General features: G+C 69.0%; 196 protein-coding genes, 4 tRNA genes, 1 pseudogene and 2 riboswitches (2 of these 203 running past the window's edge). Of the genes and pseudogenes, 68 read left to right on the forward strand and 133 right to left on the reverse strand.

Annotation, left to right across the window (positions count from 1 at the left end):
- On the reverse strand, positions 1-235 hold the 5' portion of the coding sequence (locus ACZ5Z0_RS03920) for an HNH endonuclease signature motif containing protein (RefSeq protein ID WP_464109971.1). It extends 1,355 nt beyond the left edge of the window; the window shows 235 of its 1,590 coding nt (coding positions 1-235); its start codon is at positions 233-235; its stop codon lies off the left edge, out of view.
- A 229-nt stretch (positions 236-464) separates the two neighbouring features.
- Between ACZ5Z0_RS03920 and ACZ5Z0_RS03925 the strand changes: the two genes are divergently transcribed.
- Positions 465-1,043: an NUDIX domain-containing protein gene (locus ACZ5Z0_RS03925; protein ID WP_464109972.1), complete on the forward strand. Its 579-nt coding sequence runs from the start codon at positions 465-467 to the stop codon at positions 1,041-1,043.
- Between the two features lie 40 nt (positions 1,044-1,083).
- Here the strand turns inward: ACZ5Z0_RS03925 and ACZ5Z0_RS03930 are convergent, their stop codons facing one another.
- The 4 genes from ACZ5Z0_RS03930 to truB form a co-directional block, all read right to left on the reverse strand.
- The gene (locus tag ACZ5Z0_RS03930; RefSeq protein WP_464109973.1) at positions 1,084-1,563 is read right to left on the reverse strand and encodes a MarR family winged helix-turn-helix transcriptional regulator; all 480 of its coding nucleotides are present in this window, start codon (positions 1,561-1,563) and stop codon (positions 1,084-1,086) included.
- 207 nt (positions 1,564-1,770) lie between these two features.
- Positions 1,771-2,274: a hypothetical protein gene (locus ACZ5Z0_RS03935; protein WP_464109974.1), complete on the reverse strand. Its 504-nt coding sequence runs from the start codon at positions 2,272-2,274 to the stop codon at positions 1,771-1,773.
- Between the two features lies 1 nt (position 2,275).
- Positions 2,276-2,629, reverse strand: a complete 354-nt coding sequence (locus tag ACZ5Z0_RS03940; protein ID WP_464109975.1) for a hypothetical protein — start codon at positions 2,627-2,629, stop codon at positions 2,276-2,278.
- Between the two features lie 2 nt (positions 2,630-2,631).
- Complete coding sequence (gene truB / locus ACZ5Z0_RS03945) at positions 2,632-3,552, reverse strand: tRNA pseudouridine(55) synthase TruB (protein ID WP_464109976.1); 921 nt, start codon at positions 3,550-3,552, stop codon at positions 2,632-2,634.
- A 79-nt stretch (positions 3,553-3,631) separates the two neighbouring features.
- Between truB and ACZ5Z0_RS03950 the strand changes: the two genes are divergently transcribed.
- Together ACZ5Z0_RS03950 and ACZ5Z0_RS03955 are read left to right on the forward strand one after the other, a co-directional pair.
- The gene (locus tag ACZ5Z0_RS03950; protein ID WP_464109977.1) at positions 3,632-4,825 is read left to right on the forward strand and encodes a pyridoxal phosphate-dependent aminotransferase; all 1,194 of its coding nucleotides are present in this window, start codon (positions 3,632-3,634) and stop codon (positions 4,823-4,825) included.
- Positions 4,826-4,890: 65 nt separating this feature from the next.
- Positions 4,891-5,088, forward strand: coding sequence for a hypothetical protein (locus ACZ5Z0_RS03955; RefSeq protein ID WP_464109978.1), 198 nt, complete (start codon positions 4,891-4,893; stop codon positions 5,086-5,088).
- A gap of 51 nt (positions 5,089-5,139) precedes the next feature.
- Here ACZ5Z0_RS03955 and ACZ5Z0_RS03960 read toward each other — a convergent pair whose 3' ends face one another.
- From ACZ5Z0_RS03960 to ACZ5Z0_RS03990, 7 genes are all read right to left on the reverse strand, one after another.
- The gene (locus ACZ5Z0_RS03960; RefSeq protein WP_464109979.1) at positions 5,140-5,487 is read right to left on the reverse strand and encodes a CU044_2847 family protein; all 348 of its coding nucleotides are present in this window, start codon (positions 5,485-5,487) and stop codon (positions 5,140-5,142) included.
- Positions 5,484-5,933, reverse strand: a complete 450-nt coding sequence (gene trxA, locus ACZ5Z0_RS03965) for a thioredoxin (protein ID WP_464109980.1) — start codon at positions 5,931-5,933, stop codon at positions 5,484-5,486. Before trxA ends, ACZ5Z0_RS03960 begins: the two co-directional genes overlap by 4 nt.
- Positions 5,934-6,094: 161 nt before the next feature.
- On the reverse strand, positions 6,095-6,604 hold the full coding sequence (gene rbfA / locus ACZ5Z0_RS03970) for a 30S ribosome-binding factor RbfA (protein WP_464109981.1): 510 nt from the start codon (positions 6,602-6,604) through the stop codon (positions 6,095-6,097).
- Positions 6,605-6,896: 292 nt separating this feature from the next.
- Complete coding sequence (infB, locus tag ACZ5Z0_RS03975; protein WP_464109982.1) at positions 6,897-9,764, reverse strand: translation initiation factor IF-2; 2,868 nt, start codon at positions 9,762-9,764, stop codon at positions 6,897-6,899.
- A 152-nt stretch (positions 9,765-9,916) separates the two neighbouring features.
- On the reverse strand, positions 9,917-10,312 hold the full coding sequence (locus ACZ5Z0_RS03980; RefSeq protein WP_464109983.1) for a YlxR family protein: 396 nt from the start codon (positions 10,310-10,312) through the stop codon (positions 9,917-9,919).
- A gap of 98 nt (positions 10,313-10,410) precedes the next feature.
- Entirely contained in the window at positions 10,411-11,391 is a 981-nt protein-coding gene (gene nusA / locus ACZ5Z0_RS03985) for a transcription termination factor NusA (RefSeq protein WP_138769791.1), read from the reverse strand.
- The gene (locus ACZ5Z0_RS03990) at positions 11,391-12,005 is read right to left on the reverse strand and encodes a ribosome maturation factor RimP (protein WP_464109984.1); all 615 of its coding nucleotides are present in this window, start codon (positions 12,003-12,005) and stop codon (positions 11,391-11,393) included. The genes nusA and ACZ5Z0_RS03990 overlap by 1 nt, the downstream gene beginning before the upstream one ends.
- Positions 12,006-12,119: 114 nt before the next feature.
- Here ACZ5Z0_RS03990 and ACZ5Z0_RS03995 point away from each other — a divergent pair, with 114 nt between their 5' ends.
- From ACZ5Z0_RS03995 to ACZ5Z0_RS04005, 3 genes are all read left to right on the forward strand, one after another.
- Positions 12,120-13,283, forward strand: coding sequence for a DUF4439 domain-containing protein (locus ACZ5Z0_RS03995; RefSeq protein ID WP_464109985.1), 1,164 nt, complete (start codon positions 12,120-12,122; stop codon positions 13,281-13,283).
- Positions 13,284-13,366: 83 nt separating this feature from the next.
- Positions 13,367-14,098: a VIT1/CCC1 transporter family protein gene (locus ACZ5Z0_RS04000; protein ID WP_464109986.1), complete on the forward strand. Its 732-nt coding sequence runs from the start codon at positions 13,367-13,369 to the stop codon at positions 14,096-14,098.
- Positions 14,099-14,122: 24 nt separating this feature from the next.
- Positions 14,123-15,166, forward strand: a complete 1,044-nt coding sequence (locus ACZ5Z0_RS04005; RefSeq protein WP_464109987.1) for an aminoglycoside phosphotransferase family protein — start codon at positions 14,123-14,125, stop codon at positions 15,164-15,166.
- Here the strand turns inward: ACZ5Z0_RS04005 and ACZ5Z0_RS04010 are convergent.
- The 18 genes and pseudogenes from ACZ5Z0_RS04010 to ACZ5Z0_RS04095 form a co-directional block, all read right to left on the reverse strand.
- A complete protein-coding gene (locus tag ACZ5Z0_RS04010) occupies positions 15,163-16,584 on the reverse strand; it encodes a pyridoxal phosphate-dependent decarboxylase family protein (protein ID WP_464109988.1) in 1,422 nt (473 codons plus the stop codon). The genes ACZ5Z0_RS04005 and ACZ5Z0_RS04010 overlap by 4 nt on opposite strands.
- A 77-nt stretch (positions 16,585-16,661) precedes the next feature.
- The gene (locus ACZ5Z0_RS04015; protein ID WP_464109989.1) at positions 16,662-17,456 is read right to left on the reverse strand and encodes a sulfite exporter TauE/SafE family protein; all 795 of its coding nucleotides are present in this window, start codon (positions 17,454-17,456) and stop codon (positions 16,662-16,664) included.
- A gap of 22 nt (positions 17,457-17,478) precedes the next feature.
- Positions 17,479-19,290, reverse strand: a complete 1,812-nt coding sequence (locus ACZ5Z0_RS04020) for a proline--tRNA ligase (protein WP_464109990.1) — start codon at positions 19,288-19,290, stop codon at positions 17,479-17,481.
- A gap of 377 nt (positions 19,291-19,667) precedes the next feature.
- Positions 19,668-20,561, reverse strand: coding sequence for a GNAT family N-acetyltransferase (locus tag ACZ5Z0_RS04025; protein ID WP_464110706.1), 894 nt, complete (start codon positions 20,559-20,561; stop codon positions 19,668-19,670).
- Positions 20,524-21,690 carry a flavodoxin-dependent (E)-4-hydroxy-3-methylbut-2-enyl-diphosphate synthase gene (gene ispG / locus ACZ5Z0_RS04030; protein WP_138769799.1) on the reverse strand — a complete coding sequence of 389 codons (1,167 nt, stop codon included), beginning with the start codon at positions 21,688-21,690 and terminating at the stop codon, positions 20,524-20,526. The genes ACZ5Z0_RS04025 and ispG overlap by 38 nt, the downstream gene beginning before the upstream one ends.
- 60 nt (positions 21,691-21,750) lie before the next feature.
- Positions 21,751-22,044, reverse strand: coding sequence for a YciI family protein (locus ACZ5Z0_RS04035; protein WP_464109991.1), 294 nt, complete (start codon positions 22,042-22,044; stop codon positions 21,751-21,753).
- Positions 22,045-22,072: 28 nt separating this feature from the next.
- Entirely contained in the window at positions 22,073-22,558 is a 486-nt protein-coding gene (locus ACZ5Z0_RS04040) for a hypothetical protein (RefSeq protein ID WP_464109992.1), read from the reverse strand.
- Complete coding sequence (locus tag ACZ5Z0_RS04045) at positions 22,555-23,280, reverse strand: MarR family transcriptional regulator (protein WP_464109993.1); 726 nt, start codon at positions 23,278-23,280, stop codon at positions 22,555-22,557. The genes ACZ5Z0_RS04040 and ACZ5Z0_RS04045 overlap by 4 nt, the downstream gene beginning before the upstream one ends.
- A gap of 120 nt (positions 23,281-23,400) precedes the next feature.
- Positions 23,401-24,732, reverse strand: a complete 1,332-nt coding sequence (locus ACZ5Z0_RS04050) for a M50 family metallopeptidase (protein WP_464109994.1) — start codon at positions 24,730-24,732, stop codon at positions 23,401-23,403.
- A gap of 40 nt (positions 24,733-24,772) precedes the next feature.
- Positions 24,773-25,957: a 1-deoxy-D-xylulose-5-phosphate reductoisomerase gene (gene dxr, locus ACZ5Z0_RS04055; RefSeq protein WP_464110707.1), complete on the reverse strand. Its 1,185-nt coding sequence runs from the start codon at positions 25,955-25,957 to the stop codon at positions 24,773-24,775.
- 234 nt (positions 25,958-26,191) lie between these two features.
- Positions 26,192-26,482 (reverse strand): annotated as a pseudogene (locus ACZ5Z0_RS04060) (tripartite tricarboxylate transporter permease); the annotation flags it as partial.
- Between the two features lie 348 nt (positions 26,483-26,830).
- Complete coding sequence (locus tag ACZ5Z0_RS04065; protein WP_464109995.1) at positions 26,831-27,664, reverse strand: HpcH/HpaI aldolase/citrate lyase family protein; 834 nt, start codon at positions 27,662-27,664, stop codon at positions 26,831-26,833.
- The gene (locus ACZ5Z0_RS04070) at positions 27,661-28,209 is read right to left on the reverse strand and encodes a MaoC family dehydratase (RefSeq protein WP_464109996.1); all 549 of its coding nucleotides are present in this window, start codon (positions 28,207-28,209) and stop codon (positions 27,661-27,663) included. The genes ACZ5Z0_RS04065 and ACZ5Z0_RS04070 overlap by 4 nt, the downstream gene beginning before the upstream one ends.
- Entirely contained in the window at positions 28,206-28,967 is a 762-nt protein-coding gene (locus ACZ5Z0_RS04075) for a CoA transferase subunit B (protein WP_464109997.1), read from the reverse strand. Before ACZ5Z0_RS04075 ends, ACZ5Z0_RS04070 begins: the two co-directional genes overlap by 4 nt.
- 2 nt (positions 28,968-28,969) lie before the next feature.
- Positions 28,970-29,797 carry a CoA transferase subunit A gene (locus tag ACZ5Z0_RS04080; RefSeq protein WP_464109998.1) on the reverse strand — a complete coding sequence of 276 codons (828 nt, stop codon included), beginning with the start codon at positions 29,795-29,797 and terminating at the stop codon, positions 28,970-28,972.
- A gap of 20 nt (positions 29,798-29,817) precedes the next feature.
- Positions 29,818-30,981 carry an acyl-CoA dehydrogenase family protein gene (locus ACZ5Z0_RS04085; protein WP_464109999.1) on the reverse strand — a complete coding sequence of 388 codons (1,164 nt, stop codon included), beginning with the start codon at positions 30,979-30,981 and terminating at the stop codon, positions 29,818-29,820.
- Positions 30,982-31,050: 69 nt separating this feature from the next.
- A complete protein-coding gene (locus ACZ5Z0_RS04090) occupies positions 31,051-33,255 on the reverse strand; it encodes an acetyl/propionyl/methylcrotonyl-CoA carboxylase subunit alpha (RefSeq protein WP_464110000.1) in 2,205 nt (734 codons plus the stop codon).
- 8 nt (positions 33,256-33,263) lie between these two features.
- Entirely contained in the window at positions 33,264-34,871 is a 1,608-nt protein-coding gene (locus ACZ5Z0_RS04095) for a carboxyl transferase domain-containing protein (RefSeq protein ID WP_464110001.1), read from the reverse strand.
- Positions 34,872-35,028: 157 nt separating this feature from the next.
- Between ACZ5Z0_RS04095 and ACZ5Z0_RS04100 the strand changes: the two genes are divergently transcribed.
- Complete coding sequence (locus ACZ5Z0_RS04100) at positions 35,029-35,655, forward strand: SACE_7040 family transcriptional regulator (RefSeq protein WP_464110002.1); 627 nt, start codon at positions 35,029-35,031, stop codon at positions 35,653-35,655.
- A 194-nt stretch (positions 35,656-35,849) separates the two neighbouring features.
- Here ACZ5Z0_RS04100 and ACZ5Z0_RS04105 read toward each other — a convergent pair whose 3' ends face one another.
- The 3 genes from ACZ5Z0_RS04105 to pdhA are packed head-to-tail and all read right to left on the reverse strand — an operon-like array spanning position 35,850 to position 39,414.
- A complete protein-coding gene (locus ACZ5Z0_RS04105) occupies positions 35,850-37,229 on the reverse strand; it encodes a dihydrolipoamide acetyltransferase family protein (protein ID WP_464110003.1) in 1,380 nt (459 codons plus the stop codon).
- A complete protein-coding gene (locus ACZ5Z0_RS04110; protein ID WP_138769820.1) occupies positions 37,226-38,236 on the reverse strand; it encodes an alpha-ketoacid dehydrogenase subunit beta in 1,011 nt (336 codons plus the stop codon). Before ACZ5Z0_RS04110 ends, ACZ5Z0_RS04105 begins: the two co-directional genes overlap by 4 nt.
- Positions 38,236-39,414 (reverse strand): pyruvate dehydrogenase (acetyl-transferring) E1 component subunit alpha, encoded by a 1,179-nt coding sequence (gene pdhA, locus ACZ5Z0_RS04115; protein ID WP_464110004.1) that lies wholly within the window; start codon positions 39,412-39,414, stop codon positions 38,236-38,238. Before pdhA ends, ACZ5Z0_RS04110 begins: the two co-directional genes overlap by 1 nt.
- 196 nt (positions 39,415-39,610) lie before the next feature.
- Between pdhA and ACZ5Z0_RS04120 the strand changes: the two genes are divergently transcribed.
- Positions 39,611-40,084 (forward strand): Lrp/AsnC family transcriptional regulator, encoded by a 474-nt coding sequence (locus ACZ5Z0_RS04120; RefSeq protein ID WP_464110005.1) that lies wholly within the window; start codon positions 39,611-39,613, stop codon positions 40,082-40,084.
- Positions 40,085-40,190: 106 nt separating this feature from the next.
- Here the strand turns inward: ACZ5Z0_RS04120 and ACZ5Z0_RS04125 are convergent, their stop codons facing one another.
- Both ACZ5Z0_RS04125 and ACZ5Z0_RS04130 read right to left on the reverse strand, forming a co-directional pair.
- Positions 40,191-41,807, reverse strand: coding sequence for a solute symporter family protein (locus tag ACZ5Z0_RS04125; protein ID WP_464110006.1), 1,617 nt, complete (start codon positions 41,805-41,807; stop codon positions 40,191-40,193).
- A complete protein-coding gene (locus ACZ5Z0_RS04130) occupies positions 41,804-42,184 on the reverse strand; it encodes a DUF485 domain-containing protein (RefSeq protein ID WP_464110007.1) in 381 nt (126 codons plus the stop codon). Before ACZ5Z0_RS04130 ends, ACZ5Z0_RS04125 begins: the two co-directional genes overlap by 4 nt.
- A gap of 182 nt (positions 42,185-42,366) precedes the next feature.
- Here ACZ5Z0_RS04130 and ACZ5Z0_RS04135 point away from each other — a divergent pair, with 182 nt between their 5' ends.
- The 4 genes from ACZ5Z0_RS04135 (at position 42,367) to ACZ5Z0_RS04150 (ending at position 46,224) form a co-directional block, all read left to right on the forward strand.
- Positions 42,367-43,584, forward strand: coding sequence for a sensor histidine kinase (locus ACZ5Z0_RS04135; RefSeq protein ID WP_464110008.1), 1,218 nt, complete (start codon positions 42,367-42,369; stop codon positions 43,582-43,584).
- 63 nt (positions 43,585-43,647) lie between these two features.
- A complete protein-coding gene (locus tag ACZ5Z0_RS04140) occupies positions 43,648-44,367 on the forward strand; it encodes a LytR/AlgR family response regulator transcription factor (RefSeq protein ID WP_138769826.1) in 720 nt (239 codons plus the stop codon).
- Positions 44,364-44,750: a DUF485 domain-containing protein gene (locus ACZ5Z0_RS04145; protein ID WP_464110009.1), complete on the forward strand. Its 387-nt coding sequence runs from the start codon at positions 44,364-44,366 to the stop codon at positions 44,748-44,750. The genes ACZ5Z0_RS04140 and ACZ5Z0_RS04145 overlap by 4 nt, the downstream gene beginning before the upstream one ends.
- A gap of 7 nt (positions 44,751-44,757) precedes the next feature.
- Positions 44,758-46,224 carry a sodium/solute symporter gene (locus ACZ5Z0_RS04150; RefSeq protein WP_464110010.1) on the forward strand — a complete coding sequence of 489 codons (1,467 nt, stop codon included), beginning with the start codon at positions 44,758-44,760 and terminating at the stop codon, positions 46,222-46,224.
- A 19-nt stretch (positions 46,225-46,243) separates the two neighbouring features.
- Here the strand turns inward: ACZ5Z0_RS04150 and ACZ5Z0_RS04155 are convergent, their stop codons facing one another.
- From ACZ5Z0_RS04155 to rpsB, 6 genes are all read right to left on the reverse strand, one after another.
- The gene (locus ACZ5Z0_RS04155) at positions 46,244-46,822 is read right to left on the reverse strand and encodes a DivIVA domain-containing protein (protein WP_464110011.1); all 579 of its coding nucleotides are present in this window, start codon (positions 46,820-46,822) and stop codon (positions 46,244-46,246) included.
- A gap of 100 nt (positions 46,823-46,922) precedes the next feature.
- Positions 46,923-47,840, reverse strand: coding sequence for a phosphatidate cytidylyltransferase (locus tag ACZ5Z0_RS04160; RefSeq protein WP_464110012.1), 918 nt, complete (start codon positions 47,838-47,840; stop codon positions 46,923-46,925).
- Positions 47,840-48,397 (reverse strand): ribosome recycling factor, encoded by a 558-nt coding sequence (gene frr, locus ACZ5Z0_RS04165; RefSeq protein ID WP_138769830.1) that lies wholly within the window; start codon positions 48,395-48,397, stop codon positions 47,840-47,842. Before frr ends, ACZ5Z0_RS04160 begins: the two co-directional genes overlap by 1 nt.
- 74 nt (positions 48,398-48,471) lie before the next feature.
- Positions 48,472-49,209: a UMP kinase gene (gene pyrH, locus ACZ5Z0_RS04170; protein WP_349414386.1), complete on the reverse strand. Its 738-nt coding sequence runs from the start codon at positions 49,207-49,209 to the stop codon at positions 48,472-48,474.
- A gap of 140 nt (positions 49,210-49,349) precedes the next feature.
- Positions 49,350-50,186 carry a translation elongation factor Ts gene (gene tsf, locus ACZ5Z0_RS04175; protein ID WP_138769832.1) on the reverse strand — a complete coding sequence of 279 codons (837 nt, stop codon included), beginning with the start codon at positions 50,184-50,186 and terminating at the stop codon, positions 49,350-49,352.
- 135 nt (positions 50,187-50,321) lie between these two features.
- Positions 50,322-51,218 (reverse strand): 30S ribosomal protein S2, encoded by an 897-nt coding sequence (rpsB, locus tag ACZ5Z0_RS04180; protein WP_138769833.1) that lies wholly within the window; start codon positions 51,216-51,218, stop codon positions 50,322-50,324.
- A 430-nt stretch (positions 51,219-51,648) separates the two neighbouring features.
- Between rpsB and ACZ5Z0_RS04185 the strand changes: the two genes are divergently transcribed.
- Positions 51,649-52,167, forward strand: coding sequence for a murein hydrolase activator EnvC family protein (locus ACZ5Z0_RS04185; RefSeq protein WP_464110013.1), 519 nt, complete (start codon positions 51,649-51,651; stop codon positions 52,165-52,167).
- 72 nt (positions 52,168-52,239) lie between these two features.
- On the opposite strand, the gene ACZ5Z0_RS04190 is transcribed toward ACZ5Z0_RS04185, so the two are convergent.
- Positions 52,240-53,430: an acyl-CoA dehydrogenase family protein gene (locus ACZ5Z0_RS04190; RefSeq protein WP_464110014.1), complete on the reverse strand. Its 1,191-nt coding sequence runs from the start codon at positions 53,428-53,430 to the stop codon at positions 52,240-52,242.
- A gap of 1,077 nt (positions 53,431-54,507) precedes the next feature.
- Here ACZ5Z0_RS04190 and ACZ5Z0_RS04195 point away from each other — a divergent pair.
- Together ACZ5Z0_RS04195 and ACZ5Z0_RS04200 are read left to right on the forward strand one after the other, a co-directional pair.
- Complete coding sequence (locus ACZ5Z0_RS04195) at positions 54,508-54,927, forward strand: hypothetical protein (RefSeq protein ID WP_464110015.1); 420 nt, start codon at positions 54,508-54,510, stop codon at positions 54,925-54,927.
- 119 nt (positions 54,928-55,046) lie between these two features.
- Positions 55,047-55,406 (forward strand): hypothetical protein, encoded by a 360-nt coding sequence (locus ACZ5Z0_RS04200; protein ID WP_464110016.1) that lies wholly within the window; start codon positions 55,047-55,049, stop codon positions 55,404-55,406.
- Between the two features lie 503 nt (positions 55,407-55,909).
- On the opposite strand, the gene ACZ5Z0_RS04205 is transcribed toward ACZ5Z0_RS04200, so the two are convergent.
- The 5 genes from ACZ5Z0_RS04205 to ACZ5Z0_RS04225 all read right to left on the reverse strand — a co-directional run bounded on the left by ACZ5Z0_RS04205 (position 55,910) and on the right by ACZ5Z0_RS04225 (position 59,958).
- Positions 55,910-55,983, reverse strand: a tRNA-Ile gene (locus ACZ5Z0_RS04205).
- A gap of 134 nt (positions 55,984-56,117) precedes the next feature.
- The gene (locus ACZ5Z0_RS04210; RefSeq protein ID WP_464110708.1) at positions 56,118-57,317 is read right to left on the reverse strand and encodes a glycosyltransferase; all 1,200 of its coding nucleotides are present in this window, start codon (positions 57,315-57,317) and stop codon (positions 56,118-56,120) included.
- Between the two features lie 109 nt (positions 57,318-57,426).
- A complete protein-coding gene (locus ACZ5Z0_RS04215) occupies positions 57,427-58,332 on the reverse strand; it encodes a DMT family transporter (RefSeq protein WP_138769838.1) in 906 nt (301 codons plus the stop codon).
- A complete protein-coding gene (locus ACZ5Z0_RS04220) occupies positions 58,332-59,006 on the reverse strand; it encodes a CDP-alcohol phosphatidyltransferase family protein (protein WP_464110017.1) in 675 nt (224 codons plus the stop codon). Before ACZ5Z0_RS04220 ends, ACZ5Z0_RS04215 begins: the two co-directional genes overlap by 1 nt.
- A 55-nt stretch (positions 59,007-59,061) precedes the next feature.
- Positions 59,062-59,958, reverse strand: a complete 897-nt coding sequence (locus ACZ5Z0_RS04225; protein WP_464110018.1) for a phage holin family protein — start codon at positions 59,956-59,958, stop codon at positions 59,062-59,064.
- Positions 59,959-60,222: 264 nt separating this feature from the next.
- On the opposite strand from ACZ5Z0_RS04225, the gene ACZ5Z0_RS04230 reads away from it, so the two are divergent.
- Positions 60,223-61,383 (forward strand): multidrug effflux MFS transporter, encoded by a 1,161-nt coding sequence (locus tag ACZ5Z0_RS04230; RefSeq protein WP_464110709.1) that lies wholly within the window; start codon positions 60,223-60,225, stop codon positions 61,381-61,383.
- 44 nt (positions 61,384-61,427) lie between these two features.
- Here ACZ5Z0_RS04230 and ACZ5Z0_RS04235 read toward each other — a convergent pair whose 3' ends face one another.
- The 10 genes from ACZ5Z0_RS04235 to ACZ5Z0_RS04280 form a co-directional block, all read right to left on the reverse strand.
- Positions 61,428-62,948 (reverse strand): aldehyde dehydrogenase family protein, encoded by a 1,521-nt coding sequence (locus ACZ5Z0_RS04235; RefSeq protein WP_464110019.1) that lies wholly within the window; start codon positions 62,946-62,948, stop codon positions 61,428-61,430.
- Positions 62,945-63,718 (reverse strand): HD domain-containing protein, encoded by a 774-nt coding sequence (locus tag ACZ5Z0_RS04240; RefSeq protein WP_464110020.1) that lies wholly within the window; start codon positions 63,716-63,718, stop codon positions 62,945-62,947. Before ACZ5Z0_RS04240 ends, ACZ5Z0_RS04235 begins: the two co-directional genes overlap by 4 nt.
- A gap of 41 nt (positions 63,719-63,759) precedes the next feature.
- Positions 63,760-65,091, reverse strand: coding sequence for an NAD(P)/FAD-dependent oxidoreductase (locus ACZ5Z0_RS04245; RefSeq protein WP_464110021.1), 1,332 nt, complete (start codon positions 65,089-65,091; stop codon positions 63,760-63,762).
- Between the two features lie 2 nt (positions 65,092-65,093).
- A complete protein-coding gene (locus tag ACZ5Z0_RS04250; RefSeq protein ID WP_464110022.1) occupies positions 65,094-65,414 on the reverse strand; it encodes a 2Fe-2S iron-sulfur cluster-binding protein in 321 nt (106 codons plus the stop codon).
- A gap of 47 nt (positions 65,415-65,461) precedes the next feature.
- Complete coding sequence (locus ACZ5Z0_RS04255; protein ID WP_464110023.1) at positions 65,462-66,241, reverse strand: SDR family NAD(P)-dependent oxidoreductase; 780 nt, start codon at positions 66,239-66,241, stop codon at positions 65,462-65,464.
- A complete protein-coding gene (locus ACZ5Z0_RS04260; RefSeq protein ID WP_464110024.1) occupies positions 66,234-68,114 on the reverse strand; it encodes a PEP-utilizing enzyme in 1,881 nt (626 codons plus the stop codon). The genes ACZ5Z0_RS04255 and ACZ5Z0_RS04260 overlap by 8 nt, the downstream gene beginning before the upstream one ends.
- 66 nt (positions 68,115-68,180) lie before the next feature.
- Positions 68,181-69,236 carry a PEP/pyruvate-binding domain-containing protein gene (locus ACZ5Z0_RS04265; RefSeq protein ID WP_464110025.1) on the reverse strand — a complete coding sequence of 352 codons (1,056 nt, stop codon included), beginning with the start codon at positions 69,234-69,236 and terminating at the stop codon, positions 68,181-68,183.
- Between the two features lie 5 nt (positions 69,237-69,241).
- Positions 69,242-70,519, reverse strand: a complete 1,278-nt coding sequence (locus ACZ5Z0_RS04270) for a cytochrome P450 (protein WP_464110026.1) — start codon at positions 70,517-70,519, stop codon at positions 69,242-69,244.
- A 92-nt stretch (positions 70,520-70,611) separates the two neighbouring features.
- On the reverse strand, positions 70,612-71,463 hold the full coding sequence (locus ACZ5Z0_RS04275) for an IclR family transcriptional regulator (RefSeq protein ID WP_464110027.1): 852 nt from the start codon (positions 71,461-71,463) through the stop codon (positions 70,612-70,614).
- Positions 71,464-71,530: 67 nt separating this feature from the next.
- Positions 71,531-72,244, reverse strand: coding sequence for an HD domain-containing protein (locus ACZ5Z0_RS04280; protein WP_464110028.1), 714 nt, complete (start codon positions 72,242-72,244; stop codon positions 71,531-71,533).
- Positions 72,245-72,470: 226 nt separating this feature from the next.
- Here ACZ5Z0_RS04280 and ACZ5Z0_RS04285 point away from each other — a divergent pair, with 226 nt between their 5' ends.
- Entirely contained in the window at positions 72,471-72,878 is a 408-nt protein-coding gene (locus tag ACZ5Z0_RS04285; protein WP_464110029.1) for a hypothetical protein, read from the forward strand.
- 91 nt (positions 72,879-72,969) lie between these two features.
- Here the strand turns inward: ACZ5Z0_RS04285 and ACZ5Z0_RS04290 are convergent.
- The 6 genes from ACZ5Z0_RS04290 to ACZ5Z0_RS04315 form a co-directional block, all read right to left on the reverse strand.
- Positions 72,970-73,042 (reverse strand) — tRNA-Asn (locus ACZ5Z0_RS04290).
- Positions 73,043-73,190: 148 nt separating this feature from the next.
- Positions 73,191-73,263: transfer RNA gene (locus ACZ5Z0_RS04295), tRNA-Asn, on the reverse strand.
- Between the two features lie 76 nt (positions 73,264-73,339).
- Positions 73,340-75,271 (reverse strand): DNA primase, encoded by a 1,932-nt coding sequence (dnaG, locus tag ACZ5Z0_RS04300; RefSeq protein WP_464110030.1) that lies wholly within the window; start codon positions 75,269-75,271, stop codon positions 73,340-73,342.
- A gap of 64 nt (positions 75,272-75,335) precedes the next feature.
- Positions 75,336-76,625 carry a deoxyguanosinetriphosphate triphosphohydrolase gene (locus tag ACZ5Z0_RS04305; RefSeq protein ID WP_464110031.1) on the reverse strand — a complete coding sequence of 430 codons (1,290 nt, stop codon included), beginning with the start codon at positions 76,623-76,625 and terminating at the stop codon, positions 75,336-75,338.
- Positions 76,618-77,799, reverse strand: a complete 1,182-nt coding sequence (gene dusB / locus ACZ5Z0_RS04310) for a tRNA dihydrouridine synthase DusB (protein ID WP_464110032.1) — start codon at positions 77,797-77,799, stop codon at positions 76,618-76,620. The genes ACZ5Z0_RS04305 and dusB overlap by 8 nt, the downstream gene beginning before the upstream one ends.
- Positions 77,800-77,888: 89 nt before the next feature.
- Positions 77,889-79,316, reverse strand: coding sequence for a YibE/F family protein (locus tag ACZ5Z0_RS04315; RefSeq protein WP_464110033.1), 1,428 nt, complete (start codon positions 79,314-79,316; stop codon positions 77,889-77,891).
- A gap of 257 nt (positions 79,317-79,573) precedes the next feature.
- Here ACZ5Z0_RS04315 and ACZ5Z0_RS04320 point away from each other — a divergent pair, with 257 nt between their 5' ends.
- The 4 genes from ACZ5Z0_RS04320 to ACZ5Z0_RS04335 all read left to right on the forward strand — a co-directional run bounded on the left by ACZ5Z0_RS04320 (position 79,574) and on the right by ACZ5Z0_RS04335 (position 83,512).
- Positions 79,574-80,326: an alpha/beta hydrolase gene (locus tag ACZ5Z0_RS04320; RefSeq protein WP_464110034.1), complete on the forward strand. Its 753-nt coding sequence runs from the start codon at positions 79,574-79,576 to the stop codon at positions 80,324-80,326.
- Positions 80,326-81,135 carry a DUF1295 domain-containing protein gene (locus ACZ5Z0_RS04325; protein ID WP_464110035.1) on the forward strand — a complete coding sequence of 270 codons (810 nt, stop codon included), beginning with the start codon at positions 80,326-80,328 and terminating at the stop codon, positions 81,133-81,135. Before ACZ5Z0_RS04320 ends, ACZ5Z0_RS04325 begins: the two co-directional genes overlap by 1 nt.
- Positions 81,136-81,150: 15 nt before the next feature.
- Positions 81,151-81,990, forward strand: coding sequence for a lysophospholipid acyltransferase family protein (locus tag ACZ5Z0_RS04330; protein ID WP_464110036.1), 840 nt, complete (start codon positions 81,151-81,153; stop codon positions 81,988-81,990).
- Between the two features lie 73 nt (positions 81,991-82,063).
- On the forward strand, positions 82,064-83,512 hold the full coding sequence (locus ACZ5Z0_RS04335) for a short-chain fatty acid transporter (protein ID WP_464110037.1): 1,449 nt from the start codon (positions 82,064-82,066) through the stop codon (positions 83,510-83,512).
- An 82-nt stretch (positions 83,513-83,594) separates the two neighbouring features.
- Here the strand turns inward: ACZ5Z0_RS04335 and ACZ5Z0_RS04340 are convergent, their stop codons facing one another.
- The 3 genes from ACZ5Z0_RS04340 to ACZ5Z0_RS04350 form a co-directional block, all read right to left on the reverse strand.
- Positions 83,595-84,602, reverse strand: a complete 1,008-nt coding sequence (locus ACZ5Z0_RS04340; protein WP_464110038.1) for a GNAT family N-acetyltransferase — start codon at positions 84,600-84,602, stop codon at positions 83,595-83,597.
- Positions 84,603-84,604: 2 nt separating this feature from the next.
- Positions 84,605-85,990, reverse strand: a complete 1,386-nt coding sequence (locus ACZ5Z0_RS04345; protein ID WP_138769850.1) for a glycine--tRNA ligase — start codon at positions 85,988-85,990, stop codon at positions 84,605-84,607.
- 119 nt (positions 85,991-86,109) lie between these two features.
- Positions 86,110-87,108 carry a DMT family transporter gene (locus ACZ5Z0_RS04350; RefSeq protein WP_464110039.1) on the reverse strand — a complete coding sequence of 333 codons (999 nt, stop codon included), beginning with the start codon at positions 87,106-87,108 and terminating at the stop codon, positions 86,110-86,112.
- Between the two features lie 33 nt (positions 87,109-87,141).
- Here ACZ5Z0_RS04350 and ACZ5Z0_RS04355 point away from each other — a divergent pair, with 33 nt between their 5' ends.
- Positions 87,142-87,384 carry an RNA-binding S4 domain-containing protein gene (locus tag ACZ5Z0_RS04355; RefSeq protein ID WP_464110040.1) on the forward strand — a complete coding sequence of 81 codons (243 nt, stop codon included), beginning with the start codon at positions 87,142-87,144 and terminating at the stop codon, positions 87,382-87,384.
- A gap of 28 nt (positions 87,385-87,412) precedes the next feature.
- Here the strand turns inward: ACZ5Z0_RS04355 and ACZ5Z0_RS04360 are convergent, their stop codons facing one another.
- Entirely contained in the window at positions 87,413-88,075 is a 663-nt protein-coding gene (locus tag ACZ5Z0_RS04360; protein ID WP_464110041.1) for an alpha/beta hydrolase, read from the reverse strand.
- 70 nt (positions 88,076-88,145) lie between these two features.
- Between ACZ5Z0_RS04360 and ACZ5Z0_RS04365 the strand changes: the two genes are divergently transcribed.
- Together ACZ5Z0_RS04365 and ACZ5Z0_RS04370 are read left to right on the forward strand one after the other, a co-directional pair.
- Positions 88,146-89,042 carry an SGNH/GDSL hydrolase family protein gene (locus tag ACZ5Z0_RS04365; protein WP_464110042.1) on the forward strand — a complete coding sequence of 299 codons (897 nt, stop codon included), beginning with the start codon at positions 88,146-88,148 and terminating at the stop codon, positions 89,040-89,042.
- A gap of 78 nt (positions 89,043-89,120) precedes the next feature.
- Positions 89,121-89,612, forward strand: a complete 492-nt coding sequence (locus ACZ5Z0_RS04370; protein WP_464110043.1) for a hypothetical protein — start codon at positions 89,121-89,123, stop codon at positions 89,610-89,612.
- Between the two features lie 11 nt (positions 89,613-89,623).
- Here ACZ5Z0_RS04370 and ACZ5Z0_RS04375 read toward each other — a convergent pair whose 3' ends face one another.
- On the reverse strand, positions 89,624-91,108 hold the full coding sequence (locus ACZ5Z0_RS04375) for a CoA-acylating methylmalonate-semialdehyde dehydrogenase (RefSeq protein ID WP_464110044.1): 1,485 nt from the start codon (positions 91,106-91,108) through the stop codon (positions 89,624-89,626).
- Positions 91,109-91,139: 31 nt separating this feature from the next.
- The gene (mmsB, locus tag ACZ5Z0_RS04380) at positions 91,140-92,042 is read right to left on the reverse strand and encodes a 3-hydroxyisobutyrate dehydrogenase (RefSeq protein ID WP_464110045.1); all 903 of its coding nucleotides are present in this window, start codon (positions 92,040-92,042) and stop codon (positions 91,140-91,142) included.
- 116 nt (positions 92,043-92,158) lie between these two features.
- On the opposite strand from mmsB, the gene ACZ5Z0_RS04385 reads away from it, so the two are divergent.
- Entirely contained in the window at positions 92,159-93,094 is a 936-nt protein-coding gene (locus ACZ5Z0_RS04385; protein WP_464110046.1) for a LysR family transcriptional regulator, read from the forward strand.
- A gap of 46 nt (positions 93,095-93,140) precedes the next feature.
- Here ACZ5Z0_RS04385 and ACZ5Z0_RS04390 read toward each other — a convergent pair whose 3' ends face one another.
- From ACZ5Z0_RS04390 to ACZ5Z0_RS04415, 6 genes are all read right to left on the reverse strand, one after another.
- The gene (locus ACZ5Z0_RS04390) at positions 93,141-94,223 is read right to left on the reverse strand and encodes a DUF1648 domain-containing protein (RefSeq protein WP_464110047.1); all 1,083 of its coding nucleotides are present in this window, start codon (positions 94,221-94,223) and stop codon (positions 93,141-93,143) included.
- Positions 94,220-94,609, reverse strand: coding sequence for a GntR family transcriptional regulator (locus ACZ5Z0_RS04395; protein WP_464110048.1), 390 nt, complete (start codon positions 94,607-94,609; stop codon positions 94,220-94,222). Before ACZ5Z0_RS04395 ends, ACZ5Z0_RS04390 begins: the two co-directional genes overlap by 4 nt.
- A 155-nt stretch (positions 94,610-94,764) precedes the next feature.
- Complete coding sequence (locus tag ACZ5Z0_RS04400) at positions 94,765-95,466, reverse strand: hypothetical protein (RefSeq protein ID WP_464110049.1); 702 nt, start codon at positions 95,464-95,466, stop codon at positions 94,765-94,767.
- A gap of 244 nt (positions 95,467-95,710) precedes the next feature.
- Entirely contained in the window at positions 95,711-97,093 is a 1,383-nt protein-coding gene (locus tag ACZ5Z0_RS04405; RefSeq protein ID WP_464110050.1) for an MFS transporter, read from the reverse strand.
- 172 nt (positions 97,094-97,265) lie between these two features.
- Positions 97,266-98,402 carry a homoserine O-acetyltransferase MetX gene (metX, locus tag ACZ5Z0_RS04410; RefSeq protein WP_464110051.1) on the reverse strand — a complete coding sequence of 379 codons (1,137 nt, stop codon included), beginning with the start codon at positions 98,400-98,402 and terminating at the stop codon, positions 97,266-97,268.
- A gap of 11 nt (positions 98,403-98,413) precedes the next feature.
- Positions 98,414-98,529, reverse strand: a riboswitch (SAM riboswitch).
- A gap of 94 nt (positions 98,530-98,623) precedes the next feature.
- A complete protein-coding gene (locus ACZ5Z0_RS04415) occupies positions 98,624-99,940 on the reverse strand; it encodes a bifunctional o-acetylhomoserine/o-acetylserine sulfhydrylase (RefSeq protein WP_464110052.1) in 1,317 nt (438 codons plus the stop codon).
- Between the two features lie 62 nt (positions 99,941-100,002).
- Positions 100,003-100,118: riboswitch (SAM riboswitch) on the reverse strand.
- 223 nt (positions 100,119-100,341) lie between these two features.
- On the opposite strand from ACZ5Z0_RS04415, the gene ACZ5Z0_RS04420 reads away from it, so the two are divergent.
- On the forward strand, positions 100,342-100,980 hold the full coding sequence (locus tag ACZ5Z0_RS04420) for a VOC family protein (RefSeq protein WP_464110053.1): 639 nt from the start codon (positions 100,342-100,344) through the stop codon (positions 100,978-100,980).
- 130 nt (positions 100,981-101,110) lie between these two features.
- On the opposite strand, the gene ACZ5Z0_RS04425 is transcribed toward ACZ5Z0_RS04420, so the two are convergent.
- A complete protein-coding gene (locus tag ACZ5Z0_RS04425; protein ID WP_464110054.1) occupies positions 101,111-102,124 on the reverse strand; it encodes an isopenicillin N synthase family dioxygenase in 1,014 nt (337 codons plus the stop codon).
- A 151-nt stretch (positions 102,125-102,275) separates the two neighbouring features.
- Entirely contained in the window at positions 102,276-103,067 is a 792-nt protein-coding gene (locus ACZ5Z0_RS04430) for a CPBP family intramembrane glutamic endopeptidase (RefSeq protein ID WP_464110055.1), read from the reverse strand.
- Positions 103,068-103,147: 80 nt separating this feature from the next.
- On the opposite strand from ACZ5Z0_RS04430, the gene ACZ5Z0_RS04435 reads away from it, so the two are divergent.
- On the forward strand, positions 103,148-103,804 hold the full coding sequence (locus ACZ5Z0_RS04435; RefSeq protein WP_464110710.1) for a histidine phosphatase family protein: 657 nt from the start codon (positions 103,148-103,150) through the stop codon (positions 103,802-103,804).
- 12 nt (positions 103,805-103,816) lie between these two features.
- On the opposite strand, the gene ACZ5Z0_RS04440 is transcribed toward ACZ5Z0_RS04435, so the two are convergent.
- The 5 genes from ACZ5Z0_RS04440 to tdh are packed head-to-tail and all read right to left on the reverse strand — an operon-like array spanning position 103,817 to position 109,955.
- Positions 103,817-105,205 (reverse strand): phenylacetate--CoA ligase family protein, encoded by a 1,389-nt coding sequence (locus ACZ5Z0_RS04440; RefSeq protein WP_464110056.1) that lies wholly within the window; start codon positions 105,203-105,205, stop codon positions 103,817-103,819.
- 44 nt (positions 105,206-105,249) lie between these two features.
- A complete protein-coding gene (hutI, locus tag ACZ5Z0_RS04445; protein ID WP_464110057.1) occupies positions 105,250-106,461 on the reverse strand; it encodes an imidazolonepropionase in 1,212 nt (403 codons plus the stop codon).
- A gap of 11 nt (positions 106,462-106,472) precedes the next feature.
- Entirely contained in the window at positions 106,473-107,585 is a 1,113-nt protein-coding gene (locus tag ACZ5Z0_RS04450) for an NAD(P)/FAD-dependent oxidoreductase (protein WP_464110058.1), read from the reverse strand.
- A gap of 49 nt (positions 107,586-107,634) precedes the next feature.
- A complete protein-coding gene (locus ACZ5Z0_RS04455) occupies positions 107,635-108,849 on the reverse strand; it encodes a glycine C-acetyltransferase (protein WP_464110059.1) in 1,215 nt (404 codons plus the stop codon).
- 59 nt (positions 108,850-108,908) lie between these two features.
- On the reverse strand, positions 108,909-109,955 hold the full coding sequence (gene tdh / locus ACZ5Z0_RS04460) for an L-threonine 3-dehydrogenase (RefSeq protein ID WP_464110060.1): 1,047 nt from the start codon (positions 109,953-109,955) through the stop codon (positions 108,909-108,911).
- A 159-nt stretch (positions 109,956-110,114) separates the two neighbouring features.
- Here tdh and ACZ5Z0_RS04465 point away from each other — a divergent pair, with 159 nt between their 5' ends.
- Positions 110,115-111,128 carry a LysR family transcriptional regulator gene (locus ACZ5Z0_RS04465; RefSeq protein WP_464110061.1) on the forward strand — a complete coding sequence of 338 codons (1,014 nt, stop codon included), beginning with the start codon at positions 110,115-110,117 and terminating at the stop codon, positions 111,126-111,128.
- Here ACZ5Z0_RS04465 and gatB read toward each other — a convergent pair.
- The 12 genes from gatB to ACZ5Z0_RS04525 all read right to left on the reverse strand — a co-directional run bounded on the left by gatB (position 111,088) and on the right by ACZ5Z0_RS04525 (position 124,290).
- Positions 111,088-112,593 (reverse strand): Asp-tRNA(Asn)/Glu-tRNA(Gln) amidotransferase subunit GatB, encoded by a 1,506-nt coding sequence (gene gatB, locus ACZ5Z0_RS04470; protein WP_464110062.1) that lies wholly within the window; start codon positions 112,591-112,593, stop codon positions 111,088-111,090. The two genes, ACZ5Z0_RS04465 and gatB, sit on opposite strands and share 41 nt — an antisense overlap.
- A complete protein-coding gene (gene gatA / locus ACZ5Z0_RS04475) occupies positions 112,593-114,179 on the reverse strand; it encodes an Asp-tRNA(Asn)/Glu-tRNA(Gln) amidotransferase subunit GatA (RefSeq protein WP_464110063.1) in 1,587 nt (528 codons plus the stop codon). The genes gatB and gatA overlap by 1 nt, the downstream gene beginning before the upstream one ends.
- Positions 114,180-114,184: 5 nt before the next feature.
- Positions 114,185-114,481 (reverse strand): Asp-tRNA(Asn)/Glu-tRNA(Gln) amidotransferase subunit GatC, encoded by a 297-nt coding sequence (gatC, locus tag ACZ5Z0_RS04480; protein ID WP_138769869.1) that lies wholly within the window; start codon positions 114,479-114,481, stop codon positions 114,185-114,187.
- A 104-nt stretch (positions 114,482-114,585) separates the two neighbouring features.
- Positions 114,586-115,089: a GNAT family N-acetyltransferase gene (locus tag ACZ5Z0_RS04485; RefSeq protein ID WP_464110064.1), complete on the reverse strand. Its 504-nt coding sequence runs from the start codon at positions 115,087-115,089 to the stop codon at positions 114,586-114,588.
- Positions 115,090-115,152: 63 nt separating this feature from the next.
- The gene (locus tag ACZ5Z0_RS04490; RefSeq protein ID WP_464110065.1) at positions 115,153-115,983 is read right to left on the reverse strand and encodes an inositol monophosphatase family protein; all 831 of its coding nucleotides are present in this window, start codon (positions 115,981-115,983) and stop codon (positions 115,153-115,155) included.
- The gene (ligA, locus tag ACZ5Z0_RS04495; RefSeq protein WP_464110066.1) at positions 115,980-118,247 is read right to left on the reverse strand and encodes an NAD-dependent DNA ligase LigA; all 2,268 of its coding nucleotides are present in this window, start codon (positions 118,245-118,247) and stop codon (positions 115,980-115,982) included. The genes ACZ5Z0_RS04490 and ligA overlap by 4 nt, the downstream gene beginning before the upstream one ends.
- Positions 118,248-118,294: 47 nt before the next feature.
- Positions 118,295-119,248 carry a zinc-binding dehydrogenase gene (locus ACZ5Z0_RS04500; protein WP_464110067.1) on the reverse strand — a complete coding sequence of 318 codons (954 nt, stop codon included), beginning with the start codon at positions 119,246-119,248 and terminating at the stop codon, positions 118,295-118,297.
- A 155-nt stretch (positions 119,249-119,403) separates the two neighbouring features.
- Complete coding sequence (locus tag ACZ5Z0_RS04505; RefSeq protein ID WP_464110068.1) at positions 119,404-120,240, reverse strand: PP2C family protein-serine/threonine phosphatase; 837 nt, start codon at positions 120,238-120,240, stop codon at positions 119,404-119,406.
- A 185-nt stretch (positions 120,241-120,425) separates the two neighbouring features.
- Positions 120,426-121,562 carry an adenylate/guanylate cyclase domain-containing protein gene (locus tag ACZ5Z0_RS04510; RefSeq protein ID WP_464110711.1) on the reverse strand — a complete coding sequence of 379 codons (1,137 nt, stop codon included), beginning with the start codon at positions 121,560-121,562 and terminating at the stop codon, positions 120,426-120,428.
- A gap of 136 nt (positions 121,563-121,698) precedes the next feature.
- The gene (locus tag ACZ5Z0_RS04515) at positions 121,699-122,295 is read right to left on the reverse strand and encodes a PH domain-containing protein (protein ID WP_464110069.1); all 597 of its coding nucleotides are present in this window, start codon (positions 122,293-122,295) and stop codon (positions 121,699-121,701) included.
- Positions 122,288-123,205 carry a biotin--[acetyl-CoA-carboxylase] ligase gene (locus ACZ5Z0_RS04520; RefSeq protein ID WP_464110070.1) on the reverse strand — a complete coding sequence of 306 codons (918 nt, stop codon included), beginning with the start codon at positions 123,203-123,205 and terminating at the stop codon, positions 122,288-122,290. The genes ACZ5Z0_RS04515 and ACZ5Z0_RS04520 overlap by 8 nt, the downstream gene beginning before the upstream one ends.
- A gap of 185 nt (positions 123,206-123,390) precedes the next feature.
- The gene (locus ACZ5Z0_RS04525; RefSeq protein ID WP_464110071.1) at positions 123,391-124,290 is read right to left on the reverse strand and encodes an SDR family oxidoreductase; all 900 of its coding nucleotides are present in this window, start codon (positions 124,288-124,290) and stop codon (positions 123,391-123,393) included.
- 365 nt (positions 124,291-124,655) lie between these two features.
- On the opposite strand from ACZ5Z0_RS04525, the gene ACZ5Z0_RS04530 reads away from it, so the two are divergent.
- The 4 genes from ACZ5Z0_RS04530 to ACZ5Z0_RS04545 all read left to right on the forward strand — a co-directional run bounded on the left by ACZ5Z0_RS04530 (position 124,656) and on the right by ACZ5Z0_RS04545 (position 130,002).
- Positions 124,656-126,239 (forward strand): acyl-CoA carboxylase subunit beta, encoded by a 1,584-nt coding sequence (locus ACZ5Z0_RS04530; RefSeq protein ID WP_464110072.1) that lies wholly within the window; start codon positions 124,656-124,658, stop codon positions 126,237-126,239.
- A complete protein-coding gene (locus ACZ5Z0_RS04535; protein ID WP_464110073.1) occupies positions 126,236-126,481 on the forward strand; it encodes an acyl-CoA carboxylase subunit epsilon in 246 nt (81 codons plus the stop codon). Before ACZ5Z0_RS04530 ends, ACZ5Z0_RS04535 begins: the two co-directional genes overlap by 4 nt.
- Positions 126,482-126,534: 53 nt before the next feature.
- A complete protein-coding gene (locus ACZ5Z0_RS04540; RefSeq protein ID WP_464110074.1) occupies positions 126,535-128,244 on the forward strand; it encodes a DUF885 domain-containing protein in 1,710 nt (569 codons plus the stop codon).
- A gap of 315 nt (positions 128,245-128,559) precedes the next feature.
- Entirely contained in the window at positions 128,560-130,002 is a 1,443-nt protein-coding gene (locus ACZ5Z0_RS04545; RefSeq protein WP_464110075.1) for a dicarboxylate/amino acid:cation symporter, read from the forward strand.
- Between the two features lie 93 nt (positions 130,003-130,095).
- On the opposite strand, the gene ACZ5Z0_RS04550 is transcribed toward ACZ5Z0_RS04545, so the two are convergent.
- Positions 130,096-130,671, reverse strand: a complete 576-nt coding sequence (locus ACZ5Z0_RS04550; RefSeq protein ID WP_464110076.1) for a hypothetical protein — start codon at positions 130,669-130,671, stop codon at positions 130,096-130,098.
- Positions 130,672-130,861: 190 nt separating this feature from the next.
- Between ACZ5Z0_RS04550 and ACZ5Z0_RS04555 the strand changes: the two genes are divergently transcribed.
- Genes ACZ5Z0_RS04555 through ACZ5Z0_RS04565 form a run of 3 tightly spaced genes read left to right on the forward strand, consistent with a single transcriptional unit; the run spans position 130,862 to position 134,578 of the window.
- On the forward strand, positions 130,862-131,260 hold the full coding sequence (locus tag ACZ5Z0_RS04555; RefSeq protein ID WP_464110077.1) for a YbjQ family protein: 399 nt from the start codon (positions 130,862-130,864) through the stop codon (positions 131,258-131,260).
- Positions 131,261-131,298: 38 nt separating this feature from the next.
- Positions 131,299-132,021, forward strand: a complete 723-nt coding sequence (locus ACZ5Z0_RS04560) for a TetR/AcrR family transcriptional regulator (protein ID WP_464110078.1) — start codon at positions 131,299-131,301, stop codon at positions 132,019-132,021.
- 1 nt (position 132,022) lies between these two features.
- The gene (locus tag ACZ5Z0_RS04565; protein WP_464110079.1) at positions 132,023-134,578 is read left to right on the forward strand and encodes an MMPL family transporter; all 2,556 of its coding nucleotides are present in this window, start codon (positions 132,023-132,025) and stop codon (positions 134,576-134,578) included.
- A 194-nt stretch (positions 134,579-134,772) separates the two neighbouring features.
- On the opposite strand, the gene ACZ5Z0_RS04570 is transcribed toward ACZ5Z0_RS04565, so the two are convergent.
- Positions 134,773-136,185, reverse strand: a complete 1,413-nt coding sequence (locus ACZ5Z0_RS04570; protein ID WP_464110080.1) for an HNH endonuclease — start codon at positions 136,183-136,185, stop codon at positions 134,773-134,775.
- A 192-nt stretch (positions 136,186-136,377) separates the two neighbouring features.
- Between ACZ5Z0_RS04570 and ACZ5Z0_RS04575 the strand changes: the two genes are divergently transcribed.
- The 3 genes from ACZ5Z0_RS04575 (at position 136,378) to ACZ5Z0_RS04585 (ending at position 139,780) form a co-directional block, all read left to right on the forward strand.
- The gene (locus ACZ5Z0_RS04575; RefSeq protein WP_464110081.1) at positions 136,378-137,052 is read left to right on the forward strand and encodes a Maf family protein; all 675 of its coding nucleotides are present in this window, start codon (positions 136,378-136,380) and stop codon (positions 137,050-137,052) included.
- Between the two features lie 124 nt (positions 137,053-137,176).
- On the forward strand, positions 137,177-139,015 hold the full coding sequence (locus ACZ5Z0_RS04580; RefSeq protein WP_464110082.1) for an acetyl/propionyl/methylcrotonyl-CoA carboxylase subunit alpha: 1,839 nt from the start codon (positions 137,177-137,179) through the stop codon (positions 139,013-139,015).
- A gap of 33 nt (positions 139,016-139,048) precedes the next feature.
- Positions 139,049-139,780: a glutamine amidotransferase gene (locus ACZ5Z0_RS04585; RefSeq protein ID WP_464110083.1), complete on the forward strand. Its 732-nt coding sequence runs from the start codon at positions 139,049-139,051 to the stop codon at positions 139,778-139,780.
- A gap of 150 nt (positions 139,781-139,930) precedes the next feature.
- Here the strand turns inward: ACZ5Z0_RS04585 and ACZ5Z0_RS04590 are convergent, their stop codons facing one another.
- Positions 139,931-141,340 (reverse strand): MFS transporter, encoded by a 1,410-nt coding sequence (locus ACZ5Z0_RS04590; RefSeq protein WP_464110084.1) that lies wholly within the window; start codon positions 141,338-141,340, stop codon positions 139,931-139,933.
- A 230-nt stretch (positions 141,341-141,570) separates the two neighbouring features.
- On the opposite strand from ACZ5Z0_RS04590, the gene ACZ5Z0_RS04595 reads away from it, so the two are divergent.
- From ACZ5Z0_RS04595 to ACZ5Z0_RS04620, 6 genes are all read left to right on the forward strand, one after another.
- On the forward strand, positions 141,571-141,909 hold the full coding sequence (locus ACZ5Z0_RS04595) for a YnfA family protein (protein ID WP_464110085.1): 339 nt from the start codon (positions 141,571-141,573) through the stop codon (positions 141,907-141,909).
- A gap of 84 nt (positions 141,910-141,993) precedes the next feature.
- The gene (locus ACZ5Z0_RS04600; RefSeq protein WP_464110086.1) at positions 141,994-142,326 is read left to right on the forward strand and encodes a thioredoxin family protein; all 333 of its coding nucleotides are present in this window, start codon (positions 141,994-141,996) and stop codon (positions 142,324-142,326) included.
- A 206-nt stretch (positions 142,327-142,532) separates the two neighbouring features.
- Positions 142,533-143,876 carry an MFS transporter gene (locus ACZ5Z0_RS04605; RefSeq protein WP_464110712.1) on the forward strand — a complete coding sequence of 448 codons (1,344 nt, stop codon included), beginning with the start codon at positions 142,533-142,535 and terminating at the stop codon, positions 143,874-143,876.
- Positions 143,877-146,030, forward strand: a complete 2,154-nt coding sequence (locus ACZ5Z0_RS04610; protein WP_464110087.1) for a molybdopterin oxidoreductase family protein — start codon at positions 143,877-143,879, stop codon at positions 146,028-146,030.
- Entirely contained in the window at positions 146,027-147,580 is a 1,554-nt protein-coding gene (locus ACZ5Z0_RS04615; RefSeq protein WP_464110088.1) for an FAD-dependent oxidoreductase, read from the forward strand. Before ACZ5Z0_RS04610 ends, ACZ5Z0_RS04615 begins: the two co-directional genes overlap by 4 nt.
- Positions 147,581-147,737: 157 nt before the next feature.
- Entirely contained in the window at positions 147,738-148,376 is a 639-nt protein-coding gene (locus tag ACZ5Z0_RS04620) for a hypothetical protein (RefSeq protein ID WP_464110089.1), read from the forward strand.
- Here the strand turns inward: ACZ5Z0_RS04620 and ACZ5Z0_RS04625 are convergent.
- A complete protein-coding gene (locus ACZ5Z0_RS04625; RefSeq protein ID WP_464110090.1) occupies positions 148,373-148,912 on the reverse strand; it encodes a flavodoxin domain-containing protein in 540 nt (179 codons plus the stop codon). The two genes, ACZ5Z0_RS04620 and ACZ5Z0_RS04625, sit on opposite strands and share 4 nt — an antisense overlap.
- Positions 148,913-149,098: 186 nt before the next feature.
- On the opposite strand from ACZ5Z0_RS04625, the gene ACZ5Z0_RS04630 reads away from it, so the two are divergent.
- The gene (locus ACZ5Z0_RS04630; RefSeq protein WP_464110713.1) at positions 149,099-150,556 is read left to right on the forward strand and encodes a benzaldehyde dehydrogenase; all 1,458 of its coding nucleotides are present in this window, start codon (positions 149,099-149,101) and stop codon (positions 150,554-150,556) included.
- Here the strand turns inward: ACZ5Z0_RS04630 and ACZ5Z0_RS04635 are convergent.
- The 4 genes from ACZ5Z0_RS04635 to ACZ5Z0_RS04650 all read right to left on the reverse strand — a co-directional run bounded on the left by ACZ5Z0_RS04635 (position 150,553) and on the right by ACZ5Z0_RS04650 (position 153,993).
- Positions 150,553-151,038 carry an SRPBCC family protein gene (locus ACZ5Z0_RS04635; protein ID WP_464110091.1) on the reverse strand — a complete coding sequence of 162 codons (486 nt, stop codon included), beginning with the start codon at positions 151,036-151,038 and terminating at the stop codon, positions 150,553-150,555. The genes ACZ5Z0_RS04630 and ACZ5Z0_RS04635 overlap by 4 nt on opposite strands.
- Positions 151,035-151,871, reverse strand: a complete 837-nt coding sequence (locus ACZ5Z0_RS04640; RefSeq protein WP_464110092.1) for an SDR family NAD(P)-dependent oxidoreductase — start codon at positions 151,869-151,871, stop codon at positions 151,035-151,037. Before ACZ5Z0_RS04640 ends, ACZ5Z0_RS04635 begins: the two co-directional genes overlap by 4 nt.
- Complete coding sequence (locus tag ACZ5Z0_RS04645) at positions 151,868-152,440, reverse strand: TetR/AcrR family transcriptional regulator (protein WP_464110093.1); 573 nt, start codon at positions 152,438-152,440, stop codon at positions 151,868-151,870. The genes ACZ5Z0_RS04640 and ACZ5Z0_RS04645 overlap by 4 nt, the downstream gene beginning before the upstream one ends.
- 137 nt (positions 152,441-152,577) lie before the next feature.
- Positions 152,578-153,993 carry an NAD(P)H-quinone dehydrogenase gene (locus ACZ5Z0_RS04650; RefSeq protein ID WP_464110094.1) on the reverse strand — a complete coding sequence of 472 codons (1,416 nt, stop codon included), beginning with the start codon at positions 153,991-153,993 and terminating at the stop codon, positions 152,578-152,580.
- Between the two features lie 82 nt (positions 153,994-154,075).
- On the opposite strand from ACZ5Z0_RS04650, the gene ACZ5Z0_RS04655 reads away from it, so the two are divergent.
- Positions 154,076-154,894, forward strand: coding sequence for a purine-nucleoside phosphorylase (locus ACZ5Z0_RS04655; RefSeq protein WP_138769909.1), 819 nt, complete (start codon positions 154,076-154,078; stop codon positions 154,892-154,894).
- A gap of 36 nt (positions 154,895-154,930) precedes the next feature.
- Here the strand turns inward: ACZ5Z0_RS04655 and ACZ5Z0_RS04660 are convergent, their stop codons facing one another.
- Complete coding sequence (locus ACZ5Z0_RS04660; RefSeq protein ID WP_464110095.1) at positions 154,931-155,416, reverse strand: RrF2 family transcriptional regulator; 486 nt, start codon at positions 155,414-155,416, stop codon at positions 154,931-154,933.
- Between the two features lie 176 nt (positions 155,417-155,592).
- Between ACZ5Z0_RS04660 and ACZ5Z0_RS04665 the strand changes: the two genes are divergently transcribed.
- Complete coding sequence (locus ACZ5Z0_RS04665) at positions 155,593-157,341, forward strand: phospho-sugar mutase (protein WP_464110096.1); 1,749 nt, start codon at positions 155,593-155,595, stop codon at positions 157,339-157,341.
- Here the strand turns inward: ACZ5Z0_RS04665 and nirD are convergent.
- A complete protein-coding gene (nirD, locus tag ACZ5Z0_RS04670; RefSeq protein WP_464110097.1) occupies positions 157,338-157,718 on the reverse strand; it encodes a nitrite reductase small subunit NirD in 381 nt (126 codons plus the stop codon). The two genes, ACZ5Z0_RS04665 and nirD, sit on opposite strands and share 4 nt — an antisense overlap.
- Positions 157,719-158,160: 442 nt before the next feature.
- On the opposite strand from nirD, the gene nirB reads away from it, so the two are divergent.
- From nirB to ACZ5Z0_RS04700, 6 genes are all read left to right on the forward strand, one after another.
- Positions 158,161-160,731: a nitrite reductase large subunit NirB gene (gene nirB / locus ACZ5Z0_RS04675; RefSeq protein WP_464110714.1), complete on the forward strand. Its 2,571-nt coding sequence runs from the start codon at positions 158,161-158,163 to the stop codon at positions 160,729-160,731.
- Positions 160,732-160,733: 2 nt separating this feature from the next.
- Positions 160,734-161,768: a uroporphyrinogen-III C-methyltransferase gene (cobA, locus tag ACZ5Z0_RS04680; protein WP_464110098.1), complete on the forward strand. Its 1,035-nt coding sequence runs from the start codon at positions 160,734-160,736 to the stop codon at positions 161,766-161,768.
- A gap of 74 nt (positions 161,769-161,842) precedes the next feature.
- Positions 161,843-162,937 carry a uroporphyrinogen-III synthase gene (locus tag ACZ5Z0_RS04685; RefSeq protein ID WP_464110715.1) on the forward strand — a complete coding sequence of 365 codons (1,095 nt, stop codon included), beginning with the start codon at positions 161,843-161,845 and terminating at the stop codon, positions 162,935-162,937.
- Between the two features lie 148 nt (positions 162,938-163,085).
- Positions 163,086-163,961: an FAD-dependent oxidoreductase gene (locus ACZ5Z0_RS04690; RefSeq protein ID WP_464110099.1), complete on the forward strand. Its 876-nt coding sequence runs from the start codon at positions 163,086-163,088 to the stop codon at positions 163,959-163,961.
- A gap of 114 nt (positions 163,962-164,075) precedes the next feature.
- The gene (gene deoC, locus ACZ5Z0_RS04695) at positions 164,076-164,801 is read left to right on the forward strand and encodes a deoxyribose-phosphate aldolase (RefSeq protein ID WP_464110100.1); all 726 of its coding nucleotides are present in this window, start codon (positions 164,076-164,078) and stop codon (positions 164,799-164,801) included.
- Between the two features lie 65 nt (positions 164,802-164,866).
- Positions 164,867-165,091 (forward strand): hypothetical protein, encoded by a 225-nt coding sequence (locus ACZ5Z0_RS04700; protein WP_138769917.1) that lies wholly within the window; start codon positions 164,867-164,869, stop codon positions 165,089-165,091.
- A 162-nt stretch (positions 165,092-165,253) separates the two neighbouring features.
- Here the strand turns inward: ACZ5Z0_RS04700 and ACZ5Z0_RS04705 are convergent, their stop codons facing one another.
- Together ACZ5Z0_RS04705 and mfd are read right to left on the reverse strand one after the other, a co-directional pair.
- The gene (locus ACZ5Z0_RS04705; RefSeq protein ID WP_464110716.1) at positions 165,254-166,081 is read right to left on the reverse strand and encodes a metal-dependent hydrolase; all 828 of its coding nucleotides are present in this window, start codon (positions 166,079-166,081) and stop codon (positions 165,254-165,256) included.
- A 7-nt stretch (positions 166,082-166,088) separates the two neighbouring features.
- On the reverse strand, positions 166,089-169,751 hold the full coding sequence (gene mfd, locus ACZ5Z0_RS04710; protein WP_464110101.1) for a transcription-repair coupling factor: 3,663 nt from the start codon (positions 169,749-169,751) through the stop codon (positions 166,089-166,091).
- Between the two features lie 273 nt (positions 169,752-170,024).
- Between mfd and ACZ5Z0_RS04715 the strand changes: the two genes are divergently transcribed.
- Genes ACZ5Z0_RS04715 through ACZ5Z0_RS04735 form a run of 5 tightly spaced genes read left to right on the forward strand, consistent with a single transcriptional unit; the run spans position 170,025 to position 174,173 of the window.
- Positions 170,025-171,560 carry an SDR family oxidoreductase gene (locus ACZ5Z0_RS04715; protein WP_464110102.1) on the forward strand — a complete coding sequence of 512 codons (1,536 nt, stop codon included), beginning with the start codon at positions 170,025-170,027 and terminating at the stop codon, positions 171,558-171,560.
- Between the two features lie 48 nt (positions 171,561-171,608).
- Positions 171,609-172,106, forward strand: coding sequence for a DUF2505 domain-containing protein (locus tag ACZ5Z0_RS04720; protein ID WP_464110103.1), 498 nt, complete (start codon positions 171,609-171,611; stop codon positions 172,104-172,106).
- Positions 172,107-172,109: 3 nt separating this feature from the next.
- Positions 172,110-172,331 (forward strand): SCO4848 family membrane protein, encoded by a 222-nt coding sequence (locus ACZ5Z0_RS04725; RefSeq protein WP_464110104.1) that lies wholly within the window; start codon positions 172,110-172,112, stop codon positions 172,329-172,331.
- Positions 172,332-172,388: 57 nt separating this feature from the next.
- Entirely contained in the window at positions 172,389-172,832 is a 444-nt protein-coding gene (locus tag ACZ5Z0_RS04730) for a VanZ family protein (protein ID WP_464110105.1), read from the forward strand.
- 27 nt (positions 172,833-172,859) lie between these two features.
- A complete protein-coding gene (locus ACZ5Z0_RS04735; RefSeq protein WP_464110106.1) occupies positions 172,860-174,173 on the forward strand; it encodes a UDP-glucose dehydrogenase family protein in 1,314 nt (437 codons plus the stop codon).
- Positions 174,174-174,192: 19 nt separating this feature from the next.
- Here ACZ5Z0_RS04735 and sufU read toward each other — a convergent pair whose 3' ends face one another.
- The 11 genes from sufU to ACZ5Z0_RS04790 all read right to left on the reverse strand — a co-directional run bounded on the left by sufU (position 174,193) and on the right by ACZ5Z0_RS04790 (position 192,460).
- Complete coding sequence (gene sufU / locus ACZ5Z0_RS04740) at positions 174,193-174,663, reverse strand: Fe-S cluster assembly sulfur transfer protein SufU (protein WP_464110107.1); 471 nt, start codon at positions 174,661-174,663, stop codon at positions 174,193-174,195.
- A 12-nt stretch (positions 174,664-174,675) separates the two neighbouring features.
- The gene (locus ACZ5Z0_RS04745) at positions 174,676-175,989 is read right to left on the reverse strand and encodes a SufS family cysteine desulfurase (protein WP_464110717.1); all 1,314 of its coding nucleotides are present in this window, start codon (positions 175,987-175,989) and stop codon (positions 174,676-174,678) included.
- A gap of 860 nt (positions 175,990-176,849) precedes the next feature.
- The gene (locus ACZ5Z0_RS04750) at positions 176,850-179,492 is read right to left on the reverse strand and encodes a LuxR C-terminal-related transcriptional regulator (RefSeq protein WP_464110108.1); all 2,643 of its coding nucleotides are present in this window, start codon (positions 179,490-179,492) and stop codon (positions 176,850-176,852) included.
- Between the two features lie 57 nt (positions 179,493-179,549).
- Positions 179,550-182,279 carry a helix-turn-helix transcriptional regulator gene (locus ACZ5Z0_RS04755; protein ID WP_464110109.1) on the reverse strand — a complete coding sequence of 910 codons (2,730 nt, stop codon included), beginning with the start codon at positions 182,277-182,279 and terminating at the stop codon, positions 179,550-179,552.
- 226 nt (positions 182,280-182,505) lie between these two features.
- Positions 182,506-185,196 (reverse strand): helix-turn-helix transcriptional regulator, encoded by a 2,691-nt coding sequence (locus tag ACZ5Z0_RS04760; RefSeq protein ID WP_464110110.1) that lies wholly within the window; start codon positions 185,194-185,196, stop codon positions 182,506-182,508.
- A gap of 1 nt (position 185,197) precedes the next feature.
- Entirely contained in the window at positions 185,198-188,005 is a 2,808-nt protein-coding gene (locus ACZ5Z0_RS04765) for a helix-turn-helix transcriptional regulator (protein WP_464110111.1), read from the reverse strand.
- Positions 188,006-188,149: 144 nt separating this feature from the next.
- Positions 188,150-188,737, reverse strand: coding sequence for an aminoacyl-tRNA hydrolase (gene pth, locus ACZ5Z0_RS04770; protein WP_464110112.1), 588 nt, complete (start codon positions 188,735-188,737; stop codon positions 188,150-188,152).
- A 113-nt stretch (positions 188,738-188,850) separates the two neighbouring features.
- The gene (locus ACZ5Z0_RS04775; protein ID WP_138769944.1) at positions 188,851-189,474 is read right to left on the reverse strand and encodes a 50S ribosomal protein L25/general stress protein Ctc; all 624 of its coding nucleotides are present in this window, start codon (positions 189,472-189,474) and stop codon (positions 188,851-188,853) included.
- A gap of 224 nt (positions 189,475-189,698) precedes the next feature.
- Positions 189,699-190,679 (reverse strand): ribose-phosphate diphosphokinase, encoded by a 981-nt coding sequence (locus tag ACZ5Z0_RS04780; protein ID WP_138769945.1) that lies wholly within the window; start codon positions 190,677-190,679, stop codon positions 189,699-189,701.
- Between the two features lie 5 nt (positions 190,680-190,684).
- Positions 190,685-192,175, reverse strand: a complete 1,491-nt coding sequence (gene glmU / locus ACZ5Z0_RS04785) for a bifunctional UDP-N-acetylglucosamine diphosphorylase/glucosamine-1-phosphate N-acetyltransferase GlmU (protein ID WP_464110113.1) — start codon at positions 192,173-192,175, stop codon at positions 190,685-190,687.
- Between the two features lie 213 nt (positions 192,176-192,388).
- Positions 192,389-192,460: transfer RNA gene (locus ACZ5Z0_RS04790), tRNA-Gln, on the reverse strand.
- A gap of 197 nt (positions 192,461-192,657) precedes the next feature.
- On the opposite strand from ACZ5Z0_RS04790, the gene ACZ5Z0_RS04795 reads away from it, so the two are divergent.
- Positions 192,658-193,257: a TetR/AcrR family transcriptional regulator gene (locus ACZ5Z0_RS04795; RefSeq protein WP_464110718.1), complete on the forward strand. Its 600-nt coding sequence runs from the start codon at positions 192,658-192,660 to the stop codon at positions 193,255-193,257.
- A gap of 368 nt (positions 193,258-193,625) precedes the next feature.
- On the opposite strand, the gene ACZ5Z0_RS04800 is transcribed toward ACZ5Z0_RS04795, so the two are convergent.
- From ACZ5Z0_RS04800 to ACZ5Z0_RS04820, 5 genes are all read right to left on the reverse strand, one after another.
- A complete protein-coding gene (locus tag ACZ5Z0_RS04800; RefSeq protein WP_138769947.1) occupies positions 193,626-195,455 on the reverse strand; it encodes an ABC-F family ATP-binding cassette domain-containing protein in 1,830 nt (609 codons plus the stop codon).
- 84 nt (positions 195,456-195,539) lie between these two features.
- Positions 195,540-196,502 (reverse strand): 4-(cytidine 5'-diphospho)-2-C-methyl-D-erythritol kinase, encoded by a 963-nt coding sequence (locus ACZ5Z0_RS04805; protein WP_464110114.1) that lies wholly within the window; start codon positions 196,500-196,502, stop codon positions 195,540-195,542.
- 102 nt (positions 196,503-196,604) lie between these two features.
- Positions 196,605-197,516 carry a 16S rRNA (adenine(1518)-N(6)/adenine(1519)-N(6))-dimethyltransferase RsmA gene (gene rsmA / locus ACZ5Z0_RS04810; RefSeq protein ID WP_464110115.1) on the reverse strand — a complete coding sequence of 304 codons (912 nt, stop codon included), beginning with the start codon at positions 197,514-197,516 and terminating at the stop codon, positions 196,605-196,607.
- 142 nt (positions 197,517-197,658) lie between these two features.
- A complete protein-coding gene (locus ACZ5Z0_RS04815; protein ID WP_464110116.1) occupies positions 197,659-198,840 on the reverse strand; it encodes a ubiquitin-like domain-containing protein in 1,182 nt (393 codons plus the stop codon).
- Positions 198,841-199,120: 280 nt separating this feature from the next.
- The gene (locus ACZ5Z0_RS04820) at positions 199,121-200,053 is read right to left on the reverse strand and encodes a TatD family hydrolase (protein ID WP_464110117.1); all 933 of its coding nucleotides are present in this window, start codon (positions 200,051-200,053) and stop codon (positions 199,121-199,123) included.
- A gap of 162 nt (positions 200,054-200,215) precedes the next feature.
- Here ACZ5Z0_RS04820 and ACZ5Z0_RS04825 point away from each other — a divergent pair, with 162 nt between their 5' ends.
- The 3 genes from ACZ5Z0_RS04825 to ACZ5Z0_RS04835 are packed head-to-tail and all read left to right on the forward strand — an operon-like array spanning position 200,216 to position 205,323.
- On the forward strand, positions 200,216-201,409 hold the full coding sequence (locus ACZ5Z0_RS04825) for an AAA family ATPase (protein WP_464110118.1): 1,194 nt from the start codon (positions 200,216-200,218) through the stop codon (positions 201,407-201,409).
- 15 nt (positions 201,410-201,424) lie between these two features.
- Positions 201,425-202,810 carry a DUF58 domain-containing protein gene (locus ACZ5Z0_RS04830; RefSeq protein WP_464110119.1) on the forward strand — a complete coding sequence of 462 codons (1,386 nt, stop codon included), beginning with the start codon at positions 201,425-201,427 and terminating at the stop codon, positions 202,808-202,810.
- On the forward strand, positions 202,807-205,323 hold the full coding sequence (locus ACZ5Z0_RS04835) for a transglutaminase TgpA family protein (protein ID WP_464110120.1): 2,517 nt from the start codon (positions 202,807-202,809) through the stop codon (positions 205,321-205,323). The genes ACZ5Z0_RS04830 and ACZ5Z0_RS04835 overlap by 4 nt, the downstream gene beginning before the upstream one ends.
- On the opposite strand, the gene ACZ5Z0_RS04840 is transcribed toward ACZ5Z0_RS04835, so the two are convergent.
- Both ACZ5Z0_RS04840 and rsmI read right to left on the reverse strand, forming a co-directional pair.
- On the reverse strand, positions 205,320-206,819 hold the full coding sequence (locus ACZ5Z0_RS04840) for an NAD-dependent succinate-semialdehyde dehydrogenase (RefSeq protein WP_464110121.1): 1,500 nt from the start codon (positions 206,817-206,819) through the stop codon (positions 205,320-205,322). The two genes, ACZ5Z0_RS04835 and ACZ5Z0_RS04840, sit on opposite strands and share 4 nt — an antisense overlap.
- A 188-nt stretch (positions 206,820-207,007) precedes the next feature.
- Complete coding sequence (rsmI, locus tag ACZ5Z0_RS04845) at positions 207,008-207,913, reverse strand: 16S rRNA (cytidine(1402)-2'-O)-methyltransferase (protein WP_464110122.1); 906 nt, start codon at positions 207,911-207,913, stop codon at positions 207,008-207,010.
- 60 nt (positions 207,914-207,973) lie between these two features.
- Between rsmI and ACZ5Z0_RS04850 the strand changes: the two genes are divergently transcribed.
- The gene (locus tag ACZ5Z0_RS04850; RefSeq protein WP_464110123.1) at positions 207,974-209,728 is read left to right on the forward strand and encodes a dolichyl-phosphate-mannose--protein mannosyltransferase; all 1,755 of its coding nucleotides are present in this window, start codon (positions 207,974-207,976) and stop codon (positions 209,726-209,728) included.
- Between the two features lie 62 nt (positions 209,729-209,790).
- Entirely contained in the window at positions 209,791-211,620 is a 1,830-nt protein-coding gene (locus ACZ5Z0_RS04855) for an AMP-dependent synthetase/ligase (protein ID WP_464110124.1), read from the forward strand.
- Between the two features lie 75 nt (positions 211,621-211,695).
- Here the strand turns inward: ACZ5Z0_RS04855 and ACZ5Z0_RS04860 are convergent, their stop codons facing one another.
- The 5 genes from ACZ5Z0_RS04860 to ACZ5Z0_RS04880 form a co-directional block, all read right to left on the reverse strand.
- Entirely contained in the window at positions 211,696-213,042 is a 1,347-nt protein-coding gene (locus tag ACZ5Z0_RS04860; protein WP_464110125.1) for a TIGR01906 family membrane protein, read from the reverse strand.
- A gap of 255 nt (positions 213,043-213,297) precedes the next feature.
- A complete protein-coding gene (locus ACZ5Z0_RS04865; RefSeq protein ID WP_464110719.1) occupies positions 213,298-214,521 on the reverse strand; it encodes a L,D-transpeptidase in 1,224 nt (407 codons plus the stop codon).
- Between the two features lie 145 nt (positions 214,522-214,666).
- A complete protein-coding gene (gene ahcY / locus ACZ5Z0_RS04870; RefSeq protein ID WP_464110126.1) occupies positions 214,667-216,154 on the reverse strand; it encodes an adenosylhomocysteinase in 1,488 nt (495 codons plus the stop codon).
- Positions 216,155-216,275: 121 nt separating this feature from the next.
- Complete coding sequence (locus ACZ5Z0_RS04875; RefSeq protein ID WP_464110127.1) at positions 216,276-216,539, reverse strand: Trm112 family protein; 264 nt, start codon at positions 216,537-216,539, stop codon at positions 216,276-216,278.
- 97 nt (positions 216,540-216,636) lie between these two features.
- Positions 216,637-217,029: a DUF3499 domain-containing protein gene (locus ACZ5Z0_RS04880; RefSeq protein WP_464110128.1), complete on the reverse strand. Its 393-nt coding sequence runs from the start codon at positions 217,027-217,029 to the stop codon at positions 216,637-216,639.
- A 188-nt stretch (positions 217,030-217,217) separates the two neighbouring features.
- Here ACZ5Z0_RS04880 and ACZ5Z0_RS04885 point away from each other — a divergent pair, with 188 nt between their 5' ends.
- The gene (locus ACZ5Z0_RS04885; protein WP_464110129.1) at positions 217,218-217,718 is read left to right on the forward strand and encodes a metallopeptidase family protein; all 501 of its coding nucleotides are present in this window, start codon (positions 217,218-217,220) and stop codon (positions 217,716-217,718) included.
- A gap of 31 nt (positions 217,719-217,749) precedes the next feature.
- On the opposite strand, the gene ACZ5Z0_RS04890 is transcribed toward ACZ5Z0_RS04885, so the two are convergent.
- Genes ACZ5Z0_RS04890 through ACZ5Z0_RS04900 form a run of 3 tightly spaced genes read right to left on the reverse strand, consistent with a single transcriptional unit; the run spans position 217,750 to position 223,485 of the window.
- Positions 217,750-219,480 (reverse strand): DUF5719 family protein, encoded by a 1,731-nt coding sequence (locus tag ACZ5Z0_RS04890; protein WP_464110130.1) that lies wholly within the window; start codon positions 219,478-219,480, stop codon positions 217,750-217,752.
- Positions 219,473-222,913 carry a glycosyltransferase family 2 protein gene (locus tag ACZ5Z0_RS04895; RefSeq protein ID WP_464110131.1) on the reverse strand — a complete coding sequence of 1,147 codons (3,441 nt, stop codon included), beginning with the start codon at positions 222,911-222,913 and terminating at the stop codon, positions 219,473-219,475. Before ACZ5Z0_RS04895 ends, ACZ5Z0_RS04890 begins: the two co-directional genes overlap by 8 nt.
- A gap of 29 nt (positions 222,914-222,942) precedes the next feature.
- Positions 222,943-223,485: a WhiB family transcriptional regulator gene (locus tag ACZ5Z0_RS04900; RefSeq protein WP_138769965.1), complete on the reverse strand. Its 543-nt coding sequence runs from the start codon at positions 223,483-223,485 to the stop codon at positions 222,943-222,945.
- A 383-nt stretch (positions 223,486-223,868) separates the two neighbouring features.
- Between ACZ5Z0_RS04900 and ACZ5Z0_RS04905 the strand changes: the two genes are divergently transcribed.
- Complete coding sequence (locus ACZ5Z0_RS04905) at positions 223,869-224,582, forward strand: TIGR03089 family protein (protein ID WP_464110132.1); 714 nt, start codon at positions 223,869-223,871, stop codon at positions 224,580-224,582.
- Positions 224,583-224,591: 9 nt separating this feature from the next.
- Here ACZ5Z0_RS04905 and ACZ5Z0_RS04910 read toward each other — a convergent pair whose 3' ends face one another.
- On the reverse strand, positions 224,592-225,164 hold the full coding sequence (locus tag ACZ5Z0_RS04910) for a GtrA family protein (protein WP_464110133.1): 573 nt from the start codon (positions 225,162-225,164) through the stop codon (positions 224,592-224,594).
- A gap of 243 nt (positions 225,165-225,407) precedes the next feature.
- Here ACZ5Z0_RS04910 and ACZ5Z0_RS04915 point away from each other — a divergent pair, with 243 nt between their 5' ends.
- Both ACZ5Z0_RS04915 and purE read left to right on the forward strand, forming a co-directional pair.
- Positions 225,408-226,556 carry a 5-(carboxyamino)imidazole ribonucleotide synthase gene (locus ACZ5Z0_RS04915; protein ID WP_464110720.1) on the forward strand — a complete coding sequence of 383 codons (1,149 nt, stop codon included), beginning with the start codon at positions 225,408-225,410 and terminating at the stop codon, positions 226,554-226,556.
- Between the two features lie 74 nt (positions 226,557-226,630).
- On the forward strand, positions 226,631-227,019 hold the 5' portion of the coding sequence (purE, locus tag ACZ5Z0_RS04920; protein WP_464110721.1) for a 5-(carboxyamino)imidazole ribonucleotide mutase. The gene runs 136 nt beyond the window's last position; only the first 389 of its 525 coding nucleotides appear in the window; its start codon is at positions 226,631-226,633; the stop codon falls past the right edge of the window.

Below are 227,019 nucleotides of genomic sequence, written 5' to 3' on the forward strand. Positions count from 1 at the left end.
CCACGGCCCCCGCGGCAACCAGTTGCAGGTACTCCACGGCCCGGGAGATTTCCTCGACTTGGCCGGCCAACTCCGCCGCCTCGCCGAATCCGAACAGCGCCGCATCCTGCGCCGCCGTCGCACTCAACCGCTGGAATCGGCCGAGGATGTCACCAAGTTCCGGTGCGTGGCCGCGGCGGACATCATCATCCGGCCGAATGGCCGGAGCTAAGGTGACCGCTGCACTGGTTCCCATGAATCAATCCAACCAGGGACCTACGACATTATTCGCGGCAGCAGAACAGCCTGCGGCAGGCTCATCATGCAGGCGCGGGAGCAGCCGGCCGGTGATACTGGCGGGACGAGTCATGAGAGCTGCACTGATTCCCATGAACCAATTCAACCGCGGGGCTCAGACATTATAAGGTGCGCCAAACGCGGGCGGCCAGGGAGCACACCAACCCCAGAAATGGCAGACTATCGGGATGGACAGCCCAGTCTCCCCGCAGCCAGCCGGAACGCCGGCGCAGGACGAATCACCACGGGAGGAGCCGCAGCGCAATCCGTACCTTGAGCCCCGCCGCCCGCTGGGACCGCGCGATCCCGGCGATGCCTGGGTTGAGGGCGCGCAGGGCCGTTTCTGGGGGCGCTTCGGCTCCGCCGGCCTGCTGGTGCACGACGCCGAAAAGGGCGTCCTGCTTCAGCACCGGGCTACGTGGAGCGACCACGGCGGCACGTGGGGACTTCCCGGAGGTGCCCTGCATCAAGGTGAAGACGCCGTCAACGGCGCGCTCCGGGAGGCCAACGAGGAAGCGGCCGTCCCGTCCGCAGCGGTCCGGGTGCTGTTCACCTCGGTCTTCGACGTCGGCTACTGGTCCTATACGACGGTCGCCGCCCAGGTCATCGAGCCCTTCGAACCGGCCATCAGCGACCCCGAGAGCCTTGAATTGCAGTGGGTCAGCCTTGAGGGCGTGAGTAAGAAGGAGCTTCACCCGGGCTTCGCGGCAGCCTGGCCCGCCCTGCGGCGCAGGCTCCAGGACCTCGCCGGCGAAATCGACAGGTAGCCGGTTTCGGCACCCGCACTCCCGCACGGAACGAGCCCGTTCAGAACCGGCCCGGGACCTCGAAAGCGGTAAGAATCCTGGCCAGGTCGTGCTGCAGGGTGGTCCAGCCCTCCAGATCCTCGGGCAGGGCATTGCACTCGATCTGGTGCGCGCTGGCCAGCGCCTCGCGGCCGGTCGACGTCAGGGACACGGAAAACTGCCGCCGATCCCGCTGATCGCGGGTGCGCGTGACGAGGCCCGATTCTCCCAGCCGTGCCAGCACCTTGCCCAGGGATTGGCTTTGCACCGCGATCCGGCGCGCCAGCTGCTCCTGGTTAAGCGGCCCGGCTGCAAGCCCCTGCAAGGCGATGACGGCGGCATGCGTAAGGCCCAGTGCGGCAAGCGCCTGGTCCTTGCGCCGCTCGACCACCCTGGCTGCCATAGACAGCATCTGGTCGGTCCGCCACTTCTTGGTCTCCGGGCTGTGGCTCATCGGCGGCACCCGTTCCGGCGCCCCGTGCCTGCTGTCTTCGGTTCCCATGTTGCTCGGGGAACGGCGTTCACAATGCTCATGATGCCTCCCTCGCTCCGGTGGACAAACGTGGGTGCGCCGCTATCCGCGGCCGCACCTAAGTACTACAATAAGCATGCTTACTATACATTTGGCAAGTTTGCTTACTATCGAGTGCCGCGGGGCACGCCAAAGAAAGCCCCGGTCCAGGGCTGACGGGTCGTGCGGGAGGGTTCTTCAGGAACGCCGGGGCGCGGGACGGCGGCGGTACAGCCAGATGAGGCCGAGGATCGGCAGCAACAGCGGGATGAAGCCGTAGCCGCGTCCAAACAGGGACCAAACCGTCTCGTGCGGGAAGTTGACCGCATCGAAGAGGCTGAGCGCACCGACCACCAAAACACCGATCAGCTCGACCAGCACGGCGGCCACGGATACCTTGAACCAGGTCCGGCCGGCCTTCGCGAGGGAGACGGTTGCCACGATGTAGACGACGGCGGCGAAGGCGGACAACAGGTAGGCAAGGGGCGCCTCGGAGAACTTGGTGAGGATCTGGTATCCGGCCCGGGCGGTGGCCGAGAGGGCGAAGACCGCATAGACAGCTATCAGCAGCCGGCCGGGGCCGGTATTGCGGGTATCCCGCGGCGCCGGGACGGCAGTGGGAGTGGAGGTGGAATCGGCGGTCGCGGCGGCGTCGCCCGTGCCCTGCTGTGGAGCCGTCATGTCGTTCTTTGCCTCTTCCATGTCAGTACCAGATCTGGTTCATTCGGGCCGCCATCACCAGGGCGGTGACACCGACGGCGGCCAGCACGAAATTGCTCCAGCGCGTGCGTTCCAGGATGGCCCAGTACACCGCCCCGACCGGAAGCATCAGCGCCGTGATGAGGTAGCCCCAGAACTCCCAGGGCTCCCCCGCAATGTGTTCCCCGGACGCTACGCGGACAATCGAGCCGACCAGGTACACCAGCAGGGACAGTTCGACGGCGGCGACCGAAAGGATGGTTGCGTCGTTGGGGGCCTTCTTCAGAATGCCGGCCCCGGCGCACAGGAGGGTGGAGAGCAGCCCTACCACCAGGATGATGTAGAAATACGCGTCCACTGCTAGCCCGCCGGCTTCTCATTGTCCGGCGCGAAGACCAGCACGGGTTTGGCATAGTTGCCGGCGTCGGCCAGCAGCGCCACCAGCGAGCCGTCGGGCGCGAAAGCGGCGGCCGGCTTCTCAGGGGTCGCGGCGTCCGGCGTGCCCGCGGCGGCGCCGGCCGCGATCCGGCGGCCGAAGGACAGTTCGGTGGTCTCCTCCTCGCTCAGCTCGCGGTTGGGCATCAGCGCCCGGGCGGCCTGCGCCATTTCCAGGACGTCCAGCTCTTCGGCCAGCTGTTCCAGAGTGCGGGCCCGGTCAAGGGTGTAGGGGCCCACTTGGGTCCGGCGGAGGGCGGTGAGGTGGCCTCCGACTCCCAAGGCGTCGCCGAGGTCCCGGGCGAGTGCACGGATGTAGGTGCCGGAGGAGCACTCGACGGTCACGTCCAGGTCCAGGGCTTCCCCGTCCTGCGAGCGGCGGAGTTCGTGGATCTCGAAGCGGTGGATCGTCACCGGCCGCGCAGCGAGCTTGACGTCTTCGCCGGAACGGACGCGGGCGTAGGCACGCTCACCGTTGACCTTGATCGCACTGACGCTGCTTGGCACCTGCTGGATCTCCCCGGTCAGGGCGGCTACACCGGCCCGGACGCTGTCCTCGGTGACCGCGGCGGCACTGCGGGTGGCCGTAACTTCGCCCTCGGCGTCGTCCGTGACGGTCGACTCGCCGAGGCGGATGGTGGCGGTGTAGGTCTTGGAGGTTCCCACGATGTAAGTCAGCAGACGGGTCGCCTTGTTGATGCCGAGCACCAGCACACCCGTCGCCATGGGGTCCAGGGTTCCGGCGTGGCCAACCTTTCGGGTACCGGCGATCCGCCGCATCCGCCCAACCACATCGTGGCTGGTCCAGCCTTGCGGCTTGTCCACTATCACCAGTCCAGAAAGCACGCCTCCCAGTATATCCGCGCCCGGACCTGCCCCCGGCGCGGCGGCTGCCGACCGCCGGCCGCGGACTAGGATGGCAGACATGCCAGAGCTAGCCGCCCACGTCCGCGACGTCCCCATCAACCAGATCCGCGAGATCACCGAGGCCGCCTGGCACACCCCCGGCGCGATCGTCCTGAGCATTGGCGAACCCGGCTTCGCCCTGCCCCGCCACATCCTGGAGGCAGGCATGGCGTGCCTCGACCGGGACGAGACCAACTACACCCCCAACGCCGGGATTCCGGCGCTGCGCGAAGCTTTCGCGGCACGGTTCCGGGAGCACAACGCGACGGACGTCGGCGCAGACCGGGTGTACGTCGTCGACGGCGCACAGCAGGGCCTGCACTTCGCGATGAGCCTGCTGCTCTCCCCCAGCGACGAGATCCTGATCCCGAACCCCGGCTACCCGACGTTTGCGATGACCTCCAGCCTGCTGCACGCCGTCCCGGTGAGGTACCCGCTCTACCCGGAGCACGCCTTCCAGCCGCGGATCGAAGACATCGAGGCGCTCATCACGCCTCGCACCAAGGTGCTGATCCTCAACTCGCCGTCCAACCCGCTCGGGGCCGTGCTGGGCGAAGAGCTCACCCGCAGCCTGGTGGAACTCGCCGTCCGGCACGATCTGTGGATCATTTCGGACGAATGCTATGAGGCCTTCACCTACGATGTCCCGCACGTGAGCCCGGCGCGCTTCGACAGCGACGTTCCCGGCGAGGCGCGGGTGTTCACCTCGCTGACCCTCTCCAAGACCTACGGACTCACCGGGCTCCGGATCGGGGCGCTGATCTGCCCGCCCGGTCTCGAGCAGCAGATGAACAACGTGATGGAGGCGATTGTTTCCTGTGTCGCCTCGCCCTCGCAGTACGCGGCCCTGGCCGCCCTGACCGGTCCGCAGGACTACGTCAGCCACGCCCACGCGCACTACCGCGCCAACCGGGACGCAGCCTCCGCCGTACTGGAGTCCAAGGGCATCCCCTTCCTCACCGCGCAGGGGGCGTTCTACCTCTGGGCCGACGTCTCGCACGTCAGCGGCGGCGACGTCCGGGCATGGGTCCGGCGTTTCCTCGCCGAGGCCGGGGTGGCCTTCGCCCCCGGGACCGCTTTCGGCTCCATCGGCGAGGGCTGGATCCGGATCGCATTGTGCGGCGCCCAGGCCGACCTCGTGGAGGGCCTGGGCAGGCTTCCCGCCCGCGACGCGGACTCCGGGTCCCTACCGCCCGAACACGCCAGGCAGTAGCCTGACCACACGCAGGTGCGCGGATTCACGGCGCGGACGCGGGTGGCGGCGCAAGGAGGAACCTCATGTGGTGGCAGGACTTGTTGTGGGGCATCTGGAACGGGCTCACGGCCTGGATCGTGCTGATCGTCCACGTCTTCGGGGCGTGGAGCGAGTTTCCGTTCTACAACACCGCGCGCTCCGGCAACTGGTATGACTTCGGCTTCCTGCTGGGGATGGGTTCCCCGCTGCTCGGGGGTCTGGGCGCCCGACGGCGGCGCTGACTCATCGACCGGCCGGTCCCCGGCAGCGGCGCTACTGAATCCGGCGCCGGCTCAGAGCCGGATTTCGTCTTCCGGCGACGACGGCGGCACCGGCGGCGCGGTGAAGGACATCTTGACGATGAAGTGACCCTCGGCGCAGTTGCGCGCGATGATGGCCCCGGCCTCGCCGGCCAGCTTCACGCCGAACTGCAGCTCCAGGTGCTCGGGGGCCAGCTCCCGCATCACCTCGGCGGCGGCCCTTGCCGCCGGCCGCACCGCGGCCAGGGCATCTTCGAGCCGCCGGCCGGCGTCGAGGATGCCAAGTTCGTTGCGGGCGGGCCGCTCGACGCCGAAGCTGCCCTCGTCGACCTCGACCAGCACCGTTCCCGATCCGACTTCGTAGCGCAGGATTTCGGTCATGGCTTGCTCCCTTCGCGCCGGGCTGCCAGCGCGTCGTCCAGCCAACTGCGCAGGGCGGCAGCCGGCGGCGCTCCGGCCTGACGCGCCACCACTGTGCCGTCGGTGATAACGAGGAGGGTTGGAATGGCCTGTACGTCGAAGCGCCGCGAGAGACCCGGCGACTTGTCCACATCCACCTTGACGAGCTTGACCCGTCCCGCCCGCTCCTGCGCCAGTTTGTCCAATACCGGACTAACCATCCTGCAGGGCCCGCACCAGTCTGCCCAGAAATCGACCAGGGCGGGAACCGGCGATTGCTCCGCGACCCCGGCAAAGTCCGCGTCGCCGGCCTCGACGACCCAGGGAAGATCCCGGCGGCATTTCCCGCACCGCGGGTGCCCGGCCGCCGCCGCGGGGATGCGGTTGGTCGTGCCGCATTGCGGACACTTGGTCAGGGCGGAGGTCACGGCCGCCCGCCGCCGTTCTGTTCGCCCGCAGTCATGACTCCATGGGACGCCCCGGCCAGGGCTGGGCATAGGGCCCAAAGTCCCCACGGGCGCGAACGGCCCCGCAGACGGCACTGGCCGGGCCCGTTTCCGGGCCCGGCCAGTACTGCAGGTGCTTGGTGCTACTTGTTGCTGTCCTCGTCGACGTCGCGGTCGACACTGAGGTCAGTATCCTCTTCGTCGAAGTCGTCTTCGTCGAGTTCGACGTCCTCGGGGACATCGCTCTTGTACGGATCGGCGTCGCCGGCGTGCGTGGCGCTGGCCGCGAGGGCTGCCACCTCGGCGTCGCGCTTCTTGGCTTCGCGCAGCAGTTCCTCAAGGTTCGAGGCCACCACGGGGATCTGGTCGGCCACGAATTCCAGCGTCGGCGTCAGCCGGACGGTGATGTTGCGGCCGACTTCCTGGCGCAGCACACCCTTCGCTTTCTCCAGCCCCTTGGCAGCATCGGCCTGCGCCACCTCATCGCCGAACACCGTGTAGTAGACCGTGGCGTGCTGCAGGTCATTGGTCACACGCGCATCGGTCACGGTCACGCCTTCCAACCGGGGATCTTTCACCCTCCGGCCCAAGGCCTCAGCGACGACAACCTTAATCCGCTGCGCCAACTTGGCAGCCCGTGCGGGATCAGCCATTTCCACTCCTAAAAAATTTGGATGTACGGCGACGCCTGAACGGTCGCCGGACAAGTTCCGGTCATTGATGCCACGCCTTGAAGCGAGTTTACGACGGACGGAAGGTTCGATTCCGCCGTCCCCTGGAGCCGTTGTGGGGGCCCGGGAGTGGCATCGGGCCTGCCGGAGCTGGGCGGCCGACGTCGTCAGACGTTGGCCGCCCAGCGCAGGGGCGGGGCCCCCACAACGGCGGAAGGGGCGGGGCCGCCGGAAAAAATCCAACGGCCCCGCACCTGTGTAACGCTAGCTCAGACTAGACGCGCGGCTTTTCGCGCATCTCGAAGGTCTCGATGATGTCACCTTCGTTGATGTCGTTGTACGAGCCAAGACCGATACCACACTCGAAGTCCGTGCGGACCTCGGTGGCGTCGTCCTTGAAGCGCTTGAGCGTCTCAACGGTGAGGTTGTCGCCGATGATCTTGCCGTCGCGGCTGATGCGGGCCTTGGCGTTGCGCCGGATAACACCGGAGCGGACGATCGAGCCTGCAATGTTGCCGAACTTGGAGGAACGGAACACTTCGCGGACCTCGGCGGTGCCAAGCTGGACCTCTTCGTACTCCGGCTTGAGCATGCCCTTGAGGGCTGCCTCTATGTCATCGATTGCTGCGTAGATGACGGAGTAGAAGCGCATGTCCACGCCTTCGCGGTCTGCCAGTTCGGCAACACGCTCGGCGGGCTTGACGTTGAAGCCGATGATGACGGCGGAGTCGACCGTGGCCAGGTTGACGTCGTTCTGCGTGATGGCACCGACGCCGCGGTGGATGACGCGGAGCTGGACACCCTCGCCGACGTCGATCTTGAGCAGCGCGTCTTCGAGGGCTTCCACGGCACCGGACACGTCACCCTTGAGGATGAGGTTGAGGGTGTCGATCTTGCCATCGGCGACGGCCTGGTCGAAGTCTTCCAGGCTGATGCGCTTGCGGCGCTTGGCCAGGGCGGCGTTGCGGTCCGCAGCTTCACGCTTCTCGGCGATCTGGCGGGCGGTGCGCTCGTCAGCGGTCACGAAGAAGGTGTCGCCGGCGCGCGGGACGTTGGACAGACCCAGGACCTGCACGGGGCGGGACGGGCCTGCCTCGGTCAGGGCGCTGCCGTCGTCGTCGAACATCGCACGGACGCGGCCATGGGCCGTGCCTGCCACGATCGTGTCGCCGACGTGCAGGGTGCCTGACTGAACCAGGACGGTAGCAACCGCGCCGCGGCCCTTGTCCAGGTTGGCTTCAATCGCGATACCGCGGGCGTCCTTGTTCGGGTTGGCGCGCATGTCCAGGGCTGCGTCTGCGGTGAGCAGGACAGCCTCGAGCAGCTCGTCGATGTTCAGGTTCTGGCGGGCAGAGACCTCCACGAACATGGTGTCGCCACCGTACTCTTCCGGGACCAGTCCGTACTCGGTCAGCTGACCGCGGACCTTGTCCGGGTTGGCGCCTTCCTTGTCGATCTTGTTCACGGCCACGACGATCGGCACGTTGGCCGCCTGTGCGTGGTTGAGGGCTTCGATGGTCTGCGGCATAACGCCGTCGTCCGCCGCCACCACGAGGATGGCGATGTCGGTGACCTTCGCACCACGGGCACGCATGGCGGTGAACGCCTCGTGGCCCGGGGTATCGATGAAGGTGATCTTGCGATCCGTTCCTTCGTGGTTGTGCGTGACCTGGTAGGCACCGATGTGCTGGGTGATGCCGCCGTGCTCGCCGGCCATAACGTCCGACTTGCGGATGGCATCGAGCAGGCGGGTCTTACCGTGGTCAACGTGACCCATGACGGTGACGACCGGAGGACGGGCCTCAAGTTCCTCGTCGCCTTCGGCTTCCAGCTCGGCGTCGAAGTCGATGTCGAAGCCGGAGAGCAGCTCGCGCTCCTCGTCTTCCGGGGATACGACCTGGAGCTTGTAGCCAAGCTCCTCGCCCAGCAGGGCAAACGTCTCCTCATCCAGCGACTGCGTGGCGGTAGCCATTTCGCCGAGGTGGAAGAGGACGGTCACCAGTGCTGCGGGGTTCGCCTCGATCTTGTCGGCGAAGTCCGTGATGGACGAGCCGCGGCGGAGCCGGACTACGGTGTTGCCGTCGCCGCGGGGTACGCTCACGCCACCCAGCGACGGGGCACTCATCTGCTCAAGTTCCTGGCGCTTGGCACGCTTGGACTTGCGCTGCTTGCCGCGGCCTGCGCCGCCCTTACCGAAAGCACCCTGGGTGCCACCGCGACCGCGGCCACCCTTGCCGAAGCCACCGCCGGCCGGAGCGCCGCCGCCGGCGCCGGGAGCACCGGTGCCAGGAGCGCCACCCGGGCGGCCCGGGCCACGACCGCCGCCGCCGGGACGGCCTGCACCAGCGGGTGCGGGACGTTCGGTGCGGTTGGGCATCATGCCGGGAGTCGGACGGTTTCCGCCGGCTCCGGGCCGGGCGCCGGGTGCGCCGGCCGGACGCGGGGCGCCCGGACGTGCACCGGCAGCGCCGGCCGGACGCGGAGCGCCGGGACGGGGACCGCCGGCGCCTGCTGCGGGACGCGGGCCGCCCGGGCGTTCGCCCTCGGTGCGGCTTCCGCCCGGACGCGGCATGCCCTGGGAAGGAGCGAACGGGTTGTTGCCCGGACGCGAGGTACGTTCGTTGTCGCCGCCGCGGCCGCGGGGCATGCCCTGGGACGTGGCGAACGGGTTGTTGCCGGGGCGGGGCCCGCCCGGACGAGGCGCGGAGCCGCCCTGGCGTGCCGGAGCAGCCGGGGCCTCAGCCTTCGGTGCCGGGCGGGCGCCGGGCTTGGCGCCGGCGGACGGGGCCGCGGGTGCCTCGGCAGCCGGTGAGGCAGCCGGAGCCGCTGCAGGGGCCTCGGCCGGAGCGGGTGCCGGTGCCGGTGCTTCAGTCTTGGGTTCGGCGGCCTTCGGCGCAGCCGGAGCCGGCGCGGGCGCCGGTCGTGTCGCTGCGGGGCTGGCCTTGGGGGCGGACGCGGGTGCTTCGGACTTCGGAGCAGCTGGCGCGTCGGGGTAGGCGTTGCGGAGTTTCCGCACCACCGGGGCCTCAATGGTGGAAGAGGCGGAGCGAACGAATTCGCCCAGTTCCTGCAGTTTGGTTACTGCATCTTTGGAAGTAATACCGAGCTCTTTAGCAAGCTCATGTACGCGGACCTTGGCCACATTTCTCCTGTCTCGGTCCGCACCGAGCCAGGCACGAACCGTCTACTTCTTACTGCGGGCCTCCGCCGCGAGTGCAGCTGAAAGGCCCATTGCAGAGCGCAACAAAGTTGTCATCGTTGCGCACTCATCGCTGGGAACTCATCGGGTTTCCATCAGTTTTCTGACCCGCTTTCAGGTTGGACGGTTGTTGCTGCGGCCACCGGGGTGCCCACTGCTTGCGTGCCTGCCAGGATCTGGCGTTCGACGTCGGGGGTGACGGAGGCCCCGCTAAGGGCGCGTCCGAACGCTCGACGTTTGACCGCCAGTGCCAGGCACTTTTCGCTGGGGTGCAGCCATGCTCCCCTGCCAGCCATCCGGCGTCGTTCGTCCACCACGACAGCGGATGAACCGCTGGCGCCGGCGACGAGCCGGAGAAGCTCCGACCGCGAACCTTTTTGCCGGCATCCGATGCAGGTACGTTGCGGTTGATTCTCGAGGGGTTGCACTTGTGCCACGTCCGAGTATCTTCCTGCCTGTACCTGACTGCATGCCCGAGGGCACGCGGACACCGGCCCTTAGGCGCGGTCATGTCTATTCTAGCCCCTCCGGCGCCCGGACCCCGAACTTGCAGGGATCCGGGTGCCGCCGGACGGGGCGCTGGTGTGGCCTATTTGTCGCGGTTCTCCGCGGCGTCGGAAATGATATCGATCCGCCAGCCGGTGAGCTTGGCGGCGAGGCGGGCGTTCTGGCCTTCCTTGCCGATGGCGAGGGACAGCTGGTAGTCCGGCACGACAACGCGGGCGGACCGGGCGGCCTCATCCGTGATGGTGACGGAATTCACGCGCGACGGCGAGAGGGCGCTGGCGATGAATGTCGCCGGATCGTCGCTGTAGTCCACGATGTCGATCTTTTCGTCGTTCAGCTCGGTCATCACGGCGCGGACCCGCGAGCCCATTTCGCCGATGCACGCGCCCTTGGCATTGACGCCGGGGGTGTTTGCCTTGACCGCGATCTTGGTGCGGTGGCCGGCTTCGCGGGCCAGGGCCACAATCTCGACCGAACGGTCCGCGATCTCCGGGACCTCCAGTTCGAAGAGCTTACGGACGAGTCCGGGGTGGGACCGGGAGAGCGTAATGGAGGGGCCCTTGGTGCCGCGGTGGACGTCGATGACGAACGCGCGGAGCCGGTTGCCGTGGAGGTACTTTTCGCCGGGGACCTGCTCGGGCGGGGGCAGCAGCGCCTCCACGGTTCCGAGGTTCACCTGGATCATGTGCGGGTTGTTGCCCTGCTGGATGGTGCCGGCAACGAGTTCGCCCTCGCGGCCCTTGAACTGGCCCAGAACGTTGTCGTCCTCGGCGTCGCGCAGGCGCTGCAGGATGATCTGCCGCGCGGTGCTCGCCGCGATCCGCCCGAACCCGGCCGGGGTGTCCTCGAATTCGCCGATGGGGGCGCCGTCGTCGTCGATCTCGGTGGCCCAGATGGTCACGTGGCCGCTCTTGCGGTCCAGCTCGGCGCGGGCCTTCTCAAAGGCCCCCGGCGTCTTGTGGTACGCCACCAGGAGGGCCTGTTCGATGGTCGGAATCAGGAGATCCAGCGGGATTTCGCGCTCACGCTCCAGGAGTCTCAGTGCGCTCATGTCAATATCCATTAGGCCTCCTCGGAAGGTCCATTGTCGTTCTCCAGACCGGCCTCTTCGAGGTGGCTGAACTCTATCTCGACTTTTCCACTGCGGATCCTGTCGAAAGGAAGCTTGACGGGTTCGCCCTGCTTGGGCTTCATCCCCTTTTTGACGGTCAGTTCCGGGACCAGGGTCACGCCGCTGTCGTCCACGGACTGGATGCGGCCCGTGACGTTGTCGCCCTGGATCACGTTGACCGTGACGAGGCGTCCGCGGGCGCGGTGCCAGTGCCGCTCTTCGGTGAGCGGACGGCCGACGCCGGGCGAGGACACCTCAAGGTCGTAGGGCCGCGAGTCGGTGCTCGGGTCCGTGTCCAGGATGTCGGAGAGGGTCTTTGAAATCTCGGCGATGACGTCAAGACTGACGCCGCCGGTCTCTTCCTGCGGCAGGTCCACCACCACGTGGACCACCCTGTTGGCACCGGCAACATGGATGGAAACGTCCTCCAGGTACAGCCGGTTGGCCAGGACTGCAGGCTCAAGGAGCGCGTACAGGCGCTCGGCCTCCAGATTGTGAGCGGGTGCGGCTTCAGCCTTCCCCGTCCCGGTCCGGTCTGTTGAAGTCGTGGCTTCTGCGTTGGTCATGATGCCGCCCGCCTCCCGCTAGATGATGTTGTGTCTACTAGCCTAGCGATATTCCCGGCGACGTGGTGCATGGAGTTCCCGGCCGGCATCCCAACCATGACAAAATGGTCTGTTGTGAAAGATGACAGCAGGGAAAATCGACGGCGGACCCGGCTGGCACGGCACCTCCCCCGCCTCGCACTCCTCGCCTGCCTCGCCCTGGTGGTGGTCAGCCTGGGCATGGTGTTGAAGCCCGGAAAGCCGCCGGAAACACAGGAACCACCGCTGTCCGAGCGCGCCCGCGCCGCCGCCCTGGCCGATGCGCTCCACCTCAAGGCCGCCGGCGAACAGCTCGGCGCCGCCCCGGCCGACTCGGCCGTTCCCGCCACGGCGGCCGCCGCCCTGCCGGCCGTGACGCGCACTGTGAGTTTGCTGACAACCCAGGCCCGGGCCCTGCTTCCGGGCTCCGCCACGGAAACCGCACCCGCAAACGGAGCACAGGCGACCGCCACGCCGTCGGCTTCACAGGCGGCGGCCACCCCGTCGGCCTCTTCGGCGTCGCCCACCCCGGCGCCGCCCACCGTGGACCGGCTGGCTGCGGACCTGGCACGGAGCGGCCGGCAGCGGCTCGCCGATGCGGCAGCCGTCGACGGCGGGATGGCCAGGCTGCTGGCCGCCGTCGGCACCGGGCAGTTGCTGCAGGCCTCCTCGCTCGCTGCCGCGGCAGGCGTCCGGGACCCGGCGGCCGGGCAACAGGATCCCGGACCGGCCGGCGCGAGTACGGGTGCCGCATCGTGCCCTGCCGCGCCCGCGTCGCCGGCGGCGGCCGGCGCGACCGGCACCGGGACGGGTGCTGGGAAGGCCGATCTGCCCGGCGCCCTCGCAGCACTCATCCGCACCGAGCTGGAAACCGTCTACGAATACCAGGTGGCGTTGACCCGCCTGGACGGGGCGGCGGCAAAGTCGGCCGCCGAGGACCTCGCCCGGCATGAAGCCCTCGTCGCTGGCGCGGAATCCCTGAGCCGGGGGCACTGCGCCCCGATCCCGCCGCGGGAAGCCGGCTACGCCCTCGACCCGGCGTTCCTGGCCTCCCCGGGACCCGGACTGGCCGCGCTGGAAACCGCAGCGCTGCCCGCCTACGGCGATCTGGTGGCCTTCAGCGACGGTGACACCCGGCAGTGGGCCATCACCGGGCTCCTGGGGGCGGCGCGCCGGGCTGCCTTCTGGGGTGCCACTACGGACGCAGCCCCCGGCCTGGCGGCCGATCCGGCGTCGTTCCCCACCCTGCCGGCGGGCTGACACCGCCCGCAGGCAAGGTCCGGCTTACCTTGCTTAGCCTTCCAATACTGGCCAGCCATGGCCGCTGGTGATTTGCTGTAGACATGGAAACCACCGGCGCAGCAGCCCTTCATGACAACGAGCCCCACCACAACGACATTGCGCACCGCCTCAACTGGCTCCGCGCGGGCGTTCTGGGCGCCAACGACGGCATCGTCTCGGTCGCCGCGGTCGTCGTCGGCGTCGCCGGTGTGACCACGGATTCGGGGCCGATCCTGATCGCCGGCGCCGCCGCCGTCGTGGGCGGTGCGATCTCGATGGCCTTGGGCGAGTACGTCTCGGTCAGCAGCCAGAAAGACAGCCAGCAGGCGCTGGTCGAGAAGGAACGCCGCGAGCTGGCCGAACAGCCCGAGGAGGAACTGGCAGAGCTGGCCGCCATCTACCAGGGCAAGGGGCTCAGCCCGGAAACCGCCCGCACGGTGGCCACCGAACTGACCGCGCACGATGCCCTGGCCGCGCACCTTTCGGCCGAGCTGCACATTGACGAGACGGACATCGTCAGTCCCTGGCACGCGGCCTTCGCCTCCGCCGTCGCCTTCCTGATCGGCGCCATCCTGCCCATGCTGGCCATCCTGCTGCCGCCGGAAAACATCCGCGTCCCGCTGACCTTCGTTGCCGTACTCGTGGCCCTCGGGGCGACCGGGGCCATCGGCGCCTGGATCGGCGGAGGTTCGAAGATGAAGGCGGCCATCCGGGTGGTTATCGGTGGCGCCGCCGCGCTGGTGGCAACCTTCCTCATCGGCAGCTGGCTCGGCGCGAGCGGCATCGTCGCCTAAGCCTTAGCAACTACGCTGGAGTCGATGATTACGCCTCCAGCCGTTCCGCTTCCGCCCGGGCTGACCCGCCGCTTCGGCGGAAGTGCCGAGGGGCGCGCCTGGCTGGCTTCACTCCCCCAACTGATCGCGCGCTGCCTCGCACAGTGGCAACTGGTCGCTGACGTCGCTCCGGGCAGCTTGCCGTGGCACGGCCATGGCGCCGTTGTGGTCCCGGTCCGCCGTGGCGCGGCGACGGCAGCCCTGAAGCTCGCCTTTCCGCATGAGGAAGCGTTGGTCGAACGGCACGCCCTCGCGTTGTGGGGCGGCCGCGGCGCGGCCCTGGTCCTGGCCGACGACCCCGTCGCCGGCGCCCTGCTGCTCGAGCGGCTCGATGCCGAAAGGCCGCTGCAGGACGTACCCCTGTCCGACGCCGTGGACGTCTGGGGCGGCCTGGTCCGCCAGTTGAGCCTGCTGCCTGACGGGCGGCCGGAGTGGCGCGAACTTGGCCAGGTCGCGGCCCGCGCCGAGCAGTGGAGCGACGAACTGCCGGAGAGCTGGGAACGCCTGGGCAGGCCCTTCCCGCGCTGGCTGCTGGAGGCGGCCCTGGAGGTCTGCCAGACCCGGGGCGCCGTCGGCCGGCGGTCCGGCACGGACGTGCTGGTCCACACCGACCTGCACTTCCTGAACATCCTCGCCCGGCCCGGGACTGACGCGCGTCCCGGATGCTTCACGGCGGCGCAATTCAAGGCGATCGATCCGCAGCCCCTGGTGGGCGAGGCGGAGTTCGCGGTGGCACCGCTGCTATGGAACCGGCTCGCCGAGCTGCCCCGCTCCGGCCCCGGCGAGGCCCTGCTGGAGCGCTGCTTCGACTTCAGCGCTGCCGCGGGTCTCGACGGCGAGACCGCCCGGCAGTGGGCCGTGGCCCGGGAGGTGGACAACGCCCTGTGGTACGCGGCCAGGCGCAACCACGGCGGCGACCTGGCCCGCTCGCTGTGGGTGGCCAGCACCCTCGCCGGCAACACGCTCGACGGCCTCCCGGCGCCGCAGGAGCTGCCCGTACCGGGGGCGTCGGCCAGCCCGCCGGGCTAGCCGTCTCCCTGGCCCCGCACGGCCGCCAGCGCGTCCTGCACGGCGCCGACGGCGGCTGCCACGTCGGCGTCGTCCGTACTCCAGTTGCTCACCGATATCCGGAGGATGTCCCTGCCCTGCCAGCGTGAACCGGACATCCAAACGCGTCCGTCGGCGATGATGCGCTCGGTGACCGCGCGGGTGGTGGCGTCCTCCCCGAAGGCCAGCGAGACCTGGGTGTAGTCGACGTCGTTGAGCACCTCGACGCCGTCCAGCGCCGACAAGCGTTCCGCAAGCTGCCTGGCATGCAGCACGAGCCCGCGCACCTGGTCGGCGACGCCGTCCCGGCCCAGCGATTTCAGCGCAGCCCAGACCGGCACCCCGCGGGCGCGTCGGGACAGCTCCGGGACCGTCTCGAAGGGGTCCGCCGCGCCGTCCGCGGCCTGGATCAGGTAGCTGGTGTGCACGCCCATGGCCGACCGCAGCGCCTGCGCGTCCCGGACCACCGCGATGCCGCAGTCGTACGGCACATTGAGGGTCTTGTGCGCGTCGGTGCCCCAGGAGTCAGCGCCCTGCAGCCCGGCGGTCAGGGCGGCGAGTTCCGGGACCGCGGCGGCCCAGAGCCCGAAGGCACCATCAACGTGCACCCAGGCGCCGTGGGCCTTGGCAACCGCTATAGCCTCCTCGAAGGGGTCAAAGGCGCCCGAGTGCAGGTTGCCCGCCTGCAGGCAGACCAGCAGCGGGACACGGGCCGATCCGGCGCCGGCCGTGGCGCCGGCCAGGGCACGGTCCAGTTCCGCCGGGTCCACGCGGCCCTGACGGTCCGCGGGGACAACCGCGGGCCGGCCCAGCCCCAGGTACCGCAGGCCCAGGTCGATCGTGTCGTGCCGTTCCTGGCCCACGAAGCAGCGGATCCGGGGCGCGCCGGCGAGGCCGTCGGCGTCGAGGTCCCAACCGGCGTCGGCCATCAGGCGCCACCGCGCCGCGGCCAGCCCGGTGAAATTCGCCATGGTGGCACCGGTGGCGAAGCCGACGTCGGACTCCGCGGGGAGCCCCAGCAGTTCGAGCAGCCAGTTGCCGGCGGCCTCCTCGATGGCGGCTGTTGCGGGAGTGGCGAAGCGCAGTCCGGCGTTCTGGTCCCAGGCGCTGACCAGCCAGTCCGCGGCCAGCGCGGCCGGCAGGGTGCCCCCAATGACCCAGCCGAAGAACCTCCCGGAGGGCATGGCCATCAGGCCTGGTTCGGCTTTCGCGGCCAGGTAGTCCACCACCTCTGCGGCCGGCATGCCGTTCCGGGGCAGCGGCCCGCCGAAGTCGGCCGCAAGCTCCGCTGCCGACGCGCGCGGGCCGACCCGCCGCGTTTCCTGGCTCTCGAGCCAGTGGCGTGCATGCCGGGACGCGGCCGCCAGGGCCTCGCTATAGCGTTCTTCGGGAGCTGACATAGCTGCATGCTACGCCGGCCGCTGCGGCACGGGGAGTCCCTTGGCGGCCGCGGACGGGATGCCTGAGCCGGGGCGTGTTACCTGACGACGTCCTGCCAGACGTCGGAGCCCAGTTTGATGATCAGGGCGCCGACCACCACGAGGAACACGATCCGGATGAACTTGCTTCCCCTGCTGACGGCGGTGCGGGCGCCGAGGTAGCCGCCGGCCATGTTCGCGGCGCCCAGGACCAGGCCCAGGCCCCAGAGCAGCGAACCGTGGGGCAGGAAGAACATCAGGGCGCCGGCGTTGGTCGCCATGTTGACGATCTTGGCCTTGGCGCTGGCCTCCAGGAACGCGTACCCCATTGCGGACACCAGGGCGATGATCAGGAAGGAGCCGGTGCCCGGGCCGATCATGCCGTCATAGAAGCCGATCACGGCTCCGATCAGGCAGGCCACGACGTAGTGCCGGTGCCCGTCGTGCCGCAGTTTAGTCAGCGCGCCCACGTTCGGCCGGAACGCCGTGAACAGTGCGACGGCGACCAGCGCCGCCACGATGATGGGTTTGAAGACGCTCGCCGGCAGGGTCGCGGCGAGCACAGCCCCGCCGAAACTGCCGGCCAGCGCGATGACCGCCATCGGCACGGCGGTGCGCAGGTCCGGACGGACCCGCCGGTAGTAGGTGACGGCGCTCGTGGTGGTGCCGAAGATGGAACCCATCTTGTTCGTCGCCAGCGCCTGCACCGGGCTGATTCCGGGGACAAGCAGCATGACCGGGAGCTGGATCAGTCCCCCGCCGCCCACCACCGCATCCACCCAGCCGGCGGCGAAACCGGCCACCACCACCAGGATCAGCGTGGCGAGCTGCATTGATTCGAGACCTGAGACCATCCTCGGTAAGGCCGGCGGTGCGTCAGTTGTTGCGGACGGCGTTGACCACGTAGGCCACCGCCTTGTCCACGGCCACGTTCTCGGCTTCGCCGCTGCGGCGGTCCTTGATCTCCACGACGCCGTCCACCAGACCGCGCCCGACGGCGAGGATGGTGGGCACACCAACGAGTTCGGCGTCGCCGAACTTCACGCCCGGAGAGACCTTGGGGCGGTCGTCGTAGATGACCTCGAGGCCGGCGGCCTCCAATTCCAGGGCCAGCTTCTCCGCGGCGGCGAAGATTTCCTCGCCGCGGCCCACCGCGACGACGTGGACGTCGGCCGGGGCGACGGCGCGGGGCCAGACGAGCCCCTTCTCGTCGTGGTTCGACTCGGCCAGGGCCGCGACCGCGCGGGTGACGCCGACGCCGTAGGAGCCCATGGTGACAACGACCTGCTTGCCGTTCTGGTCCAGGACCTTGAGGTCCAGGGCCTCGGCGTATTTGCGGCCGAGCTGGAAGATGTGGCCCATCTCGATCCCGCGGGCGGTCTCCAGCGGGCCCGAGCCGTCGGGGGCCTCGTCGCCGGCGCGCACCTCGGTGCACTCGATGACGCCGTCCCAGCCGAAATCGCGGCCGGCGACCAGGCCGAAGACATGCTTGCCGGCCTCGTTGGCGCCGGTGACCCAGGCGGACCCGCTGACAACCCGGGGGTCCACGAGGTAGAGCAGCTTCGCGGCGCCCTCGGAGCCCAGCAGGGGCGCATCCAGGGACAGGCCCGGGCCGAGGTAGCCCTTGACGATGAGGGGCTGCTTCTTGAGGTCTTCCTCGTTCGCGGCCTCGAGCGTGATTTCGCCGGCGATGGGCAGGAAGGAGCCGATGTTCGCTTCGACGCGCTTGAGGTCCACGCCGCGGTCGCCCGGCACGCCGATGACGACGAGCTGGCGCTCACCGGTGGGCAGCGTCACGGCGAGGACGACGTTCTTGAGGGTGTCGGCGGCGGTCCAGGCGCCGCCGTCGGCCTCGCTGCGGGGCAGCAGGGCGTTGGCGGCGTCGACGAGCGTGTCGATCGTCGGGGTGTCCGGGGTGTCCCGGACTTCCGCGGCCGGGGCGTCGGAATAGTCGATGTCCGCGGGGACCACCGTGGTGACGGCCTCGACGTTGGCCGCGTAGCCGCCGGCGGAGCGCACGAAGGTGTCTTCACCGATTTCGGTCGGGTGCAGGAATTCCTCGCTCTTGGACCCGCCCATGGCGCCAGCCGTGGCTGTGACCGGGACGACCTCCAGGCCGAGGCGCGAGAAGATCTTCAGGTAGGCGCTGCGGTGCGCGGCGTAGCTGGCGTCCAGGCCGGCGTCGTCGACGTCGAAGGAGTAGGAGTCCTTCATGATGAACTCGCGGCCGCGCAGCAGGCCCGCCCGCGGACGGGCCTCGTCGCGGTACTTGTTCTGGATCTGGTAGATGCTCAGCGGCAGGTCCTTGTACGAGGAGTACAGGTCCTTGACCAGGAGCGTGAACATCTCCTCATGGGTGGGGGCCAGCAGGTAGTCGTTGCCCTTGCGGTCCTGGAGCCGGAAGATGCCCTCGCCGTATTCGGTCCAGCGGTTGGTCGCCTCATAGGGCTCCTTGGGCAGCAGCGCCGGGAAATGGACTTCCTGGGCGCCGATGGCGGTCATTTCCTCGCGGATGATCTGCTCCACCCGGCGCAGGACGCTCAGGCCCAGTGGCAGCCAGGTGTAGATGCCCGGGGCCGCGCGGCGGATGTAGCCGGCCCGGACCAGCAACCGGTGGCTGGCCACTTCGGCGTCGGCGGGGTCTTCACGAAGGGTGCGCAGGAACAGCTTGGAGAGTCGAAGGACCACTGGAGGGGTATCCGTTTCTGAGGAAGTGCGGGGCGTGCTGGGTGTTTACGAAATTGTCCAGCTACTAATCTACCGTCTCGCCGCGCACCGGATTCCCGTCTCAAATGGAAGAGCCACGCCATGACGCGGAAGCCCCTGGCCGTTTCCGGCTGGTCATCCCGTGATGGCGTGGCCCCTGCGTCCCCAGTGCCGCTAAGTCCAAGGCTGCCGGTCTAGCTGATCCTGCCCTTTCGGACGGTACCTGCAGCCAATGGTTCGATCCTCCCTGAGACCGCACGCGCCTGCTCGGCGCGGCTAGCTAGAACCTATGCGATCCGGGCCGTCAAAACAAGAGTTTGCAACCACATTTCTGTCAACATTGTGTGTCAAGAAGGTGTCTAAAAAAGCACGGTTGCGAACGTTCCCACCTGGTGGAAGCCAACGCGCTCATAACTGGCCCGGGCACGCGTATTAAAGTCGTTGACGTAGAGGCTGGTGACCGGCGCCAACGTCTGGGCAAGGACCACCACAGCGGCCATGTAGCCGGAGCTCAGGCCCAGTCCGCGGAACGCCGGGTCCATCCAGACGCCCTGCACCTGCGTCACTTCCGGAGTGACCGCACCGAGTTCGGCCTTGAACACCACTTCGCGGTCCTGGCCCAGATGGACCAGCGAGTGGCCGGCCCGGATCAGGCCTTTGACCCGGCGGCTGTAGTACTCGCGGCCGCCCAGGTACGGGGAGTAGCCCACTTCCTCCTCGAACATGGCCGCGCAGGCTGGCAGGATCCGGTCGAAGTCAGCGAGGTGGCCGAAGCCAAGAGCGGGGTTGGGCTCCAGCAGGGGCGGCCCGGAGATGGCCAGGAGCGGCTGGTTCCCCCGGATTTCCTGGGCGTCGTGGCCCAATTGCTCCATCGCCGCGTAGATGGCCTGGACCGTCTCCGCCGGTCCGAAAATCGAGGCGTAGCGGCGGCCCGAGCGGTGGGCCGCCGCCGCCACGAGGCCGGCGAACTCCGGATCCAGCTGGACCGGCACCAGGTTGGCGCCGGCCCAGCAAGCCCCGAGCAGCACCCCGCCGTCGAACACGCCGAAGATGCTGGCGCCGCCGGCGGTGGGAGACGCCGTGCCGGCGGTCTCAAGGTGGGACAGGATAAAGACGTTGGCGACGGCGTCCTGCCGGGCGAGGTCCAGCAGGGCACCGGTGTCCGCGCCGGTCAGGATCCGGACGTCTTGTCCGGCAGCCGCGCCGGCGCCGTCCCTACGAGACGCTAACCACGGGGCTACCCTGGACAGCATCTTCGCCATCAGACTCCCCCATCTCTTCTGCGAGACGCATGGCCTCTTCGATCAGTGTCTCAACGATCTGGTCCTCGGGGACGGTCTTGATGACCTCGCCCTTGACGAAGATTTGCCCCTTGCCGTTGCCGGACGCCACGCCGAGGTCCGCTTCACGGGCTTCCCCGGGACCGTTGACCACGCAGCCCATGACGGCGACGCGCAGCGGGACCTCCATGCCCTCGAGGCCTGCCGTGACTTGCTCGGCGAGCGTGTAGACGTCCACCTGGGCGCGGCCGCAGGACGGGCAGGAGACAATTTCGAGCTTGCGCGGACGCAGGTTCAGTGACTGCAGGATCTGGTTTCCCACCTTGATTTCCTCCACCGGCGGGGCCGAGAGCGAAACCCGGATGGTGTCGCCGATGCCGCGCGAGAGCAGCGCGCCGAAAGCGGTGGCGGACTTGATGGTGCCCTGGAACGCCGGACCGGCCTCGGTCACGCCGAGGTGCAGGGGCCAGTCGCCCTTCTCCGCGAGCATCTCGTAGGCCGCGACCATGATGACAGGGTCGTTGTGCTTGACCGAGATCTTGAAATCGTGGAAGCCGTGCTCTTCGAACAGCGAGGCCTCCCAGACTGCGGACTCCACGAGGGCTTCCGGGGTGGCCTTGCCGTACTTCTTGAGAATGCCCGGCTCCAGCGAACCGGCGTTTACGCCGATCCGGATCGAGGTGCCGTGGTCCTTGGCGGCGCGGGCGATTTCCTTGACCTGGTCATCGAACTTGCGGATGTTGCCGGGGTTGACGCGGACGGCCGCGCAGCCCGCCTCAATGGCGGCGAAGACGTACTTCGGCTGGAAGTGGATGTCCGCGATCACCGGGATCTGCGACTTCCGGGCGATGATCGGCAGCGCCTCGGCATCGTCGGCGGACGGGCAGGCGACACGGACAATGTCGCAGCCGGACGCTGTCAGTTCGGCGATCTGCTGCAGGGTGGCGTTGATGTCCGTGGTCGGAGTCGTCGTCATCGACTGCACGCTGATCGGCGAGTCGGAGCCGACGCCGACCGAACCCACCTTGATCTGGCGGGTCTTTCGGCGGGGGGCAAGAACGGGGGGCGGTGCCGATGGCATTCCCAGGCTGACCGAGGTCACGTGGACTCCTCTTTGGATCGAATTCTAGGTCGAAGATCGATGGCGGGTGGGCGGAGCGGGCTAGGCCGCGTGCTCGGCCAGCAGGCCGGTCAGCGGGGCCCAAACCATCGTGCGGGTGCCGGAGATGGCGCCTGCACCGGCGAAAGGGTCCTGCTTGAGGATTTCGTTGAGGGCTTGTTCGTCGGCCGCCTTGAAGATCAGCAGCGCGCCGGCGCCGTCCGAGTACGGACCGCTGGCCAGGAGCGTGCCTTCCTCGGCTAGTCCCGCGGTCCATTCGCGGTGGGCGGGCCGGGTGGCGTCGCGGGTTTCGGCGGATTCGGCGTCGTAAACGTACTCAACAGCAAAAACAGTCATACGGATACCCTATCGCCTGTCCGGGGCGTCAGCCGAGGAGGAGCACCTTGGCCAGGGCGGCGACCCCGGCCGCCCAGAGCAGCGAGGTGAGGGTGCCGATGATGAACCGTTCGGCCGCCACCGGTGTTTCCTTGAGCTCGGCGAAGCGCCCCAGGCCCTTGATCGCGACCACATAGGCGATGGCGACAGGCTGGCCCGTCAGGACGGCCACGCAGACCGCCAGGCGCTCGAGGACGCCGATGATTGCGCCGCCGCGGAGTATCCGGGGGCTGCTGACGGAGGCGTCTGCCGCGCCGGCTGTCCCGGCCGTGGTGGTGACAGCGGATCCGGCGGTGACAGCGGGGTCAACGGGGGCATCGGCCGCAGGGTCAGTGGCCGGGTCCGCTGCGCTGGCGGCGTCGGCGGCGTCGGCCCGGTCGTCGATGGTCCGGGCGAGCCTGAAGACGAGGGCGGTCACCGGCCAGCCGGCAAAACCTGCAGTGAGCAGGGCCAGGGTGATCCAAAGAGCGTTCACCGGTCTCCTTCTGTGCTGTCCCGGGGGCGGGGATCCGGCTGCTCCGCGGCGTCGGGGTTGCCGGTGATGAGTCCGTGGGCCAATGACAGCAGCATTTCCACCGCCGGCCTCGCGGCCCATTCTTCCTGCCAACCGGAGCGCAGCAGCGCACGGCTCACCGATTGCTCGGTGATTCCGAGTTTTTGGGCGGCGATTTTCTGCGTGCCGTGCGTGCCGGCATGGCCGTGCTGTACGGAACGCAGCGCATCCACCACCTTCCACTGGGCGGCGGTCCGGTCCTGGACGAGCCGGCCGATCAGGCGCAGCACGGCCTCGGCATTGGCGCAGGCGCGAGCGCCGGCTGACCCGGCGGGCTGCACAGCCTCTCCCCTGCGCAGCCCGCCGGAGACGACGGCGACCGGCACATGCGCGGAGCCGGACTTGGCACTCTCGACGGCCGCCCGCGCCGCCACGAAGGCAGGACCGGAACCCTCCCGGGGGCTGGCCGGCAGGGGCAGGTCCACGGCACCCACCCCGATTCCCACATACCAGCGGCCGCTCCGGAGGGCGTGCAGGGCAATCCCGACGACTTCCTCGGGCCGCTCCACGACCCCCTGGACCTCGTCGCCCACCGAGCGCTCAAAGCGCCCGGCCGTGGAGAGCCCCTTCAACTCGGCGAGCAGGCCCGGGACGCGGTCGATGTCGGCGCTGCTGCCGCGCTGGTCGATGGTCATCACGTACATAGCCCCCACCTTAGGGGGCTGATCCCAGAGAATCAATCGTTTTAAACTGATTATTCAAAATAAGCCTAAAAGGGCTGATACTTCAAACTCACCCTGCCGGGGTTGCCCGGGGCGCCCGGCTTAGCCGAAGAGGTTGACCGGTTTGACGATGTCCGCGTAGATCAGCAGCGCGGACATGCCCATCAGCAGCACGGCCACGACGTAGGTGACCGGCAGCAGCTTTGCGATGTCGAAGGCGCCCGGGTCCGGCCGGCCGAGCAGCTTGGCGATCCGTCGGCGCGCCCCCTCGTAGAGCGCCCCGGCGACGTGGCCGCCGTCGAGCGGCAGCAGCGGGACGAGGTTGAACACGGCCAGGGCGAAGTTCAGCCCGGCGAGCAGCCCCACCAGGGCGGCCAGCCGGCTCTGCAGCGGCACCTGTTCCATGGCAGCGACCTCGCCGGCCACCCGGCCCACGCCGACGACGCTGATGGGACCGTTGGGGTCGCGCGGCTCCTCGCTGAAGGCTGCCTGGGCCACGCCGGCCACGCGGGCCGGGAGGTTCACGACGACACCGGCGATCTGCTTGATATTCTCGCCGGCCAGCGGCAGCACGGCCGTCGCCGGTTGCTGCACGAGGGCCGTCTGGGCCCCGATCCCGAGGAAGCCGACGTCCTGGTAGCGGGGCTTGCCCGCGGCATCCTTGGCCTGCCGGCCGTCCTCGCCAACCACCGGCCGGGCGGACAGGACAGGAGTGACCGTGGTGGTGACGGGGGCGCCGTCGCGCTCCACGATGATAGTGACCTGCTTGCCCGCCGAGGCGCGGATCCAGCCGGTGAGCTCGTCCCAGCTGGTGACGGCCCTGCCGTCAAACGAGGTGATCCGGTCGCCCGGCTTGAGGCCGGCGGCGGCTGCGGGGGTGAGTTTGCAGTCGGCGGAGTTCGGGTCGACGGTCTGGCCGGCCTGGACCTGGCATTTGGAGACGTCGGCGATGGTGGTGGTGGAGCTCGCCACGCCGAAGCCCATCAGCAGCACGGCGGTCAGCACCACTCCGATCAGCAGGTTCATCGCGGGGCCGCCCAGCATGATCATGATCTTCTTCCAGACCGGCAGCCGGTAGAAGACCCGGTTCGCGTCCTCGGGGCCGACTTCCTCATGCGCCAGGGAGCGGGCGTCGGTGGCGAGGGACTGGAACATTCCGGTGCTGGAGGGCCGGACGCTGCCGTCGGTCTTGTTCGGCGGGTACATCCCGATCATGGAGACGAAGCCGCCGAGCGGGATCGCCTTCAGGCCGTATTCGGTTTCGCCCCGGCGCCGGGACCAGACGGTGGGCCCGAAGCCGATCATGTACTTCGTGACGCGCACCTTGAAGAGCTTGGCCGGGACCAGGTGCCCGACCTCGTGCAGGGCAATGGACACGGCGATGCCGATCGCCACGAAGACGACACCGAGGATAAAGAGGACAACGGGGCTCATGCTGGGCTTTGCTTCTTCCTGGGCACGGGTGGGCTACTTCTTAGGCACTTCCAACGGCCAAACGTTCAAGGGTCCGCGCCCGTGCCCATTGTTCAGCATCCAGCACGGATTCGACCGTCAGCCCGGAGGATCCTGAGTGCCCGCTGAGGACGGCTTCGATCGTATCGACAATCTCGGTGAAGCGGATCCGGCCGGCGTGGAAGGCCATCACCGCCTCCTCGTTCGCGGCGTTGAACACGGCGGGGAAGGTGCTTCCCTGCCGGGCGGCCTCCTTAGCCAGACCGACGGCGGGGAACGCCCGGGTATCCAGCGGCTCGAAGGTCCAGCTGGTGGCCTTGGTCCAGTCGCAGGGCTGCGCGGCGCCGGCCACCCGGTCCGGCCAGCCGAGGCCGAGGGCGATCGGCAGGCGCATATCCGGCGGGGAGGCCTGCGCAATGGTGGAGCCGTCCACGAACTGGACCATGGAGTGCACCACCGACTGCGGGTGCACGACGACGTCGATCCGGTCCAGCGGGATGTCGAAGAGCAGGTGGGCTTCGATGAGCTCCAAGCCCTTGTTGACCAGGCTCGCGGAGTTGGTCGTGACCATCAGGCCCATGTCCCAGGTGGGGTGCGCCAGCGCTTCCCGGGGCGTGACGTCGCGCAGTTGCTCCCGCGTCATGCCGCGGAACGGGCCACCGGACGCGGTCAGCACCAGCCGGTCCACCTCGGCGGCCGTGCCGGAGCGCAGGCACTGGGCGATCGCGGAGTGCTCAGAGTCGACCGGGACGATCTGGCCCTCGCGGGCAGCGGCCTTGACCAGGGACCCGCCCACGATCAGGGACTCCTTGTTCGCCAACGCCAGCGTGGCGCCGGATTTCAGCGCTGCGAGGGTGGGGGCGAGTCCGATCGAGCCGGTGATGCCGTTGAGCACAACGTCGGCCGGGACTTCAGCGATCCGGGTGGAGGCGTCCGGGCCGGCGATGATCTCCGGCCGGTAGCCGGCGACGCCGGCCGCGCGGGCGGCGTCTCCGATCAGCTGTTGGAGGGCGGCGGCGTCCCCGTTGGCGATGCCGACGGCGCGGGCCCGGGTGTGCACGGCCTGCCGGGCCAGGAGTTCGAGGTTGCCGCCGCCGGCGCTGAGGGCCACGATCTCGAAGAGGTGCGGGGCGCCGTCGACGACGTCGATGGCCTGGGTGCCGATGGAACCGGTGGATCCGAGGAGGACGATTGTGCGCGGCTGCATGGTTCCAGTATCCCGCACCGGAGCGGCCCCGCGTTTCCGTGCGGTCCATCCAGGCACGGCGGCAGGCCGCGGCAGTGTTTCGTTGAGAACACTGCTGCTGCGGCCTGGCGCTGTGGTGGCTAGACGGACACCTCTTCCTTCTCGGTCACCGTTTCCAGGGCGGCCTGCCGGCGGCGCAGCCAGCCACGGCTTCCAGGACCGTTTCCAGTCCTCGTTGGACAGCCAGGCGTTCTTGCCCTTGCTGACCGGGATGACCTCGACCGGGCCGTGCCGGAGCTTGGAGTCGACGTCCAGCGCCTCGCCGAGGGCGAAGAGGCCCACCGCCACGAGGACCATATCGATGCCGTCCACCAGGTTGGGGTTGTCGAAGGTGAACCGCTGCTGGGCCGTGCTGTCATCGATGCCGATCAGGCCGATGAACAGCCCCAGCGCCAGGGACGCTAGCCCGCGCAGCACCGAGGCCCCCAGCAACACGCCCACGGACAGGGGGCAGCGCGGGGCATGTCCAGCTTCGAGCGGCGGCATGGAACATGCTCATTCTTCGGTTTCGTGCACTCAGGCCGCGAGCCACGACGCACCCATTTGACGGACGTGGCCGCTATCAACCCCGCCATAGCGGCCATTCCTGGCGAATCGACGAAGGTCGAACCTCCGGCCCCCAACCCCCTCCCGCGGAATAGGCCAGGGCGCCCCGGAACTCGGCTTGTGCCCAGCGTGCACCCGCTTGACACAGATGGCCGTCATGGGACCCGCCATAGCGGCCATCTGTGGCGAATCGGCGAGCTCCCGGCAGCCAAAGCCCGCCCAGCACCAAGCCAGCGCCCGGCGGACGCCCGGCCTGGGCCCAGCCCACCCCAAGCGGCCGCCTGAAAGCTACCGCCCGGCGCGGCGGAGCGTGGACTCGGCGTGTTTGAGGATGGGCCCGTCGATCATCTTGCCGTGGTACTGGAACACGCCCGTGCCGGCGGCGGCGGCAGCGTCGAGCAGTTCCGTGGCCGCGGCGACGTCGGACTCGGACGGGGCGTAGGCCGCGCGGACCACGGCCACCTGGTTCGGGTGGATGCAGGCCTTGGAGCCGAAGCCGGAGGCGACCGCGTCCCGGGACTCGAGGGCGAGTCCATCGAGGTCCGGGATGTTGACGTACACCGAGTCAACCGCCTCCTTGCCGAAGGCCCGGGCGGCCAGCAGCACTGTGGAGCGGGCGTGCAGCGCCACGGCCCGGTAGCCGCCGTCGTCGTGGCGGCTGGAGGTGCCGCCGAGCGAGGCGAGCAGGTCCTCGGCGCCCCACATCAGGCCCACCACGTTGGGTTCCGCGGCGATCGCGGCGGCGTTGACGATGCCGGCAGCCGTCTCGCACAGAGCGATGACGCTGTAGCCCTCGAGCTCCTTGAGCTGGGCGGCGCTTTCGGCCTTGGCGAGCATCACGTGCCGGTAGGGCGTGTGCTTGAGGCAGTGCAGGTCCTTTTCGAACTCCTCGGTGCCGGCCGGGTTGATCCGGATGATCGTGCGGCTGGGGTCCAGTTCGGGGACGTCCCCGGCGGAGCCGAGCTGGGCGAGGATGGCGCCGCGGGCGCGCTGCTTGTCCGCCGGCGCGACCGCGTCCTCGAGGTCCACGATCACGGCATCGGAGCGCTCGGCTGCCTTCTGGTAGCGCTCGGGGCGGTCGGCGGGGCAGAACAGCAGGGCTGGGCCCATCAGGAAACTCATGACCCTATTGTCCCCTTTTGCGCCGCTTCCGGTGCGGCGGCGTGCGCCTCGCGCGTCCACATCAGACAGCTGCGCGTCGCGAGGGCCACGACGGTGCCGTCCTGGTTCCGGCCGGTGTGCTGCATGGTCACGATCCCTTGGCCGGGCCGGGAGGAGGACAAACGCTTGCCGGTCACCTCGGTCTCCGTGTAGAGCGTGTCCCCGTGGTACAGCGGGTGCGGGAAGGACACATCGGTCAGTCCGAGCTGGGCGATGATGGTGCCCTGGGTGAGCTGCGGGACGGACTGGCCCACCAGGGTGGCGAGGGTGAACATCGAGTTCATCAGCCGCTGCCCGAAGGGCTGCCCGGCGCTCCACGCGGCGTCCAGGTGCAGGGCCTGGGTGTTCATGGTCATGGTGGTGAACAGCACGTTGTCGGTCTCCGTCACGGTCCGGCCGGGCCGGTGGGCGTAGAGGACGCCCTCTTCGAGTTCGTCGAAGTACAGGCCGCGCTGTTCGATCACCCGGCGGCCGCTTCCGGACCCGGGCGTTGCATTCGTTGTCATACCGTCAGTTCCTGGTCTTCCTCGAAAAGTTCGGCACCGGTGGCCGCTGCCACGTCCTCGGCGGTGACGTCGGGGGCCAGCTCCCGCAGCACCAGCCGGGACTTGTCGCCTTCGGTCACGATGTCGATCACGGCGAGGTCGGTGATGATCCGGTCGACGCAGCCCTTGCCCGTCAGGGGCAGGGTGCACCGTTCCACGATCTTCGGATTGCCGTTGCGGTCCACGTGCTCCATCATCACGATGACCTTCTTGGCGCCGAAGACCAGGTCCATCGCCCCGCCCATGCCCTTGACCATCTTGCCGGGGATCATCCAGTTGGCGAGGTCGCCGTTCTGCGCCACCTCCATGGCGCCGAGGACCGCGACGTCGACGTGGCCGCCGCGGATCATGCCGAAGGAGGCGGCGGAGTCGAAGAACGCGGCGCCCTTGTTGACGGTGACGGTCTCCTTGCCGGCGTTGATCAGGTCGGGATCAACCTGGTCCTCCGCCGGGTACGGCCCGACTCCCAGGATGCCGTTCTCCGAGTGCAGGACCACCTCGACCCCGGCCGGGATGTAGTTGGGAATCAGGGTCGGCATGCCGATGCCGAGGTTGACGTACTGGCCGTTCTGCAGCTCCTTCGCCACCCGGGCGGCCAGTTCGTTGCGCGTCCAGCCTTTGCGCTGCTCACCGCCGGCGTGTTCGACGACAGAGCGCCGGTATTCGTGGCGGACCGCCTCGGGCCGGGGCGGCGCGCCCTGCGCGTTGTTCGTCTCCACGGCTAGGCTCCTGACTGCTCTGATGTGCTGGAGGTGGTGCTGGAAGGGATACCGGCAGCGGGAGCTGTCGACCCGGCGGCGGTCACCGCGACCGTGCGTTTTTCGATGCGCTTCTCGGCGTGCGGCGCGAGGACCACGCGCTGGACAAAGATCCCGGGGACGTGGACGTGCTCCGGATCCAACTCGCCGGGCTCCACGAGTTCTTCGACCTCGGCGATGGTGATCTTCCCGGCCATGGCGCAGAGCGGGTTGAAGTTCATCGCGGTGGCGTGGAAGACCAGGTTTCCGTGCCGGTCGCCCTTCCAGGCGTGCACCAGGCCGAAGTCCGGGGTCAGGGCCTCTTCCAGCACGTAGTCGGCGCCGTGGAAGCTGCGGACCTCCTTGGCCGCGGAGGCGATCGCGACGTTCCCGTCGGCGTCGTACTTCTGCGGCAGGCCGCCGTCGGACACCTGGGTGCCGACGCCCGCGGGGGTGTAGAAGGCCGGGATCCCGGCCCCGCCGGCACGCAGTTTCTCCGCGAGCGTGCCCTGCGGGGTGAGGACCACCTCGAGTTCGCCGGCGAGGTACTGCCGCGCGAATTCCTTGTTCTCCCCCACGTAGGAGCTGATAGTGCGGCGGATCCTGCCGTCCTTGAGCAGGATCCCGAGCCCCCAGTCGTCCACGCCGCAGTTGTTGCTCACGGTTTCCAGGTCCGTCGCGCCGTTCTCGTGCAGGGCATCGATCAGGGCCACCGGGATGCCGCACAGCCCGAAACCGCCGACGGCGAGCGAGGCGCCGTCGCGGATGTCCGCGACGGCCTCGGCGGCGCTGGCAACAACTTTGTTGATCATCCCAGGATCCTTCCTGCCGGCTACAGTCCCAGTTCGCGGGCGATCAGCATCAGCTGGACCTCCGTGGTGCCCTCGCCGACTTCAAGGATCTTGGAGTCGCGGTAGTGGCGCGCCACGGTGAATTCGTTGATGAAGCCATAGCCGCCGAACACCTGGGTGGCGTCCCGCGCGTTGTCCATGGCTGCCTCGCCTGCGACCATCTTAGCGATGGCGGCCTGGGTCTTGAACGGCTTGCCGGCGAGCATCCGGGCGGCCGCGTCGTAGTACGCCAGCCGGGCGGTGTGGGCGCGTGCTTCCATCCGGGCGATCTTGAACGCGATGGCCTGGTATTTGCCGATGTTCTGGCCGAAGGCGCTGCGTTCCTTGGCGTATTTCACGGCTTGGTCCACGCAGCCCTGGGCGGCGCCGACGGCGAGTGCGGCGATCGCGATCCGGCCCTCGTCGAGGATGGAGAGGAAGTTCGCGTAGCCGCGGCCGCGGGTGCCGAGCAGGTTTTCCTCGGGGACGCGGACGTTGTCCAGGGTCAGCGGGTGGGTGTCGGAGGCGTTCCAGCCGACCTTGTTGTACGCCTTCTCCGCCGTGAATCCGGGGGTGCCGGCGGGCACCAGGATAGTGGAGATCTCCTTTTTGATGCTGCCGTCCGCGCGTTCCTCCTGGCCGGTCACCGCGGTGACAGTGACGAGCTTGGTGATATCGGTGCCGGAGTTGGTGATGAACTCCTTGTTCCCGTTGATGACCCACTCCCCGCCTTCGAGGCGTGCGGTGGTCTTGGTGCCGCCCGCATCGGACCCGGCCTCGGGCTCGGTCAGGCCGAAGCCGGCGAGCGCCTTGCCGGAGGCGAGCAGCGGCAGCCATTCCTGCTTCTGGGCGTCGTTGCCGAAGCGGTGGATTGGCATGGCTCCGAGGGAGACGCCGGCCTCAAGAGTGATGGCGACCGACTGGTCCACCCGGCCGAGCTGCTCGAGGGCCAGGGCCAGGGCGAAGTAGTCCCCGCCCATGCCGCCGAATTCCTCCGGGAACGGCAGGCCGAACAGGCCCATGTCCGCCATCTGGGAGACGACGTCGTAGGGGAAGCTGTGCTCTTCGTCGTGCTTGGCGGAGACCGGGGCCACCACCTCGTCGGCGAATTCGCGCACGGTGTTGCTGAGGTCCTGGTAGTCCTCGCTGAGTTCAAAATCTGGCATGGGGGTGACTCCTTGGTCGGTGTGTCTATGAAGCTGTGGCTGAGGTCTGGTGCTGAAAGTTGGGGGGTGCTAGTCCGCGGCGCCCATGGCGATCACGGATTCCTCGACGGTGTCCTCCGCTGCGTTGTCCGGCGTCGCCGGCTGGTGCGGGTGGATGGTGGCGAGGACCTGGTCCGCCTTGACGAGGTCGCCGGAGACGACACTGATGTGCACGGTTCCATCGAGGGGGGCCACCAGCTGGTGCTCCATCTTCATGGCCTCCACGGCAAGCAGGACCTGGCCGGCTTCGACGGCGTCGCCGTTGTTGACCGAGACGGAGACTACGGTGCCCGGCATCGGCGAACGCACCGCCGGGTCCGCGGCGCCTTCCTTGCGTTCGACGGCGGCCAGCACCCGGGCGAGCCGGGTTTCGCGGTTGAGCACCTCGAGCCGGCAGGACCAGCCCTCGTTGCCGAGGTAGACGAATCTCGGCGGGTCCTCCCGAGGGAAGTCCTGCCCGGACTGGGCGTGCGCGAACCGCTGCTCGACGCCGTCGAGGTCGAAAAGGATGTTGTCGCTGGAGAGTCCGATCACGGCCACGTCGTGCTCGGGGCCGTCGTCGACCCGGACCCGGGCGCGGCCGAGGTCGATGTTCTCGACGAACGTCACCGCCACTGTGGCGAGCCCACCGCCCGGGGTGCCGAAGCTCATGGTCCACGCTGCGGGGGCGCCCAGGCGCCAGCCCCGGGTGGTGTCCCAGGGGGACCCCACCGTTTGCGGGCCCTCGGCGAGGACCCAGAAGGGCATGGCCGCGGCGATGAGCTCTTTGTCGCCGATGCGGCGGAAGGTGAAGTCCGGCATCTTGCGCTCGATCAGGCCGGTGTCGAGCCGGCCGGCGCGGACGTCGGCGTCGTTGATCAGCATCCGCAGGTATTCGACGTTGGTGTCCACCCCCAGAGCGGTGTATCGGGAGAGGGCCGTGTCCAGCTTCGCCAGGGCCGCGGCCCGGTCCGCGCCGCGGGCGATAACCTTGGCGATCATGGGGTCGTAGTCGCTGGAGATCTCGAGACCCGTAATCAACGAGGAATCGATCCGGATGTCCGGGTCCGCGGCGGGCGGGGTGAAGGACTCCAGGTCATCCAGCGCGGTAAAGATCGTGCCGCGTTCGTCCAGCAGCAGAACCTCTCCCCCGGACGGCAGGAAGTTCTTCTCCGGCACCTCGGCGTAGACGCGGGCCTCCACCGAGTGGCCGGTCAGCACGACGTCGTCCTGCCCGATGGTGAGTTCCTCGCCGGCGGCGATGCGGACCTGCCACTCGACCAGGTCGATGCCGGTGACCATCTCGGTGACTGGGTGCTCGACCTGCAGCCGGGTGTTCATCTCCATGAAGAAGAACTCGTCCGGGGCGTTGTCGGAGACCAGGAACTCCACGGTGCCGGCGCCGGAGTAGTTGACGCTGCGGGCGGCGTTGCAGGCCGCCTCGCCGAGGCGGGCACGGATCCCGGCGCCGTCGGGCAGAGACTCGAGCAGCGGCGACGGTGCTTCCTCGATGACCTTCTGGTGGCGCCGCTGCAGCGAGCACTCACGTTCCCCCAGATGGATGACGTTGCCGTGGTTGTCCGCGAGGACCTGCACCTCGATGTGCCGCGGGGTGACGACGAGCCGTTCCAGGAACAGCGTGTCGTCGCCGAAGGCGCTGGCTGCGACCCGGCGGGCCGTGGCCAGGGTGGCTTCCAGGTCCTCGGCGCGTTCGACAATGTGCATGCCCTTCCCGCCGCCGCCTGCGGAGGGCTTGATCAGGAGCGGGTAGCCGACGCCGGCTGCGGCCCCGATGAGCTGCGCGTCGCTCATGCCGGGTTCGGCGATGCCCGGGACCACGGGGACGCCGTAGCCGGTGACGTGGTTCTTGGAGCGGATCTTGTCGCCCATGACGTTGAGGGATTCGACGCCGGGGCCGATGAACGTGATGCCGGCCCGCTCCAGGGCACGGGCGAAGTCGACGTTCTCACTCAGGAAGCCGTAGCCGGGGTGCACGGCCTCCGCGCCGGTGTCACGGCAGGCCTGGATGATGGCGTCGATCTTGAGGTAGCTCTCGGTGGCGGCCGCCGGGCCGATCCGGACGGCGACGTCGGCCTCCCGCACGTGGCGGGCGCCGGCGTCGGCGTCGGAATAAACGGCCACCGAACGGATCCCCAGGGCACGCAGGGTGCGGATCACGCGGCAGGCGATCTCGCCGCGGTTGGCGACCAGGACGGTGCCGAAGAGCGGCTTCGTGGGTGAGGAAGTAACAGTCACAGTGTGGCTCACATCCGGAACAGGCCGAAGGAGGTCTCCGGCAGCGGGGTGCGGGAGACGACGTCGAGCGCCAGTCCCAGGACGGTGCGGGTGTCCGCGGGGTCGATTACGCCGTCATCCCACAGGCGCGCGGTGGAATAGTACGGGCTGCCCTGGTCCTCGTACTGGGCCTTGATCGGGGCCTTGAAGGCTTCCTCGTCCGCGGCGGACCATTCCTCGCCGCGGGCCTCGTACTGGTCCCGTTTGACGGTGGCGAGCACGCTGGAGGCCTGGTTGCCGCCCATTACGGAGATCCGGGAGGCGGGCCACATCCAGAGGAATCGCGGCGAGTAGGCCCGGCCGCACATCGAGTAGTTGCCGGCCCCGAAGGACCCGCCGATCACGACGGTGAGCTTGGGCACCCGGGCGGTGGCGACGGCCGTGACCATCTTGGCGCCGTTTTTGGCGATCCCGCCCTGCTCGTAGTCCTTGCCGACCATAAAGCCGGAGAGGTTCTGCAGGAAGATCAGCGGGATGCCGCGCTGGTCGCAGAGTTCGATGAAGTGCGCGCCCTTGAGCGAGGACTCGCTGAACAGCACGCCGTTGTTCGCCACGATGCCCACCGGGTGGCCGTGCAGCTTGGCGAAGCCGGTGACCAGGGTGGTGCCGTAGTTCTTCTTGAACTCGTGGAAGCGGCTGCCGTCCACCAGCCGGGCGATGACTTCGCGCACGTCGTACTGGGCGTTCACATCCGTGGGGACGGTGCCGTAGAGCTCGTCCGGGTCGGCCACGGGTTCGACGGCGGTGTCCACGTCCCAGACGGGCGCCGAGGGCTTCGGCAGGGTGGAGACGATGTCGCGGACGATCTGGAGGGCATGCTCGTCGTTCTCGGCAAGGTGGTCGGTGACCCCGGAGATTTTCGAGTGCACGTCCCCGCCGCCGAGTTCCTCGGCCGTGACGATCTCGCCGATGGCGGCCTTAACCAGCGGCGGGCCGCCGAGGAAGATGGTGCCCTGGTTGCGCACGATCACGGTTTCGTCGCTCATCGCGGGCACGTAGGCGCCGCCGGCGGTGCAGGACCCCATGACCGAGGCGATCTGCGGGATCTTCGCCGCCGACATCTTGGCCTGGTTGAAGAAGATCCGGCCGAAGTGCTCCTTGTCCGGGAAGACTTCGTCCTGCTTTGGCAGGAAGGCGCCGCCGGAGTCCACGAGGTAGATGCAGGGCAGCCGGTTCTCCAGCGCGATTTCCTGCGCGCGAAGGTGCTTCTTCACTGTCATCGGGTAATAGGTGCCGCCCTTGACCGTCGCGTCGTTGGAGATGACCAGTACCTGGCGGCCGTGGACCAGGCCGATCCCGGCAATCACGCCGGCGCCCGGTGAATCGCCGTCGTACATGCCGTCGGCGGCCAGCGGGGCGATTTCCAGGAAGGGGCTGCCGTCATCGAGCAGACGGTCGATGCGTTCGCGCGGCAGGAGCTTGCCGCGGGCCACATGGCGTTGCCGGGACTTTTCCGGTCCGCCCAGCGCGGCGGCGGCGAGCCGCTCTTTCAGCTCCCGGGCCAGGCCGAGCTGCGCCTCGCGGTTCGCGGCATAGCCGGCGCTGCCGGCGTCCACCTGGCTGGCGATTGTCTCCATTGACTGCTTCCGTCCTCGGCCGTCGTGCCGGTGCCCGCACTCGGGGTCCGGCGATTTCGGTTAGTACCGCATAACTGAGATTTAGGTTAGTCTCTATTAACTGTGATGTCCAACACAGCACAGTTAAAACGGGACATTCGAGAAGAGGGAGACGCCGGTGACCGAGTCCAGCCAGACCACCCAGCGAAGCCAGGCCAAGGAGAACCGCCGCAAGGCGCTGCTCACCGCGGCCGCCGCCCTCTTCGCCGCCGACGGCTTCAACCGGGTTTCGCTGGAGGACCTCGGCGCCGCGGCCGGAGTCAGCGGCCCGGCCGTCTACCGCCACTTCGCCGGCAAGCAGGCCGTCCTCGGCGCGCTGCTGCTCAGCGTCAGCCAAGACCTGCTGGAGGGCGGCCGGAGCGTGGTGGAGGGGTCCGCCGGCCCCGCCGCGGCCCTCGCCGGCCTGGTTGAATTCCACGTCGACTTCGCCCTCAGCAACCCGGACGTCATCCGGGTCCAGGACCAGGACTTCAGCAGCCTCGACGAGGACGACGAGGCCGAGGTCCGTACCCTGCAGCGCAACTATGTGGAGCTCTGGGTGGACGTCCTGGCCGGCCTGCATCCGGACACCGACCCGGCCGAGCTGCGGATGCGCGCCCATGCCACCTTCGGGCTGATCAACTCCACGCCGCACTCGGTGCGGAACCACGGACGGCGGATGGCGCTCAAGCGGGCCCGGCCGCTCCTGGAAAGCATGGCGCTGGCCGCCCTGATGGCGCCGGCCACCCCCCGCCCCCTCGGCTGACTGCCCGCTGCTTGCCCTGGCAAGCGCACGCCGCCGCTTGCTCCATCGCGGTGCGGGACGTTCCGTCGCGCTCCGGGGGCACTTTGGCGCGGAAACGCCGACAACCAGCGCCCCGCCATCGAAAATTGCCCTCAAAGTGCCCCCGGACGGCAAAGGCCGGGCACCCATGACGTGGATGCCCGGCCCCTTTGTGGCTAGACCATCGCGAGCGCCATGCCGGGATCGGCGAGGATGGCTCCCAGGTCCTGCAGGAACCGGGAGCCCTGCTCGCCGTCCACCAGCCGGTGGTCGAAGGACAGGCTCAACGTCATGACCTGGCGCAGCGCCACCTCATCCTGGTACTCCCACGGCATCTTCCGCACCGCGCCGAGGGCCAGGATGGCGGCCTCGCCGGGGTTGAGGATGGGCGTGCCGGAGTCGATGCCGAAGACGCCGATGTTCGTGATGGAGATCGTCCCGCCGGAGAGGTCCGCCGGGGCGGTCTTGCCGGCCCGCGCGGTCTCGGTCAGCTCGGTCAGCGCCGTGGAAAGCTCCAGCAGCGACATCCGGTCCGCGTCCTTGATGTTCGGCACGGTCAATCCCCGCGGTGTTGCGGCCGCGATGCCCAGGTTGACGTAGTTGAACTGGACGATCTCCTGGTTGGCTTCGTCCCACCGCGCGTTGAGCGTCGGGTGGTTGCGCAGCGCGATCAGCACGGCCTTGGAGACCAGGGTCAGCGGCGTCAGCTTGTACCCCGCGAAGGCCCGGCTGGCCTTGAGCCGGCCCAGCAGTTCCATGGTGGGCGTGACGTCCAGGGTCAGGAACTCCGTGACGTGCGGAGCGGTGAAGGCGCTGGACACCATGGCCGCAGCGGTGAACTTCCGCACGCCCTTGATCGGGGTCCGGGTTTCCCGCTCGCCCGGGCCACGGGCCGGGGCGGCTGCCTGGCCAGCCAGTTCCTGCGGTGCCACCGGAAGGTCGCCGCCGCCAACGAAGTTCCGCACGTCATCGCGGGTGATGAGGCCGTGCTCCCCCGTGCCGGTGACGGCCGCGAGGTCGACGCCGAGGTCCTTGGCGAGCTTGCGCACCGGCGGCGTGGAGCGTGGACGCTCGGCTCCGGCGCCGTCGGCGGATGCCGGCGCCTGGGGCTCGGCCGCAGGCACTGTTGCCGCAACCGGGGCCGGGGCAGCCTCGGCGGCGGGTGCGGCCACGGGGGCTGCCGCGGCGGCGAAGCTGCGGGCACGGCGCGCCGGCCGGCCGGAGCCTTCCAGCACGGCGCCGTAACCCACCAGGTTCGGCTCCCGCTTGGCGGGGGCTTCCCCGGAGCCGGAGGCACCGTCGTCGCCCTCCACCTCGAACGAAACGATCGGCTTGCCGACCTCCACCACGGTGCCCGGCTGTTCATGCAGCGCCGTCACAACCCCGGCGAACGGCGAGGGCAGCTCGACGACGGCCTTGGCGGTTTCCACCTCGGCGATGATCTGGTTGAGCGTGACGGTGTCCCCCACGCCGACCTTCCACGCGACGATTTCTGATTCCGTCAGGCCTTCGCCGAGGTCCGGAAGCCGGAATTCCTTGATCATGGTGGCGGTCATCCTTCCAGCCCGCTAAGGGAGTTGGGGCGGCCCAGGGCCCGGTCGACGCCGTCGAGGATCCTGTCCAGGCCCGGCAGGTGGTGCATTTCAAGCTTTGAATATGGGTACGGGACGTCGAAGCCGGTCACCCGGACGGGCGCGGCCTCGAGGTGGTAAAAGCAGCGCTCAGTGATGCTGGCGGCCACCTCAGCGCCGAGGCCGCCGGACTGGCTGGCCTCGTGCGTAATGACGAGCCGCCCGGTCTTCCGGACCGAGGCTTCCAGGGTCGCGAAGTCCAGCGGGGCCAGTGAGCGAAGGTCGATCACCTCGATGGAGACGCCCTCATCGGCGGCCGCGAGGGCGGCGTCGCGCGCGGTCTTGACGAGCGGGCCGTAGGCAACCAGGGTCACGTCGGTGCCCTCGGTGACCACGCGCGCTTTCTCCATGGACAGGGCGGCGGAGAGGTCGAGCGACTCGTCCACCTCGCCCTTGTCGTGGTAGCGGCGCTTGGGTTCGAAGTAGAGCACCGGATCGTCGGAGGCGATAGCCTGCTGGATCATGGTGTGGGCGTCCTGCGGGTTGGAGACGCTGATGACGCGCAGGCCGGAGGTGTGCGTGAAGTAGGCCTCGGGCGATTCGGAGTGGTGTTCCGGTGAGCCGATGCCGCCGCCAAACGGGACGCGGATGGTGATGGGCATCTTCACGGCGCCCTGGGTGCGGTAGTGCATCTTGGCGACCTGGCTGACGATCTGGTCGAAGGCCGGGTAGATGAAACCGTCGAACTGGATTTCCACCACCGGGCGGTAGCCGCGGTAGGCGAGGCCGACGGCGGTGCCGAGGATGCCGGATTCGGCCAGCGGGGTGTCCACCACGCGGTGCTTGCCGAAGTCCTTTTGCAGGCCGTCGGTGACGCGGAAGACGCCGCCGAGGGCGCCGATGTCCTCGCCCATGAGGATCACCTTGGGATCGTTTTCGAGGGACTTGCGCAGGCCCGAATTAATGGCTCGGGCAAAGGTCATCTGCGTCATCAGCGTGCACCTTCTTCGGAAGCGGCTTCTGCGGGATCGCCGAAGGAAGCCAGGTAACGGGCGTAGTGGTCCCGCTGGCGGTCCAGCGGGGAGTTGGGCGTGCTGTAGACGTGCTTAAAGATGTCCAGCGGCTGCGGCTCCGGCATGTTGATGGTGCCGGCGCGCAGTTCTTTGGCCACCGCGTCGGCCTTGGCGGCGACGGCGGCAACGAGGTCGTCGGTGAGCAGCCCCTTGCGCTCGAGCAGCTTCTTGAGCCGTTCGATCGGGTCCTTGGCGGCCCAGTCCTCGAGCTCGTTGGCGTCCCGGTAGCGGGTGGGGTCGTCCGCCGTCGTGTGCGGGCCCATCCGGTAGGTGACGGCCTCGATGAAGGTGGGTCCGCCGCCGTGGCGGGCGCGGTCGATGGCGATCCGGGTGGCGGCCATCACGGCCAGCACGTCGTTGCCGTCCACGCGCATGCTCGGAATGCCGAAGCCGGAGGCGCGGTCCGCGATCTGGATGTGGGACTGCAGCATCACCGGCTCGGAGATGGCCCAGTGGTTGTTCTGGCAGATGAACACGACGGGCGCCTGGAAGCTCGCCGCGAATACCATGGCCTCGTTGACGTCGCCTTCGCTGGTGGCGCCGTCACCGAAGTAGGCCACGGCCACCGAATCGGCGCCGTCGTTCTGGATGCCCATTGCGTACCCGGTCGCGTGCAGCGACTGGGCGCCAATGATGATCTGCTGCGTCGCCACGTTCACGGTGTAGGGATCCCACCCTGCCAGGGCGTTGCCGCGCCAGGCCTTGACGATGTCCGCCGGCTGTACCCCGCGGACGTAGGCGACGCCGTTGTCCCGGTAGCTGGGAAAGACGAAGTCGTCGTCCCGGAGGGCCCGGGCCGAGCCGATCTGGGAGGCTTCCTGGCCCAGCAACGGGGGCCAGAGGGCCAGCTCGCCCTGGCGCTGCAGGGCGGTGGCCTCGGCGTCGATGCGGCGGATCGCCACCATGTCCTCGTAGAGCGCGGCGAGCTGTTCGTCGCTGACGTCCTGGACCCAGGAGTCGAACTCCGGATTGCTTACGCGTTCACCCCCCGGGGTGATGAGCTGGACGAGATCGCCGCCCGAGCGCCTGTTTGATTCTGCACTGTTCCCGGGGCCGCCGGCGGCAATGCCGCCCTTGCCCGCGTCGTCGGTAAACACAGTTTGTCCGCAACCTTCTGACGTCGTCTGACCCTGCCCGCGGGACTCGTGATCCCTGCGCGCGACGGCCACCCGGGCGCCGTTGCCCCGGATAATTGTGACCCTACTCACAACAGCCATTGGGTACAACCACCCTCGAAAAAATTGAGCATTCTGCCCTGCCAGCCACGTTTGGACCGTGCTAATCTTGCGCATTATGCAACCCTTGGATGGCACCGACACCCGCCTGCTTTCGGCCATGGCCCGGGACCCCCGGCGGACCGTCGTGGCGCTGGCCCAGAAGCTCGGCTTGTCGCGGAACACGGTGCAGGCCCGGATGGCCCAGCTGGAGAAGAAACACGTTTTCCTCTCCTTCGAGCGGCGCATCAATCCGGCCTCGCTGGGTTACCCCTTGATGGCGTTCATCTCCGTGCACGTCCAGCAACAGAAGCTCGGACAGCTGGCCGTGGATCTGGCCGGCATCCCGGAGATCCTGGAGGGCTACGGCCTCACCGGCTCGGCCGACCTCCTGCTGAGGGTGGTGGCGCTCGACGCCGAAGACCTGTTCCGGATCAACGGCAAGATCCTCTCCTGTGACGGCGTGGACCGCACCGACACGGCCCTGGCCATGAGCGAGCTGATTCCGTTCCGGATCCAGCCGTTGCTGGAACGCGGCCCGGCGGACGCCTGACGAACAGCGCCGGAGCCCGCCGGCAGTCAAGACTTAACGCGAAGGAACCCCCGCGCAACGGCGCGGGGGTTCCTCGTTGCCAGTGCCGGCGGGACCGGCCAGGGCCCTAGTGGCTGGTGGCCTTTTCGGCGCCGACCCCGGTCAGGGAGCGGACTTCCATCTCGGCCTGCTTCGTGGTGTCTTCGAGCTTCTTGTCCAGGACCGTGCCCAGCCAGCCCAGGAGGAACGCGAGCGGGATGGAGACGATGCCGGGGTTGCTCAGCGGGAAGATCGCGAAGTTTGCCCCCGGGATCATCGAGGTCTTGGAGCCGGAAACCACCGGGGAGAGCGCGATCAGGATGATAGCGGAGCCGAGGCCGCCGTACATGCTCCAGATGGCGCCCTGGGTGGTGAACCGCCGCCAGAACAGTGAGTACACGATCGTCGGCAGGTTGGCCGAGGCCGCCACCGCGAAGGCCAAGGCCACGAGGAAGGCGACGTTCTGGCCGTTGGCGAAGATGCCGCCGATGATTGCCAGGATGCCGATCACCACCACGGTCCTGCGGGCCACCTTGACCTCGGTGTCCGCGTCGGCTTTGCCCTTGGCGAGGACGTTGGCGTAGATGTCGTGCGCGAAGGACGCAGCGGCCGTGATGGTGAGGCCGGCGACCACGGCCAGGATGGTCGCGAACGCCACTGCGGAAATGAAGCCGAGCAGCAGCGGACCGCCAAGGTGGAAGGCGAGCAGCGGGGCGGCCGAGTTGACCCCACCCGGGGCGCCCTTGATGGTGTCGGCGCCGACCAGCGCCGCCGCACCGTAGCCCAGGACGAGGGTGAACAGGTAGAAGATCCCGATCAGCCAGATGGACCACACCACGGACTTGCGGGCTTCCTTGGCGGTCGGAACCGTATAGAAGCGCATCAGCACGTGCGGCAGGGCGGCGGTGCCCAGCACCAGAGCCAGGCCCAGGGACATGAAGTCCAGCTTGGACGTGTCCGACTTGCCGTACTGCAGGCCCGGGTTGAGGACGGCCGGGTTCTTGGCCGTTTCCGCGGCGCCGCCGAGCAGGTCGGAGAGATTGAAGCCGTAGATCGCGAGGACCCAGAAGGTCATCACGGCCGCGCCGGCGATCAGCAGCATGGCCTTGATGATCTGGACCCAGGTGGTGCCCTTCATGCCGCCGATCAGGACGTACATGATCATCAGGGCGCCGACGACGATGATCACCAGCGCCTGGCCGCCCCAGTCGCTGATGCCCAGCAGCAGCGAGATCAGGCTGCCTGCGCCGGCCATCTGGGCCAGGAGGTAGAAGAAGCAGACCGCCAGGGTGGAGATGGCAGCGGCGATGCGCACCGGACGCTGCTTGAGCCGGAAGGACAGCACGTCGGCCATGGTGAACTTGCCCGTGTTGCGCAGCAGTTCGGCCACCAGCAGCAGCGCGACGAGCCAGGCGACGAGGAAGCCGATGGAGTACATGAAACCGTCGTAGCCGTTGATGGCGATGGCTCCGGTGATGCCGAGGAAGGACGCGGCTGAAAGGTAGTCGCCGGCGATCGCGGTGCCGTTCTGCGAACCGGTGAACGAGCGGCCGGCGGCGTAGTAGTCGGCCGCCGTCTTGTTGTTGCGGCTGGCGCGGAACACGATCACCATGGTGACCGCGACGAAGAGGGCGAAGATGCCCATGTTCAGCAAGGTGGTGTCTTTGAGGGCGGCGACGTTGACCGCGGGGACCATTAGTGTCATTTTGCCGTTCCGCTCACTGGGTTGCCGTGCTTGTCGAACTCGTGGCCTTCGATCTCATGGCGGATCTCTGAGGCGATCGGGTCCAGTTTCCGGTTCGAGTAGCTGACGTACCAGCCGGTGATGGCGAACGTGGACACGAACTGCAGCAGGCCCAGGATCAGGCCGACGTTGATGTTGCCCCAGACCTTGGTGGACATGAAGCCCACCGCGTAGTCGGCCAGCAGGACGTAGGCGAAGTACCACAGCAGGAATGCGATGGCCATCGGGAAGACAAAGCTGCGGTGACGTTTGCGCAGTTCCTGGAACCGCTCCGTCGACTGGACTTCCTTGAAGTCCACGGGCGCCGCTGCGTCCGCATGTTGGGCGTCGTGACCCATCGTTCCTCCTCATTGAGACTGGCGAGCCACCGCCGGGTACCCCGGGCCCCGGAAAATAGCCCTCCGGCGCTGTGTGACTGCAATCACTGTGCATCGTGACGCGCATTACATTCCAGCACCGCCGGCCTTCCCGTCGCTCAACGGCTGCGATGCTGCGCTCAACGGCGCGCTACGCTGGCAGCATGCCGGACTCCCCCCTGTTTACCGCCGCGGCGATCGCCGTGATCGCCCTGGCGATCGCCGTCGTCGTGGCCGTCGGACTCAAGGTCCTGCGTTCCTTCCGCGAACTGGGCACCGACGTCGAACGCGCCACCTACAAGACTCTGCACGCCGCCTCCCGGGCCGGGCAGTATCTGCGCACCGGCCTCAACCCGGTGGGCGCGGCGAAAGCGAGCCGGCAGCTGCGCAGCCTGCTTGGCTGCGACGCCCTGGCGATCACCGATACCACGGGCGTGCTGGCCTGGGACGGCGCCGACGAGGCGCTCAAGCCCGCCCTGATGGGACTGGCTGCCAAGGTGCTCGAGGGCGGCCACACCGCCGTGATTCCGGCCGGGGAACTGCAACTGCTCGCCGCAGGCGGGGCATCCCGGCCGCTGGCGGAGGGCGTGGAGCGCGCCGTCGTGATCGCCCCGATCAAGGCCGGCACCCGGGTGGTGGGCGTGGTGGCCGCCTTCGCCCCGGCCGCGGGCGCGGGGCTGGTCCGTGCCACCGGCGAAGTGGCCGACTGGGTGGCGACGCAGGTGGAGCTGGCCGAGCTGGACGCCTCCCGGACCCTGCTGATGGAGGCCGAGGTCCGTGCGCTCCGGGCCCAGATCAGCCCGCACTTCATCTACAACTCGCTGAACGCGATTGCCTCCTTCATCAACACCGATCCGGTGCGAGCCCGGGAACTGGTGGTGGAGTTCGCCGACTTCACCCGCTATTCCTTCCGCCGGCATGGCGACTTCACCACCCTCGCGGAGGAACTGCGGTGCATCGACCGCTACCTGTTGCTGGAGCGGGCGCGTTTCGGCGAGCGGGTCCAGGTGAGCCTGCGGATCGCGCCCGAGGTGCTCAGCACCGTCATCCCCTTCCTGAGCCTGCAGCCGCTGGTCGAGAACGCGGTCCGGCATGGCCTGGAGGCCAAGGAGGGCCCGGGACACATCACCATCACGGCGAACGATTCGGGCGCCTTTGCCGAGGTGACCATCGAGGACGACGGCGTCGGCATGGATCCGGAGAAGCTGCGGGCCGTCCTCGCCGGGCATGGAGAGGGCGACCATGTGGGGCTGCGGAACGTCGACGCCCGGCTGCGTCAGGTCTACGGCGAGGACAACGGCCTGGTCATCGAGACGGCGCCGGGCGAAGGCACGCTGATCACCATGCGGGTGCCCAAGTCCCAGCCGCGGCATGACGCCTGAGCCCGGCACAACGCCCGGCCCCGCCGGCGCCGGTGGCGCGCGCTGCGGCGGTACCCTAGGACCATGATTAACGTCCTCGTCGCCGATGACGAGCTGCCTGCCGTCGAGGAGCTGGCCTTCCTGCTGGGCCGGGACGACCGGATCGGCGCCATCCACCGCGCTTCTTCCGGCGCCGAGGCGCTGCGCGCCCTGGAGGCCGAGGACGTCGACGCCGTCTTCCTGGACATCCACATGCCGGCCCTCTCCGGTCTCGACATCGCCCGGGTGATTTCCCGCAGCAGCCGGCCGCCCGCCGTCGTCTTTGTGACCGCGGACGAGGACTGCGCCCTGGAGGCGTTCGAACTGGCCGCCGTGGACTACCTGCTCAAGCCGGTTCGCGCCGAGCGGCTGGCCAGATCGATCGGCCGGATCAGCGAGCTGATCCGCGACGGCGCCCCGCCGCCGGAGATGATCACCGTGGACCTCGGCGGGACCACCAAGATGATCCGGCGCGACGACGTCACCTATGTCCAGGCGCAGGGCGACTACGCCCGGCTGCACACCGCCGACGCGAGCTACCTGATCCGGGTGCCGCTGGCGGACCTCGAACAGCAGTGGGCCGACGCCGGCTTCCTGCGCATCCACCGTTCCTACCTGATCGCCCTGAGCCACCTCAGCCACATGAAGCTCGCCGCGGCGCGTCCGAGCGTGACCGTGGCCGGCGCCGAGCTGCCGATCAGCCGCCGGCACCTGCCGTCCGTCCGGGAGAAGCTCGAGGCGACCCGGATCCGGCCGCAGGCATGACCCGGGTCCGGGTCACCGCGCCTCGCAGCTTTGAGGCAGCCGGCAGCAATGGCGGCAGCATTGCCGCCGGCCGCTCGGCCATCGACGCGCGCGAGGCCGCCGAGGAGTCCGACGCCGGACAGGTGTTCGTCCGCTCGCTGATCCGTTCCCAGCTGCGGCTCGGCATCGTGGTGGCGGCGGGGTTCCTGCTGATCCTGTTGTCCTTTGCCCTGATGCTCGGGCTGGTGCCGGGCCTGGCTGAGCTGCGGATCGCCGGGCTGCCCTTCGACTGGGTCCTCCTGGGCGCCGGCATCTACCCGGTGATCGGGCTCAGCGCCTGGCTCTACGTCCGCACAGCGGCCCGGAACGAATCCCGTTACCGCGATCTCGCCGGGGACAAGTGAGGCGCGGGTGAACCCGGTCGTCGGCATTGCGGCCTTCGCGGCCGTCTCCTTGGCCACTGCCGTGATCGGCTTCTACGGGCTGCGGATCTCACGCACCACCGGGGACTTCTACGTCGCTTCCCGCACGGTGCGGCCCTGGTGGAACGCCTCGGCGATCGGCGGCGAGTACCTCTCCGCGGCCAGTTTCCTCGGCGTCGCGGGCCTGATCCTGCTCTCCGGCACCGACGCGCTGTGGTACCCGGTGGGCTACACCGCCGGGTACCTGATGCTCCTGCTGTTCGTGGCCGCGCCGCTTCGGCGCTCCGGCGCCTACACGATTCCCGACTTCACCGAGGCCCGGCTGGATTCCCGGGCCGTCCGGAGGGTGACGAGCTTCGCGGTTGTGGTCGTCGGCTGGCTCTACATCGTCCCGCAACTGCACGGGGCGGCGCTGGCCATCCGGATCACCACCGGGCTGCCGGCCTGGGTGGGGCAGGTGGCCGTCGTCGCCGTCGTCTGCGTGACCGTGGTGTCCGGCGGGATGCGCTCCATCACTTTCGTCCAGGCGTTCCAGTACTGGCTGAAGCTCACCGCGCTGGCGGTGCCGGTGCTGTTTATCCTGTTCGTGCTCGCCGGCAACGGCTCTCCGGCGGTCGCCGAATCGAACGTGAACCCGACGGCGCTGGCCCCCGCGGGGCCGTACCAGAACATCTCCCTGCTGGTGGCGCTGCTGTTCGGGACCCTCGGCCTGCCGCACGTGCTGGTGCGCTTCTACACCAACCCGGACGGGCAGTCGGCGCGCCGGACCACGCTGATCGTACTGGGCCTGCTCTCGGTCTTCTACCTGTTCCCGACGGCGTACGGGCTGATCGGGCGGATGTTCGCCCCGGGCCTGGCGCAGAGCGGGCAGGCGGATGCCCTGGTCCTGCTGTTGCCGGGACGGCTGGTCGGCGGCGCGGCCGGGGACCTGCTCTCCGCGCTTGTGGTCGCCGGGGCGTTCGCCGCCTTCCTCTCGACCACCTCGGGCCTGGTGGTCTCGCTGGCGGGCGTCATCAGCCAGGACATCCTGGGCGGCAGCGTGCGCGGGTTCCGGCTCGCCGCACTGCTCTCGGCGGTAGTGCCGCTGGGGATTGCGGCCATGACGGATTCCACGGCGCTGGCCGGCAGCGTGGGCCTGGTTTTTGCGTTCACGGCCTCGACCATCTGTCCGGTGCTGTTGCTGGGCATCTGGTGGCGGGGACTGACCGACACCGGCGCGATCGCCGGGATGCTGACCGGGGCCGTGTTGTGCGGCGGGGCCATGCTGGCCGGCGCCGTGCTGGGCCCCGCTGGAACACCACCATGGCTCGCGCAACCCGCCGCCTGGACGGTTCCGGCGGCCTTCGCGGTGATGGTGCTGGTTTCCCGGGCCACCCGTGACCGGGTCCCGCGGACCATCACCCGGCTGATGACCCGGTTGCACACCCCGGAACGGCCGCTGGCGACCGAGCGGTGAGGCGTTGGGAGGTGGCGCGTCAGTCGATGGCGGCCATGAGTTCGACGACGCGGTCCAGGAAGGCGTCGACCTGGCTTTCCTCGTAGCCTTCGCGCCCGACGGCGGGCCGGAAGGTGGCGCGGCGGACGTTGTCCACGCTGAGCGGCTGGTCCTCTTCGAGGTAGCCGATCAGCTCGTGGCAAAGGTCGTCGACGTCGGTGGTGTTGTAGCTGCGCACCTTGCCCTTGGCTGGGCGCCGGAAGCGCTGCCCGTCAGGGCGGTGCAGGCGGCCGCGGAGTAGGCCGGCGAGGCGGCCGATGTCGCGCAGCCAGGCGTCTTCGCCGCGCTCCGCGATGAGTTCATCGCGTTCCCGGCGGGCCAAGGCGTCCTCCAGGCGGTCCAGGGCCGCGTCCACGCCGGCGGCCGCGTAGCCACCCTTGACCGGGTCGAAGGACACCGCACGGACGTCGGCGCTCTTGATCGCCCGTGACGCGGCGTGCGGTGTTTCAAACGATACCCGTGCGCGCTGCAGGAACTGGTCCACCTGCTTGGCGTTGTAGCCGTACTGGTTCCGCTGCACGCGGTCAAAGGAGGCAGGGATCTGCCGGTGAATGTCCACTGTAACTATGTTTCCTTCGAGGCCGTTCGGCTCTGGTAGCGCCAACTTCGGGGTGTTTGCCCGGCACTATTCTAGGTGCCGGGCGGGGGCGGGTGCTCCCCTAGCCGCCGGCGGCGGCGAAGATCATAAACGCCACCGGAGAGGCGAAGACAATCGAGTCGAGTCGGTCCATCACTCCCCCGTGGCCGGGCAGGCTGTTGCCCATGTCCTTGATGCCGAGCTCGCGCTTGACCATGGACTCGGCCAGGTCGCCGGCCGTGGCTGCGGCCACCAGTCCCACGGCCAGGGCCGCACCAAACCACCACGGCTGACCGAGGAAGAAGATGCTGGCCAGGACGCCGACCATCACGGCGCCGGCAACCGACCCGCCGAAGCCCTCCCAGGACTTCTTTGGACTGATCTTCGGCGCCATCGGGTGCTTGCCCAGCGAGGCGCCCACGAGGTAGCCGAAGGTGTCATTGGAAACGACCAGCAGCAGCAGGGTGCCGATCTGCCAGGCGCCGACGGGTACGACCCCGCCGGGCCACGGCCCGATCGGAGCTGCCCCGCCGGTGGCGTGCAGCGGCAGCACGGCGAAGCTGATCAGGAACGGTACCCACGCCAGCGTGAAGACGCCGGCGAAGATGCTGCGCGCGGACCCGGCCGCCCCCTCCAGGGAGCGCCACAGGAGGACCGCGACGCTGCTGAGCAGCAGCGCGAAGAGGAGGCTTTCGGTGCCGCCGAAGTAGGCCGCGAGCGGCATCGCCACGGTGCCCGTCATGGCCGGGATGATCGGCAGGCGCGTGCCGGATGCCTCCAGCGCCCGGAACACCTCCCAGACGCCGAAGATGGCGAAGGTCGTGACGATCAGCACAAAGGCCAGGGGCAGGAACAGCAGGCCGCCGAGCACGGCGAAGAGCATGGCAAGGCCGACCGCCGTCGCGGCAGGAAGGTTCCTGCCGGCTTTGGGCGTCGGGTTCTTCCGCTCTCTCCCCCGCGCACGGACGCGCGGTCCGGACGCCTGCTGTTCGTCCGCCATCAGACCTCGAGCAGCTCGGCTTCCTTGCGCTTGAGCAGCTCGTCGATGCCGTCGACGTGGGCCTTCGTCAGGGCGTCGAGTTCCTTCTCGCCGCGGGTACCCTCGTCCTCGCCTGCTTCGCCGTCCTTGACCAGCTTGTCCAGGGTTTCCTTGGCCTTGCGGCGGATGTTGCGGATGGACACCTTGGCGTCCTCGCCCTTGGACTTGACGATCTTGACGTATTCCTTGCGGCGTTCCTTGGTCAGCTCCGGGATGGTGATCCGGATGACGTTGCCGTCGTTGGAGGGGTTGGCGCCCACCTCGGAGTCGCTCAGCGCACGTTCGATGTCCCGCAGGGCGGTCTTGTCGAACGGCGTGATGAGGATGGTGCGCGCATCCGGGACGGCGAAGGAGGCCAGCTGCTGCAGCGGCGTCGGTGATCCGTAGTAGTCCACTAGGACTTTGTTGTACAGGCCCGGCGTCGCGCGGCCGGTGCGGATCGAGGCGAAGTCTTCCTTGGCTACCTCAACCGCCTTGTCCATCTTGTCCCCGGCTTCGAGCAAGGTTTCTTCGATCACGTTCTCTCCTCAGAAATTGGTGCGCGCCCCAGTGCCCGGGGAGCTGAACTGTCCTAAAAACATCCTAGCCGCAGCTAGGGGGTGACGACGGTGCCCAGGTCCTCGCCCCGGATGGCCCGCGTGACGTTGCCTTCACCCTCCATGCCGAACACCACCATGGTCAGGTTGTTGTCCTTGCACATCGTCATCGCGGTCTGGTCCATGACCCGGATGTCGCGCCGCAGGGCCTCGTCGTAGCTGAGGCGGTGCAGCTTCTCCGCGGTGGGGTCCTTCTTCGGGTCGGCCGTGTAGACGCCGTCGACCCCGCTCTTGGCCATCAGGACGACGTCGGCGTGCACCTCCATGGCGCGCTGCGCCGCGACGGTGTCGGTGGAGAAGTACGGCAGTCCGGCGCCGGCGCCGAAGATCACGACGCGGCCCTTTTCCATGTGGCGGATGGCGCGGCGCGGAATGTAGGCTTCGGCCACCTGGCCCATGGTGATGGCACTCTGCACCCGGGTCTCCACGCCGGCCTGTTCCAGGAAGTCCTGGAGGGCGAGGCAGTTCATCACGGTGCCTAGCATCCCCATGTAGTCGGCGCGGGAGCGGTCCATGCCGCTCTGCGACAGTTCGGCGCCGCGGAAGAAGTTGCCGCCGCCGACGACTATGGCCACCTCGACGTCCGGGACGGCCGCCGCGATCTGCTTTGCTACCCCGCGGACGGTGTCCGGGTCAACGCCCAGTTTGCCGCCCCCGAAGACCTCGCCGGAAAGCTTCAAGAGTACGCGGCGCCTGGTCTTCTTTGGCTGGGCAGAATTGTTGACGGTATCCATGGTGCCTTCCCGTTGGTGAGCTCTGAAAAAGGGTATCGTGCCGGGGACCAAAGGCAGCATTCGGCCTGGGTGGCCCGCGTTTTGCGGGTGCATGCAAAAGGGGCGGCCACCGCAGTGACCACCCCTTCAGCGGAGCTTAGTTAGGAACCAACGCGGAAACGCGTGAATGCGGTTGCCTTGACGCCGGCCTCTTCGAGGACCTGCGCGACGGACTTCTTGGCGTCCTTGGCGAACGCCTGGTCAACGAGGACCTCGCCCTTGTAGAAGCCGGTAACGCGGCCTTCCACAATCTTGGTCATCGCTGCTTCGGGCTTGCCCTCGGCCTTGGCGGTTTCCTCGGCGATGCGGCGCTCGGACTCGACCAGCTCGGACGGAACGTCCTCGCGGGTCAGGTAGTTCGGGGACATCGCGGCGATGTGCACGGCGACGTCGTGGGCGGCGGTTGAAGCAGCTTCACCTTCGCCGTCAACAGCGAACAGCACGCCGACCTGGGCCGGGAGGTCCTTGGAGGTCTTGTGCAGGTACGCGTCGACCGTGGGGGCCTCGATGCGGGCGATGCGGCGGACGACAACCTTCTCGCCCAGCACTGCGCCTTCTTCGATGACAACCTCGGAGAGCGGCTTGCCGTCTACCTCGGTGGCCAGCAGGGTGTCGAGGTCGGCAGCGCCGGACTCGACAGCAACAGCGAGCACCTTGTCGGCGAGCTGGATGAACTTGTCAGCCTTGGCGACGAAGTCGGTCTCGCAGTTGACCTCGATCATCACGCCGACGCCGCCGTCGACCTTGGCAGCAACCAGGCCTTCTGCGGTGGAGCGGCCTTCGCGCTTGGTAGCGCCCTTGAGGCCCTTGATGCGGATGATTTCGATGGCCTTCTCGGCGTCACCGTTGGCTTCGTCAAGAGCCTTCTTGACATCCATCATGCCGGCGCCGGTGCGCTCGCGCAGAGCCTTGATATCAGCGGCAGTGTAGTTCGCCATGTGAACCCCTCTGTCTAGAAATTTGTGTGGTGTACGGACTGACAGGACGGCCGCTCACCGTCGGTGAGCCGCCATCCTGTCAGTACCCCGTCCGCTGCATGCAACGGTTGGGGAGATCCAGATTTATTTGTCTGACTACTTGGCTTCGTCGGCGGCCGGAGCAGCCTCGGCAGCGTCAGCGGCCGGAGCCTCTTCGGCGGCGGGAGCCTTGGCGGCTTCCGGAGCAGCAGCTTCAGCGGCGGCCGGAGCGGCGGCCTCTTCGGCCTTGCTGCCTTCGAGGAGCTCGCGCTCCCACTCGGCCAGCGGCTCTTCCGGAGCTTCCGTAGTGCCGGTGGCGCGCTGGTTGCGGGCGATGAGGCCCTCAGCAACGGCGTCGGCGACAACGCGGGTCAGCAGGTTGACGGAGCGGATGGCGTCGTCGTTGCCCGGGATCGGGAAGTCGACTTCGTCCGGATCGCAGTTGGTGTCCAGGATGGCAACAACCGGGATGTTCAGCTTCTTGGCCTCGTCAACGGCGAGGTGTTCCTTCTTGGTGTCGACAACCCAGAGGAGCGAAGGCGCCTTGGTCAGGTTGCGGATACCGCCGAGGTTGGTCTCCAGCTTGGTCAGCTCACGGCGAAGGAGCAGCAGTTCCTTCTTGGTGTACGCGGAACCGGCGACGTCGTCGAAGTCGATCTCTTCGAGTTCCTTCATGCGCTGGATGCGCTTGGAAACCGTCTGGAAGTTGGTCAGCATACCGCCGAGCCAACGCTGGTTGACGTAGGGCTGGCCGACGCGGGTGGCCTGCTCGGCAATGGCTTCCTGTGCCTGCTTCTTGGTGCCGACGAAGAGGACGGTGCCGCCGTGTGCAACGGTGGCCTTCACGAACTCGTAGGCACGGTCGATGTAGGACAGCGACTGCTGCAGGTCAATGATGTAGATGCCGTTGCGCTCCGTGAAGATGAAACGCTTCATCTTCGGGTTCCAACGACGGGTCTGGTGTCCAAAGTGGACGCCGCTGTCAAGCAGCTGGCGCATAGTTACGACGGGCATGCCGACGCTCCTTCCGGCAGGTCATTCATGAGAGGGCCCAAAGGCTCTCTTACCCTGCCAATAGTTGACGGTTATTTAGCAACACCCGGTCGGGCGTTCCTCCTGGCATCCACCGCACCCCTCATCCGGACCCTGGGGGCCGGACCGTAAGAGGCGCAGTCCTCCGCACCCGGAAGCCGGGCTTCGGACAGGGAGGGCTGGATACGCGTAGTCAGCCACTGCTCCCGCACTCCTGAATGAGACGTGCTGCCCGTCCATATGAATGGAAGTAGGCATGAGGGCACAGCAAACTGCTCCACCAAGTGTACTACAGCGGACCCGCCTGTAAGGACGGTTCTCATGTCTCCAAGGGGGTGGAAATCCACGGCGGAAATCCACATAGGCCAACCGGGATCTACCCCGTCACGACCGGCCGGCCGAAGCTGGCGGCATGAGGGTTTCAATCGTCCCGGCAGCAGTGCTGCTCATCCTGGCCCCTGCGCAGGCGGCTCCACCAGAATCCCCGGCCGGAGGCTGGAGCTGGCCGCTCTCCCCCAGGCCTGCAGTGCTCCGCTCGTTCGCGCCACCGGACCGCCCGTGGCTCACCGGCCACCGCGGCGTGGACCTGCGGGCGGCGTACGACGGCGCCCCGGTCACCGCTCCGGCGCCGGGCCGGGTCAGCTTCGTGGGCGTGGTGGTGGACCGCCCGGTGCTCACCATCGACCACGGCAACGGCCTGCGAAGCAGTTTCGAACCCGTGGAAAGCACCCTCCGGCCCGGCGACGCCGTGGCCGAGGGTGCGGTGCTGGGACGGGCGCTGCCCGGCCACTGCGGCGGGACGCCTTGCATCCACTGGGGCGTCCGGCGCGATGATGCGTACCTCAATCCGCTGGCCTTCGTGATGGACCTGCGGCCCTCCATCCTGCTTCCGCCCGTGGACCCCGGCTCGGGGCTGGGCGGCTCCGGATGAAGGGCCGCAAGGGTGCTGCGCAGAACGGCCTGTGTGGTCCGCCCGGCCGCCGGCAGCTTAGACGAGTACCGCCTACACGATGGCCGAGATACCGGTGATGGCCCGGCCGGTGACGAGGGTGTTGATCTCGTGCGTGCCTTCGTACGAGTAGATCGCTTCGGCGTCGGAGAAGACTTTGGCCATCTCGTAGTCGGTGACGATGCCATTGCCGCCGAGGAGGCTGCGACCGATGGCGACGCTTTCGCGCATCCGCGCCGTGGTGAACGCCTTGGCCAGGGCGGACTGCTCGTCCTTGGCCTCACCGGCGTCCTCGAGCTGGGACAAGCGGACCATCATGCCCATCGAGCTGACGGCGTTGCCGAGCATCTGGACGAGCTGGTGCTGGACCAGCTGGAAGGAGGCGATCGGGCGGCCGAACTGGCTCCGTTCGACGGCGTAGCGGCGGGCGACGTCGAACGCGGCGAGCTGCTGGCCGACGGCCTGCCAGGCGACGGCCAGGCGGGTGACCTTCAGGACCTTGTTGGTGTCGCGGAAGCTGTTGGCATTGGCCAACTTGAAGAAGTCGGGCACCACGACGTTGTCCAGGGTGATGTCGGCGTTCTGGACCGTGCGCAGCGAGATCTTGTTTTCGATCTTGGTGGCACTGTAGCCCTCGGTCTTGGTGTCCACGAGGAAGCCCTTGACCTGGTTGTCGGCAAGGTCGCGGGCGTAGATGACCACCCAGTCGGAGAACGTTGCGTTGCCGATCCAGCGCTTGGCGCCGTTGAGGATCCAGCTGTCGCCCTCGCGCCGGGCCGTGGTGCGGGTGCCGCCGGCGACGTCGGAGCCGCCGAGGGGTTCGGTCAGCCCGAAGGCGCCGATCTTCTTCAGCGAGTAGATGTCCGGCAGCCAGGCCTCCTGCTGCTCCTGCGACGCGAGCGCCTCGATCGAACCGGTGAAGAGCCCGTCGTGCACACCCATGAAGGTGGCGATGGAGGTGTCGGCGCGGGTTGCCTCCGCGTGCAGGATCCCGGCGAAGAGGTTGGAGTAGCCCTGGCGCTTGACCGGGCTGACCAGGTCGATTTCCGCCAGCTTGGGAATCAGTTCCATCGGGAACTCGGCGCGGTTCCAGCAGTCCACGGCGATCGGCTTGACCTCGCGGGCCAGGAACTCGCGGACCTCCGCCAGCCGGTCCTGTTCCTTGCCGCTGAGCAGCTGCTCGAACGCGAAGAAGTCGCCGTCCGCGTAGGGCAGGTTGTTGATGTCGATTGCAGCTTTGGACATGTCGTTCCTTCACTCGTGATCAGCAGCGATCAAAAGGGCGCGGGCAGCGCGCCGCAGTTATGTTACTCATGAGTAACTTACCGCAGTATTCGGCCGGGTGGCAAGTGACGGGGCACACGCCTTGCACAACGCACAACGGGCCACGGCCGGCGCGTTAACGCCTGCGGCGGCCCCGTGGACGCGGACTGTTCGGGAGATTCCACGGACATTCCGCGGATATTCCCCAAGGGGGGGTAGGGCTACTCGGACTTGAACCGAGGACCTTAGGATTATGAGTCCCGCGCGGCATGCAGCAGGCGGATGGCACGCTGTCCAGTACCCGCAAGAACATTAGCGACCTGGCGTTCACCGGCGATGGATGGTACCGCACAGCGCAACCTCACCGACAGAACACTCTGCAGTGACACCGTAGTGACATGGAGAGCTGGTGTCGGGTTGGCTGGACGGGACTGGACTACCGGTGCCGCGTTGATGCCTTCGGAAACGTCTGACTCTGGCTTTCCCGGCGTGCTGTAGCTGGCAGCCCCGCGTTGCTGCTCTCCGGGCTTAGCTGTGCCGTTGCGCAGCTCGCGTCACTCCAGTGCGCGATAGTGCCTTAGAACGGTTGTCAGCAGCATTGTTATGACTGTTCCATGAGGACTAGTATGACCGCATCACCCAGCTTCCTCATTATTGAGGATGAGGGGCACATTTCCCGCTGAAACGCGCTCAAGTCTCTCGTCTGAGAGCAAAAACACCTGCGAGGGGCAGGCATCAGCCTAATCGGCTCATGCACGGAATAATCCGCAAATATTGGGGCTACCTCTCATGACTCGCTCACTGCGCCATGTTATTGATGCTCTCGCAGCATCAGTTTCTGCTCACATTCTTGTGATGGCAGGCAACCTTCAATGGTTGCCACGGCGGCAAATTGTGACCGAAACCGTGCGGCACGCGACAGACATCCTTTCTGAAAGCGGAAGAAGGCAAAGCTTCACTGCTGTCATTGTTCTGTCCGGGAACGGCAAACCATCCTGAACGGGCGTCGTGCCGGAGGTCAATGACCCGCACCGTCGCCAGTGATGAAAGAGGATCACGATGAGACGCAAAATCACTACCGCACTGATCTCCCTGGCAATGCTGGTTCTAGGGACGGTCGCCATCGCTCCACCAGCCAACGCCTCGTCCAAGAACTTTTACTGCCTCGTGAACCAAGACGGAACCCCATATGCAAACCTGCCCGCGACTGTCCAAGTGAGCTGGGACTACACCAATTGGGATGGCGTCTTGTCCATGACAACAGGGGCAAACGGATGTGGTTCGTACACGCTCTCTGGAAGCTACATGAACATGTACTCCCGCGTGATGGCGTACACCGACTTGCCTACCCCGGACGGACAGGGCGGAGCAATGATGTACTGGCTTGGTTACAGCCAGTGGACCGCATATCCGGGAGAAGCTGCTGCTGACTTAGGGACCGGCATCGTCGTCTGCACAAGTTGGGCGACACAATGTTGACGAACCGTAGGTATCCTGCCCGTCTCACCGCGCTGGCCACATCTTGGAGCAGGGGTCTCAAGCGAAGAATTACTACGGCGCTGATTTCCTTAGCGATGGTTGTGCTGGGAACTGTTGTCGTGGCACCACCTGCTGACGCGGCAGCAGGTGGATATTTTTGCTTCAGCTACTACAACGGGTACGCCTATTACAACGAGCCCGTCTATATCGAGGTAAGTGCCGACACGGTGAACTGGACCAGCATCTTGACCATGCAGTCCGATACCAATGGGTGCGGCGGCTTCATCCTTTCGGGCGATGACGTCAACATGTACGTCCGGGCAGAAGCGGCGCAGAGCATGGCGGGTCCGCTCGGAGGAGTATCGGCGGTCTGGACCGGCGTCAGCCCGAACATTGGGAATCCGGGCGTGGGAGTGGCGAACCTCGGATGGGGAGTCGTCGTCTGCACGACCCGGACGGTGTACGCCTGCCAGTCGTAAGGCGAATCTAAAACTCACGGCTTGGGGGTGGTGGCGCCTACCGCCAGGTCGCTGCGACGTCCACCTTCGGTCTACCCAGGCTCCCAGCGCCCGCTCCAAGCTAGAGGGCAAGCATCTTCTCTTTGCAGTCCCCCCGATGTGCGTCCTTGAAATCCAGTCCCCCACAGCAAATCGCCCGGAGGCAAAATGACTCCGGGCGATTTGCCGCCTGACTATCGCCGGAACAGGACGCGTGCAATTCTTCGTATGCCTGAAACTCCCGGATAGAAGCGCAGGAAGTCAACAAAGGCGACAGTCACAGGCACCAGGGTGGAAGAGCGGTTGTTCAAAGTAGCCACCGAAGACGCGGCATGCCACGAGTCATATACCAAGAAAGCACCCGCCCTCATGACTGGGTCAGAACGGGTGCCTTACCTGTGGATAACTTCGCGTAGTGACAAGTTAGTGCCACGAAGTCCCACGGGATGATCCTGAGACAGGCTGAAACCCGCAGGATCTAGGTGTAGGGCTACTCGGACTTGAACCGAGGACCTTAGGATTATGAGTCCCGCGCTCTAACCAGCTGAGCTATAGCCCCGTAGGCCCGGACGGCCGGCCCTTGCGGGCCGGTCCATGCCGGGCAAAAACACTCTAGCAATAGTAGTCGCCCCGCCCCGGCGGACGGGCGCCGTGGGCGACGCGCCGGCCTGTGCCGCGAGTGCCGCGTGCCGCCTAGACGACGAGGTCGTCGTAGCTGGCCCCGCGGTAGATGTCCTCGAAGGTCTGCAGGGTGCGCTCGATGCTGTGGCTTTCCACCATGCTCCGGCTCGCCTTGCCCATGGCAGCACGCTCGGCGGCGGGAAGCGACAGCACACGTTCGATCTTGGCGGCCAGGTCGTCGCTGTCGTTCGGGGTGAACAGGAAGCCGTTCTCGCCGTCGCGCACCAGGTGCGGCAGGGCCATGGCGTCGGCCAGCACCACCGGGGTGGACGCGGACATGGCTTCCAGGGTCACGAGCGACTGGAGCTCGGCGGTGCCGGGCATGCAGAACAGGTCCGCGCTCAGGTAGGCGCGGCGCAGGTCCTCGTCGCTGGCCAGGCCAAGGAATTTCACACGGCCCTGCAGGCCGAGACGCTGGACCTGGGCCTCGAGGGCGGGCCGCACCTCGCCGCCGCCGACGATTTCCAGGTGGACGTCCAGCGCGGGCGGAGTCTTGGCCACGGCATCGATCAGCACGTCGATGTGCTTCTCCTCGGCGAGGCGGCCGACAAACAGCACGGTGGGGCTGGCATGCGGCGCGGCTTCCTCGCCGGGCTGCAGTTCGTAGGCGGCCGCGTCAATGCCGTTGGAGAGCGGCAGCACCTTACGGAGGAAGGCGTGCTCGTGCATGGCCTTCGCGGCGAGCGGCGTGGGGGTCGTGACGACGTCGGCCTGGCCCATGACCTTGCCCATGTCGCGCCAGGACACCCGGCCCACGATGTCTTTAAACCACTGCGGGAACGGCAGGAACGGGTTCAGGTTCTCGGGCATGAAGTGGTTGGTCGCGACAATCCGGATCCCGCGCTTCACCGCCTCGTAGAGGACGTGCTCGCCGATCATGTAGTGGCTCTGGATGTGCACGACGTCGGGCTGGATGCGGTCGAACAACAGGCCGATTTCCTTCTTGATCTCCCACGGGAAGGTGATCCGGAAGTACTCATGGGTCGGGACCGAGTGCGAGCGCAGGCGGTGCACGGTGGCCTCGTCGCGGAACTCGCTAAAGCTCCTGCCCTTGCTGGGCCGGCACGCGAGGACGTGGACGTCATGCCCGCGCCCGGTCATGCCCTTGGCCAGGCGGTAACCGAACTGAGCGGCACCGTTGACGTCCGGTGGGTAGGTGTCCGCGGCAATCAGGATGGTCAGTCGTTTGCCGGGTTTGTCGTTCTGGGGCATGGTCACGGGGATAGCTCCTGGTGGTCACGGTGCGGTCAGCGGGTCCTGTGGTGGCCGGCTGGCCGTGGGCGCAGGCGCCGGGCCTGCGCCTGAAGTCTGTGGCGCCGCCCTAGGACGGCCGTCCCGCGGCCTTCCGCGCATCCTTCTTGCGTTTGGTGACCTCGGGGTGGTGCCGGGAAAGGGCGATGACTCCCACGATAGCAAGGGAAGCGGCCGCGCCCATGGCAATTGCCGTCACGGCGTGGACGTCCGGGCGCAGTTCGCCCAGGATCACGATGCCGATCGCGATGCCGATGATCGGGTCGATCACGGTCAGTCCGGCGATCACGAGGTCGGGCGGGCCCCCCGAGTAGGCGCTCTGCACGAACCACGATCCCAACCCGCCGGCTGCTGCCATCGCCAGGAGCGTGTACCACTGCACATTGAGCAGGAACAGCCCGTTCGGGTCCAGCAGGTGCTTGCCGATGATGCGGGTCAGGACGGCAACGAAACCGAAGAGGACACCCGCCCCGAGGATGTAGACGAAGGCGCTCATCCGGTGTTTGAAGAGCAGCGCCAGCGTTCCGAAAAGGCTCACGGCCAAGGCGAGCAGCAGCACGATGGTCAGTTCGTCAGAGCCGCTGACGTGGTGGTTTTCCTGAGTGACGGTCACGGCGAGGATCACGAAGAGGGCCGAGCCGGTGACGCAGGAGCTGATGGCCACCACGGTGGCCCGGTTCATGCTGAGCCCTTGGTCCTTGGCATTGATGATGGTGGTGATGACCAGGGCGATCGCGCCGATCGGTTGCACCACGGTGAGGGGCGCAGAGACGAGGGCGACGGCGTTCATCGCCGTCCCGACGGCCAGCAGCAGCAGGCCCAGGACCCAGCGGGGGTTCCTGATCAGGCGGAGCAAGCCGTGGGAGCTGAGCGCCAGGCCGCCGGTATCGGCCTTGACCGCACTCCCCTGCCGCTGGGCGCCGAAGGCCAGGAAGAAGGCGCCGGACACCGCCAGCAGAACTGCGAACCAGACCATCAGCTGAGGCCGCCGTCGTCGGTGTTCCGCGCCGTGGAGTCCGCTGCGGCCGGCGCGGCGGCAGTGGCGCCGGCCTTGCGCTCCCGGCCCTTGCGGATGATGGCCCAGAAGTAGTTGTAGGCCGCGATCCAGTGCCCGACCAGGCCCAGTCCCAGGCAGATCCAGGCGGCGACGAAGTAGGCGCCGGTCCCCGCGACCGGGAGCTTGGAGAGCACCAGCAGCGGCGTGCCGAGCAGCAGCAGGCCGGTGCGGATCTTGCCGATCCGGCTGACCGGAAGGTCGGGGTGGCTGTGGAAGTAGAACAGCGAAATGGAGAGCAGCACCAGGTCCGGGACGAGGAGGGCGGTCAGGTACCACCACTCGACGACGCCGGCGATCACCAGCGTGACCGCGACCGCAATCAGGGCCAACCGGTCCGCGATGGGATCCATGATGCGGCCCAGGTTGGACATCTGGTTGAAGCGGCGGGCAATGTAGCCGTCCACCCAGTCGGTGCTGCCCATCACGGCCAGCACGAGCGCGGCGGTGCCATACTCCTGCTTGGCCAGGACGAGCCAGATGAAGAGCGGGACACCCAGGAAACGGACCACGGTCAGCAGGTTGGGAACCGTGAAAACGACGTCGTGATGGGTCTGGGGCTGCCCGGGGCGTGCCCCGGCGCCGATGAACTTCATCAGTTCCCCCTTTCCACAGCCGGCAACGGGTGATCGTTTGAGTTCAGGGTGTTGCCTAGCCCTTGAGCAGTCGGCGCAGCAGGAAAACGAGGGCCGCCGTCGAGGCGGCCAGGGCGGCCAGCGGCTTCCAGCGCTTGCCGAGCTCGGCCGCGGCACCGGATTCGCCCGGCGTGCCGGTCGCGTCGGCGGTCTTCGGCGCGGCGGAAGCGTCTCCGTGGCTGCGGAAGGCGGCGATACGGTCGTCCACGAGGTCCTTGCCGTCCTCCAGCCGGTGGGCGGTGGCGGCGAGCAGGGCCTGGGCCTGCTTCTTGACGTCGAGTTCCTCGCCGAGTTCGTCGCGGACCCCGGTGAGGTGGCGGCGGCGCTGGTCGAGGCGGCGGCGCAGATCGGCCTCGGTCGGGGCGGGGCCGAGGTCGGGCTGCTCGGCGGCCTTTTTGGCTTCCTTCTCGGCTTTGGCCTTGGCGGCGGCCTCTTCCTTGGCCGCCTTGGCGGCTTTGGCCTGCGGGGACTTGGGGTCCAGGACGGCGGCGTCGAACGAGGAGCCTTCCTTCGCGATGCCGAGATCGTACTTGAGGCCCCGGATCGTTTCCTCCGGCATCAGCGGCATAGCTTTCTTGAACCGCCCGTAGCCGATCAGGCCCACGATCAGGGCGATCACCAGGAAAGCGGCGCAGACCAGCAAGGCAGCGAGCCAGGCCGGCATGATGGTGGCCAGACCCATGATGGCGGCCACGATGAGCCCGATCACGAGGAACGCGACAAAGATCAGGGCGACGGCGAAGAAGGCGGCCGCGACGCCGAGCTGGATGCCCTTGCGCTTAAGTTCGGCCTTGGCGAAGGCAATCTCGTCATTGAGCTGCCGGGGTGCGAGCTTGAAGATCAGTTTCAGGGTCTTGGGCAACGCGGAAAGGCGCAGCCCTCCGTTGGTCCTGCCGGTGTGCCGTCCGCTCATCTGTGCCGCCTCACTGGTTCCATCTACGATTGCGCTGGATTGCCGGGCCTGCGCGGCCTCACGCATCCCCAAGGGTCAAAACTATCATTCAGCGTCCCGCCGGTGTCCCGCACTGGCGCCGCGGCGGACGTGGCGTGCCTGCCGGCTGTGCTGAGGTGTGGCTGCGGCGGGGTGGGCCGTGCGGGCCTAGGATTGTCTCCTGTGCATACACGCAGCAATCCCGGGGATTCCCTCAGCCGCCGCCGCAAGCTCCTCTACATTCTGATGCTGGGCGCCCTGACGGCCCTTGGGCCGTTCACGGTGGACCTCTACCTGCCGGCGTTTCCGGCCCTGGAGGCGAGCCTGGGCGTGAGCGAGGCCGCAGTGCAGCTGACTCTGACCGGCACAACGGTCGGTTTCGCGTTGGGCCAGCTGGTGGTGGGGCCGCTGAGTGACAAGTTCGGACGGCGCCTTCCGCTGATCCTTGCCACCGCCGTGCACATCGGGACCTCACTCGGCGCCGCCTTGTCCACGGACATCGGCACGCTGGGCTTGTTCCGGGTGCTCATGGGCATCGGCGCGGCCGGCGGAGGTGTGGTGGCGATGGCGATGGTGCGGGACCTGTTCAGCGGCTATGCCATGGTCAGGATGTTCTCCCGGATGGCGCTCGTCAACGGCATGGCCCCGATCCTGGCGCCGTTGATCGGGTCCCAGCTGCTGCTGCTGATGCCATGGCCGGGGATCTTCTGGTTCCTCGCCGGCTACGGGAGCTGCGTAATCATCGCGGCCGTGTTCGTGGTGCGCGAGACCCTGCCGCGTGAGCTGCGCGGCACCTCCGGACTGACGGTCCGCCAGCGGTACGGTGTCCTCTTCGCCGACCGGATCTTCGTGGGCATGCTGCTGCTGGCAGGGATGAACTTCGGCGGCCTTTTCACCTACCTCTCCGCCTCCCCGTTCCTGTTCCAAAACGTCTACGGCTTCTCGCCGCAGCAGTATGGCCTGCTGTTCGGGATCAACTCGCTGGGGATCGTCACGGGCGTGCAGACCAGTTCCCGGCTCATCAAACGTGTCCCGCCGCAGTGGATCCTGGCCTGCTCGACGACGTGGATGGTCCTGATGGCCTCGCTGATCGTGGCCTTTGACCAACTCGGCTTCGGCCTGTGGGGCGTGATGGTGCCGCTCTGGCTTTACATCCTGGGGGCCGGGTTCACCTTCCCCTGTGTGCAGGTGCTCGCACTGGCCAAGCACGGCGCGCAGGCCGGGACCGCCGCTTCCCTGCTGGGCGCGGCCACGTTCCTGATGGCCGGCATCATCTCCCCCGTCGTCGGCTGGCTGGGCCTCGGCTCCGCAACGCCGATGGGCGCGGTCCAGGCCGGCTGCATTCTGCTCGCCGCCGCGGCGCTGTGGCTGGTGGTCCGGCCCCGGACCGTGCCGTCCATCCACTGACCCGGGCCCGGCAGGTTCCTCGCCGGGCCCGGACCCGCAGCGGCCTAGGGCTTGCGGTGGATGGACTTGTAGCTCAGGTAGGCGGCCAGGCCCTCGACTCCATACTCGGTGCCCAGGCCGGAGTCGTGCCGGCCGCCGAAGGGGGCGGCGTGGTTGGAGGCAAAGAAGTTGATACCCACGGAGCCGGTATCCATCCGATCCGCGACGGCCAGCGCCGCCTCCGGGTCCTGCCCGAACACCAGCCCGCCCAGGCCAAACTCCGTGTTGTTCGCCAGTTGAATGGCTTCCTCAACACTGCCGCCGGCGTCGTCGTATCTCAGGATGCAGATCACCGGGCCGAAGATCTCCTCCCGGGAAATCCGCATTTCCGGGGTGACGTCGGCGAACACGGTGGGTTCGACGAAGTAGCCGCCTTCGAGGCCGCCGCCCAGGGTCGCCGCCCGTCCGCCGGTGGTGGCGCGGGCGCCCTCGGCCAGTCCCGATTCAACGTATTCGAGCACCGTCCGGTACTGGGATTCCGTGGCGCAAGGCCCGAAGACCGTGTCCGGGTCCAGCGGGTCGCCCTGCTTCCCCGCCGCGATGGTCCGGGTGACCATGTCCACCACTTCCTCGTACCGGCTGGCGGGGGCCAGGATGCGGGTGGAGATGTAGCAGGTCTGGCCGGTGTTGCGCATAGAGGAGCGGATCAGGACTTTGGACATGGCGTCCAGGTCCGCGTCGGGCAAGACGATCGCGCTGGATTTCCCGCCAAGTTCCAAGGTGACGGGGCGCAGCAGCTCGCCGCAGGCCGCCGCGATCTTCCGGCCCACGGGGGTTGAGCCGGTGAAGGCGACCTTGTCCACGCCCGGGTGCTTCACCAGCGCATCGCCCAGCCGGCCGGACCCGGTGACGAGGTTGACGACGCCGGCCGGAACGCCGGCGGCGGCCACCGCGTCGATGATCACCCGCAGGGACAGTGGCGTGGGCGACGCCGGTTTGATGACCACGGTGCAGCCGGCCAGCAGCGCGGGGGCGAGCTTGATGACCACCAGGTTGATCGGGAAGTTCCAGGGCGCGATCAACGCGCACACGCCGATCGGTTCTCGCCGGACCACGGATTCGCCGCCACCCTTGGGGAAAGCCCGCACGTCCTCGCGCTCAAGGTAGTCGGCCAAAGTGGCGAAGTAGCGGAAAATGCCGGCGGCGTTGGCGGCGGCGCCGCCGGATTCGGACACCGGCGAGCCGTTCTCGCGGGTGTTGGTCAGCGACAGTTCCCCGGCACGCTTCTCGACTTCCTCGGCGATGCGCAGCAGATAGGCGGCCCGCTCGGACGGGGCCAGCCGCGGCCAGGCGCCGCCGTCGAAGGCCGTGCGGGCGGAGGCGACGGCGGCGTCGACGTCGTCGAGGGTTCCGTCCGGCACCGAACCCCAGACTTCGCCGGTGGCGGGGTCGGTGACCGGGTTGCGGCCGGTTCCGCGCGCCGGGATCCAGGCGCCGTCGACGAAGATGTCGTCCACGTGGGTGTACGGCAGGCTCAGCGCGGCCCGCGCTGCGAGGGCGGCCGCGTCGTGCGTGGCGGCCGTCACCGGATCACCGCCGTCTTCAGCAGGGCGGTGGAACGGTTCAGGTCCGCCGCGGCCATGTCGTGGGCGGCCTGGGTGATGAGCTCGGGAACGATTTCCGTGGCCAGCCGGTCGGTGTACGTCGCCGGGTCCATCCCGAACCAGGAGGAAGCCAACGCGATCCCGGCGTGGTCGAAGCGCCACAGCCGGTCCGCGTCGCGCATCAACGCGTCTTCGAGGGAGTGCGCCTCCGGGCGGGTGTCGTGGCCGTCGATGATGGCGCAGATCCGCTCGACGAAGTCCGCGTCGTAGCCCAGGTCCGGCAGCACCCTGCGGGCGACCTCGCAGCCTTGCTTTTCGTGTTCGTAGCGGATGGCGGCCTTGCGCCAGTCCCCCGCGAAGCCCTCGGAAATGATCCGGGATTCGTCCACGTGGGCCCAGCCGGTGTCGTGCAGCAGGGTGGCGACCCGGACAAGTTCGGCGTCGGCGTCGGGGTAGGCGCGGCACAGCCGCTCGGCGAAGGCGAGCGAGATCGGCAGGTGGATGTCGTTGCCGCGGGTGCGGGTCTCGTGCACCACGGCCCGCCAGAGTCCGTCGAGTTCCGCGAGCGCCGCCGGGGTGGTGGCGATCGGGGCAGTGTCCACCGGTCCCGTCGCCGGGACGGGCCGGACCGGGTACGCGGCGGCGAAGCGCGCAGCCGCGGGATCAACAGTTGCGGAATCAGGGGCCTCGGGATGGTCGGATGCCGGGTTGGCAGGGCCGGCCTCGGCAACCGGGGTCTTGGGGGTGGTCATGGTGCTCCTTCGGGTGGGGCCGACTGACAGTTTGAGTGCAGTTAGCTGTCCGTAGTGATCGTCTTGAGGGGTGTGGCCGGGTCAGCGGCGGCGTCGGCCGGGATGTTCTGGCCCTTGGCCAGCGCGTTCTTGACGGCCATGAAGTCCAGCGGGGCGTTGACGCAGTCCGCGGCGATGATCTGGCCCTTGCGGTAGTAGAGGACGCTGAATTTCCCGCGGTCCTCGTCCCGACGCAGCACCGTCTGGTCATAGCCGTTGCAGAGACCTGCGATCTGAAGTTTGAGGTCGGCCTGGTTGGACCAGAACCACGGGATGCCGGCGTATTCCTCACGCCGGCCGGTGAGCGAGTAGGCGGCCACCTTGGCGTGTTCGATCGCGTTGTTGACGCTCTCGAGCCGGATCCGCTCCCCCGGTTCCGAGCCGGGCACCGGGTTCGGCATGTTGGCGCAGTCGCCGATCGCCACCGTGGTACCGTCCGAGGCCAGCGCGAAACGGTCCACGACGATCCCGTTGTCCACGGCCAGGCCGAGCTGTTCGGCCAGCTGGGTGTTGGGGATCACGCCGATGCCGACCAGCACGATCTGCGCCGGCAGGACCGTGCCGTCCTGGAGCTCGACGCCGGCGACTGCCCGCCGGCCGTCTTCCGGAGCGCCGTCTGCGGTGAAGCGTTTGGCGCTCGTATTGAGCCGGATGTCCAGGCCGCGGCTCCGGTGGGCCTGGAGGAAGTATTCGGCGGTCTCCTCGCCGACAGCGCGGCCTACCAGCCGCGGGCCGAATTCCAGCACCGTGACGTTCTTGCCCATCTTCTGCAGGCTCGATGCGGCTTCGAGTCCGATGAACCCGCCGCCGATCACCACCACGTCCCGTGCGTCCCCCACCCGGGCCTTGAGGGCCAGGGCGTCGTCGGCGTTGCGGAGGTAAAGCACACCCTCGAGGTCCCCGCCGTCGATCTCCAGCTTCCGGGCGCGGGCCCCCACGGTGAGGGCGAGCCGTTTGAAGGGGAACTGCCGACCCGAAGCCGAATGCGCGACGCCGGAGCCGTCCGGGTCCTTGTCGACCCGGACGATGTATTCGCCCTTGACCAGCTCCACGTTGTGCTCGGCCCAGTATTCGTTGGAGCGGAAGATCAGCGATTCGCTCTCCACCGTGCCCTGCAGGAACTCCTTGGACAGGGCCGGGCGCTGGTAGGGCCGGTGGTCCTCGTCGCCGAGCAGGGTGATGTGCTCATCGAAGCCGAGCGCCCGGAGGGACACCGCGAGCTGGACGCCTGACTGGCTGGCGCCAATGATCAGCAGGCCGGTGCGCGTGGGGACCGCCGCGGGCGATCCTGGGCCGGCGGACGTCTGCTCCGCCGCGGCAGCATGGGCGCCCATCGCTACACCTGCGTTTCCGGGGTGGTGACGAACAGTTCAGTCTCGTCCGTCAGGCGGAGCTGGCAGGACAGCCGGGAGTTGTCCTCGCGGTCCACGGCGGTTCCGTAGAGCATCTCATCCTCCATGTCCTCCATCGGCGGGAGCTGCGCGAGGCAGTCCTCGCGGACGAACACGTGGCAGGTGGCGCAGGACAGCGAGCCGCCGCATTCGGCGACGATGCCGGGCACGCCATTGCGGACCGCGGTTTCCATGACGGAGTCGCCGGCGTTGCCCTCGACATCGCGGACAGCGCCCTCGGCGTCGGTGAAATGGACGGTTGGCATAGGAACTCCTTGGGTAAATCGGTACGTAGTGAGGTAGCGGGACGCGCTCAGATGAACTGGCGGCCGCCGTCGACCACCATGGTCTGGCCCGTGTAATAGGAACTGTCGGGCCCGGCCAGGAAGAGCGCCGCACCCACGATGTCCTCCGGCTGGCTGGCCCGCTTGATCGCGCCGCGGTCCACACCGTAGTTCTCGGCGTTCTCCATGAGCCCGTAGCTGGCTTCGGTGAGGGTGAAGCCGGGGGCGATCGCGTTGACCGTGATCCCCCGCCGGCCCAGCTCCTTGGCCATCACCCGGGTCAGGGCCACCACGCCGCCCTTGGAGGCGACGTAGTGCAGCCACTGTTCCGAGCCGCTGAAGATGGTGGCGCTGGAGAGGTTGATGACGCGACCGCCCTCACGCAGATACGGGCTCGCGGCCCGGGTGATCAGCCAGGGGCCCTTGAGGTTCACGTTCATCACGAGGTCCCATTCGGCCGGGTCGATGTCTTCGAACGGGCTGCGGGTCACCCCGGCGTACACGGCGGCGTTGTTGACGACGACGTCGATGCTCCCGTTGCCGAACTCCGCGCAGTTCGTGGCCAGAGCCTCGGTGGAGTCGAGGTTGGTGACGTCCACCTCGAAGGCGGCCGCTTCGGCACCGGCTTCGCGGACGAGCTTCGCTGTTTGTTCGGCGCCTTCGAGGTTGATGTCGGCAACCGCCACGCGGTAGCCGCGGCGGCCGAAGCCGAGCGCGAACGCCCGGCCCAGGCCGCCGGCGGCACCGGTGATCAGAACGACTTTCCCGGCTGGGGACATCATCGGTTCGGGCAGGATGGGATCAGACATGGCTGTGGCTGTGGCTGTGACTATGGGCGCCAGGCCCGGCGACCAGCAGTTCAGGTTCGTCGTCGAGGATCTGGACGGTGCCCTTGGTGCCGTCCACCCGCAGCCGCTGGCCGGTTTTGATCGTGGTGGACCCCGAACCGGTCCCGGTGACGGCCGGCAGCCCGTATTCGCGGCACACGATGGCCGCGTGGCTCATCATGCCGCCGATGTCGGTGACGGTGGCCTTGATCTTGCCGAAGATCGGTCCCCAGGACGGTGCCGTGACGGTGGCGACGAGGATCTCGCCCTGTTGTACCTCGGAGAGCTGATCCGCGTCGGTGACGACGCGGGCCAGGCCCTCGACGACGCCGGGTGAGGCTGCCATACCGCGCAGGCCGCCGCCCTCAACCTCTTCGCCCGCGCCCAGCCACTGCTGGACCTGCTCGGTGGTGATGCCCCAGAGCATCCGGGTGAAGGGTTCGGTGATGATCTCCGGCGGCGTGTTCAGCGCCGGCGCCGGCCGGGCGGTCTTGAGCGCGTCCACGATGCCGCGGCGGCGTTCGATCTCCGCCGGCCAGTAGTCCGGACCGATCGGTTTGGCGCCGACGCCCCACCCCGTCACGAGGTCGAACAGAGCGTCGCGGACCTCGTTGCGGCCCAGGTAGAGCAGGTCGTCCGGTTCGGTCCAGAAACCCTCGGCCTGCATCATGCGGGACAGTTCACGGATCTTGCGCCAGAAGACGCCCATGGTCCAGTGCTCGATGTAGAAGTTGTGGTTTTCCACGTACGGGTAGGCGGTGGCGGCAAGCCCGCGCTTGGCGTCGAAGAGCGCCTGGTTTTCGCCTTCGAGCAGCTCGCGGTATTCCTCGATGATGCGGTCACGCTCAGCGATCAGGGCCTCGACCGGGCGCATGATCTCTTGGCCGTCATCCACGCGGCGGATGTAGTCTGCGATGTAGCCCAGCGGGATTTCCTGGTGTTCGTTCCAGTACTTGTCGTGGCCGTAGAAGCCGTTGCCGACCGTGAAGTTGAACCACGGGTCCTTGGCGGCCTCGTACTGGGCCGTCCAGCGGTCCCCACCCGGGGCGGCGGCGATGGCAGCGAGGGTGGCGTCGACGTCGTCGGTGTTCGCGAAGTGAGGCTGCAGGCCCAGGTCGACGGCGAGCTTGGCGAGCTGCTTGAGCTCGTCGTCCGGGCGGAAGAGTTCCATGTCCACGCCCTGCACCATGGTGGCGATGGACTGGTCGGGGATGTTGGGGAACACCTGCTTGCAGAAGTTGAAGAAGTCCAGGTAGGCGATGTAGCCGAGGTTGAGGAACTCGAAGTGGTACTGCCAGTTCTGGTAGGCCAGCTGGATCAGCCGGTCGTAGCTGTCCAGCAGCTTCTCAGAGCCGTCCTTGCCCTTGCCGGAGAGGATGTCCTCCATCGGGACCATGTCCGGGAGCCTGGGAAAGGAGATGGTTTCCATCTCGTCGATGGTTCCCTTGACCTTGACGTGCCACTGCTTCAGGAGCTGTTCCCAGTTCTGGAAGTAGTGGCCCACGCGCTGTTCGAACAGGGGGACGCGGGCGGCGATCTGGTCCTCCGGGACGGGAATGGGCGACATGTACAGGTAGCCAAGGTGCACACGGAATTCGATCCCGTTGGCGTTGGGGATCATCAGGTGCCGGGCGTTGTACTGGCCCAGGCACTTGACTGCGAACTCGCCGCCGATCGTCTCGAAGGGCTTGAACACGGTGGGCCAGTGCTGGCTGTCGCAGAACCAGAACTTGGCGTCTTCCTGCTCCTTGAGCTTGTCCTGGAAGACCAAGTAGTACGGGTAGATCTTTTCCCAGCCCTCGGCTCCGGCGGGAACCGGAAGCTCGGAGGGCTTGGGGAAGGACTTCAGGGACATGGCGGTCCTTTCAATTCGGGCTCGGCGTTGAGCCTGGGTGATGGAGCGGGTGAAAATCTTGTTGGCTTAGCTGGCGGGGCTGAGTCCGCTGAAGTAGCCGCCGCCGGCGACGGCAGACGGCACAGTGGGCTTGGAGGAGTGCACGGTTTCGGGCCGGGACTGCAGCAGGAGCAGGTTCTCGCCGTCGGGCAGGTCCGCGTCGAGGGCCCATTCGATGTCCTGCGGGCACTTGTAGTGCTTCTCGGCGCGCTTGGCCATCTGGGCGACGGCGGTAAGCTCGGCGTCGCTGAGGCTCCGCCGACCGCGGCGTTCGGCATCAACTTCGCGCTCCACCAGGCGGCCGGCCGCGGCGTCCGGGACGAGCTCGGCGTGTTTGTCGCCGAGGTGGTCGGAGACAACGGCCAGCGTGACCTTGTCCAGCATGATGTTGTCTGGGGTGACCTGGCCGGAGACCACCATCTCGCCGACGCCATAGGAGGAGTCGATCGTGATTTTGGAGCGGTCGCCGTTGGTGGGATCCATGGTGATCGCCACGCCGGAGACGCGGGCGTTGACCATCTTTTGCACCACGATCGCCATCGAGAGGCCTTCGTTGGGGATGCCGTTCTTGAGCCGGTAGATGATGGCCCGGGAGGTAAAGAGCGAGGCCCAGCACTGCCGGATGTGCTCGGTGACGGCCTTGACGCCGTCGAGCCAGAGGTAGGTGTCCTGCTGGCCGGCGAAGGAGGCCTCCGGGAGGTCCTCGGCGGTGGCGCTTGAGCGCACGGCTACCGGAACGGGTGCCTCGAAACGCGACATCAGGGATTCGTAGGCGGTGATGGTGAGCTCGCGCAGTGCCGGCGGAACCGGGCGGGAGCAAATGTCCTCGCGGATGGCGGCGGAGACCTTGTCCACCTGGGCCATGTCGTCGGGATCAAGGCCGGCGAGGAGCTGGTGGATGTGCTTGGTGATCCCGGCTTCCTCCATGAAGGTGTCGAACTGGGCCGTGGTGACCACAAAGCCCGGCGGGACCGGCATGCCGGCGGAGGTCATGGTCACCAGGGACGCGCCCTTGCCGCCGAGGTTTTCGAGCTTGGGTTCGATGCCGCCGTCGAAGAATTGGATGTATTCGTTACTGTGCATAGTTATCAGGCCTTCCAGCTGACGGGGACGGTCTCGGGGACGCGGAAGGAGAGGTTTTCGCGGAAGGCGATGGCTTCCGGGTGCTCCAGCTGCAGTCCCGGGGCGAGCCGTGCCACTTCCTCCAGCGCGATTTTGGCCTGGAGCTTGGCGAGCATATTGCCCAGGCAGTAGTGGATGCCGAACCCGAAGGAGAGGTGCTCGCGGGCGTTGGGGCGGGTGATGTCGAAGTCCTCGCCGGCGTCAAACTTGGTTTCGTCGCGGTTGGCGGAGCCCATCAGGAGCAGCAGCTGGGATCCCTTTTCGATGGCGACGCCGCCGACTTCGGTGTCCTTGAGCGCTTTGCGGCGCCAACCGACGATGGAGCCCGCGTAGCGGAGGACCTCGTCGATGGCGGCGGGGATCTTTTTGGGGTCTTCCACGAGCTGGTTCCACTGCTCGGGGCGGGCCAGGAGTTCGCGGAGGGCGTTGGAGATCAGCGTGGTGGTGGTCTCGTGGCCGGCAAAGAGCAGGCTGTAGAGGACCGACGCGATCTCGTGGTCCGAGATTTCTGCGCCGTCCTGCTGTGCCTTGACCAGGTCCGCGGTGAGGTTGTCGCCGCCTTCCTCGTGCGCCACCCGGACCAGGCGCAGGCATTCCTGCCAGTACTCGACCAGGTTGTGGGCGTGCGGAATCTGTTCCTCGTCGCTGAGGTCGCCCCAGGTCATCGCCGCGCGGGAGTCGCTCCAGCGCTTGAACGTGTCCACCTGGGACACGTCCGCGCCGATCAAGGTGAGGATGGTGATGGTGGGGACATCGTAGGCGAGGTCCTTGACCATGTCGCCGCGGCGGTCCGGCCGGGAAAGCATCGTCTCGAGCAGCCCGACGACGTTGTGCCGGATGAAAGGTTCCAGCGCCTTGTAGCGGCGGGGTGTGAAGGCTTTCTGGACCACGGCGCGGATCCGGGTGTGCTCCGGCGGGCGCCGGGCGGACAGGCCCGAGTAAGCGGTGAAACCGCCGTCCTCCATGATTTTCTTGGCCGCGGCACCGCGTTCCCGGACCGGGGCCTGGGCGTTCTCGCTGGAGAAGGTCTCCCAGTCCTCGAAGACGGCCTTGATGTCGTCGTAGCGGGACACAACGTAGAGGCCCGTCCGCTCATCAAACATGACCGGCTGCTCGGCCCGGAGTTCGGCGTAGGCGCCGAAGGGATCCTTCATCTGGAACGGCTCGTAGCCGTGGTGACCGGCGGGGGCTTCCGCGCCGTGGCCAAACGGACAGCGTCCGGCCGTTTCAGTCGACGATGACATGAGGTCTCCTAGTGAATTGCTCCGACCGGCGCCGTCAGGTGCCGGGGCTTCTTGTCACCAGTGTGGTCCAGATCACCAGCCGTGCACAGGCGTTACTTCCGCTCAGCGGAAGTGATGTGGTGGCCGCGGGGACCGCCGTCGGCGTTCCCGGTGTTCGGGGCCGCCCGGTGGACCCCGATGAGGGTTTCCAGCGGGATCCGGGCGGTGGCGCGCTCGATTTGGCCGGATATCCCTTTCAGGACCGGAAGGTGCCTGGTCATCGAAGCGGCCTGGGACGTGGGCAGCACCAGGCCGATCGCGGCCCCGATCCTGCCCGTGTGGAAGACCGGGACGGCGATGGAACACGAGCCCAGTCGCACTTCCTCCAGGGTGGTGGCGTAGCCGTTCGCGCGGATCTGTTCCAGTTCCGCGGCGAGTTTCCTGGGGTCAATGTGGGTGTGGGCCGTGGGCCGCTCCAACTCCCGGTGCAGGTACGCGTCGCGGACCCAATCCTCCTCGAAGGCCAGGATGACCTTGCCGACGGCGGTGGCGTGCATGGGGAGCCTGCCTCCGACGCGGGATGCCCGGGGGACCCGCTTGGAGCCGTAGACCCTGTCGATGTAGAGCACGTCATGGCCGGCCCGGACCGCTAGGTGCGCGGTCTCGCCGGTCAGCGAGAACAGGTCCTGGACAAACGGCCGGGCGGCGTCGCGCAGCTGCCGTCCGGTGTTCTGGGCGAGTTCCCACAGCCGGATGCCGAGCTGGTACCGTCCGTTGGGCTCGCGCGAGAGGAAGCCCCAGTCCGTGAGTTCGTTGACCAGCCGGTGCGCGGTACTCAACGGGAGGCCGGATTTCTCCGCGATGTCCGTCAGGCTCAGTGCGCCGCGGGACGTCTCAAATGCCTCCAGGATGGCCAGCACCTTTGACGTGACGGTGCGTCCGGGGTCGCGGCTGCCGCCTGCCATGGTGACCTCCTCAGTTCCGTGGCGCCCCCAGGGCGTCCGGAATCGAGTCTAGACCGGCATGGACGCCTCAGCGGCTGCTCCCGGTACCTTCGCGGGCGGGCCCGTCCAGCAGGCGCTGCCGCTGCGGCCAGAGGGTCACCGATTCCAGGGCGGACAGGGCTCGCGCGATGGACCGGGCCTCGGCGGTGAACAGGTGGCCATGGACGCGCTGGCTGCAGAGCCGCAGCGCCTGCCCGCGGTCCAGGCCGAACCAGTCCATGACCGTGTCGATGCCGTGTGGGCTGAGCCGCCAGGTCTTGTCCGCGTCCTTGACTAGGGCGTCCTCGATGGAAAGGGCCTCACGGCGGGAGTCGTGCCCGTCGATGATGTCCAGGATGGCCGGGACCTTTCCGGGATCGTAGCCGCTCGCCGTGAGGATGCCGGCCGCCAGCCGGGCCCCCTCTTTCTCGTGCAGCAGCACCAGGTCCGGCCTCCCGCCGCCCGGGGCGATCGCCTGCAGGACGTCCTCCGGGGGAACCTGGGACCAGCCCACGTCATGGAGCATGATGGCCGGCAGCACGACGGCGGCGTCGGCCTCTGGGTGCGAGTCCAGCAAGGCACGGGCGAGCCCGAACGCGTAGAGCGTGTGGGCGTCGTTGTCCCGAACCCGGAGAAAAGCGGCCGCGCGGTCCCAGATCGCGGACAGTTGGGGGTCCAGCGAGATCACTCCGTCCGGATCGGCCCGGACACTGTCGCCGACGTCCCGCCCGTAGTGGTTGGCGGCGGCCCTCATTTTCGTCATACCTCCAAGAGTGGCTGATAACTGGCCCCGGACACGAACAATCTTCCACTCACCGGAACAGGCTGGGAATTGCGGGACATGCCCAGCCCCCGCAACCCCGGATGGACATCACGGGCATATGTCCATCGGCGGGCTTGAACGAAGGGCATGTCCGGTTGCGGCCGGGCCCGGACCGCGGGGCCGTGCTGCCCTGTTCGCAGCAGACGGCGGGCGATAAAGTTGTTGTGTGCCTGACTGGCAGGACCCTTCTCCCCTACCGGCCACGTGGCAGCGGTGCGACGACGGCATTCTGCCTCTGTGGTGGGAGCGGCTGTGCTCCCAGACGAGCCCGCAGTCGGCGGCGCTCTTCGCGGCCGGGCTGTTCACCGAGGACCGGCGCAGGCCGATCGCCCAGTGGTACAACCCCGCCTACGACTCGGCGCTGCTGGTAGCCCCTGAAACTTCCGCCGAATGGCCGGTACAGCGCTTTGGCATCTTCTACGCTCCCCCGCGCGGCGGCTTCACCCGCGTGCACTCCTCCGCCCACGAGTGGCACCCCCGGGAGCCCCGGCAGTCCCCCACGGAGGATGAGGCGTTCCGGGCGGCTGTGGCGGAAGCAGAGCGCTTCCTGCAGGTCGAGATGTTCTTCGTCTAGGCGGGCAGGCACGCACCCGGAAACGCCGGCACCATCCAGGCAAGAAAAAAGGCCCCGCGGCCGGTAGATTACCGGCCGCGCGGCCTGTGCGCTCCTCCTGCTGGACTTGAACCAGCAACCCTTCGATTAACAGTCGAATGCTCTGCCAATTGAGCTAAGGAGGAATGAAGCAGGTATGACATTAGCAAAGGTTTTACCGCTAAGGAAATCGACGGCCCGGGCGTCCCCGCGCCCGGGCCCTGACCCCTTCGGATACCCCTGGCGGGTATACAAAAAGTCCCCGTTCCGGTGACCCGGAACGGGGACTGTGCGCTCCTCCTGCTGGACTTGAACCAGCAACCCTTCGATTAACAGTCGAATGCTCTGCCAATTGAGCTAAGGAGGAATGAAGCGGCTATAAGCCTAGCAAACACCGCGCCGGGAAGTGAAATTGGCCTCCGGCTGGACCCCGGGCGGGAGGCTCAGGAGTCCATCCGGAGCGAGCGCCGCTGCATCTCCAGTTCCATCAGCTCACGGTTCAGCCGCTGGAATTCCTCCGGGTCCGCCGCGGCGTCCAGGCGCTGCAGCTGGCCCATCTTGTCCGCCTTGACGCGGGTGATCTGCAGCTCGAACAGCCGCGCCAGAATGTCGCGGCAGTACCGCTGGACCGCCTCGGCCGTGCTGGCGGGCAGGGGTACGACGGCGAGTTCGGACACCAGCGGCCGGAGCGGCTCAGGGACTTCCTGCAGCAGCTGCTCCACCCACCGCGCAGGGTCGCCGATGGAACCCTGTCCGGTGGCCCGGATGGCCTCGTGGATGGCGAGGTAGGCCGGGGTGGAGAACCGGGCATCGGCGAAACGCTGCCAGGTGGCCCCTTCGAGGATTGCCGGCTCCTGCAGCACCACCTCGAGGGCCTGGCGTTCCATCGCGGCCACCGGGTCACGCGGGTCCGGCCGGTTGAAGGCCGGAAGCGCGGGCGACGCCGGCAGGGGCGCCACGCCGGGCGCGGACCCCTGGCCCGGTCCGGCGGGGCGGCCCGGGTTCTGGTTGTAGCCTTGTCCGGCGCCTCCGGACGGGGCCTGGGCGAGGCGTTTGGCTGCGGCGCCGACCGCACGGCTGACCTCCTCGACCGGCATCCCCAGCCAGCCGGCGAGCTCCCGGGCATAGGCCGGCCGGATGCCGGCGTCCCGGATTTGCGCGACCACGGGGGCCGATTCGCGCAGTGCCGCGATCCTGCCCTCCACCGTGTCCAGGTTGTGCCGCCGCAGGGTGGCGCGAATGGCGAATTCGAACAGCGGGCGGCGGGTTCCGATCAGGTCCCGGACGGCTGAGTCGCCTTTGGCCTGGCGCAGCTCGCAGGGGTCGGCTCCGCCGGGTTCCACTGCGACGTAGGTTTGCGCCACGAAGCGCTGGTCCTCTTCGAAGGCGCGCAGGGCGGCCTTCTGACCCGCGGCGTCGCCGTCGAAGGTGAAGATCACCTCTCCCCCGCTGCCGTCGTCGGAGAGCAGCCGGCGGGCGATCTTAATATGCTCGGTACCGAACGCCGTGCCGCAGGTGGCCACCGCCGTGGTGACCCCGGCCAGGTGGCAGGCCATCACGTCGGTGTAGCCCTCCACCACCACCAGCTGGCGTTCCTTGGCGATGTTCCGCTTGGCGAGGTCGATTCCGTAGAGGACCTGGGACTTCTTGTAGAGCGCGGTCTCGGGGGTGTTCAGGTATTTGGGGCCCTGGTCGTCCTCATAGAGTTTGCGGGCGCCGAAGCCGATGGTGTCGCCGGCGATGTCGCGGATGGGCCAGATCAGCCGGCCGCGGAAGCGGTCGTAGATCCCCCGGCCGCCTTCCGAAAACATGCCGGTGAGTTTGAGCTCGGGGTCGGTGTAGCCGCGGCCGCGGAGGTGCTTGAGCAGCGAGTCCCAGCCCTGCGGGGCGTAGCCGACGCCGAACTGCTCCGCCGCCGCCCGGTCGAAGCCACGGCCGTAGAGGAAATTCCGGCCCTCGGTGGCGCCCGGGGTCAGGAGCTGGGCACGGAAGAATTCGTCGGCGATCTTGTGTGCGTCGAGCAGGCGCTGGCGGCGGCCGATCTCCTCGCGGTTGGGGCCGGATCCCCCGTCCTCGTAGCGCAGCTCGTAGCCGATCCGGGCCGCGAGCTTTTCCACCGCCTCGTGGAAGGTGGTGTGGTCCAGTTTCTGCACGAAGGAGATGACGTCGCCGTCCTCGCCGCAGCCGAAGCAGTGGTAGCGGCCCACCTGGGGGCGCACGGTGAACGAGGGCGAGCGCTCGTCGTGGAAGGGGCAGAGGCCCTTGAAGGACCCCAGCCCGGCGCCCTTGAGGGTCACATAGCCGTCGACGACTTCCTTGATGTCGGTGCGCTGGCGCACTTCGTCGATATCTTCACGTTTGATCAGGCCGGCCACAGAGCCATCCTAGTACCCGGGTACGACGCCGGACGGCGGCCTATGGCACCCGTCACCACCGCCGTCACCACAGCGACGGCAGGCTGCCGACGAGCCGTTCGTACATGGCCAGCGCGGAGCCGTCCGTCAGCGAGGCGACCTGGTCAATGACAACCCGCAACCGGGCGCCGTCGTCCGCCGCGGCGCGCCAGTCGGCGGCGAACATCGGCTCCAGGTGGCGGTCGCCGCTGGCGTTGAGCGCGGTCACCAGCGCGTGCAGGACCTCGCGCTGGCGTTCATAAATCGGCTGCCGGTGTTCGGTGGTCATCACGAAGGTGGTGGCCAGGCCCTTCATCACGGCGATCTCCATCACGGTCTCGTCCGGGACGATGAGTTCGGCGTTGTACCGGGTGAGGTTCTCCGGACCGTAGACGGCGCGGGTGGTCTCCAGAGCGCTTTGGCAGAACCTGCCGATCAGCTGGCTGGTCATGTCCTTCAGGGCCGCCATGGACCGGCGGCTGCCGTCGGCCTCCCGTACCCACACGCTGGTCGCCTCCAGACGCGCGAGGGCGGCATCGATGGCGGCCGGGTCGTTGTGCGGCAGGTACCACTGCTTGGCGTAGCCCACCACCCGGGCGCGGTGGTCCGGGTTGTCCATCCAGCGCAGCTGGAAGTGCCCAGCGACGATCGCGTCCTCGACGTCGTGCACCGAGTAGGAGATGTCGTCAGCGAGGTCCATGACCTGGGCTTCGAGGCAGGAGCGGCGCTCGGGCGCGCCTTCCCGGATCCAGTCGAAAATGGGCAGATCATCCTGGTAGGCGCCGAACTTGCTGGTGCGCTGGCCATGGATCACCGGGGCGTTCTCCGCCGACCACGGGTATTTCGCGGCGGCGTCGAGGCTGGCGCGGGTCAGGTTGAGGCCGGCGGGCCGTCCGTCCGGGGCGAGGACCTTGGGCTCGAGCCGGGTCAGCAGGCGCAGGGTCTGGGCGTTGCCCTCAAAGCCGCCGATCGCGTGGGCTACCTCGTTCAGGGCCGACTCGCCGTTGTGCCCGAACGGGGGGTGGCCCAGGTCGTGGCTGAGGCAGGCCGTGTCCACAACGTCGGGGTCGCAGCCCAGGGCGCGGCCGAGTTCCCGGCCCACCTGGGCCACTTCGAGGCTGTGGGTCAGCCGGGTGCGGACGAAGTCGTCCGTGTCCGGGGCGACCACCTGGGTCTTGGCGCCGAGCCGGCGGAGCGCCGAGGAATGCAGCACGCGGGCGCGGTCGCGTTCGAAGTCGGAGCGGTAGGTGCTCTTGGGCGGTTCCTCCACCCAGCGGGCGCAGTCCCGGTCCACGTAGCCGTCCAGCACGGGCGCCGTCGTCCTGGTTTCAGCCACCGGAGACGTCCAGTTCCGCGTGGCAGATCTCGCGTGACTGCTCGGCGTCCATGCTGCGGTCCAGCAGCCAGTCCTTAGGCAGGGCGGGTTTCTTGGGCGAGCCCGCGCGGCCGCGGGGGCCCTCGGCGTCGATGCCGGGGTACGGCGAGTCCAGGTCCAGCAGGTCCAGCGTCGCGCGGAGCACTTCGAGGCTGGTCACCATGGCCAGTTTGGTCCGCAGTTCGCTGCCGACCACGTAGCCCTTGAAGTACCAGGCCATGTGCTTGCGGATCTCCCGGAGGGCCTTGCCTTCGTCGTTGCCAAAGGTTTCCACCATCAGCTCGGCATGGCGGTATACGCCTTCGGCTACCTGTCCCAGGCTCGGCTTGTGCCGGACGTCGCTGCCCTCGAAGGCGGCCATGAGGTCGCCGAACAGCCACGGCCGGCCCTGGCAGCCTCGTCCCACCACAACGCCGTCGACGCCGGTTTCGCGGACCATGCGGATGGCGTCCTCGGCGGACCAAATGTCGCCGTTGCCGAGGACCGGGATATCCGGGAGCGCTTCGCGCAGGCGGGCGATGGCGGACCAGTCGGCCTGGCCGGAGTAGAACTGCGCGGCGGTGCGGCCGTGCAGGGCGACGGCGGCGACGCCGGAGTCGCGGGCGATCCGTCCGGCGTCGAGGTAGGTGAGGTGGTCATCGTCGATGCCCTTGCGCATCTTGATGGTCAGCGGGATGTTGCCCTTGGACGCTTCTTTGACCGCGGTCTGGACGATCGAGGTGAACAGGTCGGTCTTCCAGGGCAGCGCCGATCCGCCGCCTCGCCGCGTCACCTTGGGCACCGGGCAGCCGAAGTTGAGGTCGATGTGGTCCGCACGGTCCTCCTCGACCAGCATCCGCACGGCCTGGCCGACGGTCACCGGGTCCACGCCGTAGAGCTGCACCGAACGGACTTTCTCGTCCTCGTCGTGCGAGATGATGCGCAGCGATTCCGGCGTGCGTTCGACCAGGGCCCGGGAGGTAACCATCTCCGCGACGTACAAGCCGCCGCCGTATTCACGGCACAGCCTGCGGAACGCGGAGTTGGTAATACCCGCCATCGGGGCCAGGATCACGGGGGTGTCCACCGTGAGGGGGCCCAGCTTCAGGGGCGGCAGTTCCAGCTTGGGGGCAGGAGGCGTTGCTACAACAGTCACCCGACCATTGTCTCAAAGCCGGGCAAATCGGCGGGACCGCGGCCGGCTATGTGGAAACCGCGGCGGTCCGGATGTGCCGGACCGGCCCGTCAGCCGGGGACGGCGGCCCGGCGCCCGCGGCGGCTCTCCGCCGCCGGGCCGGCACGCCCGTCGGAAGTGTCATTGTCGGAGGTGTCATTGTCGGAAGTGCCGCCGGCGGCCCGGACGACGTCGTCTGCCGTGGCCGCGTCGCCCCTGAGGCCCGTGGCCTTGACCACGAGCACGGCGATCAGCGTGGTGACCGGAATCGCCAGGACGAGCCCGATGGAGCCAACGAGCGTGCGGACGACTTCCTCGGAGAGTTCGGCGCTGGTGAGCGCGTCGCCCAGCGGGCGCTCGTAGAGCATCACGATGATCAGGATGGGCAGCGCCGCCCCGGCGTAGGCGAACGCGATGGTGTACACGGTCGAGGCGATGTGGTCCCGGCCGATCCGCATGGCCGAGGCGAAGAGTTTCCGCGCGGACGTCCCGGGGGCGAGCTCCCAGAGCTCCCACACCGCGGAGGCCTGGGTGATCGTGACGTCGTTGAGCACACCGAGGCCGGAAATGATGAGCCCGCACAGGATGATCCCCGAGATGGAGATGTGGTCCGAGACGTTGGCAAGGGTGGCGGCGTCGTGGTTGCCGACCCCGGCCAGGTTGGCCGCATCGGTGGCCCAGGCCGCGAGCGCGGCGGTGATACCCAGGCCGAACATGGTGCCCAGCAGCGCCGTCGAGGTCCGGGCGGTGAAGCCGTGGGCGAAGTACAGCACGCCGATCATGATCACCGTGGAGCCGACAAGCGCCAGCAGCAGCGGCGGCTTGCCTTCCACGAGGCCGGGAAGCATAAAGGAGACCAGGACGGCGTAGGCGCCGGCCAGGCCGATGAGGGCGCGCAGCCCGCGCCAGCGGGCCACCGCGATCACCAGGACGGCGTACAGGACCGCGAGCAGGATGATCGGCAGGGTCCGGACGAAGTCGACGAACACATAGGCGGGCGTGCCGCCGGCGTTGGCGCCCTGGGCCTTCGAGAGGTTCAGGTAGCGGATGTTGTCGCCGACCTTGACGCCGTGGGACTTGGCGACGTCGGGGTTGATCACCACCTTCACCGGGTTGCCGCCCTTGTCCGGCTCGGTGTAGGCAAAGGTGCACTGTGACCCCTGCCCGGCGCCGGCCTCCGGTTGCGTCCCGGTCTGGGCGCCCGGTTGCGTGCCTGGCTGTGCACCTGGCTGTGCAACGCCCTCCATGCAGTTGCCAACGACGACGCGCTGAATCTTGCCGGTGTCGAAGGTGACGCCCGGGGCGGCCGCATAGGGGCTGGACAGCGTGATGCCTTCCTTGCTGCCCGAGGGCCACAACAGCACCATCGCGGCAATGGTCAGCAGGGTCAGCGGGACCAGGACGGCCGCCAGGATCCAGTTGGCCTTCTTCCGTGCCGCGAGCGCCCTGGGGGTGGGTTCGTGGTGCCCCTGGGTCGTGTGTGAATGTCCGGCGCCCATCAGCAGTTCAACCTCATGCCGAAGACTTTACGGTGTCCGGGCGGGCCGTCGCGCGCGGACGCCTCCGCGCCCGCCCCGCGCCCGCCAGCAGCCCACCCATCCGCCCACCCATCCGCCGGCCGCACGGCAGCGAATGCCGTGTGGGAATGCGCGCAGTCAGCACGGGCAGCAAACCGGCGACAGAAGCTGCCGGGAACGCCGGCGGGCACCTTATTGTTGGTAATTGCAGGGACAAAACGATGTGGAGGACACGAGCCGTGGCCAGACGCAAGACCGACGAACGGGAGCACGGGACAGCCTTAGCCGGGCCCGCGGCCCGGGCCGAATTGAGCATCGCCGACGCCTCCCGGCAGACCCGCGGCGTCGCCCTGGTGCTGCACGGCGGACGCGCGGACAGCTTTGAGGTGGTGCGCGCCCGGCATCTCAGCCCGGCCCGGATGCTGCCCTTCGCCCAGTCGCTCCGCAACCAGGGCGGCCCGCACGGCCTGGCCGTCTGGACCCTCCGCAACCGTTACCGGGGCTGGAACGGGCCGGAGATGTCCCCTGTCCAGGACGCCCGCTGGGCGCTGTCCCAGATCAGCCTCGAGCACCCCGATGTCCCCATCTTCCTGCTGGGCCACTCGATGGGCGGCCTCACGGCACTCTGCGTCGCGGACCACCCGCAGGTGGAGGCCGTCGTCGCGCTGGCCCCGTGGCTGGACAGCTCCACCCCGGTGGACCGCGTCGCCGGGCGCCGGATCCTGATTGTGCACGGCAGCGAGGACCACTGGACCAGCCCGAAGAATTCCCTGGCCTACGCCCGCCGCGCCGAGGGCATCGCGGCATCGGTGGACTACGTCTCGCTCACCGGCGCCGGCCACTTTATGTTCCGCCGGGTGCGGCTCTGGAACTCGCTGGCAAACGGCTTCATCCTGGACGCCTTCGCCGGCAGTGCCGGAACCGAACTGCGCGGCACGGACACGCTCCGGCAGGTCCTGCCGCCCGCGGCCGCCCTCCCGGTGGTGCTGTGATGGCCGCCTTCCCGTTGGACGCCTTCCTCGCCAGCCTGCCCTGGGTCGCCCTGGGACTCGTGGCGCTGCTGGCCGGGACGTTCGCCGTGGCCGTGCGGCAGCACCGCCACTCCGTCATCGACACCGTGTGGGGCCTGGGCTTCGTGGTGGCCGTGGCACTCTCCTGGGCCCTGTCCGCTGGCCACGGCGACGCCGGACGCCGCCTGCTGCTGCTCGCCCTCGTTGCGGTCTGGGGCATCCGGCTGGCCATCCATATCGGCCTCCGTGCCCGCGGTGGCCATGAGGATCCCCGCTACGTGGAGATGCTCTCCTCGGCGCCCGGCTCGCGCAACACCTACGCGCTGCGCCGCGTATACCTGCCGCAAGGCATCGTGATGTTCTTCGTCTCCCTCACCATCCAGGTCGGCATGTTCAGCAGCGGCCCCCTGGGCTGGCTGGCGCTGCTCGGGGTGCTGCTGTGGCTCGTCGGCTTCGTCTTCGAAACCGTCGGCGACTGGCAGCTGGCCCGGTTCAAGGCGGACCCTGCCAAACGCGGCACCGTCCTGAACACCGGGCTCTGGCGCTACACCCGGCACCCGAACTACTTCGGCGATGCCGCCGTGTGGGCCGGGCTCTTCCTGGTCGCGGCCGACTCCTGGCCGGGCGTGCTGACCATCCTCTCCCCCGCCCTGATGATCTGGACGCTGGCGGGCAAAACCGGCAAGCCGCTGACGGAGAAGGCCATGTCCGCTAGGCCCGGGTATAAGGAATACGTCGAATCCACCTCCGGTTTCCTTCCCTGGCCGCCCCGCCGGCCGGCGGGGCGCTGAGATGCGCGGTTGGGCATGATCTGGCGGCCGGCGCCCAGCGACCGCTTCTACCGCGTCATCGTCAGGACCGGCCAGGCGCTCCGCTGGCTGTTCCGGATCCGCGTGATCGTCACCGGACGAGAGCACCTCCCCGCCGCGCTGCCGGAGAATACCCGCAACGACGGCCCGCTCGGCGGCTCGCGGCGAGCCGCCCCGGGTGCCGGCGCCGTCGTGGCGATCACCCACTTCGGCTACCTTGATTTCGCGTTTGCGGAGCTGCTGCTGTGGTGGCACAACCGTGCCCAGATGCGCTTCCTGATCACCCAGGGCGCGGCCGACCACTGGTTCGCCGGTCCCGCCGTCAGCGCCGCCGGCCACGTCGTCGTCGGCTATGACACCGGCGCCCATGCCTATGACGCCGCCGTGCAGAAGCTCCGTGACGGCGATTACATCGCAATCCTGCCCGAGGCCGGGGTGAGCCGCAGCTTCGAGGTCCGGGAATGCAAAACCGGTGCCGTTCGGATGGCCGCAGAGGCGGGTGTCCCCATCATCCCGGTCTCCGTGTGGGGCGCGCACCGGATCATGACCCGGCACCACGGCTTCTCCCCGCTTCGGGCCTGGCGGGCACCGGTGCGCGTGCACGTGGGCGAACCCTTCACCCCGGACCCCGGGCTGGACGTCCCGGCGGCCACCGAGGCCCTGCGGAGGGCACTCCAGGCGGGGATCGACGCCGGCATCGCGGACTTCCCGCTGAAACCTGCGCCGGGCGCCTGGTGGATGCCGGCCGCGCTTGGCGGCGGGGCACCCACCGAGCAGGAGCGGCAACGGCTGGACGAAGCCGAGGGGCCGCGGCGCGCACGCGGCAGGCGCCGATAAGCACGTCCCCCGCCGCCGTCGTGGCTAAACTCCATCGGGTAGAAAAATGCACTCAATGGAGAGGTACCCCTCTGTGGCAAACACAGTCCTGACCAAAAGCGGCATCGGCGAAGAACGCGGCCTCGCCCGGATAGCCCAACGAATGGCGGCGTGGACCGAGAAGTGGTTCCCGGACGCTTACATCTTCGCCCTCGCCGGCGTCATCATCATCGCCCTCGCGGCGCTGGCCATTGGCGCGTCGCCGCAGTCGATCGCCGATTCCTTCGGCAATGGCTTCTGGGACCTGACCGCCTTCACCCTGCAGATGGCCATGGTGGTGCTCACCGGCTACGTCGTGGCGACCTCGCCGCCCGTGGCCCGCCTGATCGGCCGGCTCGCCCTCGTTCCCGCGACCGCCCGCACGGCCGTGAGTTTCGTGGCGCTGATGTCCATGTCGGTGTCCTTCCTCAACTGGGGCCTAAGCCTGATCTTCGGCGGCCTGCTGGCCCGGGCCATCGCCCGCCGCAAGGACCTCACCGTGGACTACCGCGCCCTGGGCGCGGCCGCGTTTATGGGACTGGGCGCCGTCTGGGCACTCGGCCTGTCCTCCTCCGCCGCGCAGCTGCAGGCGACGGCGGCCTCGCTTCCGCCGGCCCTGCTGAAGATCACCGGCATCCTGGACTTCGGCACCACCATCTTCACCTGGCAGTCGTTGCTGACCATGGCCATCCTGATGCTGCTGACCACGGTGATCGCGCACTTCTCGGCACCGCAGGGCGGCTCGATCCGCACGGCCGAGGACCTCGGCGTCGACCTCGACGACGAACCTAGCGAGCCGGCGCCGCGGTCCCGCCCGGGCGAGTGGCTCGAATACAGCAAGATCCTGCCGATCCTCGCCGGCCTCCTGACCCTGGGCTGGCTGGTTTCGCAGTTCCTCACCAAACCGTTCCTGACCGTGGTGAGCAGCCTCAACGGCTACCTGCTGGTGTTCCTCATCCTGGGCCTGGTGCTGCACGGCACTCCGCGGAACTTCCTGCAGGCCGTCACGAAGGCCGTCCCGGCGACTGCCGGCATCCTCGTGCAGTTCCCGCTCTACGCGGCGATGGCCGCGATCCTGACCAAGGCGACCGGGCACGGCGGGATGACCATCTCGGCGCACCTGGCCGAGTTCTTCTCGGGCATCGGCAGCGGCGGTGGCTTCGCCGTCGTTATCGCGCTGTACACGGCCGTGCTGGGCTTGCTGGTTCCCTCCGGCGGCGGCAAGTGGCTGGTCGAGGCGCCGTACGTGATGCAGTCCGCCACCGATGTCCAGATGAACCTCGGCTGGACCGTGCAGATCTACAACATCGCCGAGGCGCTGCCGAACCTGGTCAACCCGTTCTTTATGCTCCCGCTGCTCGCGGTGCTGAAGCTGCGCGCCCGCGATCTGGTCGGCTTCACTTTCCTGCAGTTCGTCTTCCACCTGCCGGTGGTGCTGCTGCTCGTCTGGCTGCTCGGCATGACGTTCGATTTCGTCCCGCCGGTGATGCCCGCGGGCAAGTAGCCCCTTAATCCAACTGACCCGCAGTTGTTGTCGTTATCACGCGTGAAAACGACAACAACTGCGGGTCAGTTGCGTTGGTGGACTAAGCGGCGTCGGAGACGATCAGGGTGTCCGCGCCCACCTGCCGGGCCTTGCCGCTCTCCAGCAGCGGTTCGACGACGGCGCGCAGCGCGGTCATCGAATCGTCCAGTTCCAGCAGGACCGGGTACTGGTACGCGATCAGCGCCAGCAGGTCCCGGACCGCGGCCCGCGCGTCCTCGGCGGACAGTTCGGGGTCGTGGCCGAGGAACACGTCCGACGGTCCGCCGGCCTTGGAGGCAGGGCCATCTTCCGGGCCGCCCATTTCCGGGCCGCCCTGGGCGTAGCTGACCGCAAACGCCTGGAGCCGGCCCTTCTTGCTCGCCGGCACGCCCGCACCGAACGCGCTGGCTTTGGGCGCGCGCAGCACAATGGCCCCGTGGGCGCCGCTGAGGTCGTCCAGGAAGAGCCGCTGCACGGTGGCGATGCTGAGTTCGCCGGGGCTGTCCCAGTCGTGCACGGCGGTGTAGTAGCGGCCCACGACGTCGCTGAGCTCCACCGAGCCCGTGGCCAAGTCCTCCACCTGCTCCGAGGCGGCAGCCTCCGAACCGTCGCCGAAGACCGGCAGCTTCAGGGCGCCGGGTTCCACAACGACGAGGCGGGAACGCTGGATCGGGGCCAGTCCGGCGGCCTCGGCGAAGGCGGCGCCGGGTGTGCCCGGCTCCACCTTGGTCCGGAGCCGGGACACTCCCGACGGCGACTGTTCGGCCTCGTGCCGGAGCATGGCCAGCAGAGTGGAGCCGATGCCGGACCGGCGGTGGTCGCGGGAAACTTCGACGTACACCCAGAGGCGCTCCGGATGCAGCGAGGCCTCATGGACCACACCGGCCGCGACGGGGATGGCGACGCCGTCCACGACGTCCTCGGCCACGATGCAGCGGCGCCACGGGGCGTTGCCCGAGGGGGCCAGGGTGCCGCGGAACTGCCGGGCCTGCTCGGTCTCCGGGCCGCCCCACATTTCCAGCAGCGCGAGGTCGTCGCCGTCGCGCCATTCACGGTATGCGATCGCCATGGTCAGGCGCCGATCAGCCGTGCGGCCAGGTAGCCCTCCACCTTGTCCAGGGCGACGCGTTCCTGGCTCATGGTGTCGCGTTCGCGGATGGTCACGGCCTGGTCCTCGAGCGTGTCGAAGTCCACCGTGATGCAGAACGGCGTGCCGATCTCGTCCTGGCGGCGGTAGCGGCGGCCGATCGCGCCGGCGTCGTCGAACTCGATGTTCCAGTTCTTGCGCAGCTGCGCGGCGAGGTCCTTGGCCTTGGGCGACAGGTCCTCGTTCCGGCTCAGCGGGAGGACGGCAGCCTTGACCGGGGCCAGGCGCGGATCGAGCTTGAGCACGGTGCGGACGTCGACGCCGCCCTTGGCGTTTGGTGCCTCGTCCTCGGTGTAGGCGTCGATCATGAACGCCATGAAGGAGCGGGTGAGGCCGGCGGCGGGTTCGATCACGTAAGGGGTGTAGCGCTCGTTGGTGGCCTGGTTGAAGTAGCTCAGGTCCGCGCCGGAGGCTTTCGAGTGCGTGGACAGGTCAAAGTCGGTGCGGTTGGCGATGCCCTCGAGCTCGCCCCACTCCGAACCGTGGAAGCCGAAGCGGTACTCGATGTCCGTGGTGCCCTTGGAGTAGTGGCTGAGCTTCTCCAGCGGGTGCTCGAAGAAGCGCAGGTTTTCCTCGCGGATGCCCAGGCCGGTGTACCAGGCCATGCGCTCCTTCATCCAGTACTGGTGCCACTGCTCGTCAGTGCCGGGCTCGACGAAGAACTCCATCTCCATCTGCTCGAACTCGCGGGTGCGGAAGATGAAGTTGCCCGGCGTGATCTCGTTGCGGAAGGACTTGCCGATCTGGCCGATGCCGAACGGCGGCTTCTTCCGCGAGGTGGTGAGCACGTTGGAGAAGTTCACGAAGATGCCCTGGGCGGTTTCGGGGCGCAGGTAGTGCAGGCCCTCTTCGCTGGCGACGGGACCCAGGTAGGTCTTGAGCAGGCCGGAGAATTCCTGGGGCTCGGTCCATTCACCGCGGGTGCCGCAGTTGGCGCAGGCGATGTCCTTGAGGCCGTTCTCGGCCGGACGGCCCTTCTTTTCCTCGTACTCCTCCTCGAGGTGGTCCGCGCGGTAGCGCTTGTGGCAGGAGAGGCACTCCACCAGCGGGTCGGAGAAGACCTCGACGTGGCCGGAGGCTTCCCAGACCTGGCGGGGCAGGATCACCGAGGAGTCCAGGCCGACGACGTCCTCGCGGCCGCGGACCACGGACTGCCACCACTGGCGCTTGATGTTTTCCTTCAGCTCGGCACCGAGGGGACCGTAGTCCCAGGCAGAACGGGAGCCACCGTAGATTTCACCGGCCTGGAAGACGAAACCCCGTCGCTTGGCGAGGGAAATGATCTGGTCGAGTACGGATTTTGCTGCCATGGGAACTCCAGTTTCTGCAGGGCCGCTGGGTGCGGTCCGTGCTGTCAGCCCCGGGCCACCGGCTGGTTGCCGGGCGGGGTGTTGCGGACGGTGTGATGCAAACTCCTAGCCTACCCGGGCTACCGCCGCTTGAGGGTGCCGCGGGACCAGGGCAGGCTGGCCAGGACGATGGCGGCCAGGGTCAGCAGCGTGCCCAGCACGGTGGGCAGCGCGACGACGGTTCCCGGTGCGGGCAGCACCAGGTCGAGGGCCAGGGATCCGAGCAGCTGCCCGGCGATCATGCCGAGCCCGGTGACCAGCACGCCCAGGCTGCGGACCAGGAAGGCGGCGACGGCGATGAACACGCAGCCCATGGGGCCACCCAGGTAGTACCACCATTCGGCCGGGAGCGCGTGGCCGGGTCCGGCTAGGGCCAGCTTGATCAGCCAGGCGAGCCAGAGCACGATGCTGCCGGCGACGAAGTTGACCAGGGTGGCCGTAATGGGGGTGCGGTAGTGCACCGTGGCCGTGCCGTTCATCGCCTGCTGGAAACTCATCAGGAATCCGGCGAGCACCGGGAGCAGCACCGGCAGCACCAGCGCCATGGGGTCGGACCCGCCCGAGCCGCCTGCGCCGCCTGCACCGCCGGACGCGAAGCGCGGCGATACGGCCCACGCCACGGCGGCGACGGTCAGCACGCTGCCGAGGACCCGGATGCCGGTGATGGGCCGCTTGCCCGCGGGACCGATGCCCATCCGGTCCACCAGCAGTCCGCTGAGGGTTTGGCCGGTAACCGCGGCGACGGTGAACAGGGCGACGCCGAGCAGCCCGACGGTGAAGGACTGGGCAAAGACAAAGAGCGCGCCGATGCCGCCGGCCAGCACGTAGTAGCGCGGGAAGCGGCGTTCGCGCAGCGCCGGCAGGACCTCGGCCAGCCCGGCGCGCCCCTTGGGCAGGAGCAGCGAGATGGCGATCATCAGCGCCAGGCCGGTGCTGAAGCTCACCACGGCGGCGGCGAGGCCGTCGGCCAGGGTTGTTCCGAGGGCGCCGTTGATCCGGCCCTGGACGGGGACGAGGAGCCCGGCCGAAACGGCCAGGAGCAGTCCGACGGGCAGTGGGAGCCGCGGTGCGTGGGTCATTGGTGCCACCTTTGGTCAGGCATTATTGCTTGTATGAGCAACCCGGAAATCGAAGACATCCCCATCCGCGACGACATGATCCGGCTGGGCCAGCTGCTGAAGCTGGCCAACCTCGTGGAGGACGGGGTGGAGGCTGCGGAACTGATCAAGAACGGGCTCGTGAAGGTCAACGGCGAGATCGATGACCGCCGCGGCCGCCAGCTCCACCACGGCGACACCGTCACCGTGAACGGCCAGACCGTGCGGATCAGCACTCCCGCCGGCGGCGGAGCCTAGCGACGGCGGCCGGCGCCGTCGTCGGCCCCTATTTGGCGAGCACCTCGTGGGTGAGGAATTCGCCGACGTGGCCGATCTCCTGCTGGTTGATGCCGTGCCACATGCCGGTGTAGAGCACCTTGGTGAGCTTCACGTGCTTGCGCACCCAGCCCATGGTGAACTCGATCTTGTCCGGCGTGATCACGGGGTCCTGCTGGTCGCGTCCCCAGAACATCGGCACGGTGCCGTCCAATTCCGCGTCGCGGAAGCTCGGGTCACCGCCGGCGTCGACGGCAAAGCCTGAGAGCCCGACGACGGCGGCGTACCCGTCCGGCCGCTGCCGCAACAGGGTGGTGGCCATGGCCATGCCCATCGAGAAGCCCAGCAGGGTGACCGAGGGGTGGTTGGCCCGGACTGAGTCGATCCAGTCCTGCACATACGCCGCGGCCTGCTTGACGGCCTCAAGTGAATAATCGATGGATGCCGTCAGCGGGAACCAGGTGAACCCCGGTCCGGAGACGAGCGGTGCGCGCACCGACGCCACCACAAATTCCTCCGGCAGCATGTCCGCCAGGCTCAGCAGATCCTGTTCGTTGGCCCCGTAGCCGTGCAGCAGCACCAGCAGGGGTTTGCCGGCACGGGCTTCTTCGGGCCGGGACCAGAGGACGACGGGGTCGGGGAACGCAGCGGGATAGCGGGCGGCTTCAGTCATGGCTCCATTCTTGCAGTTACCAGCCGGTAACAAGCTACGGTGGCGTAGCTTTGCGGGGAGAGTGCAGGATATGAAGGTGAGCGAAACAGAAGCCATGGAGAATTTTCCGGACCGCACCGTCAACCACCCCTGGACCCGCTATGTCGCGATGGGCGACTCCTTCACCGAGGGGATCGGCGACCCGGAACCGGCGAGCCCCGGCGGCCACCGCGGCTGGGCGGACCGGGTGGCCGAGGAATTGAGCCGGGGCCACGACGACTTCGCCTACGCCAACCTCGCGGTCCGGGGCAGGCTCCTGCAGCAGATCGTGGACCAGCAACTGGCGCACTGCCTGTCCCTGAAGCCGGACCTCGTGACCCTGTCAGCCGGCGGGAATGACCTGATCCGGCCCGGCGGCGACCCCGATGTCCTTGCCGAACGGCTGGACTCGGTGGTGCAGATCCTGAGCCTGGGGGGCGCCACCGTGGTGCTCTTCAACGGCCCCGACACCGGCTCCACCGTGCTGGGCCGGATCCGCAGCAAGGTGGCGATCTACAACGAGAACCTGCGCACCGTGGCGGCCCGGCACGACGCCATCATCGCCGACATGTGGTCCCTGCGCCAGCTCAACGACCCGCAGATGTGGGACGTGGACCGGCTGCACTTTTCGCCGCTGGGCCACCACACCATCGCGGCCATGGTGCTGGATTCGCTGAATGTGCAGCACACCCTGGAGCCACTCGCCCCCAAGCCGCTGCCCCAGCGCGGCTGGCGGGAGGCCCGCACCGGGGACCTCATCTGGGCCCGCGAGCACTTCGTCCCGTGGGTGGTCCGCCGACTCCGGCACCGTTCCTCCGGCGACGGCATCACCGCCAAGCGCCCGCTGGCCGGTCCGGTGTTCGGTCCAGGGGTGCCGCTCGGCTCGGGCGAGGGACCTCCCGGCTCGGGCGAGGGCCTGCCCGGCGCCGAGGACGCCCTGCGCTCCTGAGCCGGGCGGTCCGGTCCGGCACCCTTGGGGGTGCGTGCGCGTTAAGCTGGAAGATCACCTTCTGAGAGGCCCGGTACCGTGAGTATTTTCTTCTGGATCATCATCCTGTCCCTGCTGATTCCGGCCGCGATGCGCTACTACCGCCGATCGGTGCAGAACAAGAACCAGGGCCAGGATCCCTATCAGGGCACGCCGGGGGGCTTCCCGGGCATGTTCCCGGGCCAGGGTCCAGGGCAGCAGAGCAACCAGCCGCGGGACGGCTTCACCCAGCGGGACTACTATGGCGGGTTTGGCCAGCTTGGCGCCCCGCAGCCGCCGGTCAACCAGCAGTATCCCGTGCCGTACGAGGACAGCCCGGACTACCTGAAGAACCCGCCGCAGGCCGGGCCGCCGCAGCAGTGGCAGCCGCAGCCACCCGCGGCTCCGGACGTTCCGCCGGTGCCGCCGGTGCCGTCCGGTCCGCAGGGCTACCGTGCCCGCAAGCTCGCCGAGCTGGACCAGAAGTACAGCAACGGCGAGCTCGCGATGGAGGACTACATGGCCCAGCGCGCGGAGATCATGAAGGGCTAACGCCGGGGCACCTAGTCGACCTGCGGGAAACCGAGGTCGATCACCGAGGTGGACGGATCCGGCCAGCGCGTGGTGACCACCTTGCCGCGGGTGTAGAAGCGGATGCTCTCCGGGCCGTACATGTGGGTGTCTCCGAACAGCGAGTTCTTCCAGCCGCCGAAGGAGAAAGTTCCCACCGGTACCGGGATCGGCACGTTGACGCCCACCATGCCGGCCTCGACGTCGAACTCGAACTGCCGGGCGGCGCCGCCGTCGCGGGTGAAGATCGCCACGCCGTTGCCGAATTCGTTGTCGTTGACGAGCTTGACGGCGTCGGTGTAGCTCTCGACCCGGACCACCGAGAGGACGGGGCCGAAGATCTCGTCGTCGTAGACCTTCATGCCGGGCTTCACGTGGTCGATCAGGCTGACGCCGATGAAGAAGCCGTTGGAGTCGAACTCCTGGTCCCGGCCGTCCACCACCACGGAAGCGCCCTCGTCCGCGGCGCCCGCCACGTAGGAGGCGACCCTGTCGCGGTGCTCGGCGGTGATCAGCGGCCCCATCTGGGAGGCCGGGTCGGTGCCGGGGCCGATCTTAAGGGCGGCCATCCGGGTCTTGATCGCGTCCACGAGTTCGTCCGCGATGTTCCCGACGGCGACCAGGACGCTGACAGCCATGCAGCGCTCCCCCGCGGAGCCGTAGGCGGCGGAGACGGCGGCGTCGGCGGCCATGTCCAGGTCAGCATCCGGGAGCACAACCATGTGGTTCTTGGCCCCGCCGAGGGCCTGGACCCGCTTGCCGTGGTCCGCGGCGCGCTTGTAGATGGACTGGGCGATCGGCGTGGAACCCACAAAGCTGACCGCTTTCACGTCGGGGTGCTCCAGCAGCACGTCGACGGCTTCCTTGTCCCCGTGCACCACGTTGAGCACACCCGCGGGCAGGCCGGCCTCGGCGAAGACCTGGGCGATGAAGACCGCGGAGGACGGGTCCTTCTCGCTCGGCTTGAGCAGGACGGTGTTGCCGCACGCCAGGGCGCTGCCGATCATCCACAGCGGCACCATGGCCGGGAAGTTGAACGGGGTGATGCAGGCGACGACGCCGACCGGCTGGCGGACGGAGTGGACGTCGACGCCGCCGGAGACCTGCTCGGACCGTTCGCCCTTGAGCGCGTGGGACAGGCCGGTGGCGAATTCGATGTTTTCCAGGCCGCGGGTGATCTCGCCCTCGGCGTCCGAGAGGACCTTGCCGTGTTCGCTGGTCAGCAGGGCCGCCAGTTCGGGGCGGCGCTGCATCAGCAGCTCGCGGACCTTGAAGAAGATGCTGGTGCGCTTGGCCAGGCTGGTGGCCCGCCAGCCGGGGAGGGCGGCGCGGGCGGCGGCGATGGCCTCCTCGACGCGGGCGGCGGAGGCGAGGGCCACCTCTTTTTCCTGCTCGCCGGTGGCCGGGTTGAAGACGGGGCCGTAGCGCTCGGCGTCGGACACCAGGGCGCCGTCGATGAAGTGCGGGATGCGTTCCATGGAGTGGGTCTCTTTCGAAAAAAGTTGGGGGTTACTTGGCGGACTCGAACGAGCCGTCGACGAGCTTGACGATCGCGGAGCAGTCGCTGCCGGACTGGCCGCCGTCGATAAGCCGCTGGAAGAGCTGCTGGACGTGCTCGCCGATTTCGAGCGGGGTGCCGGTGTCCTTGGCGGCGCTGATGGCCAGGCCGATGTCCTTATTGGCGAGCTCGGCCGTGAAGGTCGGCGCGAAGTCGTTGTTGGAGGCGGCGGTCGGCACGACGCCGGCCACCGGGTACCAGGTGCGCAGCGCCCAGCTGTCGCCGGAGGAGACGGAGGCGATGTCCCAGAAGACCTGCTTGTCCAGGCCCAGGCGGTCGGCGAGCACGGCGCCCTCGGCCGTGGACGCGAGGTTGATGAAGAGCATCAGGTTGTTGCAGATCTTGGCGGCCTGGCCGGTGGTCGCGCCGCCGGTGGGGATGATGTTCGCGGCCATCGGGCGGATGAATTCGGTGGCGTCGGCGACGGCGCGGGCCTCGCCGCCGATCATGAAGGTCAGCGTGGCGGCCTTGGCGCCGCTCATGCCGCCGGAGACGGGCGCGTCGACAAAGCGGAAGCCGGCCGCGGCGGCGGCGTCGTGCAGGGCCTGGGCGGAGGCGATGTCGATCGTGGAGGAGTCCACCAGCAGGGTCCTGGTGTCCGCGTGGGCCAGCACGCCGTCCTCGCCGAGGTAGACGGCGCGGGCGTGCTCGCCCTTGGGGAGCATGGTGAAGACGACGTCGGCGCCCTCAACCGCCTCGGCGATGCTGCCGGTGGGCTTGACTCCCCCGGCCTCGGCGGTCGCCACGGCCTCGGGGTTCAGGTCAAAGCCGCGGACCTCGTTTCCGGCTTTGGCGAGGTTCACCGACATGTACCCGCCCATGTTTCCCAGTCCGATCCAGGCGACAACTGCCATGGCATAAGCTCCTTTGCTTTGCATTGTGTCCGGCGAAAACTGCCGGGTTCCGTGTCCAGCATCACACCCTGCTACAGTGCAATCAAGGTAAAAAAGCACAGACGGTATGTGCATGGATGCACACACCAACAGCCCAAGGAGTCAATGTGGACTTAAAGCGGCTCCCCAGTCCGGATGACCTGCTGATCCTGCTGACCGTGGCCCGGCTGGGCAGGTTCAACGCCGTCGCGGAGACGCTGGGCACCACGCACACCACCATCTCCCGGAGGATCCTCGCCCTGGACAAGCAACTCGGCGGGCGGACGCTGGAGCGGAGCCCGCACGGCTGGGAGCTCACCGAGCTGGGGTCCGAGGCGGTGGCGGCGGCGGAAGCCATCGAGGGGACGCTGGGCGCGTTGTCCGGCCGGATCGCCCGATCGGAGGACGTGCTCTCCGGCCTGGTGCGGATCAGCACGCCGGACGGCTTCGGCGCGGAATTCGTCGCCCCCGCCCTGGTCCGGCTGCAGCAGGAACATCCGCACCTGAACGTGGAGATGCTCAGCGCCACCCGCAAGGTCAGCCAGAACCGCTCAGGGGTGGATTTGGAGGTGGTGGTCGGCAACCTTGACGTCAGTAACGCGCAGACCATTTTCCTGTCCAACTACTTCCTCCGGCTCTACGCGAGCCCACAGTACGCTCGCGAGCACGGCCTGCCGGAAACGCTCGACGACGTCGGGCGGCACGGCTTTGTCTCGTACGTCGAGTCGGCGCTGCAGGTCGCGGAACTCGGCCACCGCTACACCCAGCTGCCGATGCCGCGCTCCAGTTTCCAGGCCACGAGTATCTTCGCCCAGCTTGAGGCCGTCCGCCGCGCCGCCGGGATCGGCCTGCTGCCCAACTTCCTGGTTGTCGGAAAGCCGGGGTTCGTGCCGGTCCTGCCGGACGACTTCCAGCGGCAGCTGCCGATCTGGGCGGCGGCACGGGCGGAGTCGCTGCGCTCGGCCCCGGTGCAGGCCGTGCTTGCTGCCATCCGGACAGAGATCGCCGAACGCCAGGACGTGCTCACCGGCTAAAGCGGGCGCTGCTCAGAGCGGCTAAGCCCGGGCGCGCCCGTGGTGGTCAGCCACCCAGACGCAGGATGATCACCAGGCCAATGAGCGCCACAACGCCGGCCAGAAGCATCGCCGCCCTGGGATTGCCGAGGTTCAGGGTCCATCCGAGACCGAAGCGGCGCGGAACCAAAAGTTTGTGGTCCTCGCGGTTGATGTAGACCAAACCACCGCGCCAATATTTGTCGTCATCCAGGTGTGTCAGGCCCGTGTTTTCTTCGGCCCCATCCCGCTCACGGTTATTCCGGGCCAAGACCACAACGGTTACGACGACGGCGGCCAGGATCGGCGCGGCGACCATCAGCGGCGCCCACGGCGTGACCGTTCCGGTCCACATCAGCAGCGATGATCCCAGCATCGCCAGGTCGATCATGGCGACAAGCCCTAGCAGCGCCCTGGCGCCCAGGGATATGTAGTGCCGGGACCAGCGCGCGGAGCCTACCGGCCGTGCCGGGTCGATGTCCGGCCGGCTTCGGACGATAGCCGCCGCCATGCCCCCGAGCAGCGCGGTCATGCCGATCTGCACGAACACCAATGAGAAAGCCGCGCCGACCGACTTGACGACCACCCGGTCCGGCATGCCCTTCGCGCCGTAGTGCACCGCGAGCACACCGGGCATCGACGGGTAGCCGACCACGCCAATCACCGCCGTGGCGACGGTGATGATCACGGCGGGCGCCAGCCAAAGCCAGGGGAACCGGGGCGGATCGGTCCGCAGCTCGGTGTCCACCGCGATGCCCTGGTGCAGGCCCCGGAACCAGCCCCCGGCGGCCTTGGCGGCCCGGATCTCCTGGTTGGCCAGGAAGAAGCATCCATACCAGGCACCCACAAGCGCCAGCACCGACAACGGCAGCAGCAACGGTTCGCCGCTCACAGCGTAGCTGCCAACGCCGGCTCCGATGACGACGAGCCCGATGGTGAGTACCCGCCACCGGTAGATGCGGGCCCGCCTGATTACTGCCCTGTCGGCGGAATGTTGGGCCGGCACCCGGACCCCGAAAGGCACAAAAGGACTGGTGACCGAGGGCAGCACCAGGGCGAGCAGGAGCACCAGCCCCAACAACACCAAGCTCAGAACGATGGCAACGCTCATGGCTCCTCCTCTCGCGCTGCGGCGAATGAATCGAGCACGGACCGGCAGGTCTGGAGAACCTCGTCGGCCGGCAAACCTCTAACGACTGCCTCCGCCAGCAGGGTCCGGGCTCTTGCGGTCCACTCCGCGGGGAAGGGAGGGGCCGCGACCGTCGTCGTCACCACCGCGCCTGTCTTGCGGTTGAGCCGGATCAGGCCCTGCTGACGAAGGAGGTCATAGGCCTTGTTCACGGTGTGGAAGTTGATCCCGAAATCCGCGGCGAGCGTCCTGGTGGCCGGCAGCGAACTGCCCTCGGTCAGCACGCCACCGGCAATCGCCTCAACGATCTGGTCACGCAGCTGCTGGTAGATCGGCACCTCACCGGACAGGTCGATGTTGAGGATCATGCCTTCCTACCTCCCGTCTTGTTCTATAAGTTATAGAACAAATGGCGAATCGGTGACAACAGGCTTTTGGACTTGGGACTGAACTCCGGGTGCAGCGCAAGGGCCGGACAGCCATGACTTGGCTGCCCGGCCCCTGGGACTGGCGGATTGATTCGTTAGGCAGCCGGCGCCGCTGCGGCCTTCTTCCCGAGGGCTTGGGCAACTTTCTGGATCCGGGTACCGTATCCGCCATTCAACGCGGTCTCCTTGATCTTGTTGGCCTGGGTGTCCAGATCGGCCGGCGCAGCCCCCTTGAGGGTCTTCAGGTCTGCCTGCAGGTTGGCCGGAAGCTTGGCGAAGAGCTTCGGGTGGCTGATGACCTGGTCAGCGATCTTCTGCAGCCCTGCCCCCGGGTTGGCCGAGGTGAAGACCGTCCGCAGTTCCTGGCGCAGACCGGCGGCCTCGGTCGCGGTCTTCACCAGCTGCTCGGCGCGCTTCTGGACCTCAACGCCGTAGCCGCCCGACAGGGCCGTGGTCTTGATCTTGTAGGCGTCCTGCACGCGTTCAGCCGGAGCGGCGTCCTTGAGCGCCTTCACGTCGGTCTGCAGCGCCGGGGGGAGTTTGGCGAAATGCTTCGGGTGGTTCACCAAGGCTGCCGCTGCCTTCGCGGCCCGGTCCCCGACTGCCTGCGGACTGTCCGCGTTGAGCTGCAGGAATGCCCCGAGCCCGCGCACACCTGCATGAGCGCCTGTCTTGGCTCCGGCAGGCGCACCCGCCGTCGAGGTCGCCGCCGGGTGCGGGGAAGAGGGGGACGCAGAGGCGGCACCGACACCCACGGCGGCCATGGCGCCAGCGGCCAGAACCGCTGCTGCTCCCACACCTAAACGAGTCTTCAATGATGGAGTTGTCGGCATTGCTACCTGGTCCCTTCCGCTGGAATTTAATGACCGGTTCGGCCTGCCCGGCCCAAGTGTGGTTCCACTCTAGAAGCCGACGCTGGGCAGAAGCTGAATATCGGCCCAGAAACGCGACTCGCCGGGCAGGCACCACGACAGCAGCCCCCGTCCCCGCAGTGGGGGGACGGGGGCTGCCTATTGCTGAACTTGTGCGACTGCCTGCCGGTTACCGCTTGCCTGCGGCGAGCAGGTCGGCAGTGCCCTGGGCGTCGGCGGCGTCGACGTCGTGGAGCGAGATGCCGCGGGTTTCCTTCAGGAAGAACACGGCGACGGCCGTGATGGCGCAGGCGATCAGCAGGTAGATGGCCACCGGAACGGAGGACTTGTACTGGCCCAGCAGCGCAACGGCGATGATCGGCGCCAGCGAACCGGCCACGATCGAGGTCACCTGGTAGCCGAGAGAGACGCCGGAGTAGCGCATCCGGGTCGGGAACATCTCGGCCATGATGGCCGGCTGTCCGGCGTACATCAGGGCGTGGAACAGCAGGCCGATGATGACCGAAGCCAGGATGATGAAGTCATTTCCGGTGTCCATCATCGGGAAGGCGAAGAAGCCCCAGGTGGCACCCAGAACGGCGCCGGCCATGTAGACGGGCTTCCGGCCGAACCGGTCCGAGAGACGACCGACCACCGGAACCACGGCGAAGTGGATAGCGTGCGCCACGAGCAGCAGGAGCAGGATCTTGGCGGTGTCGGCGTGGACGACGGTCTTCAGGTAGGTGATCGAGAAGGTGACCACGAGGTAGTACAGGATGTTCTCCGCGAAGCGCAGGCCCATGGCGGTGAAGACGCCGCGGGGGTAGCGGCGGAAGACCTCCGCGACGCCGTAACCCTTGTGGCCCGCCTCAACTTCCTTGCGCGCCTCGAGGAAGATCGGGGCGTCGCTGACCTTGGTGCGGATGTAGTAGCCGATCAGGACGATCACGGCGGACAGCCAGAAGGCGACGCGCCAGCCCCAGCCCAGGAAGTCCGCGGAGGACAGCACCGAGGAGAGGATGAACAGCACGGCGGTGGCGAAGAGGTTGCCCAGCGGAACTGCGGACTGCGGCCAGCTGGCCCAGAAACCGCGGGACTTGCTGGGGCTGTGCTCGGCGACGAGCAGGACGGCGCCGCCCCATTCACCGCCGACGGCGAAGCCCTGGGCGAAGCGCAGGAAGACCAGCAGGGCCGGAGCCCAGTAGCCGATCTGCGCGAAGGTCGGGAGGCAGCCCATCAAGAAGGTGGAGACGCCAACCAGGATGATGCTGAGCTGCAGCAGCTGCTTGCGGCCGAACTTGTCGCCGAAGTGGCCGAAGACGATGCCGCCGATCGGGCGGGCCACGAAGCCCACCGCGTAGGTGAGGAACGCCGCGAGGATGCCGTCCAGCTCGGTCTGGGAATTGGGGAAGAAGGCCTTCCCGAAGACCAAGGTGGCGGCGGAAGCGTAGAGGAAAAATTCGTACCACTCCACCACGGTGCCGGCCATGGAGGCCGCCACTACCTTCTTAAGACCGGACGCCTTGACGTCGGTCTCGTCTGCGCGCCTTGCGGCGGCGTTTTCCGTGCTCATGAGAACTCCTTCGGTGTCGCCTTCGACACCCTGTGGACCATTAAGGTTGACAACGCGTGTGTGAGTTGGGACACACGGCGTCATTCTCCACGAGTATGGACGTCCCGCGGCGCAGGCTCAACGACTAATCGCGCAGAGCGCGTCTGCAAAAATGCACAAAGCGCGGTCGCGGCTAGGCGAAGAAGTAGCCCCGGAGCTGCTCGCTAAGCTGGCCGATTTCGGTGAGGAAACCGTCGTGGCCGATCGGGGCCTCGATGACGTGGACCGGCACCTCCCCCGGCAGGGCGTCGGCGAGGGCATGGGACTGGGCGGGGAAGTACAGCCGGTCCGAGTCCACGGCCGCGACGAAAAACTCCGCCGTTGCCCGCGAAACGGCCTGCTCAAGGCTGCCGCGGCCGCGGGCGACGTCGTGGCTCATCAACGCCTCGGTGATCGCGATGTAGCTGTTGGCATCGAAGCGGCGGACCAGTTTATTGCCCTGATGGTCGAGGTAGCTCTCCACCTGGTAGCGGCCCCGTCCGGCCAGCGACCCTGCTTCCAGCGGGGCCTCGGCCGCCTGCGCGTTCCGTCCGAAGCGGCCGTCCAGCTCGGCGGCGGAGCGGTAGGTGATGTGCGCGATCCTGCGGGCCAGGGCCAGTCCGGCGTCCGGCTCCGGGCCGCCGTAGTAGTCGCCCCCGTTGAAGTTTGGGTCCTGGCGGATGGCGAGCGTCTGGGCCTGGGCAAAGGCGATCTGCTCCGCGGTGCTGCTGGCACCCACGGAGATGACGGCGCAACGCCGGACTCGGTCCGGGTAGCTGACTGCCCATTCCAGGGCGCGCGCTCCGCCGAGTGAGCCGCCGAGCACTGCGTACCAGCTGGCGATCCCCAGGGCATCGGCGAGACGGGCTTCGGCGGCGGTGCTGTCCCGGAGTGTCACCAGCGGGAAGCGCGAGCCCCACGGCCTGCCGTCCGGGCCGGGCGTCGAGGGCCCGGTGGAACCGTAGCAGCCGCCGAGGATGTTGATGGAGACGACGAAATACTTGTCAGTGTCCACCGGAGCACCGGGGCCGGCCAGCTGCTCCCACCACCCGGGCTCCTCGCCGGCGCCCCGGGTGACGTGGGTGTCTCCCGTGAGGGCATGTTCGATCAGCACCGCATTGGAGGCGTCCGCGTTGAGGGTTCCCCAGGTCTCGTAGGCGAGGGTGACCTCCGGCAGGGTGGCACCGGACTCCAGCGCCAGTGAACCGATCGGCAGGTACTGAACCGTCCCGTCGGGGACAGTGGAAAGCTTGTTTTCGGGAACTCCCGTACGGGAGACGGCAATCGTCATGTGTGGACCTAACCTCGCGCTTGCCCGCCGCCAGCTGACCGGCAGGCCAGGTCTTCACCCGGGGCACCCCGCCGCGGAAGGAGGGTTGCCGGCCAGCAAGCCGGGGCTGTCACTGGCACTCATGACCTGCGTCGATTCTACGAAACCCGTCGGCGCATTGGCGAAGATTGTGACTTCCATGTGACAGCCGGGCCCCTAATCCCCACGGCGCCGTGTGGACCTCAGGCGTCCTTGGCCGCCCGGAAACCGGCGTCGAGGTCGGCGATGATGTCGTCGATGTGTTCAAGTCCCACCGACAGCCGCACCAGTCCGGGATTGACGCCGGCCACCGCCTGCTGTTCCGGCGAGAGCTGGCTGTGGGTGGTCGACGCCGGGTGGATCACCAGCGAGCGCACGTCACCGATGTTCGCCACGTGCGAGTGCAGTTCGAGGGCGTCGACGAAGCGCTTGCCGGCCTCCGCTCCCCCGGCGAGGTTAAAGGAAACGACGGCGCCGGTCCCCTTCGGACCGTACTTGCGGCCGCGCTCGTACCACGGGCTGGACGGCAGCCCCGCGTAGGCGACGGATTCGACGTCGTCCCTGGCTTCCAGCCATTCGGCCACCTTGACGGCGTTGGCGACGTGCCGCTCCACCCGCAGGCTCAGCGTCTCGATGCCCTGGGCGATGAGGAAGGCGTTGAACGGGGACACGGCGGAGCCGAGGTCGCGCAGCAGCTGGACCCGGGCTTTGAGGATGAAGGACAGGTTTGCCCCCAGCGCCCCGTCCGTCCCGAGGTCCCGGGCATAGACCAGGCCGTTGTAGGTGGGATCCGGGGTGTTGAAGCCGGGGAAGCGCTCCGGGTCCTTGCCGAAGTCGAAGTTGCCGGAATCCACAATCACGCCGGCGATCGCGGCGCCGTGGCCGCCCAGGTATTTGGTGGCCGAGTGGACCACGATGTCGGCGCCCCACTCGATCGGCCGGATCAGGTACGGGGTCGAGAGGGTGTTGTCCACGATCAGTGGCACCCCGGCCCGGTGCGCCACGTCCGCGACGCCCTCGATGTCCAGCACGTCCTGGCGGGGGTTGGAGACCACCTCGCCGAAGAAGAGTTTGGTGTTCGGCTGCACGGCGTCGCGCCACTGCCGCAGGTTGTCCGGGTCTTCCACGAATGTCACGGAGATGCCGAACTTCTTTAGTGTGTGGGCCAGCAGGTTGTAGGTGCCGCCGTACAGGCTGGGGCTGGCGACGACGTGGTCTCCGGCCTCGGCGATGTTCAGGATCGCGAAGGTCTCGGCGGCCTGGCCGGAGCTCAGCAGGAGGGCCCCGAGGCCGCCCTCGAGGCTCGCCACCCGCTGCTCCACCGCGTCCTGGGTGGGGTTGCCGATCCGGGTGTAGATGGGGGCGAGTTCGGCGAGCGCGAACCGGTTGGCGGCGCTTTCAGCGCTGGGGAAGACGAACGACGTCGTCTGGTAGATCGGCAGCGACCGGGCGCCGGTGGCGGAGTCCGGCTGCTGGCCGGCGTGGATCTGACGGGTTTCAAAGGACCAGGCGTTGGACATTGGAGAACTCCTGTGTGACTGGGCACAGGCCGCCCTGGCCTCGTGGGGCCGGGCCGGCTCTGGCGCCGCGCTTGCCTTCCGGCGGTTGCCGGAGGGCCAGGTCTTCACCCGGGGCACCCCACCGCGCATGGAGGGTTGCCGGCCAGCAAGCCGGGGCTTGATGCTGGCGCTCATGACCTGGCTTCAGTCTAGGAACGCGGTCCGGCGGCTGGATAGCTTTGTGACGAATATGAATTTGTCCCGCCGGCCGGCCGCAGGGCGTCCGCGGCCGGCGGCAGGCCCCGGGAAACCGCCGCGGTTCCGGGCGGATTTGCCGCACGGCGGGCAGGCAAACTGGACATCCTATGATGGTTAGGAGAGCCTAAGCTGAGAGCTCCATCACAAAGTGCCAAGATGAGGGCATGCGCATGGATCACGTCTCTTACGCCTGTGAACAAGATGGCCTCGCGGCCACCACCGAACGTATTGCGTCTGCCCTCGGCGTCGAAGCCGTCAAGGGCGGAGTACACCCCCGATTCGGGACCCGCAACATGATTATCCCGCTTGCCGGGCACAAGTACCTGGAGGTTGTGGAGGTTTTGGACCACCCCGCCTCGGACAAGGCGCCTTTTGGCCAGGCCGTGCGTGCCCGCTCGGCTGCCGGCGGCGGCTGGATGGGCTGGTGCGTCGAGGTGGACGACTTGGCCCCCTTCGAGGAGCGCCTGGGCCGGTCCGCCGTCAATGGCAACCGCAAGTTCCCGGACGGCCGCGAACTGGTATGGAAGCAGATCGGCATCCTGGGCCTGATCGCGGACCCGCAGGTCCCCTACATGCTCAAGTGGGAGGGCGACCCGGCCCTGCACCCGTCCAACGCCTACGCGAGCAACGTCAAGATGTCCGCGCTCACCATCGCCGGCTCGGCCGAGCGCGTCACCGAGTGGCTGGGCGAACCGGTGGAGAAGCCGCTGGAGGATGTCGACGTGCACTGGCTGGCCCCGCACGGGACGCCGGGAATCATGTCCGTCACCTTCGAAACCGATTCCGGAGCCGTCACCATCTGACATTTCCGGTCCGTAAACTTCGGCCGCCAGCAGCGGGTGCCAATGATGCCACCCACCGCTGGCGGCCGAATTCCTTTAGGAGGCCCATGGCTAAGACGGCCTCCGGGCGCCCATACGGGGTGCCCCCCCCTCAGCCCCCGAGCAGGTCCGGGTGGTGGGCTTCGACGACGTTGGGGTGGGCGCGCAGCCGGTAGCGCAGGGCGTTGTCCCCGTAGGTCTCCAGGATCGGGCTGTTGCTCGGGTCGACCGACAGCCCGCGGGCCTTGGCCCGGAACTCCGGGCTCACGGCGAGCCGGGGCATGGTCGCATCCAGCGCCGGGTTGTAGAAGAACGGAAGGGAAATCCGGTCCGTGCCGCGCAGGGGTGAGATCACCCGGTGCAGGGTTGCCTTCAGGTAGCCGTCGGTGGCCAACTCAAGCATTTCGCCGATGTTGACCACGAAGGTCCCGGGTACCTGGGGCGCGTCGATCCAGTTCCCCTGGTACTCGACTTGGAGTCCGCCCTTGCCGGGCTCGACCAGGAGAAGGGTCAGGACGCCGCCGTCACGGTGGGATCCGACGCCCTGCTTGGGTTCCGGATCGGACTCCCCCGGATACCGCACGATCTTGAGCAGCGGGAAGGCCCGCGCGGCGAACGCGGCATCGAAGGTATCCTCGGGCGCCCCGAGGGACACGGCGAGGGCCCGCAGCAGGTCCAGGGAGATGGCGCTGAGCCGCTCGGTCCATTCGGAGACGATTCCGCGCATCTCGGGCAGCGCCTCCGGCCAGAGGTTGGGTCCCTCCAGCCGCCAGTAGTCGGCGACGCCGGGTCCGGGCTCCACGGCGGCGCGCTCGACGCCGATGTCGATCTGCTCACGCCAGTCCACCGCGCCGTCCGTAATTTCGCCGCCCACGCGGGTGTAGCCGCGGAACTGCGGGCTGCGGACGTTCTCGATCGCGAGCTTCTGGTCTTCGGGCAGTTCGAAGAAGCGGCGGGAGACGTCAAGCATGGCGTCGGTGAGCTCCGGCGGGATGCCGTGGCCGGCCAGGTAGATGAAGCCGACCTCCCGCATGGCGTCGCGCAACTCGTCCCGGAACCGGGAGGCCTCTTCAGGGCCTGCGTTCAGGCGGGAGAAATCCAACACGGGCAATGATTCGAGCGTCAACTTCGCATAGTCCTTTGCAGCGGGTTTGGCAAGCCGGGGCCTGTAATAGCTCCAATGTTACGGACCCGTCCGCCGTAGGGAGAGTCCCGTGTCGAAATAAGTCATTCGGCTTGCGGCGCCCCGGGCTGGCCCCGCGTTGCCTCGTGCGGCGCTAGCCCAGGCCGATCGCCTTGCCGAACAGGCTGAAGCCGACGAACGCAACGATGTCCAGCAGCGCATGTGCGATCACCAGGGGCATCACCCGGCGCGTCCTTGTATAGATGAGCGCGAAGATGACGCCCATGATGGCGTTGCCGATGAAGGGTCCGAAGCCCTGGTACAGGTGGTAGCTGCCGCGCAGCATGGAACTGGCGAAGATGGCCAGCGGCATGCCCCAGCCGAACTTGCCCAACCGGTCAAGCAGGTAGCCCACCACAATCACTTCCTCCACGATCCCGTGCCGGATCGCGGACAGGATGAGGACCGGCACCGTCCACCAGTAGGAGTCCAGCGCACTGGGGATGATCGCCGTCGTAATCCCCAGCGCCCGGCCGGCCGCGTAGAGGCCCAGCGACGGGATCCCGATCAGCGCGGCCAGGCCCAGGCCCTGGAGCAGGTCCTTGCCGGGCCGGGCGAAGTTGAACCCCAGTTTCCGGAACGCCGAGGTGCCGGTGCTGCCTCTGAAAGTGCCGCCGGCCGGGTCGGCGGGCCGGTGTTCGGTGAGGAAGTAGATCACCAGCACCACGGGGACCAGGGCGAAAATAATGTCCAGCAGCTGGTAGGTCAGGTCAAAGTACTCGCGGTTGCTCTGCGAGCGGTTCAGCGTCGAGGTCCCCTGCGCCAGCGGCGCCCTGGTCATCTTGTCCAGCAGCTGCACCACCGAGTACACCGCCGATTGTCCGAGGGACAGCCCCAGGACAATCCAGACTTCAAGCCGCAGCCGACGGCGGGAGGGAACCAACATGTTTCTATCTTGCCTGCCGTTCCCGGAAGTTGGCTGCACGTGCCTATGCTGGGGCTGTGAGCGCGCCCGGGAGAATCTTCATGGTCCGGCATGGCCAGTCCGCAGCCAATGCCGACACTTCCATCTACAACCGGGTGCCCGACTACCGCATCCCGTTGACCCCGCTCGGCGTTGAGCAGGCCACGGCCGCCGGCGAGCAGCTGCGGCGCCAGCTGGACGGCCAGCAGGTCTGCATCTACGTCTCGCCCTACCTGCGTGCCTACCAGACCCTCGAGGCGCTGAGGCTGGGCCCGCTCACCGAGCGCGTGATCGAGGAGCCGCGGCTGCGGGAACAGGACTGGGCGAACTTCCAGATCGCCGGCGACATCGAAGACCAGAAGGAGCTCCGCAACGCCTACGGGCACTTCTTCTACCGCTTCCGCGAGGGCGAGTCCGGTTCCGACGTCTACGACCGGATTTCCTCGTTCATGGAGACCTTGTACCGCCACTGGTCCAAACCGGACTACGCGCCGAACGCCCTGTTCGTGACCCACGGCATGACCATGCGGCTGTTCTGCATGCGCTGGTTCCACTGGTCGGTGGAGTACTTCGAGTCCCTGAACAACCCGGACAACGCCGAGATCCGCACCCTGCTGCGCTCTGCCGAGGGCAAGTACGAGCTGGACAAGCCGTTCAGCCAGTGGGAACAGCGCGAGGTGGACGAGACCGTGCTGGATGCGCCGCCGATGGTCTTCTAGGCCCAGGGCCGCCTAAGCGACGGGTGGCTCTTTCAGGGCGATCACCTGGTGGAACTTTCCGCTGGCGCCGCCCTGTTCCGGGGCTTCCTCCGCACGGACCAGCTCCACGTTCGCCAAGCCCTGGCCGGCCAGGAAGCCGGCCAGCTTCGCCGCCACGTCCTGCCACACCGCGTCCGCCGAGGCGCCGGGCTCCGGCTGGAGCCGGACCCGCAGTGTCGCTGGGCCGGTCTGGACCAGCTGGCAGCGGTGGACGCCCGGCGCGTCGTCGACGGGGGCGGTGATGGCCAGCGGCAGCACGCTCACCGTGGCTCCGCGGCCGTTGTCCAGGTGCAGGACGTCATCGTGCCGGCCGGCCACCCGGATGGCGGGCAGCGGGTTGCCGCATTCGCAGGGGCCGGGCTTGGCGACGACGGAGTCGCCGAGGTCGTAGCGGATCAGCGGCTGGACCCGGTTGGCGAGGTTGGTCAGCAGCACCGTGTGCGACGGTTGCCCGGCGGGTGTGGGACGGTAGTCCGCCTCGACCGGCTCGAGGATGACCCAGTCACTGTTGACGTGCAGCCAGCCGCGGGGGCAGTCCAGGGCGATCGGGGTGAACTCCGAGGCGGCGTAGACGTTGTGCACTGCGCCGCCCAGTGCCGCGGCCAGGCGCTCCCGGTCCCCGACGGATTCGCCGCTGGACTCCACGATCACCGGACGGATGTGCAGCCGGCCCGCGTCCTGTTCCCCGGCCAGCAGTTCGAGGGCGCTGGGGTAGCAGATCAGGAGGGCGGGGTCGAAGGCGTTGAGCGCCTCCACCAGCCGGTCGAGCGGTTGCTGCACGGAGAACAGTCGGTAGGCGCGACGGCGGCCCCGGCTGCGGCGCCGCTCGGACTCGAGCCAGACGACCCCGGCGAAGTGCCCGCCGGTGCCCACCACGACGGCGGCGCGGATTCCCCTCCGCAGCATCGCGAGCAGCCGGCGGCCATCGAGCACGGTCCCGACGATCCGTACGCCCTGGGCCCGGTAGCAGCTGACCGCGGCCTCGTCATGCACGAACAAACCGGGGTGGCCCGTGGTTCCGGAGCTGGTGCAGGCGAAATAGCGGCCGCGGTAGCGGGTGCCGACCAGGGAAGGGTCGGCGACGAAGGCCTCGAGGTCCGCCCGGGTGATGGCCGGATCGGTGACCCAGTCGTCAAAGTGCGCCATCAGCTGCGGCTTCGTGACCGGTGGCAGGTCCCGGAGTGGCACGTCCTGTGCCGGGAGCCCGCGGTAGAGCGCCCGGTAGAACGGCGAGCTGGCGCGGGCGTGGGCGACGAGGGCGGCCAGCCGGGCGTCCCGGCGCCGGGCCAGGGCCTGCGCCCCGCCGTGCTTGGCCCGCACCAGATCGATCATGATGGCGAGTTCCCTGGCTAAGCCGGCCATGGCGTTCCTCCCTGGTCTCCTGTGCGGGCGGCTCAGCGGGCGCGTCAGCGGGCGCGGACCCCGGCGCGCCAGACGGCGTGGGTAAGCGGCATCCCCGGCCGGTACGCGAGGTGAGTGGCGGACGGGGCGTTGAGCAGGTGCAGGTCCGCCCGGTGACCCACGGCGATCGAGCCCACCGCCCGCTCGCCGTTCACGTCGTTCCCGGTCTCCCGGCCCAGCGCCAGCGCACCGCCGTAGGTCGCCGCGCGGACCGCTTCGTGCACGCTGAGCCGCATCTGCAGTACGGCGGTGGTGACGCAGAATGCCATCGAGCTGGTGTAGGAGGTGCCCGGGTTGCAGTTGGAGGCCAGGGCCAGCTGGACGCCGGCGTCGAGCAGTTCACGGCCGGGTGCCAGTGGCTGCCGGGTGGACAGGTCGCAGGCCGGCAGGCAGGTTGCCACCGTGCCCCGTTCGCCCACGCCGGCCGCAGCCTCCCAGCCGGACCAGCTGTCGGCGAGGGCGTGGACGTCCGCGCGGGAGAGGTAGTTGACGTGGTCCACGCTCGCCGCACCGAACTCCACCGCCAGCCGCACGCCCGGCCCCTCGCCCAACTGGTTGCCGTGCACGCGCAGGCCCAGTCCCGCATCCCGGCAGGCCTGGAGTACGCGGCGGGACTGTTCCTCGTTAAAAGCGCCCCGTTCGCAAAAGACGTCGGCCCAGCGGACGTACGGCCGGACGGCGGAAAGCATCGGTCCGCAGACCAGGTCGGTATAGTCCTCTGCGTCCAGTCCAGCCGGGACCAGGTGCGCGCCGAGGTAGGTCACCTCGTCCGCGACGGTGGACGCGATCCGGGCGCTGCGGGCCTCGTTGTCCACGTCCAGGCCGTAGCCGGTCTTGGTCTCCAAATAGGTGGTGCCCTGCGCGACGGCCTCGGCGACACGGCCCAGCGCAAGCCTGGTCAGGTCGAAGTCGCCGGTGCTCCGGGTGGCGCCGGTGGTGACCGCGATACCGCCTGCACCGTAGGCCTCCCCCGCCATCCGGGCCTCGAACTCCGCGGTCCGGTCGCCGGCGAAGATCAGGTGCGTATGCGAATCCACCCAGCCGGGCAGGAGCGCGCGGCCGGCGGCGTCGACGGCGTCGTCGGCCGCCGGGGCATCGGCGGCGGCACCGATCCAGGCGATGCGTTCGCCCTCGATCACGATGGCCGCATCCTTGAGGACCCGGTGCTCCGTGTCCTGGGTCATCAGTTCGGCGATGTTGGTGATCAGGGTGCTCATGGGTCCATTCTTCAGCCCCGGATCGACATCCGCGTCGCGGCGAGTGCTGCGGCTGTCCGGGATGCCGGACTGTCGGCCGGGAACGGCGCGCCGGAGCCCTGCCCGGCGAGGATCAGTTCCGAGGCCAGCTCCGCGATGCCGGAGGAGGTCTGGAAGCCGTAGCCGCCCTGGCCGGCGAGCCAGAAGAAGCCGGCGGCCTCGGCGTCGAACCCCACCACGGGGATGCCGTCGGCGGCCTCGGTCCGCAGCCCGGTCCAGGCCCGGCTGACGCCGCCGATTCCCATCGTGGTGACGCTGTTGAGCCGGGTGATCAGGGCCTCGACGTCGCCGGGGTACGGCTGGGCGTCCTCGGGGCCGCTCGGCACGGTTTCGGACGGCGAAATAAGCACCTGCCGCCGCCCGTCCGGCCGGAAGTAGAAGCTGCTCGACGCCACCATCGGGCACCCCTGCGGGAGCGGGTGTTCGACGTCGACGATCGCTGCGGTGCGCCGGTAGGGCTGCAGTCCGAGCTTCTCGACGCCGCTGAGCACGGCGAACTCGTCGGCCCAGGCGCCGGCGGCATTGACCACGACGGCGGCCTCCAGGCCTTCCTGACCGGCGCCGAGCTCCCAGCCGGAGCCGAGGCGCTGCGCCGAGTGGACCCGGGCCCCGGTGATGATGTCCACGCCGCCTTCGACGGCCCGCTCCCGGTGGTCTTCCAGCAGCAGGGAGGCGTTGCAGGCAAAGGATCCGGAATCCAGGCCGGCCGCCGTGAAGGAGTCCGGCTTGAGCGCGGGACAGATCGCCAGGGCCTCGGCGTGGCTGATGAGGTGCATAAAGCCGCTGGCCTGCTGCCGGACGGTTTCCTCGTCCCCGATCAGCATGAAGCGGCGCGGCGAGAGCACCGGTTCGGGCCGGGTGCCCTCGTGCGTTCCGATGAGTTCCAGGGTGCGCATGGTCAGCTCCTGGACCACGGGCGGGCCGTAACTGGGGATCAGCTGCCGGGCCGAGCGCGAGGAGGTGTGGTAGCCCAGCGACTGCTCGGCTTCGACCAGGGCCACGCTGCATTTGCCGGCGAGGGCGGAGGCAAGGGACAGGCCGGCAATGCCGCCGCCCACGATCACAACATCGTATTTAGCTGACATGCCTCCATCCTTGCACCCGGCGGGAGGTCGCGTCAGTACTTTCCGGCCCCTATGCGGCGGCTGCCACCGTCTCGCGGCTGCGGACAAAGGCCTGGACGCAGCGCTCGACGTCGTCCGTGCTGTGCGCGGCGGAGAGCTGGACGCGGATGCGGGCTGCGCCCTTAGGCACCACGGGGTAGCTGAAGGCCGTGACGAAGACGCCGTTGGCGAGCATCGCGTCCGCGACCTTGGCAGCCATCACGGCGTCGCCGAACATGACCGGGACAATGGCGTGTTCACCCTCGAGCAGGTCGAAGCCTTCCTCGGCCATCCGGCGGCGGAAGAGTTCGGCGTTGGCGAAGAGCTTGCTGCGGAGTTCGCCCGAGTTCTCCACGAGGTCCAGGGCCTTGAGCGTGGCGGCGACAATGGCCGGTGCCAGAGAGTTGGAGAACAGGTAGGGGCGGGCCTTCTGCCGGAGCATGGCGATGACCTCGCGCCGGCCGGAGACATAGCCGCCGGAGGCGCCGCCAAGGGCCTTGCCGAAGGTGCCGGTGTAGATGTCCACCCGGTCCGAGACCCCGGCGTGCTCCGGGGTACCGGCTCCGGTGGAACCCATAAAACCGACCGCGTGCGAGTCATCCACCATGACCATGGCGTCGTACTTCTCCGCGAGGTCGCAGATCGCCTCGAGCGGGGCCAGGAAGCCATCCATCGAGAAGACACCGTCGGTGACGATGATCTTGCGGCGGGCCGGGTTTTCCTGGGTGGTGGCCTCGATCAGCCGGGCCTCGAGGTCGGCCATGTCCTGGTTGGCGTAGCGGAACCGCTGGGCCTTGCAGAGCCGGATGCCGTCGATGATCGAGGCGTGGTTCAGGGCGTCCGAGATGACGGCGTCCTCCGGACCGAAGAGTGACTCGAAGACGCCGCCGTTGGCGTCGAAGCAGCTGGAGAACAGGATGGTGTCCTCGGTGCCAAGGAACTTCGAGACGCGTTCCTCCAGGGCCAGGTGCAGGTCCTGGGTGCCGCAAATGAAGCGCACGCTGGCCATGCCGAAGCCGCGGGAGTCCATGGCATCCTTGGCGGCGGCGATGATGTCCGGGTGGTCGGCGAGGCCCAGGTAGTTGTTGGCGCAGAAGTTCAGCACGTCCGCGCTGCCCTGGCCGAGCTGGCCCGCCTTGATGTGACTGGCCTGCGGCGAGTCGATGTGCCGCTCGGTCTTGAACAGGCCGGCGGCGCGGATCTCGTCGAGTTCGTGCTGCAGCTGGTCCTTGATGGCTGAATACATGTGCGGTGCGCTCCTCAGCTGGGGTGAATTTTTGTACGGTACCGGAAAACGGGCGGGGCCTAGAAGCGGGTCCAGTCGAGCACGACCTTGCCGCCCACGCCGGCGCGGGCGATCTCGAAGCCCTTTTCCCAGTCCGAGGCGGGAAGAGTGTCCGTGACGACGGCGGAGATGTTGGCGTGCAGCACCGGGTTGGAGGACAGCATGGCGCTCATGGCGTACCAGGTCTCGAACATCTCGCGGCCGTAGATGCCCTTCATGGTCAGCATGTGCGTGACGACCTTGCCCCAGTCGATGTCGATGGACTGGCTGGGCAGTCCGAGCATCGCGATCCGGCCACCGTGGTTCATGTTGTCGATCATCTCAGGCAGGGCCGTGGGGTGGCCGGACATTTCCATGCCGATGTCGAAGCCTTCGCGCATGCCCAGTTCGCGCTGCGCGTCCTTGACGCGCATCTTGGAGACGTCGATCGCGAGGTCGACGCCGAGGCTGCGCGCCAGTTCCAGGCGCGGGGCGGAGACGTCCGTGATGGCGATTTTCCGGGCACCGGCGTGGCGGGCGACGGCGATGGCCATCAGGCCGATGGGTCCGGCGCCGGTGATCAGCACGTCCTCGCCGACCAGCGGGAAGCTCAGGGCGGTGTGGACGGCGTTGCCGAAGGGGTCGAAGATCGCGCCGAGCTCCGGGGTCACGGACGGGTCGTGGTGGACCCAGACGTTGGTTTCCGGGATGACGACGTACTCGGCAAACGCGCCGTCGCGCTGGACGCCGACGCTGACGGTGTTGATGCACATCTGCTTGCGGCCGGCCCGGCAGTTGCGACAGATTCCGCAGACGATGTGGCCTTCGCCGGAGACCCGGTCGCCGACCTTGACGTCCAGGACGTCCTCGCCGATCTCCACGACTTCACCGAAGAATTCGTGGCCCGCGATCAGCGGGGCGTTGATGATCCCTTGGGCCCAGGCGTCCCAGGACTGGATGTGCAGGTCCGTGCCGCAGATTCCGGTAGTGACGACGCGGATCTTGACGTCCCCGGCACCGGTCTCCGGCTCGGGGCGGTCGACGAGCTCGAATCCCGCGTGGGCGCCGGACTTGTAGAGAGCCTTCATGGGCCTGCCTAACTATGTGGGTTGCTACTGTGTGGGTCGCACCAGTGCGGGGCAATCGTGTGGGGCAACTCACCTCATTAGACCGGGCGGAAAGCATTAGCACAACCGAGTTTTTCTCAATCGACGATTTAGGAATGTCTTACCTCTAGGATGAGGGGCATGGAAATCCACCAGCTCGAAATGCTCCGAGAACTCGGGGCCCTGGGCAGCGTCAAGGCCGTCGCGGAGACGCTGCTTGTCACGCCGTCTGCGGTGTCGCAGCAACTGGCCGCCCTGCAGAGGTCCGTCGAGGTCCCGCTGACCCGGAAGGAGGGCCGCAACCTGGTCCTCACCGAGGCGGGGCAGGTGCTCGCGGATGCGGGGGCCGCCGTCGTGAGCGCCATGGCGGATGCGAGGACGGCGATCGGCGCGTACCACGGCTCGCCGGTGGCGCCTGTGACGCTGAGCGGGTTCCACAGCGCCGGCCAGGCGTTGTTCGCGCCGCTCGCCCGGCTGCTGGCGGAACCGGGGCAGCCGCGGATCCAGCTCTCCGACGAGGACGTGGCACAGCAGGATTTCCCGGCGCTGACCGCGCGGTATGACCTGGTCCTCGCGCACCGGATGGACCACAGCCCGCGGTGGCCGGTGGAACGGGTGGCCGTGGTCCCGCTGGCGCACGAACCGCTGGACGTGGCGCTGCCTGCCGGGCACCGGCTCGCCGGCCAGCGGGCGGTGACCGCGGACGACGTCGTCGGCGAACCCTGGGTGACCAGCCACACCGGCTACTCCCCCGCGGACGTGCTCTCCGCCGTCGCCGCCGTGGCCAGCCGCGAGCTGAACATCGTGCACCGGATCAACGACTACTCCACGGTGGCGGCCCTCGTCGCCACCGGCAGTGTGATCGGGCTGCTGCCCCGGCACACCGCGCGGCCCGTGCTGAACCCGTCGATTGTGCTGAAGCCGCTGGAGGGGATCAGTACCCGGCGCAGGATCGACATCCTGGCCCGGCCGGAGAACCTTAAACGCACATCGGTCATGATGGTCTGCGAAGCGTTGCATGACCGATTTGGTGGGTGGCGACCCCAAGTAGCTGGCAGATCAGGCCGTTTTGAGCGCTCAAAACGGCCTGATCTGCGAGTCAGTTGGGCAGGGGCTAGCCTTCGACGCCCAGACGCTCGAGGATCAGCTCCTTGACGCGGCCGGCGTCGGCCTGGCCGCGGGTGGCCTTCATTACGCCGCCGACGATGGCGCCGATCGCCTGCAGCTTGCCGGCACGGATCTTGTCCGCAACGCCGGGCTGGGCGGCGAGGACCGCGTCGATGGCCTCGAGCAAGGGTCCGTCGTCGGAGACCACGGCGAAGCCGCGCTTCGCGACGATTTCCGCCGGGGTGCCCTCGCCGGCGAGCACGCCGTCCAGGACCTCGGAGGCCATCTTGTTGTTGATCTTGCCGTCCTCGACCATCTGGTTCAGTTCCACGATGGTGGCCGGGGCGACGCCGAGCTGGCCGGGGTCGACGTCGGCGTTCTTGGCGCGTCCGACGATCTCGCCCATCCACCACTTGCGGGCCACCGTGGCGGTGGCGCCGGCGGCGATGGTTTCCTCGATCTCGTCCATCACGCCGGCGTTGACGACGTCGCGGAACTCAAGGTCCGAGTAGCCCCAGTCGGCCTGCAGGCGCTTGCGGCGGGCGGCCGGCGGCTCCGGCAGCGTGGCCCGGAGCTCTTCGACCCACTCGCGGGAGGCGACCACGGGGACCAGGTCCGGTTCCGGGAAGTAGCGGTAGTCGTCCGCGTCGGACTTCGGCCGGCCCGAGGTGGTGGAGCGGGTGTCCTCGTGCCAGTGCCGGGTCTCCTGGATGACCGGCTGGCCGGACTCCAGCACGGCGGCATGCCGCTGGATTTCGTAGCGGACGGCGTGTTCGACGGCGCGCAGTGAGTTGACGTTCTTAGTCTCGGAGCGGATGCCAAAGCGTTCGCGGCCGTGCGGGCGGAGCGAGACGTTGGCGTCGCAGCGGACGTTGCCGCGTTCCATCTTGGCGTCGGAGACGCCGAGGTTCTTGACGATCTCGCGGACCGCGGCCACGTAGGCCTTGGCCAGTTCCGGCGCGCGGCTGCCGGCGCCCTCGATTGGCTTGGTGACGATCTCGACCAGCGGCACCCCGGAGCGGTTGTAGTCCACGAGCGAGTAGTCCGCGCCCTGGATGCGGCCGGCGGCGCCGCCCATGTGGGTGAGCTTACCGGCGTCCTCCTCCATGTGGGCGCGTTCGATCTCGACGCGGAACACGGTGCCGTCGGAGAGCTCGATGTCCAGGTAGCCGTCGTACGCGATCGGCTCGTCGTACTGGGAGGTCTGGAAGTTCTTCGGGGTGTCCGGGTAGAAGTAGTTCTTCCGGGCGAAGCGGCAGGTCTCGGCGATCTTGCAGTTCAGCGCCAGGCCGATCTTGATCGAGGACTCAATCGCGGTCTTGTTCACCACGGGCAGCACGCCGGGCATACCGAGGTCCACCTCGTTGACGTTGGTGTTCGGCTCGTCGCCGAAGACGTTCGGCGCGGAGGAGAACATCTTGGTCTTGGTGTTGAGCTCCACGTGGACCTCGAAGCCCAGGACGGGATCGTACTTCTCCATCGCCTCTTCGAAGCTGAGGGTTGCGTCAGTCATTAGTGTGAACCTCCGTGGCTCGAAGCGGCAGCGTCAACCGCCGGTGCGGAATCGGTCAAAGAAGGAGCCGTCAATGAAGGAGCCTTGTCCAGCAGCGGTCCGCCCCACTGCGCCTCGAGCAGCGATTCGAGCACGGCGCCGACCCGGTAGAGCCGGGCGTCCTGGCGGGCCGGGGCCAGCAGCTGGACGCCCACCGGCAGGCCGTCCTCGTCGGCGAGGCCGCCGGGCAGGGACAGCCCCGGGACCCCTGCCATGTTGGCCGGGATGGTGGCGACGTCGTTGAGGTACATCGCCAGCGGGTCGTTCAGCTTCTCGCCGAGCTTGAACGCCGTGGTCGGGGCCGTCGGGGAGATCAGCACGTCGGCCTGGGCGAACGCGGCGTCGAAGTCGCGCTGGATCAGGGTGCGCACCTTCTGGGCCGAGCCGTAGTAGGCGTCGTAGTAGCCGGCGCTCAGGGCGTAGGTGCCCAGGATGATGCGGCGCTTGACCTCGTCGCCGAAGCCCGCGGCGCGGGTGGCGCCCATCACGCGTTCGATCGTCAGCGGGCCCTCTTCGGGCAGCACCCGCAGGCCGAACCGGACGCCGTCGAACTTGGCCAGGTTGGAGGAGGCCTCCGAGGGCATGATCAGGTAGTACGCGCCGAGGGCGTACTTGAAGTTGGGGCAGGAGACCTCGACGATCTCGGCGCCGGCGCCCTTGAGCAGTTCCAGGGCCTCGTTGAAGCGGTTTTCGACGCCGGCCTGGTAGCCCTCGCCGTGGAGTTCCTTGATGATGCCGATCTTCATGCCCTCGACGTTGCCGGTGCGGGCCGCGGCCACGAGGTCCTCGAGCGGGTCCGGTAGCGAGGTGGAGTCGCGCGGGTCGTGGCCGCCGATCACCTGGTGCAGCAGGGCCGAGTCCAGCACGGTGCGGGAGACCGGGCCGATCTGGTCCAGCGAGGAGGCCATGGCGATGGCGCCGTAGCGGGAGACGCCGCCGTAGGTTGGCTTGACGCCGACCGTGCCGGTGACGGCGCCGGGCTGGCGGATGGAACCGCCGGTGTCCGTGCCGAGGGCCAGCGGGGCTTCGAAGGCCGCGACGGCGGCAGCCGAGCCGCCGCCCGAGCCGCCGGGGATGCGGTCCAGGTCCCACGGGTTGTGGGTGGGCCCGAACGCGGAGTGCTCAGTGGAAGAGCCCATGGCGAATTCGTCCAGGTTGGTCTTGCCCAGGATCGGCATCTTGGCGGCGCGGAGGCGCTCCACCACGGTGGCGTCGTAGGGGCTGTGCCAGCCTTCGAGGATTTTGGAGCCGGCCGTGGTCGGCTGGCCGATCGTGACGATGAGGTCCTTGACGGCGATCGGGACGCCGGCGAGCACATGGAGTTCCCTGGCGGCGGCGCCTCCCGCTGCGCGGATGGCGTCCACCTCCGCGGCGACGGCGAGGGCTTCCTCGGCGTTGACGTGCAGGAAGGCGTTGACCTTGCCGTCGACTGCGGCAATCCGGTCCAGGTACGCCTGGGTGACCTCGACGGCGGTGACCTCGCGGGCGGCGAGCTTCTCGGCGAGCGCGGCGGCGGAGAGGCGGATCAGTTCTGTGTTCTCAGTCATGGGTCTTAGTCCTCATCCAGGATTGCCGGGACCTTGAAGCGGCCCTCATACGCGTCGGGGGCTCCGGAGAGTGCCTGCTCGGCCGTGAAGGTGTGGCCCACCACGTCCTCGCGGAACACGTTCGTCAGCGGGATCGGGTGCGACGTGGCCGGGACGTCATCACCGGCGGCTTCACTAACGGACTTAACCGACTCCACGATGACGGCGAGTTCGCCGGCCATCCTGTCCAGCTCTTCAGCACTCATCTCGATGTGCGCGAGACGCGCGAGATGCGCGACGTCGTCGCGGTTGATCGCAGCCATGGATCTCCCCTGCAAGGTTCGGATTATTTTCCGTCCCAGTCTACGTGGGTTGAACGGTTGTCACCGTCCGGCGCCGAGAGGGACAACGACAAACAACGCGGGTACTAGAGGTCCAGTCGGTAGACCAGGAGTTTGATGTCGGTGTCCGGCACGAACCAGTCGCGTTCGGGAACGCGCTGGAAGCCGGTCTTCCGGTACAGTCCGTGGGCGCTTTCCCAGGTCATCCCGGTGGTCAGGGCCACGCCCGTGATGCCGGGCAGCGACCTGGCGTGTTCGATGATGGCCTGCACCATGGCCTTGCCGGCGCCGCTGCGCTGGACCGCCGGGTGCACCACGAGCATCCGGAATTCCAGCTCGTCGGGCCGGGCGATGTCCGCGTAGGGCTCCCCCGCGACGGCGAGGGTCACGGAACCAACAACCTGGCCGGCACGTTCGGCCACCCAGATGGTCGCGTTCTCGTGCCGCCGGGCGACCTGCTGGATTTGCTGCATATAGGGGTGGTCCGGGTCCTCGAAGTGGCCCGCGGCCAGGTAGGCGTCCCGGGTGATGCGGGCGACGGCGTCGTAGTCGGCCGGGACGGCGGGACGAATGAGGATCTGCGAATGCACCTGTCTATGGTACGGGCGCCGGCGGCGGCCCTCCGCCACAGGGGGGTTTCCGTGATCGAACTATCAGAGCGGGAACTTGCCGGAGAGCTCCAGGGGTCCCGCGCAGGTCCAGGCCGCGAGCCGCTCCTCGTCGGAGGGGCCGCCGTCGAGCACGCTGGTGAGCCTGGGACGCCGCACCCAGCAGCCGGCCTCCTCCGCGATCAGGGCACCGGCGGCGAAGTCGTGTTCGTTGAGGCCGCGTTCGCCGTAGGCGTCGTGGGTGCCGTCGGCCACGAGGCAGAGGTCCAGCGCCGCCGATCCGAGCCGGCGGACGTCCGCGAACCCGTCCATCAGTCCGGCCAGCCCGGACGCCTGCTCAGCGCGGACGGACGGGTCGTAGCTGAAGCCCGTCGCCAGGATCTGCCCGGTCCGGCCGGGCACCGGGCCGTTGAGCGGCGTGCGCCGCCCGTTGTCCTCAACCCAGGCGCCGTGGCCGCGCGAGGCGTAGTAGACCCGTCCCAGCGCCGGGGCATGGACGACGCCGGCCAGCCACGCGCCGTCCGGGCCGGCCACCGCCACCGAGGTGCCGTAGTAGACGATGTTGCGGATGAAGTTGGTCGTCCCGTCGAGCGGGTCAACCGACCAGCGGAAGCCGCTGACGGTCTCGGGCAGCGCGGTGCCGCCCTCCTCCCCGGTGATCGTGTCCTCGGGCCGGGCGCGGGTGATGACCTCGCGGACGGCGGCCTCCGCCGCAAGATCGAAGGCCGTCACCCAGTCCCCCGAATCGCCCTTGTTGCTGACGTCCAGGGCGCCGGCGCTGCGGCCGGCCAACACCGCGGCACCGGCGGCGGCGGCCTCCCGGGCCAGCTCAAGGAATGCGGATGCCTCCGGGAATTCGGCTGGTCCGGAGGTCACTCGGCCGCCTCCTGGTGGTCCTCGCCGTCCTCGGCGTCGGCGGCGACGGCGCCGTCGAGGCCGGCCGGCCCGTGCGCGAGTAGCGCGCGGAAGCCGTCCTCATCCAGCACGGGCAGGCCCAACTGCTCGGCTTTGTCCAGCTTGGTGCCCGCGTTTTCGCCGGCCACGACGTAACTCGTGTTCTTGGAAACGGAGCCGGCCGCCTTGCCGCCGCGGACCAGGATCGCTTCCTTGGCTTCGTCCCGGCTGAAACCTTCAAGGCTGCCGGTAACCACCACGGTCAGGCCCTCGAGGGTCCGCGGGGTGGACTCATCGCGCTCGTCCTCCATCCGGACGCCGTCGGCCGCCCAGCTGTCCACGATGTCGCGGTGCCAGTCCTCGGCGAACCATTCCTTGAGCGCCACGGCAATCACCGGGCCCACACCGTCGACGCCGGCGAGCTCCTCCTCCGAGGCCTGCCGGATGGCGTCCATGGTCCCGAAAGCGGTGGCCAGGGCGCGTGACGCCCGTGGCCCCACGTGCCGGATGGACAGCGCGACGAGGACGCGCCAGAGCGGCTGGGTCTTGGCCTTTTCAAGCTCACTGAAGAGCTTCTCCGTGGTGGCGGTCGGCTTGGACGGGCTCTTGGCGGTGCCCTTGGTGTAGAAGTACGGCACGAGTTCGAACTCGCCGGTCGCCACGCCCTTGGACCGCTTTTCGCGGCGGATCCGGACGCCGGCGAGGTCCTCCGGCTTGAGCCTGAACAACGTCGCCTCGGTGGTGAGCGGCGCGACGGCGGGCTCGGCCGGCTGGGTCAGGGCGATGGCTGCTTCCCAGCCGAGCGCCTCGATGTCGAAGGCGCCGCGGCCGGCGAGGTGGAAGACGCGTTCGCGCAGCTGCGCCGGGCAGGACCGGGCATTGGGGCAGCGGATGTCGACGTCGCCCTCCTTGGCCGGCGCCAGCGGGGTGCCGCAGGCGGGGCATTCGGTGGGCATCACGAAGTCGCGCACCGGCGGATCCTGGGCGTCCCGGAGGGCCAGCACGGGTCCGACGATTTCCGGGATGACGTCCCCGGCCTTGCGGAGCACTACGATGTCGCCGATCTTGACGCCCTTGGCCTTGACGACCTCCTGGTTGTGCAGGGTGGCCATCTCTACCGTGGATCCGGCCACCTTGACCGGCACCATCACGCCGTACGGGGTGACGCGGCCGGTGCGGCCGACGTTGACGGCGATGTCCAGCAGCTTGGTGTTGACCTCTTCCGGCGGGTACTTGTAGGCCACGGCCCAGCGCGGCACGCGGGAGGTGTAGCCGAGGGCCCGCTGGGTGGCGAAGTCGTCCACCTTGACCACGATGCCGTCGATCTCGTGGCTCAGGCTGTGCCGCTTGTCGCCGTAGCGCCGGATGAAGTCCAGCACCTCTTTCAGGCCGGGGAGTACCTCGAAGTAGGGGCTCGTGGGCAGGCCCCAGTCGGCGAGCTGGCGGTAGGTGTCCGACTGGCTGCCGGTCTCGAGGCCTTCGCGGGCGCCGATGCCGTGCACGTACATCTTCAGCGGCCGCTTGGCGGTCTCCGCCGGGTCCTTTTGGCGCAGCGAGCCCGCGGCGGCGTTGCGCGGGTTGGCCAGCGGCGCCTTGCCGGCCGCGATCAGCGCCTCATTGAACTCCGCGAACGCCTTGGACGGGATAAAGACCTCGCCGCGGATTTCCATTTCGGCCGGGAAGTTGCCGCCTTTGAGCTGCTGCGGTATTTCCTTGATGGTCAGGACGTTGTGGGTGATGTCCTCCCCGGTGAAGCCGTCTCCGCGGGTGGCCGCCCGGACCAGGACGCCGTCGCGGTAAAGCAGGTTGACGGCCAGTCCGTCGATCTTGAGTTCTGTGAGCCACGACGGCGGGGTGCCGCCGTTGCCGAGCTTGGCGATGCCGGCCTCGGCTTTGAGGATCCAGGCCTCCAGTTCCTCGAGCGAGAACACGTCCTCCAGGCTGTACATCCGGGTCAGGTGCTCGACGGCGGCGAAGGCAGCCGACACTTCACCGCCGACCTCCTGGGTGGGGGAATCGTTGGCCACCAGTTCGGGGTGCATGGCCTCGATGGTCTCCAGCCGCCGGAAGAGCTCGTCGAACTCGGCGTCGGAGATGATCGGGGCGTCCTCCTGGTAGTACGCGAAGCGGTGCTTGCGGACTTGCTCGACCAGTTCCTCGTACTCTTCGCGCACGGCCTCGGACGGGACCAGTTCCCCGTCAGGGCTGTGGGTGTCGGTTTCTGTTGCAGTCTTCCCTGTACTCACAGACCTATCCTGCCCTAGATCACCGGCGTTGTCCGGTCATCGGCGGCCTACTCGTAGATGGCGATGAAGCGTCCCACCACGCCGCCGGCGCGCAGCTTGTCGATCGCGCCGGGGATGTCCGCGTGCCTGATGAGGTTCATCGGCGGGTTCAGCTGGCCGGACTTCATCAGGTCGTAGATGCCTGCGAGGTCTTCCTTGGTGCCGGACTTTGAGCCCTTGATCGAGAGCTGCTTGATGATGAGGGGGTAGGTGTTGATGGTTGCCTCGAGCCGGCCCATGCCGACCTGCACCAGGGTGCCGAATTCGGCGAGCGTCTCGACGGCTGCGGCCGTCGTGCTCCCGAAGCCTGCGTAGTCCACGATCAGGTCGAGGTTCTTGTCCTTAAACGCCTCGATCGAGTCCGCGACGCCGGCCAGTCCGATCTCGTCGGCGAGTTTCTGCGTTTCGGGATTGACCTCGGCGCCGTAGACCTCCGCGCCGGACAACACGGCCACGCGCGCGCCGATGTACCCGAGTCCGCCGAGCCCGATCACGCCCACCTTCATCCCCGCTGTGGCCCCGCCGACCGCCATGATGGCGTGGTAGGCCGTCAGGCCGGCATCGGTCGCCATCGCGCCGAGGTCGAACGGCACCTCGTCCGGAAGCCTGACGAGGTTGTCAGAGGTTGCCAGCAGCCTCGGTCCGAAGCCGCCGTCCCATTTGCCATAGCCGATGGCATCGCCGTCGGCCATCACTGGGGCGAGCCCCACCCGGTCGCCGACCGCCCACTGCTCCATCCCTTCGCCGACCTCGGTAATGACCCCGGCGTTCTCGTGCCCCATGGTGCGCGGGAGGTGCGGGAAGAGCGGCATCCAGCCTGCGTCGTCGAGCGCGGTGACGTCCGAGTGGCAGACGCCCGCGGCCTTGACGTCGACGACGACCTGTCCCGGCCCCGCGTGCGGTTCCGGGACCTCGTTGAGCTCCAGCGGATTGTTGGTGCCGGTGAACTGCCATGCCTTCATGCGGCGTCTCCTTCGGTGGTTGCGCGGTCGAATGCTCGCGCCGGCACCGGCAGGGATCTGTGCCGGACGTGATACCCGCACTCTACGCCGGGGCCCGCTGAACCGCTCCCCTTAAACCACAGGTTCCCGGCGTATAGCTGACGACGGCGCGGCGGTCAGCGGGCGCCGTGGGGCTCCTCGCCCGGGGCTCCCCCGGCGACGTTGCTCGCGTCCACCACGATGCAGGTCACGTTGTCGCGACCGCCGCTGCGCAGGGCTGCCTGGATCAGCTGGTCCACGGCGGCCTGCGGGTCCGGCTCGGAGACCAGGATCCGGGCGATGTGCTCGTCGTCGAGCTCGCCGTTGAGCCCGTCCGAGCAGACCAGGATGCGGTCGCCTTCCTCGACCGGCACCAGCCAGTAGTCGGCTTCCGTCTCGTCGCCGGTGCCAAGCGCGCGGGTCACGACGTTGCGGCGCGGATAGACTGCAGCCTCGGCCGGGGTGATCTCGCCGGCGTCCACCAGTTCCTGCACCTCGGAGTGGTCCACGCTGATCTGGCTGAGCCTGCCCCGGCTGAGCCGGTAGGTGCGTGAGTCGCCGATGTTCAGCACCAGCCAGTACGGGATGCCGGCCTGTTCCACCACGACGACGCCGGAAAGAGTCGTTCCAGCGCGGGAGCCGGTCGCCTCGCGGATGTCCGCGTCGGCTTGCTGCAGGGCCTGCTGGACGATCGCCGCGGTGGCGTCCCGTTCCCCCGTGGCGAGCTGGGGAACTTCGGCGAGGGTGCGCACGCAAATGCCGCTGGCGATCTCGCCGGCCTCGTGGCCGCCCATGCCGTCGGCGACGGCGAAGACCGGGTCTACGGCGATGAAGGAATCCTCGTTCATCTCACGGCGCAGGCCGCGATCCGTGCCGTAGCCGGAGTTGAGCCGGAGGCTGGGGGCACCGTTAGGCGCAGTTCCGGATGGAGCTGCAGCACCGGCTGGAGGAACGGAAGACGGTTGGGATGTCATGCCTGTCCTAGGTCGAAGGAACGGCCACCGAAGTGCACGGTGAACCCGGGGGTGCGTGGGTGGGTTCCCCGTGCGCCGGTGCGGCGCGGAGGGCCTCCACGCGGAACGCGCTACCGGGATAGTACCGGGTTCTGAGCTTCCACGGCGGGTTGCGCGCCGCAGGGTCACCACGGTGTGGAACCGCCCTAGTCCAGGACCAGGCCCTTTCCGCTGCCGCGCTGCAGCTCCACGGGGTGGATCTCGCCGAATCCGCGCACGTTCTCGGCGTCCCGTGGAAGCAGCACAAAGCGTTCGTCGTGTTCCAGCGCGGCGGCCGTCATGGAGTCCACCAGCACCGTGCCGGGGTCGGCCAGCGCCGTGAGCCTGGCGGCCAGGTTCACGGTGGGACCGTAGATATCGCCCAGCCGGGAGAGGATGCGGCCCCAGACCATCGCGACGCGGGCCTGCGGCAGGATCTCGTCCTCGTTGAACGCCTGGGCGAGGGCCAGCGAGATCTCGGCCCCGGCCGCGGGGGTCTCGGCAATGTAGAGCACTTCGTCGCCCACCGTCTTCACCAGGCGCCCACCGCCGACGGAGATGATTTCGGCGCACTTGTTTTCGAAGCGCTGCACCAGCTGGGCGAGTGTCTTTTCGTTCATCCGGCGGGAAAGGCTGGTGTAGGAGACCAGGTCCGCGAAGCCCACGGCGCGGGCGAGCGGCAGCGGCGCGTCGTCCTCGTCCCCTTCGCGGCCCTCCTCGCTGGAGGCGAGGCCCGCCTCGGCACGGACGGCGAGCCGCTGCACGCCGGCGTTGAGCTGGCGGCGCCAGGAGTAGACCAGCATTTCCTCGAGCGCGTCCACGAGGGACGGCAGCTCGGCGACCAGCCGCTTGCGGGCCACGGCGTCGGTGACCCCCTGCTGGTGGACCATGTCCTCGACGAGGGCCTCGATCTGCCAGACCACCATGCGGTCCGTCATCTGGCCGATGGCGCGGGTGACCGAGATGGCCGCTTCCTCGGTGAGCTTGCCGGCGCGGACCAGGTCCACCACCGTGCTCAGGGCTGCCTGGTCCCTTTCGGTGAACGCCACGTCCTCGTCGCCCAGGTTGGGGAAGCCCAGGGCGCGCCAGAGTTTCCGGGCGGACAGCAGCGAGAGTCCGGCTCCGGCGGCCACCTCGCGGCGGCGCAGCTTGCGTTCGCCGCCCAGCAGCCGTTGTTCCAGGGCCTTGGTGGCGAGGCGTTCGGCGGACATGGTGCCGGTGGCGGGCGCCGCCGGTGCGGCGCCGTCGGGGGCGGATTCGGCGTCGTCGGCGTCGTCGGCGGACAGGGCGGCGTCCACGGACAGGGAGGAGTCGTCTGCTGCGGCTGCCTCGGCGGCTGCAGAGTCCAGCACGGCAACTTCCAGGGCGGAGACGTCGACGACAGCTTCGGGGACGTCCGAAGGCTCGGGGGCCAGGAGTCCGGTGTCGGGGTGCGCGTTCTCAGCGTTCATCTCTTCCACCTTCCCTTATGTCCAGTGGCCAATCGCCGGTGTCGTGCGTCGTGTCGTCGGCCTCAATCAGTTCACCCTCCGGAATGTCGTCAATCGCGTCGAGGATGAAGTTCCGGAACGTCATGACCTCGGGGACATCCGGAATCACCGTGCGTGCGGGGTACCCGGTTTCCAAGGATATATTCCCCGAGCGCAATGACCGCTGGAGCAGGGTCTGTTCAACGAACACATTACGGACTGCGGCCAGCGGAACCTGCTGGTCGCGCCGTCGCAACATGCCGTAACGGGCAATCAGGCGGCGGCTGGTCAGGGTGTAGCGGCTGGCGTTCCAGGTCACCACCTTGGGCAGGCAGTAGGCAACCAGGACCCATGCTCCCAGTGCGAGGCTGGCGCCGAGCAGCCATGGCGTCCAGGCCGGGGTGACGAGCGGAACCAGCTTGGCCGGCCCGCCCTTCACGATCCAGGCGCAGGCGAAGGCGGTGAGGGCGCAGACCAGAATGAACAGCAGGGCCGGACCAATCAGCATCCGGGGCTGGGGGCGGGTAACGACAATCACTTGCTCGCCCGGGAGGAGCTCCTTACGCATAGCCGCTTTCGCCGCCGGCCTCGCCGGGAGGGGTCCAGGGGCGCAGGTGCACGACGTCGCCGGCGGTCACCAGGTGCTCGTGTCCGCCGGCGTCGACCACCAGCAGGGAACCGTAGTCGTCCAGCCGGGAGGCGTGGCCGATGATCTCGTGGTCACCGGGGAGCTGGGCCCGGACCTGCTTGCCGAGCGTGGTCAGCACGTGCTCCACCCGCTTGTGCAGCGAAGGTCCGCCCGCCATTCCCGCGGCGGGGTCGCCGTCGGCGTTGCAGAAGCTGCGGTAGAGCGTGGCGAAACGGGAGAGGTAGCTCTTGAGCAGCGCGGTCCGGTCCACCGTGGCGGGCTGTTCCAGCAGCACCGACGTGGCGGTGGGGACGGGCAGCTCGGACGCGGTGAGGGTGACGTTCAGGCCGGTGCCCAGCACGACGGGGGGCACGGCGCCGTCGCCCAGGGGGCCCAGCTGCGCGAGGATGCCGGCGATCTTCTTGCCGCGGACCAGGACGTCGTTGGGCCACTTGAGCTCTGCCGGGATCCCTGCCGTCTCCAGCAGGGCCTCCCGCAGTGCCAGGGCGGCCAGCAACGAGAGCCAGGAGTAGCTCTGGGTGGGCAGCGGCCGGCCCTCGGCGTTGACCGGCCTGAGCACGATCGAGACGGACACGGAACTGCGGGCGGGTGCTTCCCAGTGCCGGTCGAGGCGGCCGCGGGCGGCGCTCTGGTACTCGGCGGCGAGCACGGAGAGGTCCGGCCACGCCCGGGGATCGACGGTCACGCCGCGCAGCAGATCCGCGTTGGTGGAGCCGGTGGACTCCACCACGCTCAGCTGCGGAATGCCGTTGGCCGAGAGGAACGCGGCGTCGCCGAGGGCGCCCCGGTCCAGGGGTGGACGATCCGGTGTCTCCTGAGCGGCTTCCATGCTTGAATCCTACCGAGTTACCGCTCCGCCGGCGCCGGGCCAGTCACCGCGGAACGTCCCCACGTTTGGACGCCGCCGCCGGCGGGTTGGGCCGAAACGCCGCGGATTTCCGGCGTCGAACCCGCAAAGGTGGGGAGTTTCGGCGGCCGCGGTCCGTTCCCGGGCCGTGGGAAACCGCCGGAAACTCAGAGGAAAATGTCAGGGACCAGCCGGTCTTCGGGCGCACCCAGGCTGTACGGCGCGAAGTCGGTCACGCCTGCCGCGGCCAGGACCTGTTCGTCGGTGTAGAAGTTGCCGCTCCAGCTGCCGGATTCGGGGACCGCGTTGCTGGCGGTCAGCACCGCGTGCGCCGCGTCGGCCATGATCTGCGGGCCGCGCGCACCGCGGACGATCTGCTCGCCGCCGGGCATGTTGCGGATGGCTGCCGTGTCGATCAGCGTGCAGGGCCACAGCGAGTTCACGCTGATGCCGTCCACCTTGAGCTCCTCGGCCAGGCCCAGGGTGGTCAGGCTCATGCCGTACTTCGCCATGGTGTAGGCCAGGTGCATCCCGGCCCACTTGGGATCCAGGTTCAGCGGCGGTGAAAGCGTCAGGATCTGCCCGGCGTCGGAGTCGCGCAGCGCGGGCAGGGCGAGCTTGCTGAGCAGGAAGGTGCCGCGGACGTTGATGTCCTGCATCAGGTCGTAGCGCTTCATGTCCAGGGCGTCGGTCTTGGACAGGTCGATCGCCGAGGCGTTGTTGATCACGATGTCGATCCCGCCGAAGCGTTCGACCGCGGCGGCGACCGCGCCGGCGACGTCGGCGTCCTTGCGCACATCGCCGACAAGCGGCAGCGCCTGGCCCCCGGCCGCCTCAATCTGCTCCGCGGCGGAGTACACGGTGCCCTCGAGCTTGGCGTGGGGCTGGCCCGTCTTGGCCAGCAGCACGATGTTGGCGCCGTCCCGGGCGGCCCGGATTGCGATCGCCAGGCCGATCCCGCGGCTGCCGCCGGACATCACTATGGTGCGGCCCTGGAGGGAACCCGAGGCCTGGTAGGGGCTGTGCTGGTGCGGGGACGTGCCGGAAGCGCCGTTGCTTGAAGTCATAGGGACACTTTAGCCGATGTTACTGGCCAGTAACATCCACATTTGCGGGCCGGTCGTGACGCTCCCGCCCGGTTACTGCCGCCGTGGCTCCCGAAATGCGGCCGGCACCCGCGGAATTCCGGGGCCCCGCCCCGCTGCAGCCCCGAGCAACCGGGCTGGAACGCAGCCGCCGGCGGCGAGGGGTCTAAGTGAGGGGTCGCGGCGAAAATTGTAGGTTTTCTACAGCGGCGTGTGCGAATACCGTCACTAGACTTGCCAGCACGGCCATGTTTTTGTGTGGAATCCACTTAAGCTCCACACGGGCCAGCGACATTGCCACAACCGCAGAGAACACCAGCAGAGAACAACAGAGCCGGAGACACTTGATGAGCCACGATCTGACCACGACCGCGGGGAAGATTGCCGATTTCCGCGACCGCCAGGCCCGTGCCGAGCAGCCCTCCGGTCCGGAAGCGATCGAGAAGCAGCACGCCCGCGGTAAGAACACGGCCCGCGAGCGCATCGACCTGCTGCTCGACGCCGGTTCCTTCGTGGAGTTCGACGCCCTGGCCGTGCACCGGTCCACGGCCTTCGGCATGGAAAAGAAGAAGCCGCTGGGCGACGGCCTGGTTTCCGGCTACGGCACCGTGGACGGCCGGCCCGTGGCTGTCTACAGCCAGGACTTCTCCGTCTACGGCGGCTCGCTCAGCCAAGTCAACGGCGAGAAGATCGTCAAGGTCCAGGAGTTCGCACTGCGGAACGGCTGCCCGGTCGTCGGCATCCTCGACGGCGGCGGCGCCCGCATCCAGGAAGGCGTCGCCTCGCTGGCCATGTTTGCGGACATCTTCCGCAACAACGTGCACGCTTCCGGCGTCGTCCCGCAAATCTCGCTCATCATGGGCCCCTCCGCCGGCGGAGCGGCCTACTCCCCCGCCCTGACCGACTACGTGGTCATGGTGGACAAGACCTCGCACATGTTCATCACCGGCCCGGACGTGATCAAGACCGTCACCGGCGAAGACGTGGACATGGAAACCCTGGGCGGGGCGCGGCAACACAACGCGAACACCGGCACCTCGACCTACCTCGCCGCCGACGAGTCGGACGCGGTGGAGTTCGTCCGCGAACTCCTGGACTTCCTGCCCTCCAATAACCTCGCCGAGGCCCCGGTGCTGGAGCACTCCCAGGAGCTGGAGCTCGACGACGACGACCTCGCCCTCGACGTGCTGATCCCGGACTCCGCCAACCAGCCCTACGACATGCGCAAGGTGATCGAGCAGATCGTCGACGACGCGCACTTCTTGGAGATGCAGTCGCTTTACGCACCGAACGTCATCATCGGCTACGGCCGGGTGGAGGGCCACACCGTGGGCATCGTGGCCAACCAGCCGATGCAGTTCGCCGGCACCTTGGACATCGCCGCCTCGGAGAAGGCCGCCCGCTTCGTCCGGCACTGCGATGCCTTCAACATCCCGATCATCACGCTGGTGGACGTGCCGGGCTTCCTGCCGGGCAAAGACCAGGAGTTCCAGGGCATCATCCGCCGCGGCGCCAAGCTGCTCTACGCCTACGCGGAGGCCACCGTGCCGAAGCTGACCGTGATCACCCGCAAGGCCTATGGCGGGGCGTACATCGTGATGGGCTCCAAGAAGCTCGGCGCCGACCTCAACCTGGCCTGGCCCACCGCGCAGATCGGCGTGATGGGCGCCCAGGGCGCGGTGAACATCCTGTACCGCCGCGAACTCGCCGCGGTCGCGGAGGCCGGCGGCGACGTCGAAGCCAAGCGCGCCGAGGTCATCCGGCAGTACGAGGAGGAGCTGCTCAACCCGTACCAGGCCGCCCAGCTGGGCTACGTTGACGCGGTCATTGCCCCGTCCGAGACGCGCCTGCAGATTATCAAGGGCCTGCGCGCGCTGCGGGACAAGCGGGCCAGCCTGCCCGCCAAGAAGCACGGGAACATCCCGCTGTGACGCCAGAGAAGGGCCCTGTTGACCCGGAAGCCACTCAGCCTGCAGAGCAGCCCTTGCTGGCCGTCGTCAAGGGCGAGCCGACCGCGGAGGAACTGGCGGCGCTGACCGCCGTCGTCCTCTCCCTGGGCAGCGGCGAGGCGGGTGCACCGGAGAAGCCCGGTGCACGGCACTGGATCCGGCGGCAGCAGCTGCAGCTGGCGCCCAAGCCCGGCCCCGGTTCGTGGAAGCGCAGCCGCGGCTAATAAAAGTTCAGTAACCCTTTCATAACTGGCGCTGCCCGGCTAGTCTCGTTCGGGTGACTACCGAAACGACTGAGAACACCACGCCCGACAACCCGGTGCCGCCGCGCCCGCAGACCGCGATCGACGCCGTCGCCGACGCCTTCACGGACACCCTGATCCGGCTTAACCCGAGCTTCGCCACCGAACTTGGCCTGCCCGGCCACGAAACCGAGTACCCGGACTTCTCGCCGGCCGGGCACGAGGAGTTCGCCGACGCCGCGCGGGAGGCCCTCGCCGCGCTGGAGGGGCTCGAGCCCGCGGACGACGTCGACGCCGTCACCCTGGATGCCATGCGTGAGCGCCTCGGCCTGCAGCTGGAAATCCACGAATCCGGCTGGGACCTGGCCGAGCTGAACAACATCGCCTCGCCGCCCCAGGAGATCCGCGCGATCTTCGACCTGATGCCGACCGACACCGCGGCGCAGTGGGACCACATCGCGGGCCGGGCGCACAATGTCCCCGCCGCCCTGGACGGCTACATCGTGTCCCTGCGCACCGCCAAGGAGGACGGCAGGGTAGCCGCCGCCCGGCAGGTGCGGATCGTGATCGAGCAGGCCACCAAGCACACCGCGGACGACGGATTCTTCGCGAAACTGGCCGCCGAGGCAAAGACCGCCGAGGGCGCGCTGCCCGAGGACGTGCAGGCCAAGCTCGACGCCGGTGCTGCCGCCGCCCGCGCCGCCTACGCCCGGCTGTCCGGCTTCCTCGAATCCGAGCTGCTCCCGGCCGCCCCGGAGAAGGACGCTGTGGGCCGCGAGCGCTACGCCCTGGCCTCACGCTCCTTCCTCGGCGCCACGGTAGACCTCGAGGAAACCTACGCCTGGGGCGTGCAGGAACTCGACCGGCTGATCGCCGAACAGGAGCGCGTGGCCAACCAGATCCGCCCCGGCGCCACGGTGGAGGAGGCCAAGGAGATCCTGAACAGCGATCCGGCCCGCCAGCTCAAGGGCACCGACGCCCTCCGGGCCTGGATGCAGGAGCTCTCCGACAGGGCCGTGGCCGACCTCGCCGGCGTGCACTTCGACATCCCGGACCCCATGAAGACCCTCGAATGCAAGATTGCCCCCACCCAGGAAGGCGGCATCTACTACACCGGCCCATCGGACGACTTCAGCCGCCCGGGCCGGATGTGGTGGTCGGTGCCGCCGGGTGAGGACACCTTCACCACCTGGGCCGAAACCACCACGGTCTACCACGAGGGCGTTCCGGGCCACCACCTGCAGGTCGCCACCGCCACCTACCGACGCGAACTGCTGAACAAGTGGCGGCGCAATGTCTGCTGGACCTCGGGCCACGGCGAAGGCTGGGCCCTCTATGCGGAAAAGCTCATGCAGGAGCTGGGCTATTTGAAGGATCCGGGCGACCACATGGGCATGCTCGACATGCAGCGCATGCGGGCGGCCCGGGTGGTGTTCGACATTGGCGTACATCTGGAGTTGGAGGTGCCCGAGCGTTGGGGGTCGGGCACCTGGACTCCGGACACGGGGTACGAGTTCCTGAAGCAGAACCTTGCGATCAGCGAGGGCCAGCTGAAGTTCGAGTTCACCCGCTACCTCGGCTGGCCGGGGCAGGCGCCGTCGTACAAGGTGGGCCAGCGGCTCTGGGAGCAGATCCGTGCCGAGCTCGAGTCCCGGCCGGGCTTCGACCTCAAGGCGTTCCATACCAAGGCGCTCAACATGGGCTCCGTGGGGCTGGACACGCTCAAGCGGGCGCTCCTGGGGTAGGGGTTCCCGGCCAGGGGCGGACATCCCCTGCCCTGTCCCGGGGGACAGACATCCTCTGCGTGCTCGCTCGTTCCTCGCTTAGACGCACGCTGCCGGATGCCTGCTCCCCCGGGCCATACGCACTTTCCATGCCTGGTCCCGCGCGGCGGGCTGCCGACGAGAGACAATCACCACACTGTGCGTTGGAATAACTTCACAAACGGGTGGTCTTTCGGCGTCGTGGCGGGGATCTTGTGGGCGGCGGTGAAACCGGGGGGCGTAATATTTCTCAACGTTCGTTCGTCGTGTTATGGACGGCGGTCCTAGCGTGTTCGGGTGACCACTCAGACAAGCACCCCCGCAACCGCAGGAAAGCCCGGTTTCCAGCTGCCCAAATGGGCCGGCTCTTTTGGCTTCCAAATCATCGCCGCGCTGATCGTCGGACTGGGCCTTGGTCTGCTCGCAAAATACACGGGCAGCACCAAGACCAACCCGAACGCCCTCGGCGCCACGCTGCAGACCATCGGCTCGAGCTACGTCTCGCTGCTGCAGACCGCCGTCGTGCCCCTCATCTTCACCGCCGTCGTCAGCTCCATCTCCAACCTGCGCGCCGTCTCCAACACGGCCCGGCTGGCTTGGAACACGCTGCTCTGGTTCGCGATCACCTCGCTGATCGCCGTGCTGATCGGCATCGGCCTGGGCGTGCTGCTGCAGCCGGGCGCCAGCACCGGCATCACCCAGCAGGCCAAGTACGCCGGCAAGTCCGGTGACTGGTGGGCCTTCCTGATCGGCCTGTTCCCGAAGAACTTCCTGGGCCTCGGGGCGAGCACCACCGTCACCGACGGCGTAGCCACCACCGCCGTAAGCTTCAACGTCCTGCAGATCCTCGTGATCGCGATCGCCGTCGGCATCGCCGCGCTGAAGGTGGGTAAGGCCGCCGAGCCGTTCCTTAACCTCAACGCCTCCGCCCTGGCCGTGATCCAGAAGGTCCTCTGGTGGATCATCCGGATCGCCCCGCTCGGCACCGTGGGCCTGATCGGCAATGCCGTCGCCGTTTACGGTTGGGACACCATCGGCTCGTTGGGCAAGTTCACCTTCGCCATCTACGTGGGCCTGGCCCTCGTGCTGTTCGTGGTCTACCCGATCCTGGTCCGAAGCCACGGCCTCTCCATCAAGCAGTACTTCTCCGGCGTTTGGCCCGCCGTGCAGCTGGCCTTCGTGTCCCGTTCCTCGGTGGGCACCCTGCCGCTGACCCAGCGCGTGACCGAGCGCTCCCTGGGTGTACCCCGCGCCTATGCCTCCTTCGCCGTGCCGCTGGGCGCTACCACCAAGATGGACGGCTGCGCCGCGATCTACCCGGCCATCTCCGCGATCTTCGTGGCGCAGTTCTTCGGCATCCAGTTGGACTTCACCCAGTACCTGCTGATCGCCCTCGTCTCCGTGCTGGGCTCCGCCGCGACCGCCGGCACCACGGGCGCCGTCGTGATGCTGACCCTGACGCTCTCCACGCTGGGACTGCCGCTGGCCGGCGTCGGGCTCCTGCTGGCGATCGACCCGATCCTGGACATGGGCCGCACCGCGGTCAACGTGGCCGGCCAGGCCCTGGTCCCCACCATCGTGGCCAAGCGCCAGGGCATCCTCGACGAGGCGCTCTACAACGCCCCGCGCAACGGCGACCCGTTCAGCGACGACGTCGTTGACGCCCCGGCTGCCGCCGCTGCGGTTGACGCCGACGCCCCGGCTGCCGACAGGCGCGAACTGGCCGGCGCTAAGGCGTAGGCAAAAAGGCCCGGGCATTGGCCCAGGCACCGAACACAAAAGTAGTCCCCGGGAACATCCCGGGGACTACTTGTTTCCTCTGGCCAGGCGGGGCTAGTGGCCGCCTCCGCCGATGACGCCCTTCTCCACGGCCTTGGTGACCGCGTCGGCCTCGGCCTGGGTCAGGGTGCCATTGCTGACGGCCTTGTCCAGCCGGGTCTTCAGCGCCGCAGCGTGCTCCGACTGTTCGGCGGTCCGGAGCTCCTCGAGGGCCGCGGTGACCTTGGCCTCGTCGATGCCGAGCGACGCGGCAAGGGACTTCGCCAGCTCCGCCTCCATCGCGGTGCGGTCCGGCTTGGTGCCTTCGGCCGGCGGGGTGGTCGGCTTGTGCGCGTCGCGGAAGGCCTTCAGGGCCGCGGTGACCTTGGCTTCGTCGACGCCGAGCTTGGTAGCCAGCTCGGAGGCCTCCGCACCGCCGAAGCCGCCGCGTTCGCCGCCGTGGCCGTGGCCGCCGCGCATGCCCATGCCGTCACCCGGCGTCGTGCTGCCGCCCGTCGGGGCGCTGGAGCTGGCACTGGGGGCGGGGGACGGCGTCGTCGTGGCGGAAGCCATCCCGGCCAGTCCGAGGCCGGCGCCCAGGGCGATGGCCGTGGCCGAAACGCCGAGCGTGATTCTCTTGGTACGTGACATCTGATGTCTCCTGGATCTGCCGCGCGGTGACGGCTCGGTTCTGTTTTTGCTGCGCTGTCTTTTTCAAGACGTGAGTTCATTCTGCTCCGGCGGCCTCGGCTGGAGCTGTCCACAACCTTTCATCTTCCTGTGAAAGATTCCGGTCGGACTTTTTCGTTGCCTCGGCCGGCAAAATGGCTAGGCTCAGGACATGCTGATTGTCACCTCGAACGACATCCCCGGCCACCGGATCGACGCCGTCTTCGGCGAGGTCATGGGACTCACGGTCCGCGCGCGGGACATCGGCGGCCAAGTGGTGGCGGGGCTGCGGTCGCTGGCCGGCGGCGAGCTCCGCGAATTGACCCAGGTCCTCTACGAGAGCCGGCAGGAGGTGATGGCGCGGATGGTCGCGGAGGCGGCACAGCGCGGCGCCAACGCCATCGTCGCGATGCGGTTCGACACGGCGCACATGGCCAATAACTGGACGGAAATCTGCGCCTACGGCACGGCCGTGTTCGCGATCCCGCTGGGTGAGGGCGAGGCCGGCGCCACCGGCCAGTCCCTGCAGTTGGCCCGGCGATCCGACGGCGGCTCCGTCATCAGCGAATAAAGTTGCCCGGAGTGCAAACATGCACATAGTGTAAGTGCATGCCCACCCCTGCCCTTTCCGAGCCCGACGTCGACTCCGGGTCCGCTGCTGCCGCATCGGCCGCCCCGTCGCGGCGCGAGCTCAACAAGGCGGCCACCCGCCATGCCATCACGGAGGCGGCCCTCGGCCTGCTCCGCTCCAACGGCCCGGGCAACTTCACCGTGGAGGACATCGCCGACGCCGCCGGCATCTCCCGGAGGACGTTCTTCAACTACTTCAGCAGCACCGAGGCGGTCATCGCCTCGGTGACCCACGGCTTTCTTGACACGGCGCTCCAGCAGTTCCGGCTCCGTCCGGCCGACGAGCCGATCCTGGAATCCGCCCGCGCCGCGCTGGTTGAACTCGCGGACCCGATGACGGTGGCGCCGCTGGCCGAGCTCTACAGCCTGGGCCAGTCCAACCCGCAGCTGAACCGCTCCGAGCTGGAAGCCTGGGACCACTGCACGGCGGAAATCATTGATGCCGCCCGGGTGCGCTTCGCCCAGGGCGCCGGCGTCGAGGTCGACGAACTGTACCTCAGGGCCCTCGCCGGCTCGGTGATCTCCTGCGGCAAAGCCGCCATGGATCTCTGGTTCGCCCGCTGCGGGGGTTCCCTCTCCCCCGCCTCACTCTCTACCCTGCGCCAACTCCTGATCGACTCCATGAGCCTGCTCGGCTCCGGATTCTCCTCGCCGGCAGCCGCTCCCGCCGCCACCACCGCCCCTTCCCCAGATCGGTTCTGACATGGCACTTCTGCTGTACCGCCTCGGCAAATTCTCCTACCGCCACCGCTGGCTCGTCATCTCGCTGTGGCTCGCCGTCATGGTCGCCGTCGGCGGTGCCGCGGCCGCCTTCCACGGCACCCTGTCCAACAACTTCCAGATCCCGGGCACCGAAACCCAGCAGATGGCGGACAAGCTCGAGAAGGAGCTCCCGGCGTCCTCGGGCGGCTCGGCGAGCATCGTCTTCGAGGCCAACGACGTGCGGTTCAGCCGGGCCGGCCAGGAGGCCGTGTCCGCAGGCCTTGCGAAACTGAAGACCATCCCCGACGTGCAGGGAACTGTTGACCCGTTCGCGACCCAGGCGCAGCTGGACAAAGCCGCCACGGACCTCGCCGCCGGCGAGCAGCAGGCGGCCGCCGGCAAGGCCCAGCTGGACGAGGCCGCCGCTGAGCTCGACGCCGGAAAGGCCCAGCTGGCAGCTGCCGAACAGCAGATGACGGCCGCCGGCCTGCCGACGGCTGCCATCGACGCCCAGCTCGGCCAGCAGAAGGCCGCCCTCGCGGCAGGCCAGGCCAAGCTCGACGCGGGGACCAAGGACCTTGAGGCCGGCAATGCCAAGCTGGCCCTCGGAAAGCGCCAGCTGGAGGCTTCCCGCGGCCTGCGTTTCGTCTCCGAGGACGGCAAGGCTGCCATTGCCCAGGTCCAGTTCAAGACCTCGATCAACGGCCTGAAGCCGGAGGTGCGGCAGGAAGTCCAGGACATCGTCAAAGAGGTGTCCGACGCCAACGTGACCGCGCTGCCCAGCAAGGAGATCAGCGAGGACATCTCGGAGATCTTCGGCACCGCAGAGATCATCGGCATCGCCGTCGCAGCCCTGGTCCTGGTGGTGATGCTCGGCACGCTGATTGCCGCCGGGCTTCCCCTGCTGATGGCAATCGTCGGAGTGGCCGTCGGCGTCGGCGGAACCATCGCACTCAGCGGTGCCGTGGACATGAGCTCCATCTCCCCGATGCTTGCCCTGATGCTCGGCCTCGCCGTCGGGATCGACTACTCCCTGTTCATCGTCAACCGGCACCGCGGCCAGCTGCTCGCCGGGATGGACCATGAGGAGTCGGTGGCACTGGCCACCGGCACCTCCGGCAATGCCGTGCTCTTCGCCGGCCTCACCGTGATCATCGCCCTCGCCGCCCTCGTGGTGCCGGGCCTGCCCTTCCTGGCCGTGATGGGCCTCTCGGCCGCCGCCACGGTGGCTGTCGCCGTCGTCGTCGCCCTGACGCTGACGCCTGCGATCCTGTCCCTGGTGGGGCGCCGGCTCGTGTCCAGGCGGGCATGGGCCAAGGCGGAGCGGCACAACGCCGCACCGGACCACACCACGGCGGACCTGGCCAAGGACGAATACCGCAGTACCCACGGCTGGGGCGGCGTCGTCACGCACCATCCGTGGCTGGCCCTGCTGGCCGGTGTGGCGCTTTTGGGCGTGGTGGCGCTGCCCGCCAGCCAGCTCCGGCTCGCCCTGCCCGACGCCAGCTCCGAGCCCGTGGCCTCGCAGGCCTTCCAGGCCTACGACGTCACCAAGCGCAGCTTCGGTGAGGGCATGACCGGGCCGATCATCGTCGTCGGCGACCTGCCCGCGGGGTTGAGCGAGGCCGATGCGAAGGCCAAGCAGTTCGACGTGGCGGACATCCTGCGCAGCACGGAGAACGTTGCCGCCGCCGTGCCGCTGGCTCTCAGCGAGGACCGCCGCACCGCCGTCTTCCAGGTCCTCCCGAAGGAGGGCCCGGCCAGCGCCAGCACAGTCAAGGTGGTGGCCGAGCTGCGCGCCGAGAAGGCCCAGATCAAGGACTCCACCGGGGTCGGCATCGGCCTCACCGGACAGACCGCCGGGAACGTGGACGTGTCCAGCAAGCTCGGCGACGCGCTGCCGCCGTACCTGGCGATCGTCGTCGGGCTCTCGCTGATCCTTCTGCTGCTGGTGTTCCGCTCCATCGTGGTCCCGCTGCTGGCTACCGGCGGCTTCCTGCTCTCGCTCGCCGCAGCGTTCGGCGGCGTCGTCGCGGTGTACCAGTGGGGCTGGCTGGGTAGCGTGTTCGGGGTCGAAAACCCGGGCGCGGTGCTGAGCTTCCTGCCGATCATCCTGATCGGCGTGCTGTTCGGCCTGGCCATGGATTACCAGGTGTTCATCGCCTCCGGCATGCGCGAGTCCTACATGCACGGCGAAACCGCCAAGCACGCGGTCCGCTCCGGCTTCAGCCATGCGGCCGCCGTAGTCGCGGCCGCCGCGATCATCATGGTCAGCGTGTTCTCCGGCTTCATCTTCTCGCACCTGAACATGGTGCGGCCGCTGGGCTTCGCGATGGCCTTCGGTGTGCTGGTCGACGCGTTCGTTGTCCGGATGACGATTGTCCCGGCCGTGATGTACCTGCTCGGCAGCAAGGCCTGGTGGCTGCCGCGCTGGCTGGACCGCATCCTGCCTGACGTCGACGTCGAGGGCGCCAAGCTCCGCAAGCCGGCGGCGGACGCTGCGCATGACTCAGCTGCCGAGCCCGAAGGTGAGCCGGAGCAGGTGGGCGCGCGCTGACCTCAACCGGCCGACCCGACCCGCTAACGCGGACCCGCCGCCCGCGCGGACCCGCCCACGCGGCCCCCGCCCACGCGGCCCCCGCCCACGCGGCCCCCGCCCACGACGGTTCACCTCCAGCCGCCCGCTGATCTTTCCGGATCGGCGGGCGGCTTTGTGGTGCCGGCAGGTCTATCCGTGGTGGACTCCGCCTCTCAGGCCGCGAGCACACGGACCTGACGGGTTCGCTTGAGGCTCTTGGCGCGGTGCCGGATTTTTCGTCGGTGGTGGCCTGGGTCGATGCCGGGCCCGGCTTCGACGGGCAGTGGCGGGCCAGTATGAGGGGTGCCGGTGATCGGGGTGCCCGGCAGCGGCGGTGCCATCGACCGGTAACTGTGACCGGCAGGGGTTGTGGTTTCGATTGTGTGCCGGGGACCGGGCCGGGGTCTAACGCTCCAGCCCGGAGCTTCCTTGGTGTGGTTGCAGGCTTCGCAGAGCCCCGCGCCGTTGCTCTGGTTCGTGGCACCGCCGCTGTGCCACGCGACAATGTGGTCGAAGTGGCGAATGGGCGCGTCGCAGTAGGGAGTGCGACACGTCTCGTCCCGAACGGCCAGGAAGCGCCGAAGTCCAGGCGGGAAGAGGCGCGCGCGGGAGTCCAACGCAATGAGCTCGCCGGCGCCAGGGGACGTGTAGAGCCGTCGAAGCCAGATCCTCAACGCGTGGTCTGTGCCGCCGCCCGCATCCGGTGCCTGGCCGGCGCCGGGCCTGCCGCCGGAACCGGACAGCAACTGCCGTGCCCAGCCGGCGGGGACGACGCCGTAGCCCGGGAGACGGGCCGCTTCGCCGTCGCCCTGGAAAAGGGTCCGGTCGGTCATCACGAGCTGGATCTCGATCCCGCTGATCCCGCCGGGCGTGCCGGTGGTGCGTTCGACGAGGGCATCGGCCATGAGCTGCCCGCGGGTTCGTGGGTCTCCGGCGTTGCGGGCGCTATCTGCCTGGCGGGTCAGGGCCGCGTGGACGGCCACGCCCGCGGCAACGGGAAGCAGGGCCGTCAAGTAGCACATGGTGTCGGGGGCCGGGCGGAGACTAACGTGTCGCTCCGTGGCGGCGTGGCTGGCCCGCTGCGTGACCGTGCGCGGATCCCGGCGGTACGCCGCGGCCCGGGCGGCGGAGACGATGCGGCGGTCTCCGGCGCCATCAAACGTTCCGGTGTCGGGCGCGAGTTCCTCGTCGACAGCGGCCCGCTCCTCCGCGGACAGGCACGCGGTTTCCCTCACGAGCAGCGTGGCGCGCCATTCGTTGAGCTGCCCGGTCTCCAGTGCGGCGAGGGTGTGGGGCATTTCGGTGACAAGGGCCTTCGCCAAACCCAGGAGCCGTCCGCCGCGGGCCGGTGATTCACGCCGGGCCAAGGCGATCTGCGCGGCAATCCCGGCGCCCAACTCTGAGGCGGGCGTGCCGTCCTCGGCCTGTTCACGCCGCTGGAGTAGCTCAAAGGCAACGGCCAGCCGTGCCTGACGGGCGGCCAGGGCAGACTTGCGGTCTTCCAGGGCCCGGATCTCGGCGATCAAACGGGCGCCGTCCAGCTCCACTGCTGCCGGGGCTGCCGCGCCTGACTGAATACCGTCCATAGCTCAAGTCTCCCGGAGGGGTGAGACATTATTGCCTTCCACCGGACGCTGCTCAATCGCCGAGGCGGCCATTGGTCTGCTCCCCGCAAGATCACCTAAGACGGTTCGTTTACCATCCATGGCCCCACTCTTCCAGCGGCCTCTGACAGAAAGGGCTCAGCGCCGACCAGCCCCAGGAACTAGGCTGGTGGCGTGACCCGCCTGATTCTTGCCTCCCAGTCCCCCGCCCGCACCAAGCTGCTCAGCAACGCCGGCATCGCCCACGAGGTCCTCGTCTCCGACGTCGATGAGGACGCCGTGCAAGCCCGCTACGGCGTGACCGACCCGCACGACACCGCCCTGCTCCTGGCCCGCGCCAAGGCCGAGGCCGTCGCCTCGCTGCCGGAGGCCGAGGGCGCCCTGGTGATTGGCTGCGACTCGGTCTTCGAGTTCGACGGCGAGGCCCACGGCAAGCCGTACACCGCCGACGTCGCCAAGGAGCGGATGCTCCGGATGAGCGGCGGGATGGGCGTGCTGCACACCGGCCACTGGCTGGTGGACTGCCGCGACACCGAACCGGGCAGCGACGGCGGCACCGGCACCGGCGCGACGCTCGGCTCCGTAAACTCCGCCGAGGTGCACTTCCTGGAGATGAGCGAGGACGAAATCGACAGCTACATCGCCACCGGCGAACCGCTGCAGTGTGCCGGCTCCTTCACCATCGACGGCTACGGCGGGGCGTTCATCCGCAAGGTCGACGGCGACCCGCACACCGTCGTCGGGCTCTCCATCTCTACCCTCCGGGCCCTCCTGGGCCAGGCCAAGGTGGGCGTCACCGAGCTCTGGACGGGCGGGGCCGCCAACCCCGCCGACATCCGCGCCGAGTGAGCCATTTCGCACGGCCTTGTAGGAACCCCACAAAGGATGGGCCGTTTACGCGCGGGATCCGCAAGTAATATCGGCGGAACCCACAAAACCGCGCTAGGCTCCCTGAAGGAAAGAAGGAGACGCCTTGTCAGCAAATTCGGAGCAGTCCGCAACGCCCGTGCCCGCCACCACCACGCCGGGCACCCGCCCCCTGAGCAAGGTGCTGATCGCCAACCGCGGCGAAATCGCGGTGCGCATCATCCGCGCCGCCCGCGATGAAGGCATCGCCTCCGTGGCCGTCTACGCGGATCCGGACCGCGACGCACTGCACGTCAAGCTCGCCGACGAGGCGTACGCCCTGGGCGGCAACACCGCCGCCGAGTCCTACCTCGTCATGGACAAACTGATCGAGGTGGCCCAGCGCGCGGGCGCCGACGCCGTCCACCCCGGCTACGGCTTTCTCGCCGAGAACGCCGACTTCGCCGCCAAGGTGATCAAAGCCGGCATCACCTGGATCGGCCCCTCCCCCGAGGCCATCTCCGCCCTCGGCGACAAGGTCCAGGCCCGCCACATCGCCGAGAAGGTCGGCGCCCCGCAGGTCCCCGGCACCGCCGACCCGGTCGAATCCGCCGAGGAGATCCTCGAATTCGTGGACAAGTTCGGCCTGCCGGTCGCCATCAAGGCAGCCTTCGGCGGCGGCGGACGCGGCATCAAGGTGGCCCGCACCCGCGAGGAAATCCCCGAGCTCTTCGAATCAGCCGTGCGCGAGGCCACCGCCGCCTTCGGCCGTGGCGAATGCTTCATCGAGCGCTTCCTGGACGCCCCCCGCCACGTCGAGACCCAGTGCCTCGCCGACGCGCACGGCAACGTCGTCGTGGTCTCCACCCGCGACTGCTCGCTGCAGCGACGCAACCAGAAGCTCGTGGAGGAGGCCCCGGCCCCGTTCCTCACCGAAGAACAGAACCGGCGGCTCTACGAATCGTCCAAGGCCATCCTGAAGGAGGCCGGCTACCTCGGCGCCGGGACCTGCGAGTTCTTGGTCGGCCAGGACGGCACCATCTCCTTCCTCGAGGTCAACACGCGCCTCCAGGTGGAGCACTGCGTCTCCGAGGAAGTCACCGGAATCGACCTGGTCCGCGAGCAGTTCCGGCTGGCCCGCGGCGAGGAGCTCGGCTACGGCGACCCGGAGGTCCGCGGCCACTCGATCGAGTTCCGCATTACCGGCGAGGATCCGGGCCGCAACTTCATGCCCGCCCCCGGCACCATCACCAAACTGTTGAACCCCACCGGCCCCGGTGTGCGGATCGACTCCGGCGTGGAACAGGGCGACGTCATCAGCGGCAACTTCGACTCGATGCTCTCCAAGTTGATCGTCACCGGCGCCACCCGCGGCCAGGCCCTGCAGCGCTCCCGCCGGGCCCTCGAGGAAATGGTGGTGGAGGGCATCCCCACCGTCATCCCGTTCGACCTCGCGGTCGTCACCAACCCGGACTTCGCCCCTGCCGAAGGCCCGTTCAAGGTGCACACCCGCTGGATCGAGACCTCCTTCGTCAACGACATCCCCGCCTGGACGCCGACCGGTGCCGGGGCTGAAACGCCCGACGCCGGCGACCGCCAGCGGGTCGTCGTCGAGGTCGGCGGCAAGCGGCTCGAGGTGGTGCTGCCGGCGTCCCTGGGCAGCGTCTCCGGCGGCGGCAAGCCGGCGAAGGTCAAGAAGCGCTCCCGGAGCGCCGGCACGGCGGCGCCGGCCGGCGGCAACGCCCTGACCTCCCCCATGCAGGGCACCATCGTGAAGGTGGCGGTCGCCGAGGGCGAGCGGGTGGCCGAGGGTGACCTCGTCGTCGTGCTGGAGGCCATGAAGATGGAGCAGCCGCTCACCGCGCACCGAGCCGGCATCGTGATTGGGCTCTCCGCGTCGGCCGGCGAGACCGTCTCCGCGGGCGCCGTCATCGCGATGATCGAGGACGGCGAGGCGGCCGAATAGCGGCAGCGGGCCGCGGGAGGCAGACTTAGTTACGTGAAGCCCTTCCTGCTGCTCGCCTCCCGCGCCGAGGACGCCGCCGCCGACGACGAATACCTCGCCTACCTGCGCTACACCGGGCTGGCCGAGGCCCAGCTGCACCGCATCCGGATGGAGGCCGCGCCGCTGCCCCGGCTGGAGCTCAGCGAGTATTCCGGCGTGATCGTGGGCGGCAGCCCCTTCACCTCCAGCGATCCTGCAGAGCACAAGAGCGAGGTCCAGCACCGGGTGGAGCGCGAGCTGTTCGCGCTGCTGGACCGGATCGTGGCCGAGGACTTCCCGTTCCTCGGCGCCTGCTACGGCGTCGGCACCCTGGGACTGCACCAGGGCGCCGTGATCGACCGGACCTACGGCGAAGGGCTCGGCGGCGTCACCGTCAGCATGACCTCGGCCGGGCAGCAGGACCCGCTCCTGCGCGGGCTGCCGGAACGGTTCACGGCGTTTGTGGGCCACAAGGAGGCGTGCACCGTGTTGCCCGGCGGCGCGGTGCTGCTGGCCAGCTCCGAGACCTGCCCGGTGCAGATGTTCCGGATCCGGACCAACCTCTACGCCACCCAGTTCCACCCGGAGCTCGACGTCGAGGGCCTGACTACCCGGATCGACATCTACCGCCATGCCGGGTACTTCCCGCCCGACTCGGCCGAGGAGCTGATGGCACAGGCCCGCCAGCACAACGTCACCGAGCCGATGGCCATCCTGCGCAACTTCGTGGAGCGCTACGCGCGGTAACCCCGCCGCGCCGGTTCGGGCCGCCGCCGTCGCCTTCCCCGCCGTCGCGTTCCCGCCCAGTTACTCAGCCGCCACCGCCCCGCGACACGGAAATGCCCGGCGTGTTCACCAAACACACCGGGCATTTCAACCAGTAACCGGGCTGGAGCGTCAGGCGACGTTGTTCTCGTAATCCAGGTCGCGGGTTTCCTTGCTCACGAACAGGGCGATCAGCGTCAGCACGGCCATGGCGGTGAGGTACACGCCCACCAGCACCGGGCTGCCCTTCGCCATTTCCCAGAGCCAGACGGCGATGAACGGTGCCACGGCCGCGCCCAGGATGGACGAGACGTTGTAGCTGATGGCCGACCCGGTGTACCGGACGTTGGTCGGGAACAGCTCGGGCAGCAGCGCACCCATCGGACCGAAGGTCAGGCCCATCAAAGAGAAGCCGATGATCAGCAGGCCCATGGTGCCTGCGAAGCCGGCGCTGAAGAGCGGGACAAAGAGCAGGCCGAAGACGAAGATGCCGGCGGTGACCGCGATCAGCATCTTGCGGCGGCCGTACTTTTCGGCCAGCGGGCCGGAGACCAGGGTGAAGATGCCGAAGAACACGACGCCGGCAATGAGCATCCAGAGGAAGTCGTTGCGGGTGTAGCCCAGGCCCGGGACAAACGCGGCGGCTGCGGCTTCACTCATCGGCTTGCCGGCCTTCTCGGCGGCGGCCTGCGCGCCGGCCAGCGTCGGCTTGGTGCCGTAGGTCAGCGTGAACGTGGTCATCAGGTAGAACAGCACGTAGGTGGCCAGCATGATGAAGGTGCCCAGGATCAGGGGGCGCCAGCTGGTCTTGAAGACGCGGCCCAGCGGCAGCTTGGCAACCTCGTTGGACTCCAGGACCTTGGTGAAGGCGGGGGTTTCGATCAGTTTGAGCCGGACGTACAGGCCGATGATGACCATCACGGCGCTGACCAGGAACGGCACGCGCCAGCCCCACTCGGCGAAAGCCTGCGGAGCCAGCGTGTAGCTGAAGACCAGGAACAGCACGTTGGCGATGATGAAGCCGATGGGGGCGCCCAGCTGCGGGAAGGTGCCGTAGATGGCGCGCTTGTTGGCGGGTGCGTTCTCGGTAGCCAGGAGGGCCGCGCCGCTCCACTCGCCGCCGAGGGCCAGACCCTGTGCGAAGCGCATGACGACCAGCAGGGCCGGCGCCCAGAACTCCCAGCCGGGGACCAGGGCAGTGGGGAGGCAGCCGATCAGGAAGGTCGCGATACCCATGGTCAGCAGCGACGCCACGAGGGTGCCCTTGCGGCCAAACTTGTCACCGAAGTGGCCGAAGACGATCGAGCCGAGCGGGCGGGCGATGAACGCGACGCCGAAGACAGCGAAGGAGCTCAGCAGCTGGGTGGTCTCGTTCTGGCCCGGGAAGAAGAGCTTGGGGAAGACCAAGACGGCGGCCGTGGCGTAGACATAGAAGTCGTAGAACTCAACGGTGGTGCCGATCAGGCTGGCGACGATCACGCGGCCGCGCGAGTTCACCTGCTGGGCAGACCCTGGCTCCGCTGAAGTGGCAGTGGATGACATGTAGTGACGCTTTCATGAAGACCGGACCACCCTGTGGAGGGAGGCCGGCTAAGGAATGTATATAAGTCCGATAATAGTTCCTCGCGTCCACCCAATGGACAAATGTTCCACTATTTGGACGCAAAGTGTCGTTCTGCCCGTCTCGGCCGCGGACGCCCCCAGCCAACTTCGCCGCCAACTTCGCCGCCAAAGTCGCCCGCCACAACCCTGCGCGCTGACATGATGAATACGTGACCATTGCAAAAACAATCGTGCTCTTCATCCTGGCCGCCGCCGCAGAGATTGGTGGCGCGTGGCTCGTGTGGCAGGCGGTCCGCGAGGGCAAGGAATGGTGGTGGGCCGGCCTCGGGGTAGTCGCCCTGGGGATCTACGGTTTTGCCGCGACCCTGCAGCCTGACGCCCACTTTGGCCGGATCCTTGCCGCCTACGGGGGCGTGTTCGTGGCCGGGTCCCTGGCCTGGGGCATGGTCTTCGATGGCTTCCGGCCCGACCGGTGGGACATCGCCGGCTCGGCGATCTGCCTCATGGGGGTGGCAGTGATCATGTTCGCACCCCGCAACGCCGGCTGACGGCTCGTCGACGGCGAGGAAGATTTCCGCCAGATACTCTGCGACGCCGCGAAGCGCGCCTTGAACGGACAGGAACCTGAACGCATGCACATTGAACTGCTCCACATCGCTGACTGCCCCAACACAGCTCTTGCGCTCGAACGGGTCGAAGCGGCCCTGGCCGGTCTGGGGCGCGACGACGTCGCGGTCCATTTGCGGCTCATCGAGTCTGCGGCGGACACCGCCGGAACCGGATTCGCCGGTTCGCCCACGATCACGGCAGACGGCGTCGATCTCTTCCCCAGCGGGGCGCCCAGCGACGAACTCGCCTGCCGGATCTACCCCACGCCCGGCGGCCACGCGGGCGCCCCTACCGTCGACCACGTCATCGAAGCTCTGAAGAGCCGCGGCCTCACGCCGTCACAAAGGCGCCGATAGGCAAACGTCACAGCACGTTAACAAAGCGCGAGGGTCCCGGAAACGCGGCGTCCCTAGTTTTGAGGGACACCCCGAAGGAGGTCCCCGTGACTGAACGCATTGCCGACGCCACCACCGGCGTTTCCCCGAACCACGACGCCGACACCGCACCCACGGCGCCCGACCGCACCGCACCCGCCGCTCGCACCGCCGTCGGCGGCCCGGCGCTGGAATACCGCCCCGGACGCTGGATCGCCAACTGGGACGCCGAGAACAAGGACCAGTGGGAGTCCCTGGGCCGCGGCATCGCGCGCCGGAACCTGAACTGGTCCATCTTCGCGGAGTTCCTGGGCTTTGTGGTCTGGCAGCTCTGGTCGATTGTGGTGGTCCAGCTTCCCTCGGCCGGCTTCCGCTTTTCCACGAACGAGATCTTCTGGCTGATTTCGATGCCCAGCCTGGTCGGCGCGACGCTCCGGATCCCCTACACCTTTATGGTCCCGCGCTTCGGCGGCCGGAACTGGACCATCGTTTCGGCCCTGCTGCTGCTGATCCCCTCGACCGGGCTGGCCCTGTGCGTCGGGAACCCCGGCACCCCGTTCGGCGTCATGCTGCTCGTGGCCGCCCTGGCCGGCTTCGGCGGCGGCAACTTCGCCAGCTCGATGGCCAACATCACCTTCTTCTACCCGGCCCGCGAAAAGGGCTGGGCGCTGGGACTGAACGCCGCCGGAGGGAACCTCGGCGCCGCCGTCGCCCAGCTCGCCGTCCCGATCGCCGTCACGCTGCTCGCCGCGGGTGCCGTGAACCTGCCGGTGGCCGGCTTGATGTGGATCCCGTTGATCCTGCTGGCCGCATTCGGCGCCTGGAAGTACATGGACAACCTCACCAGCGCCAAGGGCGACGTCGCAGGCTCGCTCGCCGCCGTCAAGGAACCGCACCTGTGGGTTATGGCCCTTCTTTACATCGGCACCTTCGGCTCCTTCATCGGCTTCGCCGGCGTGTTCCCGAAGCTGATCAAGGACTACTTCCCGGCATTCTCCTCGATCGGCGTCGGCACCGTGGCGTTGTCGCTGGCGTTCCTGGGCCCGCTTGTCGGCTCGCTGGCCCGGCCTTTCGGCGGCAGGATGGCGGACCGGCTGGGCGGGGCGCGGATGACCGTCACCGCGTTCGCCGCGATGGCCGTGATCACCCTGACCATGGTCTGGACGCTGCCGCTGGGGAACTTCTGGCTCTTCCTCACCCTCTTCCTGGCGCTGTTCACGGCCAGCGGCTTCGGCAACGGGGCCACCTACCGGATGATCCCGGTGATCTTCGCCCTGCACAGCCGCGCGGCCCGCTCCGGTGCCAGCACCGTGGCCACCCAGCGACTGGCCTCCTCCGCGCTGGGCCTGATTTCCGCGATCGGCGCCTACGGCGGCTTCGTCATCCCGCAGGTCCTCAACGCCTCCAACACCGCCAGCGGCTCCTACACCCCGGCCTTCTACGGCTTCGTCGCCGCCTACCTCGTGATGCTGGCCGTCTGCTGGGCCTGCTACCTGCGCCCCGCCACCCGCCACGGAAAAGGACACGTCTAAATGACCGACGGCGCCGCCACGCACTGCCCCTACTGCGCGCTCCAGTGCGCCATGACGCTGACCGCTCCGGCCGCCGCTCGGCGGGAGGAGGCCCCGTTGGAGGTGGCCGGCCGCGACTTCCCCACCAACCGCGGCGGGCTGTGCCGCAAGGGCTGGACCTCGGCGTCGTTGCTGGAGCACCCGGGGCGCGTCACCGAGCCGCTGCTCAGGGGCCCCGACGGCGTGCACCGCCCGGTTAGCTGGGAAACGGCCCTGGAACGCATCGTCGCCGCGGTGAAGGCCACCCGCGCCCGCTACGGCCCGGACGCCGTCGGCGTGTTCGGCGGCGGCGGGCTCACCAACGAGAAGGCCTACCAGCTGGGCAAATTCGCGCGGCTGGCCCTCGGCACCTCGCGGATCGACTACAACGGACGGTTCTGCATGTCCTCCGCCGCCGCGGCCGGCATGCGCGCCTTCGGCCTGGACCGCGGCCTGCCGTTCCCGCTCGCGGACCTCGACGCCGCCAGCACCATCCTGCTGCTGGGGTCCAACGTCGCCGAGACCATGCCGCCCTTTGTCCAGCACCTGCAGGGCGCACGCGACGCCGGCGGCCTGATCGTCGTCGACCCCCGCCGCTCCGCCACCGCGGCGTTCACCGCCGACGGCGGCGGCCTGCACCTGCAGCCGCTGCCGGGGACCGACCTGGCCCTGCTGCTGGGCCTGTCGCACGTGGTCATCCACGAAGGGCTGGCGGACAGCGGCTACATCGCGGAGCGCACCACCGGCTACGCGGCGGTGGCCCGCAGCGTCGCCGGCTACTGGCCCGAGCGGGTGCAGTCCCTCACCGGCGTCCCCGCCGGGCTGATCCGTGACACCGCCCGCCGGCTGGCCGATGGTGCCCGCCGGGGCGGCAGCTACATCCTCACCGGCCGCGGCGTGGAACAGCACGTGGACGGCACGGACACCGCCACCGCCGCCATCAACCTCGCCCTGCTGCTGGGCCTGCCGGGCTCGGCACGCAGCGGCTACGGCACCCTCACCGGCCAGGGCAACGGCCAGGGCGGCCGCGAACATGGCCAGAAGGCGGACCAGCTCCCCGGCTACCGCAAGATCACCGACCCCGCCGCCCGCGCGCACGTCGCGTCCGTCTGGGGCGTGCCGGAGGCGTCCATTCCCGGCCCCGGCGTCCCCGCCGTCGAGCTGCTCACGTCGCTGGGACAGCCCGACGGCGTCCGCTGCCTGTTCGTGCACGGCGCCAACGTGGCGGTCTCCGCACCCGATGTGAACGCGGTGATCTCCGGGCTGCGCAGCCTGGACTTCCTGGTGGTCTGCGACTTCTTCGTGTCAGAGACGGCGGCGGAGGCGGACCTGATCCTGCCGGTCACCCAGTGGGCGGAGGAGGAAGGCACCCTCACCAACCTCGAGGGCCGGGTGCTCCGCCGGCGCCGGGCCATCGCTCCCCCGCCCGGGGTGCGCAGCGAACTCTGGATCATGACCCGGCTGGCCGCGCTGCTGGATGCACCGTCGACCTTCAGCGAGGAACCGGAGACGGTGTTCGAGGAACTCCGCCGCGCCTCCGCCGGCGGACTCGCCGACTACTCGGGAATCGACTACGCCCTGCTGGACCGCGGCGAGGAAGCCTACTGGCCCTACCCGGCCGGCAGCACCGGCACCCCGCGGCTGTTCCGGGATTCCTTTGCCCATCCGGACGGCCGGGCGGTGTTCACCCCGGTGGCGCCCCGCCGCCGGACGTTTGCCGCGGTTCCGGAGGCCGCGGGTACGCCGATGACCCTAATCACCGGGCGCCTGCTGGAGCACTATCAGTCAGGCGCCCAGACCCGCCGGGTGGCCGCCCTTGCCGCGGCCCGCCCCGAGGCCCGGCTGCAGCTGCACCCGGCGTCCGCCGCGGCGCAGGGCATCGCCGAGGGCGACGTCGTCGCGGTCGCGAACGGGCGGGGCGAGGTCCTGTGCCGGGCCGAGCTCAGCGCGGCGATCCGGCCGGAGACCGTGTTCCTGCCGTTTCACTTCCCGGGGCTGGAGAGCGCCAACCGGCTCACCGAGGCGGCCACGGACCCGGTCTCCGGGATGCCCGAGTTCAAGTCCAGCAAGGTGTGGGTGAGGCCGGCTTCGGCCGGCGCCCGCGCGGAGGTACTGCAGATGGAGAGTGCGCCATGACGGAGCGGATTGTGGTGGTGGGCTTCGGCCCGGTGGCGGCGCGGCTGATCGACGAGCTGCTGCCGGCGGTGCGGAGCGGGCTGGTGCACCTGACCGTCGTCGGCGAGGAAGCTGAGGCCGCATACAACCGCGTGCTGGTGGCCGACCTCGGCGTCGGCCGGACCACGGCGGGCGCCCTGGCGCTGGCCGACGCGGCCGCACTGGTTGCCGACGGCGTGGACGTCCGGCTGGGGGTCCGGGTCCGCCGGGTGGACCGGGCCCGGCAGCGGGTCCTGCTGGGCGACGGCAGCTCCCCGGGCTACGACCGGCTGGTCTTCGCCACCGGGTCCAGGCCGGTGATCCCCAACCTCACCGGGCTGAACCCGGATCCGGCCGCCCCCGTGCTGCCCGCCGGCGTGACGGCGCTGCGGGACCTGGCGGACGCTTCGGCGTTGCAGGCGGCGGTGGCGGGCGGTAAGCGCGTGGTGGTCCTGGGCGGCGGCGTGCTGGGCCTGGAGACGGCGCTGGCCGCGGCCGAGGAGGGCGCCACCGTGACCGTGGTGCACAATGGCCCGCACCCGCTGGGGCGCAATATCGACCGCGGCGGCGGTGCCGTGCTCGCGGCGTCCCTGCGCAACTGCGGTGTGCGGGTGGCCGGCAACGCCCGCTCGGTCGCCGTGGAGACCGGGACCGACGGCGGCTTCTCCGCGCTGCTGCTGGACGACGGTTCCGCGATCGACGGCGAGCTGCTGGTGCTCTCCTGCGGGGTGCGGCCGCGGACGGAACTGGCGGAGGGCTGCGGACTGTCGACGGCGGCCGGCATCCTCGTGGACCACCGTTTGAGGGCGCACCACGAACCCCACATTTTCGCGATCGGCGACTGCTCCGAGGTCCGCTGCCCCGACCCGGACTGCCTGGCCTGCCGGAGCGCCCGTGGGCCGGCCGGGCTGGTGGGCCCGGGCTGGCGGCAGGCCGAATGGCTGGCCGGGTACCTGACGCTGCTGGCATCCGGAGCTGATGCCGAGGCCGTAGCCGTGCCGCAGCTGCCGGCGGAACAGCCGGGCGTGGTGGTGCTCAAGGCCCGCGGACTGACCATGGCCGTGGCCGGGGACGTGTCCGCCGAGCCGTGGGACGAGGAGGCTTTGACCGCCGGGGCCGTGGGCGGGCGGCCGCGGCTGCAGGTGGCCCAGTGGTCGGACCCCGAGCACGGCCGCTACGTCAAGATGACCACCCGGGCCGGCGTGCTTGAGGGCCTGGTGGCCGTGGGCATGCCCCGCACCGCAGCCGAACTGGTGCAGCTCTTCGAACGTGGCGCGGAGTTGCCGGCGGACCGGTCGCTGCTGCTGCGCCTGGACGGCCCGGACCAGGCTCCTCCTACTGCCGCTGATCCCGAGCGGACCGTGTGCCGCTGCGCCGGGGTGAGCGGGACGTCGATTGCCGCCGCGGTGACCGGCGGGTGCGGGACGGTGGCCGAGGTCTCCCGGGAAACCCGCGCCGGCACCGGCTGCGGCGGCTGCCAAGAAGACATCAAGGGGATCATCGAGAAGCACTTCCAGGGCGCCGTCGCGTAGGGGTTGCGTGCCCTGAAGCTGGGAAGGCCGGACTTGAGCGCAACCTGACGGCTGTTGTTGGCGCCTGTAAACCCCACGCGGGCCTTTCTCCCCTTGGCCGCACCTCGCCCGCCGGGCTTCAATGGGCACAGGTTCTCCCCATCTCCAGGAGGCAAGATTGTCCGTCCCCATCATCCTGGCGGTCGCCGCCGTCGTCGTGGTCGCCGTCGTGCTGGGGGTTGTCGCCAACCGGCAGAAGGACCCGCGGCGGCGGTCCGCGGCCCTGGTAAAAACCGGCGCGGCACTGATGGCGGTCTTCACCGTGTTCGGCGGGGCGTTCATCGGCGGTTACGCCATGGTCGAGCCGGGCGGCACCCCTGGGGTGCTGATGATCTTGGCCTGGGCTGCGCCGATGCTGATTCTCGCGGCCCTCGCCTGGTTCTGGCCGGCCGGGACCGCTCCCCTGCTGCTGGCGCTGACCGCGGCGTTCGTCGCCATCTGTGTGTGGTTCGCCCTCGACCCGACCACGGCGCGCAGCTTCCAGAACGCCAACGGGCCGGTGCTCGCCGTCGGCGTCGTCGCCTTGGCGTTCCCGGCGGCAGTCCTCGGGCTGAAGCGCACCGGCCTGGCGGGCTGGCTGCTCCTGGCCCTTGGGGCGCTGCCGCTCCTGATCACGATCATCGGCAGGTCCGGCCCGGCGGTCTCGCTGGCCGCGGCAAGCGTGGTCCCGCTGATCACCGGAGCCGTCTACCTGATGGCGGCCCGGATGGCACGCGGGAGTTCGACGCCGGACACCGTGCGGGCCGCAGCGGCCTAGGTGTCCGCGGCGGGAAGCCCGGCCAGGAAGTCCTCGGCGAAACGCCGAACGCCGTCCCACTCGGTGTAGACGTAGTCGCGGGACAGGTCCGTGTCCGGTGAGCCTTTGCTGCTGGTGATCCTCTTCATCATGTGCCGCTTGAGGAAGCCGTACTGGGTGTAGGGCAGCGCGCCGGCGAAGAGGCCGACGTGCGACGGTCGCCAGCCGGTTTCCTCCTCGAACTTCTCCACGTAGCCTTCCGCGCTCTCCTCGTCCCCATGGGCGGCGAGGCTGACCGAAAACAGCGCCGAGGGCAGCCGCTCCAGCGCCGCCTTGTTCGCGCGGACGAAATCCGTGACAAACCCCTCGTGCTTGCCCATGTGGACCGAAGCGCCGACGATGACGCCGTCGCAGTCGTCCGGGAGGGCATCGCCGGCGCTCTGCAGGTCGACCGCCCGGGCCTCGTGGCCGTGCTCGCGAATCACATAGGCGATGTACTCGGCGATCCGGGCCGTCTGTCCCTCGACGGTCCCGAAGGGAATGTAGATGTTGGCCATGGTCCACCGTGCCCGCCACCCGCGGCCCGGGGCTAGGGTCGAATGTCACCGGACGGGGTTGAAAATGGGCGGGTCTTGACGGCGACGGCGGCACGGCATGTGATGGACAGGGCCGCACCCTTCGCATTCGGGTGAGGCCAGACGCCTCCGCACGCCCAAGGCAGCACCACCATGAAAGGACAGGACATGTCCCTGCTCGACTCCGCCCTCTGGGAGGGCAAGATCTACCTCAACGGCTGGCGCACCGGCGGCGGCGGGACCGGCACCAGCGTCGAGCCGGCCACCGGCGAGACCCTGGGCAGCTACGGCGTCGCCTCCGTAGCGGACGTCCGCGAAGCTGCCACCACCGCCGCGAAAGCGCAGAAGGAATGGGCCGCCCGCAATCCCGAGGAACGGGCCGCTGTGCTGCGCCGTGCCGGCCAGCTCTGGGAGGAGCACGGCGCCGAGATCCAGGACTGGATCGTCCGTGAATCCGGCGGCATCCCGCCCAAGGCCGGGCTGGAGACGCACATCGCCGCCAACGAATGCTACGACGCCTCCGCGCTGCCCTCGCTGCCGGCCGGGGACGTGCTCACCTCGAACGAGAACCGCTGGTCCTTCGCCCGGCGCCGGCCGGTGGGCGTAGTCTCCGTGATCGCGCCGTTCAACTTCCCGCTGATCCTCTCCATCCGCGCGGTCGCCCCGGCCCTGGCCCTCGGCAACGCCGTACTGCTCAAGCCGGACCCCCGCACAGCGGTCTGCGGCGGCGTAAGCGTGATGCGGATCTTCGAGGAGGCCGGGCTCCCGCCGGGGCTGCTCTCGCTGCTGCCCGGCGGCGCGGACGTCGGCGCCGCCGTCGTCGAAGCCCCCGAAGTCCGCGTGATCGCGTTTACCGGCTCGACGGCGGCCGGCCGGAAGGTCGGCGAAGCGGCCGGGCGGCTGCTCAAGCGCGCCCACCTGGAACTCGGCGGAAACAACGCGCTGATCGTCCTGCCCGGCGCGGACCTGGCCAAGGCCGCGTCCGCGGCGGCGTTCGGATCGTTTATGCACCAGGGCCAGATCTGCATGGCGGCTGGCAGGCACATTGTGCACGAGGACATCTACGAGGACTACGTCGCCGCGCTGTCCGAGAAGGCCGGTCATCTTCCGGTGGGAGATCCGAAGAGCGGCACCGTGGCGCTGGGCCCGGTGATCGACGAAAGGCAGCTGCAGCGGGTGGACGGCATCGTGCAGGACGCGGTGCAGGCCGGGGCCCGGCTGGCCGCCGGCGGCACCCACGACGGCCGCTTCTACCAGCCCACAGTGCTGGTGGACCTGGCCGAGGACAGCCCGGCCTGGAAGGACGAGATCTTCGGCCCGGTGGCGCCGGTGATGAAGTTCTCCACCCTCGACGAGGCCGTGGCGCTGGCCAACGACAACGAATACGGACTCTCCATCGGCATCCTGGGCGACGTCGGCATGGCCATGACCATCGCGGACCGGCTGGACTCCGGCAAGGTCCACATCAACGAACAGACCGTCTCCGACGAGGCGAACTCACCCTTTGGCGGAGTGAAGAACTCCGGCAACGGCTCACGGATCGGCGGCCACCACGCCAACATGGAGTCCTTCACCGAGATCCAGTGGCTCACGATGCGCCCGGACATCGCACCGTACCCGTTCTAGGACCGGGGCGCGCGCGATCCGGCGGTCTGTAAGAGGGCCTCCAACCAGTGCTGGTGCTGCTTTTCGATGCTGCGCTTCACCACCGGTCCAAGCAGCCGTGCGATGGTTCCGCCCTGGACCTCTTCGGTGACGATCAGCGTGCCGCCGTCGGCCGTGCGCTGCAGATCCCAGCGGTGGTAACCGGAGGACCCGCGCCCGGCGCCTTCCCAGCCCAGCCGCCTGCACGGCTCGAATTCGCGGACCGTGCTGGCGACCCGCAGGCCAAAGGTGGTCCAGCTGAAACGGGACGCACCATCCAGCCGGGATCCCCCGCCGTCGAGCACCACGTCCCGGGCGTTGCGGTACCAGCTGGGCCACGCCTCCGCTTCGATGAGGACCGGCCAGAGCTGTTCGGGCGAAAGCTGGGTGTGGAGCTCGTTGTAGGCGTAGACCCGGGCCGCGGCGGGCTCGAAGCCCGCGGGCCAGTCGGTGGTTTGCTTCACTTGGTGCTCCTGAACTGTAGGCGGAGGTAGGCGTCGAAAAGACCCGACCCCAGGAACCGGCGGGACTGGACGATGGCTTTGGCGGCAGGGGTGACCGTGTACCGGGTGTGGGGGCGCCGGGCCGTTGCGGCGTGTTCGACGGCGACGGCGACGGCGTCGGGTTCTGCGGCCAGGACGGGCGAGGCGTAGGAGACGGCCATCTGTTCATCCGCCGCCGCCCGCAGTGCCGCATACGGGCCCGCCGCCGGTCCGGAGGACGCGAGGGTCCGTGCGGCGGTGGCGCCGAAACCGGTGCGGATCAGGCCCGGGGCGATCAGGGAGGTGTGGATCCCGAAGGGCGCGGTTTCGAAGCGGAGCGCGTCGGTGATGGCCTCCACGGCGTATTTGGTCGCGTGGTAGTAGCCGCCGACCGGGAAGGTGACCCGGCCGCCCATCGAACCGATGTTGATGATGCGGCCGGCCCCGACCGCGCGCATGCCCGGAAGAACCAGCTGGATCATCCGGGAGAAACCGAAGACGTTCGTCTCGAACTGGCGCCTGACGGCATCCAGTTCAGCCTCCTCGATGGTTCCGTACTCGCCGTAACCGGCGTTGTTGACGAGCACACCGACGCTGCCGTGACGGTCCTCCACGGTGCGAACAGCCGGGGCCATCGAGGCTTCGTCCGTGACGTCGAGCGCCAGGACGGTCGCCCCCGCGTCAGCCAGGCCGGCGAGGGCCTCGGTCCGCCGCCCGGTGGCGTACACGGTGAACCCAGGGCGCTTGAGCAGGCGTTCGGCGGTGGCCCTGCCAATTCCGGAGGATGCGCCCGTAATCAGGACTGCAGTGGTCATGGTTGTTCCTTCTCGGAGGTGAGGTGGGTGAAACCGGCGACGAAGATGTCGACGCCCCGGCGTAGGCGGTCGGGCAAGTCGGAGGGGTTGGACGCTCCCGCTTCCAGGCCACGGGTGAAGGCCAGCAGCATCTCGGCGGCGTCCCTGGCATCGGCTCCCGGGTAGGACTCCTGGACCGTCCGCGTAAGCAGGCTGAGCATCGCCTCGTCGTAGCGGCCCAGCACGTCCGGAGACAGTCGGGTGTCCACGCCCAGGAGCTCGGCCGCGTGCGCCGGACTGTCCCGCCAGATCTGCAGCACCAAGGCCAGTTTTGCCAGCAGGATTCCTGCCAGCCGCTCCCCCGGGTCCGCGCCGGCGGCGGCCGCGCCCTCGGAGGCTTTAAGGGCATCCGCCAGCAGTCGTTCCACCAGCGCCCGGAACACGTCCTCCTTGCTGCGGAAGTACTGGTACAGCGCGGGGCGGGAAATGCCGGCCTGCTCCGCCAGGTCGTTCATCGTCGTCCGCCGGGCACCGTGCCGGGTGAAGCACACGTAGGCCGCGTCCACGATTTCCTCGGCTCGATCACTCATGCTGACAATATATGCATAAAGTGTCAGAATGTAAATTGATCTCCGTTCCGATGGGACCGAGCGCCTGCTTAAACGCCAAGCGCCGACGCCCCGGGGGCATCGGCGTGCCGCTTCCGACAGTCGCGAAGACGGGAACGCTACATGTGGACGTGCAGCCGCCGTGCTGCTTCGGAGATGGAGCCGCTCAGCGACGGGTACACGGTAAAGGTGCTGGCGACGTCGTCGACGTGCAGTTTCTGCGTGACCGCGAGGGAGATCGCGAAGATCAGCTCGGAGGCGTTGGGTCCCACGACAACGCCGCCGATCACGGTGCCGGAGCCCTTGCGGGCGAAGATCTTGATGAAGCCGTCCTTGTGGTTGCGCATCTTGGCGCGGGCGTTGCTCTTCAGCGAGAGCTTGACGACGTCGCCCTGGTACTTGCCGGAGTCGATCTCGGCCTCGGAGACGCCGACGTTGGCGATCTCCGGCGAGGTGAAGATGTTCGACGCGACCTGGTGCAGCTTCAGCGGGGTGACGCTGTCGCCGAGGAAGTGCGCGATCGCGATGCGTCCCTGCATTGCCGCGACGGAGGCGAGGGCCAGCACGCCGGTGCAGTCGCCCGCGGCGTAGATGTTCGGCGCGGTGGTGCGCGAGACGCCGTCGACCTTGATGTGGCCGCTCTCGGTCAGCGCGACACCGGCCTCCTCGAGGCCGATCCCGGCGGTGTTGGGGATGGACCCGACGGCCACCAGGCAGTGGCTGCCGGCCACCTTGGAGCCGTCCCCGAGGGTGACCACAACGCCGTCGTCGGTCCGCTCCACTGTCTCGGCGCGCGCCCGGGAGAGCACCTTGACGCCGCGGCGTTCGAAGACGCCCTCGAGCACCTCGGCGGCGTCCGTGTCCGAGCCGGGCAGCACGCGGTCGCGGGATGAAATCAGGGTGACCTTGGAGCCGAGGCCGTTGTAGGCGGAGGCGAACTCGGCGCCCGTGACGCCGGAACCCACCACGATCAGCTCTTCGGGGAGCTCGTCCATGTTGTAGATCTGCGCCCAGTTCAGGATGCGCACGCCGTCGGGGCGGGCCGTGGGCAGCTCGCGCGGGTGGGCGCCGACCGCGAGCAGGATGGCGTCGGCTTCAACGGTCTCGGTGCCCTCGGCGGTGAGGACCTCGATCGTGTGGTTGTCCAGCATCTTGCCGGAGCCGAGCAGGATGCGGACGCCCTGGCCCTCCAGGCCCTTCTGGATGTCGGCGGACTGCTGCCGGGCCAGGCCCAGCAGCCGGTCGTTGATGTGCTTGAGGTCCGCGCGCATCGTCGGGGTGCAGTCGCCGCCGTCGAGGTCGAACTTCACGCCCAGCTCCCCGGCCTCGCCCACGCGGGTCATCAGGTCCGCCGTCGCGATCAGGGTCTTGGACGGTACGACGTCGGTCAGCACGGCTGATCCGCCGAGTCCGGCGCGTTCAATGATGGTGACCTGCGCCCCCAGGGAGGCTGCGACCATGGCGGCTTCGTAGCCGCCGGGCCCTCCGCCGAGAATCGCGATACGGGGGGCGCTGAAATCGGGATGCGTAGTCACAATCATCCATTGTCCATCATCCTGTCCGGCGCCACCAATAAGGATGCTGGGCAGCACGGTGCCGGCACGGTAGCTTGTACCAGTGAGTAATACAGAATTCCTGAACACGGACCCCTTCGACGCCGCCCGCGCCGCCGCCGACTACATCGCCGAAGAGACCGGCGTTGACAGCCACGACGTGGCGCTGGTGCTCGGCTCGGGCTGGGGCGACGCCGCCGAACTGATCGGCGAGACCACCGCGACGCTCTCCGCGGACGAGGTCCCCGGGTTCTCCTCACCCTCCGTGGTGGGCCACGTCGGCACCATCCGCTCCGTGCTGACCCGCGAGGGCAAGCGCGCCCTGGTCCTGGGCGCCCGCACGCACTACTACGAAGGCAAGGGCGTCCGCGCCGTGGTGCACGGAGTGCGCACCGCGGCCGCCGCCGGCTGCAAGACGCTGGTCCTGACCAACGGCTGCGGCGGACTGAACGAGGAGTGGGCGCCGGGCACCCCGGTGCTGATCAGCGACCACATCAACCTCACCGCCACGTCCCCGCTCGAGGGCGCCACCTTCGTTGACCTCACCGACCTCTACTCCTCGCGGATCCGCGGCCTGGCCCGCGAAGTCGACCCCAGCCTCGACGAGGGGGTCTACGCCCAGTTCACCGGCCCGCACTACGAGACCCCGGCCGAGGTGCAGTACGCCAAGCGGATCGGCGCGTCCCTGGTGGGCATGTCCACCGCGCTTGAAGCCATCGCCGGACGCCACGCGGGCATGGAGGTCTTCGGCATCTCGCTCGTGACCAATCTGGCCGCCGGCATCAGCCCGGTGCCGTTGAGCCACGCGGAGGTCCTCGAAGCCGGCCAGGCCGCGGGCCCGCGCATCTCCAAGCTGCTCGCGGAGATCATCGCCAAGCTTTAACCCGGGGCGTCAGCACCGTTGACCGGGGCCGGGGAGTCAGCCGGCGGCGGCGCTTAGGTGCCGGACGGCTTTCTCCCGGTCCCCGGGGAACCGGCGCTCCATGGACTCGGCGATTCCGGCGATGGTCTGCCGCGCCAGCGCCTGCCGCCACACCAGTTCCGCCTGCCGCATGGTCTGCGAGATCAGGCAGGTCCGCGCAAAGTTCTCCTGCCGGTCCGCTTCCGGGACGCTGCCCAGGATGCCTTCACAGCGGAACGCCGGTTCCTGTCCTTCCAGGGCCAGGACCACATCCAGCACCGTGATGTTCTCCGGCCTGCGCGCGAGGTGGAAGCCGCCGCGGGGGCCGGAGACCGAGGTCAGGATGCCGGCCCGGACCAGGGCCTGGAGCTGCTTGTTCAGGTACGCCGCGGGCAGCCGGTAAAAAGCCGCGAGCCGGGCACTGTTCACGGCCTCCCCCGGCGGCGTCCAGGACATGTTGACGCAGGAGTGCAAGGCCCATTCCACCCCACGTCCCATTTTCATATTCAAGACGTTACGTGTCCGGAAAAATCGGTGTCAATGACCCGCCGCTCCGCCGGCCGCGGTCTTGAGCGGATCCTTCGGAAGTCCTGCGCCGGGTCCGAGTGTGACGGAACTGTAAGCCCTGACCGCGCTTGTCGGGGCGCGCCGGGTCGAAGTTTGACGCTAGTTTGGTACCCATGACGTCTTCCGATGCCGCATTCACCCAACTGTTGAGCGAGGCCCGCACCTGGGCCGCCCAGGACCCGGATCCCGCGACCGCCGCTGCGCTGACCGAACTGGTCCGCCTCGCCGACGACGGCGTCGCCGGAGCCCGGCAGGAACTGGCCGACAGCTTCAGCGGCACACTCCAGTTCGGCACCGCGGGACTGCGGGCGGCCCTCGGCGCCGGCCCGAACCGGATGAACCGCGTGGTGGTGCGCCGCGCCGCCGCGGGCCTCGCCGCCTTCCTGGTCGGCACCGTCGGTCAGGCGGCACCGGGAACCCGGCCGCGCGCCGTCGTCGGCTATGACGCCCGCTACAACTCGGATATTTTCGCCGAAGAGACGGCCGCGATCTTCACCGCCGCCGGCATCGAGACGTTCCTGATGCCCTCCGCACTGCCCACCCCGCTGCTCGCCTACGCGGTCCGCGCCCTGGACTGCGACGGCGGCGTGATGGTCACGGCCAGCCACAACCCGCCGCAGGACAACGGCTACAAGGTCTATCTGGGCCGGCACGCCGTCGAGGAGAGCGGACAGGGCGCCCAGATCGTCGCACCGTATGACGCCCTGATCGCCGCGGAAATCGACGCCGTCGGCGCGCTGGATTCGATCCCGCTGGCCGGCGACGGCTGGACGGTGCTGGATCTGTCGATCGTGGCCGACTACGAGGCCGCCGTCGCCGCCCTCGCCGCCCGGGACCGCTTCCCCGCCCGGGACCTGAAAATCGTCCTGACCCCCATGCACGGCGTGGGCGGCGAGACGGCCGTGGCGGTGCTCAACGCGGCGGGCTTCGCGGACGTCACGTTGGTCGCCGAGCAGGCGGAACCGGATCCTGACTTCCCCACCGTGAACTTCCCGAACCCCGAGGAGCCCGGCGCCTTGGACCTCGCGCTGGAAACCGCGGCCCGGGTGGGCGCGGACATTGTGATCGCCAACGACCCCGACGCCGACCGCGCCGCCGTCGCCGCCCAGGACCCGGACACCGGCGCCTGGCGGATGCTGCGCGGCGATGAGGTGGGCGCCCTGCTGGGAGCGCACGTCGTGGCGCGGCTGGCCGCCGGGGACGGCAGCGCGGAAACAGCCGCCGGTGTCTTCGCCAATTCGATTGTCTCCTCACGGCTGCTGGCGCGGATCGCCGCCGTTGCGGGCTACGCCCACGAGGAAACCCTCACCGGTTTCAAGTGGATCGCCCGCGTGCCGGGCCTGCTCTACGGCTACGAGGAGGCGCTGGGTTACTGCGTCGCTCCCTCGCTGGTGCGGGACAAAGACGGGATTTCGGCCGCCGTGCTGATCGCCGAACTCGCGGCCGCGGCGAAGGCCGAGGGCAAGACCATCTTCGACACCCTGGACGAGCTGTACCTGGTGCACGGGCTGCACGCCAGCGACCAGCTCAGCATCCGGGTGGCGGACCTGGGCCTGCTGGACGCCATGATGAACCGGCTGCGGGTCAGCCCGCCGGACTCCTTCGGCGGCTCCGCCGTCGAAACCGCGGCGGACCTGGCGGCGGGCAGCGAACAGCTGCCGCCCACCGACGGACTGCTTTATCTGACCAAGGACAGCACCCGCGTCATCATCCGCCCCAGCGGCACCGAACCGAAGCTCAAGTGCTACCTCGAGGTGATCCGCAGCGTGGGATCCGCCGCCGAACTGCCGCAGGCGCGGCTCGAGGCGCGGGCGGCCCTGGACAGTGTCCTGGCCGACGTGCGCGAGGCGCTGGGGCTCTAGAGCTCCACCTCGATGTAGCCGTCCGCGATCCGGGCGGCGAAGGTGCCAAGGCGCAGCTCCGGGTTGCCCAGGCACTCCCCCGTGCCCAGGTCGTAGACCTCCTTGTGCAGCGGGGACGCCAGCGTCGGCCGGGGGCCGCGGGAGCCGGTGATGCCGCGGGCCATCACGTGCGCCCCGGTGGCCGGGTCGGCCTGCTCGACCGCGAAAACCCCACCGGCGGCGGTGCGGAACAGCGCCACCTGGCGCCCCGCAACCAACGCGGCTTCGCCCCAGCCGGGCTCCAGGTCCTCGACGGCGCACACCCGGTGCCAGGCGGTTCCGGCTCCCGCTATGCGCTGCACAAAGCTGCGGGCTGCGCTTTCCAGTACGGCGGTCATGTTGGCCCCTCTCAAAGTTGCCTGACTCAAAGTTTTCCGGGCCACTGCTGCGGCCACAATCCCACGCTAGGACCGCGGTGTTTCAACGGCGTGCGGCCAATGTGTCCGGCCGGTAAAAGAGACCTCACACCGCCGGAAACGCGTCCGTGATGCAGAAGTTAAGATCACGAAACAAAAGGGAAACTGAAGCGAAACTGCCGGTCCCTAGGCTGAACGGACCAGCTGATCCACCGGGCTCATGAACCGAACTAATGAACCTGGCGGATCACCACAGCTGGATCGACCCGTTGCAGAGCACCGCCTGCGGCCCAACGAAAGGCCACCCGTGACCGGACAGACCGCCAGCCCCGAAAACGCCACTCCCCGCACGGCCTCCGGGCAGAACGCCCGCCGCGTCGTCGTCGCCGGCGGCGGACCCGCAGCGCACCGCTTCGCCGAGGCCATGCACGCCCGCGGCCTGGACGGCTGGCAGGTCACCGTCCTCACCGAGGAAGCCCACCTGCCCTACGACCGCGTCGCGCTCAGCAAGGCCCTCACCGACCCCGACGTCGACCTCACGCTCGGCAGTGCCGCCATGTGGGAGCACGAGGCCCTCACTCTCAGGACCGGCGAGCGAGTCACCGGCCTGGACGCCATCGCGAAAACCGTGCACACCGCGGCCGGCACCGCCTACCCGTACGACGAACTGGTGGTCGCGACCGGCTCGGACGCCGCCCGCCTGCCCATTCCCGGCGCCGAACTCACCCACGTCTACCGCACGCTGGAGGATGTCCGGGCCATCAACCAGGCAATCGCGGAGCTCACCGAGAAGTTGGGCCGCAAGGTCAACGCCGTGACCATCGGCGGCGGGCTGCTGGGACTGGAATCCGCGGCCGGCACCGAGCAGCTCGGAGCCACCCCGATCGTGATCAACGGCTCCCCCTGGCTCATGAACACCCAGCTGGACGAGGGCGCCGGGCAGGCCCTGGGCCGGCTGATCGAGGCCAAGGGCTTCACCGTCCACGGCGGCGTCTTCCCCGCCGAAGTCCTCGCCGACGACGACGGCCAGGTCACCGGCGTCCTGATGGCCGACGGCCGGATCATCGACGCCGACCTCGTGATCGTCGCGATCGGCGTGAAGCCCCGCGACGAGCTGTTCCGCGCCGCCAACGAGGCCGGACCGGCCGGGGACCAGCTCTTCGAGCTCGGCCCGCGCGGCGGCGTCGTGATCTCAGACGATTGCTCCACCGAGGTCCCTGGCATCTGGGCCATCGGCGAGGTCGCCAACTTCGGCGGCATGTGCCTGGGACTCGTGGCACCGGCCAACACCATGGCGGAGATCGTCGCGGACCGGCTGCACGGCGGCGCGGCGACCTTCCCGGGGTTCGACACCGCCACCAAGCTCAAGCTCTCCGGCGTCGACGTCGCCAGCTTCGGCGATGCCTTCGCCAGGGCGGAACACGCCCTGGAAATCGTCTACGCCGACCCCGCCCGCGGCGTCTACCAAAAGATCGTCACCACGGACGATGCCAAAACCCTCCTCGGCGGAATCTTCGTCGGCGACGCGGCCCCCTACACGTCCTTGCGCCCCCTGCTGGGCCGCGAACTGGCCGCCGAACCCGGCGCCTACCTCACCGCGGCCGGCGGCGGGGACGTCCCGGATACCCAACTCCCGGACGACGCCATCCTGTGTTCCTGCAACAACGTGACAGCCGGATCCATCCGCGACGCCGTCAACGGCTGCGGCGCCTGCGACGGCGAGGCCCCGGTCCGGGAACTCGGCGAGCTTAAGGGCTGCACCCGCGCCGGAACCAGCTGCGGATCCTGCGTCCCGATGCTCAAGAAGCTGCTCGAAACCGAGCTGACCAAGTCCGGCGTCGAGGTCTCCAAGGCACTCTGCGAACACATCGAACTCTCCCGGCAGGAACTCTTCGAGACCATCCGGGTCCTGGAACTGGCCTCTTTCGAGGAGGTCATGGCCCGGTGCGGCACCGGGGACGGCTGCGACATCTGCAAGCCGACGATCGCCAACATCCTGGCCAGCCAGAACAGCGCTTACGTCCTGGACGCCGGCCGCGGCACGCTGCAGGACACCAACGACCGCGCCCTGGCCAACATGCAGAAGGACGGGAGCTATTCCGTGGTGCCGCGCATCGCCGGCGGCGAGATCACCCCGAAGAAACTGGGTGTGATCGCCGCGGTGGCCGAGAAGTACGGGCTCTACACAAAGATCACCGGCGGCCAGCGGATCGACATGTTCGGTGCCCGGCTGGAGCAGCTGCCGGAGATCTGGAAGGAACTGGTGGACGCCGGGTTCGAATCCGGCCAGGCCTACGGCAAGAGCCTGCGCACCGTGAAGTCCTGCGTCGGCTCCACCTGGTGCCGCTTCGGGGTGCAGGACTCGGTGGCCATGGCCATCGCACTGGAGCTGCGCTACCGCGGCCTCCGCAGCCCGCACAAGCTGAAGATGGGGGTCTCCGGCTGCGCCCGGGAATGCGCCGAGGCCCGTGGCAAGGACGTGGGCGTGATCGCCACCGCCGACGGCTGGAACCTGTACGTCGGCGGCAACGGCGGCGCCACCCCGGCGCACGCGCAGCTGCTGGCCAAGGACCTCGACGACGAAACCCTGATCAAGTACATCGACCGCTACTTCATGTACTACATCCGCACCGCCGACCGCCTGCAGCGCACCGCGCGCTGGCAGGAGGAGCTCGACGGCGGCATCAAGCACGTCGAGGACGTGGTGGTGCACGACACCCTCGGCATCGCCGCGGACCTTGAGGCCGCCATGGCCAAGCACGTGGACACCTACATCGACGAATGGGCCGACACCCTGAAGGATCCCGAGCGGCTGCGCCGCTTCCGTTCCTTCGTCAACGCCCCGGACCAGAAGGACGATTCCATCACCTTCGTCCCCGACGAGCGCGGCCAGATGCGACCGGCCACCGCAGAAGAAAAGGCCCGGGCCGGCCAGCAACCGGTACTCATCGGCGCCAGCATTCCGGTCCGGTCCAGCAACGAGAACGAGGTTTAGCCATGCAGCTCACCATTGACCTCACCGGCCGGGAAGTCCTGGTCACCGGCGCAGACCCCGCCGCCCGGCAGGCCGTCCGCCGCTACCGGGCCGCAGGGGCCGTCGTCTCGCGGCTCAGCTCCCCGGCCGGCTCACGGCCCGACGGCCCGCTGCCGGAGCGCCCCTTCCTGGTCGCCGCCGTCGAGGACGGCCAGCCCGGCTGGGCGGGCCTGCTCCAGCGCTGCCGCGAAACCGGCATCCCGGTGGCAGTGGAGCCCGCCGCGGGCCCCGCCGGCCACGTCACCCTGGTGGGCGGCGGACCCGGCACCGCCGACCTGCTCACCGTCGCCGCCGTGGCGGCCCTGCGCGACGCCGACGTCGTTTTCTACGACCGGCTGGCCCCGTACCAGGACCTGCCGTCGCTGACCTCGGCGGAGCTGGTCGACGTGGGCAAGCAGCCCGGCCACCACAAGGTGGCCCAGTCCGACATCGAGACCCTGATGGTGGACGCCGCGCTTGCGGGCAACAACGTGGTCCGGCTCAAGGGCGGCGACCCGTACGTGTTCGGCCGGGGCGGCGAGGAAGTGGCCGCCTGCGTGAAAGCCGGCGTCCCGGTCCGCGTCGTCTCCGGCGTCAGCAGCGCCATCTCCGTGCCGGCCGCGGCCGGGATCCCGGTCACGCACCGCGAGGTCAGCCACCTGTTCACCGTGGTCTCCGGCCACGCCCCGCTGACCGAGAAGGAACACCTGCACCTGGCCGGCCTGGGCGGAACCATCGTGGTCCTGATGGGCATCGGCACGCTGCACCAGCTGGCGGCCGGCCTGCGCCGGGCCGGGATGCGCGCGGACATGCCGATGGCCGTCGTCGAACGCGGCTACCGGCCCGGCCAGCGGACCACCATCGCGGACCTCGGCACCATCACGACGGCGGCCGCGGACTGCAGCAACCCCGCCGTGCTGGTGATCGGCGAGGTGGTCCGGGTGGCCGAAGCCAACCGGGGCGGCGCGGAAGCCGAAGCCGAACTCGACCGTCTGGCCGCGTCCCTGATGGGGGCGTGAGGGCCGTGAGTGCACTCAACGCCGTCGCCCCGGCGGCCACCCCGGAGACCGCCCCCGGACCCGTCCCCGACGCGGTGGAGCTCCCGCTGGAAGGGTTCCGGATCGGGGTCACCTCGCATCGCCGCTCCCAGGACCTGATCGAGGCCCTGGAACGGCGTGGCGCCGAGGTGCTGCACGCCCCGGCGCTGAAGATCGCCCCGGTGCAGGAGGACCTGCGGCTGATCGAGGACACCCGCGCCATCATCGAGGCCCGGCCGGAGCTCTGCATCGCCACCACTGCCTACGGCATGCGCCGCTGGTGCGAGGCGGCGGACACCTTCGGCATCGGCGAGCAGCTGCTGGACACCCTGGGCGCCACCCGGATGTTCGTCAGGGGCCCGAAGGCCCGCGGCGCCGTGCGCGCTGCGGGGCTGGCCGACGTCGGGATCAGCAGCGACGAGACCACAGCGACCCTGGTGGACATGCTGCTGTCCGAGGGGGTACGCGGCAAGACCGTCGCGGTGCAACTGCACGGCTACACCGATGTGCGCCAGCTGGAGCGCCTCCGGATGTCCGGCGCCACGGTCATGACAGTCACCCCGTACCGCTGGGTCAAGCCCGACGGCGCGGACCGGCTGCCGAAGCTGATCGAGGCGGCCTGCAGCGGCAACCTGGACGTCCTGACCTTCACGTCCGCCCCCGCCGTCGACGCGCTGTGGAGCACCGCGCATGAGATGGGCCTCTACAAACAGCTCGTGGAGAGCCTGAAGACCACGGTGGCCACCGCCGTCGTCGGGCCGGTCACCGCCCAGCCGCTGCTCGACGCCGGGGTGCAGCCGCTGATCCCGGAACGGTTCCGGATGGGCGCCCTGATCCGGCTGGTCTGCGAGCACCTGGCCCTGAACCACGTGCGGCGCCTGGACACCGCTTCCGGCGCCGTGGAGCTGCGCGGCCGCTCGCTGCGGATCGACGGCGAAGCCGTGGAGCTGGCCCCGGCGCCCCTGCTGCTGCTGCGGGCGCTGTTGGGTGCCGGCGGGGCGGTGCTCTCCCGTGACGCGCTCTCCGACCTCCTGGAACTGCGGGGATCGGTCCACGCCCTGGACATGACCGTCAGCCGGCTGCGTTCCGCGCTGCCGGACGGCAGCCTGGTGGAAACGGTGGTGAAGCGCGGCTACCGGATCCGGGTGTGACCCACGCCATTACCAGCTGGTAACAACTGCCGAACGGGCCGGGAAAATACCGCAACAACACGGTAACCTGTCCGAAAAATCGGCCCCCTACGCTGGGGAACATCAAGAACACGGGCCACATCCGGCCCACCAGCGAAAGGGCCAGCACATGTCCGTTACGGAAGCGTCCGCCATCTCCACCGTGTCCGCCACACCCCAGACCCGGCCCCGGATCGTGATCGCCGGCGCCGGACCGGCGGCGCAGGCGCTGGTCCGCCAGCTCACCCGCACCCCGTTCGCCGGCGGCATCACGGTGCTCAGCAACCGCGACGACGCCCCCGAGGAACTGCTCGAGCTCGCCGCCCTGCCCCAGGTCTCGGTCCGCTTCGGGCAGCCGGCCAGCTTCATCGACGCCGCGGACCGGCGGGTCACGACGGCGGACGGCCTCGAATTCAGATACGACCAGCTGGTGATCGCCACCGGCTCGGCCCCCGTCCTGGCCCCGATCGAGGGCGCGGCCCGGTGCCTGAGCTACTCCACCATCGACGACGCCACCCGGCTCGGCGACGCGGTCAAGGACGTCACCCGGGTCCTGGGCCGCAGGCCGCTCGGCATCCTGGTGGGCACCGGCACGGCCGCGGGCCAGGCCGAGGCCGTACTGCGGGCCCGCGGCGTCCGCCCGGTCCGCACCACACAGCGCCCCTCCGCCGTGGTCCCCACCCTCGCCGGCTCGGCGCTGCCGGCCGCCGGCATTGTCTTCGACGACGGCGCCCGGATGAGCGGTGACCTCGTGGTCCTCGCCGAAGAACGCGTCCCCCGCGACAGCCTGGCCCGCACGGCAGGCCTGGCCACCGCGCCGCAGGGCGGGATTGTGGTGGGCACGGATTACCGCACCTCGGTCCCCGGAATCTGGGCCATCGGCGACGCCGCGGCATACGACGGCGTCCGGCTCGGCCTGCTGGTGGCTGCCGGTTCCGCCGCCGGCGTCTGCGCTTCGCACCTGCTGCAGGCCTCCCTCGCCGCGCCCCTTCCGCAGGCGGCGTAGGGCGGATCCCCGCCGTTCCCGTTATGGCAAGATGGTTCACGGAGAAGCCACGACATACGCCGTGTCAGCAGGGTGGGCCGGCCACGAACCAGGCCCGCCAGGAAAGGGACCACCATGAGCAACGAAGCCACCACGGGCGGCACGGCCGCCGGCACCGCCAGCCACTCGGCGGGCACCATTGCCTCGTACATCGACCACACCCTGCTCAAGCCGGAGGCGAGTGAGGCCGAGGTCCTGAAGGTGTGCGCCGAGGCGGCCGAGTACCACTTCAAGTCCGTCTGCGTGAACCCGATCTGGGTCAAGACCGTCAAGACGGCGCTCAAGGGTACCGGCGTATTGACCTGCTCGGTGATCGGGTTCCCGCTGGGCGCCACCCCGAGCGATGTCAAGGCCTTCGAGGCCCGCGGCGCGGTGCTGGACGGCGCGGACGAGATCGACATGGTGATCAACATCGCCGCGGCCCGGGCCAATGACAAGGGTGCCCTGGTCGATGACATCAGCGCGGTGGCGGAGTCGGTCCACGCCGGCGGGGCCATCCTGAAGGTCATTATCGAGACCGCGCTGCTCGACGACGCCCAGAAGGCCCTCGCCTGCGAGGCCGCCGTCGAGGCCGGAGCAGACTTCGTGAAGACCTCCACCGGTTTCAACGGCGGCGGAGCCACCGTTGAGGACGTCGCCCTAATGCGCCGCACGGTGGGTCCCGAACTCGGGGTCAAGGCCTCGGGCGGCGTGCGGTCCCTCGCCGACGCGCAGGCTATGATAGCTGCAGGTGCAACACGTATTGGCGCCAGCTCCGGCATCGCGATCGTCAAGGGTGAACAGGGTTCATCCGCGTACTGACCGCACACCGGTAACAGCCGCTGCCGCCACAGTTTTTTGAGCCCCGCGGGGCCGAGGAGGAACGAATGTCAAACAACACCACCAAGACCCGGCAGGGCGAGAGCAGCCTGGCATCCAGCGTCGTGCTGTTTGTCCTGATGATGGCCCTGTTCTTCGGCGCCCTCTACTCGCTCTCCTTCCTCAGCCTGGGCAACCCCTGGCCGATGGCCGCCTGCCTGGCCCTCTTCGCCCTGGCGTTCTGGATCCCGCAGACCATCACGGGCCGCTCGGATTCCGCCGGCGAGAACTAAGCGTATTCGCTGAAGCCCCGGTTTTCCGGGGCTTCAGTCGTTTAACCGGCCGGTTCCGGAAAAGCGCGGCGGTTTCGGACCGGGGCACCCCGGACCCGGTCCGCGCGCGTCCGAAACCGGGGCGGAAACCGCGCCGCGCCGAGCCGCGGGCCGCCGTCGGCCCTAGCCTCCGACGGCGGCCAGCAGGCGGTTGACCAGTGCGGTGCCCAGCGCGAGCGCGGCCGGGAAGTGCCCCTTGGCCAGGGCCAGGCCGGCGAAAAACATGCCGACCATGGCGTAGGCGCTGACCGGGATCAGCACGAACCATTCCCGCCGCGAGCCGGCCCGGCCCAGCAGCGGGATGGAGAATGCCCCGTTGGCCTTCCAGACGTCCTTGACCAGCGGCAGCCTGCGGAGGATCTTGGGCGGCTTGACCACCAGCGGCCAGAGCAGCGGCACTCCCCCGGTGGTGATCATGTCCCCGACGATGTGCACGATGACACCGGCGAGCATGGACACCGGCAGCCAGGACCGTTGGTGCGGAGCGAACCAGGTCACCAGCCCGGCCATGGCCAGGGCAAAGATCCAGTTGCTGATCCAGCCGTACTTGGGAAACAGCTTCAGCGCCTTCGCGGCGATGTTGATCATGAACATGCACAGCAGGCCGGCGCCGACGGACAGCAGGCCCCAGCCGGTCTGCACCTGGATCTGCCCTGCCATGGCCGCGAGCAGCACGAAGAACGCCGCGCCGAGCACCGAGTGGGTGCCCTGGCGGTGGCCTCCGGAGGCGTTTTCGATCCCGACGGCGATCAGGTTCGAGAGCGGCGGCAGGGCATGCGCCACGGTGGATGAGCGGTGGTCCCAGTCGCAGACCAGGGCCGTGCCCGCCGTCGCCATCCCGCCGATCAGGATCCCGGTGGCGTCCAGCGGGTACCAGCCCAGCGTGTATGGCCCGGTCGAGGCAATAGCAACCCACACCGCGGCCCCGGACGCGGCGTGGTGTCCTCCCATCACGGGGCTAGCCCACTGGGAGCGGGGCGTCGGAGAAGATCGCCTCGATCACGCCGTTGGCCCAGGCCAGGATCTCGGCGTCCTGCAGGTCTCGGCCCCCGACCCTGGCCGTCTTGGGCTTGGGGATCAGCACCGCGTCCAGGGCCGGCTTCGCCTGCGAACCGGGGTACATCCGGGCCAGCCGCATCAGCTTGGATTCCGGCAGTTGGGCGGGCGAGAACTTGATGAAGTTCCCCTGCAGGGCGACGTCGGTCAGGCCGGCCTCGCGCGCGCCGACCCGGAACCGGGCCACGGCCACGAGGTTCTCCGCGGGCAGCGGCAGCTCGCCGTAGCGGTCCACGAGTTCGGCCTCGACCTCGTCGATGGCCTCGTTGCTGAGCGCGGCGGCCAGCTTCCGGTAGGCCTCCAGGCGCAGCCGTTCGCCGGGCACGTAGTCGTGCGGCAGGTGCGCGTTGACCGGCAGCTCGATCTTCATCTCCGCGGCCTTTTCCTCGGCCTCGCCGCGGTAGTCGGCCACGGCTTCGCCAACCAGCCGGATGTAAAGGTCGAAGCCGACGCCCTGGATGTGGCCGGACTGTTCCCCGCCCAGCAGGTTGCCCGCGCCGCGGATCTCGAGGTCCTTCATGGCCAGCTGCATGCCGGCGCCGAGCTCGTTGTGGGTGGCGACCGCCTTGAGCCGTTCCAGGGCCACCTCGCCCAGCGGCTTCTCCGAGGGGTACAGGAAGTAGGCGTACGCCCGTTCCCGGCCGCGGCCCACACGCCCGCGCAGCTGGTGCAGCTGGGAGAGCCCGTATTTGTCCGCGCCGTCCACGATCAGGGTGTTGGCGTTGGAGATGTCCAGGCCGGTCTCGATGATCGTGGTGCAGACCAGCACGTCGAAGCGCTTCTCCCAGAAGTCCACGATGATCTGCTCCAGCCGGCTCTCGGACATCTTGCCGTGCGCCACCTCCACGCGCGCCTCGGGGACCAGTTCGCGGATCTTCGCCGCGGTCCGGTCAATCGTGGAGACCCGGTTGTGCACAAAGAAGACCTGGCCCTCGCGCATCAGCTCGCGCCGGATCGCGGCCGAGGTCTGCTTGTCCGTGTACGGACCCACGTAGGTCAGCACCGGGTGCCGCTCCTCCGGCGGGGTGGCCAGCGTGGAGGTCTCGCGGATGCCGGTCAGGGACATCTCAAGGGTGCGCGGGATCGGGGTGGCGCTCATGGCCAGGACGTCCACGTTGGTGCGCATCTTCTTGAGCGCTTCCTTGTGTTCGACGCCGAAGCGCTGCTCCTCGTCCACGATCACGAGGCCGAGGTCCTTGAACGCGAAGTCCTTGGACAGCAGCCGGTGCGTGCCGATCACGACGTCGACGGTGCCGTTCTTCACGCCCTCGGCCGTCTCCTTGGCCTCCTTGGCGCCCTGGAAGCGGGACAGCGGCTTGACCCGCAGCGGGAAGCCGGAGAAGCGTTCCGTGAAGGTCTCGTAGTGCTGCTGCGCGAGCAGGGTGGTGGGCACCAGCACGGCGACCTGCTTGCCGTCCTGGACGGCCTTGAAGGCCGCCCGGACCGCGATCTCGGTCTTGCCGTAGCCGACGTCGCCGGAGACCAGGCGGTCCATCGGGATCTCCCGCTCCATGTCCGCCTTGACCTCGTTGATGGTGGTCAGCTGGTCCGGGGTCTCCACATAGGGGAAGGCCTCTTCGAGTTCGCGCTGCCACGGGGTGTCCGGGCCGAAGGCGTGGCCGCGGGAGGCCATCCGGGCCGAGTACAGCCGGATCAGTTCGCCGGCGATCTCCTTGACGGCCTTGCGGGCCTTGGACTTGGTGCTGGCCCAGTCGGAGCCGCCCATCTTGCTCAGCACCGGGGTGTCGCCGCCGACGTAGCGGGTGACCTGGTCAAGCTGGTCGGTGGGGACAAAGAGCCGGTCACCCGGGGCGCCGCGCTTGGACGGCGCGTACTCCAGCACCAGGTATTCGCGCACGCCGTCGCCGCCACCGGCGACCTTGCGCTGGATCAGTTCCACGAACCGGCCGATGCCGTGCTGTTCGTGCACCACGAAGTCACCGGCCAGCAGCTGCAGCGGGTCCACGGCGTTGCGCCGCTTGGACGGCATCCGGCGCATGTCCTTGGTGGAACCGGCGGAGGTCCGGCCCAGCAGGTCGGCCTCGGTCAGCAGGGCCACTTTGAGCGCGTCCAGCACAAAGCCGCGGCCGACGGCGGCGGTGGTCACCTCGATCAGGCCCGGCTGCGGGTCCGCGTCCAGGGCTTCGACCCGGGCGCAGGGAATGTCATTGTCGTGGAAGAGCTCGGCGAGGCGCTGCGCCGGCCCGGGGCCCTCGGTGGCGACGACGATCCGCCACTGTTCCCGCACGTGCGAGCCGATGAAGTCCATCATCTCGGCCACGTCGCCCTGGTAGCCGCGCGGTTCGCGGGCGTGCAGGTTTAGCACGTCGATCTCCGGCAGCAGCTCCTCGTCGCTGGCGAGCGAGCTGATGGACCACCATGACACGCCGTGCGCGAGCGCGGTGGAGCGGGTCTCGCCCAGCGAGCGGAAGCTCGCCGAGTGCAGGGCCGCGGACGCCGCGGAACTCAAATCCAGCGGGGCGGTTCCGCCGTCGGACGCCGTGGACCAGGCCGCCTCGAGGAACTCCTCGTTGGTGGCGGCGAGGTCGTGGGCGCGGGTGCGGACCTTTTCGGGTTCGATCACGACGGAGATGGAGCCCGCCGGGAACTGGTCCAGGAACGGCACCATGGAATCTACCAGCACCGGGGCCAGTGACTCCATGCCTTCGACGGCGATGCCGCCGGCGATTTTCTCCAACATGTCCGCCGCGGCCGGCAGCTGGGCCTTCAGGGTCGCGGCCCGGGACATCACCGAAGGCGTGATCAGGATTTCGCGGCAAGGCGGGGCGTGCAGTTCGGTGGGGTGGTGCACGCCTGGTGCGGTCAGCGAGCGCTGGTCGGCGACGGCGAACCAGCGCATCTGCTCGACCTCGTCGCCGAAGAACTCGACCCGGATCGGGTGGTCCTCGGTGGGCGGGAAGACGTCCAGCATGCCGCCGCGGACCGCGAACTCGCCGCGGCGGGTGACCATGTCCACCCGGGCGTACGCGGCGTCCGCGAGGTTCTTCACGACGTCCCCGAACGGGGCGTCCTGGCCCACCGAGAGGGTCACCGGGACCAGCTCGCCAAGGCCCGCCACAATCGGTTGCACCACGGCGCGGACCGGGGCGACAACCACGCGGAGGGGCCCGCCGCCGGCGGTTTCCGGGTGCGCGAGGCGGCGGAGCACGGAGAGCCGGCGGCCCACCGTGTCCGAGCGCGGCGACAGCCGTTCGTGCGGCAGGGTCTCCCAGCTGGGGAACTCGGCGACGGAGTCTGCCGGCAGGAAGGCGCGCAGGGCGGCGGCCAGGTCCTCGGCCTCGCGGCCGGTCGCGGTGACGGCCAGGACGACCGGCGTCGCGCCGCCGGACGGGCCGCCGGACGGGCCACCGTCGGACGGGACCACTGCGAGGCCGTCGGCCATCTCCGCGAGGAGCGCGGCCCGCATCCCGGCCGGCGCGCTGAGCTGGTAGTCCTCGCTGCGCGCCGTAAACGGCCGTGACGCTTCGGCCTGCACACGGGCGAAGGTCTTGTCCTCGGCGAGGACACGCCGCAGACCGGTGAGAGAGGGGCCGTTGAGGCTCATGGCTGGAACTCCTGAAGTGATCACGGGAATGCAGGCAACACGAATACCCGAAATTCGCAAGAATCCCGGGTCCTTCCAGCCTACCGCGACCCGGCGGCGGCCCGGCACCCGAGGCTAAGCTGGCAGCACGGACTTCGGCCAGGGCCGTACAGTCCGGGGCCGTGCAGTCGGGGGCCGTGCAGTCCGGACGGGGCGCCGCTCCGAATGGCTTGTATCCGCCGGCTGATATCCGCAATGAGTCCGCAATGAGTCCGCAATGAGAAGGAGCCACCCATGAACGGCACCCCCAAGGCTGCGAAGACGAAGACGGTGCTCGTGACAGGCGCCACCGGGTACATCGGCGGAAGGCTGGTCCCCCGCCTGCTCGAGGCCGGGCACCGGGTGAAGGTCCTGGTCCGGACCCCGGCGAAAATCGCCGGGGTCCCGTGGCTGGAGCAGGTCGAGGTGATCCAGAGCAGCCTCGATGACGGCGCTGCACTGCGGGAGGCGCTCGAGGGCGTCGACGTGCTCTACTACCTCGTCCACTCAATGGCGGGAGGCTCCGGGTTCGAAGCCAAGGAAAAGGCCATGGCAGAAACGGCGGCACAGGCAGCCGCCGGGGCCGGCGTCGATCGGATTGTCTACCTCGGCGGCCTGCACCCCTCCGGTGCCGAGCTCTCCACGCACATGCGGTCCCGGGAGGCCGTGGGCAAGGTCTTCCTGGACGGCCCGGTCGATGCGATCGTGTTCCAGGCGGGCGTCGTGATCGGCTCCGGCTCGGCGTCGTTCGAGATGATCAGGCACCTGTCCGAGACCCTGCCCGTGATGCCCGCCCCCAGCTGGGTGCGGAACAAGATTGAGGCGATCGCGGTGCGGGACGTGCTGCACTACCTCGTCGGGGCCGCAGCGCTCGAAGGGCCGATCAACCGCACCTTCGACATCGGCTCCCGGCAGGTTCTCAGCTACGCGGGCATGATGCAGGAATATGCCGCGGAGGCCGGGCTGCCGCACCGGGTGGTGTTGGCGCTGCCGATCCCCGCGCCGAAACTTGCCGGGATGTGGGTCGCGTTGACCACCCCGATCCCGTTGTCCATGTCGCTGCCGCTGGTGGAGTCGCTGCAGCACGACGCCGTATCGCGGGAGCATGACATCGATTCCTACATCCCGCAGCCAGAGGGAGGGCTCACCCCCTACCGGCGCGCGGTGGCCCTGGCCCTGGGCAAGGAGCGCGACGGGCAGGTGGAGACGACGTGGGCCAACGCCGGGGCCGACGCCGATCCGCTGCCGAGCGACCCGGACTGGGCCGGCCACCGGGTCTATGTCGACGAGCGCGCCTACTCCAGCCCGGTGGACCCGAAACACGTCTGGACCATCATCGAAGGCATCGGCGGACGCAACGGCTGGTATTCGCTGCCGCTGGCCTGGAGCGTGCGCGGCTGGCTGGACAAGCTCACCGGGGGCGCGGGGCTGGCGCGCGGCCGGCGGCACCCGCGCCTGCTGGCCGAAGGCGAGGTGGTGGACTGGTGGCGGGTCGAGCGGATCGACCGCGGCCGGCTGCTGCGGCTGCGCGCCGAAATGCGGGCGCCCGGCCGGGCCTGGCTGGAATTGTCGGTGGAACCGGAGGGCACCGGCAGCCGCTACCGGCAGCGGGCGATCTTCTTCCCAAAGGGGCTCAGCGGCAAGCTCTACTGGCTCGCCGTGCTGCCGTTCCACAGCCTGATTTTCCCCGCCATGTCGCGGAATATCGCCGCGGCGGCGCAACGCCTCGCAGAGACAGAGCGGGAGACGGAGACGGCGGCCGAATCGAAACCCGCCGGGCCCACCGCGTAGGATGTTGGGAGCCCGAAACGTCCAGTCCCACCCCATGGAGGACCCCCAATGGCCCTGAGTGCATCCACCACCCTTCCGCACAACGTTGAGAGCGTCACGGCAGTTTTCGTCAACGAGGACTTCCTGCGCCACACCAGCGAACTCGTCGGCGGAACCCTCGAATCGTTTGCCGTCGACGGCGACCCGGCCGGAGCGTTCAACACCACGACCGTCCGCACCATCCCGACCACCCGGATGCCGGACCTGGCCCGCAAGTTCGTTGGCGAGAGCCTCAAGGTGACGCAGCTGGAGAGCTGGGAAGCCCCGGCCGCCGACGGTTCCCGCCAGAGCAGCATCTCGCTCAAGGTCGCCGGCGCCCCGCTGGATGTCAACGCCGTGCAGCGCCTCGTCGCCGACGGCGGCAGCACAAGGATCGAGCTGGAGGGCACCGTCACCTCCTCGGTGCCGCTGCTGGGCGGGAAGATCGCCGATGCGGCCGAGCCGATGGTCGGCAAGGCCCTCAACATCCAGTCCACCCAGGCCCAGGCCTGGCTCGAAAGCCACTAGCCGATGGAGCTTCCCGCTTACCTCGCCGTCGTGCTGGTGGTGGCCGGCGTCTGGTCCCTGGCGGTCTGGCCGCAGTTCCTGCGCCGCGTCATGAAGGACCCGCGGGCCCGCGACGCCGGCGGCAAGGCCACCCGTTTCCTCACCGTCCACGTTGTACTGGTCAGCATCTCGATGCTGCTCGGCGCGGCGACGGCGGCCATCGGGATCGCGGGCCTGGTCGGCTGACCCCGGCGCGGGGCTAGAATCAGGAAAATGCCCGCCCACTGCTGAAGGGGGATGCCTGTGAGGCCCCATCGCGTGGCCACCTGGGGGCTCGTCGCCTACGTCGCGGTGCTGGCGGGGGTGGCCCTGTGGCCGCAACCGGTGGACCGGCCCATTTCAGGGCTCCTGGAGCGGGCACTCCGGGCGCTGCACCGCCGGGGAGTCCCCGACTGGATCGACTACGGTTTTGTGGAATCCGCCTCCAACGTGCTGCTGTTCGTGCCGCTGGGCGCACTCGTTGCCTGGATCATCGGCCGCGTCTACTGGTGGGTGGGCGCGGCCGCCGGCCTGCTCGCGTCCTCCGCCATCGAGCTCGCGCAGTTCCTCTTCCTGCCCGACCGCTACCCCACCCTCGCCGACATCGTGGCCAACAGCCTCGGCGCCCTCCTTGGTGCCCTTCTCGCGCTGCCGATAATGGCGCGCCGCAGGCCTGTCCGAAACCGGGTGCCGGCACGTACTCTGTGATCACACGCTTGGCGGAAGGACCTCGGAATGCGGATCTCGGTTATCGGCTGCGGCTACCTGGGCGCGGTCCACGCGGCGTGCATGGCGAGGCTGGGCCACGATGTGGTCGGCATCGACGTCGACGCGGACAAGGTGGAGCAGCTGTCCCGGGGACGGGCCCCGTTCTATGAACCCGTGCTCGACGAACTCCTGTCGGAACTCGAAGAATCCGGCCGGCTGCGGTTCACCACCGAGATGTCCGCCGCCCGCGGGGCGGAAGTCCACTTCATCTGCGTCGGAACCCCGCAAAAACGGGGCGAAAACAGGGCGGATCTGCGCTTTGTCGACGCGGCCGTGGAAGCGCTGGCAGGCCAGGTATCCTCGGGCGACGTGATCGCCGGGAAATCCACGGTGCCGGTAGGGACGGCCGCCCGGCTCGCCGAGCTCATCGCGGAGACCGAGCCGGGCGCCACCCTCGTCTGGAATCCCGAATTCCTCCGCGAGGGCCACGCCGTCACGGACACCCTGAACCCCGACCGGTTCGTCTACGGCGTCCCGGACGGCAGGGAGGACGACCCAGCCGTCGCCGTCCTGGACCGGGTCTATGCGACGCCGCTGGCGGGCGGAACGCCGCGGCTCATCACCGACTACGCCACGGCCGAGCTGGTCAAGGCCGCCGCGAACTCCTTCCTCGCCACCAAGATCTCCTTCATCAACGCGATGGCCGAGGTCTGCGAGGCCACCGGCGCTGACGTCACCCGGCTGGCCGACGCGATCGGCATGGATGAGAGGATCGGCCGGAAATTCCTCAACGCCGGGATCGGCTTCGGCGGGGGCTGCCTGCCCAAGGACATCCGTGCGTTTATGGCCCGCGCGGGCGAGCTGGGCGCGGACCAGGCCCTGACATTCCTGCGCGAGGTGGACGCGATCAACATGCGGCGGCGGACCCGCGTTGTCGAGCTCACCCGGGAACTGTGCGGCGGATCCCTGATGGGGCAGCGGATCGCCGTGCTGGGCGCCGCCTTCAAACCCGAGAGCGACGACGTCCGGGACTCGCCGGCGCTGAGCGCCGCGGCCCAGCTCCAGCTCCAGGGCGCCGTGGTGACGGTGACCGATCCGCAGGCGTTGGCAAACGCCGCCAAGCGTTTCCCGGAACTCCCGCTCGAGCCGGACCTGGACGCCGCCCTGCACAAGGCCGACGCCGTGCTGCTGTTGACGGAGTGGCGGCAGTACCGCGAGCTGGACCCGCACGACACCCTGGCCCTGGTCTCGGCGCCGCGGATCCTGGACGGCCGGAACGTGCTGGACCCGGCCAAATGGCGCGCCGCGGGCTGGACCTACAAGGGCCTCGGCCGGCCCTGAGGTCAGGAGCGCTGCCGACCTAGTTCGCGGGATCCCGGTGTGACTCCACCTGGCCGAGGGCGTCCTCGGCGGCCACCCAGGAGAGCATGGCGCACTTCACCCGGGCGGCGTAGCGGGACACGCCCTCGAAAGCCGCCGCGTCGCCCAGGATCTCGGGGTCGGCCGGCACCTTCCCGCGGGAGCGCAGTACCTCGCGGAAGCTGTCGATCACGCGGTGCAGTTCTGCCGGCTCCAGACCCTCGGCGAGGTCCGTCAGCACGGAGGCGGACGCCATCGAGATGGAGCAGCCCTCGCCGTCCCAGCGCAGTTCGCTGACCTTGCCGCCGGCCACGGCGACCCGTAGCGTGATTTCGTCGCCGCAGACGGGGTTGAGCTGGTGCGACTGGCCGCTGCTGGCCCCCTCCGGCACACCGGCGTCGGCCAGGCCGCTGCCGTGCCGGGCCTTGGAGTGCTCCAGGATGATCTGTTGGTATAGCTGGTCAAGACTCATGCAGGGCCGTCCTCAGGCTTGGAAGTATCCGCGGACACCGGCGACGGCGTCGAGGAACGCGTCGACGTCGTCGGTGGTGTTGTACAGGTAGGTGCTGGCCCGGGTGCTCGCCGTGAGCCCGAGCCGGCGGTGCAGGGGCTGGGCGCAGTGGTGGCCCACCCGGACGGCGATGCCGCGGCTGTCGAGGAACTGTCCGACGTCGTGGGCGTGCACCCCGGCGACGTCGAACGCGGCCAGGCCGATCCGCTCCTGGCCGGCGGCCGGACCCAGCACCCGAATCCCGGGGATGGCCTCCAGCCCTTCCACCAGCCGCCGGCCCAGCTCGGCTTCCCAGGCGTGGATCCGGGCGAGGCCGGTTTCGCTCAGGTAGTTGGCGGCGGCGGCCAGCGCCACGGCCTGCGAGATCTTCTGCGTGCCGGCCTCAAAACGCTGCGGGCTGGGCAGGAATCCGGCGCGTTCCATCGTGACGGTGGTGATCATCGAACCACCGGTCAGGAACGGCGGCATCGCGTTGAGCAGCTCCGAGCGCCCGTAGAGCCCGCCGATCCCGGTGGGGCCGAGCATTTTGTGGCCGGAGAAGACGGCGAAGTCCACGTCCAGGGCCTTGACGTCAAGGGCCAGGTGCGGGGCGGACTGGCAGGCGTCCAGCACCACCAGGGCCCCGGCGGCGCGGGCCAGGGAGACCAGCGCGGGCACCGGGTTGATGGTCCCGAGGACGTTGGAGGCATGGGTGAAGGCGAGCACGCGCGTGCGGCCGCCGATCAGCCGGGCGGCCGCGTCGAGGTCCAGGGCGCCGGCGTCGTCGACCGGGATGAACTTCAGCGTGGCGCCGGTCCGTTCGGCCAGCTGCTGCCAGGGAATCAGGTTGGCGTGGTGCTCCATCTCGGTGACCACGATCTCGTCGCCGGCGGTGAGCGCGAAGCGGGCCGCCGCCGCGGGGGCGCCCGGCAGGGAGGCGTTCAGGAAGGAGTAGCTGAGCAGGTTTAGTCCCTCAGTGGCGTTGGAGGTCCAGATCAGCTCATCCGGGTCCGCGCCGATGAAGGCGGCCACGGTCTCGCGGGCATCCTCGAAGGCTTCGGTAGCCTCCACCGCGAGGTGGTGCGCGCCGCGGTGCACGGCGGAGTTCCGCTGCTCGTAGAACTCCTGCTCCGCCTCCAGGACGCTGAGCGGGTTCTGCGAGGTGGCCCCGGAATCCAGGTAGACGAGCCGGTGCCCGTTGACGGTCCGGTTCAGGATGGGGAAGTCGTTGCGGATCCTCATGACCTCCTCGTTGCCCAGCGCCGCGGCTGAGCTGAGGAGATGGGCTGGTGTAGCAACCATGGGCAGGAACTCCTGGATCGGCAGTCGCTGCGGCGCAAGAGGGCCGCCCGCCGGGGGCGGGAACCTATTACGTCACGCAGATTAGACCTAATTATCCCACGTTCGCGCAACGCTCGGATGCGGCGGCGTCGCGGGGGGCCGGCCGAGGTCCCGCTGGCAGATCGTCGGCTATCCCGATGCGCGCCGTCTGGCGCTGACAAAAACGCCGCAGAGCCCATCGGTGGTCCAGACACACGTAAGAGCCCCGCCTGCGGGCCGTAGGACCCGGGCGGGGCGTCGATGCCAACAACTGCCTCTTTTTCTCTAGCCGGTGCGGTGTTCGTCTACCGCGATCAGGGCAGTTCCACATCTCTCAGTGGTGCGGACCGTTTAAGGGAGCCGGCGGCGGCTGGGGGGAGAGCCTCGGTCTCAGAAGGCTCTGACGCCGCCGGCTCCGTCTTGGGGGTACGGCTACCGGTTGGGGCACCGTACGGTTCCATTGAAGGAGTTCGGTTATGGGTGGTGTCGACACGGCCACGTTTGCGCGTGGCTCTGGCAATTGCGGCGCTGGAACTCAGGCTTGTGGCCCTGCTCCTCTGCGGGCGCTGCCTGCAGTCGGTTATCACCCTGTAGTTATTCATCTTGAGAAATTACTCATCTTGAGACCCTTGTGAGTCGTTCCTGGGACTGACTTAAGTCAATCGCGGAGGCCGGATCTGCACACGAGTAGGGGTTACCCGACTTCTCTTGGGGACTACGCTGGCGTACTACTTGGGCATACTCCCGGATGGTGTCCGGGGCACGCAGGCGATACGCGGGCTTCCCCGCGGTGGCGTCAAAAAACGCTTGCATTTCGCACTCAGGCCCCGCTGCCGGCCCGGCCGCTGTCAGGGTTGCGGCAAATCACGCTGGACGTCCACGAGCTCGCCCCGGCGGCTGACGCCGAGCTTCCCGAAGATGCGGTAGAGATGGCCCTCGACGGTCCGTTGCGACAAGGTCAACCGGGCGGCTATTTCCGCGTTCGTGGCCCCGCCCGCCACGAGCTTCAGGATCTCGGTTTCCCGGGCGGTGAGGTCGGCGTGATGCTCGCCGCGGACGATGTTCATCTGAGCGGACATGCCGGCGGCGACCATCCGGTGGTGCACCTTGCGCTGGACCGCGGTCAGTTTCCATTTGTCCGGGTCATGTTCGAGCAGATGCGCGGCCTGCTGGGCGGCCTCGAGCGCCAGCAACAGGTATCCGGCGCTCAGAGCCTGATCGCTCACGGCCATCAGCTCGGTCGAATCCGAGGCGGCGACCGCGAGCGCGTAGTCCCGCAGCAGCCGCGCCTCAGGGCCTTCGACGGCACTGCTGCTGGCCGCCAGGGCGGCCGCGGCCGCCGTGTCCCCGCCATGCAGCGCGAGCCGTCGAATATCGGTTTCCACGCCCCGCAGCCCCTGCCGCTGCGCTTCGTCCGCGAGCCGGTCAAGTTCGCGCCGGCCGTCGTCGCCGTCCCGGCCAGATGCGACCTCCGCAGCGGTGCAGTAGGCCGCCGCAAGGAGCCCAAGCGTTGCCGGCTCGCGGTAGGCGGTGCTGCGGAAGGCCAGCGCCTGTTCGGCTGCGTCGCCGGGGTGTCCGGCGGCGGCGGCGGCGTAGGCCGCCACGGCGTGCGCGAAGGCCAGCAGTTCCCAGGGGTCCGCGATCAGGAGTTCTTCCACTCCGAGCAACAGTTCGGCGAGGCTTTCCGGGAGGCGGCCCTGCCGCAGCCTGGAGTAGCCGCGCATCACGTGCAGCATGCCCCCGCTGTACAGCAGCCGTAGGGACAGGCCCGCGGTGTAGTCGTCCAGGGCGGAGGCGAGTTCAGCCCATTCGCCGGCGCGGATCAGGTTCAGACAGTGCCTTGCCAGCACGTCTTCGTAGACCAGGGGAAGTGCCAGGCCGGCGTCCTGCACGCCGTGCCAGGCCTCCCGGTCGATGCCCAGCCCCGCCAGCACCCGGCCCTGGGCGGTGAGTACCTCCGCCAGGCGAGACACCGCCGGGATGCGGATTTCCGGGTTGCCCTCCGCGGCCGCGACGAGCCCCTGCAGCCGTTCCTGAAGCTCCGCGGTCCGGCCCTCCCAGCGCTCCAGCAGGAGGCCGGTTGCCACGCCCGCGGTTGGCCCCGCCCAGAGCGGCTCGTCCGGGCCGACGGCGTCCGGTCCCCCGTCGCCCGCCTCGCGCGGAAGTTCGAGGGATGCCGCCACGGTTCCGAGCCGCGCGGCCAGGAGTGCGGCGAGGTAGGAGGCCCGGCCGTAGCGGACCGGCTGCGCGGCTTCGAGGTAACCGGCCGACGCCTCGCTCCGGCCGAGGATGTAATTGGAATAGGCCAGCTGGATCCTCGCCTCAGAAAGGAAGTGCTCCTCCTTGATGGCGCCCGCGGCCCGGAGCGCCGTCGCGGTGTCCAGCTGGACGTTCGCTGCCGTGGCGGCCCGGAGCAGTTCCGCGGCGGGGACCTCGGCCCCGGAATCCAGCGACCAGCGCAGCTGGTTCAGGAAGGCATCCGGGTGCACCGCGCCCACCCAGGGCAGTGCCAGCAGGCTGGCCCGGAGACTGGCGCTCCGTCCCGCGGGCACGCGGCGGCGGATGATCTCCCCGATAAGCGGGCTGGCGGGCTTGACGATCCGGTCGCGGTCCCGTGAAACGGTGATGATCCCGGCCATCTCGAGGGCGTCGACGGCACGGGGGCTGCTGAACCTGAGGATCTGGCCGAGCGAGAGCGGCCCGGCCAGGGCGACAATGGCAGCGGCCGTCTTTTCCTCCGGGGACATCGAGCGAATTTGGTGGTCGAGCAGATCAGCGGCCGGAACGCTGCCCAGATCCGGCGCCGCGAGGAGGAACCACGCTCCACGTCTCAGCCCGATGGCTCCGGTCGCGCGGGCGTGCTCGATCAGGGACATCAGCCTAAACGGATTGCCCTCCGTCAGTTTGGCGAACACCTCGCTCACCCACGGGGACACCTCGGCGCGCAGCACCTGTTCGCAGAGTTGATGCACCTCGGAACGGCTGAGGGGCGCCAGATCGAATTTCGCGATGATCCCGTCATCCCACAGGGCCAGGAACTCCTCGGGAATCAGCGGCCCGGGACGGCAGGTGGCGAGCAATCGGGCCGCGCCGGTGGCGACGGCCTGCGCCACCAACTGGACAGTCCCCCGGTCCAGACTTTGGGCGTCGTCGATCACGAACAGGGCCAGCTTTGGCTCAGCCCTCAGGCTGGCTGTCACGGCCGCCAGCACGGCAGCGTATGAATCGAGGTCGTGCGCCGGGAGACCCGCCAGATACGGTGCGAGCGCGCCGAACGGGACGGCGGCGAGCGCCGGGGTCCCTGCGAGCCTGATCACCGTTCCCTGCGGGTGCAGTTCCGTAAGGACAGCCTTCACGACGGCGGTCTTACCGGACCCCGAACTCCCGACAATCACAGCCCCGGCCCTGCCCTCGTCACGGAGGCAGCGGACCACCTCCTTGACGACGCCGGAGCGGCCGACCAGGGTCACGGCATCAGTCAGGCTTTCCACTCAGGGCCACTCCCGCCGCCGTCGACCGCGTCCGGGCCCCGGTGGGTTCGGTGCGGGTCAGCCGATGCGGGCGCTGGCCGCCGGTCCCGAGATGACATCTTTGAGCTCCGATCGGCTGGCGACATGGAGTTTTGCGTACACCTGGTACAAGTGGCCCTCGACCGTGCGGATCGAGACGTGCATCTGTTCGGCGATTTTGCGGTTGGACGTTCCGGCCGCAGCCCGGACGGCGACTTCGCATTCCCTGGCGGTCAGGGTGGAGGTCGTCAGCGAATGCAGGCCGTTTTTCGGGCTGCCGAACCTGTCGTCCAAGGACTGTTCCGTGCGCTGCGAGACGCGGAGCGCGATACGGTTCCCGGCCTCGTTGGCGCAGTAGACCGCCCGGCGGGCCACGTCGCGGGCGAACACTGCGTTCCCCGCAGCGTCGGCGTCCTTGGCGACGGCCAGCAGTTGTTCGCTGGCGCAGTCCTTCACGCCGTCGGCGAGCCGCAGGCAGAGCAGGGCAAACTGCCCGGACACCCGGCCCGCGAGGCCGGCGAGCTTCTGGCACAGCTGCCGGTCGCCCAACCTGGCCGCCGCGGAAAGGAAAAGCAGCCCTACGGCTGTGGCCCCGGCGTCCGCGTCGCTGTCCGATTCGGCGGTGAGGGTGCGGATTGCCGCCGGCCGCTGGCCGAGTTCGGCGAGCGCGCACAGCTCGAAGTACCGTGTCATCCGGGCCACCAGCCAGGAGCTGGCACGTTGCGGCTGCACCAATTCGGCGAGCAACAGGCCGGCTCTTTCCTCGTCACCGGCGAGCCCGGCGGCATAGGCGCAGGCCGCGGTGGCCAGTCCGGACAGGGCATCGGGATCCAGCATCCGCAGCTGCCACATGCCGGCCTCGAGCCACGGGCCGGCGCCGTCCAGGTTCCCGGCATGCAGGTCGATGACACCTTGGACAATCTCGAACATCCCGCCCAGCCGGGCCTGCGGCTCCGGCGTGCCCGACGTTGCCGTGAGGAAGTCCGAGGCCTCGCGGAACTTCGCCGACAGCAGCATGAGCAGCAGGAAACGCCCCCTGACCTCGCGCACAGCCCGGTCGGACATCGGCACGGCGGCGGCCGCGGCGATGATTTGCTTTCCCAGTGCCATGGCGCCAAGGACGTTGCCGGTGACGGACATGGCCTCGCAGAACAAGCTAGCGGTAAGGAGCCCGGTTTCGGTTCCCAGCTCGGCGCCCACATCCTCATGGACAGCGAGGACATCACCGTAGCGGCCCTCGAAGGCTGCCAGTTTCAGCTCGGCCAGCCGCAACTGCTCGCGGGCGGCCCCCAACTGTTCCGCCTCTTCCGCGGACGGGGCGAAGAGGCGGTCGCGGACCCGGTCCAGCCTGGACCGGGCGGCGGCTGCGGTGGCGGTGCTTCGCAGGTCCAGATCCACCCGCAGCAGTTGCAGGGCGGCCCACTCGGCCAGCGGACGCCCAATGGAGGCGTCAAGGCCTTTAAGCAGGCTCCGTGCGGACGCGTCGTTGTTGACTGCAAGCTGGGCGTGCACGGATTCGATGGCCACCTCGGTGAGCGCCTCGCCGCCATCGATTTCGTGGATGAACCGCAGCGCCGAGGCGGGATCGGAGGCGTTGTTGGCCAGGTGCGCCGCGGCGAGCGCCGTCGCGGAGCTGATCTGTTCCCCGCAGTCCAGGGCCCACGCGACGTTCGAGGACCCGGTGGGTTCGCCCTGCTCGGTGTCCGCCAAGACCGCGGTCAGGCGGCGCCGGAGTTCGGCGCTGCGGCCCGGAGGCACGACGCTGGCGACGATGGCGGCGGTCACCGTGTTGGCGACGCTGACCATCGGCGGATGGTCGTGGCTGACCTGGATCAGGGCCCGCTCCTGCAGGTTGTCCATATCCTGCGGATTGAAGATCCGCATGAGGCTCTGGAGCGGAACGGCGCCGGCGAGGGAAAGGAGTTCGAAAACGTCGCGCTGACCGGGGCTGAGCCGGTTCAACCGCGCCTTCACGACGTCGCGGACTTCCCCGGTCAGGGCGATGGAGCGGCCGCTCTGGACCCAGGCGCCCTCCCGCCGCACGATGGTGCCGAGCTTGATCTGTTCCCGGGCCAGGGAGTGCAGGAAGAGCGCGTTTCCGCCGCTTGCACTCCAGAGCGCGCGGGCGGCCGTATGCGAGAAGTGACCGCCGTATTCCTGGTTCAGCGTGGCTGCCGTCTCGGCGAAATCGAACGGCTCCAGGTCCACGCGGCGCAGCAGGTCGTCCTTCCAGAGCCCCATGATGTCGCCGCCCACGTGGGGCAGGTCGACGCACGCAGCAAGCAGTGTCACATGGCCCCCGGCGCTAAGCTGGGCCACCATCATGCAGGACAGGTCGTCGAGGTCGTGGGCGTTGTCCACGAACAAGACGATGACGCGCCCTTGGGCTTTTGTGTGGAGGAGTTGGGTGAGCCCGCGCAGCACCATCAGCGGGTGTTCCAGGTGGGAGGCATCGAGATCGTTGAGCAGCACGCTCAGGGCGCCGTACGGGAGTTTTGATGAAATGGAACTGCCCCGGACCTGGACGACCAGGTAGTCGTCGCCGAGTTGTTCAAGGGTGCGCTGGGCGATGAAGGATTTTCCGGCCCCGTGCTCCCCCACTAGGACGACGCCGCAGCCGGATCCTGATGTCAGGGTTTCCAAGACGTCGGCGACGACATGCTGGCGGGTGAAGGGTTTTTCCTGCCGCCCCTGAGGGGGGCGTTGCGCTGGTGAAATCGCGTCCGTTTTGCCGCTGCCCGCGGGCACGCCGGCTTCTTGCTGAAACATGGGAGAGACCTTCGCAATCAATGTTTAACCAGTGATAGCTCCACGCTATGGACCGGAGGTCGCGAAGGCATCCGTAAGTAGTACTCGATTGCCGGGCGGGTAACGCTCCGGTGTCTACGCGGCTGTACTCGGATTCCGCCAAGCCCCCGGTGCGGCAAACCAAGTAGTTCCGAACCGACTCCAAGTGTCCCCGGCCGTAATTGCGATCCGGCCGAGCACGGAACACCTACTCCCCGGACATTTGGCGGAGTTCCTCGCGTCCCTTGATGTTCAGCTTGGCATAACTGCGGTACAGGTGGCCCTCCACGGTCCGGACTGACACCTGCAGTTCGGCTGCGATTTGCCGGTCGCTCAGGCCACGGACCGCCAGCCCCACGATGTCACGTTCGCGACGGGTCAAGAGTCCGAGCGTGTCGTCCTGGCCGGCCGGTTCGTCCCCGGCAGCGCTGTCGGCACGGTCACGGCACCGCTGCCGCTGCGCCGTGGCCATCCGCTCCCGCAACGTGTCGCCGGCGGCGTGATAGGCGGTGGCGGCGTCGCCGTACGCCAGCGCGGCGAAGCCCCACAGTTCGGCCTCTTCGCAGGTCTTTGCCGCGTCAATCAGCTCACCGGGCTGCCCGGACCCGATCGCGGCGGCGTACCCACAGACGGCCCCGGCACGGCGGCCCTCCAGTTCCGGTGCCAGTTCGCGCAGCCGCACGGCCGCCTCCCTGTCCCCGAGGGCCAGCCTGAAGGCCAGCGCATCGAACTCCAGTCCCGCGGTGTTGCCGCCGCCGTCTGGCGTTCCGAGCCTTTGCAGTTCCTCCGCCGCACGGCGGTAGCCGCCGAGCCGGGCCTTCCCGTACACCACGGCCATGGCGGACAGGGCACGCAGGTAGCGGGAGACGGGGGGCCGGGCGGATTCGTAGTCCGCCAGGAACTCGGCGGCCTTCTCCGTGGCACCGGCGTCGGCGGCGGCGGCAAACGCCATCGCAGCGGTCAGCGAAAACAACTGTTGCGGGTCGGCGAGCCGCAGCGCTTCGAGGGCTGCCCGCAGCGTCCGCTTGGCCTCGACTGACCTGCCCTGATACAGCAGCACGATGCCGCTCGCCGTGTGGACTCCACCACCAAACGAAATCAGGCTGGGTCCGTACCTGGCCACGAAGCGTCCGAGCAGGCTTTCCGCGGCTGCCCAGTCACCGCCGTGGATCACCGCCGTCACGGCGCGGACCGCCAGGAAGTCCGAGAGAAAGTACAGCTCGTCGTGCTCGGTTCCGGCGGCCGCCAAGGCGGCGGCCGCCGCGGCGGAGGCGCTGTCCGGTTTGCCCTGGACCAGCAGTTGTTCCGCCTCCAGAGCCAGGCTGAAAGCCCGTTCAAGGCTGCTGGCCGGCAACCGGTCGGCGTCCGGGCCGGCAACATCGCTGCCGGCAGCCTCCGCGTCGCCAGCGAGTGCCAGCACCATGGTGCGGATGGTCTGCACCCGTTCCCGCGTCGCGGCAAGGATGCCGGCGGCCTCGTCGGGGCAGTCACCGGCCAGCCGCTCGCCGGCACGCAACAGCGCCTCGGCCCGCTGCATGATGTCGGCCGGCGTGTGTCCGAGCGCGGAAAGCACCGCCGCCCACAGCAGCGAGCCGGTCAGCAGGCTGGCCAGAGTGCGTCCCTTGGCGAAATCCGCCTCCAGGATGTCCCGTGCCGCCGCGTGGTTTGAGGTGTTGTAGTACGTCCGTGCGATCACCGACCGGGCCGCGATCTGCAGTTCCGGGTCCTTGACCTGGGAGGCGGCCTTGCGCGCGAGTTCGTCTTCGAAGAGTCTGCTGGCAAGGATCGCGGCCCGGAGTAACTGGCGGTCCTCGACCTCGACGCCGCATTCGATTGACCAGCTCACCTGGCGCAGGAGTCCCTCGGCCGAGGCCGGTTCCCGGTCCATCAGCCGCAACAGGCTCTGGCGGAGCTGCAGGCTGCGGGCAGGAGAAACCAGGTTCCGCAGGGTATCGCCGTACACGGAGTGCCACAGCCGAAGTTCGGGTTCCGGCCCCTCGGAAATGCGGAAGAGTTCCTGTTCGATCAGCCCCGTGACGGTGGCTTCGTCCACCATGGCTTCGATCAGGGCCTTGGGCACCGGCTCGGCCAGCGCCACGAGGTTCAGCGCCTTCCGTTCTTCGGCGGGGCGCCGGAGCAGCTGGCGGCGGACGACGTCGGTGAGCCGTTCGCCGTGGCTGTTCAGCGGGCGGGCGAGCAGCCACACCCCATTGCGTTGGAGCAGCGTGCCGTCGCTCTTTGCGTCGTCGACCAGGCAGCCCAGCAACAGCGGGTTGCCGCCGGAGGCCTCCCAGAGCACTTCAGCGACATTGGGCAGAACTTGGGGTCCGAGCTGGTGCGCCAGGATTTCGGTCGTTTGTTCCCGGCTGAGCGGGCGCAGGTCGTGCCGTTCGGCAATTCCCTCGAACCAGAGCTGCAGGAGCGGCTCGGGCAGTCCAGGGCGGGACGCCGCGCCGACGAGCAGCTTTGCCCAGCCGGCGGCGGCGAGTTCCGCCAGGACCCCGGCCGTTGCCTCATCCAGGTCGTGGGCATCGTCGACGATCAGCAGCAGCGGCTTCTGGGTCGACCGCCGCTGCCCTTCGAGGTAGCTCCAAAACGTCCGAAGCACGGCCAGCTGGGACGTGGCGTCCTCCACCGGCAGGTCAACGATGAACGGCGCCAGCACGCCGTAAGGCACATGGCTCAGGGCCGGGCTGCCGTGCAGCCGCACCGGCGTCACCTGGCCGCGGAGCTCCTCGGCCACGGCCTCCATCAACCGCGATTTGCCGATCCCGTGGTCGCCGAGCAACAGCACAGCGACGTGGGTGCCGCCCTGGAGTGCCTCCACTGCGGATGCCAGGTCTTCCGACCGTCCGGTCAGGACGCCCTGCTGCACATCGCCGGGAGCGGCTACGCGCACCCTAGATGAGTCCAAGCAGATCACTCCGCGAGGACACTCCGAGCTTCGTGAATACCTGGTACAAGTGCCCCTCCACTGTCCGAACCGAGATGCCCACGTCCAGGGCGATGTCTTTGTTGGAAACTCCGTTGCCGGCGAGGGCCGCGATTTGCCGCTCCCGCTCGGTCAGCAGCGGGCCCTTGGTGTGCGGCACGACCGGCAACGCCGGGACCGACTCGGACAAGGACTCCAGCATGCTGTGCGCCGCCGTGGCGCTGCCGGCGAGCCCGGCGGCTTTGGCGAAATCGAAGGCGAGCGCCGCGCATCTGGCCTGCACGGCGTCGAGCTCCAGGGCGGCGGCGAGTTCGGCCGCTTCGAGCATCGTCACGGCGTCCTTCGTGCGGCTGCCGACCGCCACCACCCGGGACAACTCTGCGAGGGGGCCCTGCCGCAGCCCGGCGATCTCCTCCATGAACTGGAAGTCCTTCACGGTGCCGTTGACGGTTGCGCCGAGCATGCAGATCCCGGCCAGGGTATAGAGACCGTTCCGGAAGTGCCGCTCGGCGGCGCGGACCAGCCGGTCCTTCGCGTCGGGGTCGCCCAGCCAGCGGGAGGCCATGTCCATGCAGAACTCGGCCGAGCTGCTGACAACGAAGCGGGCCGGCCCCTCCGCGGACCGTGCGCGGTCCAGGTAGACGGTAGCCTGCACGGAGTTGCCCATCTGTGCATAGGCAAAAGCGGTGGCGGCGTATGCCTGGCGCAGCGCGTGCAGGCTGGTCCGGACTTCGAGCTGGGCGATCGCGGCGAGCAGCGGGTCCAGGGCCAGGTAGCCGCGGCCTGCATATACATAGGCGAGCCCGACGGCGAGGTCGGTGGCAGCGCTGCCCGAGTGCAGGCCGTGCCCGGCGCGCCCGCTGGCGTCTTTGAGCATGTCGATACTCTGCCGCCAATGACCGGAGAGAAGCAGGACATTGAAGGAACGCCAGGCGAAGTTCTCCCTGATCCGCGGGACATTGGCCCACTCACCGAGTCTTCCGCCGATGTCTCGCATCAGCTGGCGGGCCTCCAGTTCCTTGCCGGTCATGCACAGGGCTTCCATCAGGATGATCGAAGTCCGCAGCCGGTGGACCGGGTCGAGGGCGTCGGTGTCGGCACTCGCGGCTGCGGCGAGCCGGTCCATCATCGGCCGGTAGTCGCCGATGAAGGAGAGGTAGTTGAACTCGCAGAGGTCAAGGCACAGGCCGGCGCGGGCCAGCCCGTCCGCGTTGCCGTCGGCGGCGTCGGCCTCGCCGGCGGCGTCGGCCTCGCCGGCGGCGTCGGCATCGCCGGCGGCGTCGGCCTCGCCATGGCGGAATTCCTGCAGCCGCAACCGCGCCTGCCGGATCAGCTCGGGGACCTTCCCGGAGCGGTCCTCCAGCCAGGCCATGCAGTCGGCCTTCGCCGCGATCAGCTCGGCAAAGGGCTCCGGGGCGAGGGCGTTGGTCTGCTCCTCGGTGACGTCGTCCAGGGCGGACATCGCCTGCAGGGGAAGGCCCAGCTGCAGGTACGCGGCAGCCTTCTGCAGCTGTCCCTCGGGCCATTCGGTGTCGCCGGGGACGATGCTGGCCGCGCACTTCAGTGCGAATTTCGGGTCGAAGAGGCGGACGGCGGCCTGGGCGGCGGCCAGCGCGTGGGCCGCCGCCAGCTCGGCGTGGCAGTCGTGCGTCCAGGCCGCGTAGGCGAGTAGGTCTTCCACGGTGAGTTCGCCCAGTTCGTGTTCCTGGTGGCCGGGAACCTTGTCGCGCAGCTCCAGCCGGCGCTCCACACTGAGCCAGTTCCGCACGATGTCGCCCAGGTACCGGTCCCCCAGCGTCACGAAGTGCCGGTCGGTGCGGTCGACGACGATCTGGCCGGCTTCCTCCATGTCCGCAATCAGGCCCGGGCCGTACATCCTCGCCAGCCGGGACAAGGACATGCAGCGGGCGCAGGAGAGCACCTCGATCACTTCACGGGCCTCGGGCGTTTCCCGGGCGTACCGTGCCCTGACGATATCCTCCAGCGCGGTCTTGCCGTCCAGCACCACCTCGTCGACGAGGGTCCAGACCGAGCCGGACAACACCAGGTTGCCGCGTTCGATCTGCTCGGAGACGACGGCCTGCAGGAGGGTAGGGCTGCCGCCGACCAGCTCGTGCATCTGCGTTGCCAGGGCGGTCGACACCCGGTGCCCGAGCGCCGCCTGGAGCACCTCCTGCGTTTCGATCGCCGTCATGCCGGCGAGCCGGACTTCCGCCAGCTGCCCGGAGGTGATGAGCCAATAGAAGTCGGGCGGGAGGTCGGTGGCGCGCTGCGCGGTGGCGATCAGCCGCGCGGTGCCGGTCTGCAGCAAGTTGAGCAGGACCCCGGTGCTCTGCTCGTCGAGGGATCCGGCGTTGTCCACCAGGATCACGCATTTGCGTCCCGCGGCGTCGTTGCGGATCAGCGCGGTGATTCCGTGCAGGATCGCCGTCGGCGAACCAAGCGAGCTCTGCGGGAGGCGGGCGAGGGTGAAGGCCAGGCATCCGTAGGGGGTGGCGGCGCCTGGCCCGGAGGTGCGCAGCTGGAGGGTATAGACGTCCGGGCCGAAGCCGGCGAGGGCGCTGCGTCCGACCAGCGATTTCCCGACGCCCCGATCCCCGGTGATGACGGCGCCCATGCTCTCGGGCGCGGTGAGGGCCGTCCGGACACGGTCGGCGTCGGCTCCGCGGGCCAGGCCAGACCACGCGTGTCTGTGCGCCGGCCCCGCGGCGTGTTGTTCTTCGGCGGGCGCCAATGTAATGGAAACATTCCCCCAGCCCAGCGAATCCCTCGACATCTAGTTTCCTTTGTACCGCTTTGCGGACGGCAAACCCCGTCACCGCCCGCCTAGAAGTAGCGTAACCCTATCCCCCGACAAGAGAGTAGACAGATCATAGCGGCAACGCGCGACGCTTGGAAAGGAAACCGGGACCGGCGCCGGCTATGTTGCCTTCGCGGGGTGGAACTTCTGCTGGGCCTGCTGGAGCCCGTCGCGGACGAGCGCCTCAACGGCGTCGGCGGCGGTGTCGATCAGGAACGGAAGTTCCTTCTTCTCCGTTGTGGCGAAGTCCCGCAGCACGAAGTCGGCGGTGTCCATCCGGCCCGGCGGGCGGCCCACCCCCACGCGTACCCGCAGGTAGTCCTTCGTGGCCAGCGCCTTGGAGATGTCGCGGAGGCCGTTGTGGCCGCCTTCACCCCCACCGATCTTGAGTTTGACCGTATTAAAGGGAATGTCGATCTCATCGTGAACGGCAACGACGTGGGCGGGCTCAACATCGTAGAACTTCGCGAGCGCGGAGACCGGGCCGCCGGAGACATTCATGTAACTCAGGGGCTTGGCCAGAACCACCCGCGGGCCGCCGATGCCAAGCCGCCCTTCCAGGACCTGGGCGCGGGTTTTGTGCGACTTGAAGGTTCCGCCGACCCGGGCCGAGAGTTCGTCGAGCACCATCTGGCCGACGTTGTGCCGGTTGTGGGCGTACTCGGTGCCCGGATTGCCAAGGCCTACGATCAGCCAGGTGTCAGTCATGGGTCCATCCTTCGGGGGGCGGCGGGTCAATGCGCCGGGAACTGGGGCGGCGGGAGCGGAGACGACGGTGGCCGGGCCCCATCGGGACCCGGCCACCTGAGAATACGCCGGAATTACTCGGCAGCAGCCTCGGAGGTCTCTTCGGCAGCGGCGCCTTCGGCCGGGGCAGCCTCTTCCGTGGTCTCTTCCTCTTCGAGGATTTCAACGGCCTCGGAGATGTTCACGACCAGGGCGTCGGCGTCGGCCAGCAGGACGGTGCCCTTCGGCAGCACGACGTCGGAGGCGTGAATGTGCTCGCCGGCGGCGCGGCCTTCGATGCTGACCTCGACGGCGGTCGGCAGGTGGGTTGCCTCGGCCTCGAGCGAGATGGTGGTCATCTCGAGGTTGTGCACGTTGCCCGGGGCGACATCGCCGGTGACGTGGACGGGGACGTCAACGGTGACCTTCTCGCCCTTGCGGACGGTCAGCAGGTCGAGGTGCTCGATGATCTGCTTGATCGGGTTGCGCTGGATGTCCTTGACCAGGGCCAGGTGCTCTTCGCCGTTGATGTCCAGGGACAGCAGGGCGTTGGCGGTGCGGACGGCCAGGGTGGTGGCCTTTGCCGGCAGGGTGATGTGGATCGGCTCGGCGCCGTGGCCGTAGATGACAGCCGGGATCTGGTTGGCCATGCGGGCGCGGCGGGCAAAACCCTTGCCGAATTCGGTGCGTACTTCTGCTGCGAGCTTCTGCTCAGCCATGGAAATCTCCTCTGGGACGAACGGTGTTCAGCAAGGGCGGAGGTCTGTCAGCGACCTTCAACGCCGGGCGGCCGGGCCGCCCCTCAGAAGGGAGATTCAGACCCAGTCGATTACGGAGACCAGCAGTCCGGCTGTCAAAGCCGGCGCTCTCCCTCGCCAAGGTATCGGATCGAGTTTAGCAGTGCCGGGCCCCGTCGCGAAAACGGGGCCCGGCCGGGCGGCTGCTATGCGTTGCCGTCGAAGAGGCTCGTCACGGAGCCGTCGTCGAACACTTCACGGATCGCGCGGGCGATTAGCGGCGCGATGGAGAGCACGGTGAGCTGCGGGAAGTGCTTGTTCGCGGAGATCGGCAGGGTGTTGGTGACCACGACTTCGCGGGCGCCCGACTCCGCGAGGCGCTGCGACGCCGGGTCGGAGAACACCGCATGGGTGGCGGCGATAATGACGTCCTTGGCGCCGGCGTTCTTGAGCACCTGGACGGCGCCGGAGATGGTTCCACCGGTGTCGATCATGTCGTCGATCAGCACGCAGGTGCGGCCTTCGATCTGGCCGACGACGGTCTTGGAGACCGCCTGGTTGGGGACCGTGAGGTCGCGGCTCTTGTGCACGAAGGCCAGCGGGGCGCCGCCGAGGCGCTCGGCCCACTGTTCGGCGACGCGGACGCGGCCGGTGTCCGGGGAGACGACGGTGATGTTGTCCGAGCCCACCCGGGTGCGGATGTAGTCGGCGAGGAGCGGGATGGCCATCAGGTGGTCCACGGGGCCGTCGAAGAAGCCCTGGATCTGCGAGGTGTGCAGGTCCACGCTCATGATGCGGTCGGCGCCGGCGGTCTTGTACAAGTCGGCGACGAGGCGGGCCGAGATCGGCTCGCGGCCGCGTCCCTTTTTGTCCTGCCGGGCGTAGGGGTAGAACGGGGAGACCACGGTGATGCGCTTGGCGGAGGCCCGCTTGAGCGAATCGATCATGATCAGCTGCTCCATGAGCCAGTTGTTCAGCGGGGCCGGGTGCGCCTGGATGACGAAGGCGTCGGTGCCGCGGACACTCTCGCCGGCCCGGACGTAGATCTCGCCGTTGGCGAAGTCGTAGGCGTCCAGCGGCAGCAGCTCGGTGCCCAGCTCCTTGGCGATCTCGCGCGCCAGCTCCGGGTGTGCGCGCCCGGCGGCAAGTACCAGCTTCTTCTCGCCGTGTGCCGTAATTTCGCTCATGATTGCTAGCCCTGTTCTGTCGATGCCGGAGTAGTGGAGGATGTCGGGGTGGCGGCGGCCGCCTCGGCCAGCGCGGCGGAGAGGGAGCCCGGACGGTTTGCCGCGACCCAGCCTTCCGAGTTCCGCTGCTTGGCCAGGGACACTGCGAGGGCGCCCGCGGGCACGTCGCTGCGGATCACGGCGCCGGCGCCGCTGTACGCGCCGTCGCCGACCCGGACCGGGGCCACGAAGACGGTGTTGGAGCCGGTGCGGACGCCGGAACCGATCACGGTGCGGTGTTTCTTCTCGCCGTCGTAGTTGGCCGTGATGTTGCCGCAGCCGATGTTGGTGTCCTCACCGATTTCCGCGTCGCCGGCGTAGCCGAGGTGGGAGAGCTTGGAGCCGCGGCCGATCGTGACGTTCTTCGTCTCGTAGAACGCGCCGATCTTGCCGGTTTCACCGAGGACGGTGCCGGGGCGCAGGTAGGTGAACGGGCCGACGCTGGCGTTCGCGCCGATGGCGGAGCCGGAGCCGTGGGTGCGGATCACCGTGGCGCCCTCCCCCACCTGGACGTCGATCAGGGTCGTGTCGGGGCCGACGACGGCGTCGCGCGCCACTGTCGTGGCGCCGTGCAGCTGGGTGTTCGGCAGCAGCCTGACGTCCTCGTCCAGCGTCACGGTGGCGTCGATCCAGGTGGTGGCGGGGTCGACGACGGTGACGCCGGCGCGCATCCAGGCCTCGACGGTGCGGCGGTTGTGCTCGGCGCCGAGGGCCGAGAGCTGGACGCGGTCGTTGGCACCTTCGACCTGCCAGCGGTCTTCGGTGACGACGGCGGCGACCCGACCGCCGGCGTCACGGGCCAGGGCGAGGACGTCGGTCAGGTACTTCTCACCCTGGGCATTGTCGGTGGTGACGTGAGCCAGCGAGTCCCGCAGTACGGCGGCGTCGAAGGCGTAGATGCCGGAGTTGATTTCCCGGATCCCGCGCTCGGCGTCACTGGCATCCTTGTGTTCGCGGATGCCGGTCACGGTGCCGTCGTCGGCGCGGAGGATGCGGCCGTAGCCGGTGGCGTCGTCGAGGACGGCGGTGAGGACGGTGGCGGCATTGCCTTCCGCCTCGTGGGTGGCGACAAGCTCGGACAACAGTTCGCCGGTGAGCAGGGGCACGTCGCCGTAGGTCACGACGACGGTTCCGCTGAGCTGGGCTTGGGGATGCAGTGCGTCGAGAGCCTCGAGCGCGGCTTCGACGGCGCGCCCGGTGCCGGGCACTTCGTCCTGGTCAACGATGAGCGCCTTGGGGTCGAGCGCTGCGATGTGAGCGGCAACCTGGTCGCGTTCGTGCCGGACCACGAGGGCAAGTTCGCGCGGGTGGAGGGCTCGGGCGGCCTTAAGCGCGTGGCCAACGAGGGAGCGTCCGCCGATTTCGTGGAGGATCTTGGGGGTACGGGATTTCATCCGGGTACCGGCACCTGCAGCTAGGACAATGACGGCGGCGGGGCCGGTGTTCTCGGGGCTCACGTACGGGCTCTCCTTGCTCAGTGGCCTGACTCAGTGCCGCTGCTCGGTGGATCTCGGTTGGCCCGTGGACGACAGCCAGGTGGTCTACCTCGTTGCCGGCTCCGCGCGGCCGAGCCGGACCACATTCCGGTCGCGGCATCCTCTTCATCCTACTGGACTCCCGCCGGCACCAGCCCGCCGGGCAGGTTCCTCCGGCAGCGCCGCCCAAGGAAGTTCCGCCCATAGGACTCGAACCTATACTCCACGGCTCCAAAGGCCGGGGTGCTGCCATTACACCAGAGCGGACCGTGCCCGGGCGTCAAGCCAGTGGCACAAGAGACAATTCTGCCACGAAGGATGTTGCTCGTGCGACTCAGTGCCCGGGGACCTGCGGGCCGGTAAGGCATGATGGTGCTGTGAGCAAGAGCGCAGGCGTGTCCGGAGGGGCGGACCACTTCACCGGCAGGCCGGTGCGGTCCCCCGGCCACATCCCCAGGGCCCGGATGACCGGCCCCCAGCGCCGCACCCAGCTGATCGGCGTCGGCCGGAGCCTCTTCGCTCTCCGCGGGCTGGACGGCACCACCATCGAGGAGATTGCCTCCGCCGCGGGCGTTTCGAAGCCGGTGATCTACGAACACTTCGGCTCCAAGGAGGGCCTTTACACCCAGGTGGTGGAGTACGAGTTCCGGATCCTGCTGGGCTCCATCAACGACGCCCTCTCCGCGGAAGCCAAGCCGCGCGTCCTGGTCGAACGGGCCGCCCTGGCGCTGCTGGGCTACATCGAGGACCGGACCGACGGTTTCCGGATCCTGATGCGCGACGCTCCGCCCTCGCAGCCCGAAGGCGCGTTCTCCACGCTGCTCTCCCAGGTGACCGCACGCGTGGAGTACATCCTGGCCGACGAGTTCGCCCGCCGCGGGTTCAGTGCGGCCGACGGCGCCATGTACGCCCAGATGCTGGTAGGCATGGTCGCGATGACCGGCCAGTGGTGGCAGGACAGCCGCACGCCGGACAAACGCGACGTCGCCGCGCACCTGGTGAACCTCGCCTGGAACGGCCTCACGGGTCTGAGCAAGGAACCGGAGCTCAAGACCGAGGACTGAGGCTTCGGGTCTGTCTGCCTGTGGTTGTCTTCGCGGCTGGTTACTTACGCGACCCAACCCGGTCACCTTCGCGGCGCAGTGGCCCTTCGCCGTCGCTTAGACACGGCGCAACAGGCCCCTGCGGTCGCTGGGCGACCTTCGGAGCCCGTTGCACCGCGATGCGCGACTACGCGAAGAACCCCCGCGCCGCTTGCGCGGCAGAACCACGCGGCGTTGAGCCGCGTAGTCGGAGGCGGTCCTTCCGAAAGGAGCGCATCGCAGCGCATCGGAGCCCGGAGGTCGCCCAGCGACCGGAGGGCTCCGAAGTGCTGTGTCTAAGCGACGCGGAAGGGCCGGCTCTGGCACCCAACCCAGCCACCGCCGAGGGCTTATTCGCCGAGGACTTCGAGGGCTTCGAGCCATTCCAGTTCGAGGGCTTCGCGTTCGGCGGCGAGTTCCCGGAGTTTGGCGTTCAAGGCCGCGAGCTCGTCGAACTTGCTGGCGTCGCCGGCACCGGCGGTCATCTGGGCGTGGATCTTGTCTTCCTGCTGCTGCAGCTTGCCCAGCTGACGGTCGATCCGGTTCTTGGCCTTGCGGGCATCGCGCTTTTCGGCTTCCGAGGGGCCGGAGGCTGCCGGGGCGGAACTGCCGCTGGCGGCGGTGACCGGGTTGCCGCCGCCGGTGATCGTGGAGCCGGCCATCGCCGCCTCGCGCAGTTCCAGGTACTGGTCCACGCCGCGCGGCAGCGCGCGGATCTTGCCGTCGCCCAGGAGGGCCATCTGGTGGTCCGTGACACGTTCGAGCAGGTAGCGGTCGTGGCTGACCACCACGAGCGTGCCGGGCCAGCCGTCCAGCACGTCTTCGACGGCGGCCAGGGTGTCGGTGTCGAGGTCGTTGGTGGGCTCGTCAAGCATCAGCACGTTCGGCTCCCCCACGAGCAGGCGCAGGAGCTGAAGCCGCCGGCGTTCGCCACCGGAGAGGTCCTTGACCGGGGTCCACTGCTTCTCGTTGGTGAACCCAAGCTGCTCCACGAGCTGGCCGGCGGTGAATTCCTTGCCGCCGACGTTGAAGGAGCGCTTTTCCCGCTCGATCACCTCGATCACGCGAAGGTCCGAGACGTCGTCGAGCTCCTTGACCTCCTGGCTGAGGACCGCGGTGACCACGGTCTTGCCGCGCTTGACCTTCCCCGAGGTCGGCTGGATCTCGCCGTTGAGCAACTTGAGCAGGGTGGTTTTGCCGGCGCCGTTGACACCTACCAGGCCCAGACGTTCGCCGGGCGCCAGCCGCAAGGTGATGTTGTCGAAGAGCTTCTGCCCGGCTGAGCCGCCGAGGAAGTCCAGCGAGACGTTTTCCAGGTCCAGCACGTCCTTGCCGAGCCGGGCGGTGGCCATCTTGCTCAGCGCCGTCGAGTCGCGCGGCTCCGGGACATCGGCGATCAGGGCGTTGGCCGCCTCGATCCGGAACTTGGGCTTGGCCGTGCGGGCCGGGGCGCCGCGGCGCAGCCAGGCGAGTTCCTTCTTGACGAGCTGCTGGCGCTTGCTTTCCATCACGGACGCCGACCGGTCGCGTTCGGCACGGGCCAGCACATAGGCGGCGTAGCCGCCGTCGAACGGGTCCATGATGCCGTCGTGGATTTCCCAGGTCTTGTTGCAGACTTCGTCGAGGAACCAGCGGTCGTGGGTGACCACCAGGAAGGCGCCCTGGTTGGGCCGCCAGCGCGTCTTCAGGTGCCGGGAGAGCCAGGCAACGCCTTCGACGTCGAGGTGGTTGGTCGGCTCGTCGAGCATGATGACATCGTGGTCCTCGATCAGCAGCTTGGCGAGCGCCACCCGCCGCTTCTGCCCGCCGGAGAGGGCATGGACGTTTGCGTGCCAGTCGACGTCGGACACGAGGCCGCCCATGACCTCGCGGATCTGTGGATTGCGCGCCCATTCATAGTCGGCCTGGTCGCCGACGATCGCGGCGCCGACGGTGAGGTCGCCGTCGAGCACGTCGCTCTGGTCCAGGTAGCCGATGTTGACCTCGCTGCGCTTGGTCACCCGGCCGGAGTCCGGGGTGGCGCGCATGGCGAGCAGCCGCATGAGGGTCGACTTGCCGTCGCCGTTGCGGCCCACCATGCCGATCCGGTCGCCCTCTTCAAGGCCGAGGGTAATGCCATCGAGGACGGTACGGGTTGCGTACGAGACCGTGAGGTTCTCGCCGCCGAGCAGGTGTGCCACGGGGAACTGCTTTCCTAGAGGTAATGGTCGAGCTAGAGGCGCTGTTGGCCTCGGGTGGTTCTGCCGTCGATGCGGCCAAAGCTATTAAAGGAGCGTATCGGAGATGATGCGGGCACCGTGCACCGGACCGTGGACGGCCATGGCGTCCAGGCCGTGATGCCGGAGTTCCCCGGCGAGCCCCTCCGCGGCGGCCGCGCCGTGCGCCAGCAGCGCCACGGTGGGCCCCGACCCTGAGACGATGCCGGCGATCGCGCCGCAGGATTCGCCGAGTCCCAGTACGTCGCGCAGCCCCGGCGCCAGCTCAATGGAGGCGCGCTGCAGGTCGTTGACGAGGACACGGCTCAGCGCGTCCGCGTCGCCGCTGCGGAGGGCGGCAAGGACCCGCGGATCCACCGAGGTGGGCTCCTCGATCTCCACCCCTTCGGCGGCCCGCAACCGGTCCAGGGTGCGGAAAACCTCCGGAGTGGACAGGCCAAAGTCCGCGGTCACCAGCACCCAGTCGGTCTGCGCCTTGACCAGGGCAGGCGACAGCTCGTCGCCCACGCCCAGTCCGACGGCGGTTCCTCCCAGCAGCGAGAAAGGCACGTCCGCGCCGAGTTCGGCGGCCAGGTGGGCCAGCTCGTCGCGCGAGAGGCCGCTGTTCCACAGGGCGTCGCAGGCCAGCAGGGTCGCTGCGGCATCGGCCGAGCCGCCGCCCATGCCGCCGGCAACCGGCACGCGTTTGGTGATCTCCAGGTGGACGCCGGTGGATTGCTCCGAGACGTCGGTCATGATGGCCGCCGCCTTGTACGCAAGGTTGCGCTCGTCGAGCGGAATGTCGACGCCATCAAGGTCCAGGGTGCTGGCCGGGCTGATGCTGACCGTGATCTCCCCCGTGTCCGTGCTGGTGGCCGCGACTTCTTCATAGAGCGAGACCGCCAGGTAGACGCTGGCAACCGAGTGGTAGCCGTCCGCGCGCAGCGGCCCGACATCCAGTGAGACGTTGACTTTGCCCGGTGCCTTGACCCGGACGGTCCTCGCGGAAAAGCGCCCTCTCACTGCGTTCATGGCTCCACGCTATGGCATGGCGGCCCGTGGCTCCAAGCAGGAGGGGCACTCCCGGGCAGGAACAGCACAAGCGCGGCAGGGCTCCCGCGGCGGCGGCTCCGGTCAGGAAGACGGCTGGGCGTGCGCTTCTGCGATCCGGGCAAAGGCGGCAATGTCGAGGACTTCGCCGCGGGCACTGGGGTCCACACCGGCGGCCCGGAGGCAGCGCTCGGCCTCGGCGGCGCTCCCGGCCCAGCCGGCCAGGGCGGCCCGGAGGGTCTTGCGCCGCTGCGCGAAGGCCGCGTCGATGACGGCGAAGACCGCTTCCCGGGTGGCGGTGGTGGCCGGCGGTTCCCGGCGGGTGAAGGCGACGAGCCCGGAGTGGATCTTGGGCGCCGGCCAGAAGACATTCATCCCGATCACGCCGGCCTTGCGCATGCTGCTGTACCAGGCCGCCTTCACCGAGGGGACGCCGTAGGTCTTGGAGCCCGGGGGCGCCGCGAGTCGGTCGGCAACCTCGTCCTGGACCATGACCAGGCCGTGCTGCAGGCTCGGGAAGTGCTGCAGCAGGTGCAGGACGACCGGGACGGCCACGTTGTACGGCAGGTTGGCGACCAGCGCCGTCGGCTGCACCGGCAGTTCAGTGACCTTCATCGCGTCGGCGAGGACCAGGTGGAAGTTTTCCCCGGCCTCGGGGCGCCACCGGCTGACGGTGGCGGGGAGCTTGCCGGCCAGCACCGGGTCGATTTCGACGGCGACGACCGCGTTTGCGGCGTCCAGCAGGCCCAGGGTCAGCGAGCCGAGACCGGGTCCGACCTCGAGGACCGTTTCCTCCGCGCCGATGTCCGCCGCGGCGACGATGCGCCGGATGGTGTTGCCGTCGATGACGAAGTTCTGGCCCAGCGTCTTGGTGGGGCGGACCCCGATTTCCTCGGCCAGCCTGCGGATGTCGGTGGCGCCAAGCAGGGGCGCGGGGGTGCCTGCGGGCAGCTTCCCGGCAGGCTCGACGGCGGCGGAGGGGGTCGGTTCAGTCACCTAGGTATCCTATCCCGCGGCGGCAACGGCGAAGACCGGCCCCGGGGGTCCGGGACCGGCCTTCGACAGCCAGTTGAAGAGTCCTGCGCGGCGCAGGTCAGGCGCCGCGGGATTTCTTAGCGGGATCTCTTAGCGGGGTTCCTTAGCGGGACGCTGCCCAGCCGCAGCCCCAGGGCGACAGGCCGCGCTGGGCGTAGACCCGGTTGGCGATGTCGATCTGCTGGGCCTTGGTGGCCTGGCTGGCGTTCGGGGCGTAGGCGCCGCCGCCGGAGCCCACCCAGGTGCGGACGTCGAACTGCAGGCCGCCGTAGTAGCCGTTGCCGGTATTGATGGACCAGTTGCCGCCGGACTCGCACTGGGCGATCTTGTCCCACATGGCTTCGTTCATCATCGCCGGGGCTGCGGCGCCGGTGTTCGCGGCTGCGGCGACGTCGGCCTTGGGCTTCTCCTTCGTGCCGACCGTGACCTTTTCGGTCACCGGCTGGAGGGTGATGTTCTGGGAAACGAGGGTCCGGGAGGCCTCGCGGCCGTCCACCAGCACCAGTTTGAAGCTCTTGCTGATGCTTCCGGGGGCACCGGCCTGGGTGACCGTCTTCTCACCCTTGAGCATGGTCGCGTCTTCGGTGGTGAGGGTCTCGAACGGGATGGCCTCGGTGGCGTCCGCGGTCTTGGTGGCGTCCACCCGGGACACCTTGACGGCCATGTTGTTGACGACGGGGGCATTGGCCGGCTGGGAGGTGCGGTCGCTGGCGCCGAGCTTGATGCCGGCGTCGGCGAGCAGGTTCCCGACGGTGGCCGCCGTCGTGGTGGTCTGGGTGGCCTTGCCGTCGGCGACGATCGTCACGGACTTCGGCGTCGAAATGCTGACGAAGGAGCCGGAGACGGCGAGCTGCGCGTCCTTGGGGGCGGAAACTTCCGAGGCGCTGGCGACGCCGAGTTCGCTCACCAGGGACGCCACGGTGGGTGCGGTGGTGTTAATCGTCCGCTCCGCGCCGTCCACGCTGACCTTCACGGCCTTGGCGAGGTTGACGTTGATGACGGATCCGTCCTGCACATGGGAGTCGGCCGAGGGCGAGACCTTGTCGGCGGACTGCAGCTCCACCTTGGCGGCCCGGACCACCTGGCCGACGGTGCCGCCGAAGGTCTGGACGGAGCTCACTTTGCCGTCGACGTTCAGGGTGACCGTCTTGTTGTTGCCGACGAAGGCGACGAGGCCCAGCACGAGTGCCAGGAGCACCACCAGCTGCGCGCCGACCTTGACGAAACTGACCTTGCCGTCCGATGTGAAGAACTTGACCACGATTGCCCATATCTCTTGGACCATCCGGGCACGGGGATAAGCGCACACGTTTCCACGACGCAAACACCCCCAGGGCAGCTCCGGACGGGTCCGGATATTTGCGGAAAACGCGAGCACCGCCACACCCCCAAACGAGAGCGCACACGTGGATTCATTACCGCAGTGCGCGCCCGGAGGGAGTGAAATTATCCGAAGGCCTTCCCCGACCCCGGCTAATAGTTGACCACTGTAACCGTAGCGTTATAAACCAACCAAGATTTTGTGCATACTCGGTATGTTGCCACAGTGACGCCGGGGGATGGATTTAGTCCCAGGAACCGTACGCTTTAAGCGTGTTTTCGGCCAACTGGGCACACAGCCCGGACAGCTCCCGGCCTGTCAATTCCGCCATGGCCCGGACCGTGTACGGAACCATGTAACTGGCGTTCAGCCTTCCCCGGTGCGGGTGCGGGGTCAGGAACGGGGCGTCCGTCTCGACCAGCAGCCGGCCGGGTTCGGCGATGGCCAGCGCGGCGCGCAGGTTCGCCGCATTCTTGAAGGTCACCGTGCCGGCGAAGGACATGTACCAGCCCTCGCTGTTGCAGGTGCGGGCCAGTTCCTCTCCGCCGGAGAAGCAATGGAAGACCACGCGCTCAGGCGGGCCCTCTTCGCGGAGCACCTGCACCACGTCCTCGTGCGCGTCGCGGTCATGGATCTGCAGCGTCAGGCCGAGCCGCTTGGCGATGTCGATGTGCCGGCGGAACGAGTACCGCTGCTGGACCAGCCCCTCCCCCTCGGTGCGGAAGAAGTCCAGGCCGGTCTCCCCGATGGCCCGGATCCGCGGGTGGGCCGCGAGGGCCTCGATTTCCGCGAGGGCCTCCTCGAGTTCGCCGCGGGCGGCGTAGGCGGGGGCGTCGTTGGGGTGCAGTGCGACGGCGCCCAGCAGCCGGGCGTCCTGCTCCACGGCCTGCACGGTGAAACGGGACGATTCCAGGTCGCAGCCCACCTGCACGGCGCCCCGGACCCCTACGGCCTCGGCGGCATCGAGGGCGTCCTTGATACTGACCGCCGGACCCCCACGGGACGAATCAGCGTCCGGGAAATCCAGGTGGGTGTGGTTGTCCATGACCGGGACGGGCAGGGGCTCCGGCGCGGGCGGGTACCCTTTCCGGCCGGAGGAACCGGGTCCGGAGGGACCGCCGTCGGCCGCGTCGCTGCCGGTCGCGCGGAAGGGGGCGGGAGTGAGCGGATTGCACATTCATCCAGCCTAGCCGCGGGCTGCTCGGAGAATTACCCGGAACTCTCTGTCTGCATCGTCAGTTGTGTTAGTACGCTGTTAGGCATACAGGCGTGCACGAGATGGGGTTCCCGGCAGACGCTGCCGCTCCGCCCGGGCCGCACCAGGGCTGAAAGGCTGCCGATGGACTACCACCGACGCACCTCCGTAGACGAAGCGCTGCCGGAACGGCAGGGCTTCCCGCACGATACGGCTACATCCGGGTCCACGGCCGGAAGCGCCTCCGGAACCCCGGCCGCCGGCGGCAACGGCAGCCGGAGGCAGCCGGGACCGGCCCTGCCCGCGCCGATGGAGGCCGAGGCCTTCCACACCGCCAGCGAGCGCATCCTGCGCGCCATCAACACCGTGATCGACGGCAAGGCCGAGGCGGCAAAGCTGGCCCTGACCGTGCTCCTCGCCCAGGGCCACCTGCTGCTGGAGGACGTCCCGGGCGTGGGCAAGACCCTGCTGGCGAAGACCCTGGCCCGCACCATCGACTGTTCGGTCAGCCGGATCCAGTTCACTCCCGACCTGCTGCCGTCCGACGTCACCGGGGTCTCCATCTACAATCAGGCCTCACGGATGTTCGAGTTCCGGCCGGGCGCGGTGTTCGCGAACATCGTGATCGGCGATGAGATCAACCGCGCGTCCGCCAAGACCCAGTCGGCGCTGCTGGAGTGCATGGAGGAGCACCAGGTCACGGTGGACGGGAACTCCTACAAGCTGGATGAGCCGTTTATGGTGGTGGCCACCCAGAACCCGATCGAGATGGAGGGCACCTACCCGCTGCCGGAAGCGCAGCGGGACCGCTTTATGGCCCGCATCTCGATGGGCTACCCGGACAAGGACTCCGAGATGGAGATGCTGGAGACCCACCAGGCCACGTCCCCGCTGGCCCGGGTGACGGCCGTGGTCACCGCCGACGAGGTGGCCGCCATGATCGCCACCGTCCAGCAGGTGTACGTGTCGCAGTCGATCAAGGAGTACACGGTCGCCCTGGGCCGTGCCACGAGGGAAAGCTCCATGCTCCGGCTGGGCGCCAGCCCCCGCTCCATGCTGCAGCTGTTGCGGGCCGCGAAGGCCACCGCCGCGCTGGAAGGCCGGGATTTTGTGCTGCCGGACGACGTCGTGAGCGTCGCCGAATCGGTGCTGGCGCACCGGATCATCCTAGACCGCAAGGCGGCCAGCACCGGCGAGACGCCGCAGAGCGTCATCCGGTCCATCCTGGCCAAGGTGCCGGTCGGGCAGGACACGTCCGCGGCGTTGTCCCGGGCCGGCCGCGACAACGGACGGCCCCGCTCCGCCGCGCAGCCCGCCGCGAACCCCACAAGCCGCTAGGGAGCTGGCGCGGCCGTGGCGTTGCTGGACCGGTTACCGAGGCACATCTTCAGCTCCCGCGGCTGGGGCCTGCTCGGGGCGGGGATCCTGTCCCTGCTGGCAGCCCAGGTAATGGGACGCCGCGACCTGCTGGCGCTGGCCCTGCTGCTGCTGGTCCTGCCGCTGCTCTCCCTTGCCGGGACCCGGGTGCTGAAGCCCCGGTTCCAGGTCTACCGGGAGTTCAACCCCTCCCCGGTGGAGACATCCGCCACCACCACGGTCCGGCTGGCGGTGGCGCGCACCGGCCCCGGGACCGGCCACGCCCTGATGGAGGAGCAGCTGCCCTCGCGGTTCGGGCAGTCTCCGGTCTTCCGTTTCCCGGCGCGGACGGCCACCGCGGGGTCCAGCCGTTACGAGTACCAGTTGCGGAGCGCGAAGCGCGGCCAGTTCCTGATCGGGCCGGTCACGGCCGAGTTCAGCGACCCGTTCGGGCTCTCCGTGCACCGCCACGCGATCGACGCCGGCGACATCCTCACCGTTACCCCGGCCGCCGTCGAGCTTCCCGAAACGGGGCTGGCCGGCGCACGCGGCCACGACGGCGTCACGGCGACGCGGATCCGCGCCAATCCCAGCGACGACGACGTGATGACCCGCGAGTACCGGAACGGTGACCCGATGCGCCGGGTGCACTGGGCGGCGACGGCCCGCCACGGTTCGCTCATGGTCCGCCAGGAGGAATCCGTCACCACGCCGGAGGCCACGATCATCCTGGACCAGCGGTTCCTGGCCTACTCCCATGGCGCCGGCTACGTCGCCGGCGGCAGCGCGGCCGACGCGCACGAACTCGTCACCACCGACGCGTTCGAGTGGGCCGTTACCGCCGCCATGTCCATCAGCACCCACCTCGGCGAGCGCAACTACGCGCTGCGCTGCCTGGACCCGGCCGGCGACCCGGCGTTCCTGCATTCCCCGTCGGCGCCCGAACCGGAAGCCGACGAATACTCCGGTGCCGGCGGCCTGCAGTCCATCGCGGAGAGCCTGGCGGCGATCCAGCTCACCGGGCCGCGCCACCCGAGCGCCGACGCCGGTCCGCAGCCGTTCGACGACCGGCTGATGGACAAGCTCTCGGCACACCGGCTCCGCGGGCCCATCCTCGCGATCCTGGGGCGGCTCTCGGCGGCCGAGGCGGGGGCCCTCGCCCCGGCGGCAGGCTTCGGCGCGAATGCCTTCGCCCTCGTCATCACCGACCGCGCGGCTGACACCGACCCGGTCCTGGAAACCCTTCGCCGCGGCGGCTGGCACGCCGTGGCCGTCTCCGCGGCCACCCCGCTCCCGGCCGCCTGGTCGGCCTTCGACCAGGGCGGATCCCCGGGGCTCACGGCTGCTGCCGATGTGCGCCGCGGCGCGGGAGGCCGGCGATGACCCTGGCACCGCACCGCGGCCCGGCCGCCGGGAGCCCGGCGTCCGACGACGACCGGCGGGCCGCCCCGGCACCGGAAGGGGCCGCCCGGCGGAACCGGGCCGTCGTCGAGCCCTGGGCAATGGGGCTCGCCGTCGCGGTTGCGGTGGCGGGTGCGGCGCTGGGCCTCAACGGTGTACTGCGCGGGTGGGCGTGGTACCCGGCCGTGCTCACCACGGTCTTCACCGTGGCGATGACGATGGCGGGGCTCCGGGCACTGCGGCTGCGCGGCGTCCTGGTCGGCGCCGGCGGCTTCCTGGCGCTGGCCTTGGTCCTCACGTTCACCTTCTTCCGGCAGCACAGCATCGCCGGTTTCATCCCCTCCGGCGACACCCTGGTCCAGCTGCAGCGTTACCTGCGGCGTGCCAGCGAGACCGTCCTGGCCGAGAGCACGCCGGTGGCGCCCAACGCCGGCATCGTGCTGCTGATCTGCGGGGTGCTGGGCCTGCTCGTGATCCTGATGGACGCGCTCGCCCTGCCGCTCTCGCTGCCGGCAACCAGTGGGCTCGGGATCCTGGCCATCCTGGTGGTCCCCGCCATGGTCAAGCCGCAGAGCGTCGGCTGGCTGGGTTTCACCGGGGCGGCTGTCGGCTACCTGATGATCCTTGCCTGCAGCCACTGGTTCCATCCGGGCTCCGGAGCCCGGGCGGACACGGCGCACAACCCGGGCCAGCTGAATCGCGCCGCCCTGACCGGGGCCATGGCGCTGGCCCTCACACTCCTGCTCCAGCTGGTGGTCCCGGGCTTCGACCAGGGCACTTTCCCGCAGGGGTCCCGGCTAAACCCCTGGGGCACCGCCAACGGACTGAATCCGATGATCAGCCTGGGCAACAGCCTGCGCAGCCCCACCGGCACCGGCCGGATCACGTACGCCACCAACGCCGCGACGGCGCCCTACCTGCGCTCGGTCACCGTGGACAGCTTCGACGGCGATTCCTGGTCGCCCGACGACCGCGACGCCAGCCGCAGGCTGGGCACCGGGAGGATCGACCCGGGAGTCGATTCGACCGTCGACGAGCAGGTTCGGGTGGTCACGGCCGTCAACGCCGGCCAGTTCACCAGCCCGTACCTGCCGGTGCCCTACGCGCCCGAGGCGGTCAACGGGCTGACCGGCCGGTGGAGCTGGGATCCGGCGACCCTCAGCATCAAGGGCGTGGACCTGAACTCCCGCAACCAGCAGTACGTGGTGATGTCCGTGGCGCCGAAGCTGACGGCGGCCACGCTGGCGCAGGCCTCCGCCCCGGCGCGCGGCATTCCGGACACCTTCACCCGGATCCCCGGCAACGTCCCACAGATCGTGCGCCAGACCGCCGATGCGGTCACGGCCGGGAGCAGCACCAGTTACGCCAAGGCGATGGCGATCCAGAAGTACCTGCGCTCCGCGGAATTCCGCTACTCGCTCCAGTCCCCCGTCCAGGGCGGCTACGACGGGAACGGGCTGTCCGTACTGGCGGATTTCCTGGCCCAGAAGAGCGGCTACTGCATCCACTTCGCGTCGGCCATGGCCGTGATGGCACGGCTGGAAGGGATCCCAAGCCGGATCGCCGTCGGCTACGCGCCGGGCCGGCCCACCGGAGCCACGGTGTCGATCGCGGGCCAGGGGGCACTGCCGGAGTACGAGGTAGATGCCCGCGACGCGCACGCCTGGCCCGAGCTCTACTTCCAGGGCGTCGGCTGGGTGGCTTTCGAGCCGACGCCGTCCCGCGGTGTGGTGCCGGCCTACGCCGTCGAGCCGGCCGCGCCCAGCGGCGCCAGCACCAACCAAAACAATGACGGCCTGATCCCCAAGGACGACCCGAAGCCCAGCGCGGCGCCGGTGCCTGCCCCGCTGCCGCTGCCCGGCCCCGGCGGCGAGGCCGGGTCGGGCAACCGGCTGGTCCCGCTGCTGTACGGAGCCGGCGGCGTGCTGCTGGTGATTCTGCTGCTGGCAACCCCGGCGCTGGCGCGCGGTGGCCTCCGGCGGCGTCGGCTGAAGCTGGCCGGAGCCGGCGAATCCGGGGCCGCGGCGCCGGCGTGGGCCGAGCTGCTGGACCTGGCCACAGACTTCCGCGTTCCGCCGCGGGACAGTGAATCCCCGCGGCACTTCGCCGCACGGCTGCGCGGGTCCTCAGCCCTGGGCGGCCCGGTGGTGGGCCCGGACGCGCCGGGCGGCGCTGGTGCGGGGGCGCACGCCGCCGTGGCGGAGCTGACCGCTGACTTTGAACGCCAGCAGTACGGCCGGCCCGATGCGGGTGCCCCGGCCGGCGGCGCCTCCGCGGACCGGATCGCCGCGGTCCGGGATGCCCTGCGGGAGAACGCGTCGTGGTGGACCCGACTGCGCGCCACCTGGCTGCCGCCCTCGCTGCTGGCACACTGGCGAAGCCGGGCGTCGAGGCCGTTGCACGCGGCCTCGGGCCCGGCGAAGAGCGTCGGGCGGGTCGCCGCGGAGTCCTGGTCCAGGCTCCGCGACGCCGCCCGCAGGCTCCGGCGCGGCTAGCTGGCGTAGGGGTCGGCGATGCCGATGTACTGGGTGTAGAGGTACTCCTCGATGCCTTCGAGGCCGCCCTCGCGGCCCAGGCCGGACTGCTTGACGCCGCCGAACGGGGCGGCCGCGTTGGACACCACGCCGGCGTTCAGGCCCAGCATGCCGGTCTCCAGCCGTTCACCCATCCGGATGCCGCGGTTCAGATCCCTGGTGAAGACGTAGGCCACGAGGCCGTATTCGGTGTTGTTCGCGAGCCGGACGGCTTCGTCCTCGGTGTCGAAGGTGATGATCGGGGCGACCGGGCCGAAGATTTCCTCGGACAGGATCCGGGTGCCCTCGGTGACGCCGGTGAGGATCGTGGGCTGGTAGAAGTAGCCGGGGCCTTCGACGGCGGAGCCGCCCAGCACGGCAACCGCACCGGCGGACACCGCGTCGGTGACGAGTTCGTGGACCTTGTCGCGGCTCTTCGCGTCGATCAGCGGGCCGACCTTGGACTCCGGCTCGGTGCCGCGGGCCGTCGTCATCTCCGACATCTTCGCGGCGAACTTCTCCGCGAATTCACCGGCGACGGACTCGTGCACGATGAACCGGTTGGCCGCGGTGCAGGCCTCACCCATGTTGCGCAGCTTCGCCAGCATCGCCCCGGCCACGGCGGCGTCGACGTCGGCGTCCTCGAACACGACGAACGGGGCGTTGCCGCCGAGCTCCATCGAGGTCCGCAGCACCGTCCCGGAGGCGTCCGCGAGCAGCCGCCGGCCGACCTCGGTGGAACCGGTGAAGGAGAGCTTGCGGAGCCGGGAGTCCTTGATCAGCGGGCCGGTGGTGGCGCCGGCGGTCGAGGTGGGGATCACGTTCAGCACGCCGGCGGGCAGGCCGGCTTCGAGCATGACGGCGGCGAAGAGCTGCGAGGTCAGCGGCGTGAGGTTCGCGGACTTCAGCACCATGGTGCAGCCGGCCGCGACGGCGGGTGCGATCTTGCGGGTGGCCATGGCCAGCGGGAAGTTCCACGGCGTGATCAGCAGGCAGGGGCCCACCGGCTTCTTGGTCACCAGCAGCCGGGTCTTGCCGTCCGGGGAGACGGAGTAGCGCCCGAAGGCACGGACGGCTTCCTCGGAGAACCAGCGGAGGAATTCCGCCCCGTAGGTGACCTCGCCACGGGCTTCGGCCAGCGGCTTGCCCATCTCCAGGGTCATCAGCAGCGCGAAGTCATCGGCCCGTTCCGTGACGAGGCCGAAGGCGCGGCGCAGGATTTCGCCGCGCTCCCGCGGCGGGACCTTGGCCCAGGACTCCTGCGCGGCGGCTGCCGCGTCGAGGGCGGCGGCGCCGTCCTCGGGACCGGCGTCGGCCAGGCTCAGCAGCACCTTGCCGGTGGCGGGGTCCTCGACGTCGAACGTCTTGCCGGATGCGGCCGGACGCCACTGTCCGTCAATCAGCAGGCCGGTCGGCACGGAGGCCAGCAGTGCGGCTTCGCGCTCCGCGGTAACGGTGGGCTGGGCAGTTACAGTCACAATGACTCCCTCGTCAGCAATGGGTTCGGAAATTTCTGATCGGCCCCGCGGCGGCTTGGCGCCGCGGGCCCCGGACTACTGCCACGGTACTGCCGGATTCTCCGGAGTGTCTACGCATCCGCGCACTAGTGCACGCGGGTTTCGCTGTGCAGCTGCACAAGGGCGTGCGCGGCGCCGGGGGCCGTGTTTCAGCGCGCGGCGAGCACGGCCGAATAAAGTTCGCGTTTGCTGACCTTCGCGTCCTCGGCGACGGCCGCGACCGCCTCCTTCAGCCGGATGCCCTGGGCAATGAGCGCGTTGACGGCGGCGACCTGATCCTCCGGTTTGCCCGGCTCCCGTTCGGGGGCGCCTCCCACCACGACGGCGATCTCGCCGCGGACCTCATTGTTCTCGGCCCATTCGAGGAGTTCGTGGACGGTCCCGCGGATGACCTCTTCGTAGGTTTTGGTCAGTTCCCGGCAGACGGCCGCGCGCCGCTCGGCCCCGAAGCCTTCGTGCAGGGCGCGGAGCATGGGCTCCAGCCGGTGCGGCGCCTCGAAGAACACCATGGTGCGCCGTTCGGCGTCGAGGTCCGCAAGCCGGGAGGCCCGCTCCCCGGCCTTGCGCGGCAGGAAACCTTCGAAGCAGAAGCGGTCCGTCGGCAGCCCGGAGAGGGCGAGCGCGGTCAGCACGGCCGAGGGCCCGGGCACGGCCGTGACGGTGAGCCCGGCGGCTACGGCGCCCTCCACCAGGCGGAAGCCGGGATCCGAGACCGAGGGCATGCCCGCGTCGGTCACCATGACCAGGGTCTTCCCGGACCGCACCTGGTCCAGGAGTTCGCCGGTCTTGGCGGCCTCATTGTGCTCGTGGTAGCTGATCACCCGGCCGGCCACGGTGATGCCGAGGCTTTGCACCAGCCGGTGCAGCCGCCGGGTGTCCTCCGCGGCCACGATGTCCGCCGTCTCCAGGAGTCCGATCAGCCGGGCGGAGGCATCCCCGACGTTGCCGATCGGGGTGGCGGCCAGCACGATCCGGCCCGGGCCGGCGGCCGTCCCCGCTGCCGGAACGGCATCGGCGGGGGCAGGGGGCGGGGAACTGCTTTGCTCGGGATCCACACCACCAGCCTACTGCCGGCGGGCGCGCGGGACCGACGATCCCCTGCCGCGAAAGGTAGCATGGGCAACGTGACGCAGACCCCCATGCGGCCTGCCGAGGCCGGTTCAGCCGCATCGGCGCCCGACGATGCCAGCCCCGACCGTGCCCGCCACACCGGAAGTCCGGGGCCCGCCGGGACCGCCCGCAACCTTGAGGGCCACCGCTGGATCAGCCGGCCCGACGACGCATTCAGCGCCGAAGCCCTCACGCAGCGGCTGATCGGCAATATCCGCAGCTGGCGGGACTACCCGGCCTCGCTGCGCCTGTGGTTCTGGCTCATCCCCGCACTGACCGCGGTGCTCGGCGGGATCCTGCGCTTCGTGCGGCTGGACGACCCGCACAACCTGGTCTTCGACGAAACCTACTACGTCAAGGACGGCTATTCGTTCCTGGTCAGCGGTTACGAGCGGGCGTGGCCGGACAAGGCCAACGACGCCTTCATCGCGGGCAACCCCGGCGTGCTGCTGGAGAGTCCGGAGTACGTGGTCCATCCGCCGGTAGGCAAGTGGATGATCGCCGCCGGCATGTGGCTGTTCGGGCCGGAGAGCTCGTTCGGCTGGCGTTTCGGCGCCGCCCTGACCGGCACCCTGTCCATCTTCCTGCTTGCCCTGATCGCGCAGAAGCTGTTCCGCTCGCTCACCCTGGGCGCGGCGGCCGGCGTGCTGCTGGCGGTCGACGGCCACCACCTCGTGATGTCCCGCACCTCGCTGCTGGACATCTTCCTGATGTTCTGGATCCTTGCGGCCTTCGGCGCGCTGCTGATGGACCGCGACGACGGCCGGCGCCGGCTCGCGGCGCGGCTCGGCCGGCAGGCCGCGGCTTCCCCCGGCGGGGTGCCCTCCCGGTTGCAGCTCGCCGCCGGGCCGTGGCTGGGAATCCGCTGGTGGCGGCTGGCCGCCGGCGTCTGCCTGGGCCTGGCCGTCGGCACCAAATGGTCCGCCCTATTCTTTATGGCCGGCTTCGGGCTGCTAACGGTCCTCTGGGACCTGAGCGCGCGCCGGATCGCGGGGGTCCACGGCTGGATCACCGGCGGCATCCTCAAGGACGGCATCACCGCCTTCCTCAGCATCGTCCCGGTCGCGGCCCTGGTCTACACGGCCACCTGGACCGGCTGGTTCCGCTCCAGCAACGCCTACTTCCGGCACTGGGCCGAGACCAACCCTTCGGCGGAATGGGGCTGGCTTCCGGATTCGCTCCGCTCCCTGGCGCACTACCACCTGGAGGCGTACAAGTTCCACCAGGGCCTGACCGCGGACCACCCGTACGAGGCGAGCGCCTGGAGCTGGCTGGTGCTGGGCCGGCCGACGTCGTTCTTCTACGAGTCGCCCAAGCAGGGAACAGGCGGCTGTGAACTGCCCAGCTGCACCTCGGCCATCCTCTCGGTCGGCAATCCGCTGATCTGGTGGAGCGCGGCCATCTGCCTCGTTGTGCTGCTGTTCTGGTGGGCCGGCCGCCGCGACTGGCGTGCCGGGGCCATCCTGGCCGCAGTAGGCGCCGGCTACCTGCCCTGGTTCCTGTACCCCGAACGCACCATGTTCTTCTTCTACGCGGTGTCCTTCGAACCGTTCCTGGTGCTGGCACTCACCTATTGCCTGGGACTGGTGCTGGGCCGGCGCACGGACCCGCTCTGGCGGCGCCGCTCCGGCTTGTTCCTCGTGGCGCTGTTCGTCGTGGCCGCCGTGCTGCTCTCGGCATTCTTCTACCCGGTGTGGACCGCGGAGCTGATTTCCTACCAGGACTGGCGGTTGCGGATGTGGATGCCGTCCTGGATCTAGGGCAGGATTACTAACGGAGTCCGGGGCCGCCGGGCCACGGACCGGAACGGGAGACGTGGGTTGTGAGAGAAGCTAGCACCGGGCTGCTCGTTGAGCTGGACCCGGAAAGCAATGTGACGGACCTGCTGCTCGAGCAGCACGCCAAGGACCCCGTGCACGCGCTCTACTCCCGCAAGGGACCCTCCGGCTGGACCGACATCCCGGCCCAGCAGTTCCTGGACCAGGTCCGGGCCCTCGCCAAGGGCCTGATCGCCGGCGGCCTGGCCCCGGGTGAGACGGTGGCCGTCATGTCCGCCACCCGCTACGAGTGGACCGTGGTGGACTTCGCCATCTGGTTCGCCGGCGGCGTCACGGTCCCCGTCTACGAAACCTCCTCCGCCAGCCAAGTCGAATGGATCCTGCACGACTCCGGCGCCCGGCGCGTCTTCGTTGAAAACCAGGAGAAGGCCGCCCTGGTCCAAGGCGTCCTGGATGGCTCGGGCCTGCTGGGCGACCGGCTGCTCGGCGTCGTCCGGATGGACTACGACGGCGCCGCCCCGAACCTCGCCAGCCTCGCTGCCGCCGGCTCGGGCGTCAGCGACGCCGAGCTGGAGCGGCAGCGCTCCGCGGCCGGCCTCGCCGACGTCGCCTCCCTCGTCTACACCTCGGGCACCACCGGCCGGCCCAAGGGCTGCGAAATCACCCACGGCAACTTCGCCCTCGTGGCCAAGAACATCGTCCTGTTCCTGCCCGAAATCCTGCTGCAGCCCCACACCCGGACGCTGATGTTCCTCCCTCTGGCCCACGTCCTGGCCCGCGCCGTCCAGGTGATCTGCCTCAGCGCAGGCACCACGCTGGGCCACACCTCCAACGCCAAGGAACTGCTGGAGGACCTCGGCACGTTCAAGCCGACCTTCCTTCTCGTGGTGCCCCGGATCTTCGAAAAGGTCTACTCGGGCGCCGCGCACAAGGCCGCGCTGGCCGGCAAGGACCGGCTCTTCCAGGCGGCCGCCGCCGTCGCCGTCGAGTATTCCAAAGCCCTCGACGCCGCCGCCCGCGGTGCCGGTGCCGGCCCCGGATGGGTCCTGCGCGCCAAGCACGGCGTCTTCGACCGGTTGCTGTACCCGAAGCTGCGGCAGGCGTTCGGCGGCCGCCTGGGGTACACGGTCTCCGGGGCGAGTCCGCTGAGTGACCACGACGCGCACTTCTTCCGCGGCGCCGGCATCCCCGTGCTCGAAGGCTATGGTCTGACCGAAACGACGGCGCCCTGCACGGCCAACACCCCCACCCGCACCCGGGTGGGTACCGTGGGGATCCCCGTGCCGGGCACCACCATCAGGATCGCCGACGACGGCGAGATCCTGGTCAAGGGGATCGGTGCCTTCAAGGGCTACCACGCCAACGAGGCGGCCAACGCCGAGGCGTTCGTCGACGGGTTCTTCCGCACCGGCGACCTGGGTTCCCTGGACGCGGACGGCTTCCTGACCATCACAGGGCGCAAGAAGGACCTGCTGGTCACCGCGGGCGGCAAAAACGTCGCCCCGGGGCCGCTGGAGGAGAAGATCCGCGAACACCAGCTGGTGGCGCAGGCCGTGGTGGTCGGTGACGGGCGGCCGTTTGTCTCCGCCCTGGTCAACCTGGACCCGGAAGGCCTGGAGAACTGGTGCGCGGCGCAGCGCATTCCCGCCATGGGGACAGCGGAAGCGGCAGTGAGCCAGCAGGTCCGTGCCGCCATCCAGGCTGCCGTCGACGAGGCCAATACCTTGGTATCCAAGGCGGAGTCGATCCGCACCTTCGTGGTCCTGGACACCGACTTCACGGTCGAGTCCGGGCACCTGACCCCGTCCCTGAAGCTCAAGCGCTCCGCCGTCGTGCGCGACTTCGAGGCGCAGATCAACCGGATCTACGGCTAGCGCCGCGGCGCCCGGTCCCTCGGACGCAAAAGCGGCCAGCACCTGTGGGTGCCGGCCGCCCTGCTGGCGGTACTCCTAGGACGTGCTGTCGCGGCCCGTCGGTGCCCCGTCGCGGTCTGCTGCGGGCGCAGGGTCGCCGTCAGCGCTGTGAACGGCGCTGGCATCGCGGACGGCACCGGTGTCCCGTCCGGTGTCCGCGCCGTGGCCGGCCGGGATTTCTGTCCGGCCGTTCCGTCGCTTGAAGCGACGGCCCTTGAGCTCGGCGGTGTCCGCGGCGCCCGCCTCGTCCTCTCCGGATTCGCTCTCCCGGGCGGCGGCCCGGGGCGGCAGCCCGCGGCGTTTGCGGGTGGGCCAGGTGAGGACCAGGGTGAGCAGGGCAGCCAGCAGCACCAGGGCGCCGATCACAATGCCGGAGTCCACCCAGAACTGGCCCGGGAACAGCCGGATCAGGGTGTCCTGCAGCGAGAACGTCCAGGTTCCGTTGGCGAAGAAGACGCGGTGGAACTCGGTGAAGAACTGCTCCCAGCCCAACGCAGCGAGCACGCCCAGGCCAATGATGATCACCAGGGTGGCGATGGAACCGGCGAACAGGCCGCGGCGGACGCCTCCGGTGCTGCGGCGGCGCAGGTAGAGGATGGCGGCCAGGCTGAACAGGGCAAGCAGGGCGCCCGCTCCGAACGCGGAGAGGATAACGAGCTTGACGTCGGCCATGTGGCTGACTTCGCCGTCCTTGTACAGCTTCTCCCCGGCACGGTTGACGAGCTCGCCGAGATAGCGCGGGCCGGACCAGTTGCTCAGGTAATCCACGGCGTAGGACCCGTAGGTCATCCGGTCGTCGGTGCTGAAGCCGTATCCGTCGCCCGGGAAGCCCGGACGGTTGTACTCCACCCAGAGGAACAGGGGGCTGGTCACGGCACGCACGGCCAGGACCAGCAGGATGACCGGGTAGCAGACCGCGAGCAGGACCTGCATGACCCGGGGGGCCACCGGCTTGGCGTTGGCGGCGTGCTCGCGTTCGGCGTTGCGGCGCTCCACCTCTTCCCGGGGCGGCCGGACCTGCAGCGCCGAGGTGGGCAGCGACTCGTGGAAGCCTTCGCCCGTGGCCCGGCGGCCGGTTGCCTCGGTGGAGGCGGCCGTGCCTGTGCCTGTGCCTTCGGCGGAGCCCGTGCCGGCGGCAGTGCCTGCGCCTTCGGCGGCGGCCCTCCGCTCGGCGCGGCGGCCCTGGCGTTCGGCGGCGGCGGGGGCTCCGGACGCATCCCCGGCGTCAGGGGTCGCGGCGCCCCGGCCGGCGCCGGCGGTACTGTCGGCCCGCTGGCCCGCTGCCGCCGGCTTCATCCATTCGAAGGCGGGCTCGTCGGCGTCCTCGGCCGGATCCAGGGGCGGATCCTGCCGATTCGGAGGGGTGGGACTTTGTTCAGTCACTGCTGCTTCGCTTCCGTAGGCTCTCACGCCGCCGGGCCTTGGGTCCGGCGGCGCCACATATCTGACTCCGAGCCTACCGTTAGGGCCTGAGCACCGGCGAGGTGCCACCCCGGAGCCGGGCTGATTCAGGCGGCAATTTCGGTGTACCCGGCGTCCGCGCTGCCAAGGTCGCCGCCGGCACCGGCGGCGACCCTCGAGCGCGAGCGCCTGCGAACGGCGGCGCGGCCCCAGTTCACCCTGTAACAGCCGGACGGCTCAGTTCGCGTACTGCGCCCAGGGGATGTTCCAGTCCCCGAAGCCGTCGTCGTTCGCTGCGTAGTCGCCGTCGGTGTTGACCACGTTGACGACGTCGCCGGCGGTCATGTTGTCGAAGACCCACTGGGCGCCGTCCGGGCCGAGGCCGATGCAGCCGTGCGAGAGGTTGGCCTTGCCGATGAAGGGCAGGGCGGAGTCCGTGGCCTGGTGGATGAACTCCCCGCTGGGGGTCAGCCGGGTGGCGAAATTGACGTCCAGTTCCCCGTAGTAGGCCGGGTCGCCGGGCTTGAGGCCGATCGAGGCGGCGCTCATGTGCTCCACCCGGTACTTCTCCATCAGGACCAGGTAGCCCCGTGCGGACGGGAACCTGGTGTCGCCCATCGTGGCGGGCCACTCGCCCACCTGCTTATCGTTGATGAAGGCCTTGAACGTGTGTGCGGTGGCGTCGGCGACGGCGACCTTCTTGTCGCCGATGTGCACGGTCACCTTCTTGTTGAAGTTGCCGATCTGCCCCTTGCCGAGATCGACGCCGAACAGTTTCATATCCATCGTGATGGTGCTGTTGGCCGCCCAGAAGTTCTCCGGGCGGTACCGGACCATGGTGTTGCTGAACCAGTGGAAGTCGCCCACCTGGCCGGAACTGGAGCTGATCTTGATCGCCTTTTCGACGGCGTCACGGTTCAGCACGGGCTCGCTGAAGGTGATCTGCAGCGGCTGCGCCACTCCGACCTTCATGCCATCCAGCGGGTAGATCGCGGCGTCGGCTTCGTTGGCGGTCGAGACCGTGGTGAAGCTGCGTGTGGTGCTCGTGCTGCGCCCGACGCCGTCCACGATCGAGTACGTGTAGTTGTAGCGGGTGTTGAATTTCAGCGGCCCGGCGGCGGCCCAGCTGGAGCCGTCGGCGCTGAGCGTTCCTTCCACGGTGTCCCCGGAGGCGCTGGTGAGCGACGCCCGTTCGATCCGCCCATTACCCACCTTCAAGGTCACCGGGGCAGCGGGGTTGACCTGCGTGGCCGCGTCCGCGGGGGCGGCGGTCAGCTGGACCGGCGGCACCACCGGGAAGGCCAGGCCCTGCGTGGAACGCTCGGGCGAGGCGGACTCGGAGGCAAAGGACGGGTGGGCCAGCGGACCCGCCGCGGCGAAGACGCCGCCGCCGGCCGCCAGGGCGCACACCGCGGCCAAAACGGCGGCCTTCCGGCCGGCGCTCCAGCTTTTTGGGGCGATCACGATACTCGGGTCCTTCCAGACGTTACCTTGAAAGCATAGGTGAATTTCCGTCTCGCCCCGCCGTCACCCACGCCACGATACGGTCACAAAAGGGGCCCCGGACGGTGACGTCCGGGGCCCCTGGCTGCACGCCGCGGTGCTTCTAGTAGCGGTAGTGCTCCGGCTTGTAGGGGCCGGAGGCGTCGAGGTCCAGGTACTCGGCCTGTTCCTTGGTCAGCTCGGTGAGCTCAGCGCCGAGGGCGTCCAGGTGCAGCCGGGCCACCTTCTCGTCGAGGATCTTGGGCAGCACGTAGACCTGCTTTTCGTACTCGCGCTCCCCCTCCGGCTGGCCCGCCTTGGTGAAGAGTTCGATCTGCGCGATGGTCTGGTTGGCGAAGGAGTTGCTCATCACAAAGGAGGGGTGGCCGGTGGCGTTGCCGAGGTTCAGCAGCCGTCCCTCGGACAGCACAATGATGGAGCGGCTGTCCTTGACAGTCGCGGGATCGGCCTCGAAGACCCACTCGTGCACCTGGGGCTTGATCTCGACCTTCTTGATGCCCGGGATCCGGGCCAGCCCGGCCATGTCGATCTCGTTGTCGAAGTGGCCGATGTTGCCTACGATCGCCTTGTCGCGCATCCCGGCCATGTGCTCGGCCATGATGACGTCCTTGTTGCCGGTGGTGGTGATGAAGATGTGGCCCTCGGCCAGCACGTTCTCCAGTTTCGCCACCTGGTAGCCGTCCATGGCGGCCTGCAGGGCGCAGATCGGGTCAATCTCGGTGACAATCACCCGCGATCCCTGGCCGCGGAAGGCCTCCGCCGCGCCCTTGCCCACGTCGCCGTAGCCGCAGACGACGGCGACCTTGCCGCCCATCAGCACGTCCGTGGCGCGGTTGATGCCGTCCGGCAGCGAGTGGCGGATGCCGTACTTGTTGTCGAACTTGCTCTTGGTCACGGAGTCGTTGACGTTGATCGCCGGGAACAGCAGCTTGCCCTGCTCGGCGAGCTGATAGAGGCGGTGGACGCCGGTGGTGGTCTCCTCGGTCACGCCGAGCAGGCGCGAGCCGATCCGGGTCCACTTCTGCGGGTCTTTCTCGAGCGAGGCGCGCAGGACGGACAGGAAGACGCGGCCTTCCTCGGACTCGTCGTCGCCCGTTGCGGGAACGGCGCCCAGGGCCTCGAACTCGACGCCCTTGTGCACCAGCATGGTGGCGTCGCCACCGTCGTCGAGGATCATGTTCGGGCCCAGCTCCGGGTCGCTGTCCGCGCCGGGCCAGGTCAGGATCTGTTCGGCCGTCCACCAGTACTCTTCGAGCGTCTCGCCTTTCCAGGCGAACACCGGAACACCCTGCGGGTCCTCTGCCGTGCCTTGGCCGACCACGACGGCGGCGGCGGCCTCGTTCTGGGTGGAGAAGATGTTGCAGGAGGCCCAGCGGACCTCGGCGCCGAGGGCGGTGAGCGTCTCGATCAGCACGGCCGTCTGGACGGTCATGTGCAGCGAACCGGCGATCCGGGCGCCCTTGAGCGGCTGGCTCGCACCGAACTCCTCGCGCAGGGACATCAGTCCGGGCATTTCGTGCTCCGCGAGGCGGATCTGGTGCCGGCCGGCCTCGGCCAGGGAAATGTCGGCAATTTTGTAGTCGAAGGTCATGGGGATCCTTTGTGGTAGCCGGAATGGAGCTGAAGGGACTGCAAGTGCTTCGGCGCCGGGGCGCCCGCCGATGGGCCGGCACCGGGAATTCCCTCGGCCGCCTGCCCTTGCAGGGGCGGGACTACTCCGCGGCGTGGCGCGGCGCGCCGCCGGAGCGACCGCCGTCGTGGTTGCCGCCGTCGTGCTGATCGGAGCGGGCAGCGGTGGCAGCGGCCAGCAGTTCCGGCGGCAGCAGCAGGGGGATGCCGTCCTCGATCGCGTACCGAAGCATCTGCCCGTCCTCGCCGGGGCTCGCTGCGACGAGCTCGTCGCCCTCCTGCACCAGGGCCGAGCCCGTGACCGGGCAGCGCAGGACAGACAACAGCTCGGGACTGATCAACGACATGGTAAGACCTGGCATGATGAAGGCTCCCTGGGTGCGACGCAGCAGGCGCCGGTGGCGTACGGAAATTTCAGTTCCCAGCCTACCGCCAGTTCGCGCCTCAGGAGGGTTCGCGCAGCACGCGCAGGTGTCCGCGGCGTGTGCCTTCGGCGCCGGCCGGGGCTTCGAGGGCCGGATGCGCGGTCCGTTGTCCATGGACGGGCTCCGTCGACGCGGGCCTGGCCGCAGCGGCCTCCCGGACGGCGTGCGCAAGGGCCAACAGGTCATCGGGGCCCGGCCCGGCAGGGGTTGCGGGCATCGCGAGCCGCAGGACTTCCCAGCCGCGCGGCACGGTCAGCGAACCGGCATGCTGTTCGCAGAGGTCATAACAGTGCGGTTCGGCGTAGGTGGCCAGCGGGCCAAGGACGGCCGTCGAATCGGCATAGACGTACGTCAAAGTCGCCACCGCCGAATTGCGGCAGGCGGACCTTGAACACTGACGAATTGCACCCACGACACCACAGACTACTCCCTCCGGCCTGCGGCGCCGCGCATTGAAACGCCCCCTCCGTCCCGGACGCCGCGTGCGGGTGCGGAGTCCGGGGCCGGCCAAGGGGCACGCCGATGGCTGCCGCGGATGACGGCGGCGGGGCGCGGGGGCGCCATCTCGCAGAAATCCAGCGCCGGGTTTAGAGTCAAGATATGCAGTCATCGCACCACGTTCCCGGCTTTACGGTCCGGTTGGCTGACCCCGCCGCCGGCGGCACCGCCACGGGCAAAGGCTTCCGGCAACGCCGCAGGAACCGTCATGGCCGCGGCCTGCGCGGCGAACTGATGCTCCCCACCTTGCCCGGCTACCGGACCCGCTCCGACCGGTTCGATGACTTTGTCCTGGACTCCGCCCAGCGCCTGCACGACATCTGGGGCAAACCGCTGGACGGTGTCCGCTTTGCCGTGGAGGAGATCCCGCCGGGACTCGAGCAACTCGTGGCCGAGGCCACCCCCGCGCCGATGGGCAGCTACACCCCGGCGACGCCGGAGGACGGCCCCGTGATCACGCTGTACCGGAGGGTCGTGGAGCAGGCCTGCGGCAGCCGCGAGGAACTCCAGGACCTCGTGCACGACGTCGTCGTCGAACGCACGGCGGAGATGCTCGGCGTCCCGCCGGAGTCGCTGGACCCGGTGTACCGCCGGCGCTACTAGGCCGCCGCGGGTCTTCCTCGGGCGTGCCGGGCTAGTACCCGAGGACGACGGGGACCTGTTCCTGTCCGGCCGCGCCGGGCGCCACCGGGATGGTCGAGACGTCGGACTTGTTGTCCTGTTCCAGCAGGACGGACCCGTAGGCCGCGCCACCTGCCGCCGACACCAGGTACCCCACCAGCGGTGAGCCCTCCACGTCGGCGGGGATCCGGACGGACGCGGTGGTTCCGCCCGCGATGTCGGCGGTGGCCGCGGCGCGGACCTTGCCGTCCGCGGTGATCGGCGTGTAGGAGATCGTGGCCCGGCCGTCCGGCACGCCGAACATCAGGAAGCGGGCGCCCGTGGCCGGCACCGGGACCACGTGTTGGCTTCCGAGCCGCACCGAGGAGGGCGCCCACGCGAAGTCGGCGGCGTCCTCGGCCTTGAGCCCGCGGGTGACGCGGGCGGCGGCGACAAAGGACACGTCCGAACTGGCCGTGAGCGTGTAGTGGCCCGCCGGAACCCCCGCGAGCGAGACTTCCGTCACGGCACCCGCCTTTGCCGTCACCACGCCGCCGCCAGGCAAGGGCTTCTGGCCGTCACGGCCGAACAGCTTCACTTCCACCACGGCGTCCGCGGCGCCCGGGACGGTGATCTGGAGGGCGGGTTTGGCGTCGGCGAAGCCGGGTTTGGCTGCCAGTGCGGCCAGCGCGGCCGGGTCCTCGACGTCGAGACCCGAGATGGCCTGCCGGGTGGCCGGGGCGGTTCCGGGCGAAATGAAGTCCACGCCGCCGGCGGTCAGTCCGCGGAGCACGCTTTGCTGGATGACAGCCGATACCGGTCCGCCGGTGCTGCGCACGCGCACGCTCAACTGCTCCTGCCCGGGCGCCAAGCCGGCGAGAATGACGGACCGGGTGGTGCCCGGCGCGACCAGCAGCCCGCGGCTTCCGGGCGCCTGGATGGGCCCCTTGGCGCCGTAGAGATCCAGGCTGACGGTGGCCGGGGTGCCGGAGGCGTTGCTGAGGTTCAGGACCGCGGTCCGGCCGACGGCGGTGTTCGCCCCGACCAGCCAGAGGTCGTTGGCCGGACGCTGGCAGGCGGTGGCGGCGGTGCCGCGCAGGTCACCGTCGGCGGCGGTGTAGCTCATCACGGCCCCGGCGGACGGTTGCCGGTTTCCCTGCGCATCGGCGCTGAGGACAGTGACGGCGTCGACGGCGCGCTGCGGGACCACGCCGGCACGCAGCGCCGGGGCGCCGCGGGCGGGGCTGGGCGTTGCGGAGGGCGCAGGGGCCTTGGCCAGTTCCACCAGCGCGCCGCCGCTGAGCGCAGCGAGGCGGCTTCCGGGGAGTTCACCGGCGCTGGAGCTGAGCACGACGGCGTTCACCGCGCTCTTGGCGGTGGCCGATTCCGGGCTGAACTGCGGGTCGGTGCCCACGGGCGCACCTTCGAGCAGCCGCGCGGGTCCCGGGCAGACGCCCAGGCTGCTCCCGGCGGGCACCGCGGCCAGGGGTGCCTCGAGCGGGCGGCTGCCAGGACCCTGCGGGGAAAGTGCCGCCGCCGCGACGAGGCCGCCGCCTGCCGCGACCAGCAGCGCGGCGGAGAGGATGCCGCCTACGGCACCCCAGAGGCTTTTCACCCGGGCCAGGGCCGGGACCGGGGCGCTGCGCGTGCTGCTGCCGCGTCCGCTCCTGTCCCGTTTTGCTTCCGCCGCGGCGGCCGTGGCCGGCCGGGTGGGGTTGGGCCGGTCCGGAGGCATTGGGCGCTCGTTCTCGTTCTGGTCATGCATCCTGATGTTCCTTACGCAGGGAGCCTTCGTCCCTGGAGAGCCCGGTGTTCGGGCGGCGGGCCGGCATGGGGATGGCCAGCAGGACGGTCAGGCCGATCACGACGGCCTGGGCGATCCCGGTCCACAGCGCCCACGGGTTTTCGTAGCGGAGGGTGAGCTTGCCGCCCTGGGCCGGCAGGGTGAACGCCTGGGCCCAGTCCGAGGAGGTGGCGGTCAGGCGCCGGCCGTCGACCCAGGCACTCCAGCCCGGGTCGGAACGCTCGGCCAGGACCACCAGGCGGCCTTCCGGGCCGGCGGGCACGGCCGCGTCGGCCGTGACGGCCTCGGAGGGCAGCAGACCGACGGTCGCTCCGGCGCCGTCGACGATCCGCACACGGTGCGCGACGTCGGCGGCGCCGATCACCGGCTGGTTCAGCGGGCTGATCCGCCACAGCCAGCCGGCATCGGTCTGGCCGACGGCGACGAGGCCGGGGACCGCGTCCATCCGACTGGCCGTCAGCTGGGCCGCGCTGTCGGAGGCCTCCAGCACCACAAAGCCGACCCCGAGCTGCTCCAGCTGCCCGCGGGGGTCCACGCCCTGGCCGGCGACGATGGTGGCGACCACTCCGCGCAGTGACGCGGCCACGGCGTCGTCATCTCGCACCGTTTCCTCCCCCGGTGCCCCGATCACGGTGCGGGCGGAGGCGACGGCGGAAAGGGCGTCCAGCCGTGTGCCGGCGCCGCGCATGAGGGAGGCCGCGAAGATTCCGTTCTCCCCTGCGGTGATGACCAGGGTCCTGGCCTGTTCCGGGCCCTCGGCGCGATCGATGGCCGTCGCCGGCAGGGTGCGGGCCTTGCTGGCCTGGACCAGCCGGCGGGTGCCCAGGTCCCCGGTTCCGGCCGTGTCGGTGGCGGAGCCGGTGCCGGGGATGGCGTCCGGGGAGCTGCCGGTGGCACCCGCAGCGGCGGTGGGGTCGGTTGCTGCGGTGGGCGTAGCGGAGGCCGGAACGGTCTGCAGCACGTTGTGCGCGGCCCAGGCTGCCAGTCCGGCCAGCGGCCCGGCGAGCAGCAGCACCATGGCGGTGACGGCGGTGCCGCGGACCAGGATCTTGCGGGCCAGGACGTGGCGGCCCGGCGCGGTAGCCGCTGTCGCGTCGGCGGCGTCGAGCAGGGCTTCGGCGCCGACCAGGGCCGCTCCGAGCAAGGTGAACGCCGCGGCGGAGACCGCGGGACCGGTGAACGGGGTGACCAGGACCTCGGCGCTGGCGCCGGTGGCGACGTGCCCCGCCAGCCAGCCGCCTGCCAGTATCAGCGTGCCGGCAGCCCAGAGGCAGCGGGCCAGCCGGGCCCGCCGGCCGGCCGCGTGCCGGCCCGGTAGAAAGAGTGCCGTCAGGGCCAGCAGCAGCACGGGCAGGCCGAGCAACAGGGCCAGCAGGAGCGCCCACGGCACGGCCCCCGGCCCGAAGGGGGCCAGTCCGGCAACGCCTGCGCCGGCGTCGAAGCGCAGCGGCTGGCCCAGTACCTGCTGCCAGAGCGGAGCCGGGTCGAAACCCAGCGGCAGGCCAGGATCGGCGAGCAGGGCGCGGGGCCGGTCCAGCACGGAGAGGGCAAAGGGAAGGAACAGGGCCAGGCTGGGCAGCAGCGACCACCAGACGGTGCGTCCGCGGCGTCCCAGCAGCACGCCGCAAAGCGCGACAACGACAACGGCGGGCAGCAGCAGTGACGGCGCCGCCGCGGTGACGACGGCCAGCGCCAGTCCGGCCGCGGCTGCCGCGGTCCAGGACGGGGTTCCGTTGATGCCGGGCTTGGCCGGAGGTTTCTCCGTGAAGCGCCGCTCCCCCGGGCCCGGCACCGCAAAGCGTCCGCGGCCCGGGACCGAGCCGGTGGCGCGGAGGAGGGCCAGGACAAGCAGCGGCATCATCACGTGCGCAACCAGCGGGCCGAGGCGGCCCTGGTTGAGGGCCACCTGCAGGGCCGGCGCGCCGGCCCAGAGCAGCGCGGCCGCGAGCCGCAGACGGCGCCGCTGGGTCAGGGCCCCGGCGGCAAACCAGGCGCCCAGGGCGGACAGCGGCATCGCGAGGACCAGCAGCCACACCACGGCGCCGCTGGCGTTGCCGGCCCCGAGGACGCCAAGCAGCCACAGCACGTAGCCGAAGGGGTCGCCGTGGCCCGGGAGTCCGGCCCCGAGCGCAATCCACCAGCTCGAAGCATGGTTCCAGACGTCGCCCAGGCGGGCTGAGACCGGCATCAGCGCCCCGCCGGTGACGGCGTCGGCCCGGAACAGGTTCAGCAGGCCGATGAGCGAGGCCGCGGCGGTGACCAGCAGCGCCAGGAGGGCCCCGTTGCCCACCCAGGCGCGCCCGGTGGTGCTGAGGGCCGCGAAATCGTCGGTGGAGTCCCCGCTCGGCTGATCCGCGAGCGGGTCGTGCCCGCCGTCCGGGTCGGAGTCGTCGGAGCCGATGGCCTCAATCAGGGAGCGGCGGTGGGCCCAGACCTCGCGCCGGGGCGTCTGCAGGCCCTTGATCACGGAGCGCCGGATGCGCCGGGTGCGGGCCGCGTTGCGGCGGCCGCGGAGCACCGCGGCGGGCCGGCCCAGCGCGCCGAGGGTTGCCAGCAGCTGCGAGAATCCGTGCCCGGGATCCTTGACGGCGATGCTGAGGACAAGTTTGAAGAGGCTGCCAAGGAGGGCGCCGACCGCATGCAGCGGGACTTTCCACGCCGAGGCGTGCTTGAGCCGAAGGTGGACCTGGGCCTTGCGGGCCGCCGTCGCGGTCCCGAGGGCGTGCGGCCGGTGCGAGACGTGGAACATCCTGGCGCTCGGGACCACCACCACACGGTGGCCGGCGAGCCGGTTGCGCCAGCAGAAGTCGACGTCGTCGCCGCTGCCGGGCAGGGCCGGGTCGAAGCCCCGCAGATCTTCCCAGACGTCGCGGCGGATCAGCATGCCGGCGGAGTTGACGGCGAAGGTGTCGCTGCGGCCGTCGTACTGGCCCTGGTCGAGTTCGTCGGCTTCGATCAGCGTCAGGCGTTCGGCCCACCGGCTGGTAGAGAGCCCGACGTCGATCAGGCGGCGACCGGCGTGCCAGTCCAGCTGTTTGCAGCCCGCTACGGTGACCGAGGGCGCACGCTCCACGGCATGCAACAGTTCGGCGAGGGCCTCCGGGGCGGGCGCGGCGTCGTCGTGCAGCAACCAGATCCACTCGGCGGCCGCGTCCGCGGCGCCGCCGCTTCGGGGAGCAAGGGCGTTGAGGCCGGCCTGGACGGCGGCGCCCATGCCGGTCCTGGCCTGCTCGAAAACGGTCACGTTGGAGGTGCCGAGCGCCTGGCCCAGCAGCGCCGCCGAGTGGTCGCGGGATCCGGTGTCGACCCCGATCACCGCGTCCGCCGGCCGCGTTTGCGCCGCCAAAGCCGCCAGGGTCCTGGGGAGATAGTCACCGCCGTTGTGGGCTACCACAACGGCGGTGACTCGTACTTCTTGAAGAATTAGACTGCCCGCTTCCTAAGCCGGCGGCGTTCCCGCTCGGAGAGGCCGCCCCAGATTCCGAAGCGCTCGTCGTTGGACAAGGCGTACTCCAGGCACTGCGAGCGAACGTTGCATGCACCGCACACTTTCTTGGCATCGCGGGTGGAGCCGCCCTTTTCCGGGAAGAAGGCCTCCGGGTCGGTCTGCGCGCAGAGCGCGTCCGTCTGCCATCCCAGTTCGCCTTCGTCATCGAAGTCCTGCCGGGACGGCAAGCCGATCCACACCGGCTGGGCGGTGGTTCCGGAGTGCAGGGTCTGCAGTTCCATCGGCGGGTCCAGCGGATCGTCCTGCTCCGGGTTGCCCGCCAGGAGTGCTTCGTGTGCTGCGAGGAAGGCCGTGGCCTGGTCCTGCAGGGAATCCTGGGTGTGTTCGTTGTACCGCTCCGCTGCGTCCGGATCGGCCGGGTCGACGTACCAGTCGCTCGGCACTCCGCGTGAACGGTATTTTGCCGTCGCCTGACCCGCGACGACTTCATCTTCATGGATACGCTCTGCAAGCCCCATTGGCGTTCCCTCTCTGATTTTGCAGCCCCTGACTGACCCTCGGACACTCGGTTGTGTGCCGGCTGTTGCGCAGTGGCTTTCGATACCTAATTACACGTGTGTAAGTATCCGGGAGTCAAGCCGCAGCGGAGATAATAATCAATTTCGATCGGATTGCCGGGGCACGCCACGCCCGGGATTTTTCGGCAGCCTTCCGCGCCTTTCCCCGGAATTGACAGCATACTGAGCAGTTTCCTGCGCTTTTCCTGCGACCACGCTGGGATTCTCTTGCGTTTTCGGCGTTTTTGCGTGCCGGCCCTCCACCGCGGCGCGGCGCTCCCCCGCCTCCCGCCGGACCTGCCGTGACGGAGATCACGCCGGGACGGCCGTGGCAAGATGAACGCATGAGCATCCCGGCAATCGAACTGATGACGGCCCTGCGTTCGGGCCAGTCCACCTCCCCGCGGCTGACCTGGTACGGACCCGACGCCGAACGGGTGGAACTCTCCGGCCGGGTGCTGGACAACTGGGTGGCCAAGACCAGCAACCTCTTTCAGGACGAGCTGGACGCCGAACCGGGGACGCGGCTCCGGCTGGACCTGCCGGCGCACTGGAAGTCGGTGGTGCTCGCCCTGGCCGCCTGGCAGCTGGGCATGGAAGTGGTGCTCGACGCCGCGGAAGCCGAACTGATCGCCACCGCGGAGCCTGATCGGGCGGCCGCCGGGGGTGCCTTCGAGACCGTTGTGGCGGTGGCGCTGCCGGCACTGGCGATGCGGTGGCCGGGCGAACTGCCCTCCGGCGTCGTCGACTATGCCGCCGAGGTCCGCTCGCACGGCGACTTCTTTATGCCCCACGTGGATCCGGAGCCGGACCGCCCTGCCGTCCGGACCGCCGCGGGCCCGGTGCACACCCACGGCGGATTGCTGGCCGGTTTCGCTGCGGCAGGGCAGGCCTCGGAGGCGGGGCAGCGGCTTCTGGTCCGGGCCGCCGACGGGCTCGAACCGGTCCTGGCCCAGGCCCTCGCGGCGTGGCAGGGGGACGGCTCCGTGGTGTTGGTGCACCCGGACGTGCCGGTGACGGAGCGGCTTCTCAGCGACGAACGCGTCAGCCGGAGCTGACGGGCCGGCTCAGCGGCGCTCGGGGTTGGTGCCGGGTACTTCGGGTTCCTCGGCCGGCTGCCCGGGAACCGTGACGGGCGCCTCGCCGTGCGGGTGCCGTTCGATGATCTCGTGGTCGTGCGAGAACTCCGGCTCGTCGTCGAGTTCCTTGTTGAAGACCAGGAAACGGTAGGCAAAGAAGCGCACGACGGTGGCGACGAGGATGCCGACCACGCCGGCCAAGAACAGCATGTTCTTGTCCGTGATGCCCATGCTGTACTTGGCGAGTGCGGTGAGGCCGGTGGAGATGCCGATGCCGATGCCGTTAATGAGGACGAACATCGCGAACTCACGCAGCACGTTTTCCTGCCTGCGGTGGCGGAACGTCCAGAAGCGGTTCGCGATCCAGGAGAAGATCGTGGCGACGGTCGCACCGACGAAGCGGGCCTTGGCCTCGCTGTCGGACATGGCGCCGTGCATCAGGTAGTACGTCAGGCCGTTGTCGATGACGAAGGCAACACCGCCGACGGCGCCGAACTTCGCCACTTCGCGCCAGAAGAGCGAGGCAAGCCCGCGCACACGATCTGCAAGTGTGTTAATCATGACCCTCCGCGGCCCTCGTGAATCTGTCAGCCAACCGGCCAACGGCCCATTTTAGCGCCGTTTCCCGGGTGCGCGCCCCCGGCCGGTGCAAATCCGGGGCCCGCACCCGGCATTCCCCGCCGAAAATTGCTGCCGATTCGGTGGCCCGGGCGCGCGGGGGCCGGTTCCGCGCAGGTTTTCGGTAGGCTGGGAGATGTGACTTTTCCTGTAATCGGTGTGGTTGGCGGCGGCCAGCTAGCCCGCATGATGGCCCCGGCCGCGACCGCACTCGGCTTCGAACTCCGTGTCCTGGCCGAGGGCGAGGACGTCTCCGCCGTCGCCGCCGTGGCCAAGGCCCCCGTCGGCGACTACACCGACCTCGACCACCTGCTGGAGTTCTCCCGCGGACTGGACGTGCTGACCTTCGACCATGAGCATGTTCCCACCGGGCACCTCCGCGCCCTGATCGAGGCCGGCGTCAACGTCCACCCGGGCCCCGACGCCCTGGTCAACGCCCAGGACAAGCTGGTGATGCGTGCGGCCGTCGACCTGCTGGAACTCCCGAATCCGCGCTGGGCCGCCGTCGCCGATGTGGACGCCCTCATCGCCTTCGGCGACGACGCCGGCTGGCCGGTGGTGCTGAAGACGCCGCGCGGCGGCTACGACGGCAAGGGCGTACGGATCGTGGACTCCGCCGAGGACGCCGCGGCGTCGGCGGACTGGTTTGAGGCCATGTCCCCGCTGTTGGCCGAGGCCAAGGTGGAGTTCAGCCGTGAGCTCTCGGCGATGGTCGCCCGGACCCCCGACGGCGAATCCCGCGCGTGGCCGGTGGTGCACACCATCCAGGTCGACGGCGTCTGCGACGAAGTGATCGCCCCCGCCCTGGACATCCCGCTGGAGGTCGCCGCCGCGGCCGAGGACGCCGCCGTCCGCATCGCCAACGAACTCGGTGTCACCGGCGTGATGGCCGTGGAGATGTTCGAGACCCCCGGCGTCGGCGCCGGTTTCCTGATCAACGAACTCGCCATGCGCCCGCACAACACCGGCCACTGGACCCAGGACGGCTCGGTCACGAGCCAGTTCGAACAGCACCTGCGCGCCATCCTGAACCTGCCGCTGGGGGCCACCGACCTGCTCGGGCCCGTGGTGGTCATGAAGAACTTCCTCGGCGGAGCGAACCAGAACCTGTTCTCCGCCTACCCGGCGGCCCTTGCCAGCGAACCGGCCGCCAAGGTCCACTGCTACGGCAAGGCCGTGCGCCCGGGCCGCAAGATCGGCCACGTCAACCTCGTCGGCACCTCAACGGCCGACGTCGATTCCGTCCGGCAACGGGCCGGCACCGTCGCCAACATCATCCGGGACGGGCGGGCCCCGGCCGGCACCGGCCCGGGAACCACCGAGGAGACCGCGTGAGCGCCAGCACCGAAGCCCAAGCTTCCGGACCCCGGGCCGCCGGCAACGGCTCCGCCCCGATCGTGGGGCTCGTCATGGGCTCAGATTCCGACTGGCCCGTGATGGAGGCCGCCGCCGAGGCGCTGGCCGAATTCGGCATCCCGTTCGAGGCCGACGTCGTCTCCGCGCACCGGATGCCCACCGAAATGATCCGCTACGGGCAGACCGCCCACGAACGCGGGCTGCGCGTGATCATCGCCGGCGCCGGCGGCGCCGCGCACCTGCCCGGCATGCTCGCCTCGGTGACGCCGTTGCCGGTCATCGGCGTCCCCGTGCCGCTGAAAACCCTCGATGGGATGGACTCGCTCCTGTCCATCGTGCAGATGCCCGCCGGTGTCCCGGTCGCCACAGTCTCCATCGCAGGCGCCCGCAACGCCGGACTGCTCGCGGTGCGGATGTTGGCCTCAGGCACGGATGCCTTCGC

The sequence above is a fragment of the Arthrobacter sp. T2-23 genome (assembly GCF_055398325.1).

Excerpts from the sequence above, each read along its gene's own strand:
- sufU (WP_464110107.1), bottom strand. The coding sequence starts at position 174,663 with ATGAGTCTTGACCAGCTATACCAACAGATCATCCTGGAGCACTCCAAG.
- ACZ5Z0_RS03925 (WP_464109972.1), top strand. The coding sequence starts at position 465 with ATGGACAGCCCAGTCTCCCCGCAGCCAGCCGGAACGCCGGCGCAGGAC.
- ACZ5Z0_RS03930 (WP_464109973.1), bottom strand. The coding sequence starts at position 1,563 with ATGGGAACCGAAGACAGCAGGCACGGGGCGCCGGAACGGGTGCCGCCG.
- ACZ5Z0_RS04105 (WP_464110003.1), bottom strand. The coding sequence starts at position 37,229 with ATGACCGCCACCATGATCAAGGAATTCCGGCTTCCGGACCTCGGCGAA.
- cobA (WP_464110098.1), top strand. The coding sequence starts at position 160,734 with ATGCAGCTCACCATTGACCTCACCGGCCGGGAAGTCCTGGTCACCGGC.
- ACZ5Z0_RS04905 (WP_464110132.1), top strand. The coding sequence starts at position 223,869 with ATGAGCATCCCGGCAATCGAACTGATGACGGCCCTGCGTTCGGGCCAG.
- ACZ5Z0_RS04135 (WP_464110008.1), top strand. The coding sequence starts at position 42,367 with ATGCCGGACTCCCCCCTGTTTACCGCCGCGGCGATCGCCGTGATCGCC.
- ACZ5Z0_RS04885 (WP_464110129.1), top strand. The coding sequence starts at position 217,218 with ATGCAGTCATCGCACCACGTTCCCGGCTTTACGGTCCGGTTGGCTGAC.
- ACZ5Z0_RS04230 (WP_464110709.1), top strand. The coding sequence starts at position 60,223 with ATGCTGGGCGCCCTGACGGCCCTTGGGCCGTTCACGGTGGACCTCTAC.
- ACZ5Z0_RS04215 (WP_138769838.1), bottom strand. The coding sequence starts at position 58,332 with ATGGTCTGGTTCGCAGTTCTGCTGGCGGTGTCCGGCGCCTTCTTCCTG.
- ACZ5Z0_RS04910 (WP_464110133.1), bottom strand. The coding sequence starts at position 225,164 with ATGATTAACACACTTGCAGATCGTGTGCGCGGGCTTGCCTCGCTCTTC.
- ACZ5Z0_RS04240 (WP_464110020.1), bottom strand. The coding sequence starts at position 63,718 with ATGACCACCCCCAAGACCCCGGTTGCCGAGGCCGGCCCTGCCAACCCG.
- ACZ5Z0_RS04500 (WP_464110067.1), bottom strand. The coding sequence starts at position 119,248 with ATGAAGGCATGGCAGTTCACCGGCACCAACAATCCGCTGGAGCTCAAC.
- ACZ5Z0_RS04045 (WP_464109993.1), bottom strand. The coding sequence starts at position 23,280 with ATGTACGTGATGACCATCGACCAGCGCGGCAGCAGCGCCGACATCGAC.
- nusA (WP_138769791.1), bottom strand. The coding sequence starts at position 11,391 with ATGGATATTGACATGAGCGCACTGAGACTCCTGGAGCGTGAGCGCGAA.
- ACZ5Z0_RS04600 (WP_464110086.1), top strand. The coding sequence starts at position 141,994 with ATGCACATTGAACTGCTCCACATCGCTGACTGCCCCAACACAGCTCTT.
- ACZ5Z0_RS04615 (WP_464110088.1), top strand. The coding sequence starts at position 146,027 with ATGACGGAGCGGATTGTGGTGGTGGGCTTCGGCCCGGTGGCGGCGCGG.
- gatA (WP_464110063.1), bottom strand. The coding sequence starts at position 114,179 with ATGACTGAGAACACAGAACTGATCCGCCTCTCCGCCGCCGCGCTCGCC.
- ACZ5Z0_RS03955 (WP_464109978.1), top strand. The coding sequence starts at position 4,891 with ATGTGGTGGCAGGACTTGTTGTGGGGCATCTGGAACGGGCTCACGGCC.
- ACZ5Z0_RS04550 (WP_464110076.1), bottom strand. The coding sequence starts at position 130,671 with ATGTCACGTACCAAGAGAATCACGCTCGGCGTTTCGGCCACGGCCATC.
- ACZ5Z0_RS04120 (WP_464110005.1), top strand. The coding sequence starts at position 39,611 with ATGCAACCCTTGGATGGCACCGACACCCGCCTGCTTTCGGCCATGGCC.
- ACZ5Z0_RS04035 (WP_464109991.1), bottom strand. The coding sequence starts at position 22,044 with ATGACTGTTTTTGCTGTTGAGTACGTTTACGACGCCGAATCCGCCGAA.
- ACZ5Z0_RS04265 (WP_464110025.1), bottom strand. The coding sequence starts at position 69,236 with ATGCACAGTAACGAATACATCCAATTCTTCGACGGCGGCATCGAACCC.
- ACZ5Z0_RS04690 (WP_464110099.1), top strand. The coding sequence starts at position 163,086 with ATGTCCGTTACGGAAGCGTCCGCCATCTCCACCGTGTCCGCCACACCC.
- mfd (WP_464110101.1), bottom strand. The coding sequence starts at position 169,751 with ATGAGCCTCAACGGCCCCTCTCTCACCGGTCTGCGGCGTGTCCTCGCC.
- rpsB (WP_138769833.1), bottom strand. The coding sequence starts at position 51,218 with ATGCCCGTCGTAACTATGCGCCAGCTGCTTGACAGCGGCGTCCACTTT.
- ACZ5Z0_RS03990 (WP_464109984.1), bottom strand. The coding sequence starts at position 12,005 with ATGACCAACGCAGAAGCCACGACTTCAACAGACCGGACCGGGACGGGG.
- ACZ5Z0_RS04095 (WP_464110001.1), bottom strand. The coding sequence starts at position 34,871 with ATGGAGACAATCGCCAGCCAGGTGGACGCCGGCAGCGCCGGCTATGCC.
- ACZ5Z0_RS04450 (WP_464110058.1), bottom strand. The coding sequence starts at position 107,585 with ATGTCAGCTAAATACGATGTTGTGATCGTGGGCGGCGGCATTGCCGGC.
- ACZ5Z0_RS04415 (WP_464110052.1), bottom strand. The coding sequence starts at position 99,940 with ATGTCCAACGCCTGGTCCTTTGAAACCCGTCAGATCCACGCCGGCCAG.
- ACZ5Z0_RS04825 (WP_464110118.1), top strand. The coding sequence starts at position 200,216 with ATGGACTACCACCGACGCACCTCCGTAGACGAAGCGCTGCCGGAACGG.
- ACZ5Z0_RS04130 (WP_464110007.1), bottom strand. The coding sequence starts at position 42,184 with ATGGGTCACGACGCCCAACATGCGGACGCAGCGGCGCCCGTGGACTTC.
- ACZ5Z0_RS04375 (WP_464110044.1), bottom strand. The coding sequence starts at position 91,108 with ATGGAACGCATCCCGCACTTCATCGACGGCGCCCTGGTGTCCGACGCC.
- ACZ5Z0_RS04025 (WP_464110706.1), bottom strand. The coding sequence starts at position 20,561 with ATGCTGTCCAGGGTAGCCCCGTGGTTAGCGTCTCGTAGGGACGGCGCC.
- ACZ5Z0_RS04080 (WP_464109998.1), bottom strand. The coding sequence starts at position 29,797 with ATGATCAACAAAGTTGTTGCCAGCGCCGCCGAGGCCGTCGCGGACATC.
- ACZ5Z0_RS04065 (WP_464109995.1), bottom strand. The coding sequence starts at position 27,664 with ATGAGTTTCCTGATGGGCCCAGCCCTGCTGTTCTGCCCCGCCGACCGC.
- ACZ5Z0_RS04355 (WP_464110040.1), top strand. The coding sequence starts at position 87,142 with ATGAGCAACCCGGAAATCGAAGACATCCCCATCCGCGACGACATGATC.
- ACZ5Z0_RS04805 (WP_464110114.1), bottom strand. The coding sequence starts at position 196,502 with ATGAACGCAGTGAGAGGGCGCTTTTCCGCGAGGACCGTCCGGGTCAAG.
- ACZ5Z0_RS04795 (WP_464110718.1), top strand. The coding sequence starts at position 192,658 with ATGACCGGCCCCCAGCGCCGCACCCAGCTGATCGGCGTCGGCCGGAGC.
- ACZ5Z0_RS04210 (WP_464110708.1), bottom strand. The coding sequence starts at position 57,317 with ATGCCCCAGAACGACAAACCCGGCAAACGACTGACCATCCTGATTGCC.
- ACZ5Z0_RS04525 (WP_464110071.1), bottom strand. The coding sequence starts at position 124,290 with ATGACTTCAAGCAACGGCGCTTCCGGCACGTCCCCGCACCAGCACAGC.
- ACZ5Z0_RS04350 (WP_464110039.1), bottom strand. The coding sequence starts at position 87,108 with ATGACCCACGCACCGCGGCTCCCACTGCCCGTCGGACTGCTCCTGGCC.
- dxr (WP_464110707.1), bottom strand. The coding sequence starts at position 25,957 with ATGCAGCCGCGCACAATCGTCCTCCTCGGATCCACCGGTTCCATCGGC.
- ACZ5Z0_RS04625 (WP_464110090.1), bottom strand. The coding sequence starts at position 148,912 with ATGGCCAACATCTACATTCCCTTCGGGACCGTCGAGGGACAGACGGCC.
- pth (WP_464110112.1), bottom strand. The coding sequence starts at position 188,737 with ATGACTGACACCTGGCTGATCGTAGGCCTTGGCAATCCGGGCACCGAG.
- ahcY (WP_464110126.1), bottom strand. The coding sequence starts at position 216,154 with ATGACCTTCGACTACAAAATTGCCGACATTTCCCTGGCCGAGGCCGGC.
- ACZ5Z0_RS04220 (WP_464110017.1), bottom strand. The coding sequence starts at position 59,006 with ATGAAGTTCATCGGCGCCGGGGCACGCCCCGGGCAGCCCCAGACCCAT.
- ACZ5Z0_RS04775 (WP_138769944.1), bottom strand. The coding sequence starts at position 189,474 with ATGGCTGAGCAGAAGCTCGCAGCAGAAGTACGCACCGAATTCGGCAAG.
- tsf (WP_138769832.1), bottom strand. The coding sequence starts at position 50,186 with ATGGCGAACTACACTGCCGCTGATATCAAGGCTCTGCGCGAGCGCACC.
- ACZ5Z0_RS04735 (WP_464110106.1), top strand. The coding sequence starts at position 172,860 with ATGCGGATCTCGGTTATCGGCTGCGGCTACCTGGGCGCGGTCCACGCG.
- nirD (WP_464110097.1), bottom strand. The coding sequence starts at position 157,718 with ATGACCGCCGTACTGGAAAGCGCAGCCCGCAGCTTTGTGCAGCGCATA.
- ACZ5Z0_RS04725 (WP_464110104.1), top strand. The coding sequence starts at position 172,110 with ATGGAGCTTCCCGCTTACCTCGCCGTCGTGCTGGTGGTGGCCGGCGTC.
- ACZ5Z0_RS04190 (WP_464110014.1), bottom strand. The coding sequence starts at position 53,430 with ATGTCCAAAGCTGCAATCGACATCAACAACCTGCCCTACGCGGACGGC.
- ACZ5Z0_RS04275 (WP_464110027.1), bottom strand. The coding sequence starts at position 71,463 with ATGGCAGGCGGCAGCCGCGACCCCGGACGCACCGTCACGTCAAAGGTG.
- ACZ5Z0_RS04395 (WP_464110048.1), bottom strand. The coding sequence starts at position 94,609 with ATGATCCTCAACATCGACCTGTCCGGTGAGGTGCCGATCTACCAGCAG.
- ACZ5Z0_RS03950 (WP_464109977.1), top strand. The coding sequence starts at position 3,632 with ATGCCAGAGCTAGCCGCCCACGTCCGCGACGTCCCCATCAACCAGATC.
- mmsB (WP_464110045.1), bottom strand. The coding sequence starts at position 92,042 with ATGGCAGTTGTCGCCTGGATCGGACTGGGAAACATGGGCGGGTACATG.
- ACZ5Z0_RS04900 (WP_138769965.1), bottom strand. The coding sequence starts at position 223,485 with ATGGGGCTTGCAGAGCGTATCCATGAAGATGAAGTCGTCGCGGGTCAG.
- ACZ5Z0_RS04815 (WP_464110116.1), bottom strand. The coding sequence starts at position 198,840 with ATGGTCCAAGAGATATGGGCAATCGTGGTCAAGTTCTTCACATCGGAC.
- ACZ5Z0_RS04195 (WP_464110015.1), top strand. The coding sequence starts at position 54,508 with ATGAGACGCAAAATCACTACCGCACTGATCTCCCTGGCAATGCTGGTT.
- ACZ5Z0_RS04360 (WP_464110041.1), bottom strand. The coding sequence starts at position 88,075 with ATGACTGAAGCCGCCCGCTATCCCGCTGCGTTCCCCGACCCCGTCGTC.
- ACZ5Z0_RS04720 (WP_464110103.1), top strand. The coding sequence starts at position 171,609 with ATGGCCCTGAGTGCATCCACCACCCTTCCGCACAACGTTGAGAGCGTC.
- rbfA (WP_464109981.1), bottom strand. The coding sequence starts at position 6,604 with ATGGCTGATCCCGCACGGGCTGCCAAGTTGGCGCAGCGGATTAAGGTT.
- ACZ5Z0_RS04520 (WP_464110070.1), bottom strand. The coding sequence starts at position 123,205 with ATGGAAGCCGCTCAGGAGACACCGGATCGTCCACCCCTGGACCGGGGC.
- ACZ5Z0_RS04780 (WP_138769945.1), bottom strand. The coding sequence starts at position 190,679 with ATGAGCGAAATTACGGCACACGGCGAGAAGAAGCTGGTACTTGCCGCC.
- ACZ5Z0_RS04110 (WP_138769820.1), bottom strand. The coding sequence starts at position 38,236 with ATGACGCAGATGACCTTTGCCCGAGCCATTAATTCGGGCCTGCGCAAG.
- ACZ5Z0_RS04440 (WP_464110056.1), bottom strand. The coding sequence starts at position 105,205 with ATGGCCGGCTTAGCCAGGGAACTCGCCATCATGATCGATCTGGTGCGG.
- ACZ5Z0_RS04590 (WP_464110084.1), bottom strand. The coding sequence starts at position 141,340 with ATGTCATCCACTGCCACTTCAGCGGAGCCAGGGTCTGCCCAGCAGGTG.
- ACZ5Z0_RS04000 (WP_464109986.1), top strand. The coding sequence starts at position 13,367 with ATGGAAACCACCGGCGCAGCAGCCCTTCATGACAACGAGCCCCACCAC.
- ACZ5Z0_RS04560 (WP_464110078.1), top strand. The coding sequence starts at position 131,299 with ATGCCCACCCCTGCCCTTTCCGAGCCCGACGTCGACTCCGGGTCCGCT.
- ACZ5Z0_RS04340 (WP_464110038.1), bottom strand. The coding sequence starts at position 84,602 with ATGGCGATCGCATACCGTGAATGGCGCGACGGCGACGACCTCGCGCTG.
- ACZ5Z0_RS04125 (WP_464110006.1), bottom strand. The coding sequence starts at position 41,807 with ATGACACTAATGGTCCCCGCGGTCAACGTCGCCGCCCTCAAAGACACC.
- nirB (WP_464110714.1), top strand. The coding sequence starts at position 158,161 with ATGCACGCCCGCGGCCTGGACGGCTGGCAGGTCACCGTCCTCACCGAG.
- ACZ5Z0_RS04660 (WP_464110095.1), bottom strand. The coding sequence starts at position 155,416 with ATGAAAATGGGACGTGGGGTGGAATGGGCCTTGCACTCCTGCGTCAAC.
- ACZ5Z0_RS04570 (WP_464110080.1), bottom strand. The coding sequence starts at position 136,185 with ATGGACGGTATTCAGTCAGGCGCGGCAGCCCCGGCAGCAGTGGAGCTG.
- ACZ5Z0_RS04530 (WP_464110072.1), top strand. The coding sequence starts at position 124,656 with ATGAGCCACGATCTGACCACGACCGCGGGGAAGATTGCCGATTTCCGC.
- ACZ5Z0_RS04645 (WP_464110093.1), bottom strand. The coding sequence starts at position 152,440 with ATGAGTGATCGAGCCGAGGAAATCGTGGACGCGGCCTACGTGTGCTTC.
- ACZ5Z0_RS04160 (WP_464110012.1), bottom strand. The coding sequence starts at position 47,840 with ATGGCGGACGAACAGCAGGCGTCCGGACCGCGCGTCCGTGCGCGGGGG.
- ACZ5Z0_RS04565 (WP_464110079.1), top strand. The coding sequence starts at position 132,023 with ATGGCACTTCTGCTGTACCGCCTCGGCAAATTCTCCTACCGCCACCGC.
- ACZ5Z0_RS04145 (WP_464110009.1), top strand. The coding sequence starts at position 44,364 with ATGACCCGGGTCCGGGTCACCGCGCCTCGCAGCTTTGAGGCAGCCGGC.
- ACZ5Z0_RS04465 (WP_464110061.1), top strand. The coding sequence starts at position 110,115 with ATGGAAATCCACCAGCTCGAAATGCTCCGAGAACTCGGGGCCCTGGGC.
- ACZ5Z0_RS04435 (WP_464110710.1), top strand. The coding sequence starts at position 103,148 with ATGGTCCGGCATGGCCAGTCCGCAGCCAATGCCGACACTTCCATCTAC.
- ACZ5Z0_RS04260 (WP_464110024.1), bottom strand. The coding sequence starts at position 68,114 with ATGTCCCTGAAGTCCTTCCCCAAGCCCTCCGAGCTTCCGGTTCCCGCC.
- ACZ5Z0_RS04345 (WP_138769850.1), bottom strand. The coding sequence starts at position 85,990 with ATGGCAGCAAAATCCGTACTCGACCAGATCATTTCCCTCGCCAAGCGA.
- ACZ5Z0_RS04835 (WP_464110120.1), top strand. The coding sequence starts at position 202,807 with ATGACCCTGGCACCGCACCGCGGCCCGGCCGCCGGGAGCCCGGCGTCC.
- gatB (WP_464110062.1), bottom strand. The coding sequence starts at position 112,593 with ATGACTGACGCAACCCTCAGCTTCGAAGAGGCGATGGAGAAGTACGAT.
- ACZ5Z0_RS04070 (WP_464109996.1), bottom strand. The coding sequence starts at position 28,209 with ATGACAACGAATGCAACGCCCGGGTCCGGAAGCGGCCGCCGGGTGATC.
- ACZ5Z0_RS04280 (WP_464110028.1), bottom strand. The coding sequence starts at position 72,244 with ATGACGAAAATGAGGGCCGCCGCCAACCACTACGGGCGGGACGTCGGC.
- ACZ5Z0_RS04390 (WP_464110047.1), bottom strand. The coding sequence starts at position 94,223 with ATGAGCGTTGCCATCGTTCTGAGCTTGGTGTTGTTGGGGCTGGTGCTC.
- ACZ5Z0_RS04085 (WP_464109999.1), bottom strand. The coding sequence starts at position 30,981 with ATGCCAGATTTTGAACTCAGCGAGGACTACCAGGACCTCAGCAACACC.
- ACZ5Z0_RS04365 (WP_464110042.1), top strand. The coding sequence starts at position 88,146 with ATGAAGGTGAGCGAAACAGAAGCCATGGAGAATTTTCCGGACCGCACC.
- ACZ5Z0_RS04225 (WP_464110018.1), bottom strand. The coding sequence starts at position 59,958 with ATGAGCGGACGGCACACCGGCAGGACCAACGGAGGGCTGCGCCTTTCC.
- ACZ5Z0_RS04315 (WP_464110033.1), bottom strand. The coding sequence starts at position 79,316 with ATGGGCGCCGGACATTCACACACGACCCAGGGGCACCACGAACCCACC.
- deoC (WP_464110100.1), top strand. The coding sequence starts at position 164,076 with ATGAGCAACGAAGCCACCACGGGCGGCACGGCCGCCGGCACCGCCAGC.
- ACZ5Z0_RS04715 (WP_464110102.1), top strand. The coding sequence starts at position 170,025 with ATGAACGGCACCCCCAAGGCTGCGAAGACGAAGACGGTGCTCGTGACA.
- ACZ5Z0_RS03935 (WP_464109974.1), bottom strand. The coding sequence starts at position 2,274 with ATGGAAGAGGCAAAGAACGACATGACGGCTCCACAGCAGGGCACGGGC.
- ACZ5Z0_RS04010 (WP_464109988.1), bottom strand. The coding sequence starts at position 16,584 with ATGTCAGCTCCCGAAGAACGCTATAGCGAGGCCCTGGCGGCCGCGTCC.
- ACZ5Z0_RS04700 (WP_138769917.1), top strand. The coding sequence starts at position 164,867 with ATGTCAAACAACACCACCAAGACCCGGCAGGGCGAGAGCAGCCTGGCA.
- ACZ5Z0_RS04185 (WP_464110013.1), top strand. The coding sequence starts at position 51,649 with ATGAGGGTTTCAATCGTCCCGGCAGCAGTGCTGCTCATCCTGGCCCCT.
- ACZ5Z0_RS04255 (WP_464110023.1), bottom strand. The coding sequence starts at position 66,241 with ATGTCTGATCCCATCCTGCCCGAACCGATGATGTCCCCAGCCGGGAAA.
- hutI (WP_464110057.1), bottom strand. The coding sequence starts at position 106,461 with ATGAGCACCCTGATCACCAACATCGCCGAACTGATGACCCAGGACACG.
- ACZ5Z0_RS04890 (WP_464110130.1), bottom strand. The coding sequence starts at position 219,480 with ATGCATGACCAGAACGAGAACGAGCGCCCAATGCCTCCGGACCGGCCC.
- tdh (WP_464110060.1), bottom strand. The coding sequence starts at position 109,955 with ATGAAGGCTCTCTACAAGTCCGGCGCCCACGCGGGATTCGAGCTCGTC.
- ACZ5Z0_RS04820 (WP_464110117.1), bottom strand. The coding sequence starts at position 200,053 with ATGTGCAATCCGCTCACTCCCGCCCCCTTCCGCGCGACCGGCAGCGAC.
- ACZ5Z0_RS04430 (WP_464110055.1), bottom strand. The coding sequence starts at position 103,067 with ATGTTGGTTCCCTCCCGCCGTCGGCTGCGGCTTGAAGTCTGGATTGTC.
- ACZ5Z0_RS04610 (WP_464110087.1), top strand. The coding sequence starts at position 143,877 with ATGACCGACGGCGCCGCCACGCACTGCCCCTACTGCGCGCTCCAGTGC.
- ACZ5Z0_RS04250 (WP_464110022.1), bottom strand. The coding sequence starts at position 65,414 with ATGCCAACCGTCCATTTCACCGACGCCGAGGGCGCTGTCCGCGATGTC.
- ACZ5Z0_RS04420 (WP_464110053.1), top strand. The coding sequence starts at position 100,342 with ATGCGCATGGATCACGTCTCTTACGCCTGTGAACAAGATGGCCTCGCG.
- ACZ5Z0_RS04640 (WP_464110092.1), bottom strand. The coding sequence starts at position 151,871 with ATGACCACTGCAGTCCTGATTACGGGCGCATCCTCCGGAATTGGCAGG.
- ACZ5Z0_RS04330 (WP_464110036.1), top strand. The coding sequence starts at position 81,151 with ATGATCTGGCGGCCGGCGCCCAGCGACCGCTTCTACCGCGTCATCGTC.
- ACZ5Z0_RS04005 (WP_464109987.1), top strand. The coding sequence starts at position 14,123 with ATGATTACGCCTCCAGCCGTTCCGCTTCCGCCCGGGCTGACCCGCCGC.
- ACZ5Z0_RS04665 (WP_464110096.1), top strand. The coding sequence starts at position 155,593 with ATGACGTCTTCCGATGCCGCATTCACCCAACTGTTGAGCGAGGCCCGC.
- ACZ5Z0_RS04630 (WP_464110713.1), top strand. The coding sequence starts at position 149,099 with ATGTCCCTGCTCGACTCCGCCCTCTGGGAGGGCAAGATCTACCTCAAC.
- ACZ5Z0_RS04705 (WP_464110716.1), bottom strand. The coding sequence starts at position 166,081 with ATGGGAGGACACCACGCCGCGTCCGGGGCCGCGGTGTGGGTTGCTATT.
- ACZ5Z0_RS04245 (WP_464110021.1), bottom strand. The coding sequence starts at position 65,091 with ATGGGCGCCCATGCTGCCGCGGCGGAGCAGACGTCCGCCGGCCCAGGA.
- ACZ5Z0_RS04050 (WP_464109994.1), bottom strand. The coding sequence starts at position 24,732 with ATGAGCCCCGTTGTCCTCTTTATCCTCGGTGTCGTCTTCGTGGCGATC.
- ACZ5Z0_RS04850 (WP_464110123.1), top strand. The coding sequence starts at position 207,974 with ATGGGCAACGTGACGCAGACCCCCATGCGGCCTGCCGAGGCCGGTTCA.
- ACZ5Z0_RS04015 (WP_464109989.1), bottom strand. The coding sequence starts at position 17,456 with ATGGTCTCAGGTCTCGAATCAATGCAGCTCGCCACGCTGATCCTGGTG.
- ACZ5Z0_RS03960 (WP_464109979.1), bottom strand. The coding sequence starts at position 5,487 with ATGACCGAAATCCTGCGCTACGAAGTCGGATCGGGAACGGTGCTGGTC.
- ACZ5Z0_RS04140 (WP_138769826.1), top strand. The coding sequence starts at position 43,648 with ATGATTAACGTCCTCGTCGCCGATGACGAGCTGCCTGCCGTCGAGGAG.
- ACZ5Z0_RS04515 (WP_464110069.1), bottom strand. The coding sequence starts at position 122,295 with ATGCGTAAGGAGCTCCTCCCGGGCGAGCAAGTGATTGTCGTTACCCGC.
- metX (WP_464110051.1), bottom strand. The coding sequence starts at position 98,402 with ATGACGATTGCCGTCTCCCGTACGGGAGTTCCCGAAAACAAGCTTTCC.
- ACZ5Z0_RS04405 (WP_464110050.1), bottom strand. The coding sequence starts at position 97,093 with ATGAGCACGGAAAACGCCGCCGCAAGGCGCGCAGACGAGACCGACGTC.
- ACZ5Z0_RS04555 (WP_464110077.1), top strand. The coding sequence starts at position 130,862 with ATGCTGATTGTCACCTCGAACGACATCCCCGGCCACCGGATCGACGCC.
- ACZ5Z0_RS04755 (WP_464110109.1), bottom strand. The coding sequence starts at position 182,279 with ATGTTTCAGCAAGAAGCCGGCGTGCCCGCGGGCAGCGGCAAAACGGAC.
- ACZ5Z0_RS04325 (WP_464110035.1), top strand. The coding sequence starts at position 80,326 with ATGGCCGCCTTCCCGTTGGACGCCTTCCTCGCCAGCCTGCCCTGGGTC.
- ACZ5Z0_RS04385 (WP_464110046.1), top strand. The coding sequence starts at position 92,159 with ATGCACACACCAACAGCCCAAGGAGTCAATGTGGACTTAAAGCGGCTC.
- gatC (WP_138769869.1), bottom strand. The coding sequence starts at position 114,481 with ATGGCTGCGATCAACCGCGACGACGTCGCGCATCTCGCGCGTCTCGCG.
- ACZ5Z0_RS04765 (WP_464110111.1), bottom strand. The coding sequence starts at position 188,005 with ATGTCGAGGGATTCGCTGGGCTGGGGGAATGTTTCCATTACATTGGCG.
- ACZ5Z0_RS04875 (WP_464110127.1), bottom strand. The coding sequence starts at position 216,539 with ATGTCGTTGATCAGTCCCGAGCTGTTGTCTGTCCTGCGCTGCCCGGTC.
- ACZ5Z0_RS04455 (WP_464110059.1), bottom strand. The coding sequence starts at position 108,849 with ATGTATTCAGCCATCAAGGACCAGCTGCAGCACGAACTCGACGAGATC.
- ACZ5Z0_RS04915 (WP_464110720.1), top strand. The coding sequence starts at position 225,408 with ATGATGGCCCCGGCCGCGACCGCACTCGGCTTCGAACTCCGTGTCCTG.
- ACZ5Z0_RS04270 (WP_464110026.1), bottom strand. The coding sequence starts at position 70,519 with ATGTCATCGTCGACTGAAACGGCCGGACGCTGTCCGTTTGGCCACGGC.
- pyrH (WP_349414386.1), bottom strand. The coding sequence starts at position 49,209 with ATGGATACCGTCAACAATTCTGCCCAGCCAAAGAAGACCAGGCGCCGC.
- ACZ5Z0_RS04505 (WP_464110068.1), bottom strand. The coding sequence starts at position 120,240 with ATGACATCCCAACCGTCTTCCGTTCCTCCAGCCGGTGCTGCAGCTCCA.